Raw genomic sequence first — 229682 nt, 5'->3', positions numbered from 1 at the left:
GGCGAGATCAGCCCCGAGTCGTACCCGCCGCTGGCCGACCTGGTGGACCGCTGCGCCGCGATGCGCGCCGCCACCGACGGGTGGTTCGACGCCTGGGCGGTGCCCGGCGGCTTCGACCCGGGCGGCCTGCTCGGCGGTTGGGCGGTGGAACGCGCCGCGGAGCGGCTGCGCGCCGCCGGCATCCACGACTACGCCGTCCTCGCCGGCGCCGACCTCGTCGTCCGGGGCCGCGCGCCGCACGGAGGGCCCTGGCGGGTCGCCGTGCACCACCCGACCGCACCCGAGCGCGCGCCGCTGGTGCTGGAGATGACCGCTGGCGCCATCGGCACCTCCGGCGTGACCGGACGGCAGGGGCACGTGGTGGACCCGCACACCGGCGAACCGGCCGAGAACCTCGCCGCCGCCACCGTCGTGGGCCCCGACCTGGCGGTCGCCGATGCCTACGCCACGGCGCTCTACGCCGCCGGCCCCACCGGCCTGGCCTGGTTCCGGGGAAACTCCGACTATCGCGCGCTCTTCGCCCACCGTCGCTGAGCTGGTCGGGCACGCGATCGGCCCCCACGGTCTCGGCAACGACCATGGGGGCCGGTCAGCGACGAGTGCGCGTGGCTCGCACAACCGAGGGGTGCGGACCGGTCGGGCCGGACGTCGACCGCGCCACCCGAAGACGGGCCGGCGCCTCGAACTCGGCCAGTGACCGCAGTGCGTACGCTAGCGAATCGACGCAACTCGACGCAAGAGTCTCCACACCGGACCGTCGGCACCGGAGACTGCGACAATCGGTGGTTGACCGGCGGCGAGGCAATTTCGACATGGTGAACGGCGGATGGCACGCTGTCCGCCGTGAGTTTCGATCTGAGCGTGTGGGCCCTGGAGGACGGGGCGACGCCCGAGGACGTGCGGACAGCGGTCGACGGTTGCCGACAGGGACGGCACGTGGACCGCTACCCCGACCCACGGGTGGTCAGCTTCTACCGGGCGATCACGGCGTCCTATCCGGACCGTCACCCCGGCCCGGACAGCCCCTGGGCGGTGGCGCCGCTGCACGCGGCCCACGACCACGTCGAGTTGAACCTGCACCCGACCTGCGCGGACCAGGTGCTCCTGGACATCGAGCGGTTGGCCGGCGAACACGGGCTGATGCTCTTCGACCCGCAGGACGGCTCGGTCTACCCGCCCCCGGCACGACTGCCCGGCTGACCCGACCAGCGGCAGTAGACGGGAAATGACGAGGGGCCCGGCGAATCGCCAGGCCCCCCACAGTGCTTGTCGGCTGTTACTCGTCGCGCAGGTCGGCGGCGCTGGCCGCGGTGGCACCGATCGACTCGGCGGCCGAGGTGAGCAGGTCGGCGCCGAGCGCCTGGTCGACGGTGAGCGTCATCAGCGTCTCGCCGCCCGCCTCCCGACGCGCCACCTGCATGGCCGCGATGTTGATGCCCGACTCGCCGAGCAGGGTACCGACGGTGCCGACCACACCGGGGCGGTCGGCGTAGCGCAGGAAGAGCAGGATGCCCTCCGCGCCGATCTCCACGTCGAAGCCGTCCACCTCGGTCAGCTTCAGCACGTCGCGAGCGCCGGACTGGGTGACGGTGCCGGAGACACTCACCGTCCGGCCGTCCGGCAGCGCGCCGCGCACCGTGACCAGGGTCGGCTGATCGGCCGTCTCGGCCAGGGCGGCCAGGGTGACCTCGACGCCACGCTCGGCGGCCAGGTGCGGGGCGTTGACGTAGGTGACCTGCTCCTCGACCACGGAGCTGAACAGACCCTTCGTGGCGGCGAGCTTGAGCACCGACACCTCGTGGCTGACGATCTCACCGCGAACCTCGACAGTGACGCTGGCGGCGACCCCGCCGGCGACAGCGGTGAACGCCCGGCCGAGCTTCTCCGCCAGCGGCAGCAGCGGCCGAACGTCCTCGGCGACCACCCCGCCGGCCTGCACGTTGACCGCGTCCGGGACGAACTCGCCCTGCAACGCCAGCTTCACGCTCTTGGCCACCGCGAGACCGGCCTTGTCCTGCGCCTCGTGGGTGGAGGCGCCCAGGTGCGGGGTGGCCACCACGTTGTCGAAGGCGAACAGCGGCGACGAGGTGCACGGCTCCTTGCTGTACACGTCGACACCGGCGCCGGCGACCCGACCCTCGGCGATCGCGTCCGCGAGCGCCTGCTCGTCGACCAGCCCACCACGGGCGGCGTTGACGATGCGGACGCCGGGCTTGACGATCGCCAGCTCCTTCTCACCGATCAGGCCCACCGTCTCCGGCGTCTTCGGCAGGTGAATGGAGATGAAGTCGCTCTCCCGCAGCAGCTCCTCCAGCCCCACCAGACGAACGCCGAGCTGCGCCGCGCGGGCCGGCTGAATGTACGGGTCGTACGCGATCAGCCGGGTGCCGAACGCGGCGATGCGCTGGGCGAAGAGCACGCCGATGCGGCCGAGCCCGACCACGCCGACGGTCTTGCCCTGCACCTCGACGCCCGTGTACTTGGACCGCTTCCACTCCCCCGCCTTGAGCGCGGCGCTGGCGCTCGCGGTGTTACGCGCCACGGCGAGCAGCAGCGCGACGGCCTGCTCGGCGGCGGAGACGATGTTCGAGGTGGGCGCGTTGACGACCATGACGCCCCGGGCGGTGGCGGCCGGCACCTCGACGTTGTCCAGACCGACGCCCGCGCGGGCGACCACCTTGAGGCGCGGCGCGGCGGCGATGGCCTCGGCGTCGATCTGGGTCGCGCTGCGCACGATGACGGCGTCGGCCTCGGAGAGCGCCGAGAGCAGGGCCGGACGGTCGGTGCCGTCGACGTGACGGACGTCGAAGTCGTGGGCGAGCACCTCGATGGCGGCGGGGGCGAGTTCTTCGGCGATCAGTACGACAGGATTCATCGGTCCTCGTAGAGGTCGTGTTTGCGATCGGCCCGGGCGGCCGGGCGCCGCACTGCGCCCTGCGCTGATCCGTGCCGTGGCCGTCAGGTGCCGGCTGCTGCACCTACAGGCGATCGTAGGGGCCTCGCTGGTCGGCGTGTTCCGGTCTTCGGGGTGAGTGCCCTCACACGCCCGGTCGGGCGACGGACATCGGCCGTTCACCGCGTCGACACGGTCGCCCAGGCCGCGCCGGACCCCGGTGGTGTCGGTCACCCGGTCACCGTGGGCGAGCGGTGGCCCACGAACACCGCCGCCCGACGCATCGACGGGCGGCAGCATGCCGAGCAGCCCCGGGGCGGCGCTGGGGAGAGCGCCAGCCCAGGGGCTGCCGGTGGATCGTCGTCCGGCCGGGCCGGACGGTCAGGCGGTCTCGGTGATCGGGCGGTCGACCCAGCTCATCATGCCGCGCAGCTTCTTGCCGGTCTCCTCGATCGGGTGCGCCGCACCCTCGGCCTGCCACTTGGTGAAGTTGGGCCGGCCGGCCTCGTCCTCGGCGACCCACTCGCGGGCGAACTCGCCGGACTGGATCTCACCCAGGATCTTGCGCATCTCGTCCTTGACCCGGGAGTCGATGATGCGCGAGCCACGCGACAGGTCGCCGTACTCGGCGGTGTCGGAGATGCTGTAGCGCATCTTCGCGATGCCGCCCTCGTACATGAGGTCGACGATCAGCTTCAGCTCGTGCAGGCACTCGAAGTAGGCGACCTCCGGGGCGTAGCCGGCCTCGGTGAGCACCTCGAAGCCGGTCTGCACCAGCGCCGAGGCACCGCCGCAGAGCACCGCCTGCTCGCCGAAGAGGTCGGTCTCGGTCTCCTCGGTGAAGGTGGTCTTGATCGCGCCGGCCCGGGTGCCGCCGATCCCCTTGGCGTAGGCGAGCGCGAGCGCGAGCGCGTTGCCGCTGGCGTCCTGCTCGACGGCGACGAGACAGGGCACGCCCTTGCCGTCGCTGTACTGGCGGCGGACCAGGTGGCCGGGGCCCTTGGGTGCGACCATCGCCACGTCCACCTCGGCCGGCGGCTTGATCAGGCCGTACCGGATGTTGAAGCCGTGGCCGAAGAAGATCGCCTTGCCGGGGGTGAGGTGCGGGGCGATCGACTCCGCGTAGATCCCGCGCTGGGCGGTGTCCGGTGCGAGCACCATGATCACGTCGGCCTCGGCGGCGGCCTGCGCCGGCGTGACGACCCGCAGGCCCTGCTCCTCAGCCTTGGGACGGCTCTTCGAGCCCTCCGGCAGACCGATCACCACGTCGACGCCGGAGTCACGCAGCGAGAGCGCGTGGGCGTGGCCCTGGCTGCCGTAACCGATGACCGCGACCTTCTTGGCCTGGATCAGGCCGAGGTCGGCATCGTCGTCGTAGTACACCTCAACGCTCATGAGAACTTCCCTTTCGTACGACGGCCGGGGCGGCCCGTCGTGGTCTGTGCGGATGAATTTCCGGGGCGGCCCGCCGGGGCCGACCGGCGGCCGGTCAGGCGGCCCGCAGCGCGGGACCGGCGGTGATCGAACGCGAGCCGCGCCCGATGGCCACCAGCCCGGACTGGACCATTTCCTTGATGCCGAAGGACTCGAGGTCGCGCAGGAGCGCGTCGAGCTTGTCCGGGGTGCCGGTGGCCTCGATGGTCAGCGTGTCCGGTGCGACGTCGACCACCCGGGCCCGGAACAGGTTGACGGTCTCCAGCACCTGCGAGCGCGCGGCCCGGTCGGCGCGAACCTTTACCAGCAGCAACTCCCGGGCAACCGAGACCTGCGGATCCAGCTCAACGATCTTGAGCACGTTGACCAGCTTGTTCAGCTGCTTGGTGACCTGCTCCAGCGGGGACGACTCCGCGTTGACCACGATGGTGATCCGGGAGACGTCCGGGTTCTCGGTCTCGCCGACGGCGAGACTGTCGATGTTGAACCCACGCCGGGAGAACAGGCCGGAGACCCGGGCGAGCACGCCGGGCTTGTTCTCCACCAGCACCGAAAGCGTATGCATAGTCATGATCAGATGTCATCCTCGTCGAAGACCGGGCGGACGCCACGGGCGAACATGATCTCGTCATTGCTGGTGCCGGCGGCGACCATCGGCCAGACCATCGCGTCCTTGCCGACCACAAAGTCGATCACCACGGGCGCGTCGTTGATCTCCATGGCGGCGGCGATGGTCTTGTCCACGTCAGCGGCGTTCTCGCAGCGCAGCCCGACGCAGCCCAGCGCCTCGGCGAGCTTGACGAAGTCGGGGATGCGGTGCTTGTGGGTGCCGAGCTCGGTGTTGGAGTAACGCTCGTTGTAGAAGAGCGTCTGCCACTGCCGGACCATCCCCAGATTGCCGTTGTTGATCACGGCGATCTTGACCGGGATGCCCTCCAGCGCACAGGTGGCCAACTCCTGGTTGGTCATCTGGAAGCAGCCGTCACCGTCCACCGCCCAGACCACCGTGTCCGGCTTGCCGACCTTGGCGCCCATCGCCGCCGGCACCGCATAACCCATCGTGCCGAGACCGCCGGAGTTCAACCAGGTGTGCGGCTTCTCGTACGAGATGAACTGCGACGCCCACATCTGGTGCTGACCCACCCCGGCCACGAAGATCGCGTCCGGGCCGACGATCTCGCCCAGTCGCTTGATCACGTACTGCGGGGACAGCGTGCCGTCGGACGGCTCGTCGTAGCCCAGCGGGTAACGGTCGCGCAGGTCGTTCAGCTGCGTCCACCAGTCACCGAGGTCGGCGGTACGCCCCCCCGACCGCTCGGCGCTGACCGCGACGATCAACTCGTCGATGACGTGCTTGGCGTCGCCGACGATCGGCACGTCCACGTGCCGGTTCTTGCCGATCTCCGCCGGGTCGATGTCCGCGTGGACCACAGCCGCGTCCGGGGCGAACGAGTCCAGCTTGCCGGTGACGCGATCGTCGAAACGCGCGCCCAGCGCGACGATCAGATCCGCCTTCTGCAGGCCGTAGACCGCGGCGACGGTGCCGTGCATGCCGGGCATCCCCAGGTGCTGCTGATGCGAGTCGGGGAACGCCCCGAGCGCCATCAACGTGGTGACGACCGGGATGCCGGTCAGCTCGGCCAGCCGATGCAGCCCGTCGGTGGCACCGGCCTTGAGCACGCCGCCGCCGACATAGAGCACCGGCCGTCGGGCGCCAGCCATCAGCCGCGCCGCCTCCCGGATCTGCTTGCCGTGCGGGTGCAGGGTCGGCCGGTAGCCGGGCAGGTCCAGCGTGGGCGGCCAGGAGAAGGTGGTCGGCGCCTGGAGCACGTCCTTGGGGATGTCGACCAGGACCGGGCCGGGTCGCCCGCTGCTGGCCAGGTGGAACGCCTCGGCCAGCACCCGGGGGATCTCCTCGGCGTTCTGCACGAGGAAGTTGTGCTTGGTGATCGGCAGGGTGATGCCCTGGATGTCCGCCTCCTGGAAGGCGTCGGTGCCGATCGACGGGCGGGCCACCTGACCGGTGATCGCGACCATCGCCACCGAGTCCATGTACGCGTCGGCGATCGGGGTGACCAGGTTCGTCGCACCCGGGCCGGAGGTGGCGATGCAGACGCCGACCTTGCCGGTGGCCTGCGCGTAACCGGTCGCCGCGTGCCCCGCGCCCTGCTCGTGCCGCACCAGGATGTGCCGGACCGTCGAGTCGTAGAGCGGGTCGTACGCCGGCAGGATCGCGCCGCCCGGAATGCCGAAGACGACGTCGACGTCGAGCGCCTCAAGGGACCGCACGAGCGAGCCGGCCCCGGAAACCTGGGTCGCGGCGGCGGGCCGTACCGCCGGGGTGGCCGGGGTGGCCGTGCGCGTGCCGGCCTGGTCGACGTCGAGGGTCGGGTCGGCGGCCGCGCGGGCCCGGCGGGCGGTGTGGGCGAGGGTCTCGGGCGTGGGTCTCGTCATGGCGGTTCTGGCCTTCGGCTGGAGTGGCTGGTGGCTAGTCAAGCGATGCGACGCGGGCGCGGCCCGCTTCGCCAGGTTCCGATGGCAATAAAAACGGCCCTCGTGCAGATGCACGGGGCCAGCGCACTCTCGGTGAGGGAGAGTGCGCTCAGGTAAGTACTCGCAGCGACCGGTACGACGACATGCGGCTAAGCCTGACGCATCTCACGCGATGAGTCAACTGATCCCACATGTTGGTTAACGGAGGTCGGCGCGTCGGCCGGCGACGCGCCATCGGCAGACGGGTTGAGCTGCCCGGACCCGCCCGGAGCGGGACGTGGCGCCGGCACCGCGGTGGGACGCGCACCCGGGGACGTGGCCGCCTCCAGCATCGCCTCCAGGTGCTCGGCCGGCACCCCCCAGCCGAAGAGCGCGCCCTGGCCGAACCGGCAGCCGGCGGCCACCACGGCGGCCAGCTCGGTCGGGGTGGTCACCCCCTCGGCGATCACCTCCAGCCCCAGCTGATGGCCCAGTCGCATGACGATGTCGACCATCGGGGCGAAGGCCGGGCCGTCTTGGTCGACCGGGCGGACCGGTTCGTGCTCGGCGACCAGACTGTGGTCGATCTTGAGGATGTCGATCGGCAGCCGCCGCAGCTGCCCCAGCGACGAGTAACCGGCCCCGAAGTCGTCCAGCGCGATCCGGACACCGGTCAACCGCAGCGCGGTCAGCCGCCGGATCAGCTCGTCCAGGTCGGTGGCGACCGCGTGCTCGGTGACCTCCAGCACCAGCCGCTGCGGCGGCACGTGGTGGGCGCGCAACGCCTCGGCGACCTGGACCACGTACTCCGGGGCGTGCAGCTCGCGGGGGGAGACGTTGACCGACACCCAGACGTCGTGCCCGTCCGCCAGCCACCGGGAGAGCTGGTAGCAGGCCTGGTGCAGCACCCAGGCGCCGAGCGGAGCGATCATGCCGCACTCCTCGGCGAGCGGGATGAACTCGTCCGGACGGACGTTGCCCAGCTCACTGTGGTGCCAGCGGAGCAACGCCTCGGCGCCGACCGGCCGCACCGACGGCAGCGACGCCACCGGCTGGAAGGCCAACCGCAGCTCGTCGCGCTCGATGGCCCCGCGCAGCTCGTGCTCCACCGTCGTCCGCCGGCGCAGCAGCTTGTCGTACGCGGCGTCGTACCGCTCGATCCGGTTCTTGCCCCGCTGCTTGGCGTAGCGCAACGCCAGGTCGGCGTGCCGCAGCAGCAACTCCACGTCCGGCTCGTCGGCCCAGTCGGCCACCCCGATGCTCACCGACAGGAAGACCGGCCCCTCCGGCTGGTCGTACGGCCGGTTGAGCACCCCGAGGAGCCGCTCGGCGACCCGGTCCGCCTCGACCGACCGGCCCTGCATGAGCACGGCGAACTCGTCGCCACCCAGCCGGGCGGCCACGTCACCGGGGCGCAGGTTGCCGCGCAGCCGCCGGCCCACCTCGGCCAGCACGGCGTCGCCCACGTCGTGGCCCCGCATGTCGTTGACGTTCTTGAAGCCGTCCAGGTCGAGGCCGAGCAGCACGCACGGGTTGCGGTCCGCGGCGTTGTGGTGCAGCGCCCGCAGCAGCCCGCGCCGGTTGGCCAACGACGTCAGCGGATCGGTGTGCGCCAACTCCCGGAAGTGCGCCTCCCGCTCGGCCAGGCGGCCCGCGTACCCTCGGACGTCGCGAAGGGTGAGGTACTGCCGCGCCACCAGGGCGAAACCCTCGACGCTGCCGGCCACGATGCCGGCCGCGGTGAACCGGCCGTCCTGGGCGAGGTGGTACATCGCCGAGGCGGCCATCGCCAGCATCGGGGCGATGGCGTACTCGCCGTCGCGACCGACCAGGTCCAGGTCGACCTGCCCCGGCCGGTCCGCCCGGTACAGGGCGAGCGCGACGGTCAGCAGGCCGGCGGCGAGCAGCGACGCGCCGGTCAGCGCCATGGTCGGCCCGGCCTGGCAGAGCCCGGCGCTGAGCCCCAGCCCGCCGCAGCTCACCGCGGTGATACCGGCGCACAGCGCGGCGAGCCGTCGCCGTGGGGCGGCGGCCCGGAAAACGACGATCACGGCGAGGCCGGCGCCGAGCGCCGCGCTCACCGTGGCCACCAGGATCGCCGGGCAGGCCATCGGGGTGGCGGCACCGAGCAACCGGGTGGGCTCGGAGAAGAGCACCCAACCGACGAACCACAGCGCCGCCGCAATGACCAACCCGTCCAGGGCGAGCCGGGCCGTTCCCGCCGCGGTGGCGGCCACCCCGGGCAGTCGGAGCAGACCGGCGGCGAAGGCCAGCCCGCTCACCGCCGTGCCGATCGCCACCAGCGTCGCCCAACCCGTGCGCTGCCCCTGCTCGTGGGCCCAGTGGTCGTTCGCGCTGAGCGCGGCGACCACCCCGGCCAGGAGGCTGATCAGGGCACCGCCGGCGGCTGCCGCGAGCAGCACGTGCGCCGGTCGACGCGGCCCCGTCCGCCGCCGGGCGACGACGGTCAGCAGCACGACGGCCACCGCGGCGACGAGCCCGCTGAGCGCCGCGACAGCGGCCATGCCCGGTGGAAAATGCACGCCTCCAAGAGTGCCGGATGGGCGCACGTCGTGGGGGGCTGAGTGTGCATCTGTTGGGACACGGCAGATACCCGGGTGGGGCCGCGCGCCGGCGGTGTCATGCTGGTATACATGCCTGAGCTGCGGTCGAGGACTTCCACACACGGTCGGACGATGGCCGGCGCCCGGGCCCTCTGGCGGGCCACCGGGATGACCGACGACGATTTCGGCAAGCCGATCGTCGCCATCGCCAACAGTTTCACCCAGTTCGTGCCTGGTCACGTACACCTCAAGGACATGGGGGGCCTGGTCGCCGACGCGGTCGCCGAGGCCGGCGGGGTGGGCCGGGAGTTCAACACCATCGCTGTCGACGACGGCATCGCGATGGGCCACGGCGGCATGCTCTACTCGCTGCCCAGCCGCGAGCTGATCGCCGACGCGGTCGAGTACATGGTCAACGCGCACTGCGCGGACGCCCTGGTCTGCATCTCCAACTGCGACAAGATCACCCCCGGGATGCTGCTGGCCGCGTTGCGGCTCAACATCCCGACCGTCTTCGTCTCCGGTGGCCCGATGGAGGCCGGCAAGACGATGGCGATCGAGGGTGTCGTGCACAGCAAGATCGACCTGATCGACGCGATGATCGCCTCCTCGAACGAGGCGGTCACCGACGAGCAGCTCGGTGAGATCGAACGCTCCGCCTGCCCGACCTGCGGCTCCTGCTCCGGCATGTTCACCGCCAACTCGATGAACTGCCTCACCGAGGCGATCGGGCTCGCGCTGCCGGGCAACGGTTCGACGCTGGCCACCCACGCCGCCCGCCGGTCACTCTTCGTCGAGGCCGGCCGGACCGTCGTGGAGATCGCCAAGCGGTGGTACGACGGCGACGACGAGTCGGTGCTGCCGCGCACTGTCGCCTCCAAGGCCGCCTTCGAGAACGCGGTCGCCCTGGACGTGGCGATGGGCGGCTCCACCAACACGGTGCTGCACCTGCTCGCCGCCGCCCGCGAGGCGGAGCTGGACTTCGGCGTCGCCGACATCGACGCGATCTCCCGACGGGTGCCGTGCCTGGCCAAGGTCGCGCCCAACTCCCCGCAGTACCACATGGAGGACGTGCACCGGGCCGGCGGCATCCCGGCGATCCTCGGCGAACTCGACCGGGCCGGGCAGCTCAACCGGGACGTGCACGCCGTGCACTCCCCCTCGCTGGCGCAGTGGCTGACCGACTGGGACGTGCGCGGCGGCTCCCCCACCCCGACCGCTGTCGAGCTGTTCCACGCCGCCCCGGGCGGGGTGCGTACCGTCGAGCCGTTCTCCACCACCAACCGCTGGTCGTCGCTGGACACCGACGCCGCGGGCGGCTGCATCCGGGACCGCGAGCACGCGTACTCCGCCGACGGCGGGCTGGCGATCCTGCACGGCAACCTGGCGCCCGAGGGCAGCGTGGTGAAGACCGCCGGCGTGCCGGACGACTGCCTGACCTTCCGGGGCCCGGCGAAGGTCTACGAGTCGCAGGACGACGCGGTGACAGCGATCCTCGCCAAGCAGGTGGTCGCCGGGGACGTGGTGGTGATCCGGTACGAGGGGCCCAAGGGTGGCCCCGGCATGCAGGAGATGCTCTACCCCACCTCGTTCCTCAAGGGACGCGGCCTGGGTCGCTCCTGCGCGCTGCTCACCGACGGCCGTTTCTCCGGTGGCACCTCCGGGCTCTCCATCGGGCACGTCTCCCCCGAGGCGGCCTCCGGCGGGATGATCGCCCTGGTCCGCGACGGCGACGAGATCGTCATCGACATCCCGAGCCGGTCGATCTCCCTCAACGTGCCGGAGGACGAGTTGGAGGCACGCCGGGTGGCCGAGGAGAAGCGCGACAGGCCGTACACCCCGACCGACCGGCAGCGCCCGGTGTCGGCGGCGCTGCGCGCGTACGCCTCGATGGCCACCTCGGCCAGCGACGGCGCCTACCGCCGCGTCCCGGAGTAACCGACCGCCAGCCCGACAACCCTCAGTCCATCGGGGCGTCGCGCGGGTCGGGACCATCGTCGAGGAGGCGTACGCCGTCGTCGTCGTGGCGGTGCACGCGTCGGTGCGGCCAACCGCCTCCGGCAGTCGCCACTGCCGGTCCAGCCACAGCGACGGCAGGTCGGCCTCGTCCACCACCGCGGCGACGGTGGTCGGTCGACAAAGGCGGTGCCTCGAATAGACGGGGTGGGCTAGCGTGTCGACGGTCTACTGGGGATCGCCCCAGATTCCTACGGGGGAAGGTCGGTACGTGTCAGTTTGGAAGAAGCCCATGCTGGTGGCGGTCTCGGCGCTCAGCGCGTTCGCGATCTCCGCCTGCGGCGTGACGTCTGGCGAGTCCGAGGCGCCGAAGCAGCCCACCGTCCTGCAACTGCTGGCCAGTGATCTCAAGGGGTCCCTGCAGAAGGCCGTCGACACCACCAACAAGACCGACTCGGTGACCGTGACGATGACGGGCACGATGGGCGGCGAGAAGATCTCGATGCGGGGTGTCCTGGACCTGGGTGACCCGCTCAAGGCCGACATGACGATGACCGACGCGAAGGGAACCACGACCACCGTCCGGATGATCGGTGCCGTGGTCTTCACCGAGATTCCGGAGGAGGGCCGCGCGCGTACGGGTGGGAAGCGCTGGATGAAGATGGACCTGTCGGGTCTGGGCGAGCTGACGGGCACGGGCTTCACGAAGCAGTTCGAGAACGCCGACCCGGTCAAGCAGGTCAAGACGCTGCTCGCTATCGAGGGCACGACGGTCGTGGGGCAGGAGACGGTGAGCGGGGTGCCAACTGTGCACTACACCGTCACCACTCCGGTGGCGACCTACCTCGCTCAGATCGACGCCGCGCGTCGGGACGTCACCGAGCAGGCGCTGGCCGCGCAGGGCGTCAAGGAGCTGACGATCGACCTGTGGGTCGACGAGCAGTACCGGCCGCGCCGGGCCGGCCTGGCGATGGGCGCGATGGGCGACATGGTGATCGACTACACCGACTACGACAAGGCGGTGACCATCGAGTCGCCGCCGCCAGCGGAGACCGCCGACTTCGCCGAGATGCTCAAGGGTCTGCAGGACCTGACCACGACCTGATCGGATCTTGGAGCACTGCCTGACTGGCATGACCGACACGGGATCAGTGATATCGGGGTAACGCGTGGACGCGGATACCGCGTGTTCAAGGATCCCAAGTCGATCATGGCTGGGGTCAGTCAGGAATCACCAGGTCAGGACGGCGCCCACGGTCCGCTGACGAACCGGCCGTCGCCGACGAACGGACTGACGTTGGGCAGGCACCCGCCCAGGTCGATGGTCTGGGTCATCATGACCGGGCCCGGCTCGCCCAGAGCGCCGCACTTCATGTGGGCGAAGCCCAGGAAGTGGCCGAACTCGTGATTGATCACGCCCGCGTGGTACTCCTCGATGGTGACCGGGTACCCCGGCGAACCCTGGAGCCAGCGCCGCAGATTGATCATGATCGTCTTGCCGTACTTGCAGGAGTAGACCCCCTCGGTGTCGACGCCGCTGGCGCCGCAGAGTCGGTCCACCGTCCGGGGTGTCGCGAGCCGCACGTCGACGTCGGCCTTCGAGGTGCCGACCCGCTGGAAGGACCACGATGCCCGGCTCAGGTTCACGGCTTTGTTGGTGACCGGGTGCTGCGCCGAGGTGGCCCACCCGTTCGGTGCCGCCAACACCTGCTCGATGCTCTCGGCGAACCGGTCCGGTTTCCAGGCGGGGATGTCACCCCAGGCGATGCCCTTCTCCACCGAGACGCTGTAGCGCACCCGCTTCTTGCCGGTGCCGATCACGCGACCGGTGCCGGCGGCCCTGGTGAAGGTGCCGGCGGCTCTGGTGGGAATCTCCTCGTCGGTCGGGATCTCCGGGGTCGGGCTGGAGACGGGATTCTGCTCCGCGCTGCCGGCAGCCGGGCCGGAACGTGGGACTTCGGCCTGCCCGGAAGCCCGCGCCGACAGGCCACACGCGGCGGTCGCCAGCACCATCGCCAACGAGATCGGTACGAGCATCCGTCCGCTGATCCGCACGGTGAGAACCTCCAGAGTCGATCACGGTCAGGTGAGGAACGCTGGAAGGCTAGGTGACCAGGAGTAAGGAAAACGTCAGGACGATCGGCGTCGACAGCCCGCGGTGCGGTGGCGGACGAGCGAGGTCAGTTGGCCGCCACGACGTGGTCGATCACCAGGTGGGCGGCGCCGGTGATGCCGACGTCCTGGCTGGTGGCGACCCGCTCGATGAGCAGGGTCTGGGTGGCCAACGGCAGGCACCGCTCGTAGAGGGTGGCTCGCATGCTGGCCAGCAGCGGTTCGCAGTCGGCGAGTCGACCGCCGATGGCGACCACCTGCGGGTTGAAGAAGTTGACCACGACGGCCAGGATCTCGCCGATGGCCCTGCCGGCCTGCCGGGCGAGCGCTGTCGCGTGCCGGTCGCCGTCGTCGATCAGGCGGATCACACCGGTCAGGTCGGAGACCGTCACGCCCTGCTCGCGTAGCGCGGTGACCAGGGCCGCGCCGCTGGCCACGGCCTCCAGGCAACCGGCGTTGCCGCAGCTGCACAGCGGCGCGGGATCGGCCACCACCCGGCAGTGGCTGATGTCGCCGGCCGACCCCTGCGCGCCCCGGTGCAGCCGTCCACTGGAGATGACACCGGAGCCGATCCCGGTGCCGGCCTTGATGTAGACGGCATGGTCCAGTTCGGAGTGTGCGGTGCGGTGCGCGCCGAGCGCCATCAGATTGGCGTCGTTGTCCACGATGATCGGCACGTCGACCCGGCCGGCGCAGAACGCGGCGACGTCGAAGCCGTTCCAGCCGGGCATCCGGGACGGGCTGACGATCCGGCCGGTGGCGTGCTGCACCGGGCCGGGAATGCCGATGCCGAGACCTCGCAGCGCGCCCGGGTCGCCGTCCGCCGTCGAGGCTGACGACACGGGACCGGCGGACGTCGGGTCACCGGGCCAGGCGGCCAACGCCGCGACCTCGGCCAGCAGCGAACCGAGCACCTGCTCCGGGCCCTCCTCGATGCGGACCGGCAGGGTGCGTGCCTGGACCACCCGCCCGGAGAGGTCCAGCGTGCCGACGCGCGCGTGGTGCGCGCCGAGGTCGATGGCGCCGACCACGGCGCCGCCGGTGGGCACGGCGAGCTGGCGCGGCCGGCGTCCGCCTCGGGACCGCCCGGCGCCGGTCTCCTCCAACAACCCCTGGTTGATCAATGCCTCGACCCGCTGGGAGACCGTCGACGGAGACAGCCCGGAGAGCCGGGACAGGTCGGCACGACTGACTGCCGCTCCGGTGGCCACCCAGCGCAGCAGCTCCCGAGGGCCGCCCCGGAGGGCTTCGCGTGGCGCGTCGTCAATCGTCACGTCAGGTTCTTAGCATCCACAGTTTGTTCAAGCAACTGGTTGACTTAGTTTCCTGGCTACCTTTAGATGGCGCTGTTGGTTCGATATGAAGCCGACTTGATTCGGTAGTCGAAGAAAGTGGGGCCGTCTGGTGGCACCGGGGACGACGGGTGCGGACCGACCGATGGTGTCGGTACGCGGCCTGCACAAGTGGTTCGGCCCGCTGCACGTGCTCAAGGACATCGACCTCACGGTGGCCGCCGGCGAGGTGGTCGTCGTGGTGGGGCCGTCCGGCTCCGGCAAGTCGACCCTGTGCCGCTGCCTCAACCGGCTGGAGACGGCCGGGCAGGGCAGCATCGAGATCGACGGTGAACCGCTGCCGGCCGAGGGTCGGGCGCTGGCCCGGTTGCGCGCCGACGTCGGCATGGTCTTCCAGTCCTTCAACCTCTTCGGGCACAAGACGGTGCTGGACAACGTCACCCTCGGCCCCACCCGGGTCCGCAGGATCGCCCGTCCCGAGGCGCGGCAGCAGGCCATGGCCCTGCTGGAACGCGTCGGGATCGCCGACAAGGCGAACCACCACCCGGCCCAACTCTCCGGTGGGCAGCAGCAGCGGGCCGCGATCGCCCGGGCGCTGGCCATGCAACCGAAGGTGCTGCTCTTCGACGAGCCGACCTCGGCCCTGGACCCGGAGATGGTCAACGAGGTGCTCGACGTGATGGTCTCCCTCGCCAAGGAGGGGATGACCATGATCGTGGTCACCCACGAGATGGGCTTCGCCCGTCGCGCCGCCGACCGGGTCGTCTTCATGGACGACGGCCGCATCGTCGAATCCGGCGCCCCCGACGAATTCTTCGCAGCTCCGCGCACCGAGCGGGCCCGCGACTTCCTTTCCAAGATCCTCCAGCACTAGCCCCCAACGGGAGGGTGTCATGTCAATCCTCAAGAAGAGCTTCACCCGGCGGCGCTCGCTCGCCCTCACCGCGACCGCCATGGCGGTGGCCCTCGTCGCCACCGGCTGCGGCGGTGACGGCGACAGCAGCGCCCCGAAGCTGCCCGGCGACGCCGGCCTCGGTGGCGACGGCGTGGTCGCCCAGTCGGTGTACGACGCCGCTCCGGTCGCCAGCGACGCGGACATCCCGGCCGGCTCGACAATGGACGCGATCCGCAAGCGCGGCTACCTGAACATCGGCGGTTCCCTGGATGCGCCGCTGCTCGCCCAGCAGAACCCGGTCAGCGGCACCATCGAGGGCTTCGACGCCGACATGGCGAAGCTGCTGGCGAAGTACATCATCGGCAAGCCCGAGGTGAAGACGACGACCATCGGCACCCAGACCCGCGAGGCCATGCTTCAGGCCAAGTCGGTCGACGCCGTCTTCCAGACGTACACGATCACCCCGCAACGGGCCACCCAGGTCGCCTTCGCCGGGCCGTACCTCACCTCCGGCCTCGCCGTCGGGGTTCGCAAGGACGACACCTCCATCAAGAGCGTCAAGGACCTCGCCGGCAAGACCGTGATCGTCGGGGCGAACACCCCCGCCGTCACCGCGCTGCCCTCCGCCGCGCCCGGCTCGAAGCAGATCGCCTTCGGCACCGACCCGCAGGCGCTGCAGGCCCTGCTGCAGAAGCGCGGCGACGCGTACGTGCAGGACTTCACGCTGCTCGCATCGGGTGCCAAGGCCAACCCGGGGATGAAGGTGGTGGGCGAGCCCTTCACCACCGAGGCGTACGGCATCGGCCTCAACCGGGAGGACACGCAGTTCAAGGAGTTCGTCAACAACTGGCTGAAGAAGATCCAGGCCGACGGCACGTGGGCGAAGGTCTGGGAGGGCACCCTCGGCTCGGTGGTCGAGGGCGGGGCACCCACCCCGCCGGCCCTCGGTTCCGTCGACGGCTCCTGAGCAGTCTCTCGTACCGATGGAAGCCCTCACCGCCCACCTGAGCCAGCTGGGCCACGGCTTGGTCACGACGGTCGAACTGACCGTCGTGACCACCGTCGGCGCGATGCTGCTGGGCATCGTCGTGGCCACCCTGCGGATCGCCCCCGTGCCGCTGCTGCGCGCCATCGGCACCGCGTACGTCGAGGTGTTCCAGAACCTGCCGCTGCTGGCGCTGCTGGTGCTCTTCGTGTTCGCGCTGCCGACCATCGGCATCACGTTCCCGCTGTTCACCTCCGCCGCGATCGTCATCGCGGTGTACGAGGGGGCGTACCTGGCCGAGGCGATCCGCGCCGGGATCAACACCGTCGGTGTGGGCCAGGCCGAGGCGGCCCGTGCCATCGGGCTCACCTTCGGCCAGTCCCTGCGGCACGTCATCCTGCCGCAGGGACTCCGGGCGGTGATCCAGCCGATCGGCAACATCTGCATCGCGCTGCTGATGAACACCTCGCTGGCCGCCGCCGTCGGCGTGGTCGAGCTGACCCAGGCGGCCAACAACGTGAACCTGGTCGAGGCCCAACCGATCGCCGTCTTCACCGGCGCCGGCCTCGCCTACATGCTGCTGGCGCTGATCATCGGTCAGGTCACCGGCCTGCTCGAACGAAGGCTGGCGATCGTCCGATGAACAAGACCCAACAGATCCTCTTCGACGAACCCGGCCCCCGCGCCCAACGGCGGATCCGGATCGCCACCGTGCTGGGCGCCGTCGGGCTGGCCGGCGCCCTGGCCGCGGCCGTCTACCAGTTCGCCAGCCACGGCGAACTGGCCGCCGACCGGTGGGAGCCGTTCACCACCTGGCCGATCTGGCGGTACCTGCTCAACGGCCTGTGGGCTACGCTGCGCGCCGCCGCCGCGACCGCGGTGCTCAGCGCCGCGCTCGGGCTGATCCTGGCGCTCGGCCGGCTGTCGACGCACCGACCGCTGCGCTGGCTGGCCGGGGCGTACGTGGAGATCTTCCGGACCGTACCCACCCTGCTGCTGATCTACGTGACGCTGTTCGCGCTGCCGCAGTACGGCCTGAACTTCCCGCTGTTCTGGAAGCTCGTGGTGCCGCTGGTGGTATCCAACTCGGCGGCGTTCGCCGAGATCTTCCGGTCCGGCATCCTGGCGCTGGACCGGGGACAGACCGAGGCCGGCCTCGCGGTCGGGCTACGCCGCGGGCAGGTGATGGCGCTGGTCGTCCTGCCACAGGCGTTGCTCCAGCTCGCCCCGTCCCTGGTCAGCCAGCTGGTCGGGCTGCTCAAGGACACCTCGCTCGGCTTCGTGGTCAGCTACACCGAGCTGCTCTACAGCGGACAGGTGCTCGCCTCGTACACCCATTTGCTGATCCAGACGTTCCTGGTGGTGGCGCTGATCTACCTCGTGGTCAATGCCTCGCTGTCGAAGTTCGCCCGCGTACTCCAGGCCCGCAACGGCCGCTTCGGCGGCCGACGCGGACGGCGGACCGCTGAGCTGCCCCCGCCACTTCTCGAAGGGAACACTCCCCGGTGACCATCTTCCGCTACGCCGAACTGGCCCGGGTCGTGCGCAACGGCTTCGTCGAGAGCCGGCACTACGGCAGCGTCGTCGTGCTCGCCCCGGACGGGACAGTCGCCCTCGCCGCCGGCGTACCCGACGAGCCGGTCCTCCCCCGCTCCACCCTCAAGCCGGTGCAGGCGCTGGCCTGCCGGGTCGCGGCGGGCGACGAGCTGACCGGCCCGGCGCTGGCGCTCGCCGCCGGCAGCCACACCGGCGACGACCGGCACGTCGAGGTGGTCCGGGCGATGCTGGCCGGGGCCGGCCTGACCGAGGACGCGCTCGGCTGCCCGCAGGACTGGCCGGAGGACGAACCAACCCGGGACCGGCTGATCCGCGCCGGCGGGCAGCGCGAGCGGATCCGGATGAACTGCTCCGGCAAGCACGCCGCGATGCTCGTCGCCGCCGTCGCACGGTCCTGGAGCACCCACGACTACCTCGACCCGGACCACCCGATCCAGCGGGAGACCGCCGCCGCCGTCGCCCGGCTCGCTGGCACGCCGATCGCGCACCACGCTGTCGACGGCTGCGGCGCACCGCTGTTCGGGCTGCCGCTGACCGGCCTGGCCCGCACCTTCCAGGCCCTGGTCACCGCGCCCACCGGCAGTGACGAGGCACTGGTCGCGCAGGCCATGCGCCAACACCCGGAGTACGTCGGCGGCTGGCACGGCCACCCCAACACCGACCTGATGCGGGCGCTGCCCGGCGTCCTCGCCAAGGGCGGAGCCGAGGGTGTGCTCGGGGTGGCCGCACCGGACGGTCACGCCGTCGCGGTGAAGGTGGTCGACGGATCACCCCGCGCCACCACCGCGATCGCCCTCGCCGCCCTCGACGCCGTTGGCGTACCGGTGGCCGGGGCCGACGCGCTGCGCCAGGTGCCGGTGCTCGGCGGCGGCGCACCGGTCGGCGCCGTCACGGCCGTCATCGACTGGACCACCGCACCGTCTCGGACCGAAGCGGCACCGCCACGCACGGAAAAGGAAGAATCATGAGCACATTCGAGATCTGCATCGACAGCGTCGAGGGGGCGGTCGCCGCTGAGGAGGCCGGCGCCGACCGGGTGGAGCTGTGCTCCGCGCTCTTCGACGGCGGGCTGACCCCCAGCCTGGGCACCATCGAGACGACACTGCGCGCCGTCAACCGGATCCGGGTACACGTGATCGTCCGCCCCCGGGCCGGCGACTTCATCTACTCGCCGTTCGAGATCGAGGCGATGGAGCGGGACGTCCGGGCCGCGGTGGCGGCCGGCGCGCACGGCATCGTGATCGGCGCGCTGACCGCCGAGGGTGACGTCGACGTGCCGACCACCCGCCGGCTGATCGCCGCCGCCGGTGACGCCAGCATCACCTTCCACCGGGCGTTCGACATGACCCGCGACCCGCACGCGGCGCTGGAGCAGCTGATCGAGCTGGGCGTCCACCGGGTGCTCACCTCCGGCCAGGAGGTCAGCGTGCTGGAGGGCGCTCCGCTCATCGCCGACCTGGTGCGCCGGGCCGCCGGCCGGATCGTCGTCATGCCGGGCGGTGGCATCACCCCACGCAACATCGCCCGGATCGTCGAGGCGACCGGCGCCGACGAGTACCACTTCGCGGCCCTGGTCAGCTCGGACAGCCCGGCCGTGCACCGCAACCCGGCGCCACTGATGGGTGGCAGCCTGAACCGGCCCGAGTACGAGCGCTCGGGCACCTCCGGCGCCCTGGTCGGCCAGGTGCTCGCCGCAGCCCGCGCCTGACCGCCTACTGCTACTGACGAGCGGTGGTCCCGGGGGACGTTCAAGTCCCTCCGTGACCACCGCTCGCGCCGTGGTGGAGCCGGTCATTCGGGCTACACCGGTCACCCGGTGGCGAGGTTGATGGCGACGCCGACCGGAATGGACGCCGCCAGCCCTGCGACCAGCCACCACAGCTGCTCCCGCCTGGCCTTTCGCTGTGCCGACTGGAGCCCGCCCTGGATCTGGCTCAGGGTGTTCGCCACCATCGTCAGGTCCTTGGCACGACCGGCCTGCTCGCTGGTGAGGGAACGCCGCAGCACGGAGCGGCGAACCCGGCTCGTCGTCGACAACGTCAGCTGATGCCGACGAACCCGACGCGACGCGACGACCGTCGACCCCGGGTCCCCGAAGTCGTCGCCGGTGCCGCCATCGTCCGGATCCTCCTCGGCCTCGGGCCCGCGGAAGTAGCCGATCGGGAACAGGCGTGACCACAGCCGCGTCCAGCGGTCCTTCCACCAGAGACCACCGCCAGCGCCGAGCAGAACGAGGTTCACGACGATCGCGCCGATCGCCCACCTGTCGGTGACGAAGAAGCCGACGGCACCGACGGGGACAGCCGCCAGGATGAGTGCCTTCGCCGCCGCGGTGCCGCTGATCCCCTGCATGCCCGCCATTGAACCGGCCCCGCCCGGCCGACAGGGGCCCTGTTATCCGGAAGGCGACAGCAATGTCCTCGCGGGACAGTTCATCGTCCGACCGGAAAGTGCGCCAGGCACAGAGCGGACGGCGACCTGCCTCAGTAGCCCAACAGGGCGATGAGCAGCGAGGACACCGCGGCGACCAGGAGCACCCCACCGGTGCCGAGGCCGACGACCGCGCTCACCGCCACGGCGCGAGCCCGGGCCACCGGCACCGCCGCGACCGCCACCACGGTGACGAGCGCGGCGACCAGATGAATCAACGGGTAGTCGATCAACGCCGCAACCGGGAAGAGGTGCACGCCCACGACGAGGGCGATCCATGGGGCGACCAGCTCATTACGCCGCAGCAGAGCGAGCAGCCCGGCACCGACCGCAGCGACGCCGAACTCGATGCCGACGACGATGCCGAAGGTTGGGCTGGTGTCGGCGTCGAATGCCGTACCGTCCGACCAGTGACGCCAGGCGAACAGAGCCCCGGCGGCCGCCGTGAGCAGGGAAAGAACCGACCCGGCGATGAGCACCCGCCGCCACCGCTTCGGGGGCGCCTCCTGCGCCCAACCGAACCAGCTGGTGGCGAAAAAGGCGAAGACGAACGCCGTCGCCGCCGCGTCCCGGACATGTTCAGTGATCATTGGCTCCCCGCGATACCGCTGGTTCGACGTCGGACTTCGCCGTTGACAGCGGCGCTGTCACCGCCGGGCCACGACGCGGTAATCCTGTCCTGACCGGTGTGCTCGATGACAGGGCGGGGTTGCAGTCGCTCACGCTCGGCCCTCTATCCGTGTAGCTCGCGGCCGTGTCGTCGGGCGCCGCCGCCTCGGTGCCGATGCCCCGCTACGTCCGGGCAGCCCGGCGGTGTTCCCGTGGGCTGACGCCGCGGATGCGTTTGAAGGCCGTGCTCAGGGCGAAGGAGCTGCCGTAGCCGACGTGGCGGGCGACGGCGCCGACGGTGGCGCCGGGCTCGCGGAGCAGGTCGGCTGCCAGGGCCAGCCGCCACTCGGTGAGGTAGGACATGGGCGATTCGCCGACGAGCGCGGTGAATCGGCGGGCCAGCGCCGCCCGGGAGACCCCGGTCTCGGCTGCCAGCGACGCGACGGTCCAGGGTTGGGCCGGCTTGTTGTGGAGCATTTGCAGGGCCCGGCCAACGATGGGATCGCTGTGCGCTTTGTACCAGCCGGGGGCATTGGCCGCCGGTCGCGCGAACCATTCACGTAGCGCGGCGATGAGCAGCAGGTCGAGCAGCCGGTCGAGGACCGCTTCCTGGCCGGGATCGTCCTTGACGATCTCGGTGGCCAGTAGCGGTACCAACGGGGAGTCCCAGGAGTCGCCCGGGACGACCAGTAGCGGCGGCAGTGCGCTCAGGAGCCGCTGACTGACCTCGCCCCGCATCGTGTAGGTGCCGGTGAGCAGCGTTGTCGGGCCGTCCGGGTTGTTGCCCCAGGTGCGTACGCCCAGCTCCATCATCCCGGGCAGTTCCTGCCCGTCGGGGGTGGTGCAGATCTGGCCTGGGTGAATGACGACCTGCGGCGCCGTGGCCGGCTCGTCGGCGACGGCGTACGGGTCGGGGCCACGAATGATCGCCAGGTCGCCTGGACTGAGCTGTACGGACGCACCCTCGTCGGGAACGACCCAGGCGTCCCCCTGGACCATGGCCACCAGGGTGAGCGGCGCCTGGTCTTCGATCCGTATCGACCAGGGCGGGGTCAGGACCGAGCGGAGGAGGAACGCTCCCCGGGCTCTGGGTCCGTCGAGGAGACTGACGACTGCGTCCATGTAGACGATTACACACAGAATCGCGCGCCTTGGCTATCCACAGTCTCACACCGCTGCGTTTCAATTATCGCTATGACGAACGAACAAGAGCGGAACACGATCCTGGTACTCGGCGGGACCGGCAAGACTGGCCGCCGCATCGTGAAGCGGCTCCAGGAGAGCGCAGTGCCCGTTCGGGCGGGTTCCCGCTCCGCTGCGCAGCCCTTCGACTGGGCTGACCAGGCGACCTGGACGCCGGTGCTGCAGGGCGTCGGAACGGTGTTTGTGTCCTACTACCCGGACCTGGCGGTGCCGGGCGCACCCGAGACGGTCGGCGCGTTCACTGAACTGGCGGTGGCGTCCGGGGTCTCCCGGCTGGTGCTGCTGTCCGGCCGGGGTGAAAAGGAAGCACAAGCCAGCGAAAGGCTCATCCAGTCCGCCGGGGTCGAGTGGACGATCCTGCGATCCAGTTGGTTCAGCCAGAATTTCAGCGAGGACTATCTGCTGGAGCCGGTGCTGGGCGGCGAGATCGTCCTCCCGGTCGGGAACGTGCCCGAGCCGTTCGTGGACGCCGACGACATCGCCGAGGTGGCTGTGGCCGCCCTGACCGAGGACGGGCACGCGGGGCAGATCTACGAGCTGACCGGCCCCCGGCTGCTCACCTTCGCCGAGGCGATCGCCGGGATTTCCACAGCGACGGGCCGGCGGATCGAATTCGTTCAGGTGTCTCCCGACGACTATGCCGAGGCGCTCACCGCGGAGGGCACGCCTTCCGGGGTCGTGGAGCTGCTGCTGTACCTGTTCACGACCGTGCTGGACGGGCGCAACGCCCATCTGGACGACGGGGTTCAGCGCGCCCTGGGCCGGCCGCCCCGCGACTTCGCCGACTACGCCACCGCCACCGCCGCCACCGGCATCTGGGACAGAGGGTAGGACACCAGTTGGGTCACCTGGAACATCGTCCGCTCGCTGGCCAACACGAACGCCGTCACCGCCGCGTCTCGGACATGTCGGTAATCATTGGCTTTCCGGGATACCGCTGGTTCGACGTCGGACTTCGCCGTTGACGGCGGCGCTGTCACCACCGGCTACGACCTTCGGTCGGCCCCCAGCGGAAAGCGCGACCGCGCGGGCGTACCGGATGGCGGCAGGGGTGTCCGGGAAGAGCAGTTCCTCGCGGCGCAGGTCGTCAGCGACTCCGAGGGTGGCGAGGACCTGGTCGTGGGCGGGGGTGATGCCGGAGAGCAGGACGGTGATCCCGCGTCCGCGTAGCCGCCGGATCGCGTCGCCGAGGACGTGCGCGCCGGTGGCGTCCATCGTGGTCACCCGGGACATTCGCAGGATGACGACGCGGACGTCGGTGACCTCCGAGAGTTCGAGCAGGAAGGTGTGGGCGGCGGCGAAGAAGAGCGGCCCGTCCAGCCGGTACGCGACGATGTGTTCGCTGAGCAGCGCGTGCTCCTCGGCGCTGTGTTCCCCCGGGTCGAGGGGCACCTGTTCCAGCCGGGCGCTGCGGGCGACCGCGCGCAGGGCGAGCACCACGGCGACGCCGACGCCGACCGCGACGGCGGTGACGAGGTCCCAGATCACGGTGACGGCGAAGGTGAGCACCAGCACGACCGCGTCGCCCCGGGTGGCCCGGGCCAGCGCCCACAGCGAGCCGGCCTCCACCATGCGGACGGTGGTGGCGAGCAGCACCCCGGCCAGGGCGGCGAGCGGGATCCGGCCGACCAGCGGCGCGGCGGCCAGCACGATCGCCGCGAGGGCGACGGCGTGGGTGAGGGCCGCCAACTTCGAGGCCGCCCCGGCGCGGACGTTGACCGCTGTCCGGGCGATGGCGGCGGTCGCGGGAATGCCGCCGAAGACGGGGGCGGCGAGGTTGGCCAGCCCCTGACCGAACAGTTCACGGTCCGGGTCATGCCGCTCACCGACGGTCATGCCGTCAGCGACGGTGGCGGAGAGCAGGCTCTCCAGGGCGGCGAGCGCGGCGACGGCGAGGGCGCTGGGCAGCAGCACACCGAGCGCGGCGAGGTCGAGGAAGCCGAGCGAAGGCGCTGGGAGGCCCTGCGGCAGCGCGCCGATCCGGGCCAGGTCGACCGGGAGGACCTCGGCGAGGACGGTGGCGGCCCCCACGCCGAGCAGGGAGAACGGCAGGCCGGGTCGCCACCGCGCTCCGAGCAGCATCAGCGCCGCGACGGCGAGGGCCACCGCGAGCGCGGCCGGCCGCGGATGGACGACGAACCGGGCGACCGCGTCGAAGGCGACGGCCCAGACCTTCTCCCCGTGCGCGTCGCTGACGCCGAGTGCGGCAGGAACCTGCTGCAGCGCGATGACCACGGCGATGCCGGCGGTGAAACCCTCCAGCACGGGGGTGGGCAGGTAGCGGACGTAGCGGCCCAGACGGGCCACGGCGAGCGCGATCAGCACCAGGCCGGCCATCGCCCCGACCATCAGCACGCCGGTGGCTCCGAACTGCTGCACCACCGGCACCAGCACCACTGTCATCGCCCCGGTCGGCCCGGAGACCTGGAGGTTGGAGCCGCCGAAGACGGCGGCCACCGCGCCGGCGACCACGGCGGTGATCAACCCGGCCTGGGCGCCCAGCCCGGAGGTGACGCCGAACGCCAGGGCCAGCGGCAGTGCCACCACCGCCACGGTGAGGCCGGCCAGCAGGTCCCGGCGCGGTGAGCGGTGGACCGCCGCCCAGTCGGCCCGGTCGGGCAGCAGCCCGAGGAGCCGCGCTCGGGCAACCGGGATGACGCGGCTCACCGGTCCGCGCCGGTGGCGCGTAGCTCCCCGAGGAGGCCGTCCCGGTCGGTGAGGACCGCGCCGAGGATCCGGCGCCCGGCGGCCAGCAGGTCGGCCACGTCCGGGGTGCTGAGCGCGTACACGACGAGGGGACCGTCGCGGTGTGAGGTGACCATCCCGGCGCGGCGCAGGACGGCGAGTTGTTGGGAGAGGTTGGAGGCCTCGACCTCGATCACGGCGAGCAGGTCACGGACCGGCTTCGGGCCGTCCTGGAGCAGTTCGAGGACCCGGATGCGCACCGGATGCCCGAGGGTGCGGAAGAGTTCCGCCTTCGCCTGGTACAGCGGGACCGACATGAGCACCTCTCCCGATCGATGCGAAGACTTTAGCACTTGAAGAAGTCTTCAATCGTTCGGTGTGCGGTGACGAGCGTCCCTCCGCGTCGTCGGCGTCAGGCAGTCCGTCCGATGTCGTTGACGCAGCGCAGCACTGGTTGGGTGGTCAGCGCCCGGTCGTCCAGCAGGGCCCCGGCGCGCACGGTGAAGGTGGCCGACTCGCCCGGCAGCAGGGTGACCAGGGCCTTGTCCACGCTGGCGGTGCTGTCCAGCCGGTCCGGGAAGAGGGTCAGGTCGCGCAGCACCGTGCGGGCGGTCACCCGGACCCGCTGCCCGCCGCCGATCGGCTCGACCGTCGCGTCCCAGGCCGCCGCCGGCCAGTCCACGTCCCGGTCCTCGGCGAAGAACCACAGCGCGCGCTCCGCGGTGCCACCGGCCTCCGCGACCAGCAACTCCCGACGGCCCTCGTCCGGCCGCGCCAGCTCCGCCGGCAGCGCCAGCGCCACCGAGGAGTACGCCGGGACGTCGAGGTCGACCGAGGTCTTCGCCCTCGGCTCCCCGGTGAGCGTGCACCGGGTGACCGCGGCGGATGCCGTCCAGGCCTCGGCGGTTTCGTTGACGGCGACCACTGCCAGGCCGCCGTCCCGGGGCTGCACGGTGAGGAGCCGGTCGGCGTACGCGTGTCGCAGCGCGTACCACAGGGGTTTGCGACGGCCGTCGCCGTCGACGGCCGACCAGGAGGTGACCGGCCAGCAGTCGTTGAGCTGCCAGACGATGGTGCCGGCGCAGACGTCCCGGTGGGAGCGGAAGTGCTCCACGCCGAGCTGGATGGCTCGGGCCTGGTTGAGCTGCGTCAGGTAGTGCCAGTCGTCGAAGTCCGCCGGGGCGGGCAGGTGCGCGTCGAGGCCCCGCTGGAGTTTGGCGTCACCGTCGGCTGCCTTCTGGTGGTGCGCCATGCCCGGTGAGTCGTGCGCCAGGGGTTCGTCGCTCAGCGCCCGGCGCAGCGTGGCGTACGCCGGTGGGGCCTGGTAGCCGAACTCGGCGACGAAGCGCGGCACGTACTCCCGGTACCTGGTGTAGTCGTCGGTGTTCCACACGTCCCAGATGTGGGTGGTGCCGTGCGCCGGGTCGTTGGGGTGGATCGCCTCGGTGCCCGACCAGGGGCTGCCCGGCCAGTACGGGCGGGTCGGGTCCAGCTCGCCGACGATCCGGGGCAGCACGTCGAGGTAGTAGCCACGCCCCCAGGTGCGCCCGGCGAGGTCCTGCTGCCAGTCCCAGTCGTGCCAGCCCCAGATGTTCTCGTTGTTGCCGGTCCAGAGCACCAGCGACGGGTACGGCGCGAGCCGGGTCACCTGCTCGGCGGCCTCGGCGGCCACCTCGCTGCCGAACGGTTCCTCCTCCGGGTACGCGGCGCAGGCGAACAGGAAATCCTGCTGGACGAGGAGGCCGCGCTCGTCGGCGAGGTCGTAGAAGTCGGCGGACTCGTACCGGCCGCCGCCCCAGACCCGCAGCAGGTTGACGTTGGCGGCGACCGCCTGGTCGAACCGCTCGGCGAGCCGGGCCCGGGTGATCCGGGTGGGGAACGCATCGTCCGGGATCCAGTTGACCCCGCGCACGAAGACCGGGACGTCGTTCACCGACAACGAGAACGGGGTGCCGTGCTCGTCGGGTGTGGTGTCCAGGCGGACCGAGCGGAAGCCGATCCGGTGCGACCAACTGTCCAGCAGGTCGCCGTCCGGCGCGTGCAGTGTCACATCGATCGGGTGAAGCGCCTGCTCGCCGTACCCCCGGGGCCACCACAGCGCGGGCTCGCGAACGGTGAGGGTCAGCACGGCCGTGCGCTGCCCGGCCGGGACGACCACCTCCGCGTGTGCGCCGGCCACGGCGGCGCGGACGGTCAGCGGGACGTCCGCGACCCGCTCGACCTCGACGTGCACCTCGACGCGGCCGTCGCGACCGTCCATGGTGACGAGGGGACGGACGGTGGCCAGCCGGGCGGTCGACCAGGCGTGCAGGCTGATCTCCTGCCAGATGCCGGCGGTGACCAGTGTCGGCCCCCAGTCCCAGCCGAAGTTGCAGGCCATCTTGCGGATGAAGTGGAACGGCTCCGGGTAGGCGTTCGGGCGTTCGCCGAGCCGTTCCTGGTGTGCCTCGGCATAGCGGTACGCGGAGTCGAACGTGACGACCAGGTCGTTGTCACCGTCGCGCAGCAGCGGTCGGACGTCGAACCGGTAGCCGCGGTGCATGTTCGCGGTGCGGCCGACCTCGACGCCGTTGAGGGTGAGCGTGGCGACGGTGTCCAGGCCGGCGCAGACCAGGTCGACGCGGTCGTCGTCGCCCGCCCGGTGGACGATCGTGGACCGGTAGACCCAGTCGGTGCGCCCGATCCAGGCCAGCGTCCGCTCGTTGTCGTCGAGGTAGGGGTCTTCGATCAGCCCGGCGGCGAGCAGGTCGGTGTGCACGCAGCCCGGCACGGTCGCCGGCACGGACCGGTCTGCGACCTCCTCGGGCACCTGTGCTCCGGGGGCCGCTCGCACTGTCCAACCGTCGTAGAGTGCCTGTCGGCGCAAGACCTCACCGCACCTTCCGCATCGAAAGACGTTTACTGAACCGGATAAGCTAGGCAACCGTACGTTTCGGCCCCGCACGTGTCAACGGCCGTTGACGCCCGCGGCAGCACGTCGCGGCAGCACGTCGCGGCAGCACTCTCGCAGCAGCAAAGGAGCACGCCGGTGAAGCGGCCGACCATTGCCGACGTCGCCCAACGCGCCGGGGTGTCCAAGGGTGCCGTGTCGTACGCGCTGAACGGGCAGCCCGGCGTCTCCGAGGCCACCCGGCAGCGCATCCTGGCCATCGCCACGGAGATCGGGTTCAGCCGGAGCAGCGCGGCCCGCGCCCTCTCGGCCGCCACCGCCGGCGCGATCGGCCTGGCCCTGTGCCGACCGGCCCGGACACTCGGCGTCGAGCCGTTCTTCATGGCGCTGATCAGCGGCGTCGAAGCCGAACTCTCCGCCCGCTCGTACGCGCTGACCCTGCAGGTGGTGGCCGACCACGACGCCGAGATCGCGGTCTACCGCCGTTGGTGGGGCGAACGACGGGTGGACGGGGTGCTCGTCTGCGACCTGCGCACCGACGACCGTCGCATCCCCGCACTCGAACAGCTGCACCTGCCGGCGGTGGTGATCGGCGGCCCCGGCGGCACCGGCGAGCTGGCGAGTGTCTGGTCCGACGACGCCGCCGCGCTGACCGAGACGGTGGAGTACCTGGTCGCGCTCGGGCACCGTCGGATCGCCCGGGTCGCCGGCCTGCCCGACCTGCGGCACACCGAGATCCGCACCGACGCCTTCGCGGCGGTCCGCCAGCGGCTCAACCTGGACGACGCGGTCACCGTGTGGTCCGACTACACCGGCGAGGAGGGCGGGCGGGCCACCCGCCGGCTGCTCAGCTCCGCCCACCGGCCCACTGCGGTCATCTACGACAACGACGTGATGGCCGTCGCCGGGCTCTCCGTCGCCCAGGAGATGGGCCTGACCGTGCCCGGCGACCTGTCCATCGTGGCCTGGGACGACTCACCGCTGTGCCGCCTGGTGCACCCGCCGCTGACCGCGCTGGGCCGGGACATCCCGGCGTACGGGGCCCACGCCGCCCGGCAGCTGCTCGCCGTCGTCGCCGGGCAGCCGGCCGGCCGGGTGCAGGACGAGACGCCCCACCTCACTCCGCGTGGCAGCACCGCACCACCCCGAGCCAGATGAACCGGTTCAGCGCGATGCTGACGGAAACTCCTCGAAGTACGCCTCGACCCGTTCCGCCGTCGCCGGGCGGGCCAGCGCGAACCCCTGCCCGTACCGGCAACCGCCCCGGCGTGCCCCCTCGACCTGGGTCGACGACTCCAACTCCTCGGCGACGATCTCGACGCCCAGCCGCTCGCCCACGTTGACCACCACGTCGATCAGCGGTGGTTGCCCGTCCGGCCGTGCGCCCACCAGCTCCGGGCCCACCTTGAGCAGGTCGATCGGCAGTCGGCGAAGCTGCGCCAGGGAGGCGTGCTCGGCCCGGAAATCGTCCAACGCGGTGCGCACGCCCAGCGACCGGAGCCCGGCCAACCGGGCCACCACTGTCGACAGGTCACCGGCCACCCTCGGCTCGCTCACCTCCACCACCAGCCGCTCCGGCGGCACCCCGTGCGCGGCCAGCACGGCCGCGAGCCGCTGCACGAAGTCGGGAGTGGTCAGCTCCCGGGTCGTCACGTTGACCGCCATCCACAGCTCCCGGGCGCCCACCGACCAGTCGGACAACCGCCGGCAGGCCCGATCCAGCACCCACCACTCCAACTCGCCGACCAGGTCAAGGTCCTCGGCGACCGGCAGCAGCTCGGCCGGCAGCACCGTGCCGAGCACCGGGCTGCGCCACCGCAGCAGCGCCTCCGCGCCCACCGGCTGCCCGTCGGCCAGGTCGACCACCGGCTGGTAGACGAGATCCAGTTCGCCGCGCGCCACCGCACCGGGCAGCTCGCGCTCCAGGTCGAGCCGGCGGACCAGTTGTTCCTCAAGGAACGCGTCGTACCACTCCACCCGGTCCCGGCCCAGTTGCACGGCCCGTCGCCGGGCCAGTTCGGCCTGCCGGAGCACGTCCGCCGGCCCCACCCCGCTCACCTCGGCCAGGCCGATGCTCGTCTGCACCCGCAGCATCGCGCCGGCCAGCTGGTAGGGCGGACTGAGTGCGCTCAGCAGTCGGGTGCCCAGCGCGTACGCCAGCACCGGGCCGGCGGCGGTGACCACCGCGAAGCCGGTACCCGCGCACCCGGTGACCAGATCGCCGGGGGCGATGACCGCGCGAGCCCGGTGCACCGCCTCGGCGAGCACGTCCTCCCGGGCGGTCGGGCCGATCCCCTCGGTGCCGTGCAGGTCGACCAGGAGCAGCGCGCCGGCCGGCACCGGCACGTCGCCGATCGCGGCCAGGGCGTCCAGCAGGGCGGCCCGGTCACCGGGGGTGCTGCTCGCGGCCGCGAACTGTCGCCGGTCGAGCCCCGACCACGCGGGGCTGTGCTCAGGCGACCAGATCGAGTCCGCGCCGGTTCCGGGGGCCGCGACCGCCGGGGCGTCGGGGCCGCGTTCCGGCGGCGGCTCCGGCGTGCCCGGCCCGCGTGCCGGACCCGAGCGGCGGTGCCGCAGCGACCGACCGGCCGGCCGGCGATGGGCGGCCCGCCGAACGGACGTGGCCGCGTCACCGGCGCGCAGCAGCTCGCGCAGCACCAGGGGCGGCACCGCCGCCAGGGCCAACAGCACGCTGGTCCGGTCCGGCGCGCGGCCGGCGGCCAGATGCAGACCCGTCGCCAGCAGCAGCACCGCCGCCGGGAGCACCGACCGAGGCCAGGCCGCGGCGACCGGCTCCGCCGGCTGCGCGTCGTCCGTCGCACCGGCGGCACCGACCGCGACCAGCAACATCCCGAACACCAACGGGGGTACGGCCAGCAGGGCCACCCGCCCGGCCGGTGCGGACGGCGACACGGCCAGCAGCACCAACCCGCAGAGGGTGAGCAGGACGCCGCCTCGACAGATCGCCGCACCCGAGCGCCGCCACGGCCCCGCGAACACGTTCAACGCGGCCATCCCCAACCCGCCGAGCGTCAACGCGCAACCCAGCCGAACCGGGACCGACAGACCGTCCCACGGCAGCAGCAGCCAGCCGGCGAGGGCCATACCGACGGCCGGGCCGGTCGACTCGACCAGCCCGCGCAACCGGACCGCGGCCGTCGGCCGCGAGCGCCCGGGGAGCCGGTACAGACCGCTCGCCGAGAGGGCCGCCACGACCAGCGACCCGATCAGCACGGCGCGGGTGTGCCCGATGTCCGCCAGGGGCAGCACGACGGCGGTGAGACCGGCCGCCACCACCGCCGCGTCGAGCAGCACGCCCGCCGCGCGCGGTGGCGGGTCGGTGCCACGCCGGCTGGCCAGCCGGGACAGTCGCAGCCCGGCGAGTGTGGCGCCGGCGCCGGCGCCCAACGCGATCACCACCGAGGTCGGGACCAGGCCGGCGGCACCGGCGAGGAGGAGCAGCGCCACCGCCACGGACGTGGCGGCCTCGGGTGCCGCACGACGGGGGACGAGAACGCGGAACGGGTACGCGAGGAGCACGGCGGACGCCTTCGTGAGGGGGCACGGGGGCGGTGCGGCGGTGCGGGGCACCGGACGTTGCGAGTCCGCTACCCACGATTGACAACGATGGACAGCCGAAGTGGTTACTTGCCGGTTACTCAGGGAAAACAACGACCGGTGTCACTGTACGGCGTACTCCCGGCCGGTGGCACCGCCCGCCGCGAGCCGAAACGGCAGGAAGTGGGATCATCGGAGGGTGAGTAAGCCCGACACGGTCCGTTTCCGGTACAACCAAGCCATCCTGGTGGCCGCGATCATCGCCTTCGTCGGCGCCCTGCCGCTGGCCAACGCCCGGGCCTACCTGCTGCCGGTGCTGCTCGTCCCGCTCGCCGTCGCGGTCTGGGCCTGGCGGGCCGGCACCGACGCCGACGCGCGGGAGCTGCGCCTGCGGGCGTTGGTCGGGCAACGCCGGATCGGCTGGGAGCAGGTCCTGGAGCTGGCCACCGACCAGCGGGGGCGCGGACGGTGGCCCGGCTCGACGACGGCCAGCAGGTCACCCTGCCGGCCGTCCGGGGGGCGGACCTGCCCCGGCTGGTCGCGGCAACCGGCCAGCCGCTGCCGGGTGCCCCGGCGGACGCGCCCGGTCAGTAGCCGTCGACCACTGTGTTGATCAGCGGTTGCCCGGCGGCGAAGCGGCGCACCTGATCGCCCACCAGTCGGTAGGCACGCGGTAGCAACCCCCGCACCGACCCGCCCACGTGCGGAGTGAGCAGCACGTTCGGCATGGTCCAGAGCGGGGAGTCGGCGGGCAGCGGCTCCGGGTCGGTGACGTCCAGCGCCGCCGAGATCCGACCGGTGCCCAGCTCGGCGACGAGCGCATCGGTGTGCGCCACCGGCCCGCGGGCGGCGTTGACCAACAGCGACCCGTCCGGCATCGCGGCCAGGAACGCCTTGTCGATCAGGCCACGGGTCTGGTCGGTGAGCGGCACCAGCACCACCACCACGTCCGCGTCGGGCAGCAGCCGGGGCAGCTCCTCGACGGCGTGCACCCCCTGCTCCGGCCGGGCCGTCCTGGCGACCAGGGTGAAGCTCACGTCGAAGGGGGCGAGCCGGTCGCGCACCGCGGTGCCGATCGAGCCGGCGCCAACGATGAGCACCCGTTTGCCGGTCAGCTCGTCGGTAGGGGTGTGCTCCGCGTACGCCCAACGCCGCTCGGCCTGCGCGCGGACGAACGCCGGAAACGCCCGCAGCTGGGCGAGGATCGCGGTGACGACCCACTCGGCGGTGGCGGGGTCGTGCACGCCCCGGGCGTCGCAGAGCGTGACAGTCGGCGGGGTCCGGCCGGCCCAGGCGTCCGCCCCGGCGGAGAGCAGTTGCACCACCGCCAGGTCGGGCAGCTCACCCAGCACCGTCGTCCCGTCCGAGCCACCCAGGAACGGCGGCACCCAGAAGCGAACGCCGGCCGCCTCGGACGGCATCCGGTCGGTGTGCTCGAAGACCTCCACCGTCACGTCCGGGGGCAGCTCGCCCAGGAGGTTCAGGCCGGCCTGGTGCGGAATCCATACCTTCACGTCAGCCGACGATAGTCCCCGGCGGCGCGGACGGTGCGGGCACGGCGGTGAACCGGCGTCCGCGGGGTGGCCGCGCGGGGTCACGGCGGGCGAGACTCAGCACAGCGAGGTTCGAGCCGGGCCTTCGCGAGGTATAAGGAAGGGTCGGAGGGCCGTCCTCCTCCGCCCGGCAGACAGGTGCACGATGACCGACGGCTCCCCCGCCTCCCCCCGGCGACCGATCGCGCCCCCCTCGGCGCTCGGCGACCCAGCGCGGTTGCGCGCGCTCGCCGACACCGGGCTGGACGCCGCTCCGGACGAAGCGTTCGACCGGTTCGCCCGGTTGGTCAGCGACCTGTTGGACGTGCCGGTGGCGCTGGTCTCGCTGGTCTCCGCCGACCGGCAGTTCTTCCCCGGCGCGGTCGGTCTGCCCGAGCCCTGGTCGCAGCGCCGGCAGACTCCGCTGAGTCACTCGTTCTGTCAGCACGTGGTGGACATCGAGGTGCCGATGGTGCTGCCGGACGCCCGGCTCTACCCGCGCGTCCGGAACAACCTGGCCATCGACGACCTCGGCGTGGTCGCCTACGCCGGGATGCCGCTGACCGACCTATCCGGCCGGGTGCTCGGCTCGCTCTGCGCCATCGACAGCAAACCGCGCGCCTGGACCGCCGCCCAACTGCGGACCCTGGCCGACCTGGCCGCCGCCTGCTCGTCGGAGCTGCGCCTGCGGATCGCACTCGACGGCGCGCAGGAGGCGCGGCGGCGGGTCGTGCAGGCGCACGAACGGCTGGAGTTGCTGGCCGGGGTGAGCGAGACGTTGGCCGGCACCCTGGACGTGGGCGTCGCCCTGCGCCGGCTCGCCGCCACCATGGTGCCGCTGCTCGCCGACTGGTGCCTGCTCACCCTGATCGGGCCGACCGGCCTGCCCCGTGAGGTGGTCTCGGTGCACCGGGACCCGGCCCGCGCCGCGGACGTCGACCGCTTCGGTGAGCTGCTGCGCACCGGGCTGGGCCCCGATTCGATAGTCCGGGCGGTGCTGCGCACCGGCCAGCCTCGGCTCGGCAGCGTGGCGTCCCTGACCGACGTGGAGCGGGGCACCATCCACCCGGAAATGGTCTCCATCGCCGGCCGGTTGGGCATCGCCTCCTACCTGAGCGTGCCGGTGCGGGGCGTCGGCGGCACGGTGCTGGGGGCGATCACTCTCGTGAACGACGGGCACCGTCAGCAGTTCGACGACCGGGACCTGCTGACCGCGGTGGACATCGGCCGCCGGGCCGGCCAGGCCGTCGGTAACAGCTCGATGTACGGCGAGCAGCGGCACGTCGCCGAGGTGCTGCAACACAGCATGCTGCCCCGGCTGCCGGTGGTGGCGGAGCTGGAGCTGGCGGCCCGATACCAGCCGGCGGCCGACCGGGTGGAGGTCGGCGGCGACTGGTACGACGCCTTCGTGCAGCCCGACGGCGACGTGATCGCGGCGATCGGGGACGTGGCCGGGCACGACATCGAGGCCGCGGCGACCATGGGCCAGCTGCGCAACCTGGTGCGGGGCAACGCCTTCGGCCGGCCGGACGCGGTCGGGTCCCTGATGAGCGACCTGGACGGCGCCATCCGTGGCCTTCGGCTGCCGATCGCCGCCACCGCGACGCTGGTGCGGATCTGTCCGCAGCGCGCCGGTGCGCACGAGGTGACCTGGTCCAACGCCGGGCATCCGCCGGCCCTGGTGGTCCGCGTCGGCGGGGCGGTCGAGGTCCTGGCCGCGACGCCGGAGCCGCTGCTCGGCCTGGCCCGCCCGACGCGGCGGAGCAGCCACTCGACCAGCCTGGCCACCGGTGACACCCTGCTGCTCTACACCGACGGGCTGATCGAACGGCGGGACCGGTCCATCGACGACGGGTTGGCCGAGCTGATGAGCCGCCTGGCCGGCACTCACACGCTGCCCCTCGGCGACCTCTGCGACCTGCTGCTCGCCTCGATCCGGCACCGCGAGGACGACACCGCGCTGCTGGCCGTACGGGCCCGCTGAGGCCGGTCCACCGGAGACCATCGGTACCCGTTGGATCTCGACGGGCCCGGTCGGGCCGCGCGGCGGGCTACCCTGGGCCGGGTGAGCGCCCGTCCCCCGTACCCTCGCATCCGCCGCCTCCGGGTGGCCCTCGCGGCGTCCTGCGCGGCGTTGCTGTTCGCCGCCGGTTGCAGCTTCGGTGAGCCGGAGCCCGACCCGGCCGGCGAACCGCCCAACCTGCCGACCCCGTCCGCGTCGGCGAACCCCGGCGGCAGCGGTCAGCAGGCGGTGGCGACAGTGCTCGCCAAGGGCCTGCGGGTGCCGTGGGCCATCGCCTTCCTCCCGGACGGCGGCGCGCTGGTCACCGAACGGGACAACGGCCGGATCCTCCAGGTCGGGCCCGAGTCCGGACCGGACGGGCTGCGGGTCCGACCGGTGCAGACCATCCCCGACGTGGCGGCGGCGGGCGAGGGTGGCCTGCTCGGCATCGCCGTCTCCCCCGACTACGCCCGGGACCGGACGGTGTTCGTCTACTACACCGCCGAACGGGACAACCGGGTCGCCCGGCTGCAACTCGGCGGGCAGCCCACCCCGATCCTCACCGGCATTCCCAAGGCCAACGTGCACAACGGCGGTGGGCTGGGCTTCGGCCCGGACAAGCAGCTCTACGTCAGCACGGGTGACGCCGGTCAGCGCCCGCTCTCGCAGGACGTGAAGAGCCTCGGCGGCAAGATCCTCCGGGTCACAGCGGACGGCAAGCCCGCCGCCGGCAACCCGTACCCCAACTCCCCGGTCTGGTCGATGGGGCACCGCAACGTGCAGGGTTTCACCTGGGACGCCGCGAAGCGGATGTACGCCGTCGAGTTCGGCCAGAACACCTGGGACGAGGTCAACCAGATCACCAAGGGCGGCAACTACGGCTGGCCCGAGGTCGAGGGTAAGGCCGGCGACAAGCGGTTCACCGACCCGATCGCGCAGTGGCCGACCTCGGACGCGTCCTGCTCCGGGCTGGCCGCCACCGAGCAGTTGCTGGTCACCGGCTGCCTGCGCGGCAAGCGCCTCTGGGTGATGGAGCTGACCGACACCGGGACGCTGCTCGGTCAGCCCAGTGAGCTGCTCACCAACCGCTACGGCCGGCTGCGCGCGGTGGCAGCGGCACCGGACGGGTCACTCTGGGTGAGCACCTCCAACCACGACGGGCGGGGCGACCCGGCGGGCGACGACGACCGGCTGCTGCGGGTGGTCTTCGCGGGCGGCGACGGCGGGCGCAGCTGATTCCGTCACCATCCGTTCAGGTTTACCAAGATCTTCCGACGGGCAGGCCAGACTTTCAGCATGGACGGGCAACGCGACGAGCGGCACGACGACGCCGATGACCGGGACGACCCGGTGACCGGCGACGATCGGACGCGCCCGGGTTGGTGGGCCGGTGCCGCCGGCCCGCTGCGCCGCCTAGGGCTGGTCGTCGCCGTCCTCGCCGTGGCCCTGGCCGGGGCGGTTCTCGGGGTGCTGGCCGGTGGTCAGGTGAGCACCGACATCGGCCCGTTCCGGGCCAACCTCAGCATCTCCCCCGCCCGCGACGGCGGCACCACCGTCGACATCCCGCCGCTGGGCGCGCTGCTGCTCGACAGCCACAGCGGGCCGACCCACCTCACCGTTCGGCTGGGCGCGCTCGACCAGGGGCGCACCGAGGCGCTGATCGACGACCCGGCCAGCATTAGCCGGGCCAGCCAGAGCGCCGTGGAGGACGTCCGCTCCGGGGTGATGCGCCTCGGCCTGCGTACCCTCGGCGCGTCGGTGCTGGTCACGTTGATCCTGGCCGGGCTGATCTTCCGCAACGTCCGGCGCACCGCCTGGGCGGGTGGGCTGGCGCTGCTGGTCACCGCCAGCAGCCTCGGCACGGCGGCGGCGACCCTCCGGCCGCAGGCCATCGAGGAGCCACGCTACGAGGGGCTGCTGGTGAACGCGCCGGCCATCGTCGGTGACGCCCGCCGGATCGCCAACGACTACACGAAGTACGCGGAGCAGTTGCAGCGCCTCGTCGGCAACGTCAGCCAGCTCTACACCACCGTCTCGGCGCTGCCGCTGTTGGAGCCGACCCCCGGCACCACGCGGGTGCTGCACGTCTCCGACATGCACCTCAACCCGACCGGCTGGCAGCTGATCCGGACGGTCGTGGAGCAGTTCGGCATCGACGTGGTGATCGACACCGGGGACATCACCGACTGGGGCAGCGAACCGGAGGCCTCCTTCGTCGGCTCGATCGGCGTGCTGAAGAAGCCGTACGTCTTCATCCGGGGCAACCACGACTCCGGCAAGACCGCCGCCGCGGTGGCCCGCCAGCCGAACGCGATAGTCCTGAACAACACCACCACGACCGTCGCCGGGCTGACCATCGCCGGCATCGGCGACCCGCGTTTCACCCCGGACAAGAACACCTCCCCGGCCGGCAGCGGACTGACCCAGCAGGTGGCCGACCAGGTGATCGGGGCCGGCAACCAGCTCGCCGTGACGATCCGCAACTCACCGCGACCGGTCAACATCGCTCTCGTGCACGACCCGGCGTCGGCCGGGCCGCTCGCCGGCACCTGCCCGCTGGTGCTGGCCGGGCACACCCACGCCCGGCAGGTGTCCAAACTGCCGGAAACACCCGGGCAGCAGCCCACCACGCTGATGGTGGAGGGCTCCACCGGCGGTGCCGGGCTGCGCGGCCTGGAGGGCGAGAAACCCACCCCGCTGTCGATGAGCGTGCTCTACTTCGACCAGCAGAAGATGCTCCAGGCGTACGACACGATCACCGTCGGCGGCACCGGCCAGGCCCAGGTCAACCTGGAACGACGCCTGGTGGAGAACCCGAACGCCGGTGTCTCCGCCACGCCGACGCCCACCCCGAGCGGGGGTGTGCCCGCCACACAGGCACCCACACCCACGCCCACCCCGACCGGCTGAGCCCACGCCGGCCGGCGCGGACGGGTCAGCGCAGGGCGATCGCGGCCAGCGCGGCGTTGACGATGCTGCCGGGCAGCAGGTCGTGCAGCTCGTACAGGTCGGCGACGCTGCCGGACTGGCCGAACTCGTCCACGCCGAGCGGCACCGCCGGTGCGCCAACGGCCGAGCCGAGCCAGGCCATCGCGTGCGACGCGGCGTCGTGCACTGTCACCACCGGCACCCGATCGGCGAACGCGGAGCGCAGCGCGCCCGGCACGCTGGGCACCGTGGCCGTCCGTACGCCCTGTCGCAGGGTGCGCTGCCAGGCCCGGTAGAGCCGGTCCAGCGAGGTCACGTCCACCACGTGCGCGGCGATGCCCTCGTCGGCCAGCTCCGCGGCGGCGGCCAGCACCTCGGGCAGCACCGCGCCGGAGGCGGCCAGTTGCACCACCGGGGCGTCGACCAGGTGCGGGTACGCCTGGTGCGCGTCGACCAGCCGGTACGCCCCGGCGACGACCTGCCGGCGCAGCACCGCGTCGCCGAGCCGCGCCCGGGCCGCCTCGAACGGCGCCTGGTCCAACGGTCGGGTGCTCAACCGGAAGTAGTACGCGCCGTCCTCGGCGGGCGCGGCGGTCGCGGCCGGGGCCGACCCACCGGCGATCTGCCCGAGCGCGTCGCAGAGCAGCCAGTCGAGGGTGGCCGCGTACGCCGGCTCGACGAAGGTCACACCGGGCAGTTCCAGGCCGACCGACGCGGTGATGGTGGACTGGTGGGCACCGCCCTCGGGGGCGAGGGTGATGCCCGACGGGGTGCCGGCCACCACGAACCGGGATCCGGAGTAGGTGCCGTAGAGGAACGCGTCGAGGCCGCGCAGCACGAACGGGTCGTAGACGGTGCCCACCGGCAGCAGCGGCTGCCCGGACAGGTCCCAGGAGAGCCCGAGCTGGCCGAGCAGCAGGAACAGGTTCATCTCCGAGATGCCCAGCTCGATGTGCTGCCGGCGGGGCTCTCCGTCCAGCGCAGCATCCGGTCCTCGGTCCAGGAGCGCTGCTCGGTGGGGGCGAACACCCCGGTCTTGTTGATGAACCCGGCCAGGTTGGTGGAGGTGGCCACGTCCGGGGCGGTGGTCACCAGGTAGCGACCCACCTCCCGGTCCCGGGCCAGGTCCACCAGCACCCGACCGAAGACCTCCTGGGTGGAGATCGGCTTGGTTGCGCGTACTCCCGTGCTCTCCGGGACGGTGACCCCCAGCGCGCGCTCGCGGGGCGCGCGGGACAGCGCCTCCCGGCGGGCGCCGGCCTGGATCCCGGCCGGTGAGGCCGGGTCGAGGCGGTCCCACTCCGTCTCGGAGGTCAGCCCCTGCGCGACGCGCAACGCGTCGACCTGCTCGGTGCTGAGCAGCGCCGAGTGGTTGCGCGGGTTGCCGGCGATGGGCAACCCCCAACCCTTCACCGTGTACGCGAAGACGACGCTGGGCCGGTCGGTGACCGCGTCGCACTGGGCGTACGCGTCCAGCATCGCCTGCAGGTCGTGCCCGCCCAGGTCGGTGACGAGCGGGCCGAGGTCCTCGTCGCTGACGCTCTCGATCAGGTCGGCGATCCCGGCCGGGGCGCCGTCCAGGAACTGCTTGCGCAGCGCCGGCCCGGTCAGCCCGAACAGCGACTGGTACTGCTCGTTGGGCATCGCGTCGATCCAGTCCCGCAACGCCTCCCCACCCGGGCGGGCGTACGCCTCGGCGAGCCGGCGGCCGTACTTGACCTCGACCACGTGCCAGCCGGCCGCCTCGAACTGGCCCCGCCACTGGTTGATCCGGATGCCGGGGACGACCCGGTCCAGCGACTGCCGGTTGAAGTCGACGAGCCACATGACGTTGCCCAGCCCGGTGGTGGCCGGGTCGGCGACCGCCTCCCAGATGTTGCCCTCGTCCAACTCGGCGTCGCCGATCAGGGCCACGAACCGGGAGTGCGGCCGGGCGCCGAAGTGCGCGTCGACGTAGCGGCGGGTCGCGGCGGCGAACAGCGGCGCCGCCGCGCCCAGGCCGACGGAACCGGTGGAGAAGTCCACGTCGTCCGGGTCCTTGGTGCGCGACGGGTACGACTGGAGGCCGCCCCGGGCCCGCAGTCGGGGCAGGTAGGAGCGGTCCAGGTTGCCGAGCAGGTACTGGATGGCGTGGAACACCGGGGAGGCGTGCGGCTTCACCGCGACCCGGTCCTCGGCGTCCAGGTGCGCGAACCACAGCGCGGTCATCGCCGTGACCAGGGAGGCGCTGGACGCCTGGTGGCCGCCGACCTTCACACCGTCGCCGGTGGCCCGGTCATGGTTGGCGGCGTCCACGATCCGGGTGGCGAGCCAGAGCACCCGCCGCTGGATCTCGTCGAGGACATCGAGGTCGTGCTGGGTCACGGTGGCTCCATCCAGGCGTCGCCGTTGACGCCCTCGCGAGGGGTGCGGGGTGGCCGCGTGGTCGACAGGGTGTGGCGGAAGGCCGCCGCCGGGTCGCGGCGGCGGCCTTCTCCGGGTGGGTCTCAGCCCTGGACGCCGAGGCGCTCCAGGATCAGCTCCCGCAGGGTCTTCGCGTCGGCCTGCCCGCGGGTGGTCTTCATGACCGCGCCGACCAGCGCGCCGACCGCCGCGACCTTGCCACTGCGGATCTTGTCGGCGATGGCGGGGTTAGCGGCGATCGCCTCGTCCACGGCGGCGGTGAGCGCGCCGGTGTCCGAGACGACTTCCAGGCCCCGGCTGGTCATGATCTCGGTGGGCGAGCCCTCACCGTCGACCACGCCCTCCAACACCGTGCGGGCCATCTTGTCGTTGAGCTTGCCGGCGTCGACCAGCCCCTGCAGCTCGGCGACCTGGGCGGGGGTGGCACCGATCTCGGCCAGCTCCACGCCGCTCTCGTTGGCCCGACGCGACAGCTCACCCAGCCACCACTTGCGGGCCGCCGCCGGGGTGGTGCCGGCGGCCACGGTGGCCTCGATCAGCTCGACGGCGCCGGCGTTCAACACCGACTGCATGTCCAGGTCCGACAGGCCCCACTGCTCCTGGAGCCGACGCCGGTGCACCCGGGGCAGCTCCGGCAGGGCGGCCTTCAGCTCGGCCACCCAGGCCGGGTCCGGTGCGATCGGCACCAGATCCGGCTCCGGGAAGTACCGGTAGTCGGTCGCCGTCTCCTTCGAGCGACCCGGGGTGGTGTCACCGGTGTCCTCGTGGAAGTGGCGCGTCTCCTGGGTGATCCGGCCGCCCGCGTCCAGCACCGACGCCTGTCGCAGCATCTCCGAGCGGACCGCCCGCTCCACCGACCGCAGCGAGTTGACGTTCTTCGTCTCGGTACGGGTGCCCCACTCCGCGCCCGGCAGGTTCAGCGAGGTGTTCACGTCACAGCGCAGCGAACCCTCCTCCATCCGCACGTCGGAGACGCCGAGGGTGCGGATCACGTCGCGCAGCTCGGCGACGTACGCCTTGGCCACCTCGGGGGCGAGCGCACCGGTGCCGGTGATCGGCTTGGTGACGATCTCGACGAGCGGGATGCCGGCCCGGTTGTAGTCGACAAGCGACTCCGTCGCGCCGTGGATGCGGCCGGTGGCACCGCCGACGTGCAGCGTCTTGCCGGTGTCCTCCTCGAGGTGCACCCGCTCGATCTCGATCCGCACCGTCTCGCCGCCCACCTCGACGTCCAGGTAACCGTCGACACAGATCGGCTCGTCGTACTGGCTGATCTGGAAGTTCTTCGGCATGTCCGGGTAGAAGTAGTTCTTCCGGGCGAACCGGCACCACTCGGCGATCGAGCAGTTCAGCGCGAGACCGATCCGGATGATCGCCTCGATGGCCGCCTTGTTGGCCACCGGCAGCGAGCCGGGCAGCCCCAGGCAAACCGGGCAGACCCGGGTGTTGGGCTCGCCACCGAAGTCGGTCGGGCACCCACAGAACATCTTGGTGTTCGTGCCCAGCTCGACATGGGTCTCCAGGCCGATCACCGGTTCGAAGCGCGCAACGACCTCGTCGTACGCGGGCAGTGTCGTCGTCATCTGAGCTCCAGGAGCGATCCGGACAGAACCGTTCCAGCCTAATCGGCTGGTCCGGCCACCCCGCTGCCGGGCGTCACTCGGGTGTGGTGAAGCGCCGACGCTGGTAGGCCAGCACGAGCAGAATGCCACCGACGGAGAACGCCAGGACGCCCATCAGCAGCAGCACGAGGGGCGAGCCCGCTCCGGTGAGCGGCAACCAGCCACCCTTCGACCTCGACGGCGCGGGCGACGGCTGGGACGTCGCCGGGTCGCTCTCCGATGGCGAGGCGGCCGGATCGGTCGATGCCGTCGGGGTCGGGGTGGCCGTCGGGCCGGTCGGGGTCGCCGTGGGGGTGCCCGGGGACGCCGGGGCGACGACCAGTGACACGTCCCTCGTGGCACTGGTGCTGCGACCCGTCGCCTGGACCGTGAAGGTGAACGTGCCGGCGCTGCCGGGAACGCCGCTCAGCCGACCCAACTTGTCGAGGGTGAGACCGCCCGGCAGGGCCCCAGCGGCCAGGGCGAACGCGATGTCCGAATCACCGTCGGCGGTGAACCGGAAGGAGTAGGACCGCCCCACGGTGCCGGCGGGCGGGTCGCCGGAGGTGAAGGTGGCAGCGGCCGTGGCGACGACGATGGTGGCGGCCTGCTCGTCGAAGAGCTTGTTCTTGTCGGTCATCCGCAGCGTGAACGGGTAGGTGCCCGGCGTGGTCGGCGCGCCCCCGAGCGACGTGCCCACCACCAGCATGCCCGGCGGCAGGCTGCCCGACACCACCGACAGCGCGTACGGCCCGGTGCCGCCGGTCGCCTCCACGGTGTGGATCGCGTACACCTGCCCGATGTACATGGGTGACCGGGGCTTGCCCGAGGTGATGACGACCTTCTGTTGGCGTACCTCGATCGTCGCCGCCTGCTCGCCGAAGAGACCGTTCTTGTCGGTCATCCGCAGCCGGAACGGGAAGGTGCCCGGCGTGGTCGGCGCGCCCCCCAGCGCCGTGCCCACCACCAACATCCCCGGCGGCAGGCTGCCCGACACCACCGACAGCGCGTACGGCCCGGTGCCGCCGGTCGCCTCCACGGTGTGGATCGCGTACACCTGCCCGAGGTACATGACCGACCGGGGCTTGCCCGAGGTGATGGTGACGGTGTCGGCGGCGGTGGCTGGTTGCGCGGCACCCAGCAGCATCGCGACAACCATCGTCAGGGCCATGACCGGGCGAAGCGTCCCCATCGCACATCCAGGTCTTGATCGGAGCCGCTCGCGGCCGCCAGCGGACCAGAGTTCGTCGATCCAACAGACTCGGAGCTTATTCGACCAGTGCCACTGAACGCGGTCCATCCCCTGATCGGAGATCGTCGTGTCGCCGCGACGACAGCCGCGCCCGGCGCGGTCGTGGTGACCGCACCGGGCGCGTGACGACTTCCGGTACGACGGCGGGCGACCCGCCCCCGTACCGGCGGGTCAGAGGGCCGGCGGGGTGAACGTGCCGACGGCGGACTCCAACGCGGCGGCGACCCGGTACATCCGGTCGTCGGCCATCGTCGGGGCCATCACCTGCAAACCGACCGGCAGCCCCTCGGAGAGCCCGCACGGCACCGAGATGCCCGGCCCGCCGTACAGGTTCGTCGGGATGGTGTACAGGTCGGCCAGGTACATCTGGTACGGGTCGGCGGTCCGCGCGCCCATCGGGAACGCCACCGACGGGGTGGTCGGCGAGATCAGCGCGTCGACCCGCTCGAACGCGGCGTTGAAGTCCCGGGTGATCAGCGTCCGGACCTTCTGCGCCTGCCCGTAGTACGCGTCGTAGTAACCCGACGACAGCGCGTACGTGCCGATCATGATGCGGCGCTTGACCTCCGGGCCGAAGCCGGCCTCCCGGGTCAGCGACATGACCTCCTCCAGCGACCGGTTGCCGTCGTCGCCGACCCGCAGGCCGAACCGGACACCGTCGAACCGGGCCAGGTTGGAGGAGCACTCGCTCGGGGCGATCAGGTAGTACGCCGGCAGCGCGTACGCGAACGTCGGGCAGGACACCTCGACGACATCGGCGCCCATCTTGGTCAGCGCGTCCACCGACTCGCGGAACGCCGCCATCACACCCGGCTCGGCGCCCTCGCCGACGAACTCGCTCACGATGCCGAGCCGCACACCGGTCAGGTCACCGGTCGCGCCGAGCCTCGCCGCCGCCACCACGTCCGGCACGGGCTGCGGGATCGACGTCGAGTCCATCGGGTCGTGCCCACCGATCACCTGGTGCAGCAGGGCCGCGTCGAGCACGTTGCGGGCACACGGGCCGGGGGTGTCCAGCGACGACGAGAAGGCCACCAACCCGTAGCGGGAGGTGCCGCCGTAGGTGGGCTTGGCACCCACCGTGCCGGTGACCGCGCCGGGCTGACGGATCGAGCCGCCGGTGTCCGAGCCGATCGCCAGCGGCGCCTCGTACGCGGCCAGCGCGGCGGCGCTACCACCACCCGAGCCACCCGGGATCCGGCTCAGGTCCCACGGGTTGTGCGTCGGGCCGTACGCCGAGTACTCGGTGGAGGAACCCATCGCGAACTCGTCCATGTTGGTCTTGCCGAGCATCACCGTGCCGGCCTCGCGCAGCCGCTGCACGATCGTCGCGTCGTACGGCGGGCGCCAGCCCTCCAGGATCTTCGACCCCACGGTGGTCGGCACGCCCCGGGTGGCGAGCACGTCCTTGACCGCGACCGGCACACCCGCGAGCGGGCCCAACACCTCGCCGGCGGCCCGACGCTCGTCCACCGCGCGGGCCGCGGCGAGCGCACCCTCGGTGTCCACGTGCAGGAAGGCGTGCACCCGGTCGTCGACCGCGGCGATCCGGTCCAGGTGCGCCTGGGTCACCTCGACAGCGGAGGTCTCGCCCCCGGCGACCAGGCTCGCGATCTCCGTCGCGGTCATTCTGGTGAAGTCGCTCATGCCGGTCATCTCGCTCATGCCGTCACTCCGCTCCGCTCCGCGACGCCATGAGGCACCACGGCGCTGCACCGACTATTCGCTCGCTGCCGCTCGCTCATGAGGCCACGTCCTCGCTCAGGATCCGCGGTACGCGGAACCGCTGGTCCTCGGCGTCGGGCGCGCCCGACAGCGCTTCCTCCGGGGTCAGACACGGCGTGACGACGTCCTCGCGGAAGATGTTGGTCAGCGGCACCGAGTGCGAGGTCGGCGGGATGTCCGCGGCGGCGACCTCGCCGACCTGGGCGACCGCCTGGAGGATCACGTCGAGCTGGCCGGCGAACATGTCCAGCTCCTCCTCGGTGACGGCGAGCCGCGACAGGCGCGCCAGGTGCGCGACCTCCTCGCGGGAGATGGCGGCCATCCGTGCCCCCTTCTGAATTCCTGCTGGTCGGGCGGTGTGCCGGCCGCGCGACAGGTGGAGCGTGACACGCGGTGACCGCAGCGAGTCTATTGTTCCGCTCCGGTGCCGCGTCCCCGACTCCCCCTCCCCCGACCTCGTGCCGGGTCAGCGGGTGGGGCGGCGGGCGACGTCGGGCTGCGGGTGCCCGCCGGTCGGGCGGACCGGCCGGTACCGGGCCAGCCAGATGACCAACTCCTCGGCCGGCATCGGCCGGGCGTAGAACCAGCCCTGGGCGGCGTCGCAGCCGGCGGTGTGCAGCATCCGCCAGGTCCGCTCGTCCTCGACACCCTCGGCGACCACCCGCAACCCCAGCGCGCCGGCCAGCTCGATCATCGACCGGACGATCGCCGCGTCGTCGGCGTCGTCGGCCATGCCGAGGACGAACGACCGGTCCACCTTCACCTCGGACAGCGGCAGGCGGCGCAGATGCTGCAGCGAGGAGTAGCCGGTGCCGAAGTCGTCCAGCGAGATGGCCACCCCGATCCGGTGCAGCTGGGAGATGGTGGCCAGCACCCGGCGCGGGTCGGCCATCAACGCGCCCTCGGTGATCTCGACCTGCAACCGCTCGGCCGGCACCCCGTAGCGGGCCAGCCGGTCGGCGATCTGATCGGCGATCTCGCCGGTGTGCAGGTCGCGCACGCTCACGTTCAGCGCCGCACGCAGGCCGATGCCGGCCGCCGACCACTTGGCGAGCTGCTCCACCACGTCGTCGACGACCCGACGGGTCAGCAGTCGCATCACGGCGCTCTGCTCGGCGACCCGGATGAGTTCCTCCGGGTCGACCATGCCCCGTCGGGGGTGTCGCCACCGCAGCAGGGCCTCGACCCCGACCACCTCACCTGTCGCGATGGCGATCTGCGGCTGGTAGTACATGGTGATTTCCCCGGCGTCGTCGGCCGGTTCGTCGTCGGCGTGCGCCCACCCGGTCGGTTCGAGCGGCTGACCGGGCGTACCCGGCCCGGCGTCCCGGCGCGCCCCGCCACGTCCCCTGCCCACCGCGCTCCCGTTCGGGGACCGACGGCCGTTCCCACCCCCGGCGCGCCGCTCCCGGACCGAGCCCGAACGGGTGCCGTCGACGGTGGCCCGGGCGTTGCGGCCCCGGATCGGGTCGGCACCGGTGGCGATCTGGTTGATCAGCTCGTCGGAGTGCAGCGGCTCGGCGTCGGCGCGTCGACGGCGTACCCACCACCGACCACCGTGCCGCGTTGCCGTGACGACCGCCGGGTCCGCGGCTGACGCGGGCCGGGTCGCCGCCGCGCTGGGCAGCGCCGCCCCGTCACCGCCGCGCACCTCCGCCGTCGCGACAACTGGTACGTCGACAGCCGGCTCGGCGTCGACCGGCGGCTCGGCGACCGGCGGCTCGGCGACCGGCGGCTCGGCGACCGGCGGCTCGGTGTCGACCGGCGTCTCGGCCGACGGGCTGACCTCCAGCACGCGGCGCAGGTCGGCGAGGAGGCCGAGCCGCTCGGCGGAGTTGTGGTCGGACTCCGGGGCGTACACGGCCACCGTGTCGTTGCGGTGTTTGGCGTCGTACATCGCCACGTCGGCGTGGCGCATCAGGGTGGCGAAGTCCTCGCCGTGCTCGGGGAAGAGGGCGATCCCGATCGACCCGCCCACGTCCAACGGCAGTCCGTCGAGCGGCACCGGCTCGGCCAGCGCCTGGACGACCCGGTCGGCCAACTCCCGCGCCTGACCGACGTCGCTCAGCCCGGTCATCACGATGGCGAACTCGTCACCGCCGAGCCGGGCGATCATCTGCGGCCGGGGCTGCACGTCGGTGAGCCGGGCGCTGACCTCGACCAGCAGCCGGTCACCCACGGCGTGCCCGAGGGCGTCGTTGACGTTCTTGAAGCGGTCCAGGTCGAGCAGCAGCAGCGCCAACTGCCCGTCGGGTTCACCGCGGGCGGTCCGCTCGGCGTGCACGTGCACCTGCTCCGCCACCTCGGCGAGCAGGGCCTTGCGGTTGGGCAGCCCGGTCAGCGGGTCGGCGGCGGCGAGGTGCTGCTGTTCGTTGGTCAGCCGCGCCATCCGGTAGACGGCGAAGAGCGGCACCAGCACCAGCGGAATCAGCGCGGCACTGACCCGCGCCGCGGCGACCAGCACCGGGGCGAGCAGCAGCAGCGAGCCGGTGGAGAGCAGCTCGAAGCCGAGGCCCTGACGGACGGTGGGCCACCAGCGATCGCCGAAACGCAGCCGCACCGCCCAGCTGACCAACCCGTAGTTGACGACGAACCAGGCCAGCGCGGCGCCGCCGACAACGGCCACGTCGGTCCAGTGCAACCGCCCGCCGGAAAAGATCGTGCCCGACCCGAGTTGGATCACCCCGTACGCGGCGGCGAGGGCGCAGGCGTACTGGCCGACGTTGAACGCCGTACGCCACGCGGCGTGCCGCATCCGCCAACCCGAGACGACCACCCCCACCGCCTGCACCACCACCGCCGGGCCGAGACCCCAGCCGAGCAGGATCGCGAAGGTGAAGCAGGTGGACGGGAACACCGCCGACGTCTGCCGGCGCCCCGGTGGCACGAACGGGCGCGCGTCGCAGACCACGGCGAGCGCGGCCATCGTCCAGAACGCCACCGGCAGCCGGGGCAGGTCGTCGGGGAGCGTCGCGAGTGGAACGGCGGCGGTCAGCGCGGCGACCGCCAGGATGCTGGCGACGAAGGCGGCGAACGGTGCGACCCGTCCCGCAGGAAGCGAGTTGCGTGGGTCGGCGACCTCCACCACACCTCCCGACCGACCATTGGCGTGCCGGTGCGCACGCCGTGACCCAATGAAACGCCCTCGGCCCCCAGTTTCCCGGTATGACAGTCACGAATCGGTCGTAGTCGTAATTAAGTTGGTATACGCGGCCAGTCGCCGTCGCCAGCCGTCGGCGGGGTCAACCGCCCAGCTGAGCGACGTCCCGCGCGGCGTCCGGGCCCGCGTCCAGCAGGAGCCGGAACCCGTCCTCGTCGAGCACCGGCACCTTGAGGCTGGCGGCCTTGTCGGCCTTCGAGCCGGGGTTGTCCCCCACCACCACGAAGCTCGTCTTCTTGGAGACGGACCCGCTGACCTTGCCGCCCCGGCTCTGCACGGCCTCGGCGGCCTGATCGCGCGAGAACCCGGCGAGGGTGCCGGTCACCACCACCGTCAGCCCTTCCAGCGGGCGCGGACCCTCGTCGACCGCCTCCTCGGCCATCCGTACGCCGGCCTCGGCCCACTTGCGGACCACCTCGCGGTGCCAGTCCACCGCGAACCACTCCCGGATGCTGGCCGCGATGGTCGGACCGACCCCGTCGACGGAGGACAACTCCTCCTCCGAGGCCGCGTCGATGGCGTCCATGGAACGGAAGTGCCGGGCGAGCGCCTGGGCCGCCGTCGGGCCGACGTGCCGGATGGAGAGCGCCACCAGCACCCGCCAGAGGTCCCGTTCCCGGGCGACCGCGAGATTGTCCAACAGCTTGGTGGCGTTGCTGCCCAGGCTGCCGTCCTTGTTGACGAAGAACGGCGACCGGGACAGCTGCTCGGCGTCGAGCTGGAACAGGTCGCCCTCGTCGCTGATGATCTCCGCGTCGAGGAGGGCCGCCGCACCCTTGTAGCCGAGCACCTCGATGTCGAACGCGCCCCGGCCGGCGAGGTGGAACACCCGCTCCCGCAACTGCGCCGGGCAGCTGCGGGTGTTGGGGCAGCGGATGTCGACGTCGCCCTCCTTCGACGGCGCGAGCGGGGTGCCGCAGGCGGGGCAACTGGTCGGCATGACGAACGGCCGGGCGTCGACGGGCCGCAGGTCGACCACCGGGCCGAGCACCTCGGGAATCACGTCGCCGGCCTTGCGCAGCACCACCGTGTCGCCGATCAGCACACCCTTGCGCTCCACCTCACGGGCGTTGTGCAGGGTGGCGAGCGCGACTGTGGAACCGGCCACGCGCACCGGCTCGAGCACGGCGAACGGAGTGACCCGGCCGGTGCGCCCCACGTTCACGTCGATGTCGAGCAGCTTGGTGGTGACCTCCTCCGGCGGGTACTTGAAGGCGATCGCCCACCGTGGCGCGCGACTGGTCGAGCCGAGCCGGCCCTGGATGGAGACCGGGTCGACCTTGACCACCACCCCGTCGATCTCGTGCTCGACATCGTGCCGGTGCTCGGCGTAGTAGGCGATGAACTCGGCGACACCGGCCAGGTCGGGGACGACCCGCCACCGGTCGCTGGTGGGCAACCCCCAGGACTTGAGCGCGGCGTACGACTCGGACTGCGCCGTGGGCTGGAAGCCCCGGCGGGCGCCGATGCCGTGCACCACCAGGCGCAGTGGCCGGGTGGCGGTGATCCGTGGATCCTTCTGCCGGAGGCTGCCGGCGGCGGCGTTGCGCGGGTTGGCGAAGGGTGCCTTGCCCTGTTCCACCAGACCCGCGTTGAGATCGGCGAACGCGGCGATCGGGAAGTAGATCTCGCCCCGGACCTCCACCAGCTCGGGAACGTCCGGGAATTCGGCGGACGGGGTGAGCTGGCTGGGCACGTCCCGGATGCTGCGCACGTTGGCGGTGACGTCCTCACCGGTGCGCCCGTCGCCGCGGGTGGCGGCCCGGACCAGTCGACCCTTCTCGTAGGTCAGGTTGATCGCCAACCCGTCGACCTTCAGCTCGCACAGGTAGGGCACCGGGCCGCCCGCGTCCCGTTCGACCCGCTCGGCCCAGGCCGCCAACTCCTCGTCGGCGAAGGCGTTGTCGAGCGACAGCATCCGTTCGGCGTGGGTGACCGGGGTGAAGTCGGTGGAGAACGTGCCGCCCACCCGTTGGGTCGGCGAGTCGGGCGTCCGCAGCGCCGGGAACTGGGCCTCCAGCGCCTCCAGCTCGCGCAACTGCCTGTCGAAGTCGGCGTCGGGGATGGTCGGCGCGTCCAGGACGTAGTAGCGGTACTGGTGCTCGGTCAGCTCCTGGCTGAGGGCGGCATGCCGTTCCCGGGCCTGCGGCGTCGGCTCGGCCCCGGCCGCTGCCTCCTGCGCCGCGCTGACCTGCTGACCGATCTGCTCCTCGGACACACCGCCACCTTCGGACACGCCTGCGACCTCCCTGATCACGCTACTCCGGCACGGTATCGGGCCGGTGGGACAATCCGTCGCCCGCCCGCGCCGGGAGCGACGTCGCCCTCAGCCGGGATGCCCGGTGGGTGTCGACGAACCGCCCGACCACCCACCACCAGATGATCAGGTGAGGCGCGGGGTGATCGGGCAGCCGCGGTGTGGTTGGCGGGCGGCACGGGCGACGACGTGCAAGGATCGCCGGACGGTGCGACCGGCGGGTCGCCGTGAGGCGGAGGTACGGATGCCCGAGGCACTGCTCTGGGCGGTGGCGATCCTGCTGGCGGTGGCCGCCGGCTGGGCGTGGAACAGTTGGCGGCACCGGGTGACCAACCGACGTCCGGGCGCCCGGCCGGGTCGGGCCAGCACCGGCGGGCGTCGTCCCAGCCCGCCACGCCCCCGGGGCGGCGAGCGCCCGTCCACCCCGTCCCGCCGCCGCGACGCCGACCGGCACGACGACACCCCCGCGCCCGGTGAGATCTGGTGGGCCGACGTCCCGTACGCCGACGGCAGCGGGTCGAAGGTACGCCCGTGCCTGGTGCTGCGCGCGGACTCCAAGGGCGCCGACGTCCTGAAGATCACCAGCCAGGACAAGAGCGACCGGGACGACCACGTCCGGATTCCCACCCGGGACTGGGACCCTGGCGCGGAGCACGACAGCTACCTCAGCCTCACCGAGCCGATCCGACTCAACGCGGCCGCCTTCGCCGACCACGCCGGCCGCTGCGACGCCGACCTCTGGCGGAAGGTGCGCAGCCTGCGCCACCTGCCCACCACCTGACGCCTCTCGACCGCCCCTGCGGCGCGGCCGCCGGCCATGATCGACTCGGGTTCCTGAAAGTCGCGGTGTCCCGAGGCCTCGGATGCCCCGGTTTTCAGAACCCCGAGTCGATCAAGCCGATGAACCACGCCAGGCAGACCAGACCGAGACCCAGACCAGGCCAGACCGAGGCCAGGCAGGCCAGACCGAGGCCAGGCAGGCCAAGCCGAGACCCGGACCAGGCCAAGCCGAGACCAGGCAGGCCAGGCCGAGGCCCAGACCAGGCCGAGGCCCAGACCAGGCCGAGGCCCAGACCAGGCCGAGGCCCAGGCCAGGCCAGGCCGAGGCCCAGACCAAGCCAGGCCGAGGCCGAGTGGGGTCAGTCCCAGGCTGCGCCCAGGGTGGCGAGCTGGTCCGCGTACTCGATGCGGTCGGCCCACTTGCGCGGCCACGCGCTCATGCCGACGGCCGCGCCCAGGAAGGCGCCGGCGAGGGCGGCGATCGAGTCGGAGTCGCCGGCGGTGGTCGCCCCCCGGGCCAGCGCCGAAACCGGATCGTCGGCGTGCCGTACGGCGCAGAGCAGCGCGGTTGCCAGCGCCTCCTCGGCCACCCAGCCCTCGCCGGTGGCCCGACACGGGTCGGCGCCGTCGTCCGGCTCGGCCAGGGCGGTGGTCAGTCGGCGCAGCACTGCCAGGCAGTCGTCCCAGCCCTGGGCGATGAACTCCTCAGGAGTGTCGGAACCAGCGCGCTGCCAGAGGTCTCCCAGCCACCGCTCCCGGTAGACCAGGCGCTGCGACAGCGCCCGCTCGGTGAGCACCCCGGGAAGCTCGGCCAGCGGGACGCCGGTACGCAGCGCGAAGACCGCGTACGCGGTGAGTTCGCTGGCGGCCAGCCCGGTCGGGTGGCCGTGGGTCAGCCCCGCCTGCAACTGGGCCAACCCGGCGAGCGTGTCGAGGTCCGTGTCGAGCAACCCGACCGGGGTGACCCGCATGTTGGCCCCGCAACCCTTCGAACCGACCACTGTCGCCTCCTGCCAGCGCGTCCCACGGCTCAGTTCGGCGCAGGCGCGCAGGCAGGTCATGCCCGGGGCACGGTTGTTGTCCGGGCTGACCGCCCAGGTCAGGAAGCGCCGCCGCAGCAGTGGCTGCACCGCCTCCGGCGTGAACGACGGCGTCTCGTGCAGCGCCCAACCCACCGCCAGCGCCATCTGGGTGTCGTCGGTGACCAGCGCCGGCTCGCCGGACAGCTCACGCGGGCCGGCCGGGCCGTACCGGCGCTGGATCTCGGCGACGGTCAGGAACTCGGTCGGCTTGCCCAACGCGTCACCGTAGGCGAGGCCGAACAGGGAGCCGGAGGCGCGCAGCGCGGAGGTGTGGATCACGGCGGCCATCATGCCCGGCCGCCGCAACCCACCGCGGGCTCAGTCCCAGCAGAGGCAGAACGGGTGGCCGACCGGGTCGGCGTAGACCCGGAACCCCTCGCCCTCACCCGGCAGCCGTCGGGCCCCGAGCGCCAGCGCCGCCTTCTCGGCGGCCTCGATGTCGTCCACCGTCACGTCGAGGTGGAACTGCTGTGGGCGCTCCGGGTCCGGCCAGGCCGGCGGCCGCAAATTGAGCGCCTGCTGGAAGGCGAGACGTGGCTGGTGACCGGGCGGACCGCCCAGCACCACCCAGTCGTCTTCGGCGTCACCCTCGGCGAAGGGGATGCCGAGCAGCTCGGAGTAGAACGTCGCCAACGCCCGCGGATCCGGGCAGTCGAGCACCACTGAACGCAGCTGTCCAATCATGACCGTCATCCTGCCCAGCCGGTACGACAGGAAACCTCAGGCTTCGGCGAGGCGCCGGCCGGCGTCCCGGCACGCGGCGAGCACGGCCCGGGCGTACTGCGGGGTCGCGCCGGCGAGGCCACAGGCCGGGGTGACCACCACCTGCTCGGCGAGTTGCCGACGGGGAAAACCGAGGCGGTCCCAGAGTTGGCGTACCCGGTCGGCGATCTGGGCGGAGGTCGGCGCGCCACCGCCCGACGGCGGCCGGGTCGGCGCGGCCCCGGCCAACAACCCGAGGCCTGCGTCGAGTGCCTCGCCCAGCGGGTCGAGGTCGGTGACCAGGTCCAGGTCGAGGGCGACAGCGACGGCACCGGTCGAGCGGATCAGCTCCAACGGCACGTCCGGGGCGCAGCTGTGCACCAGCGTCGGCACGCCGACCGCCTCGACGACGGTGCGCAGCAGGGCGGCGGCGTCCACCGACTCGACCGCCCGGTACGCGCCCAACCCACTCTCGGTCGGCACCCGGCCGGCCAGCACGGTCGGCAGTGACGGTTCGTCCAGTTGCAGCAGCACCGACGCCTGGGGCAGCCGGCGGGCGACCGCCGCGACGTGCGCGCGCAGCCCCTCGGCGAGGGAGCCGGTGAGGTCGCGGACCGCGCCGGGATCGCGCAACAGCCGGCCACCGATCGGCAGCTCCAGGGAGGCGGCCAGCGTGAGCGGGCCGGCGGCCTGCACCTTGAGCGGCCCGGCGTACCCCTCGGCCTGCTCGGCGAGCTGGTCCAGGTCGCGTTCCATCAGGTCACGGGCCCGGCGCAGGTCGCGGCCCGGGCGTGGGGCGACCCGCCACCGCCCCGCGTACACCTCGACGGGCAGCTCGACGAGCAGCCCGGCGGATCGGCCGATCATGTCCGCTCCGGGGCCACGGGCCGGCAACTCGGGCAGGTGGGGCAGCTCGGGAAGCTCACCGAGGACCACCCGCTGAGCCTCGCCGATGTCGGTGCCGGGCAGCGAACCAATTCCGGTTGCCGCGCCGGCCGGCCATTGCCACGCCTGATCTGTCACGGGCGAAGGCTATCCCGCGAACGCCCAGGCCGTGCGGTCAGCCGGTGATGGTCGCGGAGCCGAGGACCACGTCGCCGGCCGGGTCCGGCCGGTACGCCACCACGGCCTGACCGGCGGCGACGCCGCGTACCGGTCGGCGCAGCTCGGCGTGCAGCCGGTCACCGTCGAGGGCGACGGTCGCCGGCACCACGTCGCCGTGCGCGCGCAACTGCACCTCGCACTCGACCGGCGCGTCCGGACGCGCGCCGCCGGTCCAGACCGGACGGACGGCGTGCACGTCGGACACCTCCAGCGCCTCGGCCGGCCCGACCGTCACCGTGTTGGTCTTCGGGGTGATGGAGAGCACGTAGCGCGGTCGGCCGTCCGGGGCGGGCCGGTCCAGGTGCAGCCCGCGACGCTGCCCCACCGTGTACGCGTACGCGCCGCTGTGGCTGCCGACGACGGCGCCGGTGGTGGCGTCCACCACGTCGCCGGGCGCCTCACCGAGGCGACCGGCCAGGAAGCCGCGGGTGTCCCCGTCGGCGATGAAGCAGATGTCGTGCGAGTCCGGCTTGTCGGCCACCGCCAGGCCACGCTCGGCGGCCTCCGCGCGGACCTGCGCCTTGGTCGAGTCACCGAGCGGGAAGATCGACCGGTCGAGCTGCTCGCGGGTGAGCACGGCGAGCACGTACGACTGGTCCTTGGCCAGGTCGACGCTGCGCCGCAGCAGCCCGTCCGCACCGAGGCGGGCGTGGTGCCCGGTCACCACCGCGTCGAAGCCCAGGGCCACCGCCCGGTCCAGCACCGCCGCGAACTTGATCTTCTCGTTGCAGCGCAGGCAGGGGTTCGGGGTACGACCGGCGGCGTACTCGGCGACGAAGTCGTCGACCACGTCCTCGTGGAAGCGGTCGGCCATGTCCCACACGTAGAACGGGATACCGATCACGTCGGCCGCCCGTCGGGCGTCCCGGGAATCCTCCAGGGTGCAGCAGCCGCGCGCCCCGGTCCGATAGGTCTGTGGGTTGCGGGCCAGCGCCAGGTGCACGCCGGTCACGTCGTGCCCGGCCGCCACCGCCCGCGCCGCCGCCACGGCCGAGTCAACCCCACCCGACATCGCCGCCAGAACCCTCACCGACGCACTCCCTTTCCCGTCCCCACCCGTTCCCCCACGACAACCCTATCCACCACCCCCGAAAACCCCACCCACCAGCCCGCGCAGTCACCCCCGCCCCTTCGCCCGCGCCGATCTTGCACTTTCTGCTGCGACATATGCCACATCAGACGCGAACCGACAACCGAAAGTGCAAGATCGCGCGGGCGAAGGGGCGGAGCGGGGAGGGCGAGGGCCGGGGGGGGGTTAGCGGGGGGTGCGGAGGGCGGCGGCTCGGCGGGCTCGGTCGACCGCCGCCGGGAGGGCCGCGATGAGGGCGTCGATGTCGGCCTGGGTGCTCGTGTGGCCCAGGGTGAAGCGCAGCGAGGAGCGGGCGCGGTCGTCGTCGGCGCCCATCGCGAGCAGCACGTGCGAGGGCTGGGCCACCCCGGCGGAGCAGGCCGAGCCCGTCGAGCAGGCGATGCCCTGCGCGTCGAGCAGCAGCAGCAGGGCGTCGCCCTCGCAGCCGGGGAAGGAGAAGTGCGCGTTGCCGGGCAGCCGGTCGGCCGGATCGCCGTTGTAGATCACCTCGGGCACCGCCCGGCGGACCCGTTCGATCAGGTCGTCGCGGAGCGCGGCGACCCGGGCCGCGTACTCCTGCTGGCCCTTCACCGCCGCCTCCACGGCGACGGCGAAGGCGACGATGCCGGCCGTGTCCAGCGTGCCGGAACGGATGTCGCGCTCCTGACCGCCACCGTGCAGCAGCGGCGTCGCCGGTACGTCCCGGGCGAGCAGGAGAGCACCCACGCCGGTCGGGCCGCCCAGCTTGTGGCCGGTGACGGTCAGCGCGGCGACCCCGCTGGCGGCGAAGTCGACGGGCACCTGACCGACCGCCTGGATGGCGTCGGTGTGGAACGGCACACCGTACTCGGCGGCCACGGCGGCCAGCTCGGTCACCGGCTGAACCGTGCCCACCTCGTTGTTCGCCCACATGGCGGTGACCACGGCGACGCGGTCGGCGTACGCGGCCAGCTCGGCGCGCAGGGTCTCCGGGTGCAGTCGCCCGGCGTCGTCCACCGGCAGCAGGCCGACCTCGGCGCCCTCGTGCTCGACCATCCAGTCGACCGCGTCCAGCACGGCGTGGTGCTCGACGGCGCTGGAGACCACTCGGCGACGGTCCGGGGAGGCGTCCCGGCGGGCCCAGAAGATGCCCTTGACCGCCAGGTTGTCGCTCTCCGTCCCGCCACCCGTGAAGATCACTTCGGACGGCCGGGCACCGAGAACGGCGGCGACCCGCTCGCGGGACTCCTCGACCCGGCGGCGGGCACGGCGACCCGCCGCGTGCAGGGAGGACGCGTTGCCGACCTCGCGGGCGGTGGCGACGTACGCCTCCAGTGCCTCGTCGAGCATCGGAGTCGTCGCCGCGTGATCCAGGTATGCCATCACCGTTCAGCCTACGGCCGTGTGGTCGGGACGCGGAGGCCGGAGGGGCCTCCCGCGCAACGGCCGGGGTGGGGATCCCCACCCCGGCCGGTCGCCTGCGTACCCGCTCAGGCGGGCACCGCGGTGACGACGATGTTGTCGCGGTACTTGCGGGCCTTGGCGTCGAACGGCCCACCGCAGGTGATCAGGGTCAGCCGCGGCTTGCCGTCCCGGGCGAAGTAGCGGTCCAACGGAATCTTGGTCTTGTCGTACTCCTCCCGGGCCACGACCCGGTACTCACGGGCCTTGCCGTCGCTGCCGGTCGCGGTCAGGGTGTCGCCCTGGTCGAGCTCCCGCAGCCGGAAGAACGCGCCCTTGCCCTGCTGGGCGCTGTCCACGTGACCGGCGATGACGATCGAGCCGGCGTCCGCCTCCAGGCCGGGACCGTACCGGTACCAGCCGATCTCGTCGACGCTCGGCGGCACCTCGAACTCGTTGGTCCGCTTGTTGATGCCCACCGCGTTGATCGTGGCCTTGACGTCGATCGCCGGGATGGCCAGCCGGACCGGCTTGACGGTCTCCGCCCCGGCCGGCAGCTCCCCGGTGGTCACCGGGACCGAAGGGCCCTCGGTCCCGGCGGCCGACGGGGTGGCGGTGGCGAGCTGGGCCGCCTCGTCGGCGCCCACGTCCTCGGCCGGCTGGGAGCCGCACGCCACCAGGGTGGCGACGGTGAGCGCGGCAACGCCGGCGGCCAGGGCCGCCAGCGCGCCGCGGTTGCGCACCGTCACTTGCGGCCGGTCCGCGCGGTGGCCATCCGCACCCCACCACCGAGCAGCAGGAGTACGCCGGCGCCGGTCAGCGCGTACCACCAGGTGTTCACGCCGGTGCCGGCCTGGCCGCCGTCACCGCTGGGCACGCCGCCCGGGGAGGAGTGCAGACCGGTGATGGTCTGCGCCACCACGTCGAGGGTCTTGCCCTCGGCGGAGCCGATCGCGTAGACGATCGTGGCGGTGCCCTCCTTGAGGTTGAGGTCGGCCGGGCCGATGGCCACGGTGTCGGTGCCGGCCAGCACCACGTCCGCCTTCACGTTGCCCGCGTCGACGTCGCCCTTGGCCTCGTTCGGGTTGGTGAGGTCCTCGAAGACCGGGGTGCCACCGGCGCGGACGTCGACCGCCGGGGCGGCGGCGGTGTGCCGGACGATCAGCCGGGCCTTGCCGGCGTCGACCTTCGAGACGTCGTTCACGAACGGGGTGATCTTCGGCTGGCCGGCGGCGTCGAGGTGCGCGGCGATGCTGATGTTCGCCCCGCCCGGCACCGCGGCGTTGTCGACCTTGAGGATCGCGCTGCCGATCGGCTCGCCCGGCTTGGTGAGCGCGATGTCGTAGTCGCCCTCCTCCAGGTTCAGCGGGCCGGCGACGTCGCCGGGCTTGAAGTTGTCGAGCGTCTTCTCGCCGTTGACGTAGACGTCGACGGGGGTGTCCGGGATGCCGTGCACGACGGAGACCTTCGACGTGGCGGCGTACGCGGGGGTGGCGGTTAACGCGCCGACGCCGGCGAAGGCCAGCGCGGCGACGGCGCCGCCCGCGGCGACCCGACGGAAGTACGAGAGCTGCATGTCTGCCTCCTGGTGATTACTGCTGATTCGTCAGGCCTGGCTTGCAGAACGGGTTACGCCGGCTCCGCGACGGACGGATGCGCCCCGGACGAACTTTTCTTTTCCGGCGTCACCCGCATCCGTTTCCGGGTCGGGGGACGAAGAGCAGGTGAGATGACATCGACCGGGAAAGTGGGGCGGGGGCTGTGGCGGCTACAGTCGGGTATGCCCCATCGAAGGCGAGCCGCCTGATGACGGCGCCACCCGAGAATCCAGACCCCCCGGTGGACGACACAGCCCTCCGGTTCCGTGCTGGCGACGAGGCGGCGCTGCGCGAGGCCTACGACCGTTACGGCCGTGCCGTGCTGCACCTGGCCACCACCATGCTGGCCAACCGCGCCGACGCCGAGGACGTGACCCAGGCGACTTTCGTCGCCGCCTGGCTGGGAAGGGACACCTTCGATCCCGCCAAGGGGTCGCTGATCGGCTGGCTGCTCGGCATCGGCCGGCGCAAGGTGATCGACCGGATGCGGGCCTCGGCCCGGGAGACGCGGGTCGTGGAGACGGTCCGGCAGCTGCCCGAGCCGGCGCAGACCGGCCCGGACCCGGACCGGGTGGTGGACCGGCTGGTCATCGCCGATGAGCTGGCCCAACTTCCGGACGACCAACGGCGCATGCTGGAGTTGGCGTTCTACGACGACCTGACACACCAGCAGATAGCGGCGATGACAGGTGTGCCGTTGGGCACCGTGAAGAGTCACATCCGACGCGGTATGGCGAGCTTGAAACGCAGATGGGAGGTGGACGGTGCAGCACCTGGACCACGACCGGCTGGTCTTTCTGGCGCTCGGTGAGAGCGAGGCGGACAACGGCGAGAGCACCCACCTCGGCAGCTGCGCGCACTGCCGGCGGGAGATGGAGACGCTTCAGCAGGTGGCCGGCCTCGGCGCGGAGACGCAGGGTCTCGGCGACCTGCCCGACCCACCGGAGCACATCTGGCAGGGCATCGTTGCGGAGGTCAGAGCGGCGGAGACACTGCCGTCGCTCCCCGACTCCCGGCGCCAGCACGTGCTGCCCGAGCAGCCGAACGGCACGACGGCCGAGCCGAGCACCGCCACCGTCACCCGCCTGGCTCCGACCGACCGGCCCCGCCGGGGCCGCGGCTGGTCCCGTTGGGCGTCGGTAGCGGTGACCGCTGTCGCCGCCGCGGCGGTGGGTGTGGTGGGCACGGCCTCCGTGCTGCGCCCGGACGACCCGGCTCCGACCCCGCCGCAGGCGGTGGTGGCGAGCGCGCCGCTGGCGGCGTACGGGGCGACGCCCCCGGCGGCCACTGGTGACGCGCGGGTTCTCCAGGACGGCCAACTACATCTGCATGTGGCGAATCTCCCGAGCGTCCCGGGGTACTACGAGGTCTGGCTCATCAATCCGACGACGATGGAGATGTTCTCGGTCGGCACCCTGGGGGGCGGCTCGGATGCGTTGCTTCCCCTGCCGCCGAATGTCGACCTCAAGAGCTACTCGGTGGTCGACGTCTCCGCCGAGCAGTACGACAACAACACCCGCCACTCCGGCGACAGCCTGTTGAGGGGCACCCTGACGGGCTGATCGGTGGGCCGGCTCAGCTCCCCGGCCCGCCGATCAGCTCCCCACACGGCAGTGGCCGCCCGTTCGCACGGGCGGCCACTGCTGTTGTCGCTGAGTTACTTGCGCTTGCGGATCTCCTCCGCGGCCTGCGGGACGATCTTGAACAGGTCGCCCACCACACCGAAGTCGGCCAGCTCGAAGATCGGTGCCTCGCCGTCCTTGTTGACAGCGACGATGGTCTTCGAGGTCTGCATGCCGGCCCGGTGCTGGATGGCGCCGGAGATGCCGAGGGCGATGTAGAGCTGCGGGGAGACCGTCTTGCCGGTCTGGCCCACCTGGAACTGGTGCGGGTAGAAGCCGGAGTCGACGGCCGCCCGGGACGCGCCGACCGCGCCACCGAGCAGGTCGGCAAGCTCCTCGACCAGCTTGAAGTTGTCGGCGTTGCCGACGCCCCGGCCGCCGGAGACGACCACGCCAGCCTCGGTCAGCTCGGGGCGGGAGCCCTTCTGCTCGGCGACCCGCTCGACGACGGTGGCCAGCTTGTCGGTGTCGGTGACCGATACGCTGAGCTGCTCGATCGCCGGAGTGGCCGCCGCCGGGGCGGGGGTGACCGAGTTGGGCCGGACGGTGACCAGCGGCAGGCCCTTGGTGACCTTGGACTTGACGATGGTGGAGCCGGCGAAGGCGATCTGCGTCGCGGTGCCGTCGGCGTCCAGGCCGACCACGTCGGTCAGGATGCCGTTGTCGAGCTTGACGGCGAGCCGGGCGGCGATCTCCTTGCCCTCCTGGGCGGAGGCCAGCAGAACGGCGGCCGGTTGCACCCGCTTGACCAGCTCGGCCAGCACCGTCGCCTTGGGGGCCACCAGGTAGCCGTCGATCTCGTCACCCTCGGCGGCGTAGATCTTCTCCGCGCCGTACTCGCCCAGCTTGCCGCTCAGCGCCTCGGCGGCGCCGGCGCCGCCGAGCACCACGGCGCTCGGGGTGCCCAGCTCACGCGCGAGGGTGAGCATTTCCAGGGTGACCTTCTTGACGCCGAATTCCTTGGTGGCTTCGACGACGACGAGAACCTCAGACATGTCAGAACCCCCCTCTCACACGAACTTCTCGGTGGCGAGGAACTCGACCAGCTTGACGCCGCCCTCGCCCTCATCAGTGATCTTCGCGCCGCCGGAGCGCGGGGGGCGCTTGGTGTGCTCGACGACGGCGCTGGTGGCGCCGTCGAAGCCCACCTCGTCGGCAGCGACCCCGAGGTCGGCCAGCGAGAGCGTCTGCACCGGCTTCTTCTTGGCGGCCATGATGCCCTTGAAGGACGGGTAGCGCGGCTCGTTGATGGTGTCCCAGACGGAGACCACGGCCGGGGTGGAGGCGGTGACCACCTCGTAGCCCTCCTCGGTCTGCCGCTCGACGGTCAGCGTCGCGCCGTCGACGGTGAGCTTGCGGGCACCGGTGAGCGCCGCGACACCCAGCCGCTCGGCGATCATGTGCGGCATGACCTGGACCCGACCGTCGGTGGACTCGGCACCGCAGATGACCAGGTCGGCGCCGAGCTGACCGAGCGCGGCGGCGAGCACCTTCGAGGTGGCGACGGCGCACGAGCCGTGCAGGGCGTCGTCCAGCACGTGCACGGCCTTGTCCGGGCCCATGGAGAGCGCCTTGCGGATCGACTCGGTCGCCCGGTCCGGACCCATGGTCAGGATGGTGACCTCGCCGCCGTGCGCCTCCTTGATCTTCAGCGCCTCCTCGATGGCGTACTCGTCCATCTCGTTGATCACGTTGTTCGCCGAACCGCGGTCGACGGTGTTGTCGTCATTGCGCAGGTTGCGGTCCGCGCCCGAATCAGGCACCTGCTTGACGAGTACGACGATGTTCATCGCGCTTCGACGACCCTCCTGTGTGGTGTTGCGATTCGCTCGCCCGGTCTGGGGCGCAGCGTCGCGCGTCGGTCGACGCCAGGTCAACCGAGGGCGGCTGTGCAGTTGCCCACGGCGCAATGTTACCTGCCAGTAGGTTGCGCCCCCGCAGCACTCAGGGTGACACAGCTCACCGACCGGCCGGCGATCAGGCTGGCTCGGCCAACGCGGCCCGGATCTGGTCAATGGCCGCCGCCTCGGTAGGCGCCACCCCGTCGTGCGCCCGGGCCACCCGATCCGCCGCGGCCAACACCAGCGCCCGGTACGCGTCCACGTCCTGCGGGGACTTGTCGCGCAGAATCCGCACCGCCCGCCCCAGCGCCGGCAGCACCACCGACTCGATCTCCAGCTGCGAGTCCCGGGGAAGTCGCGGCAACGGGCCGGTGGTCAGCGCCTCCTTGACAGTCCCACTGGCGTCGGCCAGCGCGCCGGACGCGGCGATGCTCTCCCGGATCACCCCCACGACACCGGGATCGGCGTTGGAGACCAGGAAGACGGCGCCGAAGGCACCGGTCTTGAGGGTCAGCCGCTCCTCGTCCGTCAACCGCTGCTCCATGATCACGGAGTGTAGACGTACGGGGTGGTGGTGGTGACCGGGACGAGGCCGAGCCGCTGGAGGATCGGTCGGCTGTCCTCGGAACAGTCGACCTGCATGAGCGTCCGGCCCCGCTGCTCGGCGAGCCGCGCCCGGTAGTTGACCAGCGCCCGGTAGATGCCCTTGCGCCGCCACTGCGGCAGTGTTGAGCCACCCCACAGCGTGGCGAAACCGGTGTTCGTCGGGAACCGCACCCAACCGGCGCTCACCACCGTCTCGTCCGCCTCGGCCACCACCACGGTGATCGAGTTCGGGTCGGCGTCGATCTCCTTGGCCAGCCCCCACACCAGGTGTGAGCGGTCCGCCTGCCAGACCTCCTCTTCCATGGCGGCGATCCGCTCCAGGTCCTCCCGGTCGGTCACCTCACGCAGGCGTACCCCCTCGGGAACGACAGGAAGCGCGGCGGCCAGCGGCGCGACCGGACCGACCACGACGGTCTCCCGGTCCTCCGGCACGAAGCCGGCGGCGCGCAGGCGGTCGGGCAGGTCCGCCGGTTCGTCGTGTTCGTTGAGTTTCCACTCGACCGACTGGCCGCGCTCACGGAACAGCCGCACCTGCCGGGAGATCAGCTCGTCCAACGCGTCGCCGGTCAACCCGCCCAGGTCGCGGTAGGTGAGGAAGCCACCGGCGTCGAGCCCGATGATCCGGACCAACGGCCCGTCCCGCTCCACCGTCACCCCGGCCGGAACCGGGTCGGGGATCTCCGGGCGGAGCTGGTTGTCGTAGGCGTCGCGCAGGGTCTGTACGTCGAGATCAGTCACCGACCCAGGCTAAGCCGGTTGGGAAGCGGATATTCTCCCACTGTGTGGGAGGTGATCAGGCGCTGGTTCGACCCGGCCGAGCTGGGCTCGGTCGGCGAGACGCCCGACTACCGCTTCTCACTGGCCAACGAACGGACCTTCCTCGCCTGGCTGCGCACCGGGTTGGCGCTGGTCGGTGGCGGGTTGGCCGCCGCCCAGTTCCTGCCCACCCTGCCGATGAGCCACCTGCGCGAGGTGATCGCGGTGGCGTTGCTGCTGCTCGGCGCGGCGGTCGCGATCCGCGCGGTGGACCACTGGGCGCGTACCGAACGGGCCATCCGGCTCGGTGAGGAACTGCCCGCGTCCCGGTTCCCCGCCATCCTGGCCCTCGCCGTCGGCGGCGGCGCGTTACTGCTGGTGGTCGCCGTCCTGATGCGGGCGGTCGGCGGTCGGTGAGCACCGGACGCGACCCGGGGCTGCAACCGGAGCGGACCCGGCTGGCCTGGCGGCGGACCCTGCTCACTGTGACGGTGGTGACCGCGCTCGCCGTCCGGCTGGCGTCGACCGGCGACCCGACCGGCGCGGTGCTCGGTGGCGGGACCGTGCTGGTGTGGGGCGCCCTGCTGGTGCTCTGCTGGCCCCGCGGCACCGGCACCGGTCCGGCCCGCACCGGCGGCCGGACACTTCCCCTGGTCACGGCGGGCACAGTGGTGCTCGCGTTACTGGGAGTGCTGCTGGTGCTGCGCGGACTGTGGTGACGGGATCCGGTGAGCCATGATGGGTGCATGGCCCGGCTTGGCGTACTTCTCTTCCTGGTGCAGATCGTCCTCGCGGTCTGCGCGCTGATCAGCTGTCTCTCCGCCGAGGAGGGCCAGATCCGGGCCCTGCCCCGGATCGCGTGGGTGCTGATCATCTTGTTCTTCCCGCTGGTCGGCTCGATCGCCTGGTTCATCGCCGGCCGCACGCCCAGCCCCGGTGCCCGCGCGGGCTGGCCGGGCGGCACCGGCGGCGCCCAGCGGCAGCGCCCCCGGCCGGTGGCCCCCGACGACGACCCGGAGTTTCTGCGCTCCGTCGAGGAACGCGCCCAGCAGCAGGACCAGGAGCTCTTCCGCCGCTGGGAGGAAGACCTGCGGCGGCGCGAGGACGACCTGCGCCGCCGCGACGGTGATCCGCCGCGTGAGGGTGACCGACCGGAGGTGTGAACGCGCCGCCGCCGCCGGCGCGCGAGCGACGGCGGCGGCGGCGGGTCCGACTCAGGCCAGGTTCGACGACCGGGGGTACGCGTCGGTCGGGTCGGTGAGCACGTTCACCAGGTACGGCACTCCGGAGTCGAACGCGCGCTGGAGCGCCGGGCCCAGGTCGGCCGCCTTGGCGACCGTCTCCCCCGCTCCGCCGAGCGCGCTGACCACCGTGTCGTAGCGCAGCTCCGGCTGGAGGTCGGCGGCCACGTCGTAGCCGTACATGGCCCGCATCGGGTGCTTCTCCAGCCCCCAGATGCCGTTGTTGCCGACGACGATCACCACCGGCAGCTTCTGGCGGACCAACGACTCGACGTCCATCAGCGAGAAGCCGGCCGCGCCGTCGCCCATCAGCACGCAGATCTGCCGGTCCGGGTGACTGACCCGCGCCCCCATCGCGTAACCCATGCCGGTGCCCAGGCAGCCGTACGGGCCCGGGTCCAGCCAGGTGCCGGGCTGGGCCGGCTCCAGATACCGGCCCGCGTACGACACGAAGTCGCCGCCGTCGCCGATGGTGATCGCGTCCGGGGCCAGCACCCGACGCAGCTCGCCGTAGATCCGGGCGGGGCGGATCGGGTCGGTCTCGGCGGCCATCTCGGCGGCGTCGCGGGCCTTCGCCGCGTCCTCGGCGACGCGCAGGTCGGCGATCCAGTCGGTGTGGTCGGCCCGGTCGCCGCTGTGGTCGGCCAGCGCGGAGAGGATCAGGCGCAGGTCGCCGGCGGGGGCAACGGCCGGCTGCACGTGCGTCGCCCGCTGGCTGGGGGCGTCGACGATGTGCACCACCTTGGCGTCACCGAAGTCACCGAAGCTGAGCCGGAAGTCCAGTGGAGTGCCCACCACCACGACCACGTCGGCGCCGGAGAGCGCGGCCCGGCGGGCCTTGGCGAAGGCGAGCGGGTGCTCGGGCGGCAGCGAACCGCGACCCATGCCGTTGGTGAACACCGGCACCTGCAACGCCTCGGCGGCCTCGCGCAGGGCAGCGACGGCGTCCCCCGCGTACACGTCGGAGCCGGCGATGATGACCGGCCGCTGCGCCCCGGCGATGAGCAGCGCGGCGCGGCCGACCTCCTCCGGGTCCGGCGCGATCGGGTCGACGCCCGTCACGCTGGGCAGTTCGACGTCGGCGACCGAGAAGACCGTCTCCAGCGGAAAGTCGAGGAAGGCCGGGCCGCGGTGCGGGGTGAGCGCGGCGTGCAGCGCCGCGCCCACCGCGCGCGGGATGTCGTCGGTGCTGAACACCGTCTCGGCGTGCTTGGTGACCGGCGCGACCAGCGGCAGGTGGTCCATCTCCTGGAGGCTGCCGGAGCCCCAGCGGAACGCGGGTGCCCGGCCGCCGAGCACCAGCACCGGTGAGGCGTTGAAGAAGGCGCTGGTCATGCCGGAGATGCCGTTGGTGACACCGGGCCCGGCGGTGAGCACGGCGAGACCGGGGCGGCGCTGGAGCTTGGCCACCGCCTCGGCGGCGAAGACCGCTGACTGCTCGTGCCGGACGTCGTAGATCGGGAAGTCGATCTTGTACGCGGCGTCGTAGAGCGGGAAGACGTGCCCACCGGACAGCGTGAACATCTCCCGTACGCCGTGCGCGCGTAGTGCCGCGAGCGCCAACTCGCCGCCGTGACCCTCGATCCGCTCCGTCATTCGCCGCTCCCCTTCGTCCCTGGTGACCGAGGCCCCACGCTACTGGCCGGTAGGAGCAATGTGAACCGTTCTCGGCTAATCGTCAGCGGCCGGTGAAGTCCGGCTTGCGCTTCTCGACGAAGGCCGCCATGCCCTCCCGCCGGTCGTCGGTGGCGAACAGCGCCGCGAACAGCTGACTCTCCCAGGCCAGGCCCGAGTTCAGATCCATGTCCAGGCCGCCGTCGACAGCCAGCTTCGCGGCGCGCAGCGCCTGCACCGGCCCGGTCAGGTACGGGGTGATCAACGCGACGGCCGTGTCGTACACCTCGGCGGCCGGGACGACCCGGTCGGCCAGGCCGATCCGCAGTGCCTCCTGCGCGTCCACCATCCGCCCCGACATGATCAGGTCCTTGGCGCGGGCCGGGCCGACCAGGCGGGCCAGCCGCTGGGTGCCGCCCGCCCCCGGGATGATGCCCAGCTTGATCTCCGGCTGGCCGAGCTTGGCGTCCTCGGCGACGACCCGCCAGTCACAGGCCAACGCCAGCTCACAACCGCCACCGAGGGCGTACCCGGTGATCGCGGCGACCACCGGCTTGGGGATCCGGGCGATCGCGCCGAGGGCGCTGGACAGGTTCGCGGCCCGCTCGGCCATGTCCACGTAGGACATCTCGGCCATCTGCTTGATGTCCGCGCCGGCGGCGAAGACCTTCTCCCCGCCGTACACGATGACGGCGCGGACCTCGGGGTCGGCGGTGGCGGCCGTGGCGGCGGCGCGCAACTCCTCCTGCACCTGCGTGTTGAGCGCGTTCATCGGCGGCCGCTCCAGCCGGATCGTGCCGATGCCGTCAGTGGTCTCCAGCCGAACGAACTCGCCCACGCTGCCCTCACTTCCTCGTCGAAGTCGCGTGCCAACCTTACGACCCGGGTCGTTTGGGTAAGTAGTGTGGTGTCAGCCCCGTGGGCGGGAGTTCAACGATGGTCACGTACTACGACGACAGATCGGTGCAGGTCACCTCCACCGGCGTCCGCGTCGACGGTCGCAGTTACGCGCTGGCCGACATCACCATGATCTGGCATCGCCGTGGCACCCGATCCTGGCGCGTGCTGGTGGGGCGGGGTGCCATCGGCGCCGCGCTCGCCGGCCCACTTGTCGCGGCGGTGCTCGGCATCGGCGTGGCCGTCTGGTTGCACCGCTCACCCACAGTGACGATCGCGATCGTCGGCGCGTCGGTCCTAGTCGGGTTGGCGGTGGGGCCGGTCGCCGACTTCCTCTTCGAACACCTGGACCGCTCGTACGCCCGGGGCAGCCGGCAACTGGAGATCTGGGCCCGCTGGCGAGGTCAGCCGGTGCGGCTGCTGCGCACCGGTGACGCGCTGCGCTTCGGGCAGATCTACCGGGCGGTGCAGCGCGCGGTCGAGCACAGCCAACCCGCCCGCCCCGGCATCCGCCGCTAGGAGCGCCTGATCTCCGACAGTGCCTGATCGAGCGGGGTCCGCCTTCGACCGTCAGCGGGCGCATGGTCGATCCATCCCCGACCCGTCGTCAGCGCGGGAGAGGTGCCGCTGCGGGAGCCTTTGGAGTTGATGTCGCAAACGAATCAGGCGGGGGAGGCCGCTTCGACCGGGGTTCTCGACCGGCGGGACACCGCCCTGATGTCGTAGGCGATTCAGCTCCAAAGGACGACCGCACCACCCCGCGTTCCCGGCGCGCTCAGGATGGGACAGACGAGGCGAGGGTTGCCCGTCGGTGGTTAGGCTTAGTGATGACCCTCTATTACCGGGACGACGCGGTGCAGGTGACCTCCGAGTCGATCCGGGCCGGCGGTCACGTGATCGCCCTGTCCGACGTGACGTTCGTCTGGCACGCCCGGGGGCAGAAAACCCTGGCCGTACGCGGCCGGGTGCTGGGTCGCGGTGTCCTGGTCCTGCTGCTCTCGCTGCCGCCGCTGGTCGCCGTGGTCTGCGTGCTGTCACTGGCCTGGTCGGCACAGGACCGGGGCAACTGGCAGCTCGCGCTGATCATCCTCGCCGCCTGCGCGGTGGGGGCGCTGGCGTTGCTGCCGTTCCTGGAGATCCCGTTGGGCTGGCTGGACCGCTCCTACGAGCGCGGCAGCCACGTGCACGAGCTGTGGGTGCAGCACCACGGCCGGGAGGACCTGCTGGTGCGCACCCCGGACGCGCTACGGTTCGGGCAGATCTACCGGGCCGTGCAGCGTGCCGTCGAACAGCAGGGCGACCACTGACGACCACCCGCCGCCGGCAATCTCGTCGGGCGGTTGTGGTGCGGCCGACGCACACTTGATCCCATGGCGATTCCCCTCCCCACCCCGTCCGCCGTGGTCGGCCTGACCCGCTCCGCTCTCGACCAGGCGCTCGGCTCGGCCGCCTCGTTCGCCGCCGTGCCCACCCGCGCGTTCGCGGTGCTGGACGGGGTGGAAGCTCTGCTGGCCCGGATCAACGGCGTGGTCGACCGCATCGAGACGACCCTGGACCGGACCGACCAGGTGCTCACCGACGCCGAGGCGGCGGTCCGTGAGGTGGCCGTCATCAGCGCCGCCGCGACCACCGCCATCGACACCGCCACCACCGTGGCCACCGCCGCCGCCGACGTGGTCGCCGACGCCGACCGGGTCTCCCGGACCGCCGCCACCGTGATCGCCAAGGCAGACGGGGTGGCCGGCCGGGCCGCCGTCACCGTGGGCACCGCGGCGGAGGCCGCCGCCACGGCGGCCGAGCTGATGACGGCGTACGAGCCGGCGCTGCGCCGGGCCGCACCGATGACCGAGCGCTTCGTCGAGCAGCTCAGTCACGAGGAGATCACCGCGGCGATCCACCTGATCGACGAGCTGCCCAAGCTCAAGGAGCACCTGACGGCCGACATCCTGCCGATACTGGCCACCCTGGACCGGGTCGGGCCCGACCTGCACGACCTGCTCGACGTGACCCGCGACCTGAAGCTCGCCGTGGCCGGCATCCCCGGGCTGGGCATGCTGCGCCGACGCGGCGAGAAGCTTGCCGACGAGCCCGCCGGCTGAGCCCTCGACCGCCCGCGCCGGGGGTCAGCAGTCGCAGGTGATCGTCGCGGTGGGGGCGGTCAGGTCGTCGACCGGGCGCCGGGTCAGCCCGGTCTCCGTCACCACCGGCAGCCCCTCCCGCACCCAGTACTCGAACCCGCCGAGCATCTCCTTGACCGGGTAGCCGAGCACCGCGAACTCCAGCGCCGCCCGGGTCGCCCCGTTGCAGCCCGGACCCCAGCAGTAGGTGACCACCGCCGAGCCGGGCGGGATCAGCTCCGCCGCCCGGGCCGCGATCTCGGCGGTGGGCAGGTGCACCGCGCCCGGCAGGTGCCCCTGGGTCCAGGCGGCCGCGCCCCGGGAGTCGACCACCACCAGGGCAGGCGTACCCGCCGACAGGTCGGCGTGCACGTCGCTGACGTCGGTCTCGACGCTGAGTCGGGCGCGGAAGTGGGCGGCGGCGGTGGCCGGTTCGGCCGGCGCAACGGCGAAGGTGAAGGTCATGCACCGATCCTCGCCAGTACGGGTGTCCGCGACGAGTGGCGCGGACGACGTCCTGCGCTAACATCCCGCCATGCCGATCCCGGCCACCACCACCGGCTCCCGCCCACTGCCGACTCCCCGACGCCCGGCAGCCGCGCACCGGGTCGCCGTGCTCGCGTACCCGGGGATGTCGGTGTTCGAGACCGGCATCGTCACCGAGGTGTTCGGGCTGGCCCGGCCCGAGTTCGACGTCGACTGGTACGACCTGGTGCTCTGCGCCGAGCAACCGGGACCGCTGCCGGTGGTCGGCGGCGCGAGCCTGCACACGCCGTACGGCCTGGCCGAGCTGGCGGCGGCCCGGACGGTGATCGTGCCCGGCGTGGCGGACGTGACCGCCGACCCCTCCCCCGAACTGGTGACCGCGCTGCGTCAGGCCCACCGTCGTGGCGCCCGCATCATGTCGATCTGCTCCGGCGCGTTCGCGCTGGCGGGTGCCGGGCTGCTGGACGGCCGGCGGGCCACCACCCACTGGCGGTACGCGGAGCTGCTGGCGCGGCGTTACCCACGGGTCGAGGTGGACCCGGACGTGCTCTACCTCGACGACGGCGACCTGCTCACCAGTGCCGGCAGCGCGGCCGGGCTGGACCTGTGCCTGCACGTGATCTGGGGCGACCACGGTGCGGCGATCGCCAACGCGGTCGCCCGACGGCTGGTCATCCCGCCGCACCGCGACGGTGGGCAGGCCCAGTTCGTCGAGGCTCCGGTGCCCACCGACCCGGACGACGACCGGATCGCCGGCAGCATCGACTGGGCGCTGGCCCACCTCGGCGAACCACTGACCGTGGCCCAGCTCGCCGCGCAAGCGCACATGTCGTCCCGCACCTACCTGCGGCACTTCACCCGAGCCACCGGGACCAGCCCGATCCGCTGGCTGATCGACCAGCGGATCCGCGCCAGCCTGGCAATGCTGGAGGAGACGGACCTCGCTGTCGAGCAGGTCGCCCGGGCGGTCGGCTTCGACACCCCGGTCACCTACCGCCACCACTTCGGTCGGTCCATGCTGACCTCACCGACGGCGTACCGTCGGGCCTTCCGCACCGGCGCTGGCCAGCGGGCCTGACGCGCCGACGCGGTCAGACCGACGCGGCGGGGCGGGCGACGCGGTCAGACCGACGCGTACAGCTCGTCGATCTCGGCACGTTGCGGTAGCGCCACCGACGCGCCGAGCTTGCGGACGCACGCGGCACCGGCCGCCGATGCCCAGCGCACCGCGTCGACCACGTCCCGCCCCTCGCCCCAGCCGACGGCCAGCGCGGCGGTGAACGCGTCACCGGCGGCGGTGGAGTCGACCACGTCGACGGGTACCGCCGGCATGTGCACCTCGGTGCCGTCCCGGTCGACGTACCAGGCGCCCGCATCGCCGAGAGTGAGCACGGCCCGAGGGGTCAGGTCGAGCAGCGCCCGGGGCTCCTCCCGGCCACGACCGGCGAGCGCCTGCGCCTCGCCCTCGTTGACGACCAGCAGGTCCACCGCGGCGAGCAGCTCGGGCGGGAGGTCCCGTGCGGGTGCGGCGTTCAGGATGACAGTGGTGCCGGCGTCGCGGGCGGCCACCGCGGCGGCGGTCACGGTCTGCACCGGGATCTCCAGTTGGGCGACGAGGACGTCCGCCGCGCGCACCGTGGTCAGCTCCTCCTCGGTGAGACCGAGCAGGGCGTCGTTGGCGCCCGGGGTGACCACGATGGCGTTCTCCCCCTGGGCGTTGACCATCACCAGCGCCACTCCGGAGGCGCCGTAGACCACGCGCAGCTGACTGGTGTCCACGCCGGCCGCGGTGATGCGGGCCTTGAGGGTGACGCCGAAGGCGTCCGAGCCGATCGCGCCGAGGAAGGCACAGGAGGCGCCGGCCCGGACCGCGGCCACCGCCTGGTTGGCACCCTTGCCGCCGGGCACCATCACGAAGTCGGTGCCGAGCATGGTCTCGCCCGGTCGCGGCAGCGCGGGTGCCATCGCGACCAGGTCCATGTTGGCGCTGCCCACCACGGCGACCCGGGTCTGCGGCACGATCGTCTCCGCCGGTCCGGCGCTCAGGCGGCGCGGGCCGTGAAGCGGTCGCCGGACCGCTCGACCACCAGCGGCAGCCCGAAGGTCTTGGACAGGTTGTCACCGGTCAGCGTGTCGGCGAGCAGGCCCTGGGCGACCACCCCACCCTCACGCAGCAGCAGCGCGTGGGTGAACCCGGGCGGGATCTCCTCGACATGGTGAGTGACCAGCACCATCGCCGGGGCGTCCGGGTCGTACGCCAGCTCGGCCAGCCGCGCGACCAGGTCTTCCCGACCGCCCAGGTCCAGCCCGGCGGCGGGCTCGTCGAGCAGCAGCAGCTCCGGGTCGGTCATCAGGGCCCGGGCGATCTGCACCCGCTTGCGCTCACCCTCGGAGAGGGTGCCGTAGCGGCGCTCGGCGAGGCCGCCGACGCCGAGTTGACTCAGCAGTGACCGCGCCCGCGCCTCGTCGCCGCGGTCGTAGTTCTCCCGCCAGCGGCCGACCACCGACCAGGCGGCGGTCACCACCACGTCGCTGACCCGCTCGTCGGCGGGCAGTCGCTCGGCGACCGCGGCGGTGGTGAGCCCGATCCGGGTACGCAGCTCGTTGACGTCGGTGCGGCCGATCCGCTCGCCGAGCACGTGCGCGACACCCGTGGTGGGGTGCAGCCGGCCGGCGGCGAGGTTGAGCAGTGTGGTCTTGCCCGCGCCGTTGGAGCCGAGCACCACCCACCGCTCGTCCAGTTCGACACGCCAGGTCAGGTCCTGCAGGAGGGCGGTGCCAGAGCGGCGTACGCCGACGCCGTCGAGGCTGACCACCAGATCCGGGTCCACGAGAGCGGCGGCAGGCGCGGCACCGGCAGCGCCGGGGATCAGGTCACCAGTCACCACACCATCCAACCACGCAGCGCCCAGGCGCCCCCCATGGGCGGCGCCTCGGCCATAGGGTGAGGCACCGTGTCGTTGATCACCAAGTCTGAAGGACGGCCCATGCCCCGTCGACGTACGGAGCCACGCGGATGAGCGCGGTCATCGAGATCGAGGGTCTGCGCAAGACCTTCCACAGCCTGCGCAACGGCCGACGGGTGGCGGTGGACGGCTTCGACCTGCTGGTGGAGGCGGGCCAGGTGCACGGGTTCCTGGGCCCCAACGGCTCGGGCAAGACCACCACCCTGCGCGCCCTGCTCGGGCTGGTACGCGCCGACAGCGGGCGGATGACCGTGTTGGGTGAACCGTCGCCGGAGCTGCTGCCCCGGGTGGCGGGCCAGGTCGGGGCCATCGTGGAGAGCCCGCAGTTCTTCGGCAACTTCACCGGTCACCGCACCCTGCGGCTGTTGGCCCGGGCCGGCGGGGTGCCGGTCTCGCGGGTCGACCAGGTGCTGGATCTGGTGGGTCTGCACGACCGGGGCGATGATCGGGTGAAGAGCTACTCGCTGGGCATGAAGCAGCGCCTGGCGGTGGCGTCCGCGCTGTTGAAGGACCCGCGGTTGCTCATCCTGGACGAGCCGGCGAACGGGCTGGACCCGGCGGGCATCCGGGAGATGCGGGACCTGATGCGATCGCTGGCGGCCAACGGTGTGACGGTGCTGGTGTCCAGTCACATCCTGGGCGAGATCCAGCTGATCTGCGACCACGTCACGATCATTTCGCGGGGACGTCGGGTGGCGGCCGGCCGGGTGGACGAGGTGCTGGCGGGTCACGACCGGCATGAGTTCCTGGTGCGGGTGGCCGAGCCGGAGCGGGCCGTCGAGCTGCTGCACGCGGCCGGCCTGACGGCGGTCGTCGACGGCGAGGCGCTGGTGGTGAGCGGGGTGGGTGACCCGACGGTGGTCAGCCGGGTGCTCGGCGAGCAGGGGCTGTGGGTGGGCGAGCTGACGCCGCTGCGGCCGGATCTGGAGAGCGTCTTCCTGGAGCTGACGGGCGCGTACGGGCCTTCGTCGGTGCCGCGGCAGGTCGACGACTCGTCGCCGCCGCGCGACGGCGCTGTTATCGATCTCGATCGGGGAGTGGACGCGTGAACCTGGTTCGTGCCGAGTTGGAGCGGCTGTCCGCGCGCCGCTTCGTGCAGCTCATGGTCGTCCTGTTGGTCTTCGCGTTCGCCGTCACGGCGGCGACCACGCTGGCTGGCTCGCACAAGCCGACCGCCAGTGAACTGAACTCGGCGCGGCAGCAGGCCGTCGACGCGCGTCGGAGCATGGAGACCACGCACCAGGAGTGCCTGGCCCGCCTGCAGGAAAGGTCGCCGACCGACACGAGCGAGTACTTCGCCGACTGCGCGGATCTCGATCCGGTCCGGCAGGAACGGCTGCCGATCGCCGCCGACTTCCTGCCGGGGGTGTTCAGCTTCGCCGAGCAGGCCGAGTCGCTGCTCTATTTCCTGATCGCGTTCCTGGTGCTGTTCGGCTTCCTGGTCGGCGCCTCCTACATCGGCGCGGATCTGAACTCGGGCGGCGTGGTGAATCTCCTGCTCTGGCGACCGCGCCGGTTGACGGTGCTCGCGGCCAAGTTGGGCACCCTGCTGGGTTCGGTGCTGGCCCTGTCCCTGTTGGCGTCGGTGGTCTACCTCGCCGCCTTCTGGGTGATCGGGCAGAGCGCCGGGTTGCCGGGCCGGTTGGACGGTGACTTCTGGGGTTCGCTCGGCGCGGTGCACGGCCGGGGCATGGTGCTGGTGTTGCTGGCCTCCGCGCTCGGCTTCGCGATCGCCACGCTGGGTCGGCACACGTCGGCGGCGCTGGGGGCGGTGGCGGCGTACGCGGTGGTGTGGGAGTTGGGCGGCCGTCTGGTGCTGCAGATCATCGACGCCCGACGGCCGGACCGATTGATGCTCTCCAGCTACATCGGGGCGTGGCTCAGCGGCGAGTCACGGTTCTTCGACCCGCAGCTCTGTGCCGCCACCGCGGGCACCGGCTACTGCTCGGGCCTCTACACCCTGACCTGGGGCCCGGCGCTGCTGGTGCTGGTCGCGTTGACCGGCGGGCTGACCGTGCTGGCGTTCGCCGTGTTCCGTCGCCGCGACCTGATCTGACGCCGCGCCGGGCCGCCCGTCCCGCGATGGGCGGCCCGGCGCACCGGGACAGCCCGGTACGCGGCAAGGGCTTGCGACTCACCGAGGCGCGGTGAAATATTCCTTCACATGACCGCCGCAGCGCGCTCAGCCGACGGTGGAGCCGAACACCTCGTCGCGCACCGCGTCCAGGGCGGTGCGCAGCGCGCCGTGCAGGATCGGCTCCTCGGTCAGCCCGGTCGGCACCACCCGCGGCTGGACCAGGGTGATCGCGGCGACCTCCTGCTGCACCCGGTCGGCGAGGGCCGCCCCACCGGCCTGGCCCACCTCGCCGGCGAGCACGACGAGCGGTGGGTCCAGCACCACGCAGGTGCTGGCCACGCCGAGCGCGAGCCGGCGGGCCAGTTCGTCGAGCATCGGGCCGCCGTCGGCGCCGGCCGCGACGGCCGCGCGGACCGCCTCGGCGGCGTCGGCGTCCGGGTAGCCGTGCTCGGCGGCCACCGCGCGCACCGAGTCCGCGCCGACCAGCTGCTGGAAGGCCGGCTTGGCGCGCCGGGAGACATCGCGCGGGATGGGTGCGCCGGGCACCGGCAGGTAGCCGATCTCGCCGGCCGCACCGCTGCTGCCGTGGTGCAACCGCCCGCCCAGCATGATCGCCAGGCCGACGCCGGCACCCACCCAGACCAGCACGAAGTCCGCCAGCCCCTGGGCCGCGCCGGACTGCGCCTCGGCCACCGCGGCCAGGTTGACGTCGTTCTCGAAGACCACCGGCGTGTGCAGGTCGTCCCGCAGCGCGGCGAGCAGGCCGCTGTGCCAGCGGGGCAGGTTGAAGGCGAAGGTGATGTCGCCGGTGCCGGGGTCGACCAGGCCCGGCGTGCCGAGCACGATGCGTCGTACGCTGCTCAGCTGCGCCTGGGCGCTGCTCGCCGCCTGCACGACGGCGTTGTGCACCACGCCCACCGGGTCGTCGGTGTCCCGGGTCGACTGTTCCACCCGGCCGATGACGGCACCGGTGATGTCGGCGCACGCGGCCACCACCCGGTCCGGCCCGACGTCCACGCCAACCACGTGCGCGCTGCCCGGGCGGACGGCGTAGAGCTGGGCGTTCGGCCCGCGCCCGCCGGCCTGCTCGCCGACCCGCGCCACGAGGCCGCGCTCCTCCAGCCGCTCGACCAGTTGCGAGGCGGTGACCTTCGACAGCCCGGTCAGCTCGCCGAGTCGAGCCCGGGTCAGCGGGCCGCGCTCAAGGAGCAGCTCCAGTGCGGCACGGTCGTTGAGCGCCCGCAACAGGCGGGGGGTGCCGGGCAGCCGGGTCGCACTCATGACACGTCCTCTAGTTTTAGTAAACTTTGCTAACTGTAAACCAACCTGCGAACGGGTAGCCGTAGCGTAACGGCCACCCGGCGGTGGGACGCTCGGCCAAGTCGGTAGGGCCAGGACCACCACCGGTACGACGTTTCGTACCCGCGGGACACCGAAGGGGGAAGATCACGTGGGGTTGGATCCAGGACTGCGCCGGCTGGCGCTGGGCACGCTCCTCGCCGCGTACCCGGGACCGGTCCCGCCGGACTGGGCGGTCGACCTGCTGGCCGACGGCCTGGCTGGGCACACCCTGTTCGGGACCAACGTGCACGACCCCGCCCAGGTGGCGGCGAGCACCGCCGCGCTGCGCGCCGGTCGGCCGGACGCGCTGATCGCCATCGACGAGGAAGGCGGCGACGTGACCCGGCTGGCGCACGCCACCGGCAGCCCGTACCCCGGCAACGCCGCCCTCGGTGCGATCGGCGACGTGGCACTCACCCGGCGGGTCTACCAGGCGATCGGCGCCGAACTGGCCGCGCTCGGCATCACCGTCAACCTCGCCCCCACAGTCGACGTCAACACCGCCGACGACAACCCGGTGATCGGCACCCGGTCCTTCGGCGCGGATCCGGTGCGGGTGGCCGCCCACTCGGCCGCCGCCGTGACCGGGTTGCAGGCCGCCGGCGTGGCCGCCTGCGCCAAACACTTCCCCGGGCACGGCGCCACCGTCAAGGACTCCCACCACGAGCTGCCCACCGTGGACGCCGCGCTGAGCCTGCTCCGCCAGCGGGACCTACCGCCGTTCGCGGCCGTCGTCGCCGCCGGCGCTCGCGCCGTGATGACCGCGCACATCCGGGTGCCGGCACTCACCGGCGCCGACCCGGCCACCTTCAGCCGCGCCGTCCTGGTCGACCTGCTGCGCACCGAGTACGGCTTCACCGGCACCGTCATCACCGACGCGCTGGAGATGAAGGGGGCCGCGGTGGCCGCCGGCGGCGTCGGGCCGGCCGCGGTCCGGGCCCTGAGCGCGGGCGCCGACCTGCTCTGCATCGGCGCGCGGGTCGACGCCGAGCTGGTCGAACGGGTGGCCGCCGAGATCGTCGACGCGCTCGCCGACGGCCGGCTCGCGATGGCCCGGGTCGAGGAGGCCGCCGGTCGCGCCGCCGATCTCGCCGCCTGGACCCGGGCCGCCAGCGGGTCGCCGGGCACCGAGGACGCCGACCTGGGGTACGCGGCGGCGCGCCGGGCGATCCGGGTGGACGGCCTGCTCACCGGCCTGGACCAGGCACTGGTGGTGCAACTGCACACCGAGTCGACGATCGCCGAGGGCCGGGTGCCGTGGGGCCTCGGTCCGCACCTGGACGGGGTGCCGGAAATCCGGGTGATCGCCACCGAGACCGACCCGGCCACGCTGCGCGGGTTGGCCGGCGACCGTCCCATCGTGCTGGTCGGGCGACACCTGCACCGGCTGCCCGGCGGCCCGGAGCTGATCGCCGACCTGGCCGCGCAGCACCCGGTGACAGTGGTGGAGATGGGCTGGCCGGCGCAGTGGCGGCCAGCGGGCGTCCGCGCCTTCGTCACCACCTACGGAGCGAGCCACGCCAACGGTCGCGCTGCCGCCGAGGCGCTCGGCCTGGCCGGCTGAGCCATCCGTTCCCCGATCGGTGCTCGACCTCATTCGCACGCTCCGTCACTGACCCGCCGACCCGCTCGATCGGGCGAAGAAGCAGGTCAAGTCCACTTCTCGACACTCCGAACCGACAGCTTCAACCTTGCCCCGAGCCTTCTCGATACGTAGCGTGATCGACACGTAGCGGCTCGCCCCCGGGCGAGGCCGTTACACCGGAACCGGGGCCTGGGGGGAGGTTGCGGACCGTGGATCCGGCCCGGGATCCACGGTCCGCGCCCAATGCCGACTCAGCCACGGACCCATCCGCGCCGATCTTGCAGTTTCGGTCGTCGAGATGCGGGCCAATGCCCGCTATGTCGCAACAGAAAACGCAAGATCGCGGGCCGCTTGGGCTGGGGGGCGCGGGTCAGCGCGGATAGACCCCGTACGCGCGCCAGCCCCGGTCCGGGAACCCGGCCGCTTCGGCGACCCGGGCCGAGGCGTGATTGTCCCGCTCGTGCAGGTAGGTGGGCACCGCACCCTCGTCGAGCACCCGCCGTGCCGCCTGGGCCACCAGTCGACGGGCGAGGCCGCGCCCCTGGGCGGCCGGCACGGTGCCAACTGCCAACTCGTGCCCGTACGCGTCGTGTCGTTTGATCCCGGCACCGGCCAGGTAGGCGCCGTCCGGGGCACGGACCACGAGCACCGGCCGATCGAAGAGCCGCAGCCAGGGCGGCAGCCCGGCAGCTGTCGGCTCGGTCCACTCCCCCACATCGGGCAGCGGCGCGGGGGCCACGCTCCACCGGAAGGGGCCGTCGTGTACGCAGAACTCGGGCCGGCCGACGGCCTCCGGCAGCGCGGCGAGCAGGCGGTTCGGCGTACGGCGGGCCAGCGCGCGGATCGCCGCCACGCGGTCCGGCGCCACGGAGAGCACGGCGCTGCGCCCGGTGTCCACGGCGAGCGCGGGGCGCAGTCGGCCATCCCAGGCCGGTTTGGCCCGCCGCTGCGAGGCGACCACGTGCAACCCCGGCCCGGCCGGCCACTGGCCGAGCCAGCTGGCCAGGTGCAGGTGAAGTCGCCGGTCGAGCATGCGCACCTCCCCGGTCACCCGACCCGTCGTGGATCACCGTACGCCCGGACGGCGGGGCCGGGCGCAGGATACGTCAGAGCCGAGTGGGCAAGGGGTACGGGAACCAGGAGCACAAATCGACCGTCATATGTATTTCCATACCTGGACACCTTTCTTTGGGACGGTGAACGCATGCCGATTCAGCCGAACGACCAGTACGAGCAGGACCCCGAGCGACTCTGGCGGGCGGCGGAGGCCGTCGGCGGCAATCCGCCCCAGCCGCGCTACCGGAACCCCCGGACGGTCGGCAGCGGCGACCTGTCGTGGGCCGGGCTGAACAAGCTGCCCGCCGGCAGCTCCAGTCGGCACCGCCTGAACACCCACTGACGCCGGCCGTCACGGCGACCGCCGGGAAGTACGGGGGGCGACACACCGGAGGAGGTCCAGCGGCGGCTTTCGCACACCTGTCGGGTAATTTCTTGTGGTCCCTCATCCCGGCCTACGACAGGAGAAGCTCCGCGCATGGGCAAGAAGACGATCCACGTCTCCGACTTCACCGGCACGGTTCTGCAGCAGGACGACGAGGTGGTCCGCGTCGTCGTGCTGGAGCACCCGGACCTGGTCGCCGGGCCCGTGCAGTTGGACGCCACCCCGGGCGAGGTGGAGAACATCGACGACGCCGCGCTGGACGTGGCGGTGGTCGAGATCCACGACCGGCACGGTGGCGGCGAGCCTCGCCGGGTGGTGCTGACGGCCAGCGAGTTCGACGCGATGGCCACCGACGTGCCGATGGCGCAGTTGCTGAAGACGGCCGAGCGGGTCCGCCCTCCCAAGGCCCGCAAGAGCGCCGAGAAGATCGACTACGGCACGCTGGAGCACGCCGGAAAGCCGCACCGGGGTCGGGTCACCGAGGAGGAGGCGCGGCTGGTGCGCGAGCAGCTCGACGAGGTCAACAAGCGCCTCGCCGACGCGGGCGTACGCCAGATCGACCCGACCGATCCGGAGCACGCCCTGCGGTACGGCTTCCCCGACGTCTCCTGACCGACCCGCGTCAGCGGGCCTTCCCGGCCCGCTGACCGATGGCGGCGTCGGGCTATCGGGCGTCGTCACCTGGTTCGGCGTCGTTGACCGCCCTGGTGGCGTTGACCGCCGCGGCGAGGGCGGCGACCAGGTCGGTCTCGACCGCTGCCTTCTCCAGGCCGAGGTCGGTGAGCACACCAGCGCCGTCCTCCTGTTCGAGCAGGGCGAGCAGGAGGTGCTCGGTGCCGATGTAGTTGTGCCCGAGACGCAGCGCCTCCCGGAAGGTCAGCTCCAACGCCTTCTTGCCGCGTGCGTCGTACGGGATGAGGTCCGGGACCTGCTCGGACCGCGGCGGGAGGACGGCTGCGACCGCCTCGCGCACCGCCTCGGGAGTGACCCCGCGACCGGCCATCACCCTGGCGGCCAGCGCGTCCGGCTCGGCGAGCAGGCCCAGCACCAGGTGCTCGGGGCCGATCTCGACGTTGCCGCTGGCGCGGGCCTCCTCCTGGGAGGCCATCACGACGTTGCGGGCGCGCGGGGTGAACCGGCCGAAGCCGGCGTTGGGGTCGAGCGCGGCCGCGTCGGTCGCCTTCGGCACGAAGCGCTTCTGGGCGGCCTGCTTGGTGACCCCCATGCTGCGGCCGATGTCGGTCCAGGAGGCGCCCGAGCGCCGGGCCTGGTCGACGAAGTGCCCGATCAGATGGTCGGCGACCTCACCGAGGTGGTCGGCGACGAGCACCGCGTCGGTGAGCTGGTCGAGCGCGTCGGTGTGCAGCTTCTTGATCGACTGAATGAGGTCGTCGAGCTTCAGCGCGTTACTCATCTCGCTGGGTTCCGTCATGCGTCAACTATAGGTTGACGACCCCCCTTCGTCAACGCTGGGTTGACGTTTCCGTCTCCGATCACGCACCCGTCCGGGCGTACTCCGGTAGGCGTCGGGCGACGGACGCCGGGGACGGCATGGCGGCGATCTCCTCGGCGACCGCGCGGGCCGCGTCGCGCTGCCCGACGGTGCCGTGCCGGGGCAGCAGCCGGTGGACCTGCTCGGCGACCGCAGCAGCGTCCACCTCCCCGGGGAGGAGCCGAAGACCCAGCCCGGCGGCGGCGAGCACCTCCGCGTTGGCGAACTGGTCCGCGCCCTGCGGCAACAACAACTGGGGTACGCCCGCCGCGAGCGCGCCGAGGGTGGTGCCACTGCCCCCGTGATGCACCACCACGTCGACCAGCGGCAGCAGCTCCGCCTGCGACACCCACCGGTGGACGCTGACCTGGTCGGGAATCTCGCCCAGCTGTTCCACCGGCACCCGGCCGGCCGCGACCACCACCTGCGCGTCCAGCGCCGCCAGACCGGCGATGGCGGTGCGCAGCAGCTCCGGCGTGCCGAACGCGGTACCGAGGGTCAGATAGATCAACGGGCGGGGGGTCCGACGGCTCACCCGCTCGGGCAGCGGAGCCGGCGTCGAGAAGGCGACCGGTCGCAGCTCGATCCGGCGTTCGGTGGCGAGGAAGTCCCTGTCCTGCAGCGACGGCGGCCAGATGTCCAGGTGCGGTCGACCGACGACCTCGGCGTTCCTGGTGGGCAGCTCCAGACCGATGCCCTCGGGAAACATCCGGCCGAACCCGTGCCACAGACCCGGGATGCCAGCCCGGTGGGCCGCCACCGCCGCTCCCGGCAACCCCCACTCGTGCACCACCAGGTCCGGCCGCAGGCGCGCCAACTCCGGTGCGAGGTCCTCGGCGTACACCTCGTAGAAGGCGTCGCCGGGGCGGAACGGCCGCAGGCCGTGCGCGGCCAGTGGCGCGTGCACCTCCGTACCGGCGGCGAAGTGGACCTCGTGCCCGGCGTCCCGGGCGGCGATCGCCAGCGGGATCAACGGATACGTGTGACCGACTGACGCAAGACTGGCGAACAGCACGCGCATGGCGTCGGACCCTACCCGCCACACCGGGGCCCCGTCGCCGGCCCATATACCGTGGGCTCCGGTCGAACGCGGTCACCGGCGGGAAGGGCGGGTCATGCGTCTGCACGTGGGGTGCGCGATGTGGAGTCACCGGTCGTGGCCGGGCCACCGGCTGCCGCCCACGGAGCGCCTGCGGCACTACGCCAGCTGGTGCGACGCGGTGGAGGGCAACACCACGTTCTACGCGACCCCGACCCGGGACACCGTCGCCTCGTGGGCCGCCCAGACGAGCTCCTGCTTCCGCTTCGTCCTGAAGCTCCCCAAGGTCATCACACACGAACGGCGGCTCACCGACGTCGGCGAACCGCTGCGCGCCTTCCTGGACGCGATCGAACCGCTCGGCCCGCGCGCCCACGCCCTCTGGATCCAGCTACCCGGCTCGTTCGCGCCCGGCGACGTCCCGACCCTGGGCCGTTTCCTGCAGCAGCTTCCGCAGTCCCACCGGTACGCGGTGGAGGTCCGCCATCCCGCGTTCTTCACCGACGCCCACCCGGCCCGACTGCTCGGGGCGACCCTCGCCGCCGCCAACGCCGAATGGATCCCCTTCGACACCACCGCCTTCTTCGCCAGCCCACCAACCAGCGACGCGGAACGGGACGCCTGGACCAAGAAACCGCGCGTGCCGCTGCGATCGCTCGCGCTCACCGACCGGCCGATCGTGCGCTACCTCGGTCGCGACGACCCGACGCGCACCGTCGAGGGATGGCAGCGCTGGATCGACGTGACAGTCACCTGGCTGCACGAGGGGCGCTCCCCGACGGTGTTCATCCACACCCCGGACAACTCCGACGCACCGGCGCTCGCCCGCCGGTTCCACGACGAGGTACGGGCGCGCGTACCGGGACTCGCCGCGTTGCCCGAGCCGATCCCGGTCGAGCCGCTGACCCTGTTCTGACCGGGACCGCTCAGCCCTGCTGGTCGAGCAGTTCGTCGAGGTGGGTCGCCGTGCTGATCAGCGACAGATGGCTGAACGCCTGCGGGAAGTTGCCGATCTGCTCGCCGGTCGGCGCGATCTCCTCGGAGTAGAGGCCCAGCGGGTTGCTGTAGGTGAGCATCTTCTCGAACGTCAACCGGGCGTCGTCGACTCGGCCGGCCAGCGCGAGCGCCTGCACGTACCAGAAGGTGCACATGTTGAACGTGCCCTCGGTGCCGGCGAGACCGTCCGGCGACGCGCTCGGGTCGTAGCGGTAGACCAGGCTGTCGGAGACCAGGCCGGTGTCCATGGCGCGCAGCGTCGACTCCCACATCGGATCGGTGGGCGAGATGAAGTTCAGCCCCGGCATCGCCAGCAACGAGGCGTCCAGGATGTCCGAACCGTAGTGCTGCACGAACGCGCGTCGCCCACTGTGGAAACCACGGGTCATGACCTGCTCGTAGATGGCGTCACGCTCGGCGGACCAGCGGGCGATGTCGCCGGGGCGGCCCCGGCGTCGCGCGATGCGGATGGCCCGGTCCAGCGCGACCCAGGACAACACCCGGCCGTACGTGAAGTCCTGCCGACCGGACCGGGTCTCCCAGATGCCGTCCTCGGGTTGGTTCCAGTGCTCACAGAGCCAGTCCATCAACCCGGCCGTCTTGCGCCACCCGTCGTACGGCGCGATCAGGCCGTTGCGGTCGGCCAGCTCCAACGAGACGAGCGCCTCGCCGTAGATGTCGAGTTGGAGTTGGTCCGCCGCGCCGTTGCCGATCCGCACCGGCGCCGAGCCGCGGTATCCCTCCAGGTGGCCCAGCACCTCCTCGGGGAGGTCCGGTGAGCCGTCGATGCGGTACATGATCTGCAGGGGCATGGCGCCGTCGCGTGCCTCACGGATGCGCGCATTGAGCCAGAGCAGATACTTCTGGGCCTCGTCGGTGAAGCCCAGGCGCAGCAACGCGTGCACGGAGAAGGACGCGTCCCGGATCCAGGTGTAGCGGTAGTCCCAGTTCCGCTGCCCGCCGATCTGCTCGGGAAGCCCCGCGGTGGGCGCGGCGACCAGAGCACCGGTCGGCGCGTACGTCATCAGCTTGAGGGTCATCGCCGACCGCTCGACCACCTCCCGCCAGCGGCCCTTGTAGCGGGAACCGCCCACCCACCGTCGCCAGTGGTCACGGGTCTCGGCGAGCAGGTCGCACGCCTGCTCGGTGCTGAGCGCGCGGGGCGCGCGCGGGGCGCCGACCGTCTCCAGGGCAACCCCGCCGATGTCGCCCGCGTGCAGCGTGAACCGCGCGGACACGCCGTCGGCGTCGCGGTGGAAGTCCCCCACGTGGAACGCCCGCTCCACGTCCTTGAACGCGGCGAGGGTGAAGGTCAGCGTCGGGCTCCGGAAGAGGTCACCCTCGGGGTGCACCTCCAGCTCGAACGGGTCGCGCCCGTAGTTGAACCGTGGGCGGCACTGGACGCGGAACCGCATGGTCCCCCGCACCATCCGGACCAGCCGGATCAACCGGTGCTCATCGGTGGCCTGCGCTCCCGTCACGGGCATGAAGTCCAGCAGCTCACCGACACCGTCGGCGGTGTGGAAGCGGGTGATCAGGATTGGCGTGCCGGGCAGGTAGAGCTGTTTGCTCGTGTAGTCGACACCGTCGGGCGAGAGCTGGAAGTGGCCTCCGTTGCGGCGGTCCAGCAGCGCGCCGAAGACGCTCGGCGAGTCGAAGCGGGGCGCGCAGAACCAGTCGACAGTGCCGTCCGTGCTGATCAGTGCGGCGGTCTGCAGATCACCGATCAGACCGTGGTTCTCGACTGCCGGGTAGCTCTCCACGCTGTCCCCCGCCGCTCGTACGGGCAATGGCGGGGACTACCCGTGAGCTGACGAAAGATGCCGCCCGTCGGTGTCGGTTCCGGCCCGGGACGACGCGTACCGTCGACATCACCCCGTCCCGGCACCACCGCCATCGACGAGAGGACAACCCATGAGCCTGCGCGGATTTGCCACACTCAACATCTGGGCGGACGACGTGGCAGCGGCCACACGGTGGTACGCGGATCTCCTCGGCGTCGAGGCGTACTTCATGCGCCCGGGCCCCGACGGACGCCCGGCCTACACCGAGTTCCGCATCGGGGACTACCAGGCCGAGCTGGGCATCATCGACCGCAGGTTCGGGCCGGCCGGCGCGGCGAGCGGGCCCGGCGGCGTGGTGATGCACTGGCACGTCGACGACCTCGACGCGACCGTCGAGCGGCTGTTGGCGATGGGCGCCACCGAGTACCAACCGATCACCGCGCACGGGGACGGCGGGTTCATCACCGCGTCGGTGGTCGACCCGTTCGGCAACGTGCTGGGTGTCATGCAGAACCCGCACTACCTCGACGTCCTCGCCGCATTGAAGGCGGAATGACGGTTAGTGGGCGGGATTCGGGGTGTGCGGTAGTTTGCCCAGCTGACGCCAGTTCGTCTCGGCGACGTCGACGCCGTAGTGCTTGGCCGCGGCGAGGATGTTCTGGAAGGCCAGGTCGCGGTCGGCGTCGGTGACGCCCTGCACCTGGTCGAATCGGGCGATGGCGTTGCGGACGTGACCCGCGTCGGTCATCGGCTCCTTGCGTTTCCCGGGGAACGCGAAGACGCTCTCCGGCAGCTCGCGCTTGTCCTTGTCCGACAGGGTGCCGTGCTTCTCGTGGGGCTTCCAGGTTGATGTCATCGCCCAGCATTACCCGCACGCGGCCCGGTAGCACCTCCGGAGCCGGCATTATCCGGACGATCGCCACCGACAAGATCCATACCATGCCGGCACCACCGGGTGGAGCCGAAGCCCTTCACTGGCTGTCCTTTGTGGAGTGCGAGCATTGCCGGCATGGATATTTACGAGGATTCCCGTACGGTGTCCCGCTCCGACCTGGCCGCCTGGCTGCGCCAGCTGGCGAACCAGCTGGAGTCTGACGGGCGGCTCTTCTACGGCGCGGCCGGCGCGGTGACCGTCGCGGACACGGTGCGCTGCGAGCTGGAGATCGAACGGGAGAGCGAGACGGAGGTGTCCGTCGAGATCGAGTTCTCCTGGACCGAACCGGCGCGCGTCACGGTGGCCGACGAGCAGGAGCCCGCCAAGGACGCCGAGGCCGCCGAGCCGGCCGAGACCACGCCGGAGCCCGCCAGCTAGCGACGTCGGCGGCGCCGAGCCGGGCGCCGGACCTGTGACAACTCGGGCTGTCACGAGCAGCCGGGGGCCAGGCCCGTGTCGGCCTGGCCCCCGGGGTCTGGTCGGTCAGCTACGCAGCGTCCACTGCTGGTTCGTGCCGCCGTTGCAGGACCAGAGGATGATCTTGGTGCCGTTGGCGGTGGCAGCGCCATTGGCGTCGAGGCAGAGCCCGGACTGGGCGTTCGTGATGGTGCCGTTGGCGTTGACGTTCCACTGCTGGTTCGCACCGCCGTGGCAGTCCCAGATGATGACCGCGGTGCCGTTGGCCGTGCCGGCCCCGGAGGCGTCCAGGCACTTGTTGCCGTACACGGTCAACTGCTTGCTGGCGGTCTGGGTCCACCGCTGGTTGCTGGCGGTGGAGCAGTCCCAGAGCTGGGTCTGGGTGCCGTTGGTGGTCGAGGAGTTGGGCACCTCGACACAGCGGCCGGACTGGCCACCCACGAGCTGCCCGTTGCCCGTACCGCTGCCACCGCCCTGCTGCTGCCGGACGATCGACGTCGACTCGGCCGACCGGTTGCCCTGGGCGTCGACGACGTAGAGCCGGTACTCGCCCTGGGTGCTCGGCACGGCGATGGACGTCGCGGTGCCGGACGCCCTGGTCATCGTCGCGCCGGCGGTGAAGGTGGTGGTGCCGTACGGAGCCAGCCAGACCGACTTGGCGGCGTCGCCGGTGCTGCGAATCGGGATCGACGCGGTGGCACTGGTGACGAAGGTGCTGGCCGGCAGCACGTAGTTCGGCGCGGAAAAATTGCTCGCCGGAATGATGTCCCGGTACGCGTCCTCCAGACCGGAATTCGCGGCGATTCCGTACGCCGTGGCCGGCCAGACATAATCCGAGGAGACGATGATGTCGCCGATCGTGCTGTTCGGCAGGTTCTTGTTCGAGACCTTGTTGATCGGCCCGTAGATCTGCGTGATGCTCAGGTCGTGCTTCCGCCCGAAGTCGTCTGAGTTGATCATCCAGGTGACGTTCTTGTCGATGCTCAGGACATTGTCCCGGAAGGTGATGAACGCCGATCCCTCATCCGGGTGCAGGCCGTACTTGTGGCCGGACGGAACACCCTGGAGGTAGTTGTTGGTGATGGTCGTTCCGGGCTGACTACCGAGCGTGTAAATGGGCGCTGTGTCGCTGAGTCGCTGCACCGTGTCGATGATGTGGTTGTAGCTGATGGTGTTGTTGCGCGCCGTCGTGGTCGGTCGGTTCGGCACGATCGAGCCCGACGATCCGTCGAAGTTCCACCAGCCCCAGCCGAGCGTGATGCCGGACCACGGGGCTTTCTCGATCCGGTTGCGCTGGATGGTGAGGGTGTCGGCGAAGTACGCCGAGATCGGGCTGTGCCCGTTGAACAGCACCGCGCTGTCGTACAGGTAGTTGTTCTTGATGTCGATGTTCTTCGGCAGCCCCTCGACCGACGCGGAGTACTTCTCCCGGTTGGTCGACGTGCCGTCTCCGATGTAGACGTGCTGGGGATGGCCGACATTGATGGCCGACCCGGCGATGTCGTTGGTGGCGTTCCCGATCAACTGGGTGCCCTGCACGTCGTTGACCATGCTGATCCCGTCGGCGCCGGTGTGCTCGATCCGGTTGCGTTGCAGCAGGAGGCCGTCGGCGTTCTGGATCTGGACGATGGCGGGGGTGACATCCACGTTGCGGTAGTAGTAGACGTGGAAGTTGCCCTTCGCGTACACCTGCGCTCCGAGGTTGCCCTGCTGCGCCTGCTTGAAGGACGATCCGGCGACGTTGAACAGATTCCAGTCCGAGTGCCGCACCGTCAGCCCGGAGAACGTGATGTTGCGGGCATGGCTGGTCGTCGAGGTGCCGGCGACCCGGAGCACCGTGGTGACGTTGTTCGGCGCGTAGACCGTCGCTGTCGACATGTTCTCGGCGCTGGTCTTGTAGTAGTAGACCGTCTTGGTGCCCTTGTCGAAGTAGAACTCGCCGGGCGCGTCCAGGAACTCGTACGCGTTCATGAGCTTGTGGGTGCCGCCGACCTGGGCGTTGCCGTTGAACGCGCCCTGGGCGATGGCCGCACCTGGTTGCTGGAAGAGGGCGACCCGGTTCGCGCCGTCGGTGGTCACCTGCCGGACGCCGACGATGGCCGTGGTCCAGGTCGTGCCCGTCTCGATCTCGATGTCGTCCTGGTTGCGCGCGATGGCGGGGAAGTCGTTCTGGTTGTACCTGGCGCCGTCGCACTGCGACCCCGACTCCCAGGCCCACGCGGCCTGGCCGGCCGTGATGTTGTACGTCCCGAAGCACCCGCCCGAGCTGACCGTCTTGGTCGCCATGACCGCGCGCTTGTCGTTGACGTAGAGCGCCCGCAGCTTGTTGGCGCGGTCGAGGGGGGCCTTCCAGATGTTGCCGCTGTGCTGGGTCCACCCGGTCACCTGGACGCCACCGTCAAGGATCGGCTTCTCGTTGGAGTAGGCCCCGTAGCTGACCCGGAATCCGTTGGTGCCGGAGTCGCTCGCCCCGAATTCGATCGTGCTGCTCACCGGATAGGTGCCGCCACGGAGATAGACGTTGATGTCGCCGGTCATGTTCGTGCTTATCGGGCGGACGACGTCCCGGGCCCGTTGAATCGTCTTGAACGGGGACTGCAACGTGCCTGGGTTGGCGTCGTTGCCGTCCGGGGCCACATAGTAGGTCGCCTGGACTGCGGCCGAGGCCGGCAGTTGGTGTGCCAGCACGGCCGGCAGCGTGGCGGCGACAAGCGCCGCCACCGCCAACAATGACGTTCGCGCGGTGGATATGGCTGACTTCACGTCTGTTCCTCTCACTGGTCGTCGACGTGTGGGTGCCCAATGTGGGTATCGAGCGACGAGTACGGAACAGGGACGCCACCAAGGCCGGCGGGGACTTTCGTCGCCCCGACCGCACTCTTTGTTAACCGCCCCGAAATTCTTAGTGGGAGCGTAGGTCACACGTCTGACCAATGCAACCGTCAATTGGGGGGCGTCTATGCCTAAATGCACCCGGACCGGGCAGATCGGCCAGAGTGCTCGGGCACCCCCGGGTGCGTCGTCCGACGAATCAGCGCCGACGAGCTGCCCCTCGCCGAATGTCGGTGCCACCAACTACGCCGACTCGGGACGCGGCCGCACGCGCGCGGCCCGCTGACCGGCCACGACCGTTCAGAGTGGTCCAGGCCCGCCGGCCAGGTGGCGCAGGTGGCACGACGCTCCTTTGGAGCTGAATCGTTTACGACATCACCGCCGCGCGATCACCCACGACGCCACCTCCGCACGATTACCCACGACGCCGCCTCCGCACGATCACCCACGACAGCTCGACAGGCAGCCTCGCCGTCTGGGCCGAGGACTGCCTCCGCGCGATCCCCCACGACGCCGCCTCCGCGCGGTCCCCTCGCGCGGGTTTGGTCGCGACACCACCCCCACGGGTTCCCTCACCTGATTCGTTTGCGGCATCAGCTCCATAGGCACTGCGGTACCGCGCCCCGCCCACACCGGCGGCCACGGAAGAGAGCCAACGGCCGCCGGCTGGGCCGGGCCGGGCCGGGCGACGATCAGCCCACTCCCCGGCCCGATCAATCGAGGCGGCCAAGTCAACCGGCCCGCTCCGACCCGCCGCCGGTTCCATTCACGCCCGTTGCACCGAGCCGGGTCGCCGGCACAGCTGCCGACAGCGCCAGGTTCGGCACAGGCGACCCGGTGAGGCAATTGCCGCCCATGGGTCCACCCACGATCCCGAAAAACTCCGAAAGTTTCGGCGACCCCGGAACCCGAGACGGTGCCCCCACTCTGCCCACGTCAGCCGCACTGCACCCTAGCCAGGCGACCCAGCGCCCCGGTGGCCACACGAATCATGCATTGACTTACATGGATGTTCTGCTTACAGTCACCAACGAAATACCGAAAGTTTACCGAAAAGTAACCCGGAGGTCCGGCCGCCTTCCGCAGGTCGCCACGCAGCGATGGCGGGCGTCGGTCCGTTCCTGCGGCAGATCAGGAGGAACCCCAGCGATGTCGCAGCTCGTCCTGTTCGCGATCGACATCTGCGCGGTGGCGCTGCTCGTCTTCGGGCTCTACTTCCCGCGGCACCGTCGGCGCGACCTGGTCGTCGCCTACCTGGGCGTCAACGTCGGCGTCCTCGCGGTGGCGAGCGCACTGAGCGCCAGCGACGTCGGTGCCGGGCTCGGGCTGGGGCTGGCGCTGTTCGGGGTGCTCTCCATCATTCGACTTCGGTCGACGGAACTCGACCAGCACGAGGTCGCGTACTACTTCTCCGCTCTCGCACTGGGCATTCTCGGCGCACTCAGCACCACCTCGGTCTGGCTCAGCGGAGGTCTGATGGCCCTCATCGTCGCGGTCATGTTCGTCGGTGACCACCGGCGGCTGCTCCGGCACTACCGGCACCAGATCATGGTGCTCGACTCCGCCGTCACCGATCACGTCGCTCTCGTCGCCCAGCTGGAGCAGCTGCTCAATGCCCGGGTGCACAATGCCATCGTCCAGCGACTCGACCTGGTCAACGAGACCACAGTGGTGGACGTCCGATACTCGGTCGCCCGGCGCAGCCCGGCGGCCGGCACCAGCAAGCGGGTACGGGTCGGAGCGCTCCAATGACCACACCACCGCTGGCGAGGTTGGCGCCGGTCACACTCGCCGAGGTGATCGACCGAGCGGCGCTGCAGTGCAGGGTGGACCGCAAGTACGTGATCACCGTGGACGAGCTGCCGCACCTGCTGGACCACCTCACCCCGTACGCCCGGGTGTTGGACATCGAGGGTGAGCGCACCTTCCGCTACGAGTCGGTGTACTTCGACACTCCCTGTCTGGCCAGCTACCACTGCGCCGCGTACCGACGGCGCAGGCGCTTCAAGGTACGGACCCGGACCTACCTCGACTCGGCTCAGTGCTGGCTGGAGGTGAAGATCAGCGGAGCGCGCGGACGGGTCACCAAGCACCGACTGCCGTATCGCGCCGAGGACCGCAGCACCGTCCGGTCCGGTCGCGGGTTCGTGAACGACGTCCTCGATCAGGAGGCGATCCTGACCGACCTCGCGGCCCGTCTCTTCGATCCGGTGCTGGTCACCACCTACCGTCGCGCCACCCTGCTGCTGCCGGCCACCGCGAGCCGGGTCACCATCGACACCGGGCTCACCTGGCAGGACGGTGACCGCGCGCTCCGGCTGCCCGGCATCGCTGTGGTCGAGACCAAGACCAGCTCGGCCCCGTCGCTTGTCGACCGGGCGCTGTGGCAGCGCGGGACCAGACCGGTCCGGATCTCGAAGTACGCCACCGGTCTCGCGGCCCTCCGCCTGGACCTCCCAGACGTGCCGTGGCGACGGACGCTACGCCGCCACTTCCGCGCCGTCCCGTCCTCGGCGCTGCCCGAGTTGACCGTTCCCCACCGATCAGAACAGGAGGCATCGTGCGCATGACCACCCGCAACACCGGTCTTCCGGTGGCGGCCTTTCGGGCCGCCGGGATCGCCGCCGCCACCGTGTTCGTCGCAGGCCTCCTCGTGGTGTCGTCGCCACAGGCCGGCGCCGAATCCGTCCCCGCCGCCCAGCCCGTCTCCGAGTTCCTCGCCGGCGCCCAGACCGCCGATGCGGCGGCGGCAGACGACCTGACCGGCGACATCACCTTCTCCGTGCCCAGCGGCACCTTCCAGGGGGAGGTGGCGGTGACGCTGGGCAGCACGATCAGCGGTGCCCAGATCCGCTACACCACCAACGGTCAGCCACCCACCGCCCAGTCGGCGCTCTATTCGGGCTCGGCGCTGCGCTTCACCCGCACCACCCAACTGCGGGCACAGGCGTTCGTCGGCCAGGCGCCAACGGGTGCGCCCGGCACCGCCATGTACGCCGCGCAGAACGTCACCACCGCCCACGACCTGCCGGTGGTACTTATCGACTCGTACGGTGCGGGCCGGCCGGACCGTGAGTACTTCGACTCCACCACCATGATCTTCGAACCGACGGGCGGCGGCACCACGTCGCTGGCTGCCGCCCCGACGCTCAGCACCAGGGCCGGCTTCCGACTGCGCGGCAACTCATCGGCGACGTTCGAGAAGACGCCGTTCCGCGTCGAGTTCTGGAACAACGAGGACGACGACGCCGACCACCCGGTGCTGGGCATGCCCGCCGACTCCGACTGGGTGTTGCGCGGCCCGTTCCCCGACAAAGCGTTGATCCGCGAGGCGCTCGTCTACGACCTCGGACGCGAGATGGGGTTGCCGGCGCCGCGCTACAGGTTCGTCGAGTTCTATCTCAACACCGACGCCGGCCCGGTGGGTGCCAGCGACTACCTGGGCGTCTACATGTTCATGGAGACGATCAAGAACTCCAAGGACCGGCTCGACCTCAAGCAGTTGGACTCCGACGACATCACCCTGCCGAAGATCCAGGGCGGGTACATCTGGAAGTTCGAGTGGATGGCCGCCGAAGAGCCGACGTTGCCGTGCACCGGGCCGGCCGCCACCTGCTGGAACTACCTTGAGGTGGCCGACCCGTCGCCGCTGCAACCGCAGCAACGGGACTGGCTGCGCGGTCACATCCAGGCGTTCCACGACGTGCTGCACTCGTCGAACTTCGCCGACCCGACCACCGGTTACCGCAGGTACATCGACGTCGACTCGTTCATCGACCTCATGATCGTCAACGAGTTGAGCCGGGAGATGGACGCGTACGTCCGCAGCTCGCACTTCTACAAGGACCGGGACAGCAAGATCTTCGCCGGGCCGCTGTGGGACTTCGACCTCAGCTTCGGCGTCGGCGGCTTCTTCGCCAACGACCAGGTGTCGGGCTGGCAGCACCAGCAGACCCGGCAGCCGTCGGCCAACGACTGGTTCGCCCAGTTGCTACGCGACCCCGCGTTCGTCAACCAGACCCGATCGCGTTGGCAGACGCTGCGACGGGGCTTGCTCTCCGACGCCGCGCTCCAGACCCGGATAGACGCTCTCGCGGCCCCGCTGACCAACGCGGCCCAGCGCAACTTCCAACGCTGGCCCAACCTGACGTCACCGACGGTCAGCTTCTTCCGCACACCGACCTCGCCCACCTGGCAGGGGCAGGTCCAGGTCATGCGGGACTGGATGCTGCGACGGGCCGCCTGGCTGGATTCCACCGCCGGCTGGGGTGGGTCGGTCCCCACGCCGCCACCCACCACTCCGCCGCCGACCACGCCACCCCCCACCACGCCACCACCCACCACCCCACCGCCGGCGGCTGGCTGCACCGCTGCGTACGCGGTGACCAGCCAGTGGACCGGCGGCTTCCAGGGCGAGGTACGGGTCACCGCAGGCACCTCGGCGATCAGCAACTGGACCGTGACGTGGACCTTCGCCAGCGGTCAGAGCATCACCCAGGCCTGGAACGCGACAGTCACGAGCCAGGGCTCCGCGGTCACCGCCCGCAACGTCGCCTACAACGGCGCCCTCGGCGCTGGCGCGAGCACCACCTTCGGGTTCCTCGGATCGTCCACCGGCGCACCCGGCACACCGACGCTGACCTGCACGGCGAGCTGACCGACCACCCGTTCGGGGCCGGGCCGACGATCGACCCGGCCCCGAACGCCGGTCAGCTGATGGAGAAGTCCGCCAGCCGCAGCGGGGAGTCGAACACCAGGTACACGTCGCGGGTGCCGACGGCACGGGCCAACTCGGTGCTGGTGCTGACGTACCGGTAGTCGTCGCCGGTGCTGGGCACGGTGGCCGTGCCGAGTAACCGGCCGGTGGGCGACCCCAACCGGATCTGGATGGTGCCGGCACCCGCACCGGCCTTGGCGACCTTCGCGCTGAAGGTCTGCGCGCCGGCCCGTAACGCGGAACCGTCGAAGGAGATCCACTGACCGGCCCCGGTGGCACCGACCGCCGTACCGCTGGGTTTCGTCTCGTCGACCAGCCGGACCCCCGCGTACCGGTCGAAGTTCTCCGCCCTGGTGGGCCGGGACAGGTCCCGCGCCGGAATGGTCTCACCGCGGACCCGGACCGCCGCGCGGGCCCGGATGTCCTCGGCGGACGCTCCGACCATCAGGTCGTGCACTGACGACTCGACAACCCACCGGCTGCGGGTGACGTCCCAGTGCGCCAGGTCCGTGGCGGGCAGGCGCAGGGTCACCGTACGGGTCTGCCCGGGCGCGAGCCTCACCTGCTCGAACGCCTTGAGCTGACGGATCGGGGTGATGTCCCGCGAGGTGCGCTGGTGGGTGTAGAGCTGAACCACCTCGGTCCCGGCCCGGCTGCCGACGTTCGTCACGTCGACGCTGGCCGTGATGGTCCCGTCGGCAGCCACCGACTGGGCGCCGGCACGTAGCTGGCCGTACCGGAACCTGGTGTACGACAGCCCGTGGCCGAACGGGTAGAGCGGCTTCGCGGTGCTGTACAGATAGGTCTGCCGGGACGAGATGATGTCGTACTCCAGCAGGTCCGGCGGCAGTTGCGAGTCCGAGCGGTACCAGGTCTGGGTGAGCCGGCCGGACGGGTTGCGGTCGCCGAACAGGACGTCGGCGACGGCGTGACCGGTCTCCGCGCCCGCGTGGGTGGTCCAGACGATGGCCGGTACGTGCTCCTGCTCCCACCGGATGGTGACCGGGTAGCTGGTCTGGAGCACCAGCACGGTCCGCGGGTTGGCCCTGACCACGGCCTTGACCAGCGCCTCCTGGCCGGCGCTCAACGCCGTGGAGGTCCGGTCGTGTGCCTCCCGCCCGTTGATGAACGGGTTGCTGCCGACCACCAGCACAGCGGTGTCGGCCGCCTTGGCCGCCGCCACCGCCCGGTGGATCCCACTGCTGATCAGCTCGCGACTGAAGTGGGTGGCGGCGGCAGGGGTCGATGCGCCGAGCTTGAGGGCGCCGTCGTCGCCGATCGTCACGTACGTGTCGGCGCCGAACCAGCTCTCCTTGGTCTCGTAGCCGACGTAGCGCAGCACCACCGTTCCGTCCGGCTGCGGCTCCAGCTTGAACTGCTGCTGGACGTACCAACCGTTCGGCTGCTCGTCGCGGGTGACGAACGGCCCCCAGTTGTAACCGAGGTAGCGGCCGTTGGCGGCGTTGCGCAGCGTCACCACGTCCTGCCCCCAGTCGACCACGTCGAACTGGGCGACGAGCGCCGGGGTCGCGCCGGTCCCGAGAACCGGGTTGGCGTCGGTGGTGCCGGTGGCCGAGACGTACTTGCCGGTCCGCACATCCTTCAGGGCGATCCGGTCCGCGCCGTCGAGCCCGCTCACACTGGCCGAGCCGCCCAACCGTTCGCGGATGCCGTCCAGCGCCGTCACCTGGTACGGCAGGTCGCCGCCGTACCAGTCGGAGTAGAGGGTGTCGCCCAGCGGGCCGAGCACCGCCACCTTGCGGGTCCGGGCCGGGTCCAGCGGTAGTGCCTGCCGCTCGTTCTTCAGCAGCACCATCGCCTCGCCGGCGGCCTGCCGGGCCAGTCGCTGGTGGTGGGGGCTGTTGATGACATCCGCTGTGATGCCGCCGTACCGGCCGCCGCCCGGGTCGAACTCACCCAGTCGGAACCGGATGGTCAGAATGTCCCGGATCCGGGCGTCGATGTCCGCCTCGGTGAGCAGGCCGGCGGCGAGGGCCTGCTTGATCGCGGTGACTGTCGGCTGGGCGTTGGTGTCGTCGGTGATGAAGCTGCTGAGCCCGGCCTTGATGATCGCCGCGTTCGCCTCGGCCTGGGTGCTGTAGTACTTCTGCGAGTTGACCAGGTTGTTCGGCGCCCAGGCGTCCGTGACGTTCATCAGGGTCTGGTCGGTCCAACCGCGGACCACGGTGTCCAGGTCCGGATCGACTGTCGCGGGACGTCCGTTGACCAGGTTGTAGGCGGCCATCATCCCGGTCGCCGCGTCGGCGGCGATGGCTGGTCTGAAGGCGGCGCGGTCGTACTCGTTGAGCACCCGAGGTGGCACGTTCGAGGAGGTCACGTCCCGCCGGACCTCGTTGTTGTAGGCCAGGTAGTGCTTGAGGGTCGGTGCGCTCTTCAGGTGGTTCGGGTCACCGCCGGTCATTCCCAAGCCATACGCGGTGGAGATCGCGCCGGTGAGCAGCGGGTCCTCGGAGTAGCCCTCCTCGTTGCGGCCCCAGCGGGGGTCGCGCAGCAGGTTGACCACCGGCGCCCAGAGGTTGAGCCCCCAGACCCGGGGGTTCTGCGCGTGGTAACCGCGCGCCTCGTCGCCGACGGCCGACCCGACCTGCCGGATCAGGTCGGTGTTCCAGGTGCTCGCCATGCCCACCGGTTGGGGGAAGGCGGTGCCGCGAGCCTTGACCACCGCGCCGCCATTGTCGATGTCGGTCGACCAGGCCACCCCGTGCAGCGCCTCGGTGCCGGTCTTGAACAGGCCGATGCCCAGCCGGGGAACGGCCGGCTGGTACTGGTGCAACCAGGAGATCTTCTCGTCCTGGGTGAGACGGCCGAGCAGGTCGTCGACCCGGGCGCTCACGGGCAGATCGGGATCTCGGAACGGGTAGGTGGGCTCGGCGAGCGCGGTGCCGGGAACGGCCGGTAGGGCTAGCAGGGCAAGCGCGAGCGCGGTGATTCCGCGCCGAAGGCGCCAGTTCCGCATGCGGTTCTCCTCATGTCGTACGACAGACGCCCATGCGGGCGCCGAGGCCGTGTGACCTGGCTCGACACCCGGCTGACGGGCCTGAACGACGAATCGTCGAAGCGCTTCGACGACCCGGCCGCGTCACGACGGCCATGATTGTGGTGATCCGCGCAACTATAGATGTGCGCCTATCAATGGGCAACCGTGCCCGGCACCGTAACCTCGTCGAGGTCGCCCCCAAGATCGGGTGACGATGCCATAGCGGCACAGGCGGACGGACCAACCCCTAGGAGCATCGATGAATCATGCTTCACCCCAATGGGTACGAGGCTTGCGGGTGAAACAGCCAGCGCAGTGAGGCGGGCGTTCGCCACCTGGGCGATCCGGCACGCTGCAATGTGACGGCTGCCGGACGGTCCTGCGATCAGCTCGCTGGCCGCAGCGACTCGAACCGTACGCCGGTGGCCTGTTCGGACAGTTCCCACAGTCGGCGGCCGTGCTCCGGGTCGGTCACCGTGGCGGAGAGTTTCCCGGGTGCGGGGTGGCCGCGCAGCTCGGCGGGCCCGCCGGGTGCGACGAGCTGTCCCGGCTGCGCCGCGGGGTCGGTGGCGGCGAACAGCTGCGGCCAGACGCCACTGTCGACCGGCTGGGCGAGGAGCGGGTTGCCGATCCGGCCCAGCAGCAGCCGCCAGATCGGCGTGCTGCCGCTGCTCTGCAGGTTCGTCGCGGTGTAGCCGGGGTGGGCGAGGAAGCTGCGCAGTGGGCTGGCCGCGGCGCTGAGCCGCCGGTGCAGTTCGTAGCCGAAGATGGCGTTGGCCAGCTTGGACGTGTTGTAGAAGCCCATCGGGGAGTAGCCCCGCTCGCCGGTCGGGTCGGCGAACCGCACCTTCGCCTGCCGATGGTTGACCGAGGTGACGGTGACCACCCGCGGGTCCCGACCGGCCAGCAGGAGGTCGAGCAGCAGACCGGTGAGGGCGAAGTGCCCGAGGTGGTTGGTGGCGAACTGCATTTCATGCCCCTGCGGGCTGAGAGTGCGCGGCAGTGCCATCACCCCGGCGTTGTTGATCAGCACGTCCACTCGGCGATGGTCGGCGTGCATCCCGTCGGCGAACATCCGCACCGAGTCGAGGTCGGCGAGGTCGATCCGCCGGACTTCCAGGTCGACGCCGGGCTGGGCCGCGGCGATGTCGGCCGCCACCTGGTGACCCTTCGCCTGGTCGCGGACGGCCATGACGACGGCTGCGCCACGGCTGGCGAGCGCCCGGGTGGTGGCCAGGCCGAGGCCCGCCGTGGCACCGGTGACGACGAAGGTGCGACCGCTCAGGTCGGGGATCTGTTCGGTGGACCAGCCATTGACAGTCATGCGACCCACTGTGCAACTGGTGGCACTGAGTGTCAAGTAATACGTCAGGTGTCAACGTTGGCAGGAGGTAGCACCCTATGGCGTAGCATCGGCGAATGAGATCCCGCGCGGACAGCAGCCTGGCCGAACGCAAACGCCAGCTCGTTGCCGACGAACTGCGCGACGCCGCCCTGATGTTGCTCGCCACCAAGGGCTTCGACGTGGTGACCGTCGACGACATCGTGGCGGCGGCCGGCATGTCGAGGCGTACCTTCTTCCGCTACTTCGCGTCCAAGGAGGACGTTGTCGTCCGGTTCCTGGCCGACATGAGCGCGGACGTCATCACCGAACTCGCCGCCCGGCCACCCGCCGAAGCACCGTCGGTCGCGCTGCGCCACGCCCTCTGGGTGCCGCTGGCCGCGTGCAACGACCACCCGGAACACTCCGAGCGGGCCCGCGTCGTCGTCCGCCTCATCCTGGACACCCCGGCCCTGCACGCCCGCTGGCTAGAGAGCCAGATCCAGTGGCGTGCCGAGCTGGCCACCGAACTGGCCAGCCGGTGCGGCCTCGACCCGCACACCGACCCCTACCCACGGATGGCGGCCGGGATGGCCCTGCTGGCCCTCGACACGGTGCTCCAGCAGTGGCAGCCGGGAGACGACGAGCAGCGCCTGACCGAGCTGACCGACCGGGCGTTCGCCGTGGTGGCTCCCGCCCTCGACGCGCCGACCACGCCACCCGACGCCGGCTGAGCGGCGCCCCCGAGCGAATCAGCGCGGTTTCAGCACCCTTTCAGGCCGCTCAATACGTTCGCGGCATGACACCCAAACGTTGCCCGCGCGCCCGGCGCGGGACCGCCGTGCTGGCGATGATCGCGGTCACCGCGGCGAGCGCGCTCTTCGGCGAACCCGCGTCGGCCGATCCCGTCCCCGTCCCCGTCCCGCAGACCGCCCTCACCGATCGGGCCTTCGGCCAGGTCGCCGAGACCCACCTCCAGGGTGCCGACCGGATCACGGCGGCAGTGCTGTCGGCCGAATTCGTCCAGTGGCACCGGCTGCACCCGACCGCCACCGCCGAACAGGCACAGACCCAGCTCACCACCCGCAGGCAGCTGCTCGACGACTCGCTGACCGCGTTCGACCTGCTCCTGCCCGAGCAGGACCTGCTGCTCAAGTCCGTCGACATCCTGCTCGGTGCGCCCGGCGGCGACACCCGGACCTCACCGGAGATCACCGGCCTGATCGGGGCCGTCATCGGGAAGACGGTCGAGGCGTGGGACACCCGTGAGGAACTCGCATCCGGCGCGCTGCGGACCGCCCAGTGGCTGCGCGGCCGTGACGACGCTCTCGCCACGGTCTGGTCCGCGATCCGGCAGGCGGCGGCAGCCAGCGCACCTGTCGCCACCGCCTGGAACGCCGTCCTGGGCGAACCGTTCGGGGTCGACATCACCAGCGGTTACCAGGAACTCAGCCAGGACCCCGGGCTGTCCCACGTGGACCTCGCCGCGATCCTGGCGTTGCAGGGCGACTCGGGGGCGTTCGTCGCGGCGGCCAAGCAGCAGTTGGCCGCCCTGCATGCGCAGCTGCTCGGCCTCAGCCTGGAGATCCGTCTCGAAATCGGCGAGAACAACCAGAAGTGTCCGCCCGAAGGGCCGCCCAGCGCCGCGTGCACCGCGGCGGCGAAGAAGGCCGCCGAGGACCGGGACAAGGACCGGCAGCAGACGATCTCCGACATCAAGGCCGGGGTGGGCATGGTCTCCACCCTCATCGGGTTCGCCGACCCCGACGCCGGCAAGAAGTCCAAGGTGATCGGCGAGGCGGTGCTCACCACGATCAGCGCGATCTCCAAGTACGCGGCGGCGATCACCGGCCGCGGCCTGGCGGGATCGATCTTCAGCACCGCGACGCTGGCGATGACCGGCAACATCTTCGGTGCGGTGATGTCGGTCGTCGGGCTCTTCGGCAGCAGCGCCCCGTCGCTTGACGCGCAGATCCTCGCCCAGGTCAAAGCGTTGCGCGACGAGGTGCGGGCCCTCGGCGACGAGATGCGGGCCAGCTTCGCGCGGGTCGAGGCCCAGATCAACACGGTGTACGCGAACATGATGGCCCAGTTCGACAAGCTGAACGCGGCGATCGCCGGCAACACCGCGCAGATCACCCTCGTCCAGCAGCAGGTCGCCCAGCTCGGCCTGCGCCTGGAGGACATCGCCGCCACCGTCCTGGCCGCGATCGGCGACGCCACCCTGCACGACGCCCGCGCCGACATCAACAAGTACCTCGGCTACCGGGAGAACTTCGGCCAACCCATCCCGACGTACAACGAGTTCGTCGGCCCGGAGAACGAATTCCACCTGACCGCGACGCAGCTGACCAGCGGCGCCGCCTTCGTGGTGCCCGCCACCGACGCCGACAACCCGGCGATCGACCCGACCACCGTGCTGAACAGCTTCGGCGAGGCCCGGTCGATCAACTACCTGGCCCGGGTCGCCAGCGGGCGGGACCCGTCGATGGTCGAACCGTCCACACCGGTCGGCAACCCGACCGTGTGGAACCTCGGCGCGCAGGCGTACGCCATGTTGATGCTGCAGAACCCGACGTACGCCGCCCAGGTCAGCACCGGACGCGCGGCGCAGATCGAGGCGGAGGGCACCCGCATCGCCGACCTCGCGGCCAGCTTCGGTCGGCCGGCCAACGGCAACGCCAACAGCCTGATCACCGGGTTGGTCGACGAGTACGTCGGCGCCACCAACGAGCTGTCGACAGCGCTCGCCGCTCTCCGGACCAACGAGGTCCAGGCCCGCTACGAGCCGGACGCCAACGGCGTACAGGTGAGGACCCTCAAGAACTACGACCTGTTCTGGGACACCGACAAGCCGCTCGCCCCTGCCCCGGCCAAGGCCGACGAGGCGACGGTGCCCTCGTGTGGCGGCAGCAGGCAGATCGACCGACCCGGTAACGTCCGCTACGACCTGATGTCGAACGTGGTGCGGGCACTCCAGTACGCGTACACGCCACGCCTCGACGAGCCGCCGGCCGGGGTGCGGGAGTTGCCCGAGGTCGGCCACTGCTACACGCCGAGCTGGGTCTACACGCGGACGACGGGCTACGGCACCGGAGTGATCCGCCACTACGGCAAGCTGCGGTTGCAGATCCACAGCCGGTTCCGACTGAACTCCAACGCGGCCTGGCAGAACTCCCGGACCGCCGACTACACCTGGCCGGACGAGCAGGTCTACCAGGTCGACTGCGAGCTGTTCAACTGCGACAGCGAGACCACGCCCGACCAGGCCCTGACCCAGAAGTGGCCAACCGGCCGGTACGCCTTCGCGAGCGCCGCGACGGCCATCAACAACACGGCGCTGGACACCACGCTGACACCGACCCTGCGCGGTTTCCTCCAGGCCCGGCAGAAGCTGATGTACGACCGGGTCCGGGACCAGAGCACGCAGGTCAGCGGGTCGATCCCCACCGCCCTGAAAAAGGTGAACACCGCCGCGCGGCTGCTGCAGGCGTACACCAGGTTGGGTCTGCCCAACGCCCTCGACTCCGACGACGTGTTGTCGGCGAACCTGTTCGGGCAGTACCAGCTTCCGGTGAACATGCCGACGGACGCCAAGATCGGCAATGCCTATGCCAGGGCGAGCGGGAACTACACCCTCTGCGGGCCCACGCCGTGCCCGCTCGACCTCAGCCGTCCGCTGCGCGACCAGGTCAGCCTCAAGGTGCCCTGCGAGCCCGCTGTCGACTCGTCCAACCTGCCCGGTGACCCCCTCGGCGACTGTCTGATCACCAGCGCGCGGTCCCGCGCCAACGCGCTGATGCAGCGGTACGAGGTCTGGGCGGACCAGATGACCGCCGGGCTGCACCACGAGCGGGTGCCGTGGCTGAACGACACCCTCGTGGGCCTGCGCATCACCACGCGGCTGTCCCACGCCAGCTGACCCACCGTTGCCGGCGCCTCCGGGCGCCGGCAACGGTGCACCCCACGCGGAAGGCGTGCGTCGCCGAAGCCCACACGGTGATGATCAACACGTTGAGTGAACTCTCCCCTGACGGAAGAGTAGGTTCGGGTTGGCTGTCGCGGCGAGGCCCGGTGGCTCCTGCGGTGCCGCTGACCGACCCCAGGGCCGTTGAACGATCTGTCGCTGACCGGTGGGTAGCTGCCCGACCTGAGGCGAACAGTGCGCGTCCACGGGACGCCCGAGTGGAAATGGCTCTATGTCTTCTGTGCTGTCCGCGGTCAACCGGCCGCGCCTGTCCCGCCCGTCCTGGCTGTCGCCGAAGGTGTTCCGCACCGAGGTCCTCGCCGGCCTGGTCGTCGCCCTGGCGTTGATCCCGGAGGCGATCTCCTTCTCGATCCTCGCCGGGGTCGACCCCCGGGTGGGGCTGTTCGCCTCGTTCACCATGGCGGTCACCATCGCGATCTGCGGGGGGCGCCCAGCGATGATCTCCGCCGCCACCGGGGCCATCGCCCTCGTCGTCGCGCCGCTGGCGAAGGAACACGGACTGGACTACCTGATCGCGGCGGTGATCCTCGGCGGCGCGATCCAGATCCTGCTCGCAGTGCTCGGCGTGGCGAAGTTGATGCGGTTCATCCCACGCAGCGTCATGGTCGGTTTCGTCAACGCCCTGGCCATCCTCATCTTCGCCGCCCAGGTCCCGCACCTGCTCGGCGTGCCGTGGCTGGTCTACCCGCTGGTCGCCGTCGCCCTGGCGATCATGGCCGGGCTGCCCCGGCTCACCCGCGCCGTTCCGGCACCGCTGGTCGCCATCGTGGTCCTGACTCTGGTCACCGTCTTCGCCAGCGTGGCGGTGCCGACCGTCGGCGACGAAGGCGCGCTGCCGGACAGTCTGCCCACCCTCGGCCTGCCGCAGATCCCCTGGACCATGAGCACCCTCACCCTGATCGCCCCCTACGCCCTGGGGATCGCGCTGGTCGGGCTGATGGAGTCGCTGATGACCGCCAAGCTCGTCGACGACATCACCGACACCCCGTCCAGCAAGACCCGCGAGTCCTGGGGCCAGGGCGTCGCCAACATCGTCACCGGGTTCTTCGGCGGCATGGGCGGCTGCGCGATGATCGGCCAGACGATGATCAACGTGAAGGCGTCCGGTGCCCGTACCCGGTTGTCGACCTTTCTGGCCGGTGTCTTCCTGCTGGTCCTGGTGGTCGCGCTCGGTGACGTGGTCGCGGTGATCCCGATGGCCGCGCTGGTCGCCGTGATGATCATCGTGGCGGTGTCGACGTTCGACTGGCACTCCGTCGCCCCAGCGACGCTCAAGCGGATGCCGTACGGCGAGACCATCGTCATGCTCGCCACCGTCGCCACCACCCTGGCCACCCACAACCTCGCTATCGGCGTCGTGGTCGGCGTCCTCACCGCCATGGTGATCTTCGCGCGGCGGGTGGCCCACCTGGTCGAGGTCACCAGCGTCCTGGACCCGGACGGCACTACCCGGGTCTACTCGGTGCACGGCGAGCTGTTCTTCGCCTCCAGCAACGACCTGGTGGGCCAGTTCGACTACGCGAACGACCCGGAGACGGTGGTCATCGACATGACCCACGCCCAGGTCTGGGACGCCTCGTCGGTCGCCGCCCTCGATGCCATCACCACCAAGTACGCCGCCCGAGGCAAGACCGTCGAGATCATCGAGCTGAACAAGCCCAGCGCCCACATCCACGACACCCTCGCCGGCCAACTCGGCGTCGGCCACTGATGGCCACCACCAACCGGGACACCGGGTCGGAGCAGCACCGCTCCGACCCGGCCACCGGCCGCCTCATGCAGATCGGCGAAGCCGCCGACCGGGTCGGGCTGAGCATCCGCACCATCCGCCACTACGAGGAGGCCGGCCTGATCGTGCCCTCCGCCCGCAGCGAGGGCGGCTTCCGCCTCTACACGCAACCCGACCTCGACCGCCTCGCCGTGGTCAAACGCATGAAACCCCTCGGCTTCACCCTCGACGAGATGCGCGACCTCCTCACCGTCGTCGACGCCCTCGACACCGCCACCGGCGTCGACCGTGCCGCCCTGCTCGACCGGCTCGCCATGTTCCACACCGCCGCCGCCGCCCGCGTCACCGCCCTGCGCGACCAACTCGCCCTGGCCGAAGGCTTCGCCGACACGCTCCGCACCACACTCGACCACCATCAGGGCCCGGCCGTCTGAGCGCCCTCGAACCGGCGGCGATCGACGAAACAAGGCCTACCGTCGTTGACATGACCACTGATCCCCAGACGTGGGTGCCCGAGTCGTGCACCTTGCCGAGCGCCCAACAGCCACTGCGGCTGGCCGAATTCGACGACCTGTTCGCCACCGCTCTGCTCCAGCAGGAACGGCTGTCCCCCACCGCACTGCGGTGGCGTCTCGACCCGGCCGCCGAGGCGACCACCCGGGACCTGACCGCCCGGGAAAGCTCCTGCTGCTCGTTCTTCTCGTTCGCCATCGCCGCCGACGCCGGCGCGCTCCGCCTCGACGTGCAGGTGCCGGCCGCGCACGTCGACGTCCTCGACGCGCTCGCGCTGCGCGCCGCCGCCCGGATGACGGCGTGAGCGCATCGCCCAGCAGCCAGGTCGCCACCGCAGCCGGGGAGCACCTTGGCCGATCCGCCGCGGGCGGCTCGGCGGGAGCGACTGCCGACGCCCGACCAGCCCACCGGCATGATCGTGGACCGCGCCACCTCGGTACGGTCCACCGATGACCGTCGTCCGCTCGATCCTGCTGTTCACCGTCGCCGCCCTGTTCGAGATCGGCGGGGCGTGGCTGATTTGGCAGGGCTGGCGCGAACACCGCGGCCTGTGGTGGATCGCCGCCGGGGTCATCGCCCTCGGCGCGTACGGATTCGTCGCCACCTTCCAACCGGACCCCAACTTCGGGCGCATCCTCGCCGCCTACGGCGGCGTGTTCGTCGCCGGATCCCTCGCCTGGGGCGTCATCGTCGACAGGTTCCGGCCCGACCGGTGGGACATCATCGGCGCCGGCATCTGCCTCGTCGGCGTCGCCTTGATCATGTACGCGCCGCGTTCGGCAGGCGGCTCCTGATCGCCCAAAGGCGGGCTGATCGAGCGCAAGTTCACAGTCATGGAGAGCCGGCTGGGCTGCGGCTACGGGGACGGGGCGTTCGGATGCAGGTCGTCGTCGCGTCCGCTCTGGGGTAGCCCGGCGGCTGCGGCGATGGCCTCGACGGCCTCGTCCAGTCCGGTGGTTTCGGGAAGGACGAGTTCGTCCGGCCAGCCCAGGACGTCGTACGCGGCGTACCAGCCGCTCATCTGGTCGGTGGTGAACTCCGTGGCCTGCGGGCGGGTGAGGTGCCGGCGCAGGGTCTCGGGCAGGGACACGTCGAGGTAGCAGAACAGCGACCGTCCTCGGTGGTCGTCCCGCAGAGAGGTCAGCACGCTGCGGTAACGGCTGGTGTGCATGATGCCCTCCAGCACCACGTGGTAGCCGTGGTCGAGGGCGAACCGCACGGTCTGCCCGATCAACGCCGGTGCCGCGCCGCCGGGCTTGTCCCGTTCGCGCAGCACGATGCGGCGCAGGTAGTCCTGCTCGACCAGGGCGCAGCCCCGGCCGTGCCGGCGTCGTAGCTCGCGAGCGATGCTGCTCTTGCCGGAACCGGAATTGCCCCGGACGCAGACGAGGATCGTGTCCGAGCTGCCAATGGGTTCAGCGACCACGACGTCTCCTCACCCCGCGCGTTCCTTGCGGTCAGTGGCGAAACAACAACTGCCGCCGGGTCGTGGCGACAGCACGGGCGTCCGTGATCTTGACCTCGCCAGGTGTGCTGAACTGCGCTCTCTCACCCCGCCGCACGGTTCAAAGCGCTGGCCGCCCACCATCCGCCCACGCGCAGAACGTCCAGATCAGTAGTAGAGGAAACCGCGGATCACCGCGACGACCGCCAGCAGGATGACAATCCCCCAGACAACGTTCCGTCCGGTCGAGCCGAAGATCAAATAGGCGATCTGCGCCAGCAAGAAGATCGAACTCAGCACCAGATCTACGAACAGCAACACGAGGGTGAGCGCCAAGCGCAGCAGGAACCAGACAAACCCCAGACCGCACCACTTGTCGATTGTCGAGTCGTCGTATGCCCAGCGGGTGAATACGAAGGGCTTGTAGAGGGAGGAGTCCCAACCCCGGCTCCACTTCGCGCCGACGCTGGACCAGTACGAGTCCCCACCTTCCTTCACGTTCGCTTGATCCATTCGCTTGAACTGGATCTTCTTGACGGCGGCGCCGGTGACGTCGATCAAGACCTGGCCATCCTTGATCTGGATGGTGGTGGTTCCGTTCACGACCACGGTGAACTGGTCGCGTCCGGTCTGGACCTTGAACACCCTGTCAAACCCGGTGGCACCCTTCTTGCGGTCACGAAGCAGGACGTAGATCGTGCTTCCATCTCGGGGTGGGAGGGAGTACTCCGCTCCGATCGAGAACTCGCCGATCGGGGTGACAATGCTCGTCTCACCCTCAACCGCAACCCCATCCGGACCGACTGTCAGGGCCACCGGCAGCAGCGCAGGCTTGTATTTGACCTTGCCCTTACCCTCCCCCTCTGGGTCGCAGCCAGCGAGTACCAGCGCCAGAAGCAGAGGAATGAGCGTCAACCATATGGCGCGGTCTCGATATCGCCGTACTGGTGCAAGGCGCGGGGCGTCCGCCGTTGCCACCCCCCGACCGCAGGCAGAATGCACCTTCACCGTGTACCGCCCGCCTGACCTGCGACTTTCGACGCCGAGCCAGCTACACATGGTCGCCACATGATTACGAGTGTCCCCGACCTGGTCAAGCCGCTCTCGATCGACGATGCACCGCACTCTCTATTGATCCCGAATTCCGCCTCTGCCGGGCCGAACCGCCGGCGCATCTGCGAGCGCATCGCTGATCCTGTCGTTCATGGTGTCGCCTCCGCCGTCACTGCATTTGGCGTAGACGCGGAGCAAGAAAGACGGCGACGCCGTGGCCGAAGCGCCGGGCTACCTCGGTCGGCGGGACCATAGACAGCCTCAGCCGGTCGTGCCAAGCCGGCCAACTCCCTGGAACACGAGCACTCAATGCTCAGAAGAGTCCACAGCGGCAAGATCGACTTGCCCACCATCTGCCCACAACCAGTCATCAACGGCTGGACGCAGCCGGACTCGGCCAGACAAAACAACAACGGCCCCTGATCAGCATCTCTGCTGCTCAGGGGCCGTGTCTGCACTTGGCGGCGGGTAGAGGATTCGAACCTCTGAAGCTTTCGCGACAGATTTACAGTTTTTGCCCGTTCCCGTTGGTGCCTCAGAGTTGGTGCAGGATCACCGGATCCTTGATCTTTTTGTCGGCCGCCAACAGCAACGCCTTGCTGATGATCTCGCCGAGCCGGCTGTCGCCCTCGAAGGGCAGGAACATCTCCGGCTCCTTCGCCTTCGCCGAGGCAGGAACGATGCACAGGTACCTGTCGTCCGGGGCGATCAGGATGTTGCCCGAGCCGCAGTGGATGCGGTATGTGTGCAGGTCACCGCGCACTTCGAGGAACCGGTCGGTGACCGTGCACCGGCCGGCGATCGCCAGCCGGGGAATCAGCTCGGCCAGCACCTCCCGGCGGGTCTGGGCGGTCGGGGTGAGGTCGCCGAAACTGCTCTGCGACCAGTAGTCGCGGTACCGGCCCTGGGGGCCACCGTCGTACCAGTTCGGGTCGTTGCCCACGCCGGCCGCGGCCACGAACAGGTCGACGTCGCGCATCACCTCGCTCAGCACGACCGCCGGAATCTCCTCCAGCGGCACCGGCGTGCGTTCACCCCGGGCGAACCACAGCTGGTCGGTTCCCATCGTGTCGAACACCGCGTCGTCGGCACGATCCTCGATGCCCGCGATGTTCAGCTGGGCCCGCAGACCCCAGTCGGGTAGGGCCAACCAGGGCAGGTCGTAGCTGGCGCCGTCGTTGCGGTGCTGGACGTACGACCAGCCGCGCCGGGACAGCAGCGCGTTGAGACGGTGCTGGCGCACGATGTGCGCGGCGAACCGGTTGGAGTACGTGCCGGTGGCGCGCTCCGCGTCGGTGAGCAGGTACTGCTCACGGTGCGCCTGCTTGAACGGCTGGGTGATCGTGTGCCGGCCCAGGAAGTCCCGCCAGGCCTGGACCGCGGCGGGGTCGTCGACCGGGTGCCACAGCCGTACCGTGGCGTCGCTGGCGGGCTCGACAACCCTGTCGTCCACGCTCCGCAGGGCGTCGCCGCCCCAGCAGCAGGCCACGCCGTCGACGGTCCAGATGAGACGCCGGGCCAGGGTCCGGGCCAGTGGGTGGTCCAGGAAACGCTCCCGCCACTGCTCGACGGTCCACGCCCGGTCCCGCCGCAGCAGCCCCTCCAGGCGGTCGCGGGTGGCGATCAGCGTCGCCGCGACGTCCGTGACGGTCGCCTTCAGCTCCTTCAGCTCGTCGCCGTGCTCCTTACGCACCTGCACGGGTGGGGCCTTGACCACCTTGCCGTCCGCGTTGCGCCACACCAGGACGGCGTCGATGCCGCGCACCTCCAGCTCGTACGAGCAGTCACCCAGTTTGTCCGCGAGGGGAAGGCCGAAACCGGGCAGGCCCATCTCCTCGACGTCCTCGCGGCTGACGCCGAGCGCCTCTGCCTGCTGGGTCAGGCCTTTCTCCACGATGCGCAGGGTGCTCTTGTAGGTCAGCCGCGACGCGAGCCGGGCCAGTTGCGCGAGGGCGGCGGGATGATCGGAGTCGATGAGCGCCGCGACCGCGACGTTCGCCAGTTTCGGGCTGGCCGGGCCGTGGCCCGGAATCTTGCGGGCTGCTCGTTCCGCGATCTGGCCGAGGCTGCGCAGGGTCTCCTCCGACGACGGCAGCATCGTCCGCAGCCAGACCAGGCCCCACAGCAGCCCGACGTTGTAGCGGTCGATCATCCGGGGCGGGACGTCCGCGAGGTGGCCGGGACAACACTTGGTCATGCGCAGCGGCAAGGTACGCGCCTGCCCCACGAGCGGGAGCCAATCGTCGAGCCGGGCGGTGAACTCGTCGCCGCCCACCGCGTCGAGCAGCGACCGAGCCTGCTTGCGCCAGCCCGCCGACGGCTTCGCCTTGTCCGCCTCGACCGAACAGTGGGCCAGCAGCGCCTGCCACGCGGCCCGGCGGTCCTCCGGCATCGCCTCGACGTCCGCGATCGCGCGGTCGGCCCACTGTTCGCCGACATTGGGGATCGGCCACACCCGGTCAGCCTCGTCGCTCATGTCGCGCAGCGAACGCTCGACCCGGGTCCGGCGCCAGGTCGCCAGGGCCGCCGGGTTCACCCGCCCGGCCGACGCCTCCGCCTGGATGGACTCCCAGGTGAACTGCTTGAGCTGCGTGCTCCAGTAACCGAAGCCCAACCATGCCTGACCGCCCAGCCGGTCGAGCCAGACGGCGCCGTCGAGCCTGCCGCCGGAGCGCACGGCACGGATCAGCGTGCCCCGCCCGTCGCTGTCCTCCCCCGGTACGGTCAAGGCGTCGAACACCGTCTGCCGGACCGGCGCCGGTTGCGCGGCCAGCAGTTGCGCCGCCCGGGCCCACACCTCGCGACGGGCGCGGTCCCACGGGGTCTCGGTCTGGTACGCCAGCATCGGCAGGGTTTCGACCACTGTCATCGCCGCGGCGCGACGGCGATCATGGTCCGCGTCGTGGCCGCCCAGGTCCGCCACCGCGGCGGCAAGCAGTTCACCCTGCCGGATGGCCTCCGGCAGCAGCTCGACCTGCGGCGCAGCGAGCTGGTAGGGCCCGTGCGGATCGGTGAGCGCGGCGAGCAGCGCGGGCAGCGTGCCGGCCGACACCCAGCCGAGCACCGTGGTCATCCGGCTGACGAAATCCCGCCGTCCATGCTCGTTGAGGGTGTTGTCGCTCCGCTCACACCATCCCCTGACGGTGTCGACCACGTCACGCAGTGCCAACTCCGCGTCGTGCGTGTCCATCAGCCACCCACCAGCGGGACGAGCTTGAGGAAGGTGATCCGCGACCCCGCGTGCAGGCGGACCTTCTCGTCCAGGGCTGTCACCTGCCGGTCGTCGACAAGCACGACGAACCCGTTGCGACGGAACGCGTCGAGTGCCACCTGCGTCCGCGCCTCCGCGTCGACGTCAGCACCGGACTCGGCGACCTCCAGGAATGTCCGCCGCCGGATCAACTCGTCGAGGCGTAGCGACTCCTCGAAGACCTCCACGCTCCACTCGGGTCCGCTCGGGGCTCCGGTCACTTCATCGGCGATCGTGATCATCGGCATGGCGGAGAAGGTAACGCAGCCGTCCGACACGGCGTCCGGCGAAGGTGGGGTGGAGCAGGGCGGGGCAGCCACGCACGGGAGGGGCCCCGCCCGGTCGACCAGGAAGTTCGGCTGATCAAGCGGGTAGGCTCGTCACCGCTGCGTGCTGCGCTGACCGCCCGGCACCCCGAACAATCTCGCTCGCGCCGCTCCAGGGGGACGTCACCACGTGAGCACCCACTCGATGTTGCTGTTCGTGCTCGCCGCCGTCGCGGTGATCGTCGCCGTGCGGTGGGTGGCGGCCCGCACCGGACTGCCGGCGGCGGCGCTGCTGCCGCTCATCGGCATCGCGTACGCGTTGCTCCCGGGCCCCAACGTCGGGCTGGATCCTGACCTCGTGCTCATGGTCGTGCTGCCGCCGCTGCTCTACAGCGCCGCACTGGACTCCTCGCTGCTGGACATCCGCCGCAACCTGCGCATCGTGGTCAGCCTGTCCGTGCTGCTGGTGCTTCTCACCGGCGTTCTCGTCGGCATCGGTTTCCATCTGTTCGTCGCCGGCGCGACACTTGCCGCCGGAATCGCGGTCGGCGCCGCCGTCGCGCCACCCGACCCGGTGGCCGCGCTCGCGGTGGGCCGCCGGGTCAACCTGCCACCGAAGATGGTCACGATCATCCAGGGTGAGGGGCTCCTGAACGACGCCACCGCCCTGACGATGCTCAGCGTCGCGGTGGCCGCCGCGGTGGGCGGCGAATTCTCGTTCCCGGCCGCCGTCGGCCAGTTCGTGCTGGCGGCGGTCGGCGGGGTGGCGGTGGGGGCGGCCATCGCCTGGCTGGTACGTCTGGCCCGACCGCTCACCACCGATCCGTTGCTGTCGAACGCCATCTCGCTCGCGACACCGTTCGTGGCCTACCTGGTGGGTGAGGAGCTGCGCGTCTCCGGTGTGCTCGCCGTGGTGATCGCCGGGCTGATCGTCGGCCACCAGACGCCCCAGCTCGGCTCCGGCGCCGCCCGGTTGCAGACGAGCGCCGTGTGGCGGCTTGTCGACTTCCTCCTTGAGGGCTTCGTCTTCCTGCTGATCGGCCAGCAGCTCCCCGAGGTCGTCAAGGGCCTGCGCCAGTACGAGACGTCCACCATCGTCATCGCCGTGGCGGTGTCGGTCGGCGTGGTGCTGCTGCTACGCCCCGCCTGGCTGGTGCTGACGCAGTCCCTCCCCCGGTCGCTGCACAGCCGGTTGGGCGGCGTATCCGAGCAGGACGACCCGGACGAGCCCGGTAGTGCCCGGCAGGTCGCCCGCGCCGACCGCAACGCGGAACGACTGTCCCTGCGCGAGGTGACGGCGCTGAGCTGGTCGGGCACCCGTGGGGTGATCAGCCTGGCCGCGATCTTCACCCTGCCGTTGACCACCAACAGCGGGGTGCCGTTCCCCGACCGGGACCTGCTCCTGTTCTGCACCTTCGTGGTCGTCCTCGTGACGCTCGTCGGGCAGGGCCTGACGTTCGCGCCGCTCGTGCGGAGGCTGGGCCTGCGCGCCAACGAGACCGACCAGGCCCGGGTACGCAACGAGGCCCGCTCGGCGGCGGTCGAGGCCGCCCTGGCCCGCCTGGACGAGGTCGCCGCCGCCGAGCCGGACAGCGCGATGGCCGTCAACACCACCCGTACCCAGTTGCTGGCCCGACTGGCGCGCTACCGCGGGCGACTTGACCTGCTCGAACAGAGCGGGTCGTCGGAGCTACCGACCTCACCGCAGTACGAGACGGCGCTCCAGGTCCGCCGGACGGCCATCGACGCCCAGCGGGAGGAACTCGTGCGCTGGCGCGACAGCGGTCGGCTGCCCGACGAGGAACTGCGCGTCCTGGAACGGGAACTCGATCACGAGGAGTTGCTGCTGCCCAGGCGGACGTCCATCTGACCGGCCGACAGTGCGATCATTCGTGCTGGCCCCGGTCTATCGCCTGCCGCACCAGTGCCGCGCCCTTCTCCGGGTCCAGGCCGCTGGCGATGAGCAGGTCATGGGCGATGGTCCGGAACTCGCCCACGGCGATCATCCCGGAGTAGCCCAGACGGTGACGGTGCAGGCGGGTGGGGTCGCGGACGGACCCGCCCTGTGCCCGTCCGATTAGTTCGACAGCCTCCAGGATCCGCTCGCGCGGCTCCCGTGGCTCCTCCCGCGCGACGATCGCCGCGCGCAGGTCCAGCGCGCCGTCGGCCAGCAGGTCGATGGCGTCCGGGACCTCCTCCGGCAGCGGCTCGTGGTCCTTGAGTGCCGTCGTGAGCTGCCTCGCCAGAGATCGGCAACTGTGCACGCTGCGTTCCAGATGTCGGATCGACTCCGCGTGGAGGGCGAACGAGTCGCGTTCATGCCAGCGCAGCGGCGCGAGTCGTACCACCTCCTGGGCGGCTTGCAGCCCGTCCCGTAACGCGATGACCTGCGGGCCGATGTTCCGCAGCTCGCGCAGGCCCTGCTCGGCCTGTCCGAGATCCCGCAGGCGCAGCGCCGCCGCCAGGTGGTGCATGGCGGCCACCGCGGGACCGACCACGGGCTCGGCCAGTCGGTGCAGTGTCCGCCGCGGATGGATGGGTACCAGCAGCAGACTGACCGCCAACCCGATCAGCCCTCCGACCGCGGCGTCCACGAACCGGGGAATGGACAGGTCACGGACCGGTGGTTCGAGGGTGGCGATGAGCACGGCCGTACCGCCGGCCTGGGTGAGCAGCGAACCACCGCCCTTGAGCAGGATGGCCACGATGATCGCCAGCAGGACCACCCCACCGGTCTGCCACGGGCCGATGCCGAAGAGCGGCATGAGCAGGTCACCCACGGCGAGCCCGAGCACCACCCCGACCAGCAGTTCGATGGTGCGCCGCAGTAGGGAGCCCATCGCGGCGGCCGTGATGCCGACCGCCGCGGTGGGCGCGAAGACCGGGGACGGATTGCCGAGGAACTGGTACACGACGAACCAGGCGAGCCCCGCCGCGATGGCGGCCTGCACGGCGAGCAGACCGTAGAGCCGGAACCGCCAGGAACGTACGCGCCACGCCTCCCGCGCCCGCTCCCGCAGGCTGCCGAACATCCGGTCGACGCGAGAACGCCCGTGTGGTGCCGAATCCAGGTCGGCGGCCGAATCCTCGCTCGCGGGCATGCGCGCCGCTTACCCACCAAATGAGGACCTATCCGCGCTGCCGACGCCCGCGCGGGCCCTGCTGACCGTTGCCCCGCCGGTGCGGGTGACATCGACCGGCGGGGCTTCGATCACGGTACGCGGACTACCTCTTGGCGATCTTGATCGTCGCCGTCCGGTAGTTGTTGCGCCTGTCGTTCTTCGTCGGGTCGTAGTTCTTCTCGATGTTGCCGGCGCTGTCCACCGAGAACCAGCGGAAAGTCGTCGTCTCGGTCACGTGGAACACCTGCCCCGGCTCCCGGAACTCGGTGGCCGCGTAGCGCGGCGACTGGAGCGTGGGCCGGCTGCCGTCGGTCGTGTAGTAGATGGTGGCCGGCTCGCTCGTCTCGAAGCGTACGTCCACCGGCCCGCGGTAGGTCCCTGCGCCGGGAACGAGCTGCGATGTCGGGTTCTTCCTGTCCCGTCCCCAGTCCGCCGCCACCCGGAACATCTCCATGATCCCGTTGGCGTACTCCATCGTCTCGGCGTGGCCGCTGACCAGCTCGGGGTTGCCCGCCCACTCCGGCTGGAACGAACCGCCCTGCCAGTCGCCGGTGGCCGGGTTGTAGACGGAGCCGCCGACCTCCCAGCCGAAGGCGTAGATCCCGTAGGTGTGGTACAGGTCCTCGCGCACGTTGCCGGCGGAGGAGTAGAGGACGTCGGACGAGCCACCGACGTTCTCCGGCGTGACGACGGTCTCCCGGTGCGCCTTGACCTGCGACAGGATCCGGGCCGCCGACTGCCAGTAGAACGCCTCGTCACCCAGCGGCGGGCGCGGCGTGGTGATCCGCCCGTCAGCGACGTACGCGCCGGGCTGCCAGAACAACTGGCCGCCGTTGGAGTGCACCGACATCATGAACTTGATGTTCCTGTACTTCTCGACGAGCCAGATGATGTTCTTCGACTCGGGCTCGGACAGCTCCTCCGGGCCCTGGTAGGTGCCGCTGACGCAGTTGGTCGACCCGCCCGCGTACCCGTCGTGACCCGACCCGACCCGGTAGTTGCGGTTCAGGTCGACGCCCCAGGAGTTCCGCTGCCCAGGATCGGCTGTCGCGTCCGGGCAGTGGTTCGTCAGGTTCTTCCGCTGCGAGGCGAAGTTGTAGAAGCTGTAGTTCGCCCCGTCGGGGTTGTTGGAGAGGATGAAGAAGACATCGGTGTTGTTGACGATCTCCTTCGTCTCGCGGTCGGACCGGTAGTTGTGCACCAGACGCTCGGCCGACTCCAGGCTGGTCGTCGCCGGCACCCACTCGCGGGCGTGGTCCTGCGCCTGGATCAGGACGCCGGGCTTCTTGCCGTCACGGTGCTTGCCGATCCGCAGGACGGGAATCGTGACCGGGCCGCGGGGCACCTCACCCTCGGGCGCGCCGACGCGCTTCTGGTCGAGGAAGTCGGTCAACGCGACCGGGCCGGCCGTCGCCGCGACGACGCCGGTGCCCGTGTTGGTGCGGTACGGGTGCGCCCGGTCGATGAGGCCCTGGGACCCGGTCCGCAGCGCGTCCGCCACCTGGGTGGCCGTGCTCGCCGGAGCGCCCGAGGCGTCAGTGGCGAGCAGCACGCGGACCGCCTTGCCGGTGACCTCAACGGCGAGCGGCAGGTCCGCCTCCGGCCGGTCCACGAACTCGACAGTGACGTCGTTGCCGCCCTCGTGGCCCCACGCCGCCGAGCTGACCACGACCGCCGACTGCCCCGTACCGCCGATCGTGGCCTGCGCCTTGCGCTGGTAGCCGTTGGTCTGGTTCGGGAGGTAGACGATCTCGGCGATGTCCGGGTACTGGCGGGCGATCTCCTTCGCCCGGCTGTAGAGCTGCTGCGGGTGCTTGTACCCGTCCACGAAGTCCGACTTGTAGGACGGGTTCGCCGTCAGCGGCGGCGGGGCGTCCTCCAACCAGTCGGAGACCTTGCCGGTGGTGACGCCACCGGTCGAGCTCGTGACCCGGATCTGGGTCGGCCGCGTGTCGAGCTTGAACAGGTTCCGGTGGAACATGTACTGCCCGGAGTCCACGAAGCGGCTCATCGTCCGGGCGAAGCCGAACGAGGTGCCCCGGCCCGAGTCGTTCTCCAGCTGCATCTCGACGACCGGGTCCGCCTGCTGTCCCTCGGTGGTGCGCGCCTCGACGTACAGGAAGCCCTGGCCCTTGGTGGTGAACCAGTCGGCGCGGGCGATCCGCACCGTCGCGTCGTGGCTCGCCGGCTGCGCCGTGCGGGCGGCAGCGTTGCCCTGGATGCCGCCGTCGGCCTCGTCACTCCAGACGAAGCCCGCGTCGTCGGCGAGGACCTCGACGCCCATCGTCGTCAGTTCGGTGATCTGCTCGGCGGTGACCACCGCCTCGCCCTCGATGCCGGTCGGCACCCGCTTGAGACCGTGTTCGAGGTCGAAGCCGGCGGCGACGACCTTGTCCAGCATGTCGGCGCCGGCCAGCCTGACGTGTACGCGGCGGACCTGGTCCCGGCTCTCCAGCTGGGATGGTGCGGAGCCGGCCGTGGCGGCCGACTGCGCGGGATCCGCGCCCGCCGGCCCGGTCGACACGAGGACGCCCGCCAACAGTGCGGGCAGCGCCACGAACGCGATGCGCCGTTGTCTGCGTCGCATTGTCCCCTCCTTCTCCTTGCGACAGGTGGATGATGTGCTCGCGACCATCCACAAAGAAGGGATGGTTGACGCTCGCGCACCCTGGGTCGGGGCACGGTGAGGGTTGGCGTAGCGAGGAGGTCCGGGAGGCCGTGCGCGAGTTGGCTGAGCGTATGCGGATCTTCGACGGCATCGGCTCGGATCAACGTAATTTGAGCATTACTTGAGGCACCGCACGACGCCGCAGCGCGCCCGGGGTGACGGGCTGTCGCGCGCCCTCGCCGACTCCCGTCGACCGGCCGTGGTTGATCCGGCACCGGCGGGGTAGCTGAACAGCATGCGACTTCCCACCCTGGTCAAGACCGCGGCGGCGGTCACCGTCACGGCCGCCGCCGGTACGGCGGTGAACGACACCTCCAACGGCTGGTACCGCCGACTGCGCAAGCCGAGCTGGCAGCCACCGCCCGTGGCGTTTCCGCTGGTCTGGACGCCGCTGTACGCGCTGATCGCGGTGGCGGGCGCCCGTGCCCTGGACCGCACCAGCGGAGCCGAGCGCGCCGCGTTCACCCGCGCCTACGCGCTCAACCTGGCGCTCAACTTCGGGTGGAGCGCGTTGTTCTTCAAGGCCCGCAGGCCCACCGTCGCGCTGGCCGAGATCGCCGCGCTCAACGCCTCCAACGTCGCGCTCATCCGCCGCGCCGCGCACGCCGACGCCGCCGCAGGTGCCGCACTGGCCCCGTACGTCGCGTGGACCCTCTTCGCCACAGTGCTCAACGGCGCCATCGTCCGCCTCAACAGCGACAGGTGACAGCTCAGTTTGTGTGACCTGGGCGGGTCTCAACCCATCTCCACGGTGTACGAGAATGTCCCGTGAAGGCGAGGTTGTGAGCGTGACCTATCACGCGTACCCGAACAGGACCGACCTGTCGGCGGTAGTGGACGCGGCCCGCCGCGGCGACCACGCCGCGATGGATGAGCTGGTCTCGCACTACCTACCCCTGGTGTACAACATCGTGGGCCGGGCGATGAGCCGTTCCGCGGACGTCGACGACGTGGTCCAGAACACGATGCTGAGCATCGTACGCGGGCTGGCGGGCGTACGCGATCCGCGGCTGTTCCGGTCCTGGCTGGTGGCCGTCACCATGAACGAGGTACGGGCGCACAAGCAGTACCGGCACACCACACCCACGGCGCCGGAGGACATCGACAACCTGGTCGTCCCGGGCTCCGACTTCGAGGACCTGACACTGACCCGGCTCCGCCTGTCCGATGAGCGCCGGGAGGTCGTGCTGGCCACACGGTGGCTGGATGACGACCACCGCCATTTGCTGTCCCTCTGGTGGCTGGTCGAGGCCGGTCACCTCTCCCGCGCCGACCTGGTCGACGCCCTGCGCCTCGACGCGCATCTCGTGACCGTCCGGGTGGGCCGGATGAAGGCGCAGCTGGACACCGCGCGGCTCGTCGTACGGGCCCTCACCGCCCGGCCCGGCTGCGCCGGCCTCATCGACACGGCCGCCGACTGGGACGGCCAGCCGGCTCCGGTGTGGCGCAAGCGGCTGGCACGGCACATCCGCGACTGCACGTACTGCCCGAACACCACCTCCGATCTGGTTCCCGCCGAGCGGCTGCTCGCCGGCCTCGCGCTCACGCCGGTCCCGGCCCGCCTCGCGTCGGACGTCTCCCACCAGGCCCAGCTCGTCGCCACCTCGCAGGGCGCCGCCTCGACAGGCGCGTACGCGAAGGCCGGACTGGCGCCCAAGGCCCGCCTCACGGCACTGTCGCTGCCCAAGACCCTGGTCGGCGCCGTCGCGGCCGTCGCCATGGTCGGAGGAGGCGGGCTCATCATCACCACCTACGCCGACCGGCCGACGAAGCAGCCGGCGAGCGTCACAGCCGCCGAACCCTCGGCGCAGGTCACCGACCCCGCCCCCGAGCCGACCGAACCCGCTGTCGAGTCGCCCTCCCCCACGGCGCCCGAACCCTCCCCGAGCGCCGCACGCCCGAGCCCCACCCCCAGCAGGTCGGCGACGCCGACGCGAACCCCGTCACCGACGCCGAACAGGCCGGCCAAGAAGTCGGCCGCCGCTCTGCCGGCCGGCGTGTCCGCCGCCGAACAACGCCTGCTGGTGCTGCTCAACGAACGACGCCGCGCGCTCGGGCTGACCGAGGTCAAGATGCGCACCAACGAGCAGAACCTCGCGGAGGACTGCGTGAAGCAGAACCTGGACGCGGGCACCTTCGAGCACTGCGGGCACGAGGTCCTGTTCGCGTCCTCGGGCAACTCCCCGCCCGAGCAGATCATCGAGGCGTGGTTCAACAGTCCCGGCCACAAGACGGCACTGACCTACGCCAGCTCCCGCTTCGCCGGCCCCGCCATCGTCTACAACGGCTCCCGCCAGATCGCCGCCATCAACATCGACTACTGAGGCTCTCCGGCCCGGCGACTGTCGTCGCCGGGCCGGCCCGCCTACGCTCCACCCCCGACAGGTGGCATCGGCCGCACGGACGCCTCGGCGGCCAGCCGCGCCGCCAACCGTTCATCGAGGTACGCGGCCACCCGCGCATCCTCGGCCGGGGCCAGCGTCGTCCGGCACAGGTACCGCGGCTGCTGGTCCGCGCAGTCCAGGCGGTACGCCTCCCGCATCCGAACGGCGTGCCTGATCGCCGTCCACGGCAACCGCAACGCCGCATGAGCGGTGTGCCACTCGATGGCCTCCGCAGTGAACACGTACCGCACCGGCGCGCTCAACTCGGCGTGACGTCGCAGGTACGCCGAGCCGTTGATCAGCCCCGCGATGCACCAGACCGCCCCGAACGGGACGCCGAACAGCCCGGCTAGGAGCCACCCGCCGTCGGCAGTGAACGTACCGAGGCTCGTGATCGACAACAGCAGACCCGAGATGACGAACAACCAGCTCATCCGCCGCAGATCCCGTCGCAACAACCGCGTGAACCGCACGTCGGGAGTGACGAGCAGGTCGAACCCGCCCTGGAAGCCTCCCTGGTTGAGCCTCACGTCGCTCACGCTTACCCCTCACCGTCGTCGATGCCAGCCGCGAAGAACCTAGACCCTGCCGGCGCGTTGCCGCAGCTGTGGCCGGGAATGAGGGTGACAGGCCGAGCATGGCCGCGGTGAGATGGGACCGTCACCGTACGCGACGGGTCATGGCGCGATGGAGCAGCCTCGATCCGACAGGCCGCGGGGAAAGGGACAGCTGTGCAACTGGTCGCGGGCGAACCGATGGAGTACCTGGGCGGTGACACGGTCGTCGAGGTGGACCATCCGGCAGTGCGGGCGTTAGCTGGTGAACTTCGCGCGGCGCACCCGGACGACGTCGACTTCACGCGGGCCGCCTTCGCATGGGTTCGTGACCGGATCGGGCACTCCGTGGACGCCCAGGATCCGCGGATCACCATCACCGCAGGCGAGGTGCTCAGCGCCGGCGTCGGCCTCTGCTATGCCAAGTCGCACCTGCTGGTGGCCGTGGCCCGGGCCTCCGGCGTCCCGGCCGGGTTGTGCTACCAACAGCTGACCGACGGGGGAAAGCCCTTCCTGCACGGCCTCGTTGCCGTCTACCTCGCGGGCCGCTGGCACCGCCAGGACCCGCGTGGCAACCGCACCGGCATCGACGCCCAGTTCCGGCTCGGGCGTGAGCAACTGGCCTACCCGATCACCGACGGCTCGACCGGCCTCGATCTTCCTGAAGTGCACGTGCGGCCCTCGCCCAATGTGATCGCAGCCCTGCGCGGTGCTCGAGACGCTCTTGAACTGTGCCGCACCGGGTTGCCCGCTACGCCCTGAGTCGGGACAGCGGACGCCGGGCACCCGCCGAGCCGCCATCCGCCGCAGCCGTACACGAAAAAGGCCCCGGCCCGGTGTGAACCACCAGGTCGGGGCCTTGATCGTTGGTGCGCCGCCAGGGACTCGAACCCCGAACCCGCGGATTAAGAGTCCGCTGCTCTGCCAGTTGAGCTAGCGGCGCTCGATCGGCAACGGGACGAGACGCTAGCACGCCAGGGTGCCGCTGGGAAAACAGGGACACCCGCCTCAGTGTCCGCGCGGGCTACCCGGTCAGGACCGCCGGGATCAGTGGCGAGAATCCGGCGGACCATGGCATTTTCGCCTCTCGTCGCCGACTGCGAGCTTTCCTAGGCTCCCTCTCGACACTCCTCAACTGGAACGGAAACGGGGCGGACCGTGCTGCGCTACGTCATGCCCGTGGTGATCGGGCTGGTCTACGTCGGGCTCAACTCCCTCGTCCCGGAGCCGCACCGGCGACGCCTGAACGCGCTCGTCGTCACCGGCGCCGGGGCCGCCTACATCAGCGGTGGCGGGTTCGGGCTGTGGGAGTTGCTCTTCTGCGCGCTGCTGCTGGTGGTGGGCTACGCCGGGCTCACCTCGTACACCTTCATCGGCGTCGGGTGGCTCCTGCACACGGTCTGGGACGTGCTGCACCACCGGCGCGGCACCCCGATCATCCCGTCACTGCATGACTCGTCCTTGGGCTGCGCGCTCTGCGATCCGGTCATCGCGCTCTGGTGCTTCGCCGGTGGCCTGTCGGTGAGAGACCTGTACGGCCGGGTCGCGCGGCGGGCGACCGATGCGCGGCCGTCGGTGACCGCACGGTCCTGACTGGTTGAATTCCGCCATGCACACAGTGGCCGTGCTCGCCCTCGACAGTGTCGTCCCGTTCGATCTGGCCACCCCGATGGAGGTCTTCCAGCGCACCCGCCTGCCGGACGGCCGCGCCGGCTACCGCGTTCTCGTCTGCGCCGCCACACCGACGGTCACCGCTGGGGCGTTCAGCATGGCGGTGCCGTGGGGCCTGGACGTGCTCGTCGACGCCGACACAGTCGTCGTGCCGGGCGTCTCCGACCCCGCCGCCGCGACGCCCGCAACGGTCCTCGACTCGCTGCGCGCCGCCGCCGCGAACGGTGCCCGGATCGCCTCGATCTGCGGTGGCGCGTTCACCCTCGCCGCCACCGGCCTGCTCGACGGGCAGCGCGCGACCACGCACTGGCTCGCCACCGACCGGCTCGCCGCCGAACATCCGCGGATCCAGGTCGACCCCAACGTGCTCTACGTGGACAACGGCCAGTTCCTGACCTCCGCGGGCGCCGCCGCCGGGCTCGACCTGTGCCTGCACCTGGTCCGCCGCGACCACGGCGCCGATGTCGCGGCCGCCACGGCGAGGTTGTCCGTCATGCCGCTGGAACGCGCGGGCGGGCAGGCGCAGTTCATCACGTACGAACCGCCCGCCGCCGACGGGGCGACACTGGAGCCGCTGCTGACCTGGATGCGCGACAACGCCCGGCGCGAGCTGACCCTCGCCGACATCGCCCGCCACGCCGGCTTGAGCACCCGGACGCTGAACCGGCACTTCCGCGACCAGACCGGCACCAGCCCGCTACGGTGGCTGCACCGGGTCCGCGTTCACCAGGCGCAGCATCTCCTGGAAACCACCGTCCATCCCGTCGACCGGGTGGCGACGCAGGTGGGTTTCGGCTCCACCACCGCCTTCCGGGACTGCTTCAAGCGCATCACCGGCACCAGCCCGCAGGCGTATCGGCGGAGCTTCCGGTGACCGCGACGCCCGGGCACCCGATGGGCAGGGATGACGCAGCCGCTGTGCAGCAGCCGGCCCGACGCCGAGCAGCGTCGGGCCAGCGCGAGAGCCCCCGAACCGTCACCAGGGCACCACACCTGCGTCCTCGAAGAATCCACCGGTGGGGCCTCCGTCGGGCAGTGTGGCCAGGCGGATGGCGGTCGCTGCGCCTTCCTGGGGAGTACGCACGCCACGGAAGCCGTTGAGGTCGGTGGCGACGAAGCCCGGGCAGGCGCAGTTGATGAGGATGTTCGTGTCCGCCAGTTCCCGGACGTACTGGAGGGTCACCGCATTCAGGAACGACTTCGAGGGCGCGTAGGCGACAGCGACCGGGCCTGTGGAGGTCTCACCACCGGGACCTGACTGTCGGGCCAGAGAACCGACGCTGCTGGACATGTTCACGATGCGCGGCGAGGCCGACCGACCGAGTAACGGCAGCATCGCGTTCGTCACCCGGATGACACCGATGACGTTGGTCTCCACCACCGCGCGGATGACGGCCGGATCGACGCTGCTCGGCTGCTGCGGCCCGCCACCGGTGATTCCGGCGTTGTTGACCAGGGCATCGAGGCGTCCGGCGCGTTCGGCGATCAGATCGGCTGCGGCGGCGACAGTGCGGTCGTCGGTGACATCCAACGGGACACCGAAGGCGTCGAGGCCGGCGTCCCGCAGTCGCGCCACCGCCGCGTCCCGCCGGGTCTGCTCACGCGCCCCGACACCCACGCTCCAGCCCAGCGCACACAGGCCTGCCGCGATCTCGTACCCGATGCCCTTGTTGGCCCCGGTGACCAGGGCGATCTTCTTGTCACTCATGTCTTCGACTCTGAATCGCGGCTGGCGAGCCGTCCAAGACCACCTGAGTCACGGGCGATACCCTCACGGTATCGCCGCACCTACGTACCCCACAGCTAGGCTCTACGGGTGGAGACACGAGAGCTGCGGTACTTCGTCGCCGTGGCCGAGGAGTTGCATTTCGGCCGAGCAGCGCAACGCCTGGGCATAGCCCAGCCTCCATTGTCGCGGGCGATCAGTCAGCTCGAACGCCGTCTGGGTGCCACCTTGTTGAGGCGTGACAGCCGGTCGGTGACCCTGACCGAAGCCGGTGCGGTCCTGCTGCACGAAGGACGAGCAGCGCTGGACGCTGTGGAAGCTGCCGAACATCGCACCCGCCGCGCAGCTCTCGCCGTTACCGGTCACCCTGGCGTCGTCCTGGCGACCAAGGCTGGAGCGTGCAACGAGTTGCTCGCGAAGCTGCTGAACGTATACGCCGCCGAACCTGGCTCGGTCGACGTCGACGTGGTGCTGTGTGGCCCCGGCGAACAGGAACGACTGTTGCGGACCGGCCGTGCCGATGTCGCGATCCTTCACCACCCGTTCGACGACCTCGGCGGATTCGACACCGAGGAGCTGTCCACCGAGGGCCAGGTCGCCATCCTCCCGGCCGGCCACCCCCTCACCACTCGCGGGAGTTTGCAGCTGAGCGAGGTGACCGAGCTGCCCGACCTGCCTCTACCGCGCTGGCCCGGGAATGATGGCACCTATCCCGACGGCCCAGGTCCTGAGGCACAGAGCCACTCACAGCTTCTGCAGCTCACCTCCCTTGGCCGGACCGTCTTGGTCGTGCCTGACTCCGCCCGATCCCAGCTGAACGATGATGTCGTCGCAGTGCCGATCGTGGACGCGCCGGACGTCACCACGGTCATCGCCTGGCCCCCGCACAGCCGTTCCCGAGCCGTCGCTGATCTTGTACGAGCCGCACTCCGCCTCTAGCGGCTGGATCGCACGTCGTACGCGAAAAAGGCCCTGACCGGCAGACATCCGCCAGGTCAGGGCCTTGCTCGTTGGTGCGCCGCCAGGGACTCGAACCCCGAACCCGCGGATTAAGAGTCCGCTGCTCTGCCAGTTGAGCTAGCGGCGCTCGTTCGGCAACGGAGAGAAGATTAGCACCCGGTCGAGCCGGGCTCCAATCCGGTTACCCGGCTCCCCCCTTCGGTCGAGCTTACCGGGCATATGGCTACAAAGGCACCCGCGTACGAAAGTCCGGGGCGTGGGTGGCGGCGCTGATACGGCACGATGTCCGCCAGGTACGCGAGAACAGAGGTGGGGATGGCACGGTTCACGCGAGCCGGGGCGGTGGTGGGCGCTCTGGCCCTGGCGGCGTCACTGGCACTGGCCGGGTGTGGCGGCGACGAGAAGAAGCCGGAATTCGTTGGTGGGGCGTCCTCGGACGCGAGCGCCGCCCCTGGTTCAGCCGCGCCCTCGGCGCCGAGCGCACCGAGCGGCCCGCCGCTCACACTGAGCCCCGCCGACGGCACGAAGAACCGGCCGGTCAGCACGGAGATCAGCGCGAAGCTCCCGGGTGGCGGGAAGGTGTCCGCGGTGACCCTGACGGCGGACGGTGGTGGCTCGGTCGAGGGCAAGCTGCGCACCGATGGTTCGTCCTGGGTGCCGTCCGCGCCGCTGAAGTGGGGCACCCGCTACACGGCCACGGTGACGGCGAGCGCGTCGGACGGCACGAGCAGCCAGGGCACCAGCAGCTTCACCACGATGGCCAAGCCGAAGTCGACGATCGGTTCGGGCCTCTACCTCTTCGACGACAAGAGCTACGGGGTGGCCATGCCCGTGGTCACCGAGTTCCACCCGGGCATCCCGAAGAAGGACCGCGCGGCGGTGCAGAAGCGGATGTTCGTCAAGACCGACCCGCCGCAGCCGGGCGCCTGGCACTGGGTCAGCAACGGCACGCAGGCCTACTACCGGGCCCCCGAGTACTGGAAACCCGGCACCACCATCACCGTGCGGATCGCCCTGGCCGGCATCCCGCTGAGCAACGGCCGGTACGGCGACATCGACCGCAAGGCCACCGCCAAGATCGGCCGGTCGTTCGAGATGAAGGTCGACAACGCCAACAAGAAGATGACGGTGTACGAGAACGGCGCGCCGGTGCGCACCATCCCGGTGAGCCTGGGCAAGAAGAGCACGCCGTCGTCGAGCGGCACGATGGTGGTGATGGAGAAGAAGGAAGCCACCGTCTTCGACACCCGGGACGACCCGGACCCGGCCAACCGCTACGTGACCGACATTCAGTTCGCCCAGCGGCTCACGTGGGGTGGCGAGTACATCCACGCCGCGCCGTGGTCGGAGCACGTGCAGGGCCGACGGAACGTCTCGCACGGCTGCGTGAACGTGTCGATGGCGAACGCCCGGTGGTTGTTCGACAAGACCCGGATCGGTGACCCGATCACGATCAAGGGGACCGAGCGCAGGATCGCCGCCGGCAACGGTTGGACGGCGTGGAGCCTGAGCTGGTCGGAGTTCATCAAGGGCAGCGCGTTGCCGGTGCCCAGTGGTGGAGCCGGTCCGGCGGTCTGAGGCGTCGGCTCGTTGCGCCGGCTCTGCCGTTGGCGGGGCCGGCGTACCCTTGCACTCCCGCCGTGCGAGGACGGCGCGGCGACCCGCGATCCCCGTTACGGAGACGAGCCAGACTCACGAAACGCCGAATAGTAGCAGAATTCGGGCACTATTGATGGCGTGTTTCGGTTCACCCTCGGCAACCGGGGCCGGCTCTGGCGCGTCAGTAGGAGACGATGGGGCAGCGACCACGACTGTGAGGGAATTCATGCGAGCTAGCCAGGACCAGCTGATCAGGCCCGGTGGGCGACGCCGCGTGTTCGCGGCGGTGCTTCTCGCCGTGGCGCTGGCCTTCACCTCCGCCTGCACCGACGGCGACAAGCCGTCCTCGTGGCACGGCGGTGGCGAGAACCCGGCGCCGAAGGCCACGGCGACGATCAGTGAGCCGGCGGCCGACGCCAAGGACGTGCCGGCGTCCACCGGCATCACGTTCACCACCAAGGACGCCGTGGAGACCGCTGTCGAGCTGAAGGACTCCGCCGGCAAGACGGTCGAGGGCACCCTCGCCAAGGACGGCACGTCGTGGCTGCCGGCCGGCGCGCTGGCATACGGCACGAGCTACACGGCGACGGTGACCGCCACCGGCGACGACGGGCGCCCGGCCACCGCGACCAGCACCTTCACCACCATGGCCAAACCCGGCAACCAGGTTCGGGTGAGCAGCTTCCTCGGTGACAACCAGGTGGTCGGGGTGGGCATGCCGCTGATCGTGAAGTTCAGCCGGAACATCCCGGAGGACTACCGCGACGACGTGCAGCGCCGGATGACAGTCACCTCGACCCCGGCGCAGGAGGGGATCTGGCACTGGGTCAGCCCCACCGAGATCCGCTACCGGCCGAAGGAGTTCTGGAAGCCCAACAGCACTGTCTCCTACCGGGTGCAGGCGGGTGGCCTGCCGATGGGTGCGGGTTGGTACGGCCGCGCCGACCTCTCGGTGGACATCAAGATCGGCGCGGCGGTGGTCATGACGGTCGACAACAAGACCAAGCGGATGACGGTGACCCGCAACGGCTCGGTGATCAAGACCATCCCGGTCAGCCTGGGCAAGAAGAGCACCCCGTCGTCCAGCGGCACCATGGTCGTGATCGAGAAGCTGCGCAAGACGGTCTTCGACACGTTCGAGGAGCTGGGCCCGGAGGAGGGCTACCGCACCAAGATTGACTTCGCGCAGCGCCTCACCTGGGGTGGTGAGTTCATCCACGCGGCACCCTGGTCCGAGGGGCAGCAGGGCAGCGTGAACGTGTCACACGGCTGCGTGAACGTGTCGATGGCCAACGGCGACTGGCTCTTCAAGAACACCCAGATCGGCGACCCGATCACCGTCAAGGGCACCGAGCGCAAGCTGCAGAACGGCAACGGCTGGACCGACTGGAACATGAGCTGGGACGAGTACGTCAAGGGCAGTGCCATTCCGTACGAGCCCCCGGCCGACCCGGACACCACCACCCCGAGCCCGGACGCGACGAGCACCCCGTCCGCCACGCCGACCGCCTGAGCCACCCGAGCAAAAGCCCCCTCTGCGGAGGGGGCTTTTGCGTGGCTGCCCCTGCCTGACCCCAAAAACGACTCAGGCCCCCTCCGAAGAGGGGGCCTGAGCGGTGAAACCAGTGGGGTGACTGATGGGAATTGAACCCACGACAACCGGGACCACAACCCGGTGCTCTGCCAACTGAGCTACAGCCACCATGCCGCCGTCGCCCGGTCGATCGCTCCGGGCGGGGTGCGGACCAATAATAGCCACACCACAGCCAGGCACGTCCAGCGGGTTGCCGGTCGGCGCGGCCGGGGTCAGAGTTCGGCGGCGATGGCCTTGGCGGTCTCGACATCCGGGCCGGGCAGCGGGACGAAGACGGTGCGCCGGTAGTACTCCAACTCCCGGATGCTCTCCCGGATGTCGGCCAGCGCCCGGTGCGCGAGACCCTTCTGCGGCTGGCCGAAGTACACCCGGGGGTACCAGCGACGGCAGAGTTCCTTGATCGACGACACGTCGATCATCCGGTAGTGCAGGTGCGCGTCGAGGCGGGGCATGTCCCGGGCGATGAAGCCCCGGTCGGTGGCGATCGAGTTGCCACACAGCGGGGCGGTACGCGGGTCCTTCACGAAGCCGCGGACGTACTCCAGGACCAGGTCCTCGGCTTCGGCGAGAGTGACCGCCGAGCGGCGGACCTCTTCGGTGAGGCCGGACTTGGCGTGCATCGTCTGCACGATCTCCGGCATCCCCTCCAGCGCCGCTTCGTCGGCGTGGATCACCACGTCGACACCGTCACCCAGCACGTTGAGGTCGGGATCGGTGACCAGTGCCGCAACCTCGATCAGTTTGTCCCTGCCGAGGTCCAACCCGGTCATCTCACAGTCGATCCAGACGAGGAGATCAGCCACCGGGACAGCCTACGCGCAGCCCACGCCCTGTGGCTGCGCGCTCTCGGCGGACCGGACCGCTAGGGTTTCGGGGTGCCAGCAGAACCCGTCGCACCGCCCGCCGTCACCGAAGACGATCCCGGCGGTCGTACGGTCCGTCGCCTGGTCGCCGTGGTGGCGCTCAGCGCCGTGCTGCCAGCGCTCTACCTGCCCGGCCTCGTGCACGACTTCTTCGATCTCAAGATCTACATGTCCGCGATGGACTGGTGGCGGGTCGGCCACCCGCTCTACGACTACGTGCAACCCGACCGGGTGCAGGGCGAGCTGTACTTCACCTACCCGCCCTTCAGTGCGCTGCTGCTGTGGCCGTTCGGTCTGCTGCGGCTCGGCGCGACCGTGGCGATCTTCACGGCGTTGACAGTGTTGGCAGTGGTGCTGACCACCCGGTGGCTGGTGATGCCGGTGATCGACCGACACGGCCTGCCCCGAACGTTCACGCTGGTCACCGCCGTCCTGCTGGTGCTGGCGGTGGAGGGCATCCGGGAGACGATCACCTTCGGCCAGATCAACATGTTGCTGGTCGTGTTGATCCTGGCCGATCTGCTGTTCGCGGTACCGCGGGCGCGACGCTGGGCCGGGGTGGGCGTGGGGCTGGCGACGGCGCTCAAGATCTTCCCCGGCATCTTCATCGTGTACCTGCTGGTCACCCGCCGGTGGCGGGCCGCCGCGGTGGCGAGCGCGACCGCGGCGGCGGCGACGCTGCTGGCGGCGGCGATCGCCCCGCGCGACTCGTGGCGGTTCTGGACCCACGAGCTGTGGACCACCGAGCGGGTGGGGCGCACCGACATCGTCGGCAACCAGTCGCTGTTCGGCCTGCTCAGCCGGTTCACCGCCCCGGAGAAGCCGGACCGGCTGCTCTGGCTGCTGCTGGTCGCCGTGGTCGCCGGCTACGGGCTGTGGCGGGCCGCCCGCGCCGCGCGGGCCGGTGACCCGTTGACGGGCCTGACGTTGACCGGGTTGGTCGGTTCCCTGGCGAGCCCGATCACCTGGACCCACCACATCTACTGGTTCGTGCCGGCGGTGGTGCTGCTCGCCGACGCGGCGTTGAGCGCCAACCGCCCCGACGAGGCACGCCGACGTCGGTGGCTGGCCGCCCTCGCGGTGGGCATCACCGCCCTGACGATCTATGGCGTGGTGACGTTCCAGGCCTGGGGTGTGGCGCCGGTCCGCACCCGTGACCCGTTGGACTTCCTCCTGCAGAACACGTACGTGCTGCTCAGTCTGCTGCTGCTGGTCGCGCTGCCGGTGCGGTCGAGGCTGCGTGCGGAAAATCGCACCAATTGGACAGACCTCCCGAGTAGCCATGATCGGCGCTAACCTGTCCTCATCTACCTCAAGCGTCGCTCGGGTAGCACCGATCCCCCGGTGAGAGTGGCCCTCCGCGTCGGCAGCGCGGAGGGCCACTCGCCGTTCCACCCACCGCCGGGCGGCCCGCTCGCCAAGATCGTCAGCGGCCAGGCCGCCACCCGCAGGGCAAGGCCACCCGGCGAGGCCCGGCCACCAGCAGGCCGTCAGCTGGCGGGCCCGGCGCCACCAGCAGGGCCGTCAGCCGGTGGGGCCACCACCGGTCGGGCCGTGGGCTCGTCCGTGTCGGCCGGCGGCCAGGCGAGGCTCAGCGTCACCTCCGGCGGACGGGGCAGCCGTACCGGCTCGTCAAGGTCGGCGAGGGTGGCCGGGCGGGCACCGATCGCCGACCGGGACCGCTCCGCCGCCCCGGCACCGACCGGGGTGAGCTGACGTACCGCCAACGGCTCGGTCGGCTCCGGCTTCCGGGGGCCCAGGCCACTGAGCGACGTGACCCCGAGGCGACCGGCGAGCACCGGCACCTGGTCCGGCTCGACCACGAAGATCACCTCACGCGGGCGCAGCGGTCGCAGCAGGATCAGCACCGCGCCCACCACCAGCAGCACGCCGACCGCCAGCAGACCCCAGGCGGTCGGACCGGTCCACCCGACCTGCAACTCCGCGCGCAGGTCCAGGGCCAGGTCGGCACCGCCGTCGGGGCGCATCACCACCAGGCTCATGGGCTCGTCGGCGAGGTCGTCCGCGCTCCACTCCAGCGAGCCGATTCCCTCGCGTACCCAGAAGGGCCGACCCAGCGGCGTGACCAGCCCGTCGGCCGTCGCGGCGCCCGGCGGGTCGGTGCGCGGGGTGTCGATGGCCGGTCCGGCCGGGTCGAGCCGGACCGGCAGCGGCCCCCGGGCCAACGCCACCCGGCGGACCGTGGCGTGCGGCACCGCCGCCAGCCAGCCACGCACCTCGGCGGTGGGCGCCAGCCCGACGAACGCCGGCCCGCCAGTGGTGCGGGCGTCCAGGTGCAGCCGGGCCTGCGCGGTACGCGCGAAGGGCGCCTCCTGTCGCAGCAGCCGGTCGAGGTCGGTGACCACCACCGCGTGACCGGGCGTGCGGACCGTTTCGAAGCGGGCGGTGAAGACCCCACCGGGGTCGGCGTGTCGGGTCACCAGCCACAGCCCGCCACCGGCGAACAGCGCCGGAATTCCCACAACCAACAGCAGCATCCCGGCGATCGCCCGCACGAACCGCATCCGCACCGTCCCCCTCCGTAGCCAAATACCCGGCCGACCTTACCGACGCAGCCCGCCTGATCAGGGGATATCCACGGCACGGCCGACACCGACTGCGGAAAGCACGCTGGCCCGCCGGATGATCCGGCGGGCCAGCGGATGAGACAGGGTCAGGCCTTGGCGACCGGCTCCCGGCGGGTCCGCGTGAACGCCAGCCCACCCAGCACCAGGCCGGCGAGGCCGGCGGCGAGACCGGCCACACCGAGGCCGACAGCGAGCCCGTTGCCGTCGTCGTCATCGTCGTCGTCGGGCGACGCGACGGCGGCGCTCGGCGCGGCCGAACCCGACGGCGCGGCCGCGGCGGCCAGGGTGAGCACCGGAGCCGGGTGCTCCGGCTCCTCGGCACCCGCCGCCACCGGTTCGTCGATCCAGCGCGAGATGTTGCCGTCCGAGTAGGTCTGCAGGGTCTTGAAGATCATCGTGTCGACCTGCGGCAACGGCCCCAGCGACACCGGGAACTCCTGGAACTGCCCCGGCTTGACCCCCGCGTCACCGGTAGCCGTCCAGGTGATCTTGGAGACCGCCTCGGTGAGCTGACTGCCGTGCACCTCGATCGGCGGGTCCACCTTGCGCTTCTCCGTGGCGACCGTCCAGCCGGGCACCGGCATCGTCGACACCGAGCCGACCGGGGCGTTTTCCGGCAACACGACCTCCAGCTTGGTGGTCGACGCGGTGTCGCTCTCGTTCGGCACCCGGAACGCCACCCGGGCGTAGCCACCCTGGGTCGCCTCCTTCGGGTTCACCGTGACGTGCGCGGACGCCGGCCCGGCGAAGCCGAGCACAGCGGTGGCGGCGGCGGTGAACGCCAGGGCGGCAGCGGCGGTTGCGGTGCGCCGGAATCGGGTCATGGGTTTCGCGAACCTCTCTAACGGATGGGCACGGTGGCGGTCACCGTGGCCTGGTCGATGTCGGTCGTTCGGGCGGTGATCTTCAGTTGCCACTCGCCGGAGGTCGGCATGCTGATGTCGCCGTAGGCGTGACTGTCCGTCAACCGCAGCAACGGCACCTCGATCGGCTCGATCCCGGCCGAGGGCAGCGCGACTGTCGCCTTCCACTCCGCTACCAGCAGCGGCTGGTTGTTCTTGTCGTACGCGTACAGGTGCACCGAGTTGTTGCCCCGCTCGGCCGGGCTCACCTCGACCTCCACCGCCAACAAGGGGCTGGACAGCCTGGTGCTGAAGAAGCCGGACTCGGACCCGGCGGACGGGCCCGCCACGGCGGTGCGGGCGGGCGTGGTCTGCACGAGCGTGGCGGACACCGCCAGCACCACCACGGTGACTGCCAACTCCACCAGGACCGCCCGGCGCACCGGCACCGGGCGCTGCGCGGCGACCCGGCTGCGCACCAGGTGCCGGGAGTACGCGGCCACGGCGATGACAATCGCGAACAGCCCGATCTTGGCGAGCAGCAGACGCCCGTACGTGGTGTCGATCAGCGCCCGCGGGGTGGCCACCTCGATCAGCGCCTGGACGGTGCCGGCGAGCAGCAGCGCCGAGACGGCGAGCGCCGCCCAGCGCGACCAGATCGGCAGGATCGCGCCCAGCTCCCGTTCGTCGGCCTGACGCAGCAGGAAGACGGCGAGCATCAGCAGACCGCCCAGCCAGACCGCCATGCTGCCCAGGTGGACCGCGTCGACCACCACCGACACCGCCGGCGCCGGGGAGGCCGCCGGGTGCCCGGCCAGCGGCCAGGTCAGCAGGGCGGCACCGCCGAGCACGGCCAGGATGATCGCGTCCGCCCGGCCGGCGGGCCGGGCCAGCAGCGGGCGGAGCAGGAAGACCGACGCCGCCAGCAGGCCGAGCCGGACCAGATGGGCGGCGCCGAAGGCGCTGCCGAAGACACTGCCGAACCCCTCACCGGTGACGTCGAAGAGACCACCACCGGCGGTGTACGGCACCTGCAACCACAGGTCGGCGAGGGTGGCGAAGGCCACCAGACCGAGGCCGGTCCAGGCCAGCCGGGTCGGCCCCCGCCGGGAGAGCCGGCGCGGCCAGAGCGCGGCGAGCACCAACGCCGGCCCGACCAGCAGCACCAGACCCGCGTAGCCGAGGAAACGGGCCACCTTCACCGCCGTCCCCACCACCGGGTTGGCGCGGCTGTCAGTACCGGAGTCGACGGGCGGGGTCGAGGCGGCGCCGACCGAGTAGGTGAACGCCCCGGAGACCGGGTGACTGTCGGCGGAGATCACCCGGAAGCTGACCAGGTAGGTGCCGCGCGCGCCGCCCGGGTCCACCGGGATGGTCACCACGCCGCCGGTGAACGACGGTTCGCCCCGGTCGGCCCGGGACCCGTCCGGCGCGATGACCCGGATCTTGCCGGGCACCTTGCGGACCGACTCACTGAACGTGAGGACCACCTCGGACGGCCCGCTCGGCACGATGGATGAGGCAGCCGGACTGCTGCTCTGCAGCACCGCGTGGGCGCTGGCGGAGGTGGCTGGCGCGATCAACAAGGCGACGACGGTGACCAGGAGGCCGGCGGCGGCGGCCAGCCGGCCGGCCCAGCGGCGGGGGGCGACAGTCATGCCGGCCATGGTCGCCGATCGGTGTCCGGTTCGGCGACCCGAGGGGGGTCGTCGCGTCGGAGATCGCACGTCATGAACGGGTAGTCGGCCCGCGTTGGGAAAAAGTTCCCGACGTGGCGCAGACCATCAAGGGTCGAACGACCCTGACGCGTCGCCGAGTGCCGCGTAACCTGGTGTGTCGTGATCCCTGTCCCGCGTGACTCCGGTGCCGCCGGTCCGGCGGAGCCGGTCGACGACGTCGCCCGGGACCCGGCAACCGGCTGGGCGTTGACCGCCCGCGACGGTGACCCCACCGCCCAGGCGGCGTTCGTCCGGCTGACCCAGGCCGACGTCTGGCGGTTCACCGCCGCCCTCGTCGACCCGGACAGCGCCGACGACCTGACCCAGGAGACCTACCTGCGGGCGTTTCGGGCGCTGCCCGCGTTCGAGGGCCGCTCCAGCGCCCGCACCTGGCTGCTCGGCATCGCCCGGCGGGCCTGCGCCGACCACCTGCGCACTGTCATCCGGCGTCGGCGGCTCGACGAGCGCCTGACGGCGAACGCGTACACCGACCGACCGCACCCGGACCCGGCCGGCCAGCTCGGCGCCGCCGACCTGGTCCGCCGCCTCGGCCCCGAGCGGCGCTCCGCGTTCGTGCTCACCCAACTGCTCGGCCTGTCGTACGCGGAGGCCGCCGCCGTCGAAGGGGTGCCGGTGGGCACCATCCGTTCCCGGGTCGCCCGGGCCCGCGACGACCTGGTCGAGGCGGTCGGCGACGCCCTGACCGGCTGACAGTGGAACTTCCGGCGCGGACGGGACGACAAATGAGCGTGACACCTTCCACCCGGGGCGGCCGGTGGCCAGTGGTCCGCCCCTGGCTCGGCATCGCCGCCCGACTCGGCCTCGCCGCCGTCTGGTTGATCGCCGGCGCGTCGAAGGTCAGCGATCTCGCCGCCTCCGGACGGGCGGTCAACGCCTACCAGGTGCTGCCGTACGACGTGGCAACAGTGATCGGCGCGGCCCTGCCCTTCGTCGAGCTGGCACTGGGCGTGCTGCTACTGCTCGGGCTGGCCACCCGGCTCGTCGCCGGGGTCTCCGCCGCGCTGCTGGTGGTCTTCATCGCGGGGATCGCCTCGGCCTGGTCGCGGGGGCTGGCCATCGACTGCGGCTGCTTCGGCAGCGGCGGGCAACTGGCGGCCGGGCAGGCACCCAGTTACCTCCCGGAGATCCTCCGGGACCTGGGATTCTTGGTTCTAGCCGGATTTCTGCTGATCTGGCCACGTACGCCGGTATCGGTGGACAGGTGGTTGTCCGGCGGACCCGTTGTGGAGGACGAGGATGAGTAGTCGCAAGGGGCAGCGGGACGCCGCCCGGGTGGTCCGCGAGCAACTGGCCCGCGAACGGCGGCGCCGCCGCACGATCTGGGTCTCCGCCGCCGCGGTCGTCGTCCTGGTCATCGCCGGCGTCGTCGGCTGGGCCGTCTGGTCCAGCCAGCGCTCCGACGACTTCACCACCCCGCCCGGCGCCAACAGCGCCGGCACGGGCATCGTCACCGGCAACGGCCCGGTCACCGTCGACGTCTACGAGGACTTTCTCTGCCCGGCCTGCAAGCAGTTCGAGCAGACCAGCGGGTCGACGCTCGAACAACTGGTGGCCGAGAACAAGGCAACTGTCGTCTACCACCCGGTCGCGTACCTCAACCGCTTCTCCACCACCGAGTACTCCACCCGCTCCTCGGCCGCCTCCGGCTGCGCCGCGGCCGGCGGCAAGTACCACGAGTACGCCAAGGCGCTCTTCGCCCAACAGCCACCCGAGGGCAGCGCCGGGCTCACCGACGACCAGCTGATCGACATCGGCACCAGCGTGGGCCTCGACCGGGGCTCCTTCGGCACCTGCGTGAAGGACCAGACGTACCGGACGTGGACCGAACACGTCACCGACGACGCCAGCCGGAACAACGTCACCGGCACGCCGACCGTCAGGGTCAACGGTCAAGCCGTCGAGAACCCCACCCCGGACGCGCTCACCGCAGCCGTGGCGGCGGCCGGCAAGTGATCCGTACCCTGCTGGGCCGCGCCGGCCTGGTCGCGGCCGCGGCCGGCCTCGCGACAGTGATCAGCGCGGCGCCCGCCGCCGCGCACGGCGCGGACGCCCCGGACGGCACCGACTACCGCACCCGGACCACCGGCGTCGCACCGGCGCGGCCAGGACTTGAGGTACGCGTCATCGAGGCGGGTGCCCGACTGGAGCTGACCAACCACACCGGCCGCACCATCGAGGTCATCGGCTACTCCGGCGAGCCGTACCTGCGCGTCGGCCCGGACGGGGTCTTCGAGAACAGCCGCTCCCCCGCCACGTACCTCAACAGCACCATCACCGGGGAGACCGCGCTCCCGGCCGAGGCCGACCCGGCCGCCGCACCGGTCTGGCGGCGGATCGCCGACGGCACCACGGCACGATGGCACGACCAGCGCGCGCTGTGGCAGGAGTCCGCTCCACCGGCCGCCGTCCGCGCCGCACCGGAGCGCGAACACCGGGTCCGGAACTGGAGCATCCCGCTGCGCGACGGCACCGACCCGGTGGCGATCGGCGGCACGCTGGACTGGGTGCCGCCACCGGACGCGTACACCTGGTGGGCGGTGACCATCGTGGGGCTGCTCGCGGTGGGCGCGCTCGGCCTGCTCCCCGCCGCCGGCCCGGCCGGCGCCCGCGCGCTGTCCGCGCTGGGCGTGCTGCTGATGGTCGGCGGCGCGCTGGCCGTCGGCTACCCGGTGGGACGCGAGTTGGACGCCGGCGCCCAGGGCGTCGGTGGCGTGCTGGTCGGGCTGCTGTCCGGGCAGATCTGGTCCCTGCTCACCGGCCTCGGCGCGATAGCCGCCGGCTGGTACGCGCTACGCCGCCGCCCGGCCGCCGACTTCGTGGTCGCGCTCGCCGGGGCCTGCCTGGCGCTCTTCGCCGGAGCGGCGAACGCCGCCGTGTTCGCCCGCGCCATCGCCCCGGTGCCCTGGCCGCCGACGACCGCCCGCGTGCTGGTGGCGCTCTTCCTGATCACCGGCGCCGGCGCGACAGCCGCCGGCATCCTGCGCCTGCACGCCGCCTCCCGCAGCACTGCGGCCGCACCACGGGTCGAGCCCGCCGAGAGTGGGTCTACGGCTGCGGGGTGAACCCGTAGGGCAGTTCCAGGCGGTGCCGTGCCAGCAGGGTGGGGTCGTTGAGCAGGGTGTTGGTGGGGGCGTCGGCGACGATCCGGCCGCCGTCCAGGATCACCGAACGCTCACACAGCTCCGCCGCGTACGGCAGGTCGTGCGTGACCATCAGCAGGGTCACCGGCAGACCGCGCAGGATCTCGGCCAGCTCACGACGGGCCGCCGGGTCCAGGTTCGACGACGGCTCGTCGAGCACCAGGATCTCCGGGTGCATGGCGAGCACCGTGGCCACCGCCACCCGGCGGCGCTGCCCGAACGACAGGTGCTGCGGGGCCCGGTCCCGGTGCTCACCCATCCCCACCGCGGCGAGCGCCTCGTCCACCCGGGCGGCCAACTCGGCCCCCCGCAGACCCAGGTTCGCCGGCCCGAACGCCACGTCCTCCGCCACCGTGGGCAGGAACAACTGGTCGTCCGGGTCCTGGAAGACGATGCCCACCCGGCGACGCACCTCGGCCAGGGTGGCCCGGTCCGGTGTGACAGTCAGCCCGCCGACGCTCACGCTCCCCTCGGTCGGGCTGAGGATGCCGTTGAGGTGCAGCACCAGCGTGGTCTTGCCGGCGCCGTTGGGCCCGAGCAGCGCCACCCGGTCGCCGCGCGGCACGACCAGGTCAACCCCCTGCAGGGCGACGTGCCCGTCCGGGTACGCGTAGCGAACACCCCGAACGTCGAGCGAGACAGCGGTCTGCACGACACCGATCATGACAGGACGACGGCGGTGGCGGCGATGGAGGCCGCCACCACCGGCACGGTAGCCGCGACCAGCCACTGACCGGCGCTCGCCGCACCCTCGCCCTGCCACACGGCCGGCATCCGCCCGGTGTAACCCCGGGACAGCATCGCCAGATAGACCCGCTCGCCGCGCTCGAAGGCGCGCAGGAACAACGCCCCGATCCCGGCGGCGAAGCCACGCAGCTGCCACAGGAAGCGCGGGTCGTCGCCCCGGGAGATCCGGGCCACCCGCATCCGCCGGGCCTCGCCCACCAGCACGTCCAGGTAGCGCAGCATGAACGTGGCGATCTGGGTGAGCACCTGCGGGCAGTGCAGCCGGTCCAGCCCCACGATCAGATCCCGGGTGGTGGTGGTCGCGGCGAGCAGGAGCGAGGCGAGCACCCCCAGGGTGCCCTTGGCCAGAATGTTCCACGCGCCGTGCAGCCCGTCCTCGGACAGCCGCAGACCCAGCACCTCGATCCGGTCGCCGCTGCCGAGGAACGGCAGGGCGACGGCGAACAGCACGAACGGCAGCTCGATCAACGCTCGGCTGAGCAACCACCGTGGCCCCACCCGGGCCAGCGCCGCCACCACGGCCACCAGCACCGCGTACGCGCCGAAGGCCCAGAACGCCTCGCGCGGGGTGGCCACCACGGCGATGGTGAAGACCACCATCGCCACGATCTTGACCTCGGGCGGGAGCCGGTGCACCGGCGAGTCCGACTCGCGGTACAGCACGTGCCCGTGACCGGCACCCATCCGCGTACCCCTGCTCAGCTGGCCGTGCCGGCGCGCGACGCCGCCGCGTCACCGTCGGTGGGCGTGGGCACCGTCGCGTCATCGCCGGTGGCCGTGGGCGTCGGCGCGGCACCGTCGGTCGGCGTGGTGCCCCGGCGGCGGAGCAGCCAGAACCCGCCGGCGCCGATCGCGAAGGTCACCAGCACACCGAGCACCCCGGACAGGCCGGTGGAGACGAAACTGTTCTGCACACCGCGGACGGCGTAGTCGGCGAGCGGGCTGTCGGCCAACTCGTGGTCGCGGGCCTGCTGCGCCGGGCAGCTCCCGCCGACGATGTTGTCGTCGGCGTCGACGGTGCAGCCCTTGAGCAGTGACGAGTCCAACCCGTCCGGGTGCGACGAGGCGTAGTTGCTGACCACACCAGCGAGCAGCAGGGCGACCAGCAGGCCGCCGGCCAGGAAGGCCCAGGAGCGGTTCTTCATCGGACACCTCCGGCGACCGGGACGACGGGGACGGCGGGCGTACGCAGGGAACGCAGCGCGTACACCAGGTCGGGGCGCACCTTCGCGACGGTGAGCACGGTGGTCGCCGTGATCAGGCCCTCGCCGATGCCGATGAGCAGGTGGACGCCGGCCATCGTGCCGGCCAGCCCGGCCAGGTTGCCGCCCAGGTCGGTGGTGCCGCCGAGCCAGTACTGCAGGACGAAGCCCTGCGAGGCGACGACCACGCTGAGCATCGCGGCGACGAACGCGGTCACGGCCAGGCCGGCCCGCGTGCGGGGCAGCACCCGCAACAGCAGCGCGATCAGCGCGTACGCAGCGGCAGTGCCGAGCAACGCCATGTTCGTGATGTTGAGGCCGAGCATCGCCACGCCGCCGTCGCCGAAGATCAGCGCCTGCACGACGAGCACCACTGCCACACAGAGCGCACCGACCCACGGGCCGACCAGCATGGCGGCGAGCGCGCCACCGAGCAGGTGCCCGCTGACACCGGCCGTGAAGATCGGGAAGTTGAGCATCTGGACGGCGAAGATGAACGCCGCCACCAGGCCGGCCATCGGGGCCAGTCGGTCGTCCAGGTCCCGTCGACCACGCAGAACGCAGACGGTGAGCGCGGCCAGAGCGAGCGCAGCGAAGACCGCTGCCACGGGACCGTCGATGATCCCGTTCGAGATGTGCATCGCCAGTGTCTCCACGCGACCTCCCACGCCTGAGCGGACCCGACCGGGCCGGCATGGGTCAGCCTATTTCCCAAGCCTCGTTGTTGCCAGACTCTGGCAACAAGGCATGGGCTTGATCACCTTTCCAGGTCAGGCTTTCCCGACCGCCTGCTGCTGGTCGCCGGCGCGGCACCCCCCGGCACGGCGGTAGGGTCGGGGCCATGACCGCGCCCGACCGCCTCTCCCCCGGTGACCCCGCCCCCGAGTTCACCCTCGGCACCGACACCGGCGACCAGCTCTCCCTCAGCGACCTGCGAGGCCGCAAGGTCGTCCTGTACGCCTACCCGGCCGCGATGACCCCCGGCTGCACCAAGCAGGCCTGCGACTTCCGCGACTCGCTCGCCTCCCTCCAGGCCGCCGGCTACGAGGTCATCGGCCTCTCCCCGGACAAGCCGGAGAAGCTGGCGAAGTTCCGCGAGCGCGACGCGATCCCCTTCCCGCTGGTGTCGGACCCGGACAAGGCGGTGCTGATCGCCTACGGCGCGTACGGCGAGAAGCAGCTGTACGGCAAGACCGTCACCGGCGTGATCCGCTCGACCTTCGTGATCGACGCCGACGGCAAGATCGAACGCGCGCTCTACAACGTCAAGGCCACCGGGCACGTCGCCAAACTCCGCCGCGACCTCGGCCTGGACTGACCTGTCGTACCGGTTCGCTACGGTCCGTCAGTGGTCCGATACAAGTACACGCCCGAAGCACTGGCCGCCGCTGCCGCCGCCGCCCGCAACATCACCGAGGTGATGCGGCTGCTCGGCGTACGCGTCAGCGGCGGCTCGCACGCGCACATCAGCCGGCAGCTCAAGCGGTTCGGCATCGACACGTCACACTTCACCGGTCAGGCACACAATCGAGGCGTGCGGTGGCGACGGGTGTCCCCGACGGAACTGCTGGTGGTGCTGCCGCCCGACTCTCGGCGAATCCCGGGAGTCCGCCTCAAACGCGCCCTGGCAACAATCGGCCTACCCGAGACCTGCGAGGTGTGTGGCACGGGGTCAACGTGGCAAGGCGCCAAACTGACGCTGCACGTCGACCACATCAATGGCGATTTTCTCGACAACCGACCACGCAACCTCCGTCTGCTCTGCCCTAATTGCCACAGCCAGACCTCCACCTACGCAGGTCAGCGACGGCCTGCGGTCGTTGCGCCCGAGGTGGTCTACGATCCTGATGCGGTTACTCCCACCGGCTTCCCACTGGGCAGGCGACTGCCGCGCCGGATGGAGTGGCCGTGGACGCTGGTGGAGTTCAGCTTCAAGGGGCCGTAGCCCAACGGCAGGAGGCATGCGGTTTAGGTCCGCACCAGTGCGGGTTCGAATCCCGTCGGCCCCACATCGCCATTGAATGACGACGGATCCTGGCTCGGTCAGAGCCAGGACTGTTGTTGGGCGCGTCACTGTCGTGGGTCGCGGGCCTGGTCATCGGGTCAGGATGGCGGGCGTGAGTCTGCGCTTCGTCCTCGACCCCGACCTGACCCCGCAGCTGCGCGCCGAGATCGTCGACCTCTGGGTGGACGTCAGCAACGCCGGCGGCGCCGTCGGTTTCGTGCCACCGGTCAGCACCGCCGACGTGCACGTCATCTCCGAGCCGACCTTCGCGGGCATCACCGACGGGCCGGATCGGCTGCTGGTCGGCTACGCCGGTGACCGGCTGGCGGCGATGCTGATCTTCGGTGACAACCGGTTCGCGCTCAAGACGCACTGGTGTGTGGTGAAGCGGGTGATGGTCCACCCGGACACCCAGGGCGCCGGCTACGGCGCGGCGCTCATGACGGAGGCGGCCCGGTTGGGCAGGGCGTTCGGCCACGAGGCGCTGCACGTCACGGTGCGCGACGGGCTGGGGTTGGACAGGTTCTACGCCGGCCTCGGGTATCGGGAGATCGGCCGTCTGCCGGGCGCGTTGCGGGTGGCCCCCGATGACGACCGGGACGAGATCCTGATGTGGCTCGATCTGGCTGTGGCCGACTGAGTGGTCAGCCGGCGCACCGACGGGCGTTCGCCTGGGCCGAACTGGTGGTCGACGTGGCGGTGGCCGGCGCGCTCGCCTTCGCGACCTCGACCGGGCGACGGGTCGGCGTCGGCGTGGCGGCGGGTCGGTTGCCCGGCGGTCGGGTCGACGCGGCGGGACGCCGGGTGGCCGCCGCCGCGCCGCCGGGTGCGTACATCCGGACCGTGCTGTTCTGCACCTGGCCCGGGGCCATCCGGATGCCGCCGACGGTGACCCGGTTGCCGTACACGTCGCTGACCCGGAGGGTGAACGGACCCGGCCCGACGCCGGAGGCGATCAACCAGTAGTTGTAGTCCTGCCGTGCGGCCGGCTGCCAGGGGTCGCTGTCTCTCTGCCGGACCTCGACGGACCGCAGCGGGTTGCCGTGGTTGCCGACCCGGACGGCGAACCACCACTGCGACGCGCCCTCCTTGATCCGGAAGGTGAGTGGTCCGGGCAGCGGGGGGTTGACGACCGCGCGGTAGGTGACCGGAACGACGCCCTGGACCGGGTCGGCGATCCGGGCGAACGCCTCACGGGACAGGTCGAGGTGGCCGGGCTGGCACTCCGGGCACTGGTCCATGATGAGCACCCGGACGGTGCCCTTCGGGCCGACGACGTCGAGGAATCCGCCGCAGGCGGCACCGACGGAGTATTCCGTCGGCCCGAGCGCGACGTAGAGCCGGTTGGCCGGGGCGGACGGGTTCGAGCAGTTGCCGCCGGCTCCCTTGGAGTCGTAGAAGGTCGCCTTTCCGGTGTGCGTGGCGTTGCCGGTGGGTGGCGCGGCGGCGAGCGTCCGGCCGGCGGCGCAGGCCGGGGTGGATCCGGAGCGTAAGGCGAGGGTGAGCCCGAGCGTCGCCGCGAGGACGGTGACGCCGGTGGCGACCAGCCAGGGCTTCGCGCCGGACGACGGTGCCGGCCGGTCCGTTGGGGGATGGTCCAGGTCGATGGTGATGTCGACAACGCTTCCGTCCGGCACGACGGCGATGCTGCCGGATTCTGGCGGGTGCCGACAAGCGGGCTAAGCCAAAGCTAAGACAGCATCGACGGACGGTGATGAGGGGGTGCGGATTGCCGGTTGCTGGCGGGGTCAGGGCTCGACGACGATCGGGGCGCCCACGGCCAGGGGTCCATTGTCGATCGGCACCAGGTTCAGTCCGAAGAGGAGTTTTTGCTTGACGTTGCGGTGCCGCCCGAGGGTGCGCAGCGGCTCCTTCGTGCGTACGCCGGTCTCCTGGTCGGTGGTGGTCACCACACAGCGGTCGCACGGCCCGGCGGCGCGGAACAGCCGGTCGCCGATGCGCAGTGGCCGACCGACCCAGTCGTCCTCGGCCCAGGCCGGCGCGCCGCTGACCACCAGGTTGGGTCGGAACCGGGTCATCGGCACCGGTTCCTCCCCCGCCTCGGCGAGCCAGTCGTTGAGGCCGTCGAGGGAGGCGGCGTTCGCCAGCAGCACCGGGTAGGCGTCGGCGAAACTGACCTGGTCACCGGTGTCGTGTTCGCGGGACCCGGCGGCCAGGTGGCGGGTCGGCTGGGCCAGCCAGACCAACCGGACGGGTCGGCCGAGCAGGGCGGTGAGCCAGTCGTCGGCGTCCTGGCCGGCCGGCAGCGCGGGCACCGGGAAGGCGCGGCTGCGGAAGGTGCGCACCGGTACCGGTTCACCGCCTGCGGGCTCGGGCACGTCGAGGTCGGGCTGCCCGTCGGCGCGCAGCGACAGACCTCCGGGGCGCACCGAGGCGCGCAGGCCCACGAGCCGGGTGGTGTCCCGCTGGGTGACGCCGACGCCGTCGGCGTCCACGACCATCCAGCGCCGGTCGCCGGCCAGCCCCCACCGGTGCACGAACGCACCGTCGTGGTCGAGCCGGTGACAACCCTTGATCGGGTACGTGTGAATGGAGGTCAGCCGCACCCGGCTACCATGCCACGCCGATCCCGTCGCCCGGGTACCAGTGGTTGACCGGGCTCTCCCGGTACGCGAGGAACCGGCGGCCGGTGCGTTCGGCGTGCTCGGCGAGCACGTTGGTGCTGGTGACGTTGTCGGTGAGCAGGATCGCGCCGGGGGCGAGCTTGGGCTCCACGGCGTCGAACTCACGCTTCTCGTGGGCACGGCTGTGGTCGCTGTCGTGCAGGAACAGGTCCACCGGGCGGTCCAGCGCGCCGATCGAGGCGACCGAGTCGCCGATCACCAGGTCGACGACCTCGGACCAGGGCGCGACCCGGGCGAGGTAGCCGGCCTCCGGGTTGATGTCCAGGGAGGTGACCCGCCCGGGGTGCCCCTCCTGCGCGTTGCGCAACAGGGCGGACGCCAGGACGCAGGTGCCCAACCCCTTGTCGACGCCGGTCTCCACGACGTGTGCGGGGTGGGTGGCCCGGACGATCGCGTACCAGCCGACGCGTCGGGCGTAGCGGACCTTCCGGTCGGCGAGGCCACGGCGGGCTGCGGTGGCGGTCGCCTGCTCGATGTGGTGGCGCAGCGCGTCGTCGGACTCGATCTCGGCGACGTAGCCGCGGACCTGCTGCACGGGGATGTCGCAGACGACGCTGACGAACCAGGTCAGGTGGTGGCGGCTCAGCTTGGTCAGCTCGTAGGTGTAGTTGTGATGCTCACGGGAGGTGACCAGCCACCGGGCCGAGGCGCGCAGCACCTTGGCGTCGTGGCGGGCGACCCGGGCGAACCGCTTGGGGAAGGCGGCGACGGGTGCGAGCGGGGTACGGGCGATGGCTCGGCGGAGCTTCGTTGCGTCCACCGAAGGTTCATACCACTTCCCCGGGAGCGTCGGCAGAGGGAAACGGCGGATGGTGCGCCGCCCGATTTGGGACTTACGTCGCACGATGGTGTCCGGACGAGGGTACGCGCTGAGAAACCACGTTCAGTAGCATCGCGCCCATGCCACGTCGTGAACATACAGCGGAGCACTGGACGGAACCGAGTTACGGCGCCGCCGGCGGGCCTCAACCGACCGAGGACATTCCGCCGGCCGCCGCACCGCCGCGCCGCCGCCGCTGGCGCCGGATCGCCCTGTTCAGCCTGCTGATCCTGCTGGTGCTGGGCGGCAGCGGCATGGTGGCCGGCGGTCTCTACCTGCGGTCGGTCGAGTCGGGTATCGAGCGGGTCGACGCCTTCGACGGCGTGCCCGAGGAGTCGCGCCCCCAGGCGGCCGTCGACGGCGCGATGAACATCATGATTCTGGGCAGCGACTCCCGCGACCCGGAGAAGACGAGCGGCTCGCGTACCGACACGATCATCCTTGCCCACCTGCCGAAGGACCGGAAGAGCGCCCAGCTGATCTCGATTCCCCGCGACACCTGGGTTTCGGTGCCGAAGTCGGCGGACGGCAACAACGGTGGCCGGGACGCCAAGGTGAACGCCGCGTACGCCTGGGGTGGGGTGCCCCTCATGGTGCAGACGGTGGAGAAGTTCACCGGGGTCCGGGTGGACCACGTGACGCTGATCGACTTCGCTGGTTTCAAGGAGATCATCGACGCGCTGGGCGGCGTGGACATCGACTCGGAGAAGAGCTTCACCTCGATCCACGAGCCGTTCCGCACCTTCAAGAAGGGTGTGCAGCGGATGGACGGCGAGGCGGCTCTGGACTACTCCCGCCAGCGCAAGCAGTTCGCCGACGGTGACTTCGCCCGGATCCGCCACCAGCAGCAGGTGATCCGCGCCATCATCGACAAGGCCTCCTCCGGCGGCATCCTCACCAACCCCGGCAAGTTGAACAGCTTCCTCAAGGCGACTTCGAACTCCGTCTCGGTGGACAAGGAACTGTCGCTGTTCGACATGGCGACGCAGATGCGTGGCGTTCGCGGCGGGAACATGACCTTCGTGACCAGCCCGACCAAGGGCACCGGCCGGATCGGCTCGGAGAGCGTGGTGTTGGCCGACAACGCCCGAGCCAAGACGTTCTACGACGCGGTCCGCCGGGACTCGGTCGGCGAGATCGTCAGCCTCGGCAAGAAGTAACGCCTGGAGCCGGCGCGGGAACCGCCGGCAGTCGAGACACCAGACGGGCGGCGGCCTCACTGCCGCCGCCCGTCGCTGTCGGTGGTTCTTCTGGGAAACCCCGGTGATCGGGGTCGGTCAGTACGCTCCGCGCCGGGCCAGCACCACGCTGGCCGTCTTCCAGAGGATGGCGAGGTCGTACACCAGCGACCAGTTGTCCACGTAGTGCAGGTCCAGTCGGACCGCGTCGTCCCAGGTGAGGTCGGAGCGGCCGGAGATCTGCCAGAGGCCGGTGATGCCGGGCCGCACCAGCAGCCGCCGGCGGACGTCACCGCGGTAGTCGTCGTCCTCGGTGGGCAGTGGACGTGGCCCGACCAGCGACATCTGCCCGCGCAGCACGTTGATCAGCTGGGGCAGTTCGTCCAGGGAGAGCGCCCGCAGGTGCCGGCCGATCGGGGTGACCCGGGGGTCGTCCTTCATCTTGAAGAGCAGGCCGTCGCTCTCGTTGCGATCTTTCAAGGTCGCCAGCCGCTGCTCGGCGTCGGTGTACATGGTCCGGAACTTCCAGACCTTGAAGGCGCGTCCCTCGTGGCCGATGCGGGTCTGCCGGAACATCACCGGCCCGGGATCGTTGATCTTGATGGCCAGCGCGATGGCGAACAGCACCGGGCTCAGCAGCACCAGCCCGACCAGCGCGGTCACCCGGTCCAGCACGCTCTTGGCCAACAGCGAGAGACCGGAGATGGTCGGCTCGTCCACATTGAGCAGGGGAAGGCCCTCGATGGGCCGGACGTGGATGCGGGGACCGGTGACGTCGGTGACCTGGGGGACCACCACCAGGTTCAGGCCGGTGCCCTCCAACTGCCAGGCGAGCTTGCGAAGCTCGTACGACTCCAGGCTGGCGGGCCCGCAGACGGCGATGGTGTCCGCGCCGAGTTGTTGGACCAGCGGCACCAGGTCCCAGCCCACGTACACCGGCACCGGGGCGTTCACCCGTTCGCCCGGACGGGGATGGTGGGGCAGGTGGATGGCGATCGGGTGCAACCCGGCCCCGTAGTTGCGGGTCACCACCTCGTGCAGCGCGAGCGCGTCGACGAGGCGGCCCACCAGCAGCACCTTCTGCGACGCCCGCCCGGTACGCCGGATCCGCCGAAGCACCACCCGGGCGGCGAACCGAACGACGAGCGTGTAGAGCAGCAGGCAGACGATGATGGCAGCGACAGTGGCCCGGGACAGGTCCTTCTTGAAGCCGAGCGCCAGGAACGAGACAGCGGCGGCCATCGCGAGACTCGCCCTAGCGACCCGCTTGAGTTCTTCGGTGCCCAGCCCGAGCGCCCGCTGGTCATACGCCCCGGACGCGACGAGCAGGATCAGCCAGCCCACCGGAACGCCGACGAAGGCCGCGAGGCTGAAGGAGCTGACGTTCCCGAGCACCCGCTGGTCCCAGAAACCGGCGTCGGCGTCGGCCAGCAGGGTGACGACCGTCCGGCTGGCGGCCAGGGCCGCGAGGACGTCGAGCAGGACCAGCCAGGCCACGTAGCGGCGACGCCAGTTGGCCCGAGGCGCGACCGGACGGGCGAACACCGACCGGGCCATGCCGTTGGACGGAGGCGTGATCACACCCAGGTCGGGGTCGAAGCTCGGTCTTTGCTGCGACGAGACAGCCGTGAGGAATTGCGTGTGTGCGGACACGACCTTCCTTTCCCATGTCGCCCCCGTCGGGAGATCGCGACGTGCACCCTATGCGTCCATGCCACGTCGTGCCTAGTGGCGGTTCGGGTCCTTCCTCAGCCGGATCAGTTCGGTGGTCGCGACTTCCGGGCACTCAACTCCTGGGCGAGCGCACCGTGCGCCGGCTTCGGCGCGAACTCCTCGTCGAAGACGCAGGCGGCGCCGTACCCGGGATAGTGCGAACCGATCCAGCTGCTGACGTCCGTGAAGCCCCACAACGTCACCGATTCGCAGGTGGCGACGGCGAGACAGGCCTTGAGCATGTGTTGGTAGAGCAGCGCCTGGTCCAGCAGTTTCTGGGTGGTGACCGGCAACGGAATCCGTACGTCCAGTTCGGTGATGGCCACCGAGACGCCCAACGCGGCGAAGCGGCGCAGGTTTCCCGTCGCGTCCTTCGGCGGCGCCCCCAACCGGATGTGGCTCTGGAAGCCGACCCCGTGCACCGGCGCGCCACCCGCGCGCAGCTCCTTGACCAGCCGCAGCAGACCGTCGGCCTTCCGGGTGCGACCCTCGGTGCCGTAGTCGTTGATGAACAGTCGGGCGTCCGGGTCCGCCTCGTGGGCCCAGCGGAACGCGTCGGCGATGTAGCGGGGGCCCAGCTTGCGCAGCCACAGCGAGTCTCGTAACGACCCGTCCTCGGCGAGCACCTCGTTGACCACGTCCCAGGCCCAGATCTTGCCCCGGTAGCGGCTGACGACTGTGGTGATGTGCTGCTTGAGCACGGCGCGCAGCTGCTCGGGCGACCAGCTCTCGGTCACCCACACCGGAGTGTTGCTGTGCCAGAGCAGGGTGTGACCGTAGACGGCCTGCCCGTTGGCCTTGGCGAAGTCGACAAACTGGTCACTGGCCGACCAGTCGTACACGCCGCGCTTCGGTTCCAGGATCGTCCACTTCATCGCGTTTTCGGACGTGACGGCGTTGAACTGACTCGACAGCGTCGCGCGGTACCGCGGGTCCGAAGCCAACATCTGCCCGCTGACGGCGGTTCCGATCCTGACGTTCGGCGGCATCAGGTCCCGCAGCGCCGGAGGACCCGGCGTTGCCGACGGCTGTGCGGTGGGGGCGGCGACCGACTCGACCGGGCCCACCCCGCGGTCCCAGCCAAAGTATGCTGCGCAGGCGACGAGGACCAGCACCACCACCGACAGCACCACCACACGAGCCCGGGGCAGCCGTGACATCGTGCGGTCGACCGATGTCGGCACCCGCGATGGCGACACCGGCCAGCCGTCGTCCGTTCGGACAACGGTGCCCGTCGCGGCACCGGCGCGGACCTCTTCGGTCATTAGCATCCCCAGACAGAAGTTGCGACGCAGCATGACGAGGCCCAACTGATGCGCCTGATCGATCCTACGACCCTCGACCATAAGGGTCCGCCCGCCTGTCGGCTGACCTCCTCGGCGCCGACGTTGCCGTGCAGGCCGACCGCAGCCAGCGTTCATCCCCGGTCGCGCCGCGACCCATAGAGACATCGGCGGTCTGACAGTGCAGCACGGTCATCCCATCAACGGCAGCGGCGCACGCCTGCGGGATCCGGGGGTCCCACCGCTCGGCGGCGCACCCGGTGACGCCGCCGCGCGCGGAGTCGCCGCGGTGCCCCCACCGAAGCCTCCGGTTCGTGGTGGTTCCACCATCGTGCGCAGCGGCGCGCTCTCGATGCTCGCCCTGGTGGCGGTGGGCGCGACCCGTCTGGTGCACGGCTCACTCACCAGTCACGCCACGGACCGCGCCACCTACGGGTTGGTCGGCATCATGCTGGCCGCGAGCATGGTGGCCAGCCTGCTGCTGCCCGGCGGCGTCTCCAGCGGCCTGTCCAAGTTCGTCGCCTTTCATCGTGGCGCCGGCGACCTGCCCGGGGCCTGGGCCGTACACCGGTTCCTCTCCCGGCTCGGCCTGACGGCCTGCCTGGTGCTCGGCGCCGCGACGGCGCTGGTGGTGCAAGGGATCTACCACCTCGGCGTGGTGGACACCCTGACGCTCGCGGTGTTGACAGCCACCTACTCGCTCTACACCGTGGACAAGGCGGCCATGTACGGCCACGGCCTCGTCCCCCAGTACGCCCGCATCGAACTGGCCACGTCCGCGCTGGCGGTGGTCACCACCGTCGTGGTGATCGCCACCGGTGAGACCGCCTACCTCCTGCCGCTCTGCCTCGGTTACGGCGTCTTCGTCGCACTGTGCCGGCACCAGCTGCGCGCGCACCGTCGGCGGGAGGGGGTGCCGGCCGGTGGCCGGTTCGACCGACGCGAGGTCGTCACGTTCGCCGTCCTGGGCAGCATCGGCACGCTGGCCAGCGCCGGTTTCCTCCAGACGACCCAGCTTCTCGGCGGTCACTTCGCGGACCCGTCCGAGGTGGCCTACCTGGTCGCGGCCGTCGCCCTGATCGCACCGCTGTGGTTCCTGCCCCGGGCGCTCGCGTTGGCGCTCTTCCCGGCCATGGCCGGGGCTCAGGGCGCCGGGGACACCACAGCGGTACGCCGACAGGTGGACGCGTCCACGCGTGCCCTGGCGGTGACGATGGCCCCGGTCTTCGTGGTGGGCCTGCTCGCCGCGCCCCTCGTGCTGGGCCTCTTCGGCGGCCAGGAGTACGCCGCCGGCGCCACCGTGCTGCGCGTCATGCTGTGCGCCGCCTTCCTCGGCATCCTTCAGGTGCCGTCGGTGAACGCGTTGGCCAGCGGCCCGCTGACCCAGGCCCGGGTGCCGGTGATCTCCGCCGTGGTGGGCTGCCTGATCGGGTTGGCCGTGGTGGTGGCCGCGGCCAGGTCGATGGGTGCCACCGGGGTCGGCATCGGCTACCTGGTGGGCACCGCCGTCACCGCGACCATTCCGGTCGTCGCGGTCTGGTGGCTGCACCGGCTCGCCTGGACGATGACCCTGGTCCGGAGCATCGCCCTGGTCGTGGTCGCCGCGCTGGTGACCCGCCTGGACGTCATGCAGACCTGGTCGTGGACCGCCGCCGGCGTGACCCTCGCCGGGTTCGTCGTGGCCGGGCTCGTGCTCAGTGGTGACATTCGCCGGCTGCTCGTCCTCGCCCGCAGCCACCGCCGCGGTTCCGCGTCCACCCCGGTCACCACTGCCGTCTGAGACCCGACAGAGCGTCTGAAGAAAGAGAAAAGCGTGAACGAGACGTCCGAGCAGTTGTCCCCACCCCTCGCCCAGCAGCGCACCCTGCGGATCCTGGCGGTCACGAACCTGTGGCCGGAGCAGGGCAGTTACCGGGGCATTTTCGTGCAGCGACAGGTGTCCGCGCTGCGCGCGCTGGGCCACCACGTCGATGTCGAGGTGGTCGCCCAGTCCCGCGGCAAACTGGACTACTTCACCGCCGCCAGCCGGATCCGTCGTCGGGCCCGGTCCGGCGCTTACGACATCGTCCACGTGCACTACGGGATGACGGCACCGGCGGCGCGGCTCGCCGGTCACCCGGCCCGCGTGCTGTCGCTCTACGGCAGTGACGTCAACGCACCCCGCCAACGTTTCATGACGAAGCTGGGCTGGGGTGGCACCCGGGCCCGGATCTACGTGTCCCGCCGGCTGGCCGAGACGGCCGGTGACGCCGCCGGCCACGTGGTGGCCAACGGGGTCGATTTCCAGCTGTTCCAGCCCGGTGACCGGTTCGCCGCCCGGCAGGCACTCGGCATCGCCCCCGACGCGCGGGTGGTGCTCTTCGGCGCCGACCCCGGCCGCGCGGTGAAGGGTTACGACGTCTTTCGTGACGCGCTGGCCGAGCTGCGGCGCCAGGACCCCTCGGTGCAGGAGCTGATCCTGTCCGCGCCGGGTCAGCCCGAGGCCGACCTGGTCCGCAAGTACGACGCGGCCGACGTCATGCTGTTCACGTCACGGCCGGGCAGTGAGGGCTCCCCCACGGTGGTCAAGGAAGCCACGGCGATGGGCCTGCCGGTCGTCACCGTCGATGTCGGAGACGTCGGGGAGGTGCTGGCCGACGTACGACCGGGAGCGGTCGTGCCGTTCCCGGCCGGTCCGTTGACCGGGGCGGCCCGCGACCACCTGGTGTCGGAGCTGGCCAACCGGGTCCGCGAGGTGCTGCACCACGGCGTACGGGCAAACGGGCGCGAGCGAAGCAGCTGGCTGGACGAGCGCCTGGTGGCGCAGCGGATCGCCGAGATCTACCGGTCGGTGCTCGGGTCGTGAGCACCACGCTCGTGACCGGGTCGCACGGTTGGGTCGGCACCCACCTGCGTCGCCTGGTCGCCGCCAACGGTGAGCGGGTGGTCGGGCTGGGTCGCCGGCCCCGGCAGCCTGGTCCAGGCGAGACCTACCACCAGCTGGACCTGCACGATCCGGCGGCGGTCCGCGCCCGGCTCCAGGCGGTACGCCCCGACGTCGTCTTCCACCTGGCCGCGACCCTCCCCCAGCGGGGGGCCAGCGGGGCGGACGTGGTGGCCGATGCCGTCAACACCACCTACAACCTGTGCCAGGAGCTGCGCCGGGTCGACACCCGGTCGGGCCGGCCGGCGCGTCTCGTCCTGGCGGGATCCTCCGCCCAGTACGGCGCGGTGCCGCCGGAACTGAACCCGATCACCGAGCAGACGTTGCCCCGACCGGTGGGCGCCTACGGTCACGCCAAGGCGGCCGCCGAGTCGCTGGCCCTCGCGCTCGGCGCCGACGGGCGGATCGCGGTGGTGGCCGCCCGTCCCTTCAACCATGTCGGCCCGGGCGAGGACGGTGCCACGGTGGCCGGCTCGCTGGCCCGACGGGTGGCTGACGTGGTGGCCGGGCGCGCCGACCGGGTCCAGGTCGCCGACCTCGACGCGGTGCGCGACTTCACCGACGTCAGAGATGTCGCGCGGGCGTACGTCGAGTTGGCGGAGCTGGGCAGGGCCGGTGAAATCTACAATGTCTGCTCGGGTTCCGGGGTGACCGTCCGGCGGGTCCTGGAGATCCTGCTGGACCTGGCCGGGCTGGACTGGTCCGTCGTTGACGTGGTCGCCGGGCACAGCGACCTTCGCTGTCAGGTCGGTTCGGCGGCCAAACTCGCCGCCGAGACACCCTGGAAGGCTGAGACGCCGTTGCGGGATAGCCTACGTGGCCTGCTGACGGAGTTGGCAACGCCGGCCGGAGCCGGCCAATGAATGACAAGGAGAGGCACGGGATGACGGCGTTATCAACCGATGGGGCTTGGGCGGGGCGCCGAGTTCTGGTCACCGGTGCCGGCGGGTTCATCGGCTCCCACCTGACCGAGCGACTGGTCAGGGCCGGGGCGGAGGTACGCGCCATGGTCCGGTACACCGGCCGGTCCGACCTCGGCATGCTCGCCGACGTCGACCCGGAGGTCCGCCGGTCGGTGGAGGTGGTGCACTCCGACATCACCGATCCTTTCGCGGTCCGCCGTGCCATCGCCGATTGCGACACGGTCTTCCACCTGGCCGCGCTGATCGCGATCCCGTACAGCTACGTGGCCCCGGCATCCTACGTGGCGACGAACGTGACCGGCACGCTGAACGTGCTGGAGGCGGCGCGTGACCTCGGGGTGCGCCGGTTGGTTCACACGTCCACGTCCGAGACGTACGGGACGGCCCGTTACACGCCGATCGACGAGGACCACCCGATTCAGCCCCAGTCGCCCTACTCGGCCTCGAAGATCGGCGCCGACGCGATGGCCGAGTCGTTCTACCGGTCGTTCGATCTGCCGGTGGCCGTGATCCGGCCGTTCAACACCTACGGTCCCCGGCAGAGCGCACGCGCGGTGATCCCCACCGTCGCCGCCCAGGTGGTGGCGGGGCGGGAGAAGATCGCCCTCGGCGACCTGCGGCCGGTGCGCGATCTGACGTACGTCACCGACACGGCGGCCGGGTTCATGGCCGTGGCGGCTGCCGACCAGTGCGTCGGGCAGGTCACCAACATCGGCAACGGCCGGGGCATCACGATCGGTGACCTGGCGCGCCTCATCGCGGAGGTGGCGGGGCGACCGGACATCGACATCGTCGAGGACAGCCAGCGGCTGCGGCCCCCGCAGAGCGAGGTGTTCGAACTGATCGCCGGCACCGAGCGTGCGCGGGAACGCTGTGGCTGGGAGCCCACGGTGTCGCTGCGTCAGGGCCTCACCGAGGTCGTCGACTACGTGCGGGCGAATCTGGGCCGGTTCGATGTGGACCGGTACGTGGTATGAGGGCGATCATTCTCGCTGGTGGGCGCGGCACCCGGCTGCGTCCCTTCACCACCAGCTTCCCGAAGCCGCTGATGCCGGTCGGTGACATCCCGATCCTGGAGATCCTGCTCCGCCAGCTCAAGGCACACGGCGTCACCGACGTGACACTGTTGACCGGTCACCTGGCGTACCTGCTGGAGGGGTACTTCGAGGATGGCCGCAAGCTGGGCCTGCACATCGACTACGTCCGCGAGGAGCAGCCCCTGGGTACGGCGGGGCCGTTGCGCCAACTGGCGGGCACCCTGGACGACGACTTCTTCGTGATGAACGGCGACCTGCTCACCGACCTGGACTTCACGGCCCTGATGGCGCATCACCGGGGCAGCGGAGCCCCGGTGACGATCAGCGTGTACACCCGGTCGGAGAAGATCGAGCTGGGCATCCTCAAGATTGACGAGTCCGGTGACGTGGTCGGCTACGACGAGAAGCCGACGCTGAACCTCGACGTCTCGATGGGCGCCTACGCCATGTCACCCAAGGCGCTCGAGAAGATTCCGGCCGGCGCGTACGACATGCCGCAACTCATCCTCGACCAGCTGAGCACCAACGGGCGGGTCTCCAGTTGGCGGCACCGCGGCTTCTGGCTGGACATTGGGCGGGTGGACGACTACAGCCTGGCCAACAAGATGTTCGCGGAGAACCCGACCGGGTTCCTGCCGCCCGACTAACGCCACCACGACGATTCGGCCCGGCCGCCCCCGAGGGGTGGCCGGGCCGAGTCGTTTGGTTCAGCGACCGAGCGCGGAAACCAACCACTTGCCGATCTCGCTGCTGGCGCGCACCGCCTTGATGACCAGCGCCAGGCCCGGCACCCGTGGACGGGTGTACCGGCTGATCAGCTGGAACCAGACGCTGAGCCCGGCGATCCGGCGGCGGCTGATGCTGCCCTCGTGCCGGTGGAACCGGACGACCGGATGGTCGAGGTGCGCCGGGTGGACGCCGCTGGCGAGCGCCCGCAGGACCAGCTCGACGTCGACCTTGATCGGTAGTTTCTCGTCGTAGCCGCCGAGGCGGACCAGCAGCTCGCGCTCGATGGACATGCCGGAGTGCTTGAACGGCAGCCGCGGACGGGTCAGGACCGACCAGAGCATGCGGCGTGCCGTCGGGTAGGACGGGAGGCTGATCGACCGAGCGGAGTTGCCCACCAGCTCTTCGTAGTCGGTGTAGATCCAGACGGCCCCGGTCCGGGTCAGGAACTCCTGGATGCGGGCCAGCCCGTCCTCAGTGAACTCGTCGTCGGAGTCGAGGACGGTGACGTAACGGCCACGAGCGACGCGCAGGGCCGTGTTACGGGCTGCGCTGATGCCCGACGGCTTCTGACGCACGAGTCGAATGCGCTGGTCGGCCAGGAGATCGGCGGCGGCCAGGCATTCCTGGGCCGGCACGGTGGAGCCGTCGTCGACCACGACGATCTCGAAGTCGTCGAAGGTGCCGCTGAGCACGCTGCGGATGGACGTCACGAGCAGTTCGGGACGGTCCCGTACCGCGATGCAGACCGAGATCGCCGGAGTTACCCGGCGCACCGGCTCGGTGAGCCCGACCGTCGGCGCGTCGACGGAGGGACGGACCGGCCCGGTGAGCCCGACCGTCGGCGCGTCGACGTGACGGCCGGGGGCGCCCGGCAGTGGCTGGAGTGCGCGAGGATCCCGGTCGGTCAACTGAGCGGCGCGCACCGCGAAAGGGCCCTCGCTCACCGCGAGCGTCGACCGCCGCTCGGGGCGAGGCTCGCGTCGACCGGTGCCCGGCCAACGGACGAGCCATCGGCTCTGCTTGTATCGCCCATGCCCACAACCCCCGTGATGGTCACTGCTGGTCGTCCCTTGGCGACGCTCCGGTAGGACCGTCACGCCGAAGGATGCCCGATCTGAACGCCGCGCGCGGCAGATGGATTCTAGCGACGCACTCATGATCGCACCACTACTGAATGTGGACGAGTAGTGACACAAACGCGTGTCGCGCTACCTCAGCGGAACCCCGCCGGGGGTCGCACCCGACGCGCCTGCGCCAGGATCTCGTCGGTGGCGAGGATGCGGGTGTCGTCCTCCCGGGCACCGGCGGGGCCAGTGGTATCGGCGGGCCCGCCGTCCTTCTGATCGATGGGGGCGGAGCGCCGTGCGGCCCACCAGGCCAGACCGACGACCGTCCAAAGAAGGGGCGGGAGCAGGGGATCCTCCATCGACGGCGAGAGGAAGCCAACGATGCAGGCGAATATGAGTGCGGCGATTCCCCACAGCACGTTGGGTGCCGGCCGGTGGCCCGTACGACGCAGTTGACGGGTCCGGGCCAGCAGTGGTTTGGCAATCATGAAGAGCCACACCAGGTACGCGCCGAACCCCAGAACGCCGACCTCCATGATCAGGTGCAGCCAGAAGGAGTCCACCTGAACCGCCTGGAAGCCGTAGCGGTTGAAGCCACCCGGGCCGAATTTCGGGTTCTTGTGCCAGTTCGGATTGTCCTTCTCGGCGACCACACCGCCGAACTGGCCGATACCGAAGCCGAGAAGGGGTTGACGCGGCAGGATTTTCCCTGCCTGCTGGAGGTAGAGCACCCGGATCTCGCGGACCGGCGCGGGCGAGTGGGTGGGCTGCGGCGTGGCCGCGCCCGGCGATCCGCCCGGACCGCCGGATCCGCTGGTCCCGGGCGACGTCGACGGCTTCGCCGAGGTCTTGGGGCCACCTGACGCGGTCGAGCCGCCGTCCGGCCGGGGGGTGGCCGTCGGGGAGGGCTTGGCCGTGGCCGCCGCCGGCGGAGCTGGCGGGGACGACTCGCTGCCCGCCGGGTGATTGAAGCTCGTGAACGCGTTGCCGATGCGGCGTTCCCATTCGGCCCGGTTGTCGGGCCGGGCGGCGATCTGGGCGACGGTGCAGAGGACCACCAGCAGGCAGACGGCGAGGATGCGTCGCGTGTTCGTGCGGGCCACCACCGCGATCACCACAGCGCCGATCAGGACGCCCAGCAGCGTTTCCCTGGACTGTGTCGCGGACATGGCGACGGTGGCGACGACGGCCACCGCCCACCAGCGCCGTCGGACGTCGGTGGCGGTCGCCAGCCAGGCGACGAAACCGAGCAGGGTCAGCCCCAGGACGTGGCCGAGGTGGTTCGGGTGGGACAGCAGCCCCTGCGCGCGGCTCTGCTCCGACCAGGTCAGGTCCACCCAGCCGAGTACGCGGTAGGCCGGCTCACCCACGACCATCTGGACGAGGGCGAGCAGAACGTTGACGCTCACCACCACGGCCACCACGATGAGCAGGCGACGGATCATCATCGAGTTCAGGTCGGCCGCGCGCAGCGCGTAGAAGACGATGACGCCACGGAAGTAGACGAACAGCGCCTCGCCCATCAGGGACATCGAGGAGTCGTTCACCAGACCGGCGAGCACCATCACCAGTCCCAGCACCACCAGGGCGAGGTCGGCGCCGGTAAGGAACCGGTGCCACAGCCGATCGACGGCGACCTTGACCACCGTCAGCCCGGCGAGCCCCAGGTAGAGGACGGTCTTCAGCTGCTTGGGCCACTGGGCCGAGCCGTCGAGGTTGGCGCGCGGATCCACGCTCGTCGGCCCGCTCAGCACCTGGGCCCAGGTTTCGAGCAGCACATGCACCAGCAGCGCGCCGACGACCACCACGATCGCGGTGGAGAGCAGCCCCGAGATGGGCCGGGCGGGCCGATCCGTCGGCGGGGCCATGCTCTGGATGGAACCGTTCATCACACGTCCCTACGGCGTCGGACCAGCATCACCACGAGCACGATGAGACCGACGAAGATCGCGCCGCCGGCACCGGCGAGCAACGCCATCAGCCAGACCGACTGGTCGCTCGGCTCGGACTCGTTCTGCTGCCGTTCCACGGCATTCTGCCGGTACGCCTTCGCCAGCAGGTTGCCGGGGGATGCCTGCGCGACCGCGTCGAACTGGGTGATCGCCGCCGAGTGCTGACCAGCGAAGTAGGCGTCCAGGGCCTTGCGATACAGCTTGTCGGAGTCACCGAGCTTGTTGGCGGTTCCGGCCTCGCCGATCAGCGCGTTCAGGCTCGACGACGGGACAATCACCCGATTTGCCCTGTCGGGGCGAGCCTGATCCTGGTCGATCATCCCCGCCACCCGGCCGCTCGCGTCCAGGGCGATACCGCCGTGGGACGTGGTTCCGAGATCCTGGTTGATGCGGGAGATCGACGCCGACCCCCGCCGCCCGGTGCCGGTGATACCGACGAGCTTCGACTTTGGGCCGTAGGTTGCGGTGCGGAAGTCGTCATCGGTGGTGGCGAAGCCGACAATCAGCAGGGAACTTCCGTCGGTGAGGGTCGCCGAGGGGTTGAGCTCCGCCACCGGCAGGCTCCCCCGGCCCAGCTTGATGAGCGCGATGTTGCCGGTGTCGGGAGGCAGCGCCCGGACGACCTGCGCCGGGATCGCCGGCTCCGTGGTGAGGTTGCCCTTGGCGGTGTTGAGCTGGCCGTGGATCTCGGTACCGGGCTCGGTGCCCGGATCGATGCCGGTGAACTTCGTCTTGCCCATGTTGGTCCGGATGTACTCCTGGACCTGCGCGGGGACCAGTGTCTGCTCGCGCACGAGCATCCGGGCCACCGTGTCGAGCGCGATCTGCCGGGCGGTTTCCTGGGTGGGCTTGACGCACGCGCTACTGGTGAGGGCGTGCCCGTCCGGGGTGACCACGAAGGCACTGCACCTGCGGGTGAAGGTGATGGGCGTGGCCCGTATCGGCGCGTTGGTACTGGCGTCGCGGACGTAGCCGGTGAAGACCGTTTCGACGAAGACGAGCGCGGGCGCGGCAACCGCCAACGCGCGCTCCTCGGGGCTGTACGGGGCGGCCTGCGCCCATGGCTTCAGTGGCGGGTCGACGGCGGCGGCAGTGGGGAACGCGGTGGCGCCAACTGTCGGCGGGATGTCGGGGTCGATCGGCTCGTCGGGGGCGAGCGCCCAGACCGCCACACCGCTGCCCACCGCCACCGCCAGCGCGAGCGCGGCCACCTTGACCCAGAGGCCGGTGCGCCGCTTCGGTGGGGCCGACGGCTGGATCCGTCGCACCGGCGCGGCGAACGGATCGTGCGGTGGCGGGGCGTCCACCGGTCCGACGGCGGGCGGCTGCGGCTCGTCGGTGGCGGGCTGCGCGGGCGCGGGGTTGGGGTTGGGCGCCACCGGCGGGCCGGCGTGCAGCGCCCAGGGCGCCGGCGGAGGGCCCGAGGTCAGCTGCGGCACACCCGACACCTGTTGCGGGACGCCGGACACCTGTTGCGGGACGCCGGACACCTGCTGCGGGATCCCGGAAACCTGCTGCGGCACACCAGACACCTGCTGAGGGATGCCCGACACCTGCTGCGGCACGCCGGAAACCTGCTGCGGGATGCCGGAGACCGGGGCGGCGGGAACGCCCTCGGTGGGCACCGGCTGGTAGTCCTGGCCGAGCGCCCGGAACAGTCGCTCCGCGCCCGGGCCTGCCTCCGCGGGGTACGCCACCCACGGCTCGGCCGCGGAGAAGTCGGCGTAGGCGAAGGTCTGACCGCCGGGCGCCTGCGCCAACCCGTTGGCGGTGCCGACGAAGGCCTCCCGCCAGCCCGGCGCGTCCGCGACAGCCGCGTTCAGCACGGCAATCGTCACCAACCGGCCCTGCCCGTCGATGGCTGCCCATGCCTTACCGGCCGGGCAGGTGCCCAGCATGTGGGTGAACCTGTACGGACCAACCGGTTGCATGCGCACTCCTCTGCTCAACCGCCGTGCGGATACTACAGAGAGCGCGCTCGTCCGCCGCCCTGGTGGTCGTCGGCCCGACAGCCGGTTGACGGGGCCCGCGAGGCGCACTTTCCCAGCCCGTCAAGGGGTTCCCCGGCCAGCCGGCAAGCGACGTGTGACGCCTGTTGCTTATTGAAAGTTTTCATGCATAGAGTCACCGTGTGAATGAAGGAGCTGTCGGGGCACCGGCCGAGCAGGTGCTCGACCTGCTCCAGGGGGTGCGGCTCACCCCCACCCAGCGCCGGATCGCGCACTGTCTGGTGCAGCACGCGCCCACCGTGGCCTACCTGTCCGCCGCCGAGGTGGCCGAGTTGGCCGGCGTCAGTCAGCCGTCGGTCACCCGGTTCGCCGTCGCGCTCGGCCACGACGGCTACCCGGCGCTGCGCCGCCGGCTGCGCGACCTCACCACCACCGCACCGGGCGGGTCGGCGGACGCCGGCAACGAGCTCCAGCAGGCGGTCCGCGCCGAGATGGACAACCTGGACCGACTGGCCGGTCAGCTCGCCGACCGGGACCGGATCGCCGAAACCGGGCGGTTGCTCGCCGCGAGTCGTCCGCTGCCGGTGCTCGGCCTGCGCGCCGCCGCACCGCTGGCCGCGTACTTCGCCTACTTCGCGGCCAAGGTGCACCCGGACGTGCGCGTCCTCGACGACGGGGGAAGCCTGCTCACCGACCGCCTGGAGCAGGCCGCCGAGGCCGGGGCGAGCGCCGTGCTCGCCTTCGTGCTGCCCCGCTACCCCCGGGAAACCCTGGACGCGTTGCGCGACGCCCGCGACGCCGGGTTGACAGTGGTGGCGATCACCGACTCACCGGTCAGCCCGGCCACCGAGCACGCCGACGTGGTGCTCGCCGCCGCGGTGGGCGCGCAGCTCGTCTTCGACCTGCACACCGCCCCGATGACCCTGGCCATGGTGCTGCTGCAGGCGATCTGCGATGCCGCGCCGGCCGACACCCAGCGCCGACTGGAGGCGTTCGAAGCCTCGGCGGCCCGCCGACAGTTGTTCCTCGGTTGACCGGAGGAGACCAGAGATGACCCAGCCCATTCGTGCCGCACGAGGCAGCCAGCTCACCACCCGCGGGTGGCAGCAGGAGGCCGCCCTGCGGATGTTGATGAACAACCTCGACCCCGAGGTGGCCGAGCGCCCCGACGACCTGGTGGTCTACGGCGGCACCGGCAAGGCGGCACGCGACTGGCCGTCGTACCACGCGTTGGTCCGCACCCTGACCGACCTGCGCGAGGACGAGACGATGCTGGTGCAGTCGGGCCGCCCGGTCGGGGTCATGCGCACCCACGAGTGGGCGCCCCGGGTGCTGCTGGCCAACTCGAACCTGGTCGGCGACTGGGCGACCTGGCCGGAGTTCCGCCGCCTCGAACAGCTCGGCCTGACCATGTACGGGCAGATGACTGCCGGTTCGTGGATCTACATCGGCACCCAGGGCATCCTTCAGGGCACCTACGAGACGTTCGCGGCGGTGGCCGCCAAGCGGTTCGCGGGCACTCTCGCCGGCACGCTGACGTTGACCGCCGGTTGCGGCGGAATGGGCGGCGCGCAGCCACTCGCGGTCACCATGAACGGCGGCGTCTGCCTGATCGTGGACGTGGACCGCACCCGGCTCGACCGCCGCGTGCACGACCGTTACCTGGACGAGGTGGCCGACTCGCTCGACGACGCGGTGCGGCGGGTGCTCGCCGCGAAGCGGGACCGGCGCGCGCTCTCCGTCGGTGTGGTCGGCAACGCGGCGGTGGTCTTCCCCGAACTCCTGGTGCGGGGCGTGGAGATCGACATCGTGACCGACCAGACCAGCGCGCACGACCCGCTGTCGTACCTGCCGGTGGGGGTGGAGCTGGCCGACGCCCGGGAGTACGCGGCGGCCAAGCCGGCCGAGTTCACCGAGCGGGCCCGGGCGTCGATGGCCCGGCACGTGGCGGCGATGGTCGGTTTCCTCGACGCCGGCGCCGAGGTGTTCGACTACGGCAACTCGATCCGGGGCGAGGCGCAACTCGCCGGCTATCAGCGCGCCTTCGACTTCCCGGGTTTCGTGCCCGCGTACATCCGGCCGTTGTTCTGTGAGGGTAGGGGTCCCTTCCGGTGGGCGGCGCTCTCCGGCGACCCGGCCGACATCGCGGCCACCGACCGGGCCGTCCTCGACCTGTTCCCGGAGAACGAGTCGCTGGCCCGCTGGATCAGGCTGGCCGGTGAGCGGGTCGCCTTCCAGGGCCTGCCGGCCCGGATCTGCTGGCTGGGCCAGGGCGAACGGGACCTGGCGGGCGTGCGGTTCAACGACATGGTCGCCTCCGGCGAACTCTCCGCCCCGGTGGTGATCGGCCGGGACCACCTGGACACCGGCAGCGTCGCCAGCCCCTACCGGGAGACCGAGGGGATGGCCGACGGTTCCGACGCCATCGCCGACTGGCCGCTGCTCAACGCCCTGGTCAACACGGCCAGTGGCGCGTCCTGGGTGTCCATTCACCACGGCGGTGGGGTGGGCATCGGCCGGTCCATCCACGCCGGGCAGGTGTGCGTGGCGGACGGCACCGCCCTGGCCGGTCAGAAGATCGAGCGGGTGCTCACCAACGACCCGGCGATGGGTGTCATCCGGCACGTCGACGCCGGCTACGAGAGCGCCCGCGAGGTCGCCGACCGCACCGGCGTCCGGGTGCCGATGACCGAGGGCGGACCGGCGTGAGCGACGACCTTTCGGCCCGGTTCCGGGCGCTGTGGGACGAGATCGCGCCGGTCGGGCGGGACGCCGACAGCGGCGGCTACCTGCGGTACGCGTTGACCGAGCCGGAGCGGGAGCTGCGCGCCTGGTTCCGCGCGCAGGCCGAGCGTCGTGCCATGCCGGTCAGCGAGGACGGCAACGGCAACCTCTTCGCCCACTGGGGTGACCCGGAGGCGTCGGACGCGGTGCTCACCGGCAGCCACTTCGACTCGGTGCCGCACGGCGGGGCGTACGACGGGCCGCTCGGCATCGTCAGCGCGTTCCTCGCCGTGGACGAGTTGCGCGCCGCCGGCGTCACCCCCGCCCGGCCGCTGGTGCTGGGTGCCTTTGTCGAGGAGGAGGGGGCGCGCTTCGGCGTACCGTGTCTGGGGTCGCGGCTGCTCACCGGCGCGCTGTCGGCCGAGCGCGCGGCCGGCCTGCGCGACGCGGCCGGGGTGAGCTTCGCCGAGGCGCTCGGCGACCGGCCGGCGGGCGCCCGGCCGGAGCTGCTGGGCCGGTTCGGCGCCTTCGTGGAGTTGCACGTCGAGCAGGGCCGCGCGTTGGTCGACACGGACGCGCCGGTCGCGGTGGCCAGCGCGATCTGGCCGCACGGCAGGTGGCGCTTCGACGTCGTCGGCGAGGGCAACCACGCGGGTACCACCCGGATGGCCGACCGGCGCGACCCGATGCTGACCTACGCGTTCACGGTGCTGGCCGCCAACAAGGAGGCCCGGCTGCGCGGCGCGCACGCCACGGTGGGCCGGGTCGCCGTCGAACCCAACGCCACCAACGCGATCCCGTCGAAGGTGACCGGCTGGTTGGACGCCCGGGCCGCCGACCCGCAGACGCTGACCGGGCTGATCGACGCGGTGCGCGGCAAGCTCGCCGAGCGGGCCCGCCGCGACGGTACGGAGGTGACCGTCACCGAGGAGTCGGCCACTCCACTGGTCGCCTTCGACGGTGGGCTGGCCAAGCGGCTGGCCACGCTGCTCGACGCTCCGGTGCTGCCCACCGGGGCGGGGCACGACGCCGGGGTGCTCGCCGGGCACCTGCCCACCGCGATGCTCTTCGTGCGCAACCCGACCGGGATTTCGCACTCCCCCGCCGAGGCCGCGACGGACGATGACTGTGCGGCCGGGGTACGGGCGCTGGCCCGGGTGCTGGAGGAGCTGACATGCGCGTGAACGAGCTGGCGAGTTGGTCGCCGGGGGCCTCGGATCTCCGGCGAGCGCGGGTGCGTGGTCTGCGGCGCGGCGCTGGTCGGCACCTCTTGCCGTCGTGCTTTGGAGCTGATGTCGCAAACGAATCAGCCCTCGCGCCCCACACGCTGACACCACCCGAACCGTCGACAGCGCCCCGGCCGCGGATGTCACCCGAGCCGTCGACATCATCCCGGCCGCTGATGTCGCAGACGATTCAGCTCCAAAGGGAGCGAGGAGCATGACCACCGCCCGCTGGCTCGCCCAGTACGCCTGGCTGCCCGAGCACGCCGAACCCACACCCGACGTGCTCATCGAGGTCGAAGCCGGCCGGATCGCGGCGGTGACGCCACTGACCCCCAGCAGCAGGCCACCGGCCGGGGTCGAGGTGTACCCCGACGCGGTACCGCTGCCCGGCCTGACAGTGCCCGGTCTCGCCAACGCGCACTCGCACGCCTTCCACCGGGCGCTGCGTGGGCGCACCCACGGCGGCCGGGGTGACTTCTGGACCTGGCGGGACCAGATGTACGCCATCGCGGACCGGCTGGATCCGGACACCTACCTCGCCCTGGCCCGCGCTGTCTACGCGGAGATGGCGCTCGCCGGGGTCACCTGTGTGGGCGAGTTCCACTACCTGCACCACCGGCCCGGCGGCGGCGCGTACGACGACCCGAACGAGATGGGCGCGGCGCTGGTCGAGGCCGCCGCGCACGCCGGGATCCGGCTCACCCTGCTGGACACCGCCTACCTCACCTCCACGGTGGACGGCCAGGCGCTGGCCGGGCCGCAGCGCCGCTTCGGCGACGGGGACGCGGCCCGCTGGGCACAACGGGCCGCGGCGTTCCAGCCGACCGACCCGCACGTCCGGGTCGGCGCGGCTGTGCACTCGGTGCGGGCGGTCCCGGCCGACCAGCTCCGCACTGTCGCCGAGTGGGCCGGGGAGCGGCAGGCACCGCTGCACGTGCACCTCTCCGAGCAGCCGGCCGAGAACGACGAGTGCCGGGCGGTGCACGGGCGCTCGCCGACCGCGCTGCTCGCCGAGCACGGCGTGCTCGGGCCGAACACCACAGCCGTCCACGCCACCCACCCGACCAGCGCGGACCTCGCCCTGCTCGCCGACAGCCGGACCGGCGTGTGCCTCTGCCCGACCACCGAGCGGGATCTCGCCGACGGGATCGGCCCGGCCCGGCTGATGGCCGAGGCGGGCATCCGGCTCAGCCTGGGCAGCGACAGTCACGCGGTGATCGACCTGTTCGAGGAGGCCCGGGCGGTGGAGCTGGACGAGCGGCTGCGTACCCGCCGGCGCGGCCACTTCGCACCGCTCGACCTGCTGACGGCGGCCACCGCCGCCGGGCACACCGCGCTGGGCTGGGCCGACGCCGGGAGGATCGCCGTGGGTGCCCGCGCCGACCTGGTGACGGTACGCCTGGACAGCGCCCGCACCGCCGGGGTGCCGCCGGTGGGCGTGTTCTTCGCGGCCGGTGCGGCGGACGTCGAGCAGGTCATGGTGGACGGCCGGGTGGTGGTGGCCGAGGGCCGGCACCTGAGCGTCGACGTGCCGGCCGAGCTGGCGGCGGCAATCGAGGCGGTGAACCCCACATGAGCAGCCTGCTGGTCGACAACATCGGGGAGCTGGTCACCAACGGTGCCGGCGAGGGCCCGCTCGGCATCCGCCGCGACGCCGCCGTGCTGGTCGAGGAGGGCCGGGTGGCCTGGGTCGGGCCGTCCGCGTACGCGCCGGCCGCCGACCATCACATCGACGCCGGCGGGGCCGCCGTGCTGCCCGGCTTCGTGGACAGCCACGCCCACCTGGTCTTCGCCGGGGACCGGGCCGCCGAGTTCGCCGCCCGGATGGCCGGTCAGCCCTACACCGGCGGCGGCATTCGGACCACTGTCGGCGCGACCCGGGCCGCGACCGACGAGGAACTGCGGGCCACCGTGCGCCGGCTGCGCGGGGAGGCGCTGCGCCAGGGCACCACGACCATGGAGATCAAGAGTGGGTACGGCCTGACCGTCGCCGACGAGGCCCGCTCGCTGCGGATCGCCGCCGAAAGCAGCACCGAGACCACCTTCCTGGGCGCGCACGTCGTGCCCGCCGAGTACGCCGACCGCCCCGACGACTACGTCGGGCTGGTCTGCGGCCCGATGTTGGCCGCCGCCGCGCCGTACGCGAAGTGGGTCGACGTGTTCTGCGAGCGGGGCGCCTTCGACGTGGACCATGCCCGCGCCATCCTGGCCTGCGGTCAGGCCGTCGGTCTGGGCGTCCGGATCCACGCCAACCAGCTCGGCCCCGGCCCCGGCGTTCAGCTCGGCGTGGAGCTGGGCGCGGCGAGCGTCGACCACTGCACCTACCTGTCCGACGCCGACATCGACGCGCTCGCGTCGAACCGGATCGACTGCATGTGCCATGAAGGCCTGCACACCACCACGGTCGCCACGCTGCTGCCCGGTGCGGAGTTCTCCACCCGCTCGCCGTACCCGGACGCCCGCCGGCTGCTCGACGCCGGTGTCACAGTGGCGCTGGCGACGGACTGCAACCCCGGCTCGTCGTACACCTCGTCGATGCCCTTCTGCGTGGCCCTCGCGGTCCGCGAGATGCGGATGACCCCGGCGGAGGCGGTCTGGGCCGCCACCGCCGGTGGCGCGCGGGCGCTGCGCCGCGACGACATCGGTGTCCTCACCCCCGGCGCGCGGGCCGACCTCGTCGTCCTCGACGCGCCGTCCTACCTGCACCTGGCCTACCGGCCCGGTGTCCCCCTGATCCGCCAGGTAATACGCAACGGAGTTCCGCAATGACGAACGTGACCATCCAGCCCACCGGGATCACCGCCGACGACGTTCTCGCGGTGGCCCGCGGCACCGCCACGGTCGTCCTCGCCCCCGCCACCATCGAGGCGATGGCGACCAGCCGGGCCATCGTGGACGGCATCGAGTCGTCGGGTCGCCCCGTCTACGGGGTCTCGACCGGGTTCGGGGCGTTGGCCAACACCTTCATCGCCCCGGAGCGACGGGCCGAGCTGCAACACGCGCTGATCCGCTCGCACGCCGCCGGGGTGGGCGCTCCGATGCCGCGCGAGGTGGTCCGGGCCATGATGCTGCTACGGGTCCGGTCGCTCGCCCTGGGCCGCTCCGGGGTCCGGCCGCTGGTCGCCGAGGCCCTGGTCGACCTGCTCAACCACGACATCACCCCGTGGGTGCCGGAGCACGGCTCGCTGGGCGCCTCCGGCGACCTGGCGCCGCTGGCGCACTGCGCGCTGGTGCTGCTCGGCGAGGGCTGGGTCCTCGGCCCGGCCGGTGAGCGGCAGGACGCGGCCGACGCGTTGACCGCCGCCGGGCTCAAGCCGATCGAGCTGGCCGCCAAGGAAGGGCTGGCGCTGATCAACGGCACCGACGGCATGCTCGGCATGCTGTTGCTGGCCATCCACGACGCGGCGCACCTGTTCGCCATGGCCGACGTGACGGCCGCGCTGGCCATCGAGGCGATGCTCGGCTCGGAGCGACCGTTCCTGCCCGAGCTGCACGCGATCCGGCCCCACCCCGGTCAGGCGGCGTCGGCGGCGAACATCCACCGGCTGTTGCAGGACTCCCGGGTGATGGACTCACACCGCGACGACCTGGCGCACGCCGTGCAGGACGCGTACTCGATGCGGTGCGCGCCGCAGGTGGCCGGCGCGGCCCGCGACACCCTGGACTTCGTCCGCACCGTCGCCGCCCGGGAGCTGGTGTCCGTTGTGGACAACCCGGTGGTGCTGCCGGACGGCCGGGTCGAGTCGACCGGGAACTTCCACGGCGCGCCGCTCGGCTTCGCCGCGGACTTCCTCGCCATCGCCGCCGCCGAGGTGGGCGCGATCGCCGAACGGCGGGTGGACCGGCTGCTCGACGTCACCCGCTCCCGGGAGCTGCCGGCGTTCCTCTCCCCCGACGCCGGGGTCAACTCCGGGCTGATGATCGCCCAGTACACGGCGGCCGGGATCGTCGCCGAGAACCGTCGGCTCGCCGCCCCCGCCTCGGTGGACTCGCTGCCCACCAGCGGAATGCAGGAGGACCACGTCTCGATGGGCTGGGCGGCGACCAAGAAGCTGCGGACCGTCCTGGACAACCTGACCAGCCTGCTCGCCGTGGAGCTGCTGGCCGGCGTACGCGGCCTTCAACTGCGGGCCCCGCTGGAGCCGTCACCGGCCGGTAAGGCCGCCGTGGAGGCGCTCACCGACGTGATCGGCGAGCCCGGGCCCGACGTGTTCCTCGCTCCCCTGGTGGAGACGGCCCGTGCGGTGGTGAGCGGTCCGAACCTGCGAGCCGCCATCGAATCGGAAATCGGCACGCTCAGCTGACGCGGAAAAGACGCGCCCACCGTCCGGAAGGTTGAGCCGTTCAGGTGGATTTCGCTGGTCCAGGCCCTTGCTAGGCTTCCCGCCCGGCGGGGGTATCCGGAGCCTCCCGCCCGACGGGGGCGTCCGGAACGGTTCCGAAGGTGAGCAGGCGTGAACGACGTCACTGAAGAGTTGCATCTCGGCGATCGCTATTCCGGAATACCAGCACAGAGGTCTGCGGCGGCGGCAACACCAGCCGCTGGTGGTGATGGTGATGGCACCGCGTCGCCGGTGGCGGCTGAGACCGGCACCGGCCCTGGCCAGCAGTGGTGGCAGCGGCCCGCGGCGGTGCCGCTGGCCGCCGGCGCGCTGACCCTCGTCGTGGTGCTGATCGCCGCGGGACGCCGCCAGCTGTGGCGAGACGAGTTCGCGACACTCGACGCCGCCCGAATGGGGCTCCGAGAGCTGTATGCGTTGGTGCAGCAGAAGGATCTGGTGCTCCTTCCGTACTACCTCGGAATGCACTTCTGGGTGCGGCTCTTCGGCGACAGCGAGGTGGCGCTCCGCCTTCCCTCGATGATCGCCGTGGCGATCGCGGCCGCCCTGACGGCCCTGCAGGGCCGAATGTTGTACGGCCCACGGGTGGGTCTGCTGGCTGGCGTGCTGTTCGGGCTCCTACCGGTCGTGACCCGGTACGGGCAGGAGGCGCGGCCCTACGGTCTGGTCATCGCCGCGGTGGCGGCGGCCGGCCTGTTCGCGGTGATGGCGACGCAGCGGCACTCCCGCGTGGCCTGGATCTGTTACGCCCTCATGCTCGTCCTGGTCGGCTGGCTGCACCTGATCGCCCTGGTGGTGCTGCCCGCACATGGCCTGCTCGTCCTGCTGGAGGCCCGCCGACGGCAGAGTTGGCAGCCGGTCACCTGGTGGATGGGTGCGACAGCGGCCGCTGTCGCAGTCCTGTCACCGCTGGTGTGGCTGGCCAAGGCACAGAGCGGTCAGATCGCGTGGATCCAACCCGTTTCGGTGGGCGACCTCAGCGAGTGGATGCTGGAGTTGCCCGGCGCGATCGGGGTCGGCGGGGTGCTGTTGGGCCTCGGCATCCTCGGCTGTGTCGGCGGTGGACCCCGCGTCGGCTACCTCGCCGCCTGGGCCCTCGGTCCGTTGATTCTGCTGTGGGCGCTGACTCCCGTCATGCTGCTCTTCACCGAGCGCTACGTGCTGTTCGTGCTGCCCGCGTGGTGCCTGTTGGCGGCCGCCGGGGTGCAGGTCGCCGCCCAGCGGTTGAGTACGTTCACCGTGGCGGTCCCAGTGCTGGTGCTCCTCGTGGGTCTCAGCAGCCACGTCGCGCTCAGGGCTCCGGTCACCGAGTTCGAACCCGACCTGCGGGGCGCCGCGGCGGTGATCGACCAGCAGCGACGTACGGGTGACCTGGTGGCGTACACCGGCCCGTTCCCGTGGTGGGCGAACGCTGGCATCAAGTACTACCTGCAGGAGAAGCCGCTCCCCGAGGTGTTCCAAGCGACCGAGGGGCAGGCGACGCCGAACTACCGGGCGTGGTGCGGCGGGCCGGCCAAGTGCCTGGACACCAGGGCCCGGATCTGGCTGATCAACACGAAACCGTCCACCACCAAGCTGACCTCGTTCGCGGGGATGAATCCCGAGGTGGAGAAGGCGCTGCGGGCCCGGTTCGTGGTGACCCAGGTGGACCGCTTCACCGACGTGAGCGTCTCACTGCTCACCCCCCGGCCCAAGAAGGGGTGACTGACGGGCCGTTACGGTCGTCCGTCAGTCACCTTCGCCAGCCAGCCCACTCGGGGCTCAGCTGGAACGGGCCGGGTGTTCAGGCGGGCGGCAGCACCTTGGCGACCAGCTTGGCCAGCTCACGCAACGCCTTGCCCCGGTGGCTGATGGCGTCCTTCTCCGCCGGGGTCAGCTCGGCGTTGGTCCGGTCCTGCCCGTCGCCCAGGAAGATCGGGTCGTAGCCGAAGCCGCCGTCACCGCGCGGTGCGCGCAGCACCCGCCCAGGCTGCCGGCCGTCGACGAGGTGCTCCTTGCCGCCGGGCAGCACCAACGCCACGGTGCAGACGAACGAGGCGGCCCGCTGCTCGTCGGGCACGTCGGCGATCTGATCCAGCACCAGCTGAAGGTTGGCCCGGTCGTCGCCGTGCTTGCCGGACCAGCGGGCGCTGAACACGCCCGGCATCCCGTTGAGCGCGTCGACGGCGAGCCCGGAGTCGTCGGCGATGGTCGGCAACCCGCTCTGCCGGCACCCCTCCCGCGCCTTGATCAGCGCGTTCTCGCCGAAGGTCAGGCCGGTCTCCGGCAGTTCGGCGTACTGCTCGACGTCGTCCAGCCCGAGCAGGGCGATCCGGTGCGCGCCGAGCGCACCGTCCAGGATCCGCTGCAGCTCGACGAGCTTCTTGCGGTTACGCGTGGCGAGCAGGACCTTGTTCATGCTGAATCACCTTTGTTCGCGACTGCGGGGCTCGCAAGCTCACTCCTCGCGCTCACGGGGAGGTAAGTGCCTTTCGCTGGGCTTCGGCCAACTCGGCGCACCCGGCGACGGCCAGGTCGAGCAGGGCGTCGAGCTGGTCGCGGGCGAACACGCCCGCCTCGCCGGTGCCCTGCACCTCGACGAAGTCGCCCGCGCCGGTGCACACCACGTTCATGTCCACCTCGGCGGCGACGTCCTCCTCGTAGCAGAGGTCGAGCCGGGCCTCCCCCGCGATGATGCCCACGCTGACCGCGGCCACCGACCGGTGCATCACCTTCTCCGGCTTGCCGGCCAACGCCTTGCGGGCGGCAAGCCAGCCCACCGCGTCGTGCAACGCGACGTACGCGCCGGTGATCGCGGCGGTGCGGGTGCCTCCGTCGGCCTGAAGCACGTCGCAGTCGAGCACGATCGAGTTCTCGCCGAGCGCCTTGAGGTCGATGCTGGCCCGCAGGCTACGGCCGATCAGCCGGGAGATCTCGTGGGTGCGGCCACCGACCCGGCCCTTGACGCTCTCCCGGTCGGAGCGGGTGTTGGTGGCCCGGGGCAGCATCGCGTACTCGGCGGTCACCCAGCCGAGCCCGGAGCCCTTGCGCCAGCGGGGCACGCCCTCGGTGACGCTCGCCGTGCAGAGCACCCGGGTGCCACCGAACTCGACGAGCACCGAGCCCTCCGGGTGGGTGCTCCAGCCACGGGTCAGAGTCACCGGTCGGAGTTGAGAGGGCCCTCGCCCGTCAGGTCGCGCCATGCCTGCACCTTATGCGGTGCGGTGATCCGCCGCGCTCGGGGTGCCCCGGCGAACGTCGGCGCCGTGCACACTGAGGAACCCGTCGACAGCGGCCGGCCAGCCGAACTCCTCGGCTCGCGCCTGGGGCGGCCCGGCACCGTGAGACGGACCTGCCGGGTCAGACGTCGTAGCTGGCGCCGGGCCGGACCACCTCGAGCGGCCCGGTGTACGCGGAGGCGGCCGACTCCAGGGTGTGCGCCTCGCTGCCCCAGGCGGGCACCAGGTGGGTCAGCAGCAGCCGGCCCACAGCGGCCTTGGTGGCCGCCTCACCGGCCTCCCGACCGGTGAGGTGCAGATCCGGTGGATTGTCCATCCCGTCGAGGTAACTGGCCTCGCAGAGGAAGACGTCGGCGTTCTGCGCCAGCCGCAGCAGCGCCTCGCACGGCGCGGTGTCCGACGAGTAGCACAGCGACCGGCCGTCGTGCTCCAGCCGCACGCCGTACGTCTCGACGGGGTGGTTGACCCGGTCGACGGTGACGGCGAACGGGCCGATCGGGAAGGTGCCCGGCTGGAGCGCGTAGAACTGGTACACGTCCTCCACCGACCCGTCGTCGCCGTACGCGGCGCTGAGCCGGTCCGGGGCGCCGGCGGGCGCGTACACCGGCAGGGCCGGGTAGGGGCCGTCCGGGGCGTAGCGGCGCACCACGACGTAGAGCACGGCGTCGAACATGTGGTCGCAGTGCAGGTGGGTCAGCAGGATCGCGTCCGGGGCGTGCAGCCCCGCGTACCGCTGGAGGCTGGACAGCGAGCCCGAGCCGAAGTCGACCAGGAGCCGGAAGCCGTCAGCCTCGACGAGATAGGCCGAGCAGGGCGACTCGGGGCCAGGAAAACTGCCGGCGCTCCCCAGGACGGTCAGTCGCATCGAGTGGTCTCGCTGTCACTATCAGTAGCACCCGTGCCGGCGATCGTCCCGGCCATGATCTCTACCGACGCGTACGCCACGCTGCGCAGCCTACGCTGACACGCCCGGCAGCAAGAATCATCCAACGGAAGTTGTCACGAACGTGACACCGGCTCGCGGTACGCCGGGCAGCCAACGGGCCGTCGACGGATGTCGACGGCCCGTAGTCGGCAGACCAGATCGGTCAGGCCCAGAGCTGCCCCTCCAGGGCGTCCTCGGCATCGGCGAGCGTGCCGCCGTACGCGCCGGTGGACAGGTACTTCCACCCGCCGTCGCAGACCACGAAGGCCACGTCGGCCCGCCGGCCGTCGCGAACCGCCTCGTGCGCCACCGCCAGCGCGGCGTGCAGGATGGCACCGGTGGAGAACCCGGCGAAGATGCCCTCCACCTCCACCAGCTGGCGGGTGCGCAGCACCGCGTCCCGGGTGCCGACCGAGAAACGCCGGGAGAGCACCGAGGCGTCGTAGAGCTCGGGCACGTAGCCCTCGTCGATGTTGCGCAGGCCGTAGACCAACTCGCCGTAGCGCGGCTCGGCGGCCACCACCTGAATGCCCTCGACCTTTTCCCGCAGGTACCGCCCGGTGCCCATCAGGGTGCCGGTGGTGCCCAGCCCCGCCACGAAGTGCGTGATGCTGGGCAGGTCGTGCAGCAGCTCCGGCCCGGTCGTCTCGTAGTGCGCCCGCGCGTTCGCCTCGTTGCCGTACTGGTAGAGCATCACCCAGTCCGGGTGCTCGGCGGCGATCTGCTTGGCGGTGGCGACCGCCTGGTTGGAACCGCCCGCCGCCGGCGAGAAGATGATCTCGGCCCCGTACATCCGGAGCAACTGGACCCGCTCGGTGGAGACGTTCTCGGGCATCACGCAGACCAGTCGGTAGCCGCGCAGCTTCGCCACCATCGCCAGCGAGATGCCGGTGTTGCCACTCGTCGGTTCGAGGATGGTGTCACCCGCGCGGAGTCGGCCGGACTCCTCCGCCGCCCGGACCATGAACAGCGCCGCGCGGTCCTTGATGCTGCCGGTGGGGTTGCGGTCCTCCAGTTTGGCCCAGAGCCGCACCGGAGGGGCCCCGTCGGGCACCGTCGGGGAGAGCCGGGGCAGACCGACGAGCGGCGTGCCCCCGCAGGCGTCGAGCAGGCTGTCGTACCGCGCCATGGCGGCCGACCTCAGCGAGCCGCGACGGCGTCGCCGGCCACCACGGCCGCCGCGCTGTGCGAGCTGATCGCCGCCGCCGCGGCGAAGCCGAACGCGCCGCCGGCCACGGCCGGCAGGATGGTGACGCTGTCGCCGTCGGAGAGCTTCGCGTCCAGCGCGCCGAGAAAACGGACGTCCTCGTCGTTGACGTAGACGTTGACGAAACGGTGCAGCGTGCCCCCGTCGGTGATCAGCCGGCCGCGCAGACCGCCGTGCCGGGAATCCAGGTCGGTGAGCAGATCGGCGAGCGTGTCGCCGGTGCCCTCGACGACCTTTGCGCCGCCGGTGTAGCTGCGCAGGATGGTGGGGATGCGAACCTCGATAGCCATGATGTCGAACTCCTCGATCGGGTGTGCCTACGGTGACGGGACGAGACGGTTGCGGCGCTGACGGGTCAGCGGCCGGAACACTCGTAATCGACCGTCGCCGGGCTCTGCCCGAACATGTAGGACTGCACGGCGTGCGGGTCGACGCCGGCCTCCACGACACGGACCGGCTCCTCGGTGACCACACCGTCGACGATCCGGAACGACCGGATCTCCTCCGAGTCGGGCTCACGGGTCGAGACGAGCAGGTAGTGCGCCCCCGGCTCACCGGCGAAGGCGACATCCGTCCGCGACGGGTACGCCTCGGTGGCGGTGTGCGAGTGGTAGATGACGACGGGTTCCTCGTCCCGATCGTCCATCTCCCGCCACACGCGCAGGTGCTCCATCGAGTCGAACTCGTAGAAGGTCATCGAGCGGGCGGCATTGTCCATCGGGATGTGCCGGGTCGGGGTGTCGCTGCCGACGGGACCGGCGACGACGCCGCACGCCTCGTCGGGGTGGTCCCGCCGCGCGTGGGCGACGATCGCGTCGATGATCGACCGGTCGATGCTCAGCACGTGCACCAGCCTAACGCCTGTCGAGCACAGGCCGAAGTGGTGCCGGTCACCCCTAGTCGATCAAGGCGTTGAGCAGCGACTCCTGTAGATATCCGAGATACGCGTAGACCGAAAGCTGGAACACCCTGCTGGAACCCGGGTCCTCAGCGACCGCGTCGTCCAACTCCTCGCCCAGATCCGTGCCGTCCTTGATCTCCAGGCGGACACCCATCGCGAGCCGGGCGTCGTTCAGTGCCCGCAACCACGCCTCGGCGGCCTCGGCGTCCAGCCGCACCTCGCCACCGGCGTCGTCCGGCAACGCGGCCAGGATCGCCCCCGCCTGATCGATCTTCGCGGTCTTCAGGTCGCCCTCGGTGTAGCGGCGAAATTCGGCGGTGCCCGGAGCGTCCTGCGGGTAGACCGCCGGGAAGAGCCGACCGACGACCGGGTCGGTGTGGTCGAAGCCGTCGGTGAGCAGACCCACCACCTCGGAGGCGACCTTCCGCAGCACCCGCACCTCGTCGACGGCGAAGACGGCCACGTAGTGACCGGCCTGGCGACGGAACATGCTCATGATCTGTCCACCGTCGCCCAGAGCCCGTACGCGTGCAGTTGCGACGCGTCGTGCTCCATCCGCTCGCGGGCGCCGGTGGAGACCACGGCACGCCCCTTGTGGTGCACGTCCAGCATCAGCTGTTCGGCCCTCTCCCGGCTGTAGCCGAAAAGCTTCTGGAAAACCCAGGTCACGTACGTCATCAGGTTGACCGGGTCGTCCCACACGATCGTCACCCACTGCCGGTCGGACGCCGGCACCTCGTCAGTGTCCGGCGTCTCGACCGGTACAACCTGCGGAGCCGCCATGCCCCCCATCGTGCCACCGGTTTCCCGGAACCGAGGAACCGGAACGCCGGCCCGGCGCGGATCACCCACTCCGGGCACTCCCGACCCGCTCTGGACGCCGCCGAGCGCCGGGTCGGGCCCGGACCCGGGCCAACCGGCGGGCGCGCCGTCAGGCGAGCAGGATGCCGTGATCAACTGCATCGGAGAGCACCACGCCCAGCGAGAGGCGGATCACCTCGAACCGTCGGGAGATCTCCCTGGACAACCCCAGCTCGACCTCGCGCACCGCCCGCTGGGACCAGGCCCGCGCCGCGCTGTGGTTGTCGTTGCCGGGGGTACGCCACTGCTGCCAGCACCCGCCGGAGAGCGCCACCGCGACCGGTGGGAGCACCTCGTCACGGGACGCCACCGGATAGCTGGCGGCGGCGTCGATCGCCTCCGGGCCGGTCAACTCGGCCACCCCGGCCGTACTGGTGATCAACAGCACCTTGTCCAACTCCTGGCCGGGCCGGTGATCCGCCAGGCCGTACTGCACAGCGGCGGCGATCCGACGTCGCACGCCTTCGCTCGGCGGAACGCCCAACACCCGGGAGGCGACGTCGGTCACGATGCCGCGCACCGCCTGATCGCACTGCGCGGTGGCCAACAGCGACAACGCCGCCATCTCCCGGTCGAGCAGATCCGGCAGGCCGGCACAGCCGACTCCGAACACGATCTCCTGAACGGCCCGCAGGTGGATGTTCGCCAACTCCAGGGCGAGGTGCTGGCGGATCCGCTGAGCACACGAGCGGGCGTGACGGTCGAGCCGTTCGGACCAGTCACCCGGATCGGCGGCCACGGCGACGCGACCCTGCTGGCCCGGCACTACCGGTGGGCCGACGCTGGCCCGCTGCAAACCCTCACGCGACGCCCAACCCACCAGCGCCCGCCGCAGGTCGCCGGCGGAGGCGGCGTCGTCGACCGGGAACCACCGCGCGCCGGCCAACGCCGGCACCGCGGCCAGCAGCGCGGCCCGATGCGCCTCCACCGTCACCGCTACCGCGTCCACCTCGGTCTGCGCACCCCCGACCGGCGGGACGGACGCCCCCGCGCCCTCCGTAGTCGCCGTGCCGTCGGCCAGCGGAGCCCAACCCGCCGCGCCGGGGGTGACCGCGAAGACGACCTCCACCGAGGTCGAGGCGACTTCGGCGAGCAGGTTCAACTCGGCGGCGGTGAAAGCCTGGTCGGCGGCGATCACGAAGAGCAGCGCGCCGGCCCGGCCCGCCGCTTCGAGCAGCACCTGGGTGCCGGCGACGCCGAGGGTGGCGGTGTCCGGAACGTCGATCAGGGCGAAGTGCCGCAGCAGCGGCTCGGGCACTGTCAGCTCGACCCGCCGGGGCGGGCGAGCCAACGCCGGACCGGCGGCGTCCCGGTCCGCGCCGTACGAGTGCGGCTGGCGGTAACCGGGCACGAACGCCGCCCGGGTGGGCACCTGGGCGTTGCGCACCACCAACCAGCTGCCGGCGGGCACGGTGAGCATGACCGGGTCGAGCCCGAGCAGTGTGGCGAGCACGGCACGCCGCTCGGCACCGGCCGGACCGACGGCGACCACACCGAGCGGCTCGTCCGGGGCGGGGCCCGCCACGCCGATCCGGGTGGGGAGCGGGCCGCAGGTGGGTAGGTCGGTTGGGCCGGTCATGTCGTCCGACGAGTCGACCGAGGGGAGAGGGCCCTGCTTCATCAGGTGCCTCCCGTTGCAGGTGGTCGGAGGTCCGGTCGCGAAATTTTCCGGTACGTCAACCCGGATGTCGGAAGACTACGGGCGGGCCGACGACCGGGCAGAACACCCCGAATACTCACCGGTAATTGTGCGCTTACTCAACTTCGCACCGTGACGGTGCGGGCGCGGACGGATTTCGATCGATATGCTGCGCGGATGAGTCGATGGGAGTTCGTCGGCCGCACGGATGAGCTCAACCGCCTGCTGGAGGCGGTGACCGGTGAGGCCGGCCGGGGGCTCTTCTTCAGCGGCAGCGCTGGCATCGGCAAGAGTCGGTTGCTGCGCGAGGGCGTGGGCGCCCTGCCCACCGACCGGTTCGCGATCTGGTCCATCGCCGCGAGCGCCACCACCGCGGCGCTGCCGTTCGGCGGCCTGGTCCAGGTCCTCCCCGCCGAGCAGCCCCAGGGCCTCTCCCCCGCCGGCGTCCTGCGCTGGGCGCTCAACGTGCTGCAACAGCAGGCGGCCGGCCGACGGATCGTGCTCGCCATCGACGACGCCCACCTGCTCGACCCACCCTCGGCCGCACTGGTGCACCTGGTCGCCCGCGCCGAGAACGCCACAGTGGTCGGCACCCTGCGCGACGGCGAGCAGATCCCGCTGCCGATCCGCGCGCTCTGGACCGACGACCTGGTCGAGCACGTGGAGCTGACCCCGATGCCGCAGGCGGAGACCGCTGGTCTGCTGGCGGCGATCCTGGGCGGCCCGGTCGACCCCGGCTCCGCCGACCGGCTCGGCCGACTGTCGTCCGGCAACCCGCTGCTGCTGCGTGAGCTGGTGCACGCCGCCAACGGCAGCGCCGAGCTGAAGCAGACGTACGGGATCTGGAAGTGGACCGGGCGGTTGGAGCTGGCGCCGAACCTGACCGACCTCATCGACACCCGGGTCGGAAAGCTCACCGACGGCGTCCGCGCGGTGGTCGAGCTTGTCGCGTTCGGCGAACCGCTCGGCCTGCAACTACTCAAGCAGGCCGCCGATCAGAAGGACGTGGAGACCGCCGAGGAGCGCGGGCTGATCACCGTGGACCAGCACGACCGGCGCACCAACGTCCGGCTGGCCCACCCGCTCTACGGCGAGGTGATGCGCCGGCGCTGTCCGGTCAGCCGCACCCGCCGGCTTCAGGCACACCTCGCGGAGCTGATCGAGCAGGTCGGCAAGCGCCGCCGCGACGACCTGCTGCGGGTGGCCGTCTGGCGACTCGACTCGGGCACCGCACAGGACCCGGCCCTGCTGCTGGAGGCCGCCGTACAGGCGTTCACCCGCTACGACGTGCCGCTGGCGACGCGCCTGGCGCGGGCCGCGCTGAACGCCGACGGCGGCTCCGACGCGGCCGAGCTGCTGGCCACCATCCTGATGTTCGCCGACCGGCCCGGCGAGGCGATCGACGTCCTCGACGCGGTGCCCCCGGAGCCCGGTGACGAGCGACGGCTCTGCCGCTGGCTGACAGTGCGCGGCATGGTCAGCTACTGGGGGTTGAGCCAGGAGTCCACGGTGGAGGAGATCGCCGACCGGGTCGAGCAGCTCAGCGACTCCGCCGACCGGGCCCGGGTGCACGCCTTCGAGGCGATCATGCGCCTGCACCGGCTGGACACCGCCGCCGCGGTGCGGCTCAGCCAACGTGTCCTGGACCGGCCGGCGGCCGGCGTCGCCGCCCGCGAGCTGGCCCGTTCCACGATCGCGTACGTCCAGGCCGCACAGGGCGAGCTGACCCGCAGCGGTACGGCGATCGCCCAGGTGCACTCGGCAGCGGCCAACTGGCGCACCGACATGCCGTACCTCCAACTGGCCCTGGAGTTGGCCCGCGGCACCCGGCTCATGCTCACCGGCGACCTGACCGGAATCGACGCGATCGTCGCCGACGAGTTCGCCGACCTCGCCGGGGAGGGTGACTTCCGCCTCGGCACCGGATACCTGGCAATCCTTCAGGCGTACGCGTTCCGGCTGCGCGGGCAGAGCGGCGCCGCCATGCGGACCTCCCTGAGTGCCTGTGCGGTGCTGGCCACGAGTCGGGTCTACGCCGGTCTGGCCCAGGCCGAACGCGCCCAGTCGGCGGCGCTGCGCGGCGACGCCGTGCAGGCGGCTGCGGCGATGGCCGAGGCCGACCGCACCCACGCGCCGGGAATGGCGGTGCTCTACCCGTGGCTGGAGCAGGCCCGGGGCGCGTCGCTTGCCGCCGGTGGCGACCTGCCGGGCGCGATCAAGCACCTCGGCGACCTGGTGGATCGGCTGCGCTCGGACGGCTTCGCCGGGCACGAGGTGCACGTTCTGCACGACCTGGTTCGACTGGATCAGGCAGGCATGGCGGTCGGGCCCACCTGTTCCGACGGTGGTCGGCGCACCGTCGCGCAGCGCCTCGCCGAGCTCTCCGAGCGGGTCGACGGGGTGTTGCCGCCGCTGTTGGCCCGGCACGCCCGCGCCGCGGTGACCGACTCCCCCGCTGATCTGCTCGCGGTCGCCGACGACTACGCCGCGCTGGAGTTGACCGTGTACGCGGCCGAGGCCACCTCCCAGGCCGTTCAGCGGCTGCGCCGGCGGCAGTCGGCGGCGGCCAACGACGCCCGGGAGCGTCTCGCCGGGTTGCTCGGGCGCTGCGACCTGATCCGGACGCCGGCGCTCCAGGCCGGCGCGCCGGTGCTCACCGAGCGGGAGTGGCAGGTGGCTCGCCTCGCCGCGCACGGTGCGGCCAGCCGGGCCATCGCCGAACGGCTCTACCTGTCGGCGCGCACTGTGGAGAACCACCTCCAGCGGATCTACGCCAAGCTCGGCGTGACCAGCCGGGCCGAGCTGTGGGCGGCGTTACGGTCGATCCCGGGCCACGACGGCGGCGACGCGGGCTGAACCTTAGGCTGGGGCGGTGAGCATCCACCGCCCCGCGCTGCTGACCGACCACTACGAGCTGACGATGGTCAGCGCGGCCCTGAAGGACGGCACCGCCGACCGCCGGTGTGTCTTCGAGGTGTTCAGCCGCCGGTTGCCCAGTGGCCGCCGGTACGGCGTGGTCGCCGGGACGGCCCGACTGATCGAGCTGATCCGCGACTTCCGGTTCGATCCCAGCGAGGTGGAGTTCCTGCTGCGGACCGGGGTGGTCGACGAGATGGCGGCGGCCTGGCTCACCGACTACCGCTTCAGCGGGGACGTCGACGGCTACGCCGAGGGCGAGCTGTTCTTCCCCGGTTCACCGATCCTCACCGTCTCCGGCGGTTTCGCCGAGTGTGTGGTGCTGGAGACGCTGGTGCTGTCCGTGCTCAACCACGACAGTGCGGTGGCCGCCGCGGCGGCGCGGATGGTGACCGCGGCGCGCGGCCGGGCGCTCATCGAGATGGGGTCGCGCCGGGCGCACGAGGAGGCGGCGGTGGCCGCGGCGCGGGCGGCGTACCTGGCCGGTTTCCGGTTCACGTCCAACCTCGCCGCCGGTGCGCTCTACGGTATTCCGACGGCGGGCACGGCGGCGCACGCCTTCACCCTGCTGCACGACGACGAGCGGGCGGCGTTCGCCTCGCAGGTCGCCACGCTGGGCAAGGACACCACGCTGCTGGTCGACACGTACGACATCAGCCAGGGCATCCGCAACGCGATTGCGGTGGCCGGGCCGGAGCTGCGGGCGGTACGCATCGACTCCGGCGACCTCGCGGTGATCGCTCAGCAGTCCCGGGAGCTGCTCGACTCGTTGGGCGCCACCGAAACCAAGATCATCGTTTCGGGTGACCTGGACGAGTACGCGATCGCCGCGCTGGCCGCCGAGCCGGTCGACATGTACGGCGCCGGCACGGCCGTGGTCACCGGTTCCGGGGCACCGACCGCCGGGTTGGTGTACAAGCTGGTCGAGGTCGAGGGACGGCCGGTGGTGAAGCGCTCCGAGCACAAGGCGACGATCGGAGGGCGGAAGGTCGCGGTCCGCCGGCACAAGCCGACCGGCACCGCCACCGAGGAGATCATCGTCCCGCAGGGCGTTCCGGACCGGCAGCCCAACGACCGCCTGCTCCAGCAGTCGTTCGTGGTCGCCGGGGAGCCGGTGCCGCTGCCGACGCTCGACGAGTCGCGGGAGCACCTGCGGGAGTGCCTGATCTCCATCCCGTGGGAGGGACTGAAGCTCTCGGCCGGCGACCCGGCCGTGCCGGTCACCGTCGTACCCGCTGGTTGAGCCTTCCGCCGATCCGATCTCGAAGGGGAACCCCTGATGGCCAACGCGCTGATCATCGTGGACGTGCAGAACGACTTCTGCGAGGGCGGCTCGCTGGCCGTCGCCGGTGGGGCCGGGGTGGCCGCCGGGATCTCCCGGCTCCTCGCCGCCGAGCCGGACCGGTGGACGCACGTGGTCGCCACCAAGGACTACCACGTCGACCCGGGCGCCCACTTCGGCGATCCGCCGGACTTCGTGGAGTCCTGGCCCCGGCACTGCGTGGTCGGCACCAGCGGTTCGGAGTTCCACAGCGAACTGGACACCGCCCGGATCGAGGCGATCTTCCACAAGGGCGAGCACGCGGCGGCGTACTCCGGTTTCGAGGGGCATGCCGACGACGGCGAGTGCCTGGCCGACTGGCTGCGCCGGCACGGCGTGGACCGGGTCGACCTGGTCGGCATCGCCACGGACCACTGCGTGCGGGCGACCGCGCTGGACGCCGCCCGGGAGGGTTTCGCCACCACCGTGCTGCTCGAGTTGACCGCCGCCGTCGCCCCGGCGACCACCGACGTGGCCCTGCGCGCGATGGAGGGCGCCGGGGTGATCATGCACGGGCAGCCTGTGATCAGGGCCGCATGAGCCGCTAATTCGTTGGCCAAGGGGCCGCCGCCGGTTGAGGATGTCGCCGGAGGTACGGACCCACGTGAACATGAAGCCTTACCGGCGGGCACTCGCCCTGCCCGGCCTGCGATCGCTGCTGGTGGTCGCCGTCCTCGCCCGCATCCCGCTCACCGCGACCGGGGTGACGCTGACCTTCCACGTGGTGTTCGACCTTGACCGCGGTTACGGGGCGGCCGGCCTGGTCGGCGCGGCGGTCACCGTCGGCGCGGCGATCGGCGGGCCGATTCTCGGTCGGCTGGTGGACCAGCGGGGTCTCCGCCCGGTCCTGGTGCTCACCGGCATCGCGGAGGCGATCTTCTGGTCCACCGCGCCCACACTGCCGTACCCAGTGCTCCTGCCCGCCGCGTTCGTGGCCGGCTCGCTGGCCCTGCCGATCTTCTCGGTGGTCCGTCAGTCGATCGCCGCGCTGGTCCCGGAGGACCAGCGCCGCCCGGCGTACGCGTTGGACTCGATGTCGGTGGAGCTGTCGTTCATGATCGGCCCGGCGTTGGCCGTCGCGCTGGTCACCGCGATCTCCGCGCAGACCACCATGTACCTGGTCGGCGGCGGCATCGTGGCCGCCGGCATCGCCCTGTGGCTGGTCAACCCGCCGATCCGCGAAGCCACCACCGGGGAGCCCAGCGGACCGGCCCAGCGGGTGCCTCGCCGGCAGTGGCTGACGCCCCGGCTGCTCGCCGTACTGGCCCTCAGCACCGCTGCGACACTGGTGCTCGGCGGCACCGACGTGGCGGTGGTCGCGGTGCTCCGGGCCAGCGGTGAGGTCGGTTGGACTGGCGCGGTGCTGGCCATCTGGGCGGTCGCCTCGCTGGCCGGCGGGTTCGCCTACGGGGCCGTGCACCGATCGTTCTCCCCACTGGCGTTGACCGCCGCACTCGCCCTGTGCACCATCCCGGTCGGGCTGGGCGGCGCGCACTGGTGGCTGCTGTGCCTGGCGCTGATCCCGGCCGGTGCGCTCTGCGCGCCGACCATCGCGGCCAGTTCGGACGCGGTCAGCCGCCTGGTCCCGGCCCAGGTACGCGGTGAGGCGATGGGACTGCACGGGTCGGCGGTCACCGTGGGCATCGCGATCGGTGCGCCGCTCGCCGGAGCGGTGATCGACGCCAGCTCGCCGGCCTGGGGTTTCGTGGTCACCGGGGCACTCGGTGCGCTGGTCACGGTGGTGGTGCTCCCGATCGAGCTGCGTCGCCGTCGCGCCGCCGCATCCGTCCCACCGCCCGTCGAGGCGGACCTCACCCCCGCCGCCCGCTAACGGTCTGACCCAGGCCGGGCCGGGCTGGACTGAGGCAGCTCCGCCGGCAGGCGAGCCGGAACGGGTCGGGGCAGCCGTGCGCCGACCTAATTGGGTGAGTGTGCCGCCCGGCAGTTTCCGGCCGGCGCGCTGTCTGGGGCAGCAAGATACCGGGGTGACTGCGGATCGAGGTGGCCACCGGGCCACCGGACCACCGGACCACCGGGCCACCGGACCACCGGGCCACCGGGCCACCGGGCCACCGGGCCACCGGGCCACCGGGCCACCGGGCCACCGGGCCACCGGGCCACCGGGCTACCGGGCCGCATACCTGCTGGTGATCGTGATGTCTGTGAGTCATCGTGATGACTCACAGACATCACGCTCACCAGGGACATGGCCTGCCCCGGGGCCAGGCCGCGCCGGCCAAGCCGCGCCGACGCCGGGTTAGGCCGAGCCGAGCCAAGCTACGCCGACGCCGAGTCAGGCCGCGCCGGGCCGGGCCGGGCCGGGCCGGGCCGGGCCGGGCCGGGCCGGGCCGGGCCGGGCCGGGCCGGGCCGGGCCGGGCCGGGCCGGGCCGGGCCGGGCCGGGCCGGGCCGGGCCGGACTGAGCCGACACCGAGCCCAGGCCCTGCAGACGCTACGGAAGGCAGCCGCCGGTAAGCGGCGTGGAGCGGCTGGAACGAGGCGAGACGCGAGAGTGACAGCGGCTGGACATGGCGACGGGCGCCGCTCCCGGTGTCCCGGGGGCGGCGCCCGTCGTACTGCTGCGGTTGAGCGTCAGTGCCGATCGATGTCGCTGGCGGTGTCCTCGCGGTAGCTCGCGCCACCGTCGGACTCGCTGGTGAGCGGCTTGGCGCCACCCTCCGGCGGGCCGGCCACGCTCTGGCCGGCGGCCAGCTCGGGGAACTTCGCGTCGAACGCCGGCCGCTCGGAGCGGATGCGCGGCATGCGGTCGAAGTTGCGCAGCGGCGGCGGGCTGCTGGTCGCCCACTCCAGCGAGTTGCCGTGACCCCAGGGGTCGTTCACCTCGACCACCGGGCCGGTCTTGTACGACTTCCAGCAGTTGTAGATGAACGGCAGCGTGGAGATACCGGTGATGAACGCGCCGATGGTGGAGATCATGTTCAGCGTGGTGAAGCCGTCGCTGGGCAGGTAGTCGGCGTAGCGGCGGGGCATGCCCTCGTTGCCGAGCCAGTGCTGCACCAGGAACGTGGTGTGGAACCCGATCATGGTGAGCCAGAAGTGCACCTTGCCCAGGCGCTCGTCGAGCATCCGGCCGAACATCTTCGGGAACCAGAAGTAGATGCCGGCGAAGACGGCGAACACGATGGTGCCGAAGAGCACGTAGTGGAAGTGCGCCACCACGAAGTACGAGTCCGACACGTGGAAGTCGATCGGCGGGCTGGCCAGCAGCACACCGGTGAGACCACCGAAGAGGAACGTGACAAGGAAGCCGACCGCCCAGAGCATGGGCGTCTCGAAGCTGATCTGGCCCCGCCACATGGTGCCGATCCAGTTGAAGAACTTCATACCGGTCGGCACGGCGATCAGGTAGCTCAGGAAGCTGAAGAACGGCAGCAGCACCTGGCCGGTGGCGAACATGTGGTGCGCCCAGACGCTCATGGAGAGCGCGGCGATCGCGACGGTCGCGGCGACCAGACCCTTGTAGCCGAAGATCGGCTTGCGGGAGAAGACCGGGATGACCTCGCTGATGATGCCGAAGAACGGCAACGCCACGATGTAGACCTCGGGGTGCCCGAAGAACCAGAACAGGTGCTGCCAGAGCATTGGCCCACCGGTTGCGGGGTCGTACACGTGCGCGCCGAGGATGCGGTCCGCGGCGAGCGCGAAGAGCGCGGCGGCCAGCAGCGGGAAGACCAGGATCACCAGAAGGCTGGTGACCAGGATGTTCCACGTGAAGATCGGCATCCGGAACATGGTCATGCCGGGCGCGCGCAGGGTCAGCACCGTGGTGATCATGTTCACGGCGCCGAGGATGGTGCCCAGACCGGAGATGGCCAGACCCATGATCCACATGTTGGCGCCGACGCCGGGCGAGTGCTCGACGCTGCTCAGCGGCGCGTACGCGAACCAACCGAAGTCGGCGGCGCCACCCGGGGTGATGAACCCGGCCGTCGCCATCGTCCCGCCGAACAGGTACAGCCAGTAGGCGAAGCTGTTCAGCCGGGGGAAGGAGACGTCGGGCGCGCCGATCTGGATCGGCACGATGTAGTTGGCGAAGGCGAACACGATCGGCGTCGCGAAGAACAGCAACATGATCGTGCCGTGCATGGTGAAGAGCTGGTTGTACTGCTCGGGCGACAGGAACTGCAGCCCTGGCCGGGCCAGCTCAGCCCGCATGATCAGCGCCATCAGGCCGCCGATCATGAAGAACACGAACGCGGTGACCATGTACATGATCCCGATTTGCTTCGCGTCCGTGGTTCGCAGCAGCCGCGCGATGGCCGACCCCTTGACCGGCTCCCGGACCGGCCAGGGCCGGGTCACGACCGGCTTGGGTGCGACGGTGGTCACGAGTGGCCTCCGGTTCTCGGTTGTCCCGCTCGGCACACGCTGGTTATCGGCGGGCCGTCATCCGCAAGGAGGATAGTCCCCGGCAGGTCGCAGCGCCGCGTGGGGTGGCGTGACACGATCTACAACGGGCCTACAGCGGGCCGAGCAGGAGCCGGTAGTGCTCCCCGAAGATCCGGTCGCCGCGTCCGCGCAGCAGCGGGTCGCGCAGCGCCGGGGGCACGTCCCTGGTCCGGTTGCGGTCCCGGGTCCGGTCGGCCACCCATCGGGTACGCGGGCGGCGACGGCTCTCGTACGCCACCAGCGCCGCCTCCACGCTGTTGGCGGCGCGCAGCGACTCGGCCAGCACCACGGCGTCCTCCAACGCCATGGCCGCGCCCTGCGACAGCGTCGGGGCGGTGGCGTGCGCCGCGTCGCCGACCAGCAGCACGCGCCCCCGGTGCCAACGGCCCAGCTCCACCTCGTCGGTGATCCCGACGTGCACCTCGTCGAGCGCCGCCAGCACCTCGGGCACCGGGCCGCGGTAGTCGGCGAGGAGGTCCCGCAGCCGCGCGAGGGGGTCGGCGGGTTCCTCGGTGCCGGCCTCGTCGGCGTAGAGGTGCAGTCGCCCGGCGCCGATCGGCACCATCAGGAACCCGGAGCGCTGGCCGAGCAGTGCGGTCCACTCGGTGACCGGTGGGCCGTCGCGCAGGACGGCCCGGTAGACCACCTGCCCGACCGGGCGCGGCGGCCCACCGAGGGCGGCCAGCGCGCGGACCGAGGACCGTGGCCCGTCGGCGCCGATGACCAGGTCGTACTCGGTGGTGGTGCCGTCGGTGAAGGTGACGCCGACGGCACCGGGGAGCAGGTCCAGGGTGCGGACCTCGGCGCCGTGCCGGACCGCGCCGCCGGCACCGCTGAGCAGCACCCGGTGCAGGTCGGCGCGGGGTAGTGCCCGGCACTCGCCGACGCCGGCCCAGAGGGCGTCGAGGTCGACCTCGCAGAGTTGCGCGCCCGCGGCGTCGAAGAACCGCTGCCGGTGGATCACCTGCCCGACCGGCCGGACCGGGTCGTGCAGGTCGAGCCGGTGCAGTGCGCGGGCGGCGTTGCCGGGCAGGTAGAGACCGGTCTCGGTGGACTCCCCCGGTGGCAGCTTGTCGGTGACGTCGGGCCGGAAGCCCGCCAGGCGCAGCGCCCGGGCTACGGACAGGCCGGCGATGCCCGCGCCGACGACGAGGATGCGCAGGGGGGAGCCACCCATGGTGGTGTACGCCTCCGGAGGGGGAGCGGCACGCGTTGGAGGCAACACGCTACTCGGAGCGATCGGCGCACACCAGGCCCAATCGGCCCGCACCCCGCCGCTCGTCGGCGACCCGTGCCGTTTGGCCGGCCGGCCGTCGCCGGCCGTAAGGCGGGGATGGCAATCCTCACAATTTGCCAGTTCATCCCCGACGGTTGCGCGTCAGTTTCAGACATGTAAATGTGTCGTTGAGCGTGGGAGCGCTCCCGCACTGCCCCACCACATCCGGCGCCCGGCACGCGCCGAGTCAAGGAGCGTCATGAAACGTCAACTTCGGGCCCTGGCCGTCGCCGGGTTGCTGGTCGCCAGTTCCCTGGTGGCCGTGACCTTCGGCGGCACCGCCTCCGCCGACACCCTGATCTGCGAACAGTACGGCTCGACCACCATCCAGGGCCGCTACGTCGTGCAGAACAACCGCTGGGGCACCACCGCCCAGCAGTGCATCAACGTCACCAGCAGCGGCTTCGAGATCACCACCCTGAACGGCAGCAGCCCGACCAACGGCGCGCCCACCGCGTACCCCTCGGTGTTCTTCGGTTGCCACTACACCAACTGCTCCCCCGGCACGAACCTGCCGATCCAGGTGAGCCAGATCAGCAGCGCCACCAGCAGCATCTCCTACCGCTACGTCAGCGGCGCCACCTACAACGCGTCGTACGACATCTGGCTGGACCCGTCGCCGAAGCGGGACGGGGTGAACCAGATGGAGATCATGATCTGGCTCAACCGGCAGGGCCCGATCCAGCCCATCGGCTCGGTGGTCGGCACGACGAACCTGGCCGGCCGCACCTGGGAGGTCTGGCGGGGCAGCAACGGCTCCAACAACGTCATCTCGTACGTCGCGCAGTCGGCGATCTCCAGCCTGAACTTCAGCGTGCTGGACTTCATCAACGACACCCGCAACCGGGGCGCGATCACCAACTCCTGGTATCTGACCAGCATCCAGGCCGGCTTCGAGCCGTGGCAGGGCGGCGTCGGCCTGGCCGTGACGTCGTTCTCGGCCAACGTCAACGGCGGCGGCAACCCCACCAACCCGCCGCCGACCACTCCGCCGCCGGGCGGTGGTGCGAGCTGCGCGGTGAAGTACACGGCGAACTCGTGGAACAACGGCTTCACCGCCGACGTGCAGATCACCAACACCGGGTCCAGCGCGATCAACGGCTGGACGATGAACTACAACCTGCCCAGCGGGCAGACCGTCACCAACGCCTGGAACGCCACGGTGAGTCAGAGCGGGTCCGCGGTGACCGCCCGGAACGTGAGCCACAACGGGTCCATCGCACCCGGGGGCACTGCCAGCTTCGGCTACCAGGGGACGGTGAACGGGTCGTACTCGTCGCCGAGCAGCTTCTCGCTCAACGGGGCGACCTGCTCCCGCAACTGACCTGACGGCTGGGGGCGTGACCGTCCGTCGCGCCCCCACCGCAAACGGGAGCGGGCCACCGGGAGGAGTCAGGGCGTGCGCGGAGCCGCGCACGCCCTGATCCGTCCCCCCAGACGACGATTCAGAATGAACCAAAGAACCGGTCCCACCAGTCAGGTTCCCCGGAACCGTGGAAGCGCAGGTGGGCAACTCCGTCATAGCGGTTCATCAAGAGTTCTTCCGGAATCACCAGGTGTCCCGAGCCGACGAGAGCCTGCTTGACCTCTTCGAGGTCGCTGGCGTCCAGTGCGCCTTCGGCGCATGCCTCGTCGGTGCTCAGAAAGGCACCGGGGTTGTCGGCGGCGACCATGGCCAACGGCTTGAACTTGCTCACCAGGACGACGATCCGCGTTCCGCTGACCGTAGATTCCCCCGGCACTTCGATCCGCGCGTACTGTGCGGAGTCTTGAATGTCTCGCTCGATCTCGCAACTCGTCGAGAAGCGAGACTCGATATCTGCGGCGAGGATGCCGCACGAGGCCGCAAGCTCCGTTCTGCTGTAGCCAGCGGGAAACTCCAGCCATTCGGGATCATCGAGGCGACGTAACACCGCCATCAGGTTCGCATCTCGCTCCATGACTCTCCTGCTCAGCTCCCACCCTGCGGAGATCCACTCGGCTTCCGTGAAGTCGGGGCATCCTCGCACGTGGGATGCCCCGACTTCCTGAAAGGCGAGCGGATCAAGACCGGGCCGGGCCGCGTCAAGCCCGGGCGGGGCCGCGTCGGAGGTCAGACGCGGGTGAGGCGTACCGCGTCGGCGATGACCAGGCCGCTGGAGCTGCTCCACCGGCTCACACCGACCCGGTTGGCGTCGCCCGCCGGCAGGGCGAACGTGCCGAGGGCGCGCCACTGCCCGCCGGTGGCCCGTTGGTCGACCCGGACGGTCTGGTTGCCGCTGCTGGTGGCGACGATGTACGGGGCGGCGCTGTTGTAGCCCGAGTTCGCCGGCCACCAGGCCTCGACCCGGTAGTTGCCGGCGGCCGGGACGTTGAACCGGTACCAGGCGACATCGCTGGCGGCGACCGGTTCGGCGTAGCGGTAGTCAGCCCCGTAGCGCTGACTGGAGTACGACGACACGCCCCAGTTGGCGCTGGCGGTGAACCGACCGCTGGTGGTGTTGTCCACGGTTGCGGACCAGGTCGTGCCGCCGCCGGCCATCTTCGCCGCCACGTCGGCGCGCATGACGTTCAGGTCGATGAAGGACGGGTCGATCTTGCCGGTGGTGCTGGTTTCCCGGTGGCCCCGGGCGTAGCTGCTGTCCCGGCCGAGGCGGGTGAGCACGGCGGCGGTGGCGGCGACCGACGCGTTGTACTGCGCGGCCGTCATCTCCTGGTTGACACCGTTGTAGTCGATCTCCCACCCGATCATCAGGGTGTTGCCGTCCCCGGACGGGATCGGTCCACTGCCGCCGCTGACCCCGGCGTGGTTGCAGCGGCCGGCGGAGATGACGTGGAAGACGCCGTTGTAGTCGACGAGCGCCTGGCACAGCGGCCCCGGCAGGTCGGAGCGGCCGTTGATGCAGATGCCGAGGGCCGGGTGCGGGTTGCTGGCGCTCGAGGTCGAGGCGGTGTGGTGCCAGAGCACTCCGATCGGGTCGAAGGAGCCGGGGCGCATCCGGTTGAGCCAGTCGCCCTCGACGACGACCTGGACCCCGGCGGCCCGCAGCACGTCCACCAGCCAGGGGATCGTCGCCATCAGGCGTCCGCGAGCAGGTCGGCGAGGCACTCGGCCTTCGGCGCGGCGCTGGCCGGGGCGGGTCGGGCGACGACGGTCAGCGCGGCGACCAGCAGGGCGGGGATGCCCAGCACCCCACGGCGGCGCAGACGGACGGATGGTGATCGGGTCATGGCGATCCTCCAGCGACGGCGGGCACGAACGGATCGACGAACGTGATGACGGGCACGCTATACCGTCACGTACGTCGATGTCGATACCCTTCATCAGCGGGTCACCCGCTGAAGGAATCCGCCGATCAGCCCTCGCCGAGCGCGTCGATGTCGCGCATCTCCTCCGCCGTCAGCGAGAAGTGGAAGACGTCGAAGTTGGCGGTGATCCGCTCCGGGGTCACCGACTTCGGAATCGCCACGATCTCGTGGTCGATGTGCCACCGCAGCACCACCTGCGCGGGCGAGACGCCGTGCGCGGCGGCGATCCTGACCAGCACCGGGTCACTGAGGTCACTGGTCTTGAACGGGCTGTACCCCTCCAGCACCACACCCCGGTCCCGGTGCTCGGCGTGCCGCTGCCGGTCGTACAGCGCGGGGCTCCACTCGATCTGGTTGACCGCCGGGTTCTCCTCGGTGGACTGGATCAGCTCGTCGATCTGAGCGGTGCTGTAGTTGCTGACGCCGATGGCCCGGGTGAGATTCTCGTCCCGGGCGGCGATCAGCTCCCGCCAGAGCGGGATGCTGTCGGCCGGCGACCTCGGCGGCCAGTGGATCAGCCAGAGTTCCAGGTGGTCGACGCCGAGCGCCTCCAGGCTGGCCTCCAGCGTCTGCCGCTCCCGGCCCACCTGGTTGGGCGGCAGCTTGGTGGTGATGAAGACGTCCTCCCGGCGCAGCCCGCTCTCGCGCACCGCACGGCCGACCTCCCGCTCGTTGCCGTACACGGTGGCGGTGTCGAGGTGCCGGTAGCCGGTGTCGAGCGCCGCCAGCACGGCGTCGTACCCGGCCTGGCCGGTGGCCTGCCAGGTGCCGAAGCCGAGCAGGGGCATCCGCACGTCACCGGGGAGCAGGGCGGTGGGCTGGTCGGTGAGGTCCATGAGGTCCGTTCTACCCCGCCGCGCCCCCGACCGCCGAGTGAACCGGACACTGGGGCGTCCAGCGCACCGGTCGGTTTTGCCGGAGAATGCGGGTGTGACCGACCGGCTGCGGGAGTACCGGCGACGGCGGGACGCGGCCCGCACACCCGAGCCGGTGCCGCAGGGCCCGCCGTCGGCCGGCCCCGACGCCGCCCGCTTCGTCATCCAGCAGCACCACGCCCGCAGCCTGCACTGGGACCTGCGCCTGGAGCACGACGGGGTGCTCGCGTCCTGGGCGGTGCCACGCGGGCTGCCACGCGATCCGGGTCGCAACCACCTCGCCGTGCACACCGAGGATCACCCGATGGAGTACCTCGACTTCGCCGGCGAGATCCCCGCCGGTGAGTACGGCGGGGGCCGGATGCTGATCCACGACCGGGGCACCTACCACTGCGAGAAGTGGCGCGACGACGAGGTGATCGTGACCCTCGCCGGTGACCGGACCGCAGGGCGCTACGTGCTGTTCGCCACCGGCGGGCGGGACTGGATGGTCCGCCGCACCGACCCCGCGCCACCCGGCTGGACAACGATGCCGGATCTGGTCCGGCCGATGCACGCCACGCCCGCCGCCGGGCTCCCCCGCGACAGCGCCGCCTGGGGATACGAGCTGCGCTGGGACGGCGTCCGGGCGATGGCGTACGTCTCCGGCGGCCGGCTGCGGCTGCTCTCCGAGACCGACGAGGACATCACCGGCGGATATCAGTGGCTGCGCGCGATGGCCGAGGCGCTCGCCCCCACCGAGGCGGTGCTCGACGGTGTGCTGGTGCGCATCGACGGTGCCGGCCGGGTGCGTCCGAGCACCGGCAGCCGGCTCCCCGCCGACGCCCAGTACCTGATCGTCGACCTGCTCTGGCTGGAGGGCGTGAGCAGCGTCGACGTGCCGTACGCGCAACGCCGGGAGCTGCTCGATGGGCTGGCCTTGGCCGGTGCGCACTGGCAGACTCCGCCGTGGTTCCCGGGCGCGGGCGACGAGGCCCTGCGTGCCGGGCAGGAACAGGGCCTGCCGGGCGTGGTCGCCAAACGGCTGGACTCGGTCTACGAGCCGGGGCGGCGCAGCCGACGCTGGCTGGGCATCGACGCGGTCTGACGCGAGGAGCGACGTGTACCTGACCCACCTGGACTGCCCGCGGTGCGGCAAGGAGCACGCCGCCGACCGGTTACAGAACCTCTGCGACTGCGGGTCGCCGCTGCTCGCCCGCTACGACCTGCCAGCCGTGGCGAAGGCGGTCACCCCGGAACGCTTTCCGCTGCGCCCGGCCGATCTGTGGCGCTACCGGGAGCTGCTGCCGGTGGCCGATCCCCGGCACGTCACCACGCTGGGCGAGGGTTGGACGCCACTGCTGCGCACTCCGGCGTACGGCACCGAGATCGGCATCGCGGACCTGATGGTCAAGGACGAGGGGCTGATCCCGACCGGCTCGTTCAAGGCCCGGGGCGCCGCGGTCGGCGTGAGCCGGGCCCGTGAGCTGGGCGTCGAGCGGGTCGCGATGCCCACCAACGGCAACGCCGGGTCGGCCTGGGCCACCTACGCCGCGCGGGCCGGGATGGGCGCGACGATCGTCATGCCGTTGAGCGCGCCGAGCATCTGCCGGCGGGAGTGCGTCGCCGCCGGGGCCGACCTGCGCCTGATCGACGGGCTGATCGGCGACGCCGGCCGGCGGGTGGCCGAGCTGATCGCGGAGTCGAACGGGGCGATCTTCGACGCCGGCACGCTGCGCGAGCCCTACCGGCTGGAGGGCAAGAAGACGATGGGGTACGAGATCGTCGAGCAGCTCGGCTGGCAGGTGCCGGACGTGATCATCTACCCGACGGGCGGCGGTGTCGGCCTGATCGGCATCCACAAGGCGCTGCACGAGCTGCGCGAGCTGGGCTGGGTCGGTGACAAGCTGCCCCGGCTGGTGGCCGTGCAGTCCACCGGCTGCGCGCCGATCGTGCGGGCGTTCGCCGCCGGCGAGAATCGGGCGCAGCCGTGGGCGGACGCGCACACCGTGGCGTTCGGCATCACGGTGCCGGCCCCGCTGGGCGACGAGCTGATCCTGGCGGCGCTGCGGGAGTCGTCCGGCACGGCCGTCGCCGTCGACGACGCGGACATCCTGGCCGACCTGCGGGAGTTCGCCGGTCGGGAGGGGCTGCTGCTCTGCCCCGAGGGTGCGGCCTGCCTGACGGCGGCGCGGCAGCTGCGCGCCGGCGGGTGGATCCGGGCCGGCGAACGGGTGGTGGTGCTCAACACCGGCGCCGGGCTGAAGTATCCGGACACTGTCGACGTGTCCGGCGTACCCGTGCTGGCGTGAGAGCCGGCACCCCGCGGACCGCGGGGTGCCGACGCACGGTGCCTACTGGTAGGTGATGTCCGATGGTGAGTAGAGGCAGTTGACGCCGTCGGCGCCCTCGCCGATCTCGGTCGGCTCGCTGCCCTTCGGCACGCCCTTGTACTTCACGCAGATCGAGGTCTCCCGGTCCGGGTCGCCGACGATGGTGATCCGGGTGAACCGGGCGGTGTCGCCCCAGTTGGTGTTGATGCCGGCGATCGCGTCGGTGTTCCGGACGATCACGTTGTCGATCACCACGTGCCGCTGGTACGACGTGGAGCAGTTGCCGCAGGCCCGGTAGAGCTTCCCGGCGTTCTCCACCCGGAAGTTCTTGATGTAGACGGTGCCCGACCCGTTGTGTTGGAAGACCTTGTCGCTGGCGGAGCGGGCGCCACCGCCGTCGACGGTGTACGTGGTGCCGCCGCGGAAGGTCGCCGCGTCCTCGCCGACGTCCTCCCACCAGACGTTGATCAGGGTGCAGTTGCCCTCGCAGTGCACACCGTCACCGGCCGGCGCGCCGATGATCACGTTGCGCAGGGTGGCCCCGGCGGCCAACTCGAACATCGGGTCCTGGCTCTCGCTCTGCCCGCCGTCACCGATGCCGTAGTAACGCTTGAGCCCGCCGTCGAAGGTGCCGGACACCGGGATGGTCGCGTCCACCTTCTGGCTGGCGGTGGGCGTCGGCCAGCCGGCCGGCGGCGGAGTGGTGGTGGGTGGCGGAGTGGTCGGCGGCGGGGTGGTGGTCGGCGGTGGCGTGGTCGGGGTGCCACCGCCGGACGAGTCGACCAGCACGTCGTCGAAGCCACCGCTGGCGTACGCGGTGACCAGGCCGATCCGGCCCGCGCCGACCAGGCTGTTGCTGCCGGAGGCGATCTGGGTGCCGTTGACGAACCCGCGGATGGTGCTGCCGCTGGTCTCGATACGCAGGGTGTACCAGGTGCCGGTGCCGACGCCGAGCGAGGCGGAGCCGATCGCCGTGACGGAGCTGCCGTTGACCGCCTGGAGTTCGGCGCGGCCGGAGCCGAGCAGGGCCAGCCGGTACATCTTGGTGCTGCTGGAGGAGCGGGCGGCGAGCCCGACCAGGGCGCTGGACGAGCCGAAGCTCGCCGGCCTGACCCGGGCCTGCACGGAGTAGTTGGTCCAGCTGGTCTGGCCGGCGAACTGGCGCGCCAGCTCACTGCCGGCGTTGGACTGGTTGAGCACCCCCGAGCCGTCCACCGCCCAGGTGCCACCGGACTTGGACCAGCCGGAGGTGTCGCCGTCGGTGAAGTCGTCGCTGAAGATGGTGGCCGCGAAGGCCGAGGTCATGCCGGCGGCGAGGGCCGCCACGGTCACCCCGGCACCCACCGCCAGCAGTAGTGGTCGGCGGCCGGAGAGTCGTCTTTGCTGCACAGGTGTCCTCCTTGACGCATGTGGTGGTGATCCCTGTGCCCGTCGGGCCCGAGACGCGTCGGCGCGGCGTGCGTGCGGCACTGAACGGGATCGGTGTGGCCCCGTCGGACGCCCGGATCCGAAGCGGGGTGAAGCGGGATCAAAGCCGTGGGAAAGGGCTTTCCCGCATCTTCGAGGCTAGGACTGTCCAACCATCAGCGTCAATGCCTGGCGCTTGCAGGTCTGTTGCAGGATTCGACGGCTCAGTAGCTCTCCGGCTCGGTGATCCGCCAGGCCGCGTTGATCAGCCCGATGTGCGAGAGCGCCTGCGGCATGTTGCCCAGCTGCATCCCGGTGGCCAGGTCGATCTGCTCGCTGAACAGCCCCACGTCGTTGGCGTACCCGACGACCCGCTCGAAGAGCGCCTCGGCCCGCTGCTGCTCGCCCGTCATCACCAGGCACTCCACCAGCCAGAACGAACACAGCAGGAAGCCGGCCGGGTCGGCCGTCCAGCGTCGCAGCAGACCGGCCTCGGTGCCCAGCTCGCGCTCGACCATCGCGATCGTCGAGCGCATCCGTGGGTCGGTGGCCGGCAGGAAGTGCGTGACCGGCAGGGCGAGCACCGAGGCGTCCAACTCCGCCGACCCGAACGCGCCGGTGAACGCCCCGATCCGTTCGTTCCACCCCTCGCGCAGCACGGTCTCGCGGATCTCGTCACGCACGTTGGCCCAGCGACGGGGGTCGGCCTGATCACCGAGCCGGTCGGCGAGCCCCACCGCCCGGTCCATGGTCAGCCAGCAGGACACCTTGGACGAGAGGTAGTGGCGCTCGTCGTCGCGGGTCTCCCAGATGCCCCGGTCCGGCAGGTGCCACGTCGCGGCCACCTGCTCGGTCAACCCGAGCACCATCTCCCGCAACTCGACCTCGAAGTTCGCACCGAGGTAGTCGCGCAGCCGCCACACCGCCGATATCACCTCGCCCGGCACGTCGAGCTGACGCTGCCGCCAGGCGTCGTTGCCGATCCGCACCGGCCGGCTGTCCCGGTAGCCGCGCAGGTGGTCGCAGTGGTGCTCGGAAAGGTCGCGCTCGCCCTCCAGCCCGAAGAGCACCGGCACGGGTTCGTCGCCGAACCGGCCGATCGAGCGGGTCGCCCAGGCGAACAGCCGGGACGTCTCCTCGGGGCAGGCCGCCACCCAGAGCGCCCGCATCGTCAACGAGAAGTCCCGCAGCCACGAGTAGCGGTAGTCGTAGTTCCGGTCGCCACCGATCTGCTCCGGCAGCGAGGAGGTCAGCGCGGCGGCGACCGCGCCGCTGCGGGCGTACGTGAGGCCGGTCAGCACCGTCGCGCTGTGTTTGACGAGTTCGGGGTAGCGGCCGGAGTACCCGTGCGTCTCCCGGAACGCCTGCCACGCCTGCGTCGTCTCCGCGAGGGCGGCCAGCGGGTCCAGTCGGGCCGGCGGATCGCCGTACGCCTCACCGAACGCGAGGTCCATCCCGATCACCTGACCGGCGGAGACCTCGAACTCGTGGGTCACCCGGTCGGTGCCCGCCCGCAGGTGCAGACCCCCGGCGCGCAACACCAGCACCACCGGGCCGGCCCCGGCCAGCACCCCGCCGTCCGGCTGGTCGTGCAGGTATGGCGTGAGCAGGCCGTACTCCGGGCGGGGTGCGAAGTCGAGCCCCATCCGCACCCGCCCGGACAGCCCCTTGACGACCCGGATCAGCACGGCCGGGGAGTTCTTGCCCAACTCGTGGGCGCGGGCGCCCACCTCGGCGGCGAGGGCGTCGACGACCGCCACGCTGCCGTGCGGCGTGTGGTGCACCGTCCGCAGCACCAGCGAGTCCGGCAGGTACGCGCGCTCCACCCGGTGGCCCGGACCGCCGACGCCTACCGGCGCCAGCCGGAAATGGCCGGCACCCGGGTCGAGCAGCCGCGCGAACACGGCCGACCCGTCGAACCGGTGCGGGCACCACCAGTCGATCGAGCCGTCCTTGCCGACCAGGGCACCCGAACGGGAGTCCGAGAGGAACCCGTAGTCGGAGATCGCCGGCTGCTGCTCCACCCGCCGGGGGTACCCGCATCAGGCCGGATCAGACCGGGCGCCTCACTCGGTCGGCGGCTCGTCCTCCCCCGCCGCCTCGGCCGCGTCGGCCTCCTCCTTGGTCTTGTGCACCGCCTGGTCGGCGTGCTCCGGCGGCCCGTAGACCGTGTACAACACCAGCGGGTTGGGGCCGGTGTTGACGAAGTTGTGCTTGGTGCCCGCCGGAACCACGACCAGGTCGCCTGCGGCGACCTTCCGCTTCGCGCCGGCGACCCGGGCCTCGCCGACGCCGCTGACGAAGGTCAGGATCTGGTCGATGCCCTCGTGCACCTCCTCGCCGATCTCCCCGTCCGGCGGAATGGTCATGATGACCAGCTGGGTGTGCTCACCGGTCCACAGCACCCGCCGGAAATCCGGGCTCTTCTCGGCGACAGTCGCGATAGTGAAATGCTCCATGCCCACGCTCATACCCCGTCCGGCGGCGCGCCACGCCGGGAGTCGCAGATGGTGGAATTCCCCACGGTCAGAGGGTTTGGATGCGCGCGGACCGGGGATCGACAGCGCGGACCGGCACGAAGCGCCGGTCGAGCCAGGTCCCCGCCGGCGTACCGCCGAACGGCTGCGGTGGTGGGAGACGGCCAGAGCGCGGCGACGTTCCGACCACGGTCGAGCGGCGCCGTGCGCTCTTTCGAGCCACCGTGCGCTCACCCGACTCAGCGATGGAGCCAGGTGAGCAGCTCGGGCGGGGCCAGCGCGGCGACCCGTTGCTGATAGCGGGATCGCGCGGGCTCGTCCAGCAGGTCGCGTCCCTGACCGGAGCCTCCTCGGCGAAAGAACGCCAGGCGGTCGCGCAGCACGCCGAGGGTGTCCGGTGCCAGCTGGTCGGCGCGCTCGCGCATGCGGCCGAAGGTGGCCGCCTCGATGAGCGCGGGCCAGCGCGCGTCGGGGACCGTGATGCCCCACCGGTCGGCGAGCCGGCGCATCTCACCGCCCAGATCGGCCAGCAGGTCGTCGTAGTGCACCAATTCGATGTTCGGCTCGTGCCGGCGGGCCCACGCGTCAGTCAGGTGCATCAGCACCCCGGGGAGCGAATCCAGCTCGGAGTGGGGGTCCACCTCCCGGTCGACCCAGCTCGTCAACCACTCCCGCACCGGGGGCCGCTCACCCGGCGGCCCGGCCGTGGCGGGTTGGCCGGTCAGCTCGGCCAGCCGCGCCCGGTCCAGGTTGGCGGCCTGGTGATAGAGGGAGACCGCCATGTCCAGTGGGTGTCGGGCCACCACCACGTAGTGCACCCGCGGGTCGAGCGGCACCCCGTCCAGCGGGGTGTGCGTCTTGATGAACCGCCGGTGCTGCTGGGCGGCCAGCCGGTCGTACACCGTGGCTCGCGGCTCGCCCAACCAGTCCAGCCACGGCGACAACTCGGGCAGCGGCGCCGGCAGGTCCGGGGTGCCCAGCACCAGGAGCGCACAGATCATCTGCATCCAGGTGGTGCCGCTCTTGGACCGGGTGCTGATCACGATGTCGCCGTCGCGGAACGGGAAACCGGTCCACCGCGCGCTGTCCTCGTCGTCGGATCGGTACCGGTGAATTGGCGTGAGCACCGGTGGATGGTAGTCGTCGAACCGACAGTCGAGCAGCCGAATTCCGACTTACACCCCTGTGAGACATGCGCATGCCTGGCTAGATTGAAGTATGGTGCCCGCCCACGGGGGCCGGGCGGCGGCAACGCTCTACCGCCCCATCCTCGCCAACCGACGAGGCGAGCTTGAGGCCCTGAGCCACCTCGATCCCGCGTACGCCGAGCTGGTCGCCCCGGTCCTGGAGATCGGCACGATCGACAGGTCCACGATGGACACCGTTCGCCGGCTGCCGTCCGGGCTGCTGCCCGCCGTCGACGTCAGCGCGCTGCCCGACATCCCCGAGGCGGAGCTGACCCGCTGGGGCGTACCGATGGTGCCGGTCATCGGGCTCTCCGAGAGCGACCACCGGCTGGTCGCGCACGGCGCGGCGGCACGGGCGTACGGCCGCCGGGCGCTCATCCGGCTGCGGGCCGGCCAGGACCGGGCCGGGCCGGACGCGAGCACCACCGCTGTGGAACGGATCTGGCGGTTCACCGACCTCGCCCCGGAGGAGTGCGACCTGCTGGTGGACGCGGGGGACGTGTGCTGCCCGGCGGACGTGCGGGCCGCCGAGCCCCGGATACGCCGCCTGCTGGACTGGGCGCGCCGACACGCCTGGCGGTCGGTGACGGTGGCGGCGGGCGGCATGCCGCCGACGCTGTCCGGCCTGCCCACCGACGAACCGGTCCAGTTGGACCGTTGGGACTGGCAGCTGTGGCGACGGCTGGCCGACGCCGGGGTCGACTACGGCGACTACGGCGTCCACCCGGCGGTGCCGGGCACCGGTGATCCCGGCGACCGGTTGCCGACGGTGCGGTACACCGACGACGGCAGTTGGTGGATCTACCGCTGGGCGCGACGCGGCGGCCGGGGCGACGACCGGTTCGCCGACCTGTGTCGCACGCTGGTGTCGGCGCCACACTGGCCGACCACCGGGGCGGCCTTCTCGTGGGGTGACCATGAGCTGTTGCGCCGGGCCCGCAGGGGTGCCGGCGCCGGCTCGACCGCCAACTGGGCGGCGTGGAGCACCTCGCACCACCTGGCCCACGTGCTGAACACGCTGTTGCACCCGGCCGGCGACGGTGCGCCGAGGTGGCACCCCGGGCAGGGTCCACCGCAGCGGGGGCGCCCGTTGCGGTGAGCTTCTGGTGCTACTGCTTCTCGGTGAAGCCGAACTGGATGACGCCCTCGTCGTCGACGGTCGCGTCCACCGACGCGTCACCGAGCAGCTCGGCGGCGTCCTCGTCCAGGAAGATCCGGGCGCCCTGGTTGTCGACCACCCGATCGCCCTGCACCGGCTCGGGCACCAGCTCGACGGTGAGCGAGCCGGCCTCGGTGTCGGCGGCGATTCGCACCCCACCGTCCTGGGCGACGTCCTGCTGATTGGCGAGGTCACGAATGACGAGCACGGCGTTATCGGTCATGGTGAGCATGAGTGGAACTCCTCGTGGATTCTCGGCTCGCTGTCGAATACGGCACGGACCGGACAGTCGGGCCCGCCTACGAGCACGCGTGGGAGGCGACAGAGGGGCGAACGGTCATCGCCGTCGCATCGGATCGGGGCAGCTGACGGCCCCGTCACTTCCACCGTGCCCGCTGGCGGACCATCCGTCAAATAGAGCCGGATCAGTGGAGAGCGGCGGCCGGGGCCAGCCAGGCGCGAATCTCGTTGACCGCCGCGCGGCCGGCCCGGTTGGCCCCGATCGTGCTGGCCGAGGGGCCGTACCCGACCAGGTGAACCCGCGGGTCGGCGACCACCCGGGTGCCGTCCATCGTGATACCGCCGCCCGGCGCGCGCAGGCCCAGCGGGGCGAGATGGTCGATGGCCGCCCGGAAGCCGGTGCACCAGAGGATGACGTCCGCCGACACGTTCCGCCCATCCGCCCAGGCCACCCCGTCGGGTGTGATCCGGTCGAACACGGGTAGCCGGTCGAGGACGCCGCGCTCGCGCAGCCGGCGCACCTCGGGGGTGACCGGCAGCCCGGTCACGCCCACCACGCTTCCCGGTGGTCGGCCGGCCCGGACCGCCTCGTCCACCCGGGCCACCGCGGCACGACCCAGTTCCGGGCCGAACTCCTCGTCGTTGAACGACGGCGGCCGGCGGGTCACCCAGGTGGTGGCCGCCGCGACGGTGGAGACCTCACCGAGCAGTTGCACGGCCGAGGTGCCGCCGCCGACGACCACCACGCGAAGGCCGGTGAACTCGGCCGGCCCCCGATAGTCGGCGGTGTGCAGCTGCCGTCCCCGAAACGTCGACCGGCCCGGGTAGTGCGGCCAGAACGGCCGCGTCCAGGTGCCGGTGGCGTTGATCAGGGCTCGGGCGGTCCAGGTGCCCCGGTCGGTGTGCACGTCCAGTCGTCCGTCGGGGCGGGAGCGCACCGCCCGGACCCGTACCGGCCGCCGCACCGGCAGGTCGAAGGTCCTCTCGTACGCGGCGAAGTAGGCGCTGACCTGCTCGGCGGCCGGGCGGTGCGGATCGGCGGGTGGGAGCGGCAGGCCGGGCAGGTCGTGGAAGCCGTGCACCCTGTCGAAGACCAGCGTCGGCCAGCGGTGCTGCCACGCGCCGCCGGGCCCGTTGTCGGCGTCGAGGATGACGAAGCCACTGCCGGGGGCGAAACCGGTGCGGTGCAGGTGGTAGCCGGCGCTCAGACCGGCCTGGCCGGCGCCGATCACCACGACGTCCGCGGAGAGGGTGTCCACACGGGGTACAACAGCCCGGTTGTCGGGACTGTGCCCGCCGTCGGTCGTCGCGCCGGTCACAGCCGGCCATTCCGGCGTCGACCACCCGACCGGCACTTACGCTGAGCGAATGAGCGACTTCCGTCGGTACGCGGCCGAACTCCTCGGCACCCTGCTGCTGGTGTTCTTCGGCGTGGGCAGCGCGGTCGCCGCCCGGGTCCAGGGCGGCGTGGTGGTGGTGGCGCTGGCCTTCGGGTTCGTGATGGTGGCCCTGGTCTACACGATCGGCCCACTCTCCGGCAGCCACGTCAACCCGGCGGTGACGCTCGGTGTGCTGCTCTCCGGAAAGATCTCGGTGCTCGGTGCGGTGGCGTACTGGATCGCGCAGTTCGTCGGCGCGACCATCGCGGCCTTCGTGTTGTGGGCGCTCACCCGATGGGGTGACGTCGCGGACCAGACCGGGGCCCTGGGCGCGAACGGCTACGGCGCGCACATCAACCGGGGCGGCGCTGCCGTGCTGGAGGTCGTACTGACCTTCCTCTTCGTGCTGGTGGTGCTGGTGGTGACGAGTCGGAGCGAGAATCCGGGCACCGCCGGACTGGCCATCGGGCTGGCGCTGGCCGCCACCCAACTGGTGGGCGTGACGCTCACCGGTGCGGCCGTCAACCCGGCCCGCGCGTTCGGCCCGGCGGTCTTCGAGGGCGGCGTGGCGCTGCGGCAGCTCTGGGTGTTCATCGTCTTCCCGCTGCTCGGCGGGGCGCTCGCGGCGCTGGTCGCACCACTGCTGATGGGGGCGCAGCGGCACTACTGGGGTGGTCACGAGAAATCGGTCGGCGAGCCGAAATAGGCAGTAACGGCAATATCTTTCGCCCGGGGACCTTTTCCGGCGAATATCTCCGTGGCAGCATCAGCACATGCATCGTCGTCACTTTCCCCGGGCCCTCGCGCTGCTGGCGCTGGTCGCCACCGCGGCCACCGCCGCCGCGCCCGGCGCCACAGCCGAGTCGCCCACCCCCGCGACGACCCAGCTGCGCGCCACCATCGACACGATCCTCGCCGACAGCCGGCTGAGCGGCGCGCAGGCCTCGGTGGTCGTGGTCGACACCAGCACGGGGCAGACGCTCTACGACCGCAACGGCGACCGCCGGCTGATTCCGGCGTCCAACACCAAGCTGTTGACCTCGACCGCGGCCCTTGAGCTGCTCGGCCCCGGCCACCGCTTCACCACCGACGTCCGCGCCAGCGGCAAGCGTCGCGCGGGCCTGCTCTCCGGCAACCTCTACCTGCACGGCGGAGGCGACCCGACAATGCTCGCCGCCGACTACGACGCGCTCGCCGCGCAGGTCGCCGCCGACGGCGTACGGGTGGTCACCGGCAACCTGGTCGCCGACGACACCCGCTACGACAGCACCCGGCTCGGCCCCGACTGGACCTGGGACGACGAGCCCTACTACTACGCCGCCCCGGTCTCCGCGCTGACCGTCGCCCCGGACACCGACTACGACGCGGGCACGGTGATCGTGCACGCCGCGCCGGCCGACCGGGCCGGCGCCCCGCCGGTGGTAACCACCACCCCCGCCACCGGATACGTCCGGGTCGACAACCGCGCTGAGACGGTCAGCAGCGGCGAGACCTCCATCTCGATCGAGCGCGAACACGGTGGCAACACCGTCGTGGTGACCGGTCAGATCGCCCTCGGCGACGAGCCGGCCAGCGACTGGGTCACCGTCTGGGAACCCACCGGCTACGCGGCCGACGTGTTTCGGACGGCGCTGCACCGACACGGCGTCCGGGTGCTCGGCCGTACCGTGCTCGGCCAGCCCACCCCGGAGACGGCCGACCCGGTGGCGCGACACGACTCGATGAGCCTGGGCGAGCTGATGACACCGTTCCTCAAGCTCTCCAACAACGGGCACGCCGAGGTGTTGACCAAGGAGATCGGTCGGGTGCTCTCCGGCTCGGGAACGTGGACGGCCGGCCTCACCGCGATCAGCGAGTACGTCGCCGACACCGGGATGGACACCGGGAAGCTGCGCCAGCGGGACGGCTCGGGGTTGTCCCGGCGCAACCTCGTCCCGGCGACGGAGTTCGTCGACCTGCTCAGCGCCGTCCGCGCCGAACCGTGGTTCGCCACCTGGTACGCGGCGCTGCCGATCGCCGGCCAGCCCGAGCGGTTCGTCGGTGGCACCCTGCGCAGCCGGATGGCCGGCACACCGGCCGCGGGCAACGTGCACGCCAAGACCGGCAGCCTGACCGGTGTCTCCGGGCTCTCCGGGTACGTCACCAGCGCCGACGGTCGGCTGCTGGCGTTCTCCATCCTGCTGAACAACTACCTGACGGCGTCGGTGAAGTCGCTGGAGGACCAGATCGCCGTAACGCTGGCCGGCTTCCGCGAGGGACAGACGTCGACGGCCCGGGTGGCAGCGCCGGCGGTGCCGGAGACGCCGCGCACCCCGGAGGGCGTCGAGTGCGCCTGGGTGAAACCGATCACCTGCTGAGCGACGGCCGGGAGGCGCGGACGCGCCTCCCGGCCCGGCGAGCGCTCAGGCCGGACGGTCCGGTGGGGGGACCACCGCCGTCGGGTCGCCCCGCTCGATGAGCGCGGCGATCTCAGCGGCCCGCAGCCCGCGCAGTGCCAGCACCCGGGTGCCCCAGCGGTGCAGGCGGCACGGGTGTGGGCTGGCATCGTTGCGGCAGACCACACCCCCGGACCACCGCCGGGGGGCGTGCACCACCACCGCCCGCACGGCGAACTGGGTGTCCTCGCCCGTCACGTACGGCGGCAGGGGAATGTCGCGAAGAACCTCCCCGGACGCTTCACCGGTGCCGGACGAAGCGGCACGACGGACGCGGTGGGCGGTGCTGCTGCTCATTTCCGCTGCCTCCACACTGGATGGTCGGATGGGGACAGCAGAAAGTTACGTCGCATTCGACGCTCCGCGACGGACAAACTGTCCCGCCGCCGCCCGCGCGGCGATGGATCGGTCAGTCAGCGCACCGCCACGGCCTGGAGGCCGACGTTTCCGCAGTGCTGCGTGAAGACCTTCTCGACGGTCCACTTCAGCAACAGTCGAGCACCCTTCGGCAGGGTGAAGCGGATGGTGAACTGGGCGCTCTGACTGGTGTAGGGATCTTCCAGCCGCGCGGTGCTGGCGGGCCCGCCGGTGGACAGCCGCGCTTCCAGCCGCCCGCGTGCCATCCAGATGCCGCCGTACAGCTGGACCGTGCGCGGCCCGCCGCTGCCCGCGACGGCGAGACTGAAGCCGTTGCCGGCACCGCAGGTGTAGACACCGTTGGAGGTGCCGTTCGTCGAGCGGTTCGGTGTGCCGTCGGACCAGCGCACGTACTCCTGGTTGCCGTCCCAGCCGACCCGCCTGCCGGCGCCTCCCCCGTCGATGATCTCGCCGGAGCCGGAGCGCTTGCGGATCGTCGACCTGCCGCCGTCCTCCCCCCAGTGCACCCAGTCCCGGGTGCCCACGGCGGTGAGGTCGACGGCGGCGGGCATCTCCTCCCGGCTCACCGACAGCGCCGGCGCACCGGGCTTGGCCGGTGGTGGCGGCGGGGCGGGCGGGCTGGTCGACGGTGTCGGGTCCGGCGAGGGCGGGCGCTGGCGCGGGCGCAGACCGGGGGTGGCCGGCCCCGCCTCACCGGTGCGCCCGTCGGCGGCCGGGAGAACTGGGGAACGGCCGGTCCCGGCGGACCCGCCGCCCAGACCCACCTGGTCGTCCGGCTCGGGCCCGGACCAGAAGCTGAGGTACGAGATCAACAGCACCAGGCCGACGAGTACGGCGGCTCCCTGAACCACAAAGCGCCGCCGCTGCCGGGCGCGGCGCAGCACGCTGCGGGTGAATCCGGCGGTCGTGGCACGCGGACGGTGCCTCGGCGGCGCGTCGCCAGCCCTCGAACCAGCCCGCGTGCGGTCTTCGTCCGCCACCGACCCCTCCAACTCCACCGCCCGGCCGTCCTGGACCGCAGCGGACCACACCGTCCACTGTGGGCCGATTCACGTTTACACGGGCGTGGACGACACGCTAGATCCGGACTGCCGGACGTGTCCAGCCCACAACGGGACGCTGTCGGACAACCTGGCCCGCCCGGACTGGCACTTCGGCAGCCCACGACCGCCTTACGCGTCAGCCGATCCGGAAACCGAGCAGCTGCGCGATGGTCACGGCCTGCTCGACGTCGATGATGGCACCGGCCCGTTCGACGACCGTCGGGTCGAGCGCGGTGAGATCGCTGCCCCGCAGGTCGGCGCCGCCGAGCCGGACATTGGTCAGCTGGGCGCCGGAAAGATCGACGCCAGTGACGGAGGCACCGGTCAGATTGGCCCTGGTGAGGTCCACCTCGCGCATGCGCACCCCGGTCAGCCGAACGCCGCGCAGGTCGGCGCCCGGCAGCGCGGCGAAGGACCAGTCACCGCCGTCCACCGTCAACGGACGCAGATCACATTCGCTGAAGGTGCTGCCGACCAGCTTGCAGCCGGTGAACTCGGCCTCGAAGAAGTTGCACCGCCGAAAGACGCACCGGGTGAACGCGGAGTCGACATGCCGGGAGGAGTTGAACGCCACGTTGCCGAACGTGCACCCGGTGAAGACGGCGCCTCTGCTCACCGCCTCGGTCAGGTCCACCCCGAAGAACTCGCAACCCACGAAGTGCCGGTCGGTCAGCTCCTCGCCGTACCAGTCGTCGTTGCGGAAGGTCACGTCCTCGGTCAACTCCGGCATCCGGCCAGGCTAGTGGGCACCGCCGACGGCCGACGGACGGCGGGCCGGTGCCGGCCCCCTTCCGACGCCGGTGTACCGGCGAGTAGGTTCGGCGGCGTGAGTGTGGCTCGGAGCATGGACCCGGATCAGATCGGTTTCGACCCGGCGCGGCTGGCGCGGATCGACGAGCACTTCGGCGGGTACGTCGACGACGGCCGGCTTACCGGCTGGCAGGTGGTGGTCACCCGCCGCGGCGAGGTGGCGCACTCCTCGACGTACGGGCTGCGCGACCGGGAGTCGGGCGCGCCGGTCGAGGCCGACACCCTGTGGCGGATCTACTCGATGACCAAGCCGGTCACCTCGGTCGCGGCGATGATGCTGTGGGAGGAGGGCCGGTTCGAGCTGACCGACGAGATCAGCCGCTGGCTGCCCGAGTTCGCCGACCTGCGCGTCTACTCCAAGGGGTCGACGCTCAAGCCGTACACCGTGCCGGCGGTCGAGCCGATCCGGGTCTGGCACCTGCTCACCCACACGGCCGGCCTGACGTACGGCTTCCTGCAGACCTCGGTGGTCGACGGGCTCTACCGGGCCGCCGGCTACGACCTGTACCCGCCGGCGGACGTGGACCTGGCCACCGCCAGCGCGACCTTCGGCGAGCTGCCGCTGCTGTTCCAGCCCGGCACGGCGTGGGGCTACTCCGTCGCCACCGACGTGCTCGGCCGACTCGTCGAGGTGATCTCCGGGCAGAGCCTCGACGCGTTCTTCGCGGACCGGATCTTCAGCCCGCTGGGCATGACCGACACCCGCTGGTGGGTGGAGGGCGACGAGGCCGAGCGGCTGGCCGCGCTCTACGTACCGGATCCGCGCAGCGGCCGGGCCGTCCGCTACGACAGCCTCGGGTCGCTGGCGTTCCGCAAGCCGGCGTTGCTCTCCGGCGGCGGTGGTCTGATCTCCAGCGCGGCCGACTACCACCGCTTCACCTCGCTGCTGCTGCGCGGCGGGGAGCTGGACGGCGTCCGGCTGCTCGGGCCGCGCACGGTGCGGCTCATGACCCGCAACCACCTGCCCGGCGGTCAGGACCTGGGCACCCTGTCCACCGGCGGCTTCGCCGAGACCACCCTGGACGGGATCGGGTTCGGCCTCGGCTTCGCGGTGGTCGACGACCCGATCCCCAGCCGGTTGCCGAGCAGCGTCGGCGAGTACTACTGGGGCGGAGTGGCCAGCACCGCGTTCTGGGTCGACCCGGCGGAGGAGATCACTGCCCTGCTGTTCACCCAGCTGATGCCGTCGAGCACCTACCCGTTGCGCTCCCAGCTGCGCCAGCTCGTCTACGCCGCCCTGGTCGACTGACGGTTCGCCGTTCCACCGACGCCGAGTCGGCCCACTGCCTAACCTGAGCCGGTGAGCACCATCGTCGTGTTTGGCGCGGGCGGCACCGCCGGTTCGCGGGTCGTCGCCGAGGCGGCCGACCGGGGGCATCGGGTGATCGCCGCCGTCCGCCGCCCGGAGGCCACCTCGTACCTGCCGGCCGGGGTGCGGACGGTCACCGGCGACGCGACCAGCCAGCGGAGTGTGCGGGAGCTGGCCCCGGACGCCGACGCGCTGGTCGTGGCGATCGGCGGCGGCGAACGCGAGCTGTGGCGCGACGCGGCGGAGAACCTGGTGACCGCACTGCGCGGGATGGCGGCCGCACCGCGGATCATCCACTTGGGCGGCGGGTCCACCCTGCTCACCCCGGGCGGCACCCGCATCCTCGACGAGCCGGACTTCCCGGCCGAGTACCGGGACGCGGCGCTGGGCCAGGCGGAGGCGCTGGACTACTACCGCACCGCCGCCGACGGGGTGACCTGGACGTACGTCTCGCCGCCCCCGCTGGAGTTCCACCCCGGCGCCCGCACCGGGCACTACCGCACCGGCACCGACCAGCCGGTCACCGACAGGCAGGGCCGTTCGGTGCTCACCTACGAGGACCTGGCGGTGGCGATCGTCGACGAGATCGAACAGCCACGACACCGGAACGCCCGCTTCACCGTCGCGTACTGACCGGGGTGCCGTCCGGCGGTGCTCAGTCGGCGAGGCGGGCCGGGAAGCCACCGGTGGCGATCGGACCCCAGGCGTCGATGGTGACCCGGATCAGCGACTTGCCCTGGCGCACCATCGCCGCCCGGTAGTCGTCCCAGTCCGGGTGTTCGCCGGAGATGCTGCGGAAGTACTCCACCAGCGGATCCAGCGCCTCGGGCAGGTCCAGCACCTCGGCGGTGCCGTCGATCTGCACCCACGGGCCGTTCCAGTCGTCGCTGAGCACGCAGGCCGAGACCCGGGGGTCGCGGCGGATGTTGGTCACCTTGGCCCGCTCGGGGTAGGTGGACACGACCAACCGCCCCTGCCCGTCGACCCCTGCGGAGACCGGGGAGGACTGCGGGCGCCCGTCGGCCCGGGTGGTCATCAGCAGGACGCGGTGCCGCGGCCGGAGGAAGTCGAGCAGGCCGTCCCGGTCGACCCGGGTGTTCGTTGCGATGCTGCGTGCCATTCCCCGTTCCTACCAGGGGCCGGGCGCGGCGACGGCGGCGGGTCAGCGAGGTCGGGCCGGGGAGCGGTGCACCGCCTGGGTGGGCACCCGGGGACGACCGGACGGACGCCAGGCCCGACCGTTGGCGTAGATCACCCGGAAACCGAGGTACGACGCGAGCGGCGCCCAGTGGGCGGAGCCCATCCGCAGCTCGGCGGCGTTGTGGCGCTGGCCGTTGGCGAGCACGTCGAGCAGAACCGTTTCGAAGGCCGCCGATTCGACCCAGTCGACTTCCCGGGTGAAACCGCAGATCAGCGCGGCTCCGGTGACCTCCAGGAACTCGCGCAGCACCGCGTCCGAGGCGCGCAGCACCGAGCAGCTGCCGAAATAGAGTCGCCGGCCCTCGGCGCGGCCGGCCATCAGCTCGGCCACCTCGTTCAACTCGACCGACTGCCAGTCGGTGAGGCAGAGCCGGCTCGGCTCGCCGTGCATGGCGAAGAAGCCGACCCGGTGGTCGGCGTACTGCTTGAGCAGCCAGCGGTCCAGGAAGTAGAACAGCTCGTCGCGGGTGGCCGCGTCCTTGTGGATGAAGCGGATCTTGCCCAGCCGCTCCAGCAGCTCCAGGGTGGGCAGCACCGAGCCCCGCTCGTTGAGGTCCCGGTGCCACTGACCCTCGACACAGAAGACGCCACCGCGTGCCACGCGCACCTCCGCCAGTCCGCCGCCCGGGCTGACGTTACCGGCCGCGGCCACCCTGGGAACATCACCCTCGGTGTGGCGGAACGCGACGTTCGGTGTGCTTGGCCGCAGAAAGGCCGATCGGTGGGAAATGGCTGTTTCGCAAATCAGCTGAATTCCCAGGCAATACCCAGGGACAGCGGATTGTGAGCACGATTCTCGTTAATCGCCGCCAACGGCACGGATCAGTGCGAGGGTGGAAATCACGGGACTTCTCGGTCGATGTCCCGGAGCCACCCCATTCGCTCTCCTATCGGGAGGACTTCTGTGCGCGTAAACACCTTGAAGCGTGCCGCCGTCGCATTCGCCCTGGCACTGCCCGGGGCCGCAATCGCCACGGTGGTCGCCGCACCGGCGGCGCACGCGGACGGTTGTTACACCTGGAACCGCACCCTGACCCAGGGCCGCTCCGGCAACGACGTCCGGCAGTTGCAGATCCGGGTCGCCGGGTGGGCCGGCTACCGGGACATCGTGGAGAACGACGGCCGCTACGGGCCCAAGACCGCCGCCGCGGTCAAGCGGTTCCAGCAGGCGTACGGGCTGCGCGCCGACGGCATCGCCGGCCCGCAGACCTTCGCCAAGCTGTACCAACTCCAGGACAACGACTGCACGCCCGCCCACTTCAGCTACAGCGAGCTGGACAACGGGTGCGGCGGGAGCGGGTGGAGCGGCGGCCCGCTGTCGGCGAGCCAGACCAAGCAGAACGCGCTGCGCACCATGTGGAAGCTGGAGGCGCTGCGCAAGGGCCTCGGTGACAAGCCGCTCTACGTGTCCAGCGGCTTCCGCAGTCGCGCCTGCAACAACCAGGTCGGTGGCGCGTCCGACAGTCAACACCTGTACGGCAACGCGGCCGACGTGACCTCACGGACGTCCTCGCTGTGCCAGATCGCCCGCAACGCCCGCAACAACGGATTCAGTGGGCTCTACGGACCGGGCTACCCCGACCACGACGACCACGTGCACGTCGACTCGCGTCGGGAGAACAACAGCGACCGCAGCTCGAACACCACGAGCTGGTCCGCCCCGGACTGCGGGGTCGGTAACTGAGTCGCCCGCCCAGAGCGGCGTCGGCCCGACGCGGAGGGGGAATCTCCGCGTCGGGCCGACGTCGTGTCGCCCCGGGTCGGGGTGGGCGGAGGGGGTAGCGCGCTCAGCTCGCCCGGGGCCAGCGCGGCGCGGTGACGGGGGGAGTCACCGGCCGGCCAGCAGCGGTGGGCCGTACGCCCTGGGGGACGACCCGCGCGGCCTGCTGCCGCGACGGCCCGGTCGCCGTGAACGGGAAGGGTACGTGCACGAACGGATTGCCATGCCGGATCAACGCCTCGATCTGCCGCTCGTTGAGCCCGTGTGCCTCCAACACCCGCCGCCCCCACCGATGCAGGCGGCACGGATAGGAGGCACCGTCGTTGCGGCACAGCGGCCCGGTCGGCCACTCCTCGGCGGTGTGCACGACCACCGCCCGGACCGCGAGCCGGACATCCTCGGGGGTCAGCGGTGTCGGCATCGGCACCTCACCCAGCACCTGGTCGATGGGATCCGTCGACTGCTCACCAACTCGCACGGCAGGCCTCCCGCAGTTCGGCAGCGGTACGGCGGACCCACCGCACCGACATCCTCGGTCAGGAGTACGGCGGGCACTGGCCGAAAGTTCAATTCCGGTACCCGGTAAGCAGATTCGCCCGAGGAACGGACCGTCAGACCAGGCCGGCGTCGTGCACGAGCAGGGCCACCTGGACCCGGTTGTTGAGGTCGAGCCGAGTCAGCAGCCGGGAGACGTACGCCTTCACCGTCGCCACGCTCATGAACAACTCCCCCGCGATCTCCGCGTTGGTATGCCCGCGGCCCAGGGCGACCGCCACCTGCCGCTCCCGCTCACTGAGCCCGGTGAGCAACCGCAGCGCCCGCTCCCGCCGCGGGTCGGGGCCAGCCGGGCCGGGGGTGGCGGCGGTCACGTGGGCGATCAGTGTGCGGGTCACCGTCGGGGACAGGGTCGCCTCCCCGGCCGCCACCCGGCGCACGGCGTGCACGATCTCCGCCGGCGGGGTGTCCTTGAGGAGGAAGCCGGCAGCCCCGGCGCGCAACGCCCGCAGCACCTGCTCGTCGGCGTCGAAGGTGGTCAGCACCAGCACCTCCGGCGGGTGCGGCTGGGCACGCAGGGCCTCGGTGGCGGTCAGCCCGTCCACCCGGGGCATCCGGATGTCCATCAGCACCACGTCCGGGGCGTACGCGGCGACGGCGGCGGGGACCTCACCGCCATCGGCGGCCTCGCCGACCACGGTCAGGTCCGGCAGACCGCCGAGGATCATCGAGAGCCCGGCCCGGACCAGCGCGTCGTCGTCCACGATCAGCACGCGCACCGGCGACACTGCCGACTGCGGCCCCGCCGCACCGGAAGGGCCGACCACACCGGAGGCGTTGGCGGCGCCGGGAGGGCCCGCCGCTGCGGAAGGGCCGGTCACGCCGGCCACGGCAGCCAGGCGGCCAGCCGGAAGTCGCCTGCGTCGTCGCGACCGTAGGCGAGCCGGCCACCGGCGAGGGTGACCCGTTCGCTGATGCCGACCAGGCCGGTGCCGGCGCCCGGCAGCGTGTCGCCGGCCGGTGCGCCGACCGGCCAGCGGTTGCCGATCGCCACGGTCAGGCCGCTGCCCGGGCCGCCCGCGACGTCCACGGTGACCGCCGCGCCGGCCGCGTGCTTGCGGGCGTTGGTCAGCCCTTCCTGCACGATCCGGTACGCGGCCCGGCCCAGCGCCGCCGGCACGTCCCCCGGGCTGACGACGCTGTCGCTGACGTTGACGCGCACCCCGGCTGCCCGCGATTCGGCGATCAGGGCCGGCAGGTCGGCGAGTGTGGGTTGCGGCGGCTCCGGGGAGTCGCCGTCGTCGCTCTCGGCCCGGAGCACCCCGATCACCTCCCGCAGGTCCTGAAGGGCGGCGTGCGCGCTGCCCCGGATCACCCCGGCGGCCCGGGCCACCTCGTCCGCTGGAGCGTCCGGGCGGAACTCCAGCGCCCCGGCGTGCAGGCTGAGCAGCGAGATCCGGTGGGCCAGCACGTCGTGCATCTCCCGGGCGATCCGGGTGCGTTCGAGGTGGCGGGCCTGGGCGACCCGGAGCTGCTGCTCTGCTTCGGCCCGGTCGGCCCGATCCCGCAGCGACACGATCAACTGCCGTCGGGCCCGGACGAACATCCCCCAGGCGAGCACGGCGACGGTGATCACGACGCCCCAGGCGACGGTGGCCCAGTAGGGCATGCCCGGATCCGGACGAACCCAACTGAAGACGAGGTTGGTGAGGAGACCGACCCCGGTCACCGCCACCGCGACGGCGGTGCGCCGGTGCACCACGACGGTGAAGTAGAAGATGACCAAGGGGATGGCCGAGGCCATCGAGAACAGGTTCAACGGCAGGGTGGCCACCACCAGCCCGAGCGGCCAGCGCCGCCGCAGCCAGAGCAGCCCGCAGCAGACCAACCCGAGCAGCGCGTCCACGCCGACCATCCAGTCGTGCGGCAGCGGGACCGACGACTCCGGGTGGGGCGACAGGGCGTCCGCGGTGGCGAACAGCACCCAGAGCAGGCTGACCAAGAAGGCCAGGGTGTCGACCGCCCAGTCCCGGGTGGTCCGCCGGGGCCGGCGGGTCGCCGTCTCCGGGCTGGCCGCGCCGGCCAGCGCCCCGGGCAGCAGCCAGGGGTGTTCCGGCACGGCGAGGCTGGTCACGGCACCATGCTAGGCAGCCGAAGGGCGCCACGACCAGCTACCAAAGTCGAGACCCGCCGGTCGACCAAGGTCGGTACGGCATCGACCGGCGGCCGCAGCGGATGGCCGGGGGGCACGGGCACGCTCGACGACATGATCACCGTGGAGAACCTCTCCAAGCGATACGGGCCACACCCGGCCGTGGACGACGTGTCGTTCCAGTGTGAGCCGGGCACCGTCACCGGCTTCCTCGGCCCCAACGGCGCCGGCAAGTCGACCACCATGCGCATGATCTGCGGGCTCACCACGCCGACCGCCGGCCGCGCCACCGTCGCCGGGCACCCCTACCAGGATCTGCCCAACCCGGGGCGGGAGGTGGGAGTGCTGCTGGACGCCTCCGCCCAGCACGCCGGACGCACCGGCCGCGAGGCGTTGACGCTGTCCGCGTACACCATGGGTCTGGACCGGCGCGAGGTCGCCGCGAAGCTCGACCTGGTCGGGTTGAACGCGGTGGCCGCGAAGCGTCGGGTCCGGGCGTACTCGTTGGGGATGCGCCAACGGCTCGGGCTGGCGCACGCGCTGCTCGGCGACCCCCGGGTGCTGATCCTCGACGAGCCGGCCAACGGGCTGGACCCGGAGGGGATCTTCTGGATGCGCGGCCTGCTGCGCGACTTCGCCGACCGGGGCGGCACGGTGCTGCTCTCCTCCCACCTGCTGCGCGAGGTGGAGGCGGTCGCGGACCGGCTGGTGGTGATCGGGGGTGGCCGGATCGTGGCCCAGGGCGACAAGAACGAGCTGCTGGCCGGCGGCGGCACGGTGGTCCGGGCCCGCGACGACGCGGCGCTGCGCCGGGCGCTGGAAACGGCGGGTCTGACCGCCGCCGACAGCACCGACGGCCTGCTGGTGCAGGCCGACGCCGAGGCGGTCGGCCAGGCGGCGGCCGATGCCGGCGTCGCGCTCGCCGAGCTGCGCCCCGCCAGCGGCGGCGGCCTCGAACAACTCTTCCTCACCCTGACCGCCGGCGAATCCACCAAGGAGGCCGTCCGATGACCACCACCACCGCGCCCGCCAGCGGCCTCGTCGCGCCCCGGCACCACACTCCGGTACGCCGGCCGTCACTGCTCCGCCTCACCGGTGTGGAACTGCGCAAGCTCGCCGACACCCGGGCCGGACGCTGGCTGCTGATCACCATCGGCCTCGTCGTCGTCGCGATCGTCACCCTCCTGCTGATCTACGCCGAGGACTCCGAGCAGACCTTCTTCACCTTCTTCGTCACGTCGCTGTTGCCGGTCAACGTGCTCCTGCCGGTGCTGGGCATCCTGTCGATCACCAGCGAGTGGTCCCAGCGCACCGCCCTCACCACGTACGCGCTGGTGCCCCGGCGGGAGCGGGTGGTGGCCGCGAAGCTGATCGCGGTGGTGCTGGCCGCGCTCGCCTCCGTGCTGGTCACCCTGGCAATCGCAAGCGTCGGGACGCTCGTGGCGTCCGCCACGGGCGGCGCGGGCACCTGGCGCGTCGACGCGGCGCTGATCGTGAACGCGGCGATCGTCCAGGTCGCCGGCGTGCTGATGGGTGCCGCCTTCGGCCTGCTGCTGCTCAACCCGCCGTTGGCCATCGTCGGTTACCTGCTGCTACCAACCCTCTGGTCGGTGCTGGGCGAGCTGGTCCGACCGCTGCGCGGCGCTGCCGGTTGGCTGGACACCAGCCGGACCATGGAGCCGTTGTTCACCAGCCACGTCACCGGCGAGCAGTGGGGACGACTGGTGGTGTCCCTGCTGGTCTGGATGGTTCTGCCGCTGGCCGCCGGCCTGTTCCGGACGCTGCGCCGCGAGGTGTCCTGACCATGGACGCGGCCGACTACCGTCCGCGCACCGTGGTCAGCGGCGGCCCGTTGGAGCTGGCCGTCCTGTGGGGTGGCTTCCCGCTGCTCGGCGCGGGCGCCGGATGGCTCCTGGCGGCGACGACGGGCTGGCTCGCCCGACTGCCGTGGGTGCCGTTCGGCGGCCTGGTCCGGTGGCTGGACCAGCTGCCCGAGCCGCAGGCCACCGCCGGCGCCATCGCGGTGGGCGTGCTGGCCGGCCTGGTCATCGCCGGGATCGGCACCGCCGAACGGCTGATCGTCACCGTCGACGCGGCGCAGGTCCGGCTGCGCCGCTCCGCCGAGAACCGGACCGTCGCGCGGGTCGACACCCGGGTGGCCTTCCTCGCCCACAAGCACCTGGTGCTGCTCGACGCCGACGGCGCGGAACTGGTTCGGGAGCCGACGGACCTGTCCGCCGCCGCACTCGCGGCGGCGTTCCGCGAGCACGGTTGGGGTTGGGCGGACGACGACCCGCACCGGTCGGCGTACCGGCTGTGGGTGCCCGACCTGCCCGGGTTGCCGACCGGTGCGGACGCGCTGCTACGGGCCCGGGAACGGGCGATCCAGCGGGACCGCCGCGACGACGCCCGGGAGTTGCGCCGCGAACTGGGTCTGATTGGGGTGGTGCTGCGCGACGACGACAAGCGCCAGTACTGGCGGTTGACCAACCGGGCCGTCGCCCCCGGGTCGGAGCAGCCGACTTCGGCCGAGCGGGACGCGGCCGGGCGGTAGCGTCTGTCCCAGCAGACCCTGGGAGCCGCGCGATGACCGAACAGCAGCCGTACCGGGTGGTGTCCCGACACCCCGGGTTCGAGCTGCGTCGGTACCCGGCCCACCTGGTGGCCGAGATGCAGATCCAGGCGTCGTTCACCCGGGCGCCGATCGAGGCGTTCCGGCCGCTGGCCGCGTACATCGGCGGTGCCAATCGGGCCCGGGGCCCGCTCGGCACGGAGGCGGCCGGCGGCTCGGAGAAGATCGCCATGACCGTGCCGGTGATCCAGATCGAGGGCGAGTCGCCGGGGGCGTACCTGATCCAGTTCATCATGCCGGCCACCTTCACCACCGCCACCCTGCCCGAGCCGGTGGACGCCCGGGTGCGGATCCACCCGGTGGCGGCGCGGCTGGCGGCGGCGATGCGGTTCTCCGGGCGGTGGACGGAGCAGGCGTTCAGTCAGCGGGCGACAATGCTCGGCCGGTCGGTGACCGCGGCCGGGCTGCAACCCACCGGTGCCATCCGGTACGCGCGTTTCGACAGGCCGTGGAAGCCGTGGTTCCTGCGCCGCAACGAGGTCGTGCTGCCGGTCGTGGAGTGAGCTATCGGAGTTGCCGGCGGTCGTCGATGCTCGGTCGGGCCAGCAGCACCGCCATTCCCAGCCCGGCGAGCAGCCCGGCCAGTGAGACCAGCAGATCGGAGTCGGCGGCGTTGATCGGGCTGTTGCCGGCCAACGAGGTGAACGCCGCGCCGATCGGCAGCGCGATCATCATGGGGACGGCAGTGGCCACCAGAAACACGACCGGGCCCACCAACGCGAGGAGAGCCGCCACCCCGTGGTGCCACCAGACCGGCCGGCCGCCCGGCCAGTCCCAGGCCAGCAGGGTGACCCCGGTGAGCAGCACCGCACCGAGCGCGGCCTCCGGCAGCAGGCGGGTGCCGGGCGGGACGGCACGAACCAGCCCGACCCCGAGCAGGGCGGCCACCGTGACGCCGGCCGCCAACGCGACGCGGGCCCGGGTCCGGGCCGGAGCCGCCGCCAGCCCGGCGCCGACCGCGACGGCCACCAGCAGCGCCGCCGTGGCCAGGGCGCCCTGGTTCAGCTCCGGCTCCCGGTCGGTCGGTGACTCCATCGCGGCGGCCACCAGCGTCAGCACCCCGGCCACGCAGGCCGCGCCGGTCAGCACCCGCCGGTCGGTGGCCGCAGGCGCGCCGCGCTCCCGCTGTGGCCGGCCAGGCTCGCGCGCCGAGGACGTGCGGCGCTCCCACCACAGCGGAATGGCCGCGACCCCGCCGAGCACGGCGCAACCGCCGACGGCGAGCAGCACCGTCGCGTCGACGCCGATCGGGTCGGCCCGGTCGATCGCCACGTCGGCGGCGACCCAGCAGCCACCCAGCAGCACCGCCGGGCCGCCCCACCGCAGCTGACCGCGCCCGGCCAGCACCAACCCGAGCGACACCGCCATGATCGCCATGAACCGCAGGTCGCGCGCCCAGTAGGCGTTGTTGCCCGGCAGGCGCTCCGACCACGGGCCGAGCGGCTCGGTCAGCGGTTGCCACCTGGTCATGCCGTACGCCCAGAGCAGCACGGCGACGGCGGAGAGGAACAGCCCGACCGGGCGCGCGCATCGCATCCATGGACGGTAACGGCCGGCTGGGCCCCGCGGGGGGCGCGGTCATCCGCCGACCGGTGACCGGGCGGGACGGTGACGCAGCAACCGCCACGTCGGCAGCACACTCGACAGCACCGCGAGCAGCAGACACAACCCCACCACCCCGGCGACCACCGGCCACGGCACCATCAGGTCGACAGGGGCACCGACCTGCTCGGCGAGGCCGGCACGGACGCTGAGCAGGCCGACGAACGCGACAGCCCCACCCAGCAGGGCGCCGATCAGCACCACCAGTGCGGACTCGGCGGTGACCAGCCAGATGACCTGCCGTCGGGTCGCCCCGGCCATCCGGATCAGCCGCAGGTCGGCGGCGCGGCCGGCGGCGGCCAGCAACAGCGTGTTGGCCACCGCGATGGCACCGTAACCGGCCGACACCCCGATCAGCAGCAGTGTGAAGAGCCAGACGAGGCGGTCCTCGGCGGCGTCCGCCTCGGCCGCCCAAGCCGGGACGTCGAGGATCCGCGCGCCGACGGGCGGATCGATCCGGTCCCGCACGTACACGGTGGAGGTCAGCGCCGACGGGTCGTGCGCCCGCACCACGGCCCGGGGTACGAGCAGGTCGCCGGGGATCGAGGTGTCGGTGACCACGGCGACGACGCGCAACGACACCGACGTCCCGTCGGCGAAGACCACCGGGTACGGCTCGGACGGCAGCAGGTTCGCCGACGCGGTGACCACCACGGTGTCGGCGCCCGTCAGGTCGTCCAGCGAGCCGGCGACGACGGTGAGTACCCGGTTCGCGGCGGCGAAGCCCTCCGGCTCCACGCCCAGCGCCGTCAGCGGCCGGTCCTTCGGCGGCGTCGCGGGGTCGGTGCGGTAGACGGTGGTGGGCAGGAGCGCGGTGCCGCCGGTCGCGGCGACGGCCCGGTCGGACAGGCCGGGCGCACGGTCCGGCACGACGATCCAGCCGGCGTTCACGTTGTCCGCCCGACCGGCCGCGTACGCGGCGCTGGTGGTGCGCACCATCCCGGAGACCAGCACCGCGAACGCGACGGTGAGCAGCACCGGAGCGGCGATGGCGGCGGTCCGCCGGGTCGCTGTCAACGCCCCGCCCCGGACCAGCATCCCGATCGCGCCACCGGGGCGACGCACCGGGGAACGCAGCAGCCGCACCAGCGGCCCGACCACCACCGGGGCGAGCACTGTGGCACCGGCCACCAGGGCCATCACCGCGTAGAGCGCGTACTGCGCCGCCACCCGAGCCTCGTCGGCGGTTGCCGTGCCGACACTGAGCGCCACCCCCGTCGCGAGGAGCAACGTCCCCGTGGCGGCGCGCAGCCGGCCGATCGGTCGCTGTTCCACAGCGGCCTCGCGGAGCGCCTCCAACGGGCGCACCCGGGCCGCTCGGCGGGACGCCGACCAGACCGCCAGCACCGCGATCACCGGCCCGGCGGCGAGCGACACCGCCACCGGCCAGAGTTCGTAGCGGACCCGGAAGGTCGACGGTTCGTAGCCGACGTCGACGAGCAGCCGTCCCAGCACCGGCGCGAGCGCCGCGCCCAGCAGCAGGCCGACCAGCCCGGCCGAGGCACCGACGGAGAGCGCCTCCGCGCCCACCATGCGACGGACCTGGCGGCCGGTGGCGCCGACCGCGCGCAGCAGACCCAATTCCCGGCGGCGCTGCGCGAGGGTGAACGCGAAGGTCGAGGAGACCACGAACACCGTGACGAAGCCGGCGAGAGCCGCCGTGGCGGTGAGCACCTGCATGCCGATCCACCGGGTACGGGCGTCGCCGGGCGGCTCCAGCACCCCCCGCGCGGCACCGGTCAGCACCCGCCCGTCGCCGCCGACGACCCCACGCGCCGCCATGGCGACCCGCTCGAGGTCGGCCCCCGGGGCGAGCACCAGCCCGATGGCCCGGACGCCGGGTGCGAGGGCGGCGGCGACCTCGTCGGCGACATGCACGCCGGGCCCGTCGACCAGACCGGTGACGGTGTACGGCTCGGGGCCGACGGCGGTCAGCACTGTGACCGGCGCGCCGACGCGCAGCCCGAGCGCGCGGTCGACGACCACCTCGCCGGCCCGGCGGGGTGACTCGCCCGCCGTGAGGCGCAGCCCACCCAGTTGGGCGCTGGACCAGCCGTGCCCCTGGTGGGCGTCCTCCCGCCCGCTGTCGGCAGCCGAGGGTCGGCCGTCCACGAGCGGCTGCGCGTAGAAGGTGCGGTCCGGCACCGCCGCCACGACGTCCGGCAGACCGGACAGCCGGCCGACGAGCCCGGCCGCGGCGGTGGCGGACCAGGGCCGGGTCGGCACGAACTGGTCGGCCGACGCTCCCGCCTCGGGGCTCTGCACCACGACCGCCGCCCGTGCCAGCCGGTCCGGCACCTGCGGGCGGCCGGAGGCGAGCAGCAGGGTGGCCGCCGCGACCAGCGTGACCCCGATGGCGACGGCCACGAACGCGCTGGCCGACCGTCGGACGCTCAGCACGACGACTCCGCGACGATCTCCCGCTCGGCGATCCGGGCCGCGACGGCGGCGGCGGTGATCCCGCCGGTCAGCTCGTCGACGACCCGGCCGTCGGCGAGCAGGAGCACCCGGTCGGCGTACGCGGCGGCGGCCGGATCGTGGGTCACCATCACCACTGTCTGCCCGTGGTCGTCAACGAGCGCGCGCAGCAGCCGCAGCACCTGCCGCGAGGACGCGCTGTCCAGCGCCCCGGTCGGTTCGTCGGCGAAGACCACCGCCGGACGGGTGATCAACGCTCGGGCCACCGCGACGCGTTGCTGTTCGCCGCCGGACAGCTCACTCGGCCGGTGCCCGGCCCGGTCGGCGAGTCCGACGGCGTCGAGGGCGGCGGTGACGTCCCCGGCCGGCGGGCGGCGACGGGCCAGGCGCGACGGCAACTCGACGTTCTGCGCGGCGGTCAGTGTGGACACGAGGTTGAACGCCTGGAACACGAAGCCGATCCGGTCGCGCCGCAGCCGGGTCAGCTCGTCTTCGCCGAGGTCGTCGAGGCGGGTGCCGTCGATCGTGACACTCCCCTCGGTCGGGCGGTCCAGCCCCGCCGCGCAGTGCAGCAGGGTGGACTTCCCCGAGCCGGAGGGGCCCATCACCGCCGTGAACGTGCCGCTCGCGAAGCTGGTGGTCACGCCGTCGAGCGCTGTCACCCGCCGGGTGCCGGTGCCGTACACCGCGCGCAGCCCCGTCACTGTCACCGTGTCTGTGGTCATGACCGTTTACGGTGCCGAATGCCGGGGTGCGGCGCGTCGTGCCAGGGCTGGCACTTGCCAACCCTCCCAGGGGTGGAGCCGGAGGCCCGGCAGCGCCGGCACGTCGTCCCCGGGGATGACCACCCGCGGGTGGACGCGGCCGGCCCGGCCGGCCGTTACCGTTCGACGGGTGACCGCTCTCCTGTTGACCCGACGGATGCGGCCGGTGGACCTGTACACAGTGGACGTGTTGCTGGCGCTGGCCGTGGGCGGGGCGCTCTGCCCGTACGCGGCGCTGGAGTCGCCGCTGCACGGTGGCGTACACGAGCCGCTCTGGGTGTCAGTGCTGGTCGGGATGGCCCTGGGGCTGCCGTTGGCGGTCCGCCGACGCTGGCCGGTGACGGTGGCCGCGACGATCAGCTCCGTGGCCACCGTCGCCCTGATCACCGGGGTGATACCCAACTTCGCGGCCGCCGCGCCGGCGTTCGCCATCGGCCTGGCCTTCTACACGGTGGCCGTGTCGACGCCCACCCGCCGGTCGATGCTGTGCGCCGCCGGTTGTCTCGCACTGGTGAGCGTCGCCCTGGTGCTGACCGCTGGCGACCTCTGGTCGCGTACCGGCGCTGTCGTCTACGCCACCGTCATGATCGCGCCGGCCTGGGTGATCGGCTGGCTGATCCGGGAGCGACGCGCCCTCGCCGCCCGGCAGAGCGACCAGTTGGTCCGTCAGGCAGCCACCGAGGAGCGGTTGCGGGTGGCGCGCGAGCTGCACGACGTGGTCGCGCACACGCTGAGCCTCATCGTGGTGAAGGCGGCCGTCGCCAACCACGTCGCCGAGGCCGACCCCCGGGAGGCGGGCGCCGCGCTGCGGGTCATCGAGGAGACCGGCCGCACCGCCCTGACCGATGTGCGTCGCGTGCTCGGCGTCCTGCGTGCGGACAGCCCGTACGCCCCGACGCCCGGGCTGGACGAGTTGCCCGTCCTCGCCCGGCAGGCGGCGATCGGCGGGGTCGACGTGCAGCTCGACGTACGACGGGAGGAGCCGGCCGGCGCGGTGCCGGAGTCGGTGGGCCTCGCGGTGTACCGGATCGTGCAGGAGGCGGTGACGAACGTGGTGAAGCACGCTGCGCCGGCCGAGTGCCGGGCCACGGTGACCGTCCGGCCCGACGAGGTGCGGGTGGAGGTGACCGACGACGGGCGGCGGCCGGTCCTGCTCGGCGGGGAGGGGCACGGGTTGATCGGCATGCGGGAACGGGTGGCGTTGCACGGCGGGGAGTTCCGCGCCGGCCCACGCGCCGACGGCGGCTTCGCGGTGACGGCCAGCCTGCCCTACCGGGTGGCCGCGTGATCCGGGTGCTGATCGCCGACGACCAGGCGTTGCTGCGCGGCAGTTTCCGGCTGCTGGTCGATCTCAGCCCGGACTGCACCACAGTCGGCGAGGCGGGCACCGGCGCGCAGGCCGTCGCGTTGACCGGGCAGCACCACCCGGATGTGGTGCTGATGGACGTCCGGATGCCGGAGATGGACGGCATCGAGGCGACCCGACGGATCTGCGCCGACCCGGCGACGGCCGACACCCGGGTCATCATCCTGACCACGTTCGACCTCGACGAGTACGTCTACGGGGCGCTGCGCGCCGGGGCCAGCGGGTTCCTGCTCAAGGACACCCCACCGGCGGACCTGCTGACCGGGATCCGGGTGGTCGCCGCCGGGGAGGGGTTGCTCGCGCCGACGGTGACCCGCCGGCTGATCGACGAGTTCGCCCGGCGGCCGGAGCCGACCAGGCCGTTGCCCCGGCGGCTCGACGGGGTGACCGACCGGGAACGGGAGGTGCTGGCGCTGATCGCCCGCGGCCTGTCCAACGCGGAGCTGGCCGCGCACCTGAACCTCAGCCAGGCCACCGTGAAGACGCACGTCGGGCGGCTGCTGACCAAGCTGGCGGTACGCGACCGGGCGCAACTGGTCATCGTCGCGTACGAGACGGGACTGGTCGGGCCCGGCGGCCTACGCTGAGCCGATCGGCGCGCATCCGAGGAGGAACCATGACCCGTTACGTCGCCCTGCTGCGTGGGGTCAACGTCGGCGCCAACACCCGGCTGGCGATGGCCGACCTGCGCCGGATCGTCACCGACCTCGGTCACGAGGACGTCAGGACGTACCTGCAGAGCGGCAACGTGACCTTCGGCAGCACGGTGCGCGACGCGGAGAAACTGGCGGCCGGCATTGAGCGGGCGCTCACCGACGAGCTGGCGTTGTCAGTGCCGGTGCTGGTGCGCAGCGGCCGGGAGCTGGCGGCGATCGCCGGCGGCAACCCGTACGCCGACCGGGACGACGACCCGACCCGACTGCTGGTGGCCTTCCTCGCCACCGCGCCGGAGAAGTCCGCTGTGGACGCGCTCGCCGTGCCCGGTGGCGAGAACGTGTCGTTCACGGTGACCGGCCGGGAGGTGTTCCTGCACTACGTCGACGGCGGTTACGGCCGGTCGAAGTTCACCAACGCGTACCTGGAGAAGAAGCTCGGCGTGGTGGCCACCACCCGCAACTGGAAGTCGGTGCGGGCCCTGGCGGAGATGACCGCCGGCTGAGCACGGTGGGGGTCGCGGCCCCCGCGACCCCCATCCGCGCTGCTCAGAAGTGGTACGCGGTCTCGTACTCGGGCACCAGGACCCGGCTGCGCGGCGAGATCCGGCGGATCGCCGCGATCATCTCGTTCAGCCGGGTGCGGTCGGTCGGTGCGACGGTCGGCGGGTTCTGCAACGCCGTCTCGAAGTTGTCGTAGTGCACCGGCACCACGACCTTCGGGTAGTCGAGGCCGGCCAGCAGCCGGGGCAGGTAGTCGCCGGTGGTGGTGGCGTTCTGCATGGCCACCATCGCCACGTCGGGCGCGAGGCCGGTCAGATTCCGCTCGGCGACGTCGCTGGCCCCGGTGAAGTAGACCGACGGGCCGCCGTCGACCCGCAGCAGGTAGCCCAGCGTGTCGCCCTCCGGCAGGTCAGCGATGGTGGCCGGCTGCGGCGGTGGGGTCACCAGCACCCCGGGAAAGGCCACCGAGTACGACGGGTTGCGGCTGTGCAGTGAGCCGACCACCTCGACGGTGTGGTCCCCGAAGTCCAGCACCTCGCCACCCTTGACGGCGCTGAGCTGCGTCGACGGCAACCCGTAGGCCAACCCCAGGTGGTACGCGGTCAGCGTGCCGAACACCCGCGCGCCGGTGCGCTTGGCGATGTACGGCACGTCCATGAAGTGGTCCCAGTGGGTGTGCGTGACGAGCACCGTCAGGGCCTTGTCGACCCGCGGGTCGATCACGTCGGTGCGCACCGTCAACCGGGTCTGCGTGTTGAACGGGCCGGTGAACAGCCCGGTGTCGATGCGGCTGAGGAACGGGTCGACGAGGACGGTGCGGTCGCCGATGTCGACGCGCCAGCCGGCCGTACCCCACCAGCGGAAGCTGACCGCGCCCTTGCGGCGCGCGGTCGGCGCGGGGGCGGCGGTCGGGGGCGCGGCCTGGGCCGGTGTGGCGACGCCGGCGGCGAGGCCACCGGCGGAGACCAGGGCGGTGGTGGCGGCGGCGTCGCGCAGGAAGCGGCGACGGTCGAGGTTGGGCATGCGGATCTGCTCCCCGTGCTCGGGTGATCGGTCGACACGAGCCAACCAGCGCCACCCGGCCCCGGTCCAAGATCAAACGCCGTCGGCTCCGATACGACGCCGCATATAGGACCTGCTCAGCGGCGGTGCGCAGACGCTCCGACGGGCGACAAATCAGTTACCGCGCAGCGCCTCGACGGCCGTCCGGGCGGCCTCCCCCATCGCCAGGTCCACGTCGATGCGGCGCGGGGCCAACTGTTCGGCACGGGCGAAGACGGCTATCGCGTACCGGCCGCCGTCGGGGTACTCGGCGACGCCGGCCTCCAGGTGCAACCCGGGCAGGGTGCCGGTCTTTCCGGACACCCGGACGCCGGGCGGGAAACCGGCGGCCAGCCGGGTCCAGAAGAGCTGCCGGGCCATCCAGGTGCGAACCATCGCGCACGCTGCGGGCGGCCCGGCCTCGTCCCGCCAGATCAGCGTGAGCAGCCGGGTGATCTCCCGGGCCGTGCTGGACGTGGTGCGCGCGGGGTCGAAGACCCGCATGGCCCGGACCCGCTCCGCCGGCAGGGTGGGAAAGATCCTGGCGAACTCCGCCTCGGTGCGCGCGCCCACGTCGGCGAGCATCACCTCGACCAGGTCCCGGGGGCCGCCGAGGACGCGGGTACGGGTCAGCCCCAGCTCGACGGCGAGGATCGGCAGCAGGTCCGGGCCGACCCGGCGCAGCAGCAGGTCGGCGGCGGTGTTGTCGCTGACCGACATGGCGAAGTAGGCGAGGTCGCGCAGCGACACCTCGGCGTCGTCGACGCAGCCCGCCAGACCCCACCCGCCGAGCCGGTCGGCGGCGGTGACCAGTACCCGCTCGGTCGGGTCCAGCTGACCGGCCTCGACCTGCCGGGCGAACTCCAGCACCAGCAGGATCTTGAAGATCGAGGCGATCACCACCTGCTCGTCGGCCCGCACCCCGACCTCCCGGCCACTGCCGGTCGGGCCGTCGACGGCCAGGTCCACAGCGTCCAGGTCGACGGCGTGCATGCTGGCCGTCACCCGGGCGGCGGCGAAGATGGCCTCGATCCGTTCCTGCACGTCCACGCCAGCACGGTATCCAGCGGCACCGTGGCGGCGCTGGCGTAGGGTCCCGGCCGTGGACCTGCTCCGGCACCTGCGGCACTTCGTGGTGGTCGCACACGAACTGCACTTCGGGCGGGCCGCGGAGCTGCTCGGAATGGCCCAGCCGCCGCTGAGCCAGTCGATCCAGCGGCTGGAACGGGAGCTGACGGTCGAGCTGTTCGACCGCTCCCGCCGCCAGGTACGCCTGACCACCGCCGGTGAGCTGCTGCTCGGCGAGGCGGAGGAACTGCTCGCCGGCGAGGGGCGACTGCGCAGCCTGATGGCCCAGATCCGTGCCGGTGAGCTGGGCGTACTGCGGGCCGGGGTGCCACCGGAGACGCCCGCTGTGACGCTGCGCTCGCTGTTGGACGGGCTCACCGCCCGGGCACCCGGGCTGGACGTGGAACTGCACGAGCTGACCACCGCCGAGCAGGTACGGATGCTCGCCGAGCGGACCCTGGACGTGGGGCTCGTGCATCACCCGGTGGCGGCGGACGGGTTACGTTTCGGCGCCCCGGTCGACGTACCCCTGGGGGTGTTGCTGCCGCGCACCTCGCCGTTGGCCCGCGACCGTGCGGTGACGCTGGCGTCGCTCGCCGGTCTGGATCTGGTGGCCGCGCCCCGCGCCACCGCCCCCGGCTGGCACGATCACCTGCTGGCGGTGTGCCGGCAGCACGGTTGGCGCCCGACCCGGGTGCGCCCGGCCCGCAACCCGGAGTTCCTCTTCGGGCTGGTGCTGGCCGGCGGCGCGGTGGCGGTGGAACCGGCGGCGGTGGCCCGCCGGGAACCCCGGATGGCCTGGCGGCCGATCGTCGACGCGCCGCTGGCGAAACGCACCTCGGCGGCCTGGCCAGAACGGTCCGCGCACCCGGCGGCGGCGATGTTCGGCCAACTCGCCGCGGACGTGCTGGCCGAGCCCACCGCGCCCGAGCCGCCGTCGACGTCGACACCGGCGGCGCGGCCGTGGCCGGTGCTGTTCGACACGACCGGGTGAACCGATCCGCCGTTGCGTTCGTCACGCCGGCTTGAGCGGTGATTCGTCCACCTGCCCGGGTATGGATGACAGGTAAACGAAGACGCGAAGGAGCCGCAGTGGCAATCACGATTCCCGACATCAGCCTGAACGACGGCACCACCATTCCTCAGCTCGGCTTCGGGGTGTTCCAGATCGAGCCGAAGGACACCGTCGCGGCGGTGAGCACCGCGTTGGAGATCGGCTACCGCCACATCGACACCGCCGAGATGTACGGCAACGAGGCCGAGGTCGGCGAGGCGGTACGGATGTCCGGCCTGGACCGGGGCGCGGTCTACGTGACCAGCAAGCTGAACAACGGCTTCCACCGCCCCGACGACGCCCGCAGGGCGTTCGACTCGACGCTGGCGGCGCTGAAGATGGACTACATCGACCTGTTCCTGATCCACTGGCCGCTGCCGACGCTGTACGACGGCGACTACGTGTCGACCTGGAAGGTGTTGGAGGAGGTCCAGCGCGACGGTCGGGCCCGCTCGATCGGCGTGTCGAACTTCCAGGTGCCGCACCTGCAGCGACTGGCCGACGAGGCGAGCGTCGTGCCGGCGGTCAACCAGATCGAGGCGCACCCGTACTTCACCAACGACGAGGTCCGCGCCTACGGCCGGGAGCACAACATTCTCACCGAGGCGTGGTCGCCCATCGCGCAGGGCAACGTGCTCGGCGACCCGACGGTTGTCGACATCGCCGAGCAGCTCGGCCGGACCCCGGCGCAGGTGGTGCTCCGCTGGCATGTGCAGCGCGGCGACATCATCTTCCCGAAGTCGACCACCCCGAAGCGGATCGAGGAGAACACCCGGATCTTCGACTTCGAGCTGGACGACGTGGCGATGGAGCGGATCACCGAGCTGAACAAGGGCGAGGCCGGTCGGCAGGGCCCGAACCCGGACACCTTCGCCTACCTGCCCAACTGAGCCGAGCCCGCCACCGGCGGGCAGGTCTCCAACGAGCGTGATGCCTCAGAGTCGTCGTAATGACCCTGAGGCATCACGCTGTCGCCGGCAGGTCAGAAACAGACGCGCTGCGCAATCCGGTGAAACGCCGCCTGGGTCGGCGAGCCGGGCTCGGGTACGTAGACGATCAGTCGCTGGTCGGTCTCCTGCACGTGCAGCACCCGGCACTCGAACTCCAACGGCCCCAGCCCGGGGTGCGGCACCCGCTTCACGACGGGGCGACGTTCGGCCACGTCGTGCTCGGCCCAGAGCTGGGCGAACCGGGGTGACGTGCCGAGCAGTTCGGTCACCAGCTCACGGATCGCCGGGTCGGCCGGGTAGCGGCCGTACGCGGCCCGCAGATCCGCGACCGTACCGCGGACGAACCGGAGAATCTCGGCGTCATTCCAGTGGCCGCTGGTCACCGGCTGCCGGTACGTCCAGCGGATCATGTTGCGGTCCGCGTCGGGCACTGTCGAGAGATCCCCGACGAAGTACGTGGCCAGACGGTTACAGGCCAGCACGTGGTACGCGGCGTCGACGAGGTACGCCGGGGTCTCGGTCATCGCGTCGAGCAGGTGCCGTAGGCCTGACGGCACCGCCCGGCTCGGCCCACGGGTCGGCGGCGGGTTCTCCCCGGCAACCCGGAACAGGTACTCCCGCTCGTCCCGGCTCAACAGCAGCGCCCGGGCCAGCGACGCGAGCACCTGCCGGGACGGATGCGGCCCACCGACCTGAACGGCAACAGCGGCTTCCGCACGGCAGAACAGGGCGCCGAGGTGAGCGTGCACCTGGCGACCCTGCCAGCCGACGGGCCGAGCGGGCTGCTGTGGGGCTTCCAGATGAACGCCGGCGGTGGGTACGGCGTGCTGCAGTGGTGACTGAGCGCTTGACCTGGAGTGCGCTCCAGCCGGCAGTGTGACTCGTGCGCCCACCGGTAGGGCGCACGAGAGGAGACCCCCATGCGGTACCGCACGATCGGCGCCGACCCGGCGACCCGGCGCGAGGTCAGCGTGCTCAGCCTCGGCGCGATGCTCTTCGGCAGCGCCACCGACGAGGCCACCTCGTACGCGATCCTGGACCGGTACGTCGAGGCCGGCGGCACGTTCATCGACACGTCGGACAACTACGCGTTCTGGGTGGACGGCGGCCAGGGCGGGCAGAGTGAGGAGTTGCTCGGCAGGTGGCGGCGCAGCCGGGGCGTCGGCACCGAGATCGTCATCGCCACCAAGCTGGGTGCCCGACCGCTGGCCCCGGGGACCAGCTACCTGGACAACGCCGAGGGCCTGTCCGCCAAGGTGATCCGCGAGTCCGCGGAGCGCAGCCGGGAACGGCTCGGGGTGGAGCGGCTGGACCTGCTCTACGCGCACATCGAGGACCGGACCGTGCCGCTCCAGGAGACCGTGGAGGGCTTCGCCGAGCTGGTCGCCGAGGGCACTGTGGGTCTGCTGGGCGCCAGCAACCACCGGGCCTGGCGGGTGGAACGGGCCCGCGCGTTGGCCGCCGCCGCCGGCCTGCCGGGGTACGAGGTGCTCCAGTACCACCGCAGTTACCTGCCGAACCGCACCGACGTGATCAGCGAACTGGACCCGGACGGCGAGCCGGGCGGCGTCAGCGGTGACCTGCTCAGCTACCTGCGTGCCGAACCCGAGCTGACCCTGGTGGCGTACTCGCCGCTGCTCAAGGGGGCGTTCACCCGGGCGGACAAGCCGCTCAGCTCGGCGTACGACCTGCCGAGCGCGCCCCGGCGACTGGCCGCGCTGCGGGAGGTGGCAGGGCAGAGCGGCGCGACGGTCAACCAGGTGGTGCTCGCCTGGTTGCTGGGCGGCGAGCTGCCGTCCATCCCGCTGGTGGGCGCCTCGTCGGTGGCGCAACTGGAGGAGAGCCTGGCGGCTGTCGACCTGGAGCTGACCGCCGAGCAACGACACCGCCTCGACACCACCTGGTGACCGGTCACCGGCCGCCCCGCCGACCTCAGCTTGCGGTCGGCGGGGCGGTCAGGTCGAGTTGCCAGTCGTTGGCCCGCATCATCCGCCCCGGCGGATATTCGAAACCGGTCTCGCCGAGCAGCGTGAAACCCGCCTTGCGGCACACCGCGTTCGACGCGGGATTGTCCACCGAGGGGTAGGCGTGCGCGTAACGCCGGTCCCGTCGGGCGCGAGCGACGTCCACCACCGCACGCACCGCCGTCGTGGCCAGCCCCATCCCCCGGTACGCGGGCAGCACCGCCCAACCCAGCTCGTACACCGGGTGGTCGCGCCACTCCCGACCCCAGTAGCCGACGCTGCCCGCCCGCGCCCCGTCCGGCAGCACCAGCGTGAACATGCAGCCCTGCCCGGTGTCGGCGAAGTGCACGTACCGGTCGTGGCGGGCGAGCACCTGCTCGTCGGTCTCCGGGCCGCCGGTGTGCTTGCGGGTGTCCGGTGAGTTGAGCTGCCGCAGCAGGTCGAGGTCGTCCTCGTGCCACGGTTCGATGCGTACCTGGGCCATCCCGTTTCCCCCGTTCGTCGACCCCAGTCAAGCCGATCCCACCGACACTCCGCCCCGAAACCGCGCCCGCTAGATCAGATCTAGCGGGCGCCCGCTGTCACCTCGCGCCTTCAGAATGGAAGGGGGTGGCCATGACGCCGCTACGGATCGCCGTGATCGTCGGCAGCACGCGGGAGGGGCGGGTCGGCGACCGGCTCGCCACCTGGTTCGTCGAACAGGCCGGGCGGCACGACGACCTGGCGGTGACGGTCGTTGACCTGACCGGGTACGACTTCCCGGCCACCTACCCCGCCGAGCCGACCGCGCCGATCCGGGCGTTCGTTCGCGAGGTGGGCCGGGCGGACGCGTTCGTCGTGGTCACCCCCGAGTACAACCACAGCTTCCCGGCACCCTTGAAACAAGCCATCGACTACGCGTACGACGAGTGGCAGGCCAAACCGGTCGGCTTCGTGTCGTACGGCTGTCGGTCCACCGGCGGGCACGCCGTCGACCAGCTCCGCACCGTCTTCACCGCACTGCACGCGATGACGGTGCGCGACGTCGTCGGGATCGACCTGCTCGCCGGCGAGCCGACCGCCCGGTGCACCGACGAACTGCGCCGCGACGTCGACGCCCTGCTCGACCAGCTGCGCTGGTGGGGCCTGGCGCTGCGCGACGGCCGGGCGGCTCGGCCCTACGTCTCCTGAACACGTCCACCACGAAAGGTACGAACCATGAGTAGACGCACCACCGGCCTGGCCATCGAGGCCGAAGGGCTCACCCGATCGTTCGGGGACACCCGGGCGCTGGCCGGCATCGACCTGCAGGTGCCCGCCGGCACCGTCTACGGCCTGCTCGGCCCCAACGGCGCGGGCAAGACCACAGCCGTCCGGGTGCTCGCCACGTTGCTGCGACCCGACGGCGGCTCGGCCCGGGTCTTCGGGCACGACGTGGTCACCGAGGCCGACAAGGTCCGTTCCCGGGTCAGCCTCACCGGCCAGTACGCCTCCGTCGACGAGGACCTCACCGGTACGGAGAACCTGGTGCTCCTGGCCCGCCTGCTCGGCCTGCGCAAGCCGGCCGCCCGGGACCGCGCGGCAGCGCTGCTCGCCGCGTTCGGGCTGACCGAGGCGAGCGACCGTCAGGTGAAGAAGTACTCGGGTGGGATGCGGCGGCGCATCGACATCGCCGCGAGCATCCTGAACACCCCGGATCTGCTCTTCCTCGACGAACCGACCACCGGCCTCGACCCGCGAAGCCGCAACCAGGTGTGGGAGATCGTCCGAGCGGTGGTGTCGCACGGGACGACCGTGCTGCTGACCACCCAGTACCTCGACGAGGCCGACCAGCTCGCCGGCCGGATCGCGGTGGTCGACCACGGCCGGGTGATCGCGGAGGGCACCCCGGGTGAGTTGAAGTCGTCGATCGGCTCGGGCACCGTCCACCTGCGACTGCGCGACCCGGGGCAGCGCCCCGACGCGGAGCGGGTGCTCCGCGAGGCACTCGGTGTGCCGGTGCAGCTCGCCGCCGATCCGGTGGCGTTGACCGCCCGCGTCGGTGAGGCCGGCACCGACCTCGACGCCAGCGCCCAGGCCGCCCGCGTGCTCAGCGACCTGGCCCGCGCCGGCATCGTGGTCGACAACTTCTCCCTCGGCCAGCCGAGCCTGGACGAGGTCTTCCTGGCCCTGACCGACCACCCCGCCGTGCCAACCGACGAGCGCGACGACGAGCTGGAGGCAGCCCGATGAGCGACACCAAGACCACCACCACCGAACGGGCACCGGCCGTCTACGTTCCGTCAGCCGAGGCACTGGCGACAGTCCTCGCGCCCGGTGCCCGACCTCCCCGGCCGAGCGCGCTGGGCGCGTCGATCACCTTCGGCTGGCGGGCCATGCTGAAGATCAAGCACGTGCCGGAGCAGCTCTTCGACGTGACCGCGTTCCCGATCATCATGGTGCTGATGTTCACGTACCTGTTCGGTGGCGCCCTGGCCGGCAGCCCGCGTGACTACCTGCAGTTCTTCCTGCCCGGCATCATGGTGACCAGCGTCGTCATGATCACCATGTACACCGGTGTCGGCCTCAACACCGACATCGAGAAGGGCATCTTCGACAGGTTCCGGACGCTGCCCGTCTGGCGCCCGGCCGCCCTGGTCGGCATGATCTTCGGCGACGTGCTGCGCTATATCCTCGCCGCACTGGTGATCCTGGGCCTCGGGCTGGTGCTCGGCTTCCGGCCCGAGGGCGGGGCGCTCGGTGTCGCCGCCGGCATCGGACTGCTGGTGATCTTCTCGTTCGCGTTCTCCTGGGTGTGGACGTTCTTCGGGCTGATCCTGCGCAGTGAGAAGTCGGTGATGGGGGTCAGCATGATGGTGCTGTTCCCGCTGACGTTCCTGAGCAACGTCTTCGTCGAGCCGAGCACCATGCCCGGCTGGCTCCAGGCGTTCGTGAAGGTCAACCCGGTGACGCAGCTGGTGGCCGCGATCCGGGGCGCGATGAGCGGCGAGTCGGACCCGTCGGCAACGATGTGGCTGCTGCTGTGGAGCGCCGGCTTCGTCCTCGTCTTCGGCACCCTGACCATGTACAAGTACAACCGCCGCTGACAGTGCGACGGACGCCGCCACAGCCGTGGCGGCGTCCGTCCGTCGTTGGCGCGTCGGTCTGCGGTCAGACGACCGCTGGCACCTCGGTTCGGCTGGTGCCGCGCAGGCGGGTGGCGTCCTGGCTGGGCGGCGCGCCGAACTGGCGACGGTATTCGCGGCTGAACTGCGACGGGCTCTCGTAGCCGACCCGGATGCCGACCCCGGTGATGTCGTTGGGGTGGGTGGCGAGCAGGAGCCGGGCCTCCTGCAACCGGATCTGCTTCTGGAACTGGATCGGGCTCATCGCGGTCACCGCCTGGAAGTTGCGATAGAACGCGGACACGCTCATCCCGGACAGCCTGGCCAGCTCCTCCACCCGGAACGCCTGCGCGTAGTGGTCGCGGATCCACCGCACCGCCCGGGCGATGTGACTGAGGCTGCTGTCGGCCAGGCCCAGCTGCCGCACTGCGGCACCCTGCTCCCCGCTGAGCAACAACCAGAGAATCTCCCGTTTGATCAGGGGTGCGAGCACCGTGACGTCCCGGGGCCGGTCCAGCAGTCGAAGCAGTCGGACCACCGCGTCGCCGAGCTCGTCGGGAGCGTCGCTGACCACCATCCCGGAGGGCGTTCCGCCGGACAGAGGTGGGAGGTCGCCCGGTGCCGCCTGCAGCAGCAACTCGGCGACCGTGGCCGGATG

General features: G+C 71.5%; 205 protein-coding genes, 4 tRNA genes and 2 pseudogenes (2 of these 211 running past the window's edge). 100 read left to right on the top strand and 111 right to left on the bottom strand.

Annotated elements, in window-relative coordinates:
* Positions 1-534, top strand: partial view of an FAD:protein FMN transferase gene (locus tag KBX26_RS09635; RefSeq protein WP_030337239.1) — the 3' portion only. The gene continues 309 nt to the left of window position 1, outside the view; 534 of the gene's 843 nt are visible here — the last part of the coding sequence; its start codon lies beyond the left edge, outside the window; the stop codon is at positions 532-534.
* Positions 535-843: 309 nt separating this feature from the next.
* Complete coding sequence (locus KBX26_RS09630; protein ID WP_030337238.1) at positions 844-1200, top strand: hypothetical protein; 357 nt, start codon at positions 844-846, stop codon at positions 1198-1200.
* A gap of 76 nt (positions 1201-1276) precedes the next feature.
* On the opposite strand, the gene serA is transcribed toward KBX26_RS09630, so the two are convergent.
* From serA to KBX26_RS09605, 5 genes are all read right to left on the bottom strand, one after another.
* Positions 1277-2875: a phosphoglycerate dehydrogenase gene (serA, locus tag KBX26_RS09625; RefSeq protein ID WP_210865208.1), complete on the bottom strand. Its 1599-nt coding sequence runs from the start codon at positions 2873-2875 to the stop codon at positions 1277-1279.
* A 399-nt stretch (positions 2876-3274) separates the two neighbouring features.
* Positions 3275-4288 (bottom strand): ketol-acid reductoisomerase, encoded by a 1014-nt coding sequence (ilvC, locus tag KBX26_RS09620; protein ID WP_030337234.1) that lies wholly within the window; start codon positions 4286-4288, stop codon positions 3275-3277.
* Between the two features lie 94 nt (positions 4289-4382).
* Positions 4383-4898: an acetolactate synthase small subunit gene (ilvN, locus tag KBX26_RS09615; protein WP_030337232.1), complete on the bottom strand. Its 516-nt coding sequence runs from the start codon at positions 4896-4898 to the stop codon at positions 4383-4385.
* A gap of 2 nt (positions 4899-4900) precedes the next feature.
* The gene (locus KBX26_RS09610; RefSeq protein ID WP_210865207.1) at positions 4901-6781 is read right to left on the bottom strand and encodes an acetolactate synthase large subunit; all 1881 of its coding nucleotides are present in this window, start codon (positions 6779-6781) and stop codon (positions 4901-4903) included.
* A 188-nt stretch (positions 6782-6969) separates the two neighbouring features.
* The gene (locus KBX26_RS09605; RefSeq protein ID WP_210865224.1) at positions 6970-9324 is read right to left on the bottom strand and encodes a bifunctional diguanylate cyclase/phosphodiesterase; all 2355 of its coding nucleotides are present in this window, start codon (positions 9322-9324) and stop codon (positions 6970-6972) included.
* A 129-nt stretch (positions 9325-9453) separates the two neighbouring features.
* Here KBX26_RS09605 and ilvD point away from each other — a divergent pair, with 129 nt between their 5' ends.
* On the top strand, positions 9454-11301 hold the full coding sequence (gene ilvD / locus KBX26_RS09600) for a dihydroxy-acid dehydratase (protein ID WP_030337227.1): 1848 nt from the start codon (positions 9454-9456) through the stop codon (positions 11299-11301).
* A gap of 289 nt (positions 11302-11590) precedes the next feature.
* The gene (locus KBX26_RS09595) at positions 11591-12424 is read left to right on the top strand and encodes a hypothetical protein (RefSeq protein WP_210865206.1); all 834 of its coding nucleotides are present in this window, start codon (positions 11591-11593) and stop codon (positions 12422-12424) included.
* A 134-nt stretch (positions 12425-12558) separates the two neighbouring features.
* Here KBX26_RS09595 and KBX26_RS09590 read toward each other — a convergent pair whose 3' ends face one another.
* Entirely contained in the window at positions 12559-13374 is an 816-nt protein-coding gene (locus tag KBX26_RS09590) for a DUF3152 domain-containing protein (protein ID WP_210865205.1), read from the bottom strand.
* Positions 13375-13499: 125 nt separating this feature from the next.
* Entirely contained in the window at positions 13500-14705 is a 1206-nt protein-coding gene (locus KBX26_RS09585) for an ROK family transcriptional regulator (protein WP_210865204.1), read from the bottom strand.
* Positions 14706-14868: 163 nt separating this feature from the next.
* Between KBX26_RS09585 and KBX26_RS09580 the strand changes: the two genes are divergently transcribed.
* The 6 genes from KBX26_RS09580 to KBX26_RS09555 are packed head-to-tail and all read left to right on the top strand — an operon-like array spanning position 14869 to position 19868.
* Positions 14869-15597 carry an amino acid ABC transporter ATP-binding protein gene (locus tag KBX26_RS09580; RefSeq protein ID WP_030337219.1) on the top strand — a complete coding sequence of 243 codons (729 nt, stop codon included), beginning with the start codon at positions 14869-14871 and terminating at the stop codon, positions 15595-15597.
* Positions 15598-15616: 19 nt separating this feature from the next.
* The gene (locus tag KBX26_RS09575) at positions 15617-16585 is read left to right on the top strand and encodes a glutamate ABC transporter substrate-binding protein (RefSeq protein ID WP_210865203.1); all 969 of its coding nucleotides are present in this window, start codon (positions 15617-15619) and stop codon (positions 16583-16585) included.
* Positions 16586-16601: 16 nt separating this feature from the next.
* Positions 16602-17246 carry an amino acid ABC transporter permease gene (locus tag KBX26_RS09570; protein ID WP_030337216.1) on the top strand — a complete coding sequence of 215 codons (645 nt, stop codon included), beginning with the start codon at positions 16602-16604 and terminating at the stop codon, positions 17244-17246.
* Entirely contained in the window at positions 17243-18112 is an 870-nt protein-coding gene (locus KBX26_RS09565; RefSeq protein ID WP_051708836.1) for an amino acid ABC transporter permease, read from the top strand. Before KBX26_RS09570 ends, KBX26_RS09565 begins: the two co-directional genes overlap by 4 nt.
* On the top strand, positions 18109-19128 hold the full coding sequence (locus tag KBX26_RS09560; protein WP_307857777.1) for an asparaginase: 1020 nt from the start codon (positions 18109-18111) through the stop codon (positions 19126-19128). The genes KBX26_RS09565 and KBX26_RS09560 overlap by 4 nt, the downstream gene beginning before the upstream one ends.
* On the top strand, positions 19125-19868 hold the full coding sequence (locus KBX26_RS09555; protein ID WP_210865202.1) for a copper homeostasis protein CutC: 744 nt from the start codon (positions 19125-19127) through the stop codon (positions 19866-19868). The genes KBX26_RS09560 and KBX26_RS09555 overlap by 4 nt, the downstream gene beginning before the upstream one ends.
* Positions 19869-19969: 101 nt before the next feature.
* On the opposite strand, the gene KBX26_RS09550 is transcribed toward KBX26_RS09555, so the two are convergent.
* The 3 genes from KBX26_RS09550 to KBX26_RS09540 all read right to left on the bottom strand — a co-directional run bounded on the left by KBX26_RS09550 (position 19970) and on the right by KBX26_RS09540 (position 22321).
* Positions 19970-20512, bottom strand: coding sequence for a hypothetical protein (locus KBX26_RS09550; protein ID WP_210865201.1), 543 nt, complete (start codon positions 20510-20512; stop codon positions 19970-19972).
* Between the two features lie 131 nt (positions 20513-20643).
* Positions 20644-21180 carry a hypothetical protein gene (locus tag KBX26_RS09545; RefSeq protein WP_030337206.1) on the bottom strand — a complete coding sequence of 179 codons (537 nt, stop codon included), beginning with the start codon at positions 21178-21180 and terminating at the stop codon, positions 20644-20646.
* Positions 21181-21382: 202 nt separating this feature from the next.
* The gene (locus KBX26_RS09540) at positions 21383-22321 is read right to left on the bottom strand and encodes an AraC family transcriptional regulator (RefSeq protein ID WP_030337204.1); all 939 of its coding nucleotides are present in this window, start codon (positions 22319-22321) and stop codon (positions 21383-21385) included.
* A gap of 72 nt (positions 22322-22393) precedes the next feature.
* Here KBX26_RS09540 and KBX26_RS09535 point away from each other — a divergent pair, with 72 nt between their 5' ends.
* A complete protein-coding gene (locus KBX26_RS09535) occupies positions 22394-23233 on the top strand; it encodes an NAD(P)H-binding protein (protein WP_030337202.1) in 840 nt (279 codons plus the stop codon).
* A gap of 84 nt (positions 23234-23317) precedes the next feature.
* Here the strand turns inward: KBX26_RS09535 and KBX26_RS09530 are convergent, their stop codons facing one another.
* The 3 genes from KBX26_RS09530 to KBX26_RS09520 all read right to left on the bottom strand — a co-directional run bounded on the left by KBX26_RS09530 (position 23318) and on the right by KBX26_RS09520 (position 27953).
* Positions 23318-25069: a SulP family inorganic anion transporter gene (locus KBX26_RS09530; protein WP_081884120.1), complete on the bottom strand. Its 1752-nt coding sequence runs from the start codon at positions 25067-25069 to the stop codon at positions 23318-23320.
* Complete coding sequence (locus KBX26_RS09525) at positions 25066-25404, bottom strand: helix-turn-helix transcriptional regulator (RefSeq protein WP_030337198.1); 339 nt, start codon at positions 25402-25404, stop codon at positions 25066-25068. The genes KBX26_RS09530 and KBX26_RS09525 overlap by 4 nt, the downstream gene beginning before the upstream one ends.
* Positions 25405-25499: 95 nt before the next feature.
* Positions 25500-27953 carry a glycoside hydrolase family 2 protein gene (locus tag KBX26_RS09520; RefSeq protein ID WP_210865200.1) on the bottom strand — a complete coding sequence of 818 codons (2454 nt, stop codon included), beginning with the start codon at positions 27951-27953 and terminating at the stop codon, positions 25500-25502.
* 162 nt (positions 27954-28115) lie between these two features.
* Between KBX26_RS09520 and KBX26_RS09515 the strand changes: the two genes are divergently transcribed.
* Positions 28116-29135: a LacI family DNA-binding transcriptional regulator gene (locus KBX26_RS09515; protein ID WP_030337195.1), complete on the top strand. Its 1020-nt coding sequence runs from the start codon at positions 28116-28118 to the stop codon at positions 29133-29135.
* A 6-nt stretch (positions 29136-29141) separates the two neighbouring features.
* Here the strand turns inward: KBX26_RS09515 and KBX26_RS09510 are convergent, their stop codons facing one another.
* Complete coding sequence (locus KBX26_RS09510) at positions 29142-31517, bottom strand: GGDEF domain-containing phosphodiesterase (protein ID WP_210865199.1); 2376 nt, start codon at positions 31515-31517, stop codon at positions 29142-29144.
* A gap of 217 nt (positions 31518-31734) precedes the next feature.
* Here KBX26_RS09510 and KBX26_RS09505 point away from each other — a divergent pair.
* A pseudogene (locus KBX26_RS09505) lies at positions 31735-32129 on the top strand (PH domain-containing protein).
* Here KBX26_RS09505 and KBX26_RS09500 read toward each other — a convergent pair.
* Positions 32123-33049 (bottom strand): 2-hydroxyacid dehydrogenase, encoded by a 927-nt coding sequence (locus KBX26_RS09500; protein WP_210861259.1) that lies wholly within the window; start codon positions 33047-33049, stop codon positions 32123-32125. The pseudogene KBX26_RS09505 and the gene KBX26_RS09500 sit on opposite strands and share 7 nt — an antisense overlap.
* Before the next feature lie 184 nt (positions 33050-33233).
* Here KBX26_RS09500 and KBX26_RS09495 point away from each other — a divergent pair, with 184 nt between their 5' ends.
* The 3 genes from KBX26_RS09495 (at position 33234) to KBX26_RS09485 (ending at position 37979) form a co-directional block, all read left to right on the top strand.
* Positions 33234-35051: a GAF domain-containing SpoIIE family protein phosphatase gene (locus KBX26_RS09495; protein WP_051708835.1), complete on the top strand. Its 1818-nt coding sequence runs from the start codon at positions 33234-33236 to the stop codon at positions 35049-35051.
* 81 nt (positions 35052-35132) lie between these two features.
* A complete protein-coding gene (locus KBX26_RS09490; RefSeq protein ID WP_210865198.1) occupies positions 35133-36305 on the top strand; it encodes a sorbosone dehydrogenase family protein in 1173 nt (390 codons plus the stop codon).
* A 60-nt stretch (positions 36306-36365) separates the two neighbouring features.
* Positions 36366-37979, top strand: coding sequence for a metallophosphoesterase (locus KBX26_RS09485; RefSeq protein WP_210865197.1), 1614 nt, complete (start codon positions 36366-36368; stop codon positions 37977-37979).
* Positions 37980-38004: 25 nt separating this feature from the next.
* Here the strand turns inward: KBX26_RS09485 and KBX26_RS09480 are convergent.
* The 7 genes and pseudogenes from KBX26_RS09480 to ligA form a co-directional block, all read right to left on the bottom strand.
* Positions 38005-40361 (bottom strand): annotated as a pseudogene (locus KBX26_RS09480) (pyruvate dehydrogenase).
* A gap of 122 nt (positions 40362-40483) precedes the next feature.
* Positions 40484-41983, bottom strand: a complete 1500-nt coding sequence (gatB, locus tag KBX26_RS09475; protein ID WP_210865196.1) for an Asp-tRNA(Asn)/Glu-tRNA(Gln) amidotransferase subunit GatB — start codon at positions 41981-41983, stop codon at positions 40484-40486.
* A gap of 73 nt (positions 41984-42056) precedes the next feature.
* Positions 42057-43193, bottom strand: coding sequence for an Ig domain-containing protein (locus KBX26_RS09470; protein WP_030337179.1), 1137 nt, complete (start codon positions 43191-43193; stop codon positions 42057-42059).
* 231 nt (positions 43194-43424) lie between these two features.
* A complete protein-coding gene (gene gatA, locus KBX26_RS09465) occupies positions 43425-44900 on the bottom strand; it encodes an Asp-tRNA(Asn)/Glu-tRNA(Gln) amidotransferase subunit GatA (protein ID WP_030337177.1) in 1476 nt (491 codons plus the stop codon).
* Positions 44901-44994: 94 nt separating this feature from the next.
* Positions 44995-45300 (bottom strand): Asp-tRNA(Asn)/Glu-tRNA(Gln) amidotransferase subunit GatC, encoded by a 306-nt coding sequence (gene gatC / locus KBX26_RS09460; RefSeq protein WP_030337175.1) that lies wholly within the window; start codon positions 45298-45300, stop codon positions 44995-44997.
* Positions 45301-45444: 144 nt separating this feature from the next.
* Positions 45445-48063: a bifunctional diguanylate cyclase/phosphodiesterase gene (locus tag KBX26_RS09455; protein ID WP_210865195.1), complete on the bottom strand. Its 2619-nt coding sequence runs from the start codon at positions 48061-48063 to the stop codon at positions 45445-45447.
* Between the two features lie 157 nt (positions 48064-48220).
* A complete protein-coding gene (ligA, locus tag KBX26_RS09450; RefSeq protein WP_030337172.1) occupies positions 48221-50356 on the bottom strand; it encodes an NAD-dependent DNA ligase LigA in 2136 nt (711 codons plus the stop codon).
* 283 nt (positions 50357-50639) lie between these two features.
* On the opposite strand from ligA, the gene KBX26_RS09445 reads away from it, so the two are divergent.
* A complete protein-coding gene (locus KBX26_RS09445; RefSeq protein ID WP_030337170.1) occupies positions 50640-51176 on the top strand; it encodes a type II toxin-antitoxin system PemK/MazF family toxin in 537 nt (178 codons plus the stop codon).
* Between the two features lie 358 nt (positions 51177-51534).
* Here KBX26_RS09445 and KBX26_RS09440 read toward each other — a convergent pair whose 3' ends face one another.
* The 7 genes from KBX26_RS09440 to KBX26_RS09410 all read right to left on the bottom strand — a co-directional run bounded on the left by KBX26_RS09440 (position 51535) and on the right by KBX26_RS09410 (position 58088).
* Positions 51535-52545 carry an ADP-ribosylglycohydrolase family protein gene (locus tag KBX26_RS09440; protein ID WP_374224243.1) on the bottom strand — a complete coding sequence of 337 codons (1011 nt, stop codon included), beginning with the start codon at positions 52543-52545 and terminating at the stop codon, positions 51535-51537.
* 30 nt (positions 52546-52575) lie between these two features.
* Positions 52576-52941, bottom strand: a complete 366-nt coding sequence (locus KBX26_RS09435) for a VOC family protein (RefSeq protein ID WP_030337166.1) — start codon at positions 52939-52941, stop codon at positions 52576-52578.
* A gap of 36 nt (positions 52942-52977) precedes the next feature.
* Complete coding sequence (locus tag KBX26_RS09430; protein WP_210865193.1) at positions 52978-53982, bottom strand: methionine synthase; 1005 nt, start codon at positions 53980-53982, stop codon at positions 52978-52980.
* Between the two features lie 37 nt (positions 53983-54019).
* Complete coding sequence (gene mnmA / locus KBX26_RS09425) at positions 54020-55093, bottom strand: tRNA 2-thiouridine(34) synthase MnmA (RefSeq protein WP_036412479.1); 1074 nt, start codon at positions 55091-55093, stop codon at positions 54020-54022.
* A 225-nt stretch (positions 55094-55318) separates the two neighbouring features.
* Complete coding sequence (locus tag KBX26_RS09420) at positions 55319-56494, bottom strand: cysteine desulfurase family protein (RefSeq protein WP_030331085.1); 1176 nt, start codon at positions 56492-56494, stop codon at positions 55319-55321.
* 107 nt (positions 56495-56601) lie between these two features.
* Entirely contained in the window at positions 56602-57261 is a 660-nt protein-coding gene (locus KBX26_RS09415) for a class F sortase (protein ID WP_030331086.1), read from the bottom strand.
* The gene (locus KBX26_RS09410) at positions 57258-58088 is read right to left on the bottom strand and encodes a DUF4397 domain-containing protein (protein WP_210865192.1); all 831 of its coding nucleotides are present in this window, start codon (positions 58086-58088) and stop codon (positions 57258-57260) included. Before KBX26_RS09410 ends, KBX26_RS09415 begins: the two co-directional genes overlap by 4 nt.
* Before the next feature lie 230 nt (positions 58089-58318).
* On the opposite strand from KBX26_RS09410, the gene KBX26_RS09405 reads away from it, so the two are divergent.
* Both KBX26_RS09405 and KBX26_RS09400 read left to right on the top strand, forming a co-directional pair.
* Positions 58319-58921: an RNA polymerase sigma factor gene (locus tag KBX26_RS09405; protein ID WP_210865191.1), complete on the top strand. Its 603-nt coding sequence runs from the start codon at positions 58319-58321 to the stop codon at positions 58919-58921.
* A complete protein-coding gene (locus KBX26_RS09400; RefSeq protein ID WP_210865190.1) occupies positions 58875-59672 on the top strand; it encodes an anti-sigma factor in 798 nt (265 codons plus the stop codon). The genes KBX26_RS09405 and KBX26_RS09400 overlap by 47 nt, the downstream gene beginning before the upstream one ends.
* Positions 59673-59767: 95 nt before the next feature.
* On the opposite strand, the gene KBX26_RS09395 is transcribed toward KBX26_RS09400, so the two are convergent.
* The 4 genes from KBX26_RS09395 to KBX26_RS09380 form a co-directional block, all read right to left on the bottom strand.
* Complete coding sequence (locus KBX26_RS09395) at positions 59768-60727, bottom strand: electron transfer flavoprotein subunit alpha/FixB family protein (protein ID WP_030331091.1); 960 nt, start codon at positions 60725-60727, stop codon at positions 59768-59770.
* Between the two features lie 15 nt (positions 60728-60742).
* A complete protein-coding gene (locus KBX26_RS09390) occupies positions 60743-61522 on the bottom strand; it encodes an electron transfer flavoprotein subunit beta/FixA family protein (RefSeq protein WP_210865189.1) in 780 nt (259 codons plus the stop codon).
* 187 nt (positions 61523-61709) lie between these two features.
* On the bottom strand, positions 61710-62123 hold the full coding sequence (locus tag KBX26_RS09385; RefSeq protein WP_030331095.1) for a hypothetical protein: 414 nt from the start codon (positions 62121-62123) through the stop codon (positions 61710-61712).
* Positions 62120-62917, bottom strand: a complete 798-nt coding sequence (locus KBX26_RS09380) for a GNAT family N-acetyltransferase (RefSeq protein ID WP_030331097.1) — start codon at positions 62915-62917, stop codon at positions 62120-62122. The genes KBX26_RS09385 and KBX26_RS09380 overlap by 4 nt, the downstream gene beginning before the upstream one ends.
* A gap of 42 nt (positions 62918-62959) precedes the next feature.
* Between KBX26_RS09380 and KBX26_RS09375 the strand changes: the two genes are divergently transcribed.
* Genes KBX26_RS09375 through KBX26_RS09365 form a run of 3 tightly spaced genes read left to right on the top strand, consistent with a single transcriptional unit; the run spans position 62960 to position 64098 of the window.
* Positions 62960-63352: a YidH family protein gene (locus tag KBX26_RS09375; protein ID WP_030331099.1), complete on the top strand. Its 393-nt coding sequence runs from the start codon at positions 62960-62962 to the stop codon at positions 63350-63352.
* Positions 63349-63654: a DUF202 domain-containing protein gene (locus KBX26_RS09370; RefSeq protein WP_210865188.1), complete on the top strand. Its 306-nt coding sequence runs from the start codon at positions 63349-63351 to the stop codon at positions 63652-63654. Before KBX26_RS09375 ends, KBX26_RS09370 begins: the two co-directional genes overlap by 4 nt.
* 27 nt (positions 63655-63681) lie before the next feature.
* Positions 63682-64098, top strand: coding sequence for a PLD nuclease N-terminal domain-containing protein (locus KBX26_RS09365; RefSeq protein WP_210865187.1), 417 nt, complete (start codon positions 63682-63684; stop codon positions 64096-64098).
* Between the two features lie 51 nt (positions 64099-64149).
* On the opposite strand, the gene KBX26_RS09360 is transcribed toward KBX26_RS09365, so the two are convergent.
* Both KBX26_RS09360 and KBX26_RS09355 read right to left on the bottom strand, forming a co-directional pair.
* The gene (locus tag KBX26_RS09360) at positions 64150-65772 is read right to left on the bottom strand and encodes an acetolactate synthase (protein ID WP_210865186.1); all 1623 of its coding nucleotides are present in this window, start codon (positions 65770-65772) and stop codon (positions 64150-64152) included.
* Between the two features lie 82 nt (positions 65773-65854).
* A complete protein-coding gene (locus KBX26_RS09355; RefSeq protein ID WP_210857847.1) occupies positions 65855-66628 on the bottom strand; it encodes an enoyl-CoA hydratase/isomerase family protein in 774 nt (257 codons plus the stop codon).
* A gap of 98 nt (positions 66629-66726) precedes the next feature.
* On the opposite strand from KBX26_RS09355, the gene KBX26_RS09350 reads away from it, so the two are divergent.
* The 3 genes from KBX26_RS09350 to KBX26_RS09340 all read left to right on the top strand — a co-directional run bounded on the left by KBX26_RS09350 (position 66727) and on the right by KBX26_RS09340 (position 68786).
* The gene (locus KBX26_RS09350) at positions 66727-67206 is read left to right on the top strand and encodes a DUF6232 family protein (protein WP_210857846.1); all 480 of its coding nucleotides are present in this window, start codon (positions 66727-66729) and stop codon (positions 67204-67206) included.
* A 308-nt stretch (positions 67207-67514) separates the two neighbouring features.
* Positions 67515-67994 carry a DUF6232 family protein gene (locus KBX26_RS09345; protein WP_030331106.1) on the top strand — a complete coding sequence of 160 codons (480 nt, stop codon included), beginning with the start codon at positions 67515-67517 and terminating at the stop codon, positions 67992-67994.
* 63 nt (positions 67995-68057) lie between these two features.
* Positions 68058-68786, top strand: coding sequence for a hypothetical protein (locus tag KBX26_RS09340; RefSeq protein ID WP_030331108.1), 729 nt, complete (start codon positions 68058-68060; stop codon positions 68784-68786).
* A 24-nt stretch (positions 68787-68810) separates the two neighbouring features.
* Here the strand turns inward: KBX26_RS09340 and KBX26_RS09335 are convergent, their stop codons facing one another.
* Positions 68811-69269: a rhodanese-like domain-containing protein gene (locus KBX26_RS09335; RefSeq protein ID WP_030331110.1), complete on the bottom strand. Its 459-nt coding sequence runs from the start codon at positions 69267-69269 to the stop codon at positions 68811-68813.
* Between the two features lie 70 nt (positions 69270-69339).
* Here KBX26_RS09335 and ftrA point away from each other — a divergent pair, with 70 nt between their 5' ends.
* Positions 69340-70368 carry a transcriptional regulator FtrA gene (gene ftrA / locus KBX26_RS09330; RefSeq protein ID WP_210865185.1) on the top strand — a complete coding sequence of 343 codons (1029 nt, stop codon included), beginning with the start codon at positions 69340-69342 and terminating at the stop codon, positions 70366-70368.
* A 44-nt stretch (positions 70369-70412) separates the two neighbouring features.
* Here ftrA and KBX26_RS09325 read toward each other — a convergent pair whose 3' ends face one another.
* Complete coding sequence (locus tag KBX26_RS09325) at positions 70413-71309, bottom strand: ribokinase (RefSeq protein WP_210865184.1); 897 nt, start codon at positions 71307-71309, stop codon at positions 70413-70415.
* Positions 71310-71332: 23 nt separating this feature from the next.
* The gene (locus tag KBX26_RS09320; protein WP_030331116.1) at positions 71333-72175 is read right to left on the bottom strand and encodes an ABC transporter ATP-binding protein; all 843 of its coding nucleotides are present in this window, start codon (positions 72173-72175) and stop codon (positions 71333-71335) included.
* A gap of 131 nt (positions 72176-72306) precedes the next feature.
* Between KBX26_RS09320 and KBX26_RS09315 the strand changes: the two genes are divergently transcribed.
* Complete coding sequence (locus tag KBX26_RS09315) at positions 72307-73305, top strand: ABC transporter ATP-binding protein (protein ID WP_210865183.1); 999 nt, start codon at positions 72307-72309, stop codon at positions 73303-73305.
* Positions 73302-74312 carry an ABC transporter permease subunit gene (locus tag KBX26_RS09310; RefSeq protein WP_210865182.1) on the top strand — a complete coding sequence of 337 codons (1011 nt, stop codon included), beginning with the start codon at positions 73302-73304 and terminating at the stop codon, positions 74310-74312. Before KBX26_RS09315 ends, KBX26_RS09310 begins: the two co-directional genes overlap by 4 nt.
* 126 nt (positions 74313-74438) lie before the next feature.
* On the opposite strand, the gene KBX26_RS09305 is transcribed toward KBX26_RS09310, so the two are convergent.
* Positions 74439-75614, bottom strand: a complete 1176-nt coding sequence (locus KBX26_RS09305) for an ROK family transcriptional regulator (RefSeq protein ID WP_030331123.1) — start codon at positions 75612-75614, stop codon at positions 74439-74441.
* Positions 75615-75783: 169 nt separating this feature from the next.
* Here KBX26_RS09305 and KBX26_RS09300 point away from each other — a divergent pair, with 169 nt between their 5' ends.
* Positions 75784-77238 (top strand): glycoside hydrolase family 3 protein, encoded by a 1455-nt coding sequence (locus KBX26_RS09300; protein WP_030331125.1) that lies wholly within the window; start codon positions 75784-75786, stop codon positions 77236-77238.
* 391 nt (positions 77239-77629) lie between these two features.
* Here KBX26_RS09300 and KBX26_RS09295 read toward each other — a convergent pair whose 3' ends face one another.
* Positions 77630-78292, bottom strand: coding sequence for a GNAT family N-acetyltransferase (locus KBX26_RS09295; protein WP_210865181.1), 663 nt, complete (start codon positions 78290-78292; stop codon positions 77630-77632).
* Between the two features lie 171 nt (positions 78293-78463).
* Between KBX26_RS09295 and KBX26_RS09290 the strand changes: the two genes are divergently transcribed.
* Together KBX26_RS09290 and KBX26_RS09285 are read left to right on the top strand one after the other, a co-directional pair.
* Complete coding sequence (locus KBX26_RS09290) at positions 78464-78658, top strand: DNA repair protein (protein ID WP_210865180.1); 195 nt, start codon at positions 78464-78466, stop codon at positions 78656-78658.
* A gap of 135 nt (positions 78659-78793) precedes the next feature.
* Positions 78794-79312: a hypothetical protein gene (locus KBX26_RS09285; RefSeq protein WP_030331132.1), complete on the top strand. Its 519-nt coding sequence runs from the start codon at positions 78794-78796 to the stop codon at positions 79310-79312.
* Between the two features lie 52 nt (positions 79313-79364).
* Here KBX26_RS09285 and KBX26_RS09280 read toward each other — a convergent pair whose 3' ends face one another.
* Positions 79365-80132: a Clp protease N-terminal domain-containing protein gene (locus KBX26_RS09280; RefSeq protein WP_030331134.1), complete on the bottom strand. Its 768-nt coding sequence runs from the start codon at positions 80130-80132 to the stop codon at positions 79365-79367.
* 61 nt (positions 80133-80193) lie between these two features.
* Positions 80194-81213 carry a glycosyltransferase gene (locus KBX26_RS09275; protein ID WP_210865179.1) on the bottom strand — a complete coding sequence of 340 codons (1020 nt, stop codon included), beginning with the start codon at positions 81211-81213 and terminating at the stop codon, positions 80194-80196.
* A 118-nt stretch (positions 81214-81331) separates the two neighbouring features.
* On the opposite strand from KBX26_RS09275, the gene KBX26_RS09270 reads away from it, so the two are divergent.
* Positions 81332-82147, top strand: a complete 816-nt coding sequence (locus tag KBX26_RS09270) for a DUF72 domain-containing protein (RefSeq protein WP_209444547.1) — start codon at positions 81332-81334, stop codon at positions 82145-82147.
* Positions 82148-82157: 10 nt separating this feature from the next.
* On the opposite strand, the gene KBX26_RS09265 is transcribed toward KBX26_RS09270, so the two are convergent.
* The gene (locus KBX26_RS09265) at positions 82158-83990 is read right to left on the bottom strand and encodes a glycoside hydrolase family 15 protein (protein WP_030331140.1); all 1833 of its coding nucleotides are present in this window, start codon (positions 83988-83990) and stop codon (positions 82158-82160) included.
* A gap of 151 nt (positions 83991-84141) precedes the next feature.
* Between KBX26_RS09265 and KBX26_RS09260 the strand changes: the two genes are divergently transcribed.
* Positions 84142-84567 carry a VOC family protein gene (locus KBX26_RS09260; RefSeq protein WP_210865178.1) on the top strand — a complete coding sequence of 142 codons (426 nt, stop codon included), beginning with the start codon at positions 84142-84144 and terminating at the stop codon, positions 84565-84567.
* Between the two features lie 3 nt (positions 84568-84570).
* Here KBX26_RS09260 and KBX26_RS09255 read toward each other — a convergent pair whose 3' ends face one another.
* On the bottom strand, positions 84571-84867 hold the full coding sequence (locus KBX26_RS09255) for a DUF6582 domain-containing protein (RefSeq protein ID WP_210857980.1): 297 nt from the start codon (positions 84865-84867) through the stop codon (positions 84571-84573).
* Positions 84868-85020: 153 nt separating this feature from the next.
* Between KBX26_RS09255 and KBX26_RS09250 the strand changes: the two genes are divergently transcribed.
* Positions 85021-85323, top strand: a complete 303-nt coding sequence (locus tag KBX26_RS09250) for an amphi-Trp domain-containing protein (RefSeq protein ID WP_210857979.1) — start codon at positions 85021-85023, stop codon at positions 85321-85323.
* A gap of 105 nt (positions 85324-85428) precedes the next feature.
* Here KBX26_RS09250 and KBX26_RS09245 read toward each other — a convergent pair whose 3' ends face one another.
* Positions 85429-88125 (bottom strand): RICIN domain-containing protein, encoded by a 2697-nt coding sequence (locus KBX26_RS09245; protein WP_210865177.1) that lies wholly within the window; start codon positions 88123-88125, stop codon positions 85429-85431.
* 1218 nt (positions 88126-89343) lie between these two features.
* Here KBX26_RS09245 and KBX26_RS09240 point away from each other — a divergent pair.
* Genes KBX26_RS09240 through KBX26_RS32695 form a run of 3 tightly spaced genes read left to right on the top strand, consistent with a single transcriptional unit; the run spans position 89344 to position 92851 of the window.
* Entirely contained in the window at positions 89344-89946 is a 603-nt protein-coding gene (locus KBX26_RS09240) for a DUF4956 domain-containing protein (protein WP_030331150.1), read from the top strand.
* Positions 89943-90764, top strand: coding sequence for a polyphosphate polymerase domain-containing protein (locus tag KBX26_RS09235; RefSeq protein ID WP_210865176.1), 822 nt, complete (start codon positions 89943-89945; stop codon positions 90762-90764). Before KBX26_RS09240 ends, KBX26_RS09235 begins: the two co-directional genes overlap by 4 nt.
* Entirely contained in the window at positions 90761-92851 is a 2091-nt protein-coding gene (locus tag KBX26_RS32695) for a CotH kinase family protein (RefSeq protein WP_210865222.1), read from the top strand. The genes KBX26_RS09235 and KBX26_RS32695 overlap by 4 nt, the downstream gene beginning before the upstream one ends.
* 52 nt (positions 92852-92903) lie before the next feature.
* On the opposite strand, the gene KBX26_RS09225 is transcribed toward KBX26_RS32695, so the two are convergent.
* A complete protein-coding gene (locus KBX26_RS09225; RefSeq protein ID WP_210865175.1) occupies positions 92904-95888 on the bottom strand; it encodes a glycoside hydrolase family 3 protein in 2985 nt (994 codons plus the stop codon).
* Between the two features lie 406 nt (positions 95889-96294).
* Positions 96295-97233, bottom strand: a complete 939-nt coding sequence (locus tag KBX26_RS09220; protein WP_210865174.1) for an oxidoreductase — start codon at positions 97231-97233, stop codon at positions 96295-96297.
* Between the two features lie 95 nt (positions 97234-97328).
* Between KBX26_RS09220 and KBX26_RS09215 the strand changes: the two genes are divergently transcribed.
* The 6 genes from KBX26_RS09215 (at position 97329) to KBX26_RS09190 (ending at position 104254) form a co-directional block, all read left to right on the top strand.
* Positions 97329-97964 (top strand): TetR family transcriptional regulator, encoded by a 636-nt coding sequence (locus tag KBX26_RS09215; protein ID WP_210865173.1) that lies wholly within the window; start codon positions 97329-97331, stop codon positions 97962-97964.
* Between the two features lie 65 nt (positions 97965-98029).
* Positions 98030-101152, top strand: coding sequence for a hypothetical protein (locus KBX26_RS09210; protein ID WP_210865172.1), 3123 nt, complete (start codon positions 98030-98032; stop codon positions 101150-101152).
* Positions 101153-101429: 277 nt separating this feature from the next.
* Complete coding sequence (locus tag KBX26_RS09205) at positions 101430-102929, top strand: SulP family inorganic anion transporter (protein WP_210865171.1); 1500 nt, start codon at positions 101430-101432, stop codon at positions 102927-102929.
* Positions 102929-103381: a MerR family transcriptional regulator gene (locus KBX26_RS09200; protein WP_210865170.1), complete on the top strand. Its 453-nt coding sequence runs from the start codon at positions 102929-102931 to the stop codon at positions 103379-103381. Before KBX26_RS09205 ends, KBX26_RS09200 begins: the two co-directional genes overlap by 1 nt.
* 50 nt (positions 103382-103431) lie before the next feature.
* Positions 103432-103764, top strand: coding sequence for a hypothetical protein (locus tag KBX26_RS09195; protein WP_210865169.1), 333 nt, complete (start codon positions 103432-103434; stop codon positions 103762-103764).
* 145 nt (positions 103765-103909) lie between these two features.
* Positions 103910-104254 (top strand): YnfA family protein, encoded by a 345-nt coding sequence (locus tag KBX26_RS09190; RefSeq protein WP_210865168.1) that lies wholly within the window; start codon positions 103910-103912, stop codon positions 104252-104254.
* Positions 104255-104316: 62 nt separating this feature from the next.
* Here the strand turns inward: KBX26_RS09190 and KBX26_RS09185 are convergent, their stop codons facing one another.
* The 4 genes from KBX26_RS09185 to KBX26_RS09170 form a co-directional block, all read right to left on the bottom strand.
* On the bottom strand, positions 104317-104886 hold the full coding sequence (locus tag KBX26_RS09185) for a kinase (RefSeq protein WP_210865167.1): 570 nt from the start codon (positions 104884-104886) through the stop codon (positions 104317-104319).
* Between the two features lie 186 nt (positions 104887-105072).
* Positions 105073-105882: a hypothetical protein gene (locus KBX26_RS09180; protein WP_210865166.1), complete on the bottom strand. Its 810-nt coding sequence runs from the start codon at positions 105880-105882 to the stop codon at positions 105073-105075.
* Positions 105883-106492: 610 nt separating this feature from the next.
* Positions 106493-109147, bottom strand: coding sequence for a DUF4132 domain-containing protein (locus tag KBX26_RS09175; protein WP_210860057.1), 2655 nt, complete (start codon positions 109145-109147; stop codon positions 106493-106495).
* Positions 109147-109455 carry a hypothetical protein gene (locus tag KBX26_RS09170; protein ID WP_210860056.1) on the bottom strand — a complete coding sequence of 103 codons (309 nt, stop codon included), beginning with the start codon at positions 109453-109455 and terminating at the stop codon, positions 109147-109149. The genes KBX26_RS09175 and KBX26_RS09170 overlap by 1 nt, the downstream gene beginning before the upstream one ends.
* A gap of 208 nt (positions 109456-109663) precedes the next feature.
* On the opposite strand from KBX26_RS09170, the gene KBX26_RS09165 reads away from it, so the two are divergent.
* Positions 109664-111343, top strand: a complete 1680-nt coding sequence (locus tag KBX26_RS09165; protein WP_374224240.1) for a Na+/H+ antiporter — start codon at positions 109664-109666, stop codon at positions 111341-111343.
* A gap of 16 nt (positions 111344-111359) precedes the next feature.
* Here the strand turns inward: KBX26_RS09165 and KBX26_RS09160 are convergent, their stop codons facing one another.
* Positions 111360-112574, bottom strand: coding sequence for an aromatic acid exporter family protein (locus KBX26_RS09160; protein ID WP_210865165.1), 1215 nt, complete (start codon positions 112572-112574; stop codon positions 111360-111362).
* A gap of 124 nt (positions 112575-112698) precedes the next feature.
* Positions 112699-115182, bottom strand: a complete 2484-nt coding sequence (locus KBX26_RS09155) for a M14 family metallopeptidase (RefSeq protein ID WP_210865164.1) — start codon at positions 115180-115182, stop codon at positions 112699-112701.
* 316 nt (positions 115183-115498) lie between these two features.
* Between KBX26_RS09155 and KBX26_RS09150 the strand changes: the two genes are divergently transcribed.
* Positions 115499-115969, top strand: coding sequence for a TspO/MBR family protein (locus KBX26_RS09150; RefSeq protein ID WP_210865163.1), 471 nt, complete (start codon positions 115499-115501; stop codon positions 115967-115969).
* Between the two features lie 82 nt (positions 115970-116051).
* Entirely contained in the window at positions 116052-117587 is a 1536-nt protein-coding gene (locus tag KBX26_RS09145; RefSeq protein ID WP_210865162.1) for a sigma-70 family RNA polymerase sigma factor, read from the top strand.
* Between the two features lie 41 nt (positions 117588-117628).
* On the opposite strand, the gene KBX26_RS09140 is transcribed toward KBX26_RS09145, so the two are convergent.
* Complete coding sequence (locus KBX26_RS09140) at positions 117629-118186, bottom strand: hypothetical protein (protein ID WP_210857790.1); 558 nt, start codon at positions 118184-118186, stop codon at positions 117629-117631.
* A 192-nt stretch (positions 118187-118378) separates the two neighbouring features.
* On the opposite strand from KBX26_RS09140, the gene KBX26_RS09135 reads away from it, so the two are divergent.
* The gene (locus KBX26_RS09135; RefSeq protein ID WP_210857789.1) at positions 118379-118963 is read left to right on the top strand and encodes a transglutaminase family protein; all 585 of its coding nucleotides are present in this window, start codon (positions 118379-118381) and stop codon (positions 118961-118963) included.
* 105 nt (positions 118964-119068) lie between these two features.
* Here the strand turns inward: KBX26_RS09135 and KBX26_RS09130 are convergent.
* A tRNA-Lys gene (locus KBX26_RS09130) sits at positions 119069-119144 on the bottom strand.
* A 215-nt stretch (positions 119145-119359) separates the two neighbouring features.
* On the opposite strand from KBX26_RS09130, the gene KBX26_RS09125 reads away from it, so the two are divergent.
* Together KBX26_RS09125 and KBX26_RS09120 are read left to right on the top strand one after the other, a co-directional pair.
* Complete coding sequence (locus KBX26_RS09125; RefSeq protein WP_245233610.1) at positions 119360-119794, top strand: DUF6010 family protein; 435 nt, start codon at positions 119360-119362, stop codon at positions 119792-119794.
* 16 nt (positions 119795-119810) lie between these two features.
* Positions 119811-120746, top strand: coding sequence for a GlxA family transcriptional regulator (locus tag KBX26_RS09120; RefSeq protein WP_210865161.1), 936 nt, complete (start codon positions 119811-119813; stop codon positions 120744-120746).
* 102 nt (positions 120747-120848) lie between these two features.
* Here KBX26_RS09120 and KBX26_RS09115 read toward each other — a convergent pair whose 3' ends face one another.
* Positions 120849-121580 carry an SDR family oxidoreductase gene (locus KBX26_RS09115; RefSeq protein ID WP_210865160.1) on the bottom strand — a complete coding sequence of 244 codons (732 nt, stop codon included), beginning with the start codon at positions 121578-121580 and terminating at the stop codon, positions 120849-120851.
* 108 nt (positions 121581-121688) lie between these two features.
* Between KBX26_RS09115 and KBX26_RS09110 the strand changes: the two genes are divergently transcribed.
* On the top strand, positions 121689-122537 hold the full coding sequence (locus tag KBX26_RS09110) for a LysR family transcriptional regulator (protein WP_210865159.1): 849 nt from the start codon (positions 121689-121691) through the stop codon (positions 122535-122537).
* A 72-nt stretch (positions 122538-122609) separates the two neighbouring features.
* Here KBX26_RS09110 and KBX26_RS09105 read toward each other — a convergent pair.
* Positions 122610-122685: transfer RNA gene (locus tag KBX26_RS09105), tRNA-Lys, on the bottom strand.
* A gap of 188 nt (positions 122686-122873) precedes the next feature.
* On the opposite strand from KBX26_RS09105, the gene KBX26_RS09100 reads away from it, so the two are divergent.
* A complete protein-coding gene (locus KBX26_RS09100; protein WP_210865158.1) occupies positions 122874-124136 on the top strand; it encodes an Ig-like domain-containing protein in 1263 nt (420 codons plus the stop codon).
* A gap of 247 nt (positions 124137-124383) precedes the next feature.
* Complete coding sequence (locus KBX26_RS09095) at positions 124384-125670, top strand: Ig-like domain-containing protein (RefSeq protein WP_210865157.1); 1287 nt, start codon at positions 124384-124386, stop codon at positions 125668-125670.
* 113 nt (positions 125671-125783) lie between these two features.
* On the opposite strand, the gene KBX26_RS09090 is transcribed toward KBX26_RS09095, so the two are convergent.
* Together KBX26_RS09090 and orn are read right to left on the bottom strand one after the other, a co-directional pair.
* Positions 125784-125859, bottom strand: a tRNA-His gene (locus tag KBX26_RS09090).
* Positions 125860-125963: 104 nt separating this feature from the next.
* On the bottom strand, positions 125964-126554 hold the full coding sequence (orn, locus tag KBX26_RS09085) for an oligoribonuclease (protein WP_036411320.1): 591 nt from the start codon (positions 126552-126554) through the stop codon (positions 125964-125966).
* Positions 126555-126626: 72 nt separating this feature from the next.
* Between orn and KBX26_RS09080 the strand changes: the two genes are divergently transcribed.
* Positions 126627-127910 carry a glycosyltransferase 87 family protein gene (locus KBX26_RS09080; RefSeq protein WP_210865156.1) on the top strand — a complete coding sequence of 428 codons (1284 nt, stop codon included), beginning with the start codon at positions 126627-126629 and terminating at the stop codon, positions 127908-127910.
* A 194-nt stretch (positions 127911-128104) separates the two neighbouring features.
* On the opposite strand, the gene KBX26_RS33160 is transcribed toward KBX26_RS09080, so the two are convergent.
* The 3 genes from KBX26_RS33160 to KBX26_RS09065 form a co-directional block, all read right to left on the bottom strand.
* Positions 128105-129139, bottom strand: coding sequence for a hypothetical protein (locus KBX26_RS33160; protein ID WP_210865220.1), 1035 nt, complete (start codon positions 129137-129139; stop codon positions 128105-128107).
* Positions 129140-129288: 149 nt separating this feature from the next.
* A complete protein-coding gene (locus tag KBX26_RS09070; protein ID WP_210865155.1) occupies positions 129289-130026 on the bottom strand; it encodes a YcnI family protein in 738 nt (245 codons plus the stop codon).
* A gap of 17 nt (positions 130027-130043) precedes the next feature.
* Entirely contained in the window at positions 130044-131711 is a 1668-nt protein-coding gene (locus tag KBX26_RS09065) for a copper resistance CopC/CopD family protein (protein ID WP_210865154.1), read from the bottom strand.
* A gap of 171 nt (positions 131712-131882) precedes the next feature.
* Here KBX26_RS09065 and KBX26_RS09060 point away from each other — a divergent pair, with 171 nt between their 5' ends.
* Genes KBX26_RS09060 through KBX26_RS09045 form a run of 4 tightly spaced genes read left to right on the top strand, consistent with a single transcriptional unit; the run spans position 131883 to position 134845 of the window.
* Positions 131883-132473, top strand: coding sequence for a sigma-70 family RNA polymerase sigma factor (locus KBX26_RS09060; RefSeq protein WP_210865153.1), 591 nt, complete (start codon positions 131883-131885; stop codon positions 132471-132473).
* Between the two features lie 32 nt (positions 132474-132505).
* Positions 132506-133027 carry a MauE/DoxX family redox-associated membrane protein gene (locus KBX26_RS09055; protein ID WP_210865152.1) on the top strand — a complete coding sequence of 174 codons (522 nt, stop codon included), beginning with the start codon at positions 132506-132508 and terminating at the stop codon, positions 133025-133027.
* The gene (locus KBX26_RS09050) at positions 133020-133736 is read left to right on the top strand and encodes a thioredoxin domain-containing protein (RefSeq protein ID WP_210865151.1); all 717 of its coding nucleotides are present in this window, start codon (positions 133020-133022) and stop codon (positions 133734-133736) included. Before KBX26_RS09055 ends, KBX26_RS09050 begins: the two co-directional genes overlap by 8 nt.
* Positions 133733-134845: a hypothetical protein gene (locus tag KBX26_RS09045; RefSeq protein WP_210865150.1), complete on the top strand. Its 1113-nt coding sequence runs from the start codon at positions 133733-133735 to the stop codon at positions 134843-134845. Before KBX26_RS09050 ends, KBX26_RS09045 begins: the two co-directional genes overlap by 4 nt.
* Here the strand turns inward: KBX26_RS09045 and KBX26_RS09040 are convergent.
* The 4 genes from KBX26_RS09040 to KBX26_RS09025 are packed head-to-tail and all read right to left on the bottom strand — an operon-like array spanning position 134829 to position 137528.
* Positions 134829-135587 (bottom strand): energy-coupling factor ABC transporter ATP-binding protein, encoded by a 759-nt coding sequence (locus tag KBX26_RS09040; protein WP_030331215.1) that lies wholly within the window; start codon positions 135585-135587, stop codon positions 134829-134831. The genes KBX26_RS09045 and KBX26_RS09040 overlap by 17 nt on opposite strands.
* Entirely contained in the window at positions 135584-136354 is a 771-nt protein-coding gene (gene cbiQ, locus KBX26_RS09035) for a cobalt ECF transporter T component CbiQ (RefSeq protein WP_030331216.1), read from the bottom strand. The genes KBX26_RS09040 and cbiQ overlap by 4 nt, the downstream gene beginning before the upstream one ends.
* Positions 136355-136368: 14 nt before the next feature.
* A complete protein-coding gene (locus KBX26_RS09030) occupies positions 136369-136815 on the bottom strand; it encodes a PDGLE domain-containing protein (RefSeq protein ID WP_210865149.1) in 447 nt (148 codons plus the stop codon).
* A complete protein-coding gene (locus KBX26_RS09025) occupies positions 136812-137528 on the bottom strand; it encodes an energy-coupling factor ABC transporter permease (RefSeq protein WP_210859347.1) in 717 nt (238 codons plus the stop codon). Before KBX26_RS09025 ends, KBX26_RS09030 begins: the two co-directional genes overlap by 4 nt.
* Before the next feature lie 185 nt (positions 137529-137713).
* On the opposite strand from KBX26_RS09025, the gene bcp reads away from it, so the two are divergent.
* The 4 genes from bcp to KBX26_RS09005 all read left to right on the top strand — a co-directional run bounded on the left by bcp (position 137714) and on the right by KBX26_RS09005 (position 139517).
* Entirely contained in the window at positions 137714-138190 is a 477-nt protein-coding gene (bcp, locus tag KBX26_RS09020) for a thioredoxin-dependent thiol peroxidase (protein ID WP_210865148.1), read from the top strand.
* A 30-nt stretch (positions 138191-138220) separates the two neighbouring features.
* The gene (locus tag KBX26_RS09015) at positions 138221-138817 is read left to right on the top strand and encodes an HNH endonuclease (RefSeq protein WP_209444544.1); all 597 of its coding nucleotides are present in this window, start codon (positions 138221-138223) and stop codon (positions 138815-138817) included.
* Positions 138808-138881, top strand: a tRNA-Leu gene (locus KBX26_RS09010). Before KBX26_RS09015 ends, KBX26_RS09010 begins: the two co-directional genes overlap by 10 nt.
* Positions 138882-138989: 108 nt before the next feature.
* Positions 138990-139517, top strand: a complete 528-nt coding sequence (locus KBX26_RS09005) for a GNAT family N-acetyltransferase (protein WP_030331226.1) — start codon at positions 138990-138992, stop codon at positions 139515-139517.
* Between the two features lie 4 nt (positions 139518-139521).
* On the opposite strand, the gene KBX26_RS09000 is transcribed toward KBX26_RS09005, so the two are convergent.
* From KBX26_RS09000 to KBX26_RS08990, 3 genes are all read right to left on the bottom strand, one after another.
* Positions 139522-140514 (bottom strand): expansin EXLX1 family cellulose-binding protein, encoded by a 993-nt coding sequence (locus KBX26_RS09000; RefSeq protein WP_307857775.1) that lies wholly within the window; start codon positions 140512-140514, stop codon positions 139522-139524.
* Positions 140515-140625: 111 nt separating this feature from the next.
* The gene (locus tag KBX26_RS08995; protein ID WP_210865147.1) at positions 140626-141444 is read right to left on the bottom strand and encodes an MOSC domain-containing protein; all 819 of its coding nucleotides are present in this window, start codon (positions 141442-141444) and stop codon (positions 140626-140628) included.
* A gap of 4 nt (positions 141445-141448) precedes the next feature.
* Positions 141449-142282 carry an O-methyltransferase gene (locus KBX26_RS08990; protein ID WP_210865146.1) on the bottom strand — a complete coding sequence of 278 codons (834 nt, stop codon included), beginning with the start codon at positions 142280-142282 and terminating at the stop codon, positions 141449-141451.
* Between the two features lie 140 nt (positions 142283-142422).
* On the opposite strand from KBX26_RS08990, the gene KBX26_RS08985 reads away from it, so the two are divergent.
* On the top strand, positions 142423-143502 hold the full coding sequence (locus KBX26_RS08985) for an LCP family protein (RefSeq protein WP_081883806.1): 1080 nt from the start codon (positions 142423-142425) through the stop codon (positions 143500-143502).
* A 117-nt stretch (positions 143503-143619) separates the two neighbouring features.
* Here KBX26_RS08985 and KBX26_RS08980 read toward each other — a convergent pair whose 3' ends face one another.
* Both KBX26_RS08980 and KBX26_RS08975 read right to left on the bottom strand, forming a co-directional pair.
* Positions 143620-145077, bottom strand: a complete 1458-nt coding sequence (locus tag KBX26_RS08980; protein ID WP_051708389.1) for a sugar transferase — start codon at positions 145075-145077, stop codon at positions 143620-143622.
* Positions 145078-145277: 200 nt separating this feature from the next.
* Positions 145278-146498, bottom strand: a complete 1221-nt coding sequence (locus tag KBX26_RS08975; RefSeq protein ID WP_245233612.1) for an endo-1,4-beta-xylanase — start codon at positions 146496-146498, stop codon at positions 145278-145280.
* A 199-nt stretch (positions 146499-146697) separates the two neighbouring features.
* On the opposite strand from KBX26_RS08975, the gene KBX26_RS08970 reads away from it, so the two are divergent.
* Genes KBX26_RS08970 through KBX26_RS08950 form a run of 5 tightly spaced genes read left to right on the top strand, consistent with a single transcriptional unit; the run spans position 146698 to position 152046 of the window.
* Positions 146698-148296 carry a lipopolysaccharide biosynthesis protein gene (locus KBX26_RS08970; RefSeq protein WP_210865145.1) on the top strand — a complete coding sequence of 533 codons (1599 nt, stop codon included), beginning with the start codon at positions 146698-146700 and terminating at the stop codon, positions 148294-148296.
* 33 nt (positions 148297-148329) lie between these two features.
* Positions 148330-149361, top strand: a complete 1032-nt coding sequence (locus KBX26_RS08965) for a glycosyltransferase (RefSeq protein WP_030331241.1) — start codon at positions 148330-148332, stop codon at positions 149359-149361.
* Positions 149358-150302, top strand: a complete 945-nt coding sequence (locus KBX26_RS08960) for an NAD-dependent epimerase/dehydratase family protein (RefSeq protein ID WP_210865144.1) — start codon at positions 149358-149360, stop codon at positions 150300-150302. The genes KBX26_RS08965 and KBX26_RS08960 overlap by 4 nt, the downstream gene beginning before the upstream one ends.
* A gap of 20 nt (positions 150303-150322) precedes the next feature.
* Positions 150323-151339: a GDP-mannose 4,6-dehydratase gene (locus KBX26_RS08955; protein ID WP_210865143.1), complete on the top strand. Its 1017-nt coding sequence runs from the start codon at positions 150323-150325 to the stop codon at positions 151337-151339.
* Complete coding sequence (locus tag KBX26_RS08950) at positions 151336-152046, top strand: nucleotidyltransferase family protein (RefSeq protein ID WP_030331248.1); 711 nt, start codon at positions 151336-151338, stop codon at positions 152044-152046. The genes KBX26_RS08955 and KBX26_RS08950 overlap by 4 nt, the downstream gene beginning before the upstream one ends.
* 60 nt (positions 152047-152106) lie before the next feature.
* On the opposite strand, the gene KBX26_RS08945 is transcribed toward KBX26_RS08950, so the two are convergent.
* The 3 genes from KBX26_RS08945 to KBX26_RS08935 form a co-directional block, all read right to left on the bottom strand.
* Positions 152107-153072, bottom strand: coding sequence for a glycosyltransferase (locus KBX26_RS08945; protein WP_081883808.1), 966 nt, complete (start codon positions 153070-153072; stop codon positions 152107-152109).
* 269 nt (positions 153073-153341) lie between these two features.
* Entirely contained in the window at positions 153342-155084 is a 1743-nt protein-coding gene (locus KBX26_RS08940) for an O-antigen ligase (RefSeq protein WP_210865142.1), read from the bottom strand.
* The gene (locus KBX26_RS08935) at positions 155084-157078 is read right to left on the bottom strand and encodes a trypsin-like peptidase domain-containing protein (protein ID WP_210865141.1); all 1995 of its coding nucleotides are present in this window, start codon (positions 157076-157078) and stop codon (positions 155084-155086) included. The genes KBX26_RS08940 and KBX26_RS08935 overlap by 1 nt, the downstream gene beginning before the upstream one ends.
* 200 nt (positions 157079-157278) lie before the next feature.
* On the opposite strand from KBX26_RS08935, the gene KBX26_RS08930 reads away from it, so the two are divergent.
* The 7 genes from KBX26_RS08930 (at position 157279) to KBX26_RS08900 (ending at position 167090) form a co-directional block, all read left to right on the top strand.
* Positions 157279-158130, top strand: a complete 852-nt coding sequence (locus KBX26_RS08930; RefSeq protein WP_030331255.1) for a MurR/RpiR family transcriptional regulator — start codon at positions 157279-157281, stop codon at positions 158128-158130.
* 16 nt (positions 158131-158146) lie between these two features.
* Entirely contained in the window at positions 158147-159805 is a 1659-nt protein-coding gene (gene hutU, locus KBX26_RS08925) for a urocanate hydratase (RefSeq protein WP_030331256.1), read from the top strand.
* On the top strand, positions 159802-161004 hold the full coding sequence (locus KBX26_RS08920) for an allantoate amidohydrolase (RefSeq protein WP_210865140.1): 1203 nt from the start codon (positions 159802-159804) through the stop codon (positions 161002-161004). Before hutU ends, KBX26_RS08920 begins: the two co-directional genes overlap by 4 nt.
* A 256-nt stretch (positions 161005-161260) precedes the next feature.
* Positions 161261-162622 (top strand): formimidoylglutamate deiminase, encoded by a 1362-nt coding sequence (locus KBX26_RS08915; RefSeq protein WP_210865139.1) that lies wholly within the window; start codon positions 161261-161263, stop codon positions 162620-162622.
* Positions 162619-163815, top strand: a complete 1197-nt coding sequence (gene hutI / locus KBX26_RS08910) for an imidazolonepropionase (RefSeq protein ID WP_210865138.1) — start codon at positions 162619-162621, stop codon at positions 163813-163815. The genes KBX26_RS08915 and hutI overlap by 4 nt, the downstream gene beginning before the upstream one ends.
* Entirely contained in the window at positions 163812-165350 is a 1539-nt protein-coding gene (hutH, locus tag KBX26_RS08905; protein ID WP_210865137.1) for a histidine ammonia-lyase, read from the top strand. Before hutI ends, hutH begins: the two co-directional genes overlap by 4 nt.
* Before the next feature lie 270 nt (positions 165351-165620).
* On the top strand, positions 165621-167090 hold the full coding sequence (locus KBX26_RS08900; protein ID WP_210865136.1) for a glycosyltransferase family 39 protein: 1470 nt from the start codon (positions 165621-165623) through the stop codon (positions 167088-167090).
* Between the two features lie 79 nt (positions 167091-167169).
* Here the strand turns inward: KBX26_RS08900 and rdgB are convergent, their stop codons facing one another.
* From rdgB to KBX26_RS08855, 9 genes are all read right to left on the bottom strand, one after another.
* A complete protein-coding gene (gene rdgB, locus KBX26_RS08895) occupies positions 167170-167784 on the bottom strand; it encodes an RdgB/HAM1 family non-canonical purine NTP pyrophosphatase (protein ID WP_030331263.1) in 615 nt (204 codons plus the stop codon).
* 52 nt (positions 167785-167836) lie between these two features.
* Positions 167837-168568, bottom strand: a complete 732-nt coding sequence (gene rph / locus KBX26_RS08890; protein WP_210865135.1) for a ribonuclease PH — start codon at positions 168566-168568, stop codon at positions 167837-167839.
* Positions 168569-168725: 157 nt separating this feature from the next.
* Positions 168726-169469 (bottom strand): MBL fold metallo-hydrolase, encoded by a 744-nt coding sequence (locus tag KBX26_RS08885; protein WP_030331266.1) that lies wholly within the window; start codon positions 169467-169469, stop codon positions 168726-168728.
* Positions 169470-169692: 223 nt separating this feature from the next.
* Complete coding sequence (locus KBX26_RS08880) at positions 169693-170658, bottom strand: PLP-dependent cysteine synthase family protein (protein WP_210865134.1); 966 nt, start codon at positions 170656-170658, stop codon at positions 169693-169695.
* Between the two features lie 11 nt (positions 170659-170669).
* Positions 170670-171026, bottom strand: a complete 357-nt coding sequence (locus KBX26_RS08875) for a MoaD family protein (RefSeq protein ID WP_210865133.1) — start codon at positions 171024-171026, stop codon at positions 170670-170672.
* 65 nt (positions 171027-171091) lie between these two features.
* Positions 171092-171580, bottom strand: coding sequence for a Mov34/MPN/PAD-1 family protein (locus tag KBX26_RS08870; protein WP_030331272.1), 489 nt, complete (start codon positions 171578-171580; stop codon positions 171092-171094).
* 52 nt (positions 171581-171632) lie between these two features.
* Entirely contained in the window at positions 171633-172133 is a 501-nt protein-coding gene (locus KBX26_RS08865; RefSeq protein WP_030331274.1) for a DUF2017 domain-containing protein, read from the bottom strand.
* Positions 172130-172420 carry an ATP-dependent Clp protease adapter ClpS gene (clpS, locus tag KBX26_RS08860; protein WP_030331276.1) on the bottom strand — a complete coding sequence of 97 codons (291 nt, stop codon included), beginning with the start codon at positions 172418-172420 and terminating at the stop codon, positions 172130-172132. Before clpS ends, KBX26_RS08865 begins: the two co-directional genes overlap by 4 nt.
* A gap of 148 nt (positions 172421-172568) precedes the next feature.
* On the bottom strand, positions 172569-174119 hold the full coding sequence (locus KBX26_RS08855) for a hypothetical protein (RefSeq protein WP_210865132.1): 1551 nt from the start codon (positions 174117-174119) through the stop codon (positions 172569-172571).
* Positions 174120-174314: 195 nt separating this feature from the next.
* Between KBX26_RS08855 and KBX26_RS08850 the strand changes: the two genes are divergently transcribed.
* From KBX26_RS08850 to KBX26_RS08835, 4 genes are read left to right on the top strand one after another with little or no spacing between them, the layout of a single operon-like run.
* The gene (locus KBX26_RS08850; protein ID WP_210858732.1) at positions 174315-176993 is read left to right on the top strand and encodes a LuxR C-terminal-related transcriptional regulator; all 2679 of its coding nucleotides are present in this window, start codon (positions 174315-174317) and stop codon (positions 176991-176993) included.
* 16 nt (positions 176994-177009) lie between these two features.
* Positions 177010-178296, top strand: a complete 1287-nt coding sequence (locus KBX26_RS08845) for a nicotinate phosphoribosyltransferase (protein WP_210865131.1) — start codon at positions 177010-177012, stop codon at positions 178294-178296.
* A 36-nt stretch (positions 178297-178332) separates the two neighbouring features.
* Complete coding sequence (locus tag KBX26_RS08840; protein ID WP_210858734.1) at positions 178333-178914, top strand: isochorismatase family protein; 582 nt, start codon at positions 178333-178335, stop codon at positions 178912-178914.
* A 40-nt stretch (positions 178915-178954) separates the two neighbouring features.
* Positions 178955-180205 carry an MFS transporter gene (locus tag KBX26_RS08835; protein WP_030331284.1) on the top strand — a complete coding sequence of 417 codons (1251 nt, stop codon included), beginning with the start codon at positions 178955-178957 and terminating at the stop codon, positions 180203-180205.
* 760 nt (positions 180206-180965) lie between these two features.
* Here KBX26_RS08835 and ctaD read toward each other — a convergent pair.
* The gene (ctaD, locus tag KBX26_RS08830) at positions 180966-182723 is read right to left on the bottom strand and encodes a cytochrome c oxidase subunit I (RefSeq protein ID WP_030331286.1); all 1758 of its coding nucleotides are present in this window, start codon (positions 182721-182723) and stop codon (positions 180966-180968) included.
* 130 nt (positions 182724-182853) lie between these two features.
* Positions 182854-183960 carry an FAD-dependent monooxygenase gene (locus KBX26_RS08825; RefSeq protein ID WP_210865130.1) on the bottom strand — a complete coding sequence of 369 codons (1107 nt, stop codon included), beginning with the start codon at positions 183958-183960 and terminating at the stop codon, positions 182854-182856.
* Between the two features lie 298 nt (positions 183961-184258).
* Here KBX26_RS08825 and KBX26_RS08820 point away from each other — a divergent pair, with 298 nt between their 5' ends.
* Positions 184259-185383 (top strand): cellulose binding domain-containing protein, encoded by a 1125-nt coding sequence (locus KBX26_RS08820; RefSeq protein ID WP_030331290.1) that lies wholly within the window; start codon positions 184259-184261, stop codon positions 185381-185383.
* Positions 185384-185504: 121 nt separating this feature from the next.
* Here the strand turns inward: KBX26_RS08820 and KBX26_RS08815 are convergent, their stop codons facing one another.
* From KBX26_RS08815 to KBX26_RS08800, 4 genes are all read right to left on the bottom strand, one after another.
* Positions 185505-185999 carry a hypothetical protein gene (locus KBX26_RS08815; RefSeq protein WP_210865129.1) on the bottom strand — a complete coding sequence of 165 codons (495 nt, stop codon included), beginning with the start codon at positions 185997-185999 and terminating at the stop codon, positions 185505-185507.
* Positions 186000-186151: 152 nt separating this feature from the next.
* Positions 186152-187117, bottom strand: a complete 966-nt coding sequence (locus tag KBX26_RS08810; protein WP_030331295.1) for an N-acetylmuramoyl-L-alanine amidase — start codon at positions 187115-187117, stop codon at positions 186152-186154.
* Entirely contained in the window at positions 187117-187269 is a 153-nt protein-coding gene (locus KBX26_RS08805; protein ID WP_167337296.1) for a hypothetical protein, read from the bottom strand. The genes KBX26_RS08810 and KBX26_RS08805 overlap by 1 nt, the downstream gene beginning before the upstream one ends.
* Before the next feature lie 125 nt (positions 187270-187394).
* Entirely contained in the window at positions 187395-188183 is a 789-nt protein-coding gene (locus KBX26_RS08800; protein WP_210865128.1) for an aldo/keto reductase, read from the bottom strand.
* 94 nt (positions 188184-188277) lie between these two features.
* On the opposite strand from KBX26_RS08800, the gene KBX26_RS08795 reads away from it, so the two are divergent.
* Together KBX26_RS08795 and KBX26_RS08790 are read left to right on the top strand one after the other, a co-directional pair.
* On the top strand, positions 188278-189309 hold the full coding sequence (locus tag KBX26_RS08795; RefSeq protein WP_210865127.1) for a DNA polymerase ligase N-terminal domain-containing protein: 1032 nt from the start codon (positions 188278-188280) through the stop codon (positions 189307-189309).
* Positions 189310-189322: 13 nt separating this feature from the next.
* On the top strand, positions 189323-190513 hold the full coding sequence (locus tag KBX26_RS08790; RefSeq protein WP_210858670.1) for a threonine synthase: 1191 nt from the start codon (positions 189323-189325) through the stop codon (positions 190511-190513).
* Positions 190514-190555: 42 nt separating this feature from the next.
* On the opposite strand, the gene KBX26_RS08785 is transcribed toward KBX26_RS08790, so the two are convergent.
* From KBX26_RS08785 to KBX26_RS08770, 4 genes are all read right to left on the bottom strand, one after another.
* On the bottom strand, positions 190556-191923 hold the full coding sequence (locus tag KBX26_RS08785; protein ID WP_030331302.1) for a pectate lyase: 1368 nt from the start codon (positions 191921-191923) through the stop codon (positions 190556-190558).
* Between the two features lie 242 nt (positions 191924-192165).
* Positions 192166-193965: a glycoside hydrolase family 15 protein gene (locus KBX26_RS08780; protein WP_030331304.1), complete on the bottom strand. Its 1800-nt coding sequence runs from the start codon at positions 193963-193965 to the stop codon at positions 192166-192168.
* Positions 193966-194007: 42 nt separating this feature from the next.
* A complete protein-coding gene (locus KBX26_RS08775; protein ID WP_036411381.1) occupies positions 194008-194400 on the bottom strand; it encodes a cupin domain-containing protein in 393 nt (130 codons plus the stop codon).
* A 257-nt stretch (positions 194401-194657) separates the two neighbouring features.
* The gene (locus KBX26_RS08770; RefSeq protein ID WP_210865126.1) at positions 194658-195545 is read right to left on the bottom strand and encodes a sulfotransferase domain-containing protein; all 888 of its coding nucleotides are present in this window, start codon (positions 195543-195545) and stop codon (positions 194658-194660) included.
* A gap of 91 nt (positions 195546-195636) precedes the next feature.
* Between KBX26_RS08770 and KBX26_RS08765 the strand changes: the two genes are divergently transcribed.
* A complete protein-coding gene (locus KBX26_RS08765; protein WP_210865125.1) occupies positions 195637-196704 on the top strand; it encodes a beta family protein in 1068 nt (355 codons plus the stop codon).
* 10 nt (positions 196705-196714) lie between these two features.
* On the opposite strand, the gene KBX26_RS08760 is transcribed toward KBX26_RS08765, so the two are convergent.
* Together KBX26_RS08760 and KBX26_RS08755 are read right to left on the bottom strand one after the other, a co-directional pair.
* Positions 196715-196996: an adhesin gene (locus KBX26_RS08760; RefSeq protein WP_030331312.1), complete on the bottom strand. Its 282-nt coding sequence runs from the start codon at positions 196994-196996 to the stop codon at positions 196715-196717.
* 193 nt (positions 196997-197189) lie between these two features.
* Positions 197190-198263 (bottom strand): NAD(P)-binding domain-containing protein, encoded by a 1074-nt coding sequence (locus KBX26_RS08755; RefSeq protein WP_030331314.1) that lies wholly within the window; start codon positions 198261-198263, stop codon positions 197190-197192.
* A gap of 109 nt (positions 198264-198372) precedes the next feature.
* Here KBX26_RS08755 and KBX26_RS08750 point away from each other — a divergent pair, with 109 nt between their 5' ends.
* Positions 198373-199089 carry an MIP/aquaporin family protein gene (locus tag KBX26_RS08750; protein WP_030331316.1) on the top strand — a complete coding sequence of 239 codons (717 nt, stop codon included), beginning with the start codon at positions 198373-198375 and terminating at the stop codon, positions 199087-199089.
* 67 nt (positions 199090-199156) lie between these two features.
* Positions 199157-200740 carry a D-alanyl-D-alanine carboxypeptidase/D-alanyl-D-alanine-endopeptidase gene (dacB, locus tag KBX26_RS08745; RefSeq protein WP_030331317.1) on the top strand — a complete coding sequence of 528 codons (1584 nt, stop codon included), beginning with the start codon at positions 199157-199159 and terminating at the stop codon, positions 200738-200740.
* 45 nt (positions 200741-200785) lie between these two features.
* On the opposite strand, the gene KBX26_RS08740 is transcribed toward dacB, so the two are convergent.
* From KBX26_RS08740 to KBX26_RS08730, 3 genes are all read right to left on the bottom strand, one after another.
* Positions 200786-201115, bottom strand: a complete 330-nt coding sequence (locus tag KBX26_RS08740) for a hypothetical protein (protein ID WP_030331319.1) — start codon at positions 201113-201115, stop codon at positions 200786-200788.
* A gap of 116 nt (positions 201116-201231) precedes the next feature.
* The gene (locus KBX26_RS08735; protein WP_030331321.1) at positions 201232-202176 is read right to left on the bottom strand and encodes a hypothetical protein; all 945 of its coding nucleotides are present in this window, start codon (positions 202174-202176) and stop codon (positions 201232-201234) included.
* 199 nt (positions 202177-202375) lie between these two features.
* Positions 202376-202969, bottom strand: a complete 594-nt coding sequence (locus KBX26_RS08730; RefSeq protein WP_030331323.1) for a pentapeptide repeat-containing protein — start codon at positions 202967-202969, stop codon at positions 202376-202378.
* A 96-nt stretch (positions 202970-203065) separates the two neighbouring features.
* On the opposite strand from KBX26_RS08730, the gene KBX26_RS08725 reads away from it, so the two are divergent.
* On the top strand, positions 203066-204298 hold the full coding sequence (locus tag KBX26_RS08725; RefSeq protein ID WP_210865124.1) for a serine hydrolase: 1233 nt from the start codon (positions 203066-203068) through the stop codon (positions 204296-204298).
* A gap of 51 nt (positions 204299-204349) precedes the next feature.
* Positions 204350-204991: an NAD(P)-dependent oxidoreductase gene (locus KBX26_RS08720; RefSeq protein ID WP_030331327.1), complete on the top strand. Its 642-nt coding sequence runs from the start codon at positions 204350-204352 to the stop codon at positions 204989-204991.
* Positions 204992-205013: 22 nt separating this feature from the next.
* On the opposite strand, the gene KBX26_RS08715 is transcribed toward KBX26_RS08720, so the two are convergent.
* Both KBX26_RS08715 and KBX26_RS08710 read right to left on the bottom strand, forming a co-directional pair.
* The gene (locus tag KBX26_RS08715; protein WP_030331329.1) at positions 205014-205478 is read right to left on the bottom strand and encodes a PPOX class F420-dependent oxidoreductase; all 465 of its coding nucleotides are present in this window, start codon (positions 205476-205478) and stop codon (positions 205014-205016) included.
* A gap of 42 nt (positions 205479-205520) precedes the next feature.
* Entirely contained in the window at positions 205521-206159 is a 639-nt protein-coding gene (locus KBX26_RS08710; RefSeq protein WP_030331331.1) for a DUF6642 family protein, read from the bottom strand.
* 303 nt (positions 206160-206462) lie between these two features.
* On the opposite strand from KBX26_RS08710, the gene KBX26_RS08705 reads away from it, so the two are divergent.
* Positions 206463-207242 (top strand): D-Ala-D-Ala carboxypeptidase family metallohydrolase, encoded by a 780-nt coding sequence (locus KBX26_RS08705; protein WP_030331333.1) that lies wholly within the window; start codon positions 206463-206465, stop codon positions 207240-207242.
* A 103-nt stretch (positions 207243-207345) separates the two neighbouring features.
* Here KBX26_RS08705 and KBX26_RS08700 read toward each other — a convergent pair whose 3' ends face one another.
* The 3 genes from KBX26_RS08700 to KBX26_RS08690 form a co-directional block, all read right to left on the bottom strand.
* Entirely contained in the window at positions 207346-207756 is a 411-nt protein-coding gene (locus KBX26_RS08700; protein WP_030331335.1) for a hypothetical protein, read from the bottom strand.
* A 133-nt stretch (positions 207757-207889) separates the two neighbouring features.
* Positions 207890-208672 (bottom strand): response regulator transcription factor, encoded by a 783-nt coding sequence (locus tag KBX26_RS08695; RefSeq protein WP_210865218.1) that lies wholly within the window; start codon positions 208670-208672, stop codon positions 207890-207892.
* Positions 208651-209907, bottom strand: coding sequence for a sensor histidine kinase (locus KBX26_RS08690; RefSeq protein ID WP_210865123.1), 1257 nt, complete (start codon positions 209905-209907; stop codon positions 208651-208653). The genes KBX26_RS08695 and KBX26_RS08690 overlap by 22 nt, the downstream gene beginning before the upstream one ends.
* A 132-nt stretch (positions 209908-210039) precedes the next feature.
* Here KBX26_RS08690 and KBX26_RS08685 point away from each other — a divergent pair, with 132 nt between their 5' ends.
* From KBX26_RS08685 to KBX26_RS08670, 4 genes are read left to right on the top strand one after another with little or no spacing between them, the layout of a single operon-like run.
* Positions 210040-210936, top strand: coding sequence for an ABC transporter ATP-binding protein (locus KBX26_RS08685; protein WP_210865122.1), 897 nt, complete (start codon positions 210040-210042; stop codon positions 210934-210936).
* Positions 210933-211727, top strand: coding sequence for an ABC transporter permease (locus tag KBX26_RS08680; protein WP_030331343.1), 795 nt, complete (start codon positions 210933-210935; stop codon positions 211725-211727). The genes KBX26_RS08685 and KBX26_RS08680 overlap by 4 nt, the downstream gene beginning before the upstream one ends.
* Positions 211728-211729: 2 nt before the next feature.
* Positions 211730-212479, top strand: a complete 750-nt coding sequence (locus tag KBX26_RS08675; protein ID WP_210865121.1) for a hypothetical protein — start codon at positions 211730-211732, stop codon at positions 212477-212479.
* A 32-nt stretch (positions 212480-212511) separates the two neighbouring features.
* Entirely contained in the window at positions 212512-213060 is a 549-nt protein-coding gene (locus KBX26_RS08670; RefSeq protein ID WP_030331347.1) for a heme-binding protein, read from the top strand.
* Between the two features lies 1 nt (position 213061).
* Here KBX26_RS08670 and KBX26_RS08665 read toward each other — a convergent pair whose 3' ends face one another.
* Genes KBX26_RS08665 through KBX26_RS08655 form a run of 3 tightly spaced genes read right to left on the bottom strand, consistent with a single transcriptional unit; the run spans position 213062 to position 217302 of the window.
* Positions 213062-214093: a hypothetical protein gene (locus tag KBX26_RS08665; RefSeq protein WP_210865120.1), complete on the bottom strand. Its 1032-nt coding sequence runs from the start codon at positions 214091-214093 to the stop codon at positions 213062-213064.
* A gap of 42 nt (positions 214094-214135) precedes the next feature.
* Complete coding sequence (locus tag KBX26_RS08660; protein WP_307857774.1) at positions 214136-216559, bottom strand: ABC transporter permease; 2424 nt, start codon at positions 216557-216559, stop codon at positions 214136-214138.
* Positions 216553-217302, bottom strand: coding sequence for an ABC transporter ATP-binding protein (locus KBX26_RS08655; protein WP_210863185.1), 750 nt, complete (start codon positions 217300-217302; stop codon positions 216553-216555). The genes KBX26_RS08660 and KBX26_RS08655 overlap by 7 nt, the downstream gene beginning before the upstream one ends.
* A gap of 169 nt (positions 217303-217471) precedes the next feature.
* Between KBX26_RS08655 and KBX26_RS08650 the strand changes: the two genes are divergently transcribed.
* From KBX26_RS08650 to KBX26_RS08640, 3 genes are read left to right on the top strand one after another with little or no spacing between them, the layout of a single operon-like run.
* A complete protein-coding gene (locus tag KBX26_RS08650) occupies positions 217472-218629 on the top strand; it encodes a sensor histidine kinase (protein ID WP_307857773.1) in 1158 nt (385 codons plus the stop codon).
* A complete protein-coding gene (locus tag KBX26_RS08645) occupies positions 218626-219294 on the top strand; it encodes a response regulator transcription factor (protein ID WP_030331357.1) in 669 nt (222 codons plus the stop codon). Before KBX26_RS08650 ends, KBX26_RS08645 begins: the two co-directional genes overlap by 4 nt.
* 29 nt (positions 219295-219323) lie before the next feature.
* Positions 219324-219866 (top strand): DUF1697 domain-containing protein, encoded by a 543-nt coding sequence (locus KBX26_RS08640; protein ID WP_210865118.1) that lies wholly within the window; start codon positions 219324-219326, stop codon positions 219864-219866.
* A 43-nt stretch (positions 219867-219909) separates the two neighbouring features.
* On the opposite strand, the gene KBX26_RS08635 is transcribed toward KBX26_RS08640, so the two are convergent.
* Complete coding sequence (locus KBX26_RS08635; RefSeq protein WP_210862372.1) at positions 219910-220887, bottom strand: MBL fold metallo-hydrolase; 978 nt, start codon at positions 220885-220887, stop codon at positions 219910-219912.
* Positions 220888-221040: 153 nt separating this feature from the next.
* Positions 221041-221955 (bottom strand): serine hydrolase, encoded by a 915-nt coding sequence (locus KBX26_RS08630; RefSeq protein WP_210865117.1) that lies wholly within the window; start codon positions 221953-221955, stop codon positions 221041-221043.
* Positions 221956-222007: 52 nt separating this feature from the next.
* Between KBX26_RS08630 and KBX26_RS08625 the strand changes: the two genes are divergently transcribed.
* Positions 222008-222967, top strand: a complete 960-nt coding sequence (locus KBX26_RS08625; RefSeq protein WP_210861392.1) for a LysR substrate-binding domain-containing protein — start codon at positions 222008-222010, stop codon at positions 222965-222967.
* A gap of 98 nt (positions 222968-223065) precedes the next feature.
* Positions 223066-223917, top strand: a complete 852-nt coding sequence (locus KBX26_RS08620) for an aldo/keto reductase (protein ID WP_030331366.1) — start codon at positions 223066-223068, stop codon at positions 223915-223917.
* Between the two features lie 92 nt (positions 223918-224009).
* Here KBX26_RS08620 and KBX26_RS08615 read toward each other — a convergent pair whose 3' ends face one another.
* A complete protein-coding gene (locus KBX26_RS08615; protein WP_307857772.1) occupies positions 224010-224726 on the bottom strand; it encodes a transcriptional regulator in 717 nt (238 codons plus the stop codon).
* Positions 224727-224897: 171 nt separating this feature from the next.
* Here KBX26_RS08615 and KBX26_RS08610 point away from each other — a divergent pair, with 171 nt between their 5' ends.
* Positions 224898-225884 carry an aldo/keto reductase gene (locus KBX26_RS08610; RefSeq protein ID WP_210865116.1) on the top strand — a complete coding sequence of 329 codons (987 nt, stop codon included), beginning with the start codon at positions 224898-224900 and terminating at the stop codon, positions 225882-225884.
* A 25-nt stretch (positions 225885-225909) separates the two neighbouring features.
* Here the strand turns inward: KBX26_RS08610 and KBX26_RS08605 are convergent, their stop codons facing one another.
* The gene (locus tag KBX26_RS08605) at positions 225910-226425 is read right to left on the bottom strand and encodes a GNAT family N-acetyltransferase (RefSeq protein WP_210865115.1); all 516 of its coding nucleotides are present in this window, start codon (positions 226423-226425) and stop codon (positions 225910-225912) included.
* A 131-nt stretch (positions 226426-226556) separates the two neighbouring features.
* On the opposite strand from KBX26_RS08605, the gene KBX26_RS08600 reads away from it, so the two are divergent.
* The 3 genes from KBX26_RS08600 to KBX26_RS08590 are packed head-to-tail and all read left to right on the top strand — an operon-like array spanning position 226557 to position 229006.
* Positions 226557-227111: an NADPH-dependent FMN reductase gene (locus KBX26_RS08600; RefSeq protein ID WP_030331374.1), complete on the top strand. Its 555-nt coding sequence runs from the start codon at positions 226557-226559 to the stop codon at positions 227109-227111.
* Positions 227112-227138: 27 nt separating this feature from the next.
* A complete protein-coding gene (locus tag KBX26_RS08595) occupies positions 227139-228152 on the top strand; it encodes a daunorubicin resistance protein DrrA family ABC transporter ATP-binding protein (RefSeq protein WP_030331377.1) in 1014 nt (337 codons plus the stop codon).
* Positions 228149-229006, top strand: coding sequence for an ABC transporter permease (locus tag KBX26_RS08590; protein ID WP_210865114.1), 858 nt, complete (start codon positions 228149-228151; stop codon positions 229004-229006). The genes KBX26_RS08595 and KBX26_RS08590 overlap by 4 nt, the downstream gene beginning before the upstream one ends.
* Before the next feature lie 64 nt (positions 229007-229070).
* On the opposite strand, the gene KBX26_RS08585 is transcribed toward KBX26_RS08590, so the two are convergent.
* Positions 229071-229682 carry the 3' portion of an AraC family transcriptional regulator gene (locus tag KBX26_RS08585; protein WP_210865113.1) on the bottom strand. Its footprint extends 312 nt past the window's final position, so 612 of the gene's 924 nt are visible here — the last part of the coding sequence; the start codon falls outside the window, past its right edge; its stop codon occupies positions 229071-229073.

It is taken from the genome of Micromonospora sp. C97, assembly GCF_018070385.1.
GTDB classification, from domain to species: domain Bacteria; phylum Actinomycetota; class Actinomycetes; order Mycobacteriales; family Micromonosporaceae; genus Micromonospora; species Micromonospora parva.
The sequence above is the reverse complement of the archived record's forward strand: the minus strand, read 5'-3'. Positions and strand labels throughout refer to the sequence as shown.

What these genes read in the sequence shown, in the direction of transcription:
- serA (WP_210865208.1), bottom strand. Translation starts at nt 2,875, where the DNA reads ATGAATCCTGTCGTACTGATCGCCGAAGAACTCGCCCCCGCCGCCATC.
- ilvC (WP_030337234.1), bottom strand. Translation starts at nt 4,288, where the DNA reads ATGAGCGTTGAGGTGTACTACGACGACGATGCCGACCTCGGCCTGATC.
- ilvN (WP_030337232.1), bottom strand. Translation starts at nt 4,898, where the DNA reads ATGACTATGCATACGCTTTCGGTGCTGGTGGAGAACAAGCCCGGCGTG.
- KBX26_RS09610 (WP_210865207.1), bottom strand. Translation starts at nt 6,781, where the DNA reads ATGACGAGACCCACGCCCGAGACCCTCGCCCACACCGCCCGCCGGGCC.
- KBX26_RS09605 (WP_210865224.1), bottom strand. Translation starts at nt 9,324, where the DNA reads ATGGCCGCTGTCGCGGCGCTCAGCGGGCTCGTCGCCGCGGTGGCCGTC.
- ilvD (WP_030337227.1), top strand. Translation starts at nt 9,454, where the DNA reads ATGCCTGAGCTGCGGTCGAGGACTTCCACACACGGTCGGACGATGGCC.
- KBX26_RS09580 (WP_030337219.1), top strand. Translation starts at nt 14,869, where the DNA reads ATGGTGTCGGTACGCGGCCTGCACAAGTGGTTCGGCCCGCTGCACGTG.
- KBX26_RS09575 (WP_210865203.1), top strand. Translation starts at nt 15,617, where the DNA reads ATGTCAATCCTCAAGAAGAGCTTCACCCGGCGGCGCTCGCTCGCCCTC.
- KBX26_RS09570 (WP_030337216.1), top strand. Translation starts at nt 16,602, where the DNA reads ATGGAAGCCCTCACCGCCCACCTGAGCCAGCTGGGCCACGGCTTGGTC.
- KBX26_RS09565 (WP_051708836.1), top strand. Translation starts at nt 17,243, where the DNA reads ATGAACAAGACCCAACAGATCCTCTTCGACGAACCCGGCCCCCGCGCC.
- KBX26_RS09555 (WP_210865202.1), top strand. Translation starts at nt 19,125, where the DNA reads ATGAGCACATTCGAGATCTGCATCGACAGCGTCGAGGGGGCGGTCGCC.
- KBX26_RS09550 (WP_210865201.1), bottom strand. Translation starts at nt 20,512, where the DNA reads ATGCAGGGGATCAGCGGCACCGCGGCGGCGAAGGCACTCATCCTGGCG.
- KBX26_RS09545 (WP_030337206.1), bottom strand. Translation starts at nt 21,180, where the DNA reads ATGATCACTGAACATGTCCGGGACGCGGCGGCGACGGCGTTCGTCTTC.
- KBX26_RS09540 (WP_030337204.1), bottom strand. Translation starts at nt 22,321, where the DNA reads ATGGACGCAGTCGTCAGTCTCCTCGACGGACCCAGAGCCCGGGGAGCG.
- KBX26_RS09535 (WP_030337202.1), top strand. Translation starts at nt 22,394, where the DNA reads ATGACGAACGAACAAGAGCGGAACACGATCCTGGTACTCGGCGGGACC.
- KBX26_RS09525 (WP_030337198.1), bottom strand. Translation starts at nt 25,404, where the DNA reads ATGTCGGTCCCGCTGTACCAGGCGAAGGCGGAACTCTTCCGCACCCTC.
- KBX26_RS09495 (WP_051708835.1), top strand. Translation starts at nt 33,234, where the DNA reads ATGACCGACGGCTCCCCCGCCTCCCCCCGGCGACCGATCGCGCCCCCC.
- KBX26_RS09485 (WP_210865197.1), top strand. Translation starts at nt 36,366, where the DNA reads ATGGACGGGCAACGCGACGAGCGGCACGACGACGCCGATGACCGGGAC.
- gatB (WP_210865196.1), bottom strand. Translation starts at nt 41,983, where the DNA reads ATGACGACGACACTGCCCGCGTACGACGAGGTCGTTGCGCGCTTCGAA.
- KBX26_RS09470 (WP_030337179.1), bottom strand. Translation starts at nt 43,193, where the DNA reads ATGGGGACGCTTCGCCCGGTCATGGCCCTGACGATGGTTGTCGCGATG.
- gatA (WP_030337177.1), bottom strand. Translation starts at nt 44,900, where the DNA reads ATGAGCGACTTCACCAGAATGACCGCGACGGAGATCGCGAGCCTGGTC.
- gatC (WP_030337175.1), bottom strand. Translation starts at nt 45,300, where the DNA reads ATGGCCGCCATCTCCCGCGAGGAGGTCGCGCACCTGGCGCGCCTGTCG.
- KBX26_RS09445 (WP_030337170.1), top strand. Translation starts at nt 50,640, where the DNA reads ATGCCCGAGGCACTGCTCTGGGCGGTGGCGATCCTGCTGGCGGTGGCC.
- KBX26_RS09440 (WP_374224243.1), bottom strand. Translation starts at nt 52,545, where the DNA reads ATGGCCGCCGTGATCCACACCTCCGCGCTGCGCGCCTCCGGCTCCCTG.
- KBX26_RS09435 (WP_030337166.1), bottom strand. Translation starts at nt 52,941, where the DNA reads ATGATTGGACAGCTGCGTTCAGTGGTGCTCGACTGCCCGGATCCGCGG.
- KBX26_RS09420 (WP_030331085.1), bottom strand. Translation starts at nt 56,494, where the DNA reads ATGGCATACCTGGATCACGCGGCGACGACTCCGATGCTCGACGAGGCA.
- KBX26_RS09410 (WP_210865192.1), bottom strand. Translation starts at nt 58,088, where the DNA reads ATGCAGCTCTCGTACTTCCGTCGGGTCGCCGCGGGCGGCGCCGTCGCC.
- KBX26_RS09405 (WP_210865191.1), top strand. Translation starts at nt 58,319, where the DNA reads ATGACGGCGCCACCCGAGAATCCAGACCCCCCGGTGGACGACACAGCC.
- KBX26_RS09395 (WP_030331091.1), bottom strand. Translation starts at nt 60,727, where the DNA reads ATGTCTGAGGTTCTCGTCGTCGTCGAAGCCACCAAGGAATTCGGCGTC.
- KBX26_RS09390 (WP_210865189.1), bottom strand. Translation starts at nt 61,522, where the DNA reads ATGAACATCGTCGTACTCGTCAAGCAGGTGCCTGATTCGGGCGCGGAC.
- KBX26_RS09365 (WP_210865187.1), top strand. Translation starts at nt 63,682, where the DNA reads ATGGCCCGGCTTGGCGTACTTCTCTTCCTGGTGCAGATCGTCCTCGCG.
- KBX26_RS09360 (WP_210865186.1), bottom strand. Translation starts at nt 65,772, where the DNA reads ATGACGGAGCGGATCGAGGGTCACGGCGGCGAGTTGGCGCTCGCGGCA.
- KBX26_RS09350 (WP_210857846.1), top strand. Translation starts at nt 66,727, where the DNA reads ATGGTCACGTACTACGACGACAGATCGGTGCAGGTCACCTCCACCGGC.
- KBX26_RS09345 (WP_030331106.1), top strand. Translation starts at nt 67,515, where the DNA reads ATGACCCTCTATTACCGGGACGACGCGGTGCAGGTGACCTCCGAGTCG.
- KBX26_RS09340 (WP_030331108.1), top strand. Translation starts at nt 68,058, where the DNA reads ATGGCGATTCCCCTCCCCACCCCGTCCGCCGTGGTCGGCCTGACCCGC.
- KBX26_RS09335 (WP_030331110.1), bottom strand. Translation starts at nt 69,269, where the DNA reads ATGACCTTCACCTTCGCCGTTGCGCCGGCCGAACCGGCCACCGCCGCC.
- ftrA (WP_210865185.1), top strand. Translation starts at nt 69,340, where the DNA reads ATGCCGATCCCGGCCACCACCACCGGCTCCCGCCCACTGCCGACTCCC.
- KBX26_RS09315 (WP_210865183.1), top strand. Translation starts at nt 72,307, where the DNA reads ATGAGCGCGGTCATCGAGATCGAGGGTCTGCGCAAGACCTTCCACAGC.
- KBX26_RS09305 (WP_030331123.1), bottom strand. Translation starts at nt 75,614, where the DNA reads ATGAGTGCGACCCGGCTGCCCGGCACCCCCCGCCTGTTGCGGGCGCTC.
- KBX26_RS09295 (WP_210865181.1), bottom strand. Translation starts at nt 78,292, where the DNA reads ATGCTCGACCGGCGACTTCACCTGCACCTGGCCAGCTGGCTCGGCCAG.
- KBX26_RS09290 (WP_210865180.1), top strand. Translation starts at nt 78,464, where the DNA reads ATGCCGATTCAGCCGAACGACCAGTACGAGCAGGACCCCGAGCGACTC.
- KBX26_RS09285 (WP_030331132.1), top strand. Translation starts at nt 78,794, where the DNA reads ATGGGCAAGAAGACGATCCACGTCTCCGACTTCACCGGCACGGTTCTG.
- KBX26_RS09280 (WP_030331134.1), bottom strand. Translation starts at nt 80,132, where the DNA reads ATGACGGAACCCAGCGAGATGAGTAACGCGCTGAAGCTCGACGACCTC.
- KBX26_RS09275 (WP_210865179.1), bottom strand. Translation starts at nt 81,213, where the DNA reads ATGCGCGTGCTGTTCGCCAGTCTTGCGTCAGTCGGTCACACGTATCCG.
- KBX26_RS09270 (WP_209444547.1), top strand. Translation starts at nt 81,332, where the DNA reads ATGTGGAGTCACCGGTCGTGGCCGGGCCACCGGCTGCCGCCCACGGAG.
- KBX26_RS09260 (WP_210865178.1), top strand. Translation starts at nt 84,142, where the DNA reads ATGAGCCTGCGCGGATTTGCCACACTCAACATCTGGGCGGACGACGTG.
- KBX26_RS09255 (WP_210857980.1), bottom strand. Translation starts at nt 84,867, where the DNA reads ATGACATCAACCTGGAAGCCCCACGAGAAGCACGGCACCCTGTCGGAC.
- KBX26_RS09250 (WP_210857979.1), top strand. Translation starts at nt 85,021, where the DNA reads ATGGATATTTACGAGGATTCCCGTACGGTGTCCCGCTCCGACCTGGCC.
- KBX26_RS09240 (WP_030331150.1), top strand. Translation starts at nt 89,344, where the DNA reads ATGTCGCAGCTCGTCCTGTTCGCGATCGACATCTGCGCGGTGGCGCTG.
- KBX26_RS09235 (WP_210865176.1), top strand. Translation starts at nt 89,943, where the DNA reads ATGACCACACCACCGCTGGCGAGGTTGGCGCCGGTCACACTCGCCGAG.
- KBX26_RS32695 (WP_210865222.1), top strand. Translation starts at nt 90,761, where the DNA reads ATGACCACCCGCAACACCGGTCTTCCGGTGGCGGCCTTTCGGGCCGCC.
- KBX26_RS09225 (WP_210865175.1), bottom strand. Translation starts at nt 95,888, where the DNA reads ATGCGGAACTGGCGCCTTCGGCGCGGAATCACCGCGCTCGCGCTTGCC.
- KBX26_RS09220 (WP_210865174.1), bottom strand. Translation starts at nt 97,233, where the DNA reads ATGACTGTCAATGGCTGGTCCACCGAACAGATCCCCGACCTGAGCGGT.
- KBX26_RS09215 (WP_210865173.1), top strand. Translation starts at nt 97,329, where the DNA reads ATGAGATCCCGCGCGGACAGCAGCCTGGCCGAACGCAAACGCCAGCTC.
- KBX26_RS09210 (WP_210865172.1), top strand. Translation starts at nt 98,030, where the DNA reads ATGACACCCAAACGTTGCCCGCGCGCCCGGCGCGGGACCGCCGTGCTG.
- KBX26_RS09205 (WP_210865171.1), top strand. Translation starts at nt 101,430, where the DNA reads ATGTCTTCTGTGCTGTCCGCGGTCAACCGGCCGCGCCTGTCCCGCCCG.
- KBX26_RS09200 (WP_210865170.1), top strand. Translation starts at nt 102,929, where the DNA reads ATGGCCACCACCAACCGGGACACCGGGTCGGAGCAGCACCGCTCCGAC.
- KBX26_RS09195 (WP_210865169.1), top strand. Translation starts at nt 103,432, where the DNA reads ATGACCACTGATCCCCAGACGTGGGTGCCCGAGTCGTGCACCTTGCCG.
- KBX26_RS09190 (WP_210865168.1), top strand. Translation starts at nt 103,910, where the DNA reads ATGACCGTCGTCCGCTCGATCCTGCTGTTCACCGTCGCCGCCCTGTTC.
- KBX26_RS09175 (WP_210860057.1), bottom strand. Translation starts at nt 109,147, where the DNA reads ATGGACACGCACGACGCGGAGTTGGCACTGCGTGACGTGGTCGACACC.
- KBX26_RS09170 (WP_210860056.1), bottom strand. Translation starts at nt 109,455, where the DNA reads ATGCCGATGATCACGATCGCCGATGAAGTGACCGGAGCCCCGAGCGGA.
- KBX26_RS09160 (WP_210865165.1), bottom strand. Translation starts at nt 112,574, where the DNA reads ATGCCCGCGAGCGAGGATTCGGCCGCCGACCTGGATTCGGCACCACAC.
- KBX26_RS09155 (WP_210865164.1), bottom strand. Translation starts at nt 115,182, where the DNA reads ATGCGACGCAGACAACGGCGCATCGCGTTCGTGGCGCTGCCCGCACTG.
- KBX26_RS09150 (WP_210865163.1), top strand. Translation starts at nt 115,499, where the DNA reads ATGCGACTTCCCACCCTGGTCAAGACCGCGGCGGCGGTCACCGTCACG.
- KBX26_RS09120 (WP_210865161.1), top strand. Translation starts at nt 119,811, where the DNA reads ATGCACACAGTGGCCGTGCTCGCCCTCGACAGTGTCGTCCCGTTCGAT.
- KBX26_RS09115 (WP_210865160.1), bottom strand. Translation starts at nt 121,580, where the DNA reads ATGAGTGACAAGAAGATCGCCCTGGTCACCGGGGCCAACAAGGGCATC.
- KBX26_RS09100 (WP_210865158.1), top strand. Translation starts at nt 122,874, where the DNA reads ATGGCACGGTTCACGCGAGCCGGGGCGGTGGTGGGCGCTCTGGCCCTG.
- KBX26_RS09095 (WP_210865157.1), top strand. Translation starts at nt 124,384, where the DNA reads ATGCGAGCTAGCCAGGACCAGCTGATCAGGCCCGGTGGGCGACGCCGC.
- KBX26_RS33160 (WP_210865220.1), bottom strand. Translation starts at nt 129,139, where the DNA reads ATGCGGTTCGTGCGGGCGATCGCCGGGATGCTGCTGTTGGTTGTGGGA.
- KBX26_RS09070 (WP_210865155.1), bottom strand. Translation starts at nt 130,026, where the DNA reads ATGACCCGATTCCGGCGCACCGCAACCGCCGCTGCCGCCCTGGCGTTC.
- KBX26_RS09065 (WP_210865154.1), bottom strand. Translation starts at nt 131,711, where the DNA reads ATGGCCGGCATGACTGTCGCCCCCCGCCGCTGGGCCGGCCGGCTGGCC.
- KBX26_RS09055 (WP_210865152.1), top strand. Translation starts at nt 132,506, where the DNA reads ATGAGCGTGACACCTTCCACCCGGGGCGGCCGGTGGCCAGTGGTCCGC.
- KBX26_RS09050 (WP_210865151.1), top strand. Translation starts at nt 133,020, where the DNA reads ATGAGTAGTCGCAAGGGGCAGCGGGACGCCGCCCGGGTGGTCCGCGAG.
- KBX26_RS09040 (WP_030331215.1), bottom strand. Translation starts at nt 135,587, where the DNA reads ATGATCGGTGTCGTGCAGACCGCTGTCTCGCTCGACGTTCGGGGTGTT.
- cbiQ (WP_030331216.1), bottom strand. Translation starts at nt 136,354, where the DNA reads ATGGGTGCCGGTCACGGGCACGTGCTGTACCGCGAGTCGGACTCGCCG.
- KBX26_RS09030 (WP_210865149.1), bottom strand. Translation starts at nt 136,815, where the DNA reads ATGAAGAACCGCTCCTGGGCCTTCCTGGCCGGCGGCCTGCTGGTCGCC.
- bcp (WP_210865148.1), top strand. Translation starts at nt 137,714, where the DNA reads ATGACCGCGCCCGACCGCCTCTCCCCCGGTGACCCCGCCCCCGAGTTC.
- KBX26_RS08985 (WP_081883806.1), top strand. Translation starts at nt 142,423, where the DNA reads ATGCCACGTCGTGAACATACAGCGGAGCACTGGACGGAACCGAGTTAC.
- KBX26_RS08980 (WP_051708389.1), bottom strand. Translation starts at nt 145,077, where the DNA reads ATGGCCCGGTCGGTGTTCGCCCGTCCGGTCGCGCCTCGGGCCAACTGG.
- KBX26_RS08975 (WP_245233612.1), bottom strand. Translation starts at nt 146,498, where the DNA reads ATGACCGAAGAGGTCCGCGCCGGTGCCGCGACGGGCACCGTTGTCCGA.
- KBX26_RS08955 (WP_210865143.1), top strand. Translation starts at nt 150,323, where the DNA reads ATGACGGCGTTATCAACCGATGGGGCTTGGGCGGGGCGCCGAGTTCTG.
- KBX26_RS08950 (WP_030331248.1), top strand. Translation starts at nt 151,336, where the DNA reads ATGAGGGCGATCATTCTCGCTGGTGGGCGCGGCACCCGGCTGCGTCCC.
- KBX26_RS08940 (WP_210865142.1), bottom strand. Translation starts at nt 155,084, where the DNA reads ATGAACGGTTCCATCCAGAGCATGGCCCCGCCGACGGATCGGCCCGCC.
- KBX26_RS08935 (WP_210865141.1), bottom strand. Translation starts at nt 157,078, where the DNA reads ATGCAACCGGTTGGTCCGTACAGGTTCACCCACATGCTGGGCACCTGC.
- hutU (WP_030331256.1), top strand. Translation starts at nt 158,147, where the DNA reads ATGACCCAGCCCATTCGTGCCGCACGAGGCAGCCAGCTCACCACCCGC.
- KBX26_RS08915 (WP_210865139.1), top strand. Translation starts at nt 161,261, where the DNA reads ATGACCACCGCCCGCTGGCTCGCCCAGTACGCCTGGCTGCCCGAGCAC.
- hutI (WP_210865138.1), top strand. Translation starts at nt 162,619, where the DNA reads ATGAGCAGCCTGCTGGTCGACAACATCGGGGAGCTGGTCACCAACGGT.
- hutH (WP_210865137.1), top strand. Translation starts at nt 163,812, where the DNA reads ATGACGAACGTGACCATCCAGCCCACCGGGATCACCGCCGACGACGTT.
- rdgB (WP_030331263.1), bottom strand. Translation starts at nt 167,784, where the DNA reads ATGAACAAGGTCCTGCTCGCCACGCGTAACCGCAAGAAGCTCGTCGAG.
- rph (WP_210865135.1), bottom strand. Translation starts at nt 168,568, where the DNA reads ATGGCGCGACCTGACGGGCGAGGGCCCTCTCAACTCCGACCGGTGACT.
- KBX26_RS08885 (WP_030331266.1), bottom strand. Translation starts at nt 169,469, where the DNA reads ATGCGACTGACCGTCCTGGGGAGCGCCGGCAGTTTTCCTGGCCCCGAG.
- KBX26_RS08880 (WP_210865134.1), bottom strand. Translation starts at nt 170,658, where the DNA reads ATGGCGCGGTACGACAGCCTGCTCGACGCCTGCGGGGGCACGCCGCTC.
- KBX26_RS08875 (WP_210865133.1), bottom strand. Translation starts at nt 171,026, where the DNA reads ATGGCTATCGAGGTTCGCATCCCCACCATCCTGCGCAGCTACACCGGC.
- KBX26_RS08865 (WP_030331274.1), bottom strand. Translation starts at nt 172,133, where the DNA reads ATGAGCATGTTCCGTCGCCAGGCCGGTCACTACGTGGCCGTCTTCGCC.
- clpS (WP_030331276.1), bottom strand. Translation starts at nt 172,420, where the DNA reads ATGGCGGCTCCGCAGGTTGTACCGGTCGAGACGCCGGACACTGACGAG.
- KBX26_RS08855 (WP_210865132.1), bottom strand. Translation starts at nt 174,119, where the DNA reads ATGAAGCAGGGCCCTCTCCCCTCGGTCGACTCGTCGGACGACATGACC.
- KBX26_RS08850 (WP_210858732.1), top strand. Translation starts at nt 174,315, where the DNA reads ATGAGTCGATGGGAGTTCGTCGGCCGCACGGATGAGCTCAACCGCCTG.
- KBX26_RS08840 (WP_210858734.1), top strand. Translation starts at nt 178,333, where the DNA reads ATGGCCAACGCGCTGATCATCGTGGACGTGCAGAACGACTTCTGCGAG.
- KBX26_RS08835 (WP_030331284.1), top strand. Translation starts at nt 178,955, where the DNA reads ATGTCGCCGGAGGTACGGACCCACGTGAACATGAAGCCTTACCGGCGG.
- KBX26_RS08825 (WP_210865130.1), bottom strand. Translation starts at nt 183,960, where the DNA reads ATGGGTGGCTCCCCCCTGCGCATCCTCGTCGTCGGCGCGGGCATCGCC.
- KBX26_RS08820 (WP_030331290.1), top strand. Translation starts at nt 184,259, where the DNA reads ATGAAACGTCAACTTCGGGCCCTGGCCGTCGCCGGGTTGCTGGTCGCC.
- KBX26_RS08815 (WP_210865129.1), bottom strand. Translation starts at nt 185,999, where the DNA reads ATGGAGCGAGATGCGAACCTGATGGCGGTGTTACGTCGCCTCGATGAT.
- KBX26_RS08810 (WP_030331295.1), bottom strand. Translation starts at nt 187,117, where the DNA reads ATGGCGACGATCCCCTGGCTGGTGGACGTGCTGCGGGCCGCCGGGGTC.
- KBX26_RS08805 (WP_167337296.1), bottom strand. Translation starts at nt 187,269, where the DNA reads ATGACCCGATCACCATCCGTCCGTCTGCGCCGCCGTGGGGTGCTGGGC.
- KBX26_RS08800 (WP_210865128.1), bottom strand. Translation starts at nt 188,183, where the DNA reads ATGGACCTCACCGACCAGCCCACCGCCCTGCTCCCCGGTGACGTGCGG.
- KBX26_RS08775 (WP_036411381.1), bottom strand. Translation starts at nt 194,400, where the DNA reads ATGGAGCATTTCACTATCGCGACTGTCGCCGAGAAGAGCCCGGATTTC.
- KBX26_RS08765 (WP_210865125.1), top strand. Translation starts at nt 195,637, where the DNA reads ATGGTGCCCGCCCACGGGGGCCGGGCGGCGGCAACGCTCTACCGCCCC.
- KBX26_RS08760 (WP_030331312.1), bottom strand. Translation starts at nt 196,996, where the DNA reads ATGCTCACCATGACCGATAACGCCGTGCTCGTCATTCGTGACCTCGCC.
- KBX26_RS08750 (WP_030331316.1), top strand. Translation starts at nt 198,373, where the DNA reads ATGAGCGACTTCCGTCGGTACGCGGCCGAACTCCTCGGCACCCTGCTG.
- dacB (WP_030331317.1), top strand. Translation starts at nt 199,157, where the DNA reads ATGCATCGTCGTCACTTTCCCCGGGCCCTCGCGCTGCTGGCGCTGGTC.
- KBX26_RS08740 (WP_030331319.1), bottom strand. Translation starts at nt 201,115, where the DNA reads ATGAGCAGCAGCACCGCCCACCGCGTCCGTCGTGCCGCTTCGTCCGGC.
- KBX26_RS08730 (WP_030331323.1), bottom strand. Translation starts at nt 202,969, where the DNA reads ATGCCGGAGTTGACCGAGGACGTGACCTTCCGCAACGACGACTGGTAC.
- KBX26_RS08715 (WP_030331329.1), bottom strand. Translation starts at nt 205,478, where the DNA reads ATGGCACGCAGCATCGCAACGAACACCCGGGTCGACCGGGACGGCCTG.
- KBX26_RS08685 (WP_210865122.1), top strand. Translation starts at nt 210,040, where the DNA reads ATGATCACCGTGGAGAACCTCTCCAAGCGATACGGGCCACACCCGGCC.
- KBX26_RS08680 (WP_030331343.1), top strand. Translation starts at nt 210,933, where the DNA reads ATGACCACCACCACCGCGCCCGCCAGCGGCCTCGTCGCGCCCCGGCAC.
- KBX26_RS08675 (WP_210865121.1), top strand. Translation starts at nt 211,730, where the DNA reads ATGGACGCGGCCGACTACCGTCCGCGCACCGTGGTCAGCGGCGGCCCG.
- KBX26_RS08670 (WP_030331347.1), top strand. Translation starts at nt 212,512, where the DNA reads ATGACCGAACAGCAGCCGTACCGGGTGGTGTCCCGACACCCCGGGTTC.
- KBX26_RS08665 (WP_210865120.1), bottom strand. Translation starts at nt 214,093, where the DNA reads ATGCGATGCGCGCGCCCGGTCGGGCTGTTCCTCTCCGCCGTCGCCGTG.
- KBX26_RS08655 (WP_210863185.1), bottom strand. Translation starts at nt 217,302, where the DNA reads ATGACCACAGACACGGTGACAGTGACGGGGCTGCGCGCGGTGTACGGC.
- KBX26_RS08640 (WP_210865118.1), top strand. Translation starts at nt 219,324, where the DNA reads ATGACCCGTTACGTCGCCCTGCTGCGTGGGGTCAACGTCGGCGCCAAC.
- KBX26_RS08635 (WP_210862372.1), bottom strand. Translation starts at nt 220,887, where the DNA reads ATGCCCAACCTCGACCGTCGCCGCTTCCTGCGCGACGCCGCCGCCACC.
- KBX26_RS08610 (WP_210865116.1), top strand. Translation starts at nt 224,898, where the DNA reads ATGCGGTACCGCACGATCGGCGCCGACCCGGCGACCCGGCGCGAGGTC.
- KBX26_RS08605 (WP_210865115.1), bottom strand. Translation starts at nt 226,425, where the DNA reads ATGGCCCAGGTACGCATCGAACCGTGGCACGAGGACGACCTCGACCTG.
- KBX26_RS08600 (WP_030331374.1), top strand. Translation starts at nt 226,557, where the DNA reads ATGACGCCGCTACGGATCGCCGTGATCGTCGGCAGCACGCGGGAGGGG.
- KBX26_RS08595 (WP_030331377.1), top strand. Translation starts at nt 227,139, where the DNA reads ATGAGTAGACGCACCACCGGCCTGGCCATCGAGGCCGAAGGGCTCACC.
- KBX26_RS08590 (WP_210865114.1), top strand. Translation starts at nt 228,149, where the DNA reads ATGAGCGACACCAAGACCACCACCACCGAACGGGCACCGGCCGTCTAC.